Source organism: Cellulosimicrobium sp. JZ28 (assembly GCF_015327065.1).
In the GTDB taxonomy this organism is placed as follows: domain Bacteria; phylum Actinomycetota; class Actinomycetes; order Actinomycetales; family Cellulomonadaceae; genus Cellulosimicrobium; species Cellulosimicrobium funkei.
In genome coordinates, this window is the sequence record NZ_CP017660.1 from 739,878 (window position 1) to 970,563 (window position 230,686).

Here is a 230,686-nt window from a genome sequence, read left to right on the forward strand (position 1 = left end):
GACTCGCCGAAGAACTCGGCGTCGATCCCGGCGGCGTCGAAGCCCGTCATGGGGCCCACGGACAGGCCGGCGGCGCGCAGCCCGACGATGAGGTAGCCGATCTGGATGAGGGCGTTGGTGCGGGCCATGCCCTCGCGCAGGTCCGCCTGCGGGTCGAGCTGCTCGGCGATGCCCTCGCGGAACGGCGCGAGCGTGCCGAGGTGCTGGTGGAACGACGGGTCGGCGGCGGCGACGATCGTCACCGGCGCGGCGAGCGTCTTGTCGCGGTTGAAGTCCGCCATGTGCGCGCCGAGGCGCTGCTTCGCCTCGGGCGTGCGGACGACGAGCAGCCGCAGCGGGAGGGTGTTCATCGCGGTGGGCGCCCAGCGGACGAGGTCCCAGGCGGCCTGGATCTGCGCGTCGCTGACGGGCTCGTCCGAGAACGCGTGCGTGGTGTGCGCCGCGCGGAACAGGCGGTCCGCGGCCTCCGCGTCGATCGCGAGCTGGTCGGCCTGCTCGCTCGGCGCGGCAGAGGACTCGATGAGGGTGTCGGTGCTCATGACTGGGACAAACAGTTGAACCCTTGATCATCTTCCGAGCAGACGGTGTGACGTGCGCGACACGGACGACCCTGCCCCCGCGCGCGACTACCCTGGAGGCCATGGTCCCCACTGCTCCCGCGAGCTCCGGCGAGCCCCTGGTGCTCGGCATCGAGACGTCCTGCGACGAGACGGGCGTGGCGCTCGTCCGCGGTCGCGAGCTGCTCGTCGACACGGTCGCGAGCTCCATGGACGAGCACGCGCGCTACGGCGGGATCATCCCCGAGGTCGCGTCGCGCGCCCACCTCGAGGCGATGATCCCCACGCTCGAGCGCACGCTCGGCACGGCCGACGTCGACCTCTCCGAGGTCGACGCGATCGCCGTCACCGCCGGGCCGGGCCTCGTCGGGCCGCTGACCATCGGCGCCTCGGCCGCGAAGGCCCTCGCGCTCGCGCTCGGCAAGCCGCTCTACGGCGTGAACCACGTCATCGGCCACGCGGCCGTCGACGAGCTCGTGCACGGCGCGTTTCCCGAGCGCGTCATGGCGCTCGTCGTGTCGGGCGGGCACAGCTCGCTCCTGCTGGTGGACGACGTCGCGACGGCCGTCACCGAGCTCGGCTCGACGCTCGACGACGCCGCGGGCGAGGCGTTCGACAAGGTCGGGCGCCTGCTCGGCCTGCCGTACCCCGGCGGCCCGCACATCGACCGCCTCGCGCGCGAGGGCGACCCCACGGCGATCCGGTTCCCGCGGGGCCTCACCGCGCGCAAGGACCAGGAGAAGCACGCGTACGACTTCTCCTTCTCGGGCCTCAAGACGGCCGTCGCGCGCTGGGTCGAGGCCCGCCAGGACGCGGGAGAGGAGATCCCCGTGCACGACGTCGCCGCCTCCTTCGCGGAGTCCGTCGCCGACGTGCTCACCGCCAAGACCATCGCCGCGTGCGAGCGGCACGGCGTCTCGACGCTCGTCGTCGGCGGCGGGTTCAGCGCGAACTCCCAGCTGCGCGACATGGCCGCGGAGCGCTGCGCGGAGGCGGGCATCGAGCTGCGCATCCCGCCGATCCGCTACTGCACCGACAACGGGGCGATGATCGCCGCGCTCGGCTCGGCCGTCGTGCGGGCGGGCGTCGCGCCGTCGAGCCTGGACATCGGCGTCGACTCGTCGATGCCGCTCACCGTCACGCACGTGTGACGGCCCGGCCGGGTCACAGGGGCCGGCCGGCCCGCATCTCGGCGACGAGCGAGCGCACGACGGCGTCCAGCTCGCCCCCGTGGCGCCGCGCCACCGCGCGCTGCCGCTGGTAGGACGCGCCGCGCCGCACGATGGTGCGCACGCCGTCGAGCTCGTCGAGGCAGCCGAGGCGCGCCGCGACGGGCTCGAGCTCGACGAGCAGCCGCCCCACGGCGTCGGTCACGAGCTCCTCGTTGCCCTCGCGGTCGAGGATGATGATCGCGTCCATGCCGTAGCGCGCCGAGCGCCACTTGTTCTCCTGCGCGTACCACGGCGGGATGCTCGGCAGCTCGCGCCCCTCGTCGAGCATCGTCGAGAAGTGCTCGACGAGGCAGTGCGTGAGGGCGGCCAGCGCCAGGAGCTCGGAGATGTTCGTGACGCCGTCGCAGATGCGTGTCTCGAGCGTGCCGAACTGCGGCGCGGGCCGCAGGTCCCACCGGACCTCGTCGAACGCGTCGATGACGCCGGTGTGCAGCATGTCGGCGACGTAGCCCTCGAGCTCCTCCCACGTCCCGAACTGGAACGGCAGGCCCGCGGTCGGCAGCTGCTGGAACATGAGCGCGCGGTTCGACGCGTAGCCGGTGTCCTTGCCGCCCCAGAACGGCGAGCTCGCCGAGAGCGACTGGAGGTGGGCGAACGTCGTGAGCATCGCGCGCTGGATCGGCAGCACCTTGGCGCGGTCCTCGATGCCGACGTGCACGTGCACGCCGTAGATGAGCATCTGCCGCCCCCACCACTGGGTGCGGTCGATGAGCGTGGTGTAGCGCTGCTTGTCGGTGACCTTCTGCTGCGCCCAGCGCGCGAACGGGTGCGTGCCCGCGCTCATGAGCTCGACGCGCAGCGGGTCCGTCACGGCGCGCAGCTCCTCGACCGAGCGCTGCAGGTCGCGGCCGGCCTCGCCCACCGTGCGGCACACGCCGCTCACGACCTCGACGGTGTTGAGCAGGAGCTCCTGCTTGATCGACGGGTGCGGCCCGCCGTCGGCCGGGCGCACGGCGTCGAGCACGGTCTGCGCGACCTGCCGCAGGTCGCCCGAGTCGGCGTCGACGAGCGCGAGCTCCCACTCGAGCCCGACGGTCGAGCGCTCCGAGCGGGCGAAGGGGATCGCCGTGCGGCGCGGGAGGGCGCTCACCGGGGCCCGTCCTGCCCGGCGCCGGCCGGGGGAGCGGAGAGCGGCTCGACGACGAGCACCTGCTGGGAGCCGCCGACGCGCGTGAGGACGATCGTGGCGGTCGCGTCGCCCGTGAGGGCGAGCTGCCGGCGGAGCTGCTCCGGCGTGACGGCGGTGCCCCGCTTCTTGATCGTCAGACGACCCACGCCGCGCTCGCGCAGGTAGGAGCGCAGACGCTTGAGGCCGAACGGCATGGTGTCGAGCACGCGGTAGCCGCGCGCGAGCCCGTCCGCGAGCCCCGTCGCGTCGAGCGGCGCGGGGGAGTCGGTGGTCACGTACGCGATGGTCCGGTCGAGCAGGCGACCGCCCAGCCCGCGCGCCGCGTGGGCGACGAGCCCCGCGCGGATCACGGCGCCGTCGGGCTCGTAGAGGTACTGCCCGACGGCGCCCACCTCGGGCACCACGTCTGCGTCGCCCGGGCGGTGGGCGATCCGGCGCGTGGTGGTGCGCGCGGTCCCGTCGGGCCCGGTCCACGACGACAGGACGAGCGCCGACCGGCCCGGTCCCTCGGGCGCCAGCGGGCCGAACCAGAGCCCGGCCTCCACGACGTCCCCGTCGACCGACACCCACTCGGTCTCGGCGTCCTCGGGCAGGCCGGCGTGCGGGATGCCCGGGCCGACCTTGATCCCGACCGCGGGCACACGCGCGCGCAGCGCCCACACCGCGTCGAGCGGCGGGGCGTAGGCCTTCGGGTCGAACACGCGCGTGCCGGCGCGGGTGCGGCGTGCCGGGTCGGCGTACACGCCCCCGATGCGCTCGCCCTCCAGGTCGAGCGCGAGCCCGTCGCCGTGGCGCACCTCGGCCTCGGGGAAGTGGCGCAGGTTGACGGTCGCGATCGCCGCGGTGAGCTCGTCGACGTCGGTCGCGAGCACCTCGAGCTCCGCGGCGGCGAACGCGAGCGCGTCGACGCCGATCCCGCTCGTGAGGTCCGCGACGCGCCGGATCCCCGCCTCCTGGTACCGCCGGGCGTGCAGGGCCGCGACGACGAGCCGGCTCGCCTGCTCCAGCCCCGCCTGCGTGAAGAGCATGCCGTCGGCGAACGCGCCGAGCTTGCCGTGCGCCGCGGCGCGCAGCCGGGACTGGGTGAGGGCCGCGGCGGCCAGGTCCGGGTCGACGCCCTTCGCGCGCAGCCCTGCCGCGAGCACGAGCGCCTGCTGCTCGTCGTACGGCGGGAGCGCGCCGAGCAGGGCCCAGCCCTCGGGGCTGAGCAGCTTGGTGAGCGTGGCGGCGTCCATGGCGTCGATCCTTCCACGGGGGCCGGGGACCACGCGCAGCCGGAGCCCGGATCGTCCGCAGGGCGGACGTTGGCACTCGCCTTGACCGAGTGCTAACCGGGACCTAGATTTGAGACGTGCCGCCACCGCTCGCGGAGGCGGCGCCACGTGCGACCAGGCTGTCCGGCACCCGCGACGACGGCCAGCCGGTGCGCTCGACCCATCCGTTGCAGTTCTCACCGCGAAAGGGGAGGTCCGACGTGTCGGTCCCCATCAAGCCGCTCGAGGACCGGATCGTCGTGAAGGCCCTCGAGGCCGAGACCACGACCGCATCCGGCCTGGTCATCCCGGACACCGCCAAGGAGAAGCCCCAGGAGGGCGAGGTCCTGGCTGTCGGTCCGGGCCGTGTCGACGACAACGGCAACCGCGTCCCGCTCGACGTGACCGTCGGCGACAAGGTCATCTACAGCAAGTACGGCGGCACCGAGGTCAAGTACGGCGGCGAGGACTACCTCGTCCTGTCCGCGCGCGACATCCTCGCCGTGGTGGTCGGCTGACGCCGACCCGGTTCAGCAGCAGGGCCCCGCGACCGTCGGTCGCGGGGCCCTGCTGCGTTCCGTGGCCGGTCGCCCCACCGGTGGTCCCACGGGTCGTGCGCACGTGCGTCCGGTACGACGTCGGACCGGGGCCGTGCAGGTCTGCTGGTGGCGCGGAGGCACCGAGGACGGTGCCCGGGGAGGGGTGCGTCAGCCGGTGCGACGGGCGCCGCCCGCGAGGATGGCGGCGCGCTCGTCCTCGCTCAGGCCGCCCCACACCCCGTACGGCTCACGCACGCGGAGCGACTGCTCGCGGCACTGCATCATCACGGGGCACGAGTGGCAGATCGCCTTCGCGGCCTCCGCTCGCCGTCGTCGCGTCGAGCCGCGTTCACCCTCGGGGTGGAAGAACAACGTGTCGTCCGCGTCGCGGCACGAACCCTGGTACTGCCATTCCCACAGCTCCATGACGGGCCCGGGGAGCCTCGAGATCTCTGCCATGCCGAACAACCTACAAGCGTTGCAAGGGTTGTTCAAGTCCCCTGTGAGGAAAAAGTGAACGAGCAGGTTGAACCGCTCGTGGAGCGGTGCGGGTCTGCTCAACCGCGTCGGCCGATCCTGCCGCGCTGACGCGATCGGCTGCGCCCGGCGCGTTTGCGCGTGCAGCGAACAAATACGGCACGGGTCTGGCGCGAAGGGTGCACGACTGTGACCTCTACGAGGTGGCGAGACGGGTGCCCGCTCGGCAGAATCGATCCATGACCTCAGTCCGGTCCGCCCCCGACCCCGAGGGAGCCCGACCGAGCATGACCTCGTCCCCCGGCCTCGCCGTCGCCGCCGTCGCGCGCCGGCTCGGCGTCGCGCCCGCGACCCTGCGCACCTGGGACCGTCGCTACGGCCTCGGCCCCTCGCAGCACCGGGCCGGCTCCCACCGGCGCTACACCGACGACGACGTCGCTCGCCTCGTCGTGATGCGCCGCCTCACGCTCGACGGTGTCGCGCCCGCCGACGCGGCCCGCGCCGCGCTCGCCGCCGACGAGGAGGAGCTCGCCGCGAACCGTGGGGCGATCTCCTTCGACGACCGCGGCGCCGACGGCGCGGGCGACCTCGACGCCGACGAGCCCGAGGCCGACGACGACGCGCCCGAGCCGCCGCCGTCGCGCCCGTTCCTGCGCGCCGTCCCGGGGGGCGAGCCCGCACGGGCCGCCGGTCCCCGTCCGGTCGGCGTCCGTGAGGGACCGCGGCCCACGCGCGTCTCCGACGTCGTCGACGCGGCGATCGCCTACGACCAGCGCGCGTGCGACCGGCTGCTGCGCATCCCGACGGGCGGCGACCCGGCCGCGTGGTGGTCCGACCTCGTCGAGCCCGCGCTCGAGCGCCTGGCCGAGCGCACCGTGCTCGCCGGCCCGGGCGAGGTGCCCGAGGTCGTGCTCGCCAACGCGACGCTCGTCGCGCTGCGCGAGTACACGCAGGCGAGCGAGGACGCGATCGTGGCCGCCGGGGGGCCGCCCCGGAACCACCCGAGCCGCATGCGGCGGATCGTCCTCGTCTTCGCGGCGCCCGACGAGCCGCTCCCGCTGGCCGCGCACGCGCTCGCCGCGTCGCTCGCCTCGCACGGCGCGATGGCGCGGATCGTCACCGGCCCCGCGAACGTGCACCGCACGCTGGAGATCGTGACGATGGTGCGGCCGTCCGCCGTCGCCATGGTGACCACGCAGGCGCGCCCCGACCTGGGCATCGTGCACGCCGCGCACGACGCGAACCCGAGCCTGCCGTTCTTCGTCGGGCTCCCGAGCGACCAGGCCGCGGAGGAGCTCCCGCTCGCCGCGACCGTCCACCGGGTGCGCAGCTTCACGGGCCTCCTGCACGAGCTCCTCGCCGTCGTGCGCTGAGCCGTCCGCGAGGCCGCCCGGCCGGGCGCGGCGCGCGCCTGCCCGCCCACGTGCCCCCCGCCCGTCCGCGCCTCCCGGGCCCCGGGCGGGCGGGGGACCGGGCGGGAATACGGCGAGGGCCCCCGGCGTAGAATCCTGGTGTGACCGCCTCGCCCGTCCCCGCCGCCGTCCCCGACCGTGACCCCTTCGGATTCCTGGGTCTCACCTACGACGACGTCCTGCTGCAGCCCGGCTACTCGGACCTGGCGCCGTCGGACATCGACACCACGACGCGCCTGACGCGCGAGATCTCGATCCGCGTGCCGCTCGTCTCGGCGGCCATGGACACCGTCACCGAGTCGCGCATGGCCATCGCGATGGCGCGCCAGGGCGGTATCGGCGTGCTGCACCGCAACCTCTCGATCGAGGACCAGGCGCTCCAGGTCGACCTGGTGAAGCGCACGCAGACGGGCATCATCGACAACCCGGTGACCATCGGGCCCGACGCGACGCTCGAGGAGCTCGACAAGACCGCGGGCGAGTACCGCATCTCCGGCTTCCCGGTGCTCGACGCCGAGCGCCGCCTCATCGGCATGGTGACCAACCGCGACCTGCGCTTCACGCCCGTCGCCGAGTGGGCGACGACGAAGGTCGACGAGGTCATGACGCCCCAGCCGCTCATCACGGGCCCGGCGGGGATCTCCCGCGAGGAGGCGACCGCGCTCCTGCGCAAGCACAAGCTCGAGCGCCTGCCGCTCGTCGACGCGGACGGCCGTCTCACCGGGCTCATCACGGTCAAGGACTTCGTCAAGTCCGAGCAGTTCCCCAACGCGTCGAAGGACGGCCAGGGCCGACTGCTCGTCGGCGCCGCGATCGGCTACTTCGGCGACGCGTGGCAGCGCGCCACGACGCTCATCGACGCGGGCGTCGACGTGCTGGTCGCGGACACGGCGCACGGCAACGTCCGGATGCTCATCGAGATGGTCGCGCGCCTCAAGTCCGACCCGGCGACGCGCGACGTCCAGGTGATCGGCGGCAACGTCGCGACGCGCGAGGGCGCGCAGGCGTTCGTCGACGCGGGCGCGGACGCGGTCAAGGTCGGCGTCGGACCGGGCTCGATCTGCACCACGCGCATCGTCACGGGCGTCGGCGTCCCGCAGGTGACCGCCGTCTACGAGGCGTCGCTCGCCGCGCGCCCGGCCGGGGTCCCGGTCATCGCCGACGGCGGCATGCGCCACTCGGGCGAGATCGGGAAGGCGATCGTCGCGGGCGCGGAGACGGTGATGCTCGGCTCGATGCTCGCGGGCACCGAGGAGTCTCCGGGCGAGACGATCCTCGTCAAGGGCAAGCAGTACAAGGCGTACCGCGGCATGGGTTCCATGGGCGCGATGTCCTCGCGCGGCAAGAAGTCGTACTCGAAGGACCGCTACTTCCAGGCCGAGGTCACGAGCGACGACATGATCGTCCCCGAGGGCGTCGAGGGCCAGGTGCCCTACAAGGGGTCGCTCGGCACCGTGGCGCACCAGCTCGTCGGCGGCCTGCACCAGACGATGTTCTACGTCGGTGCCCGCACCGTGCCGGAGCTCCAGGAGAAGGGGCGCTTCATCCGCATCACGTCGGCGTCGCTCAAGGAGAGCCACCCGCACGACGTGCAGATGACGGTCGAGGCCCCCAACTACACGGGGTTCTGAGCGCGCAGCACCACGACCGACGGCCCGGCACCGCCCTCGCGGGTGGCACCGGGCCGTCGTCGTCCCGTCAGCGCTGCGTGCGGTGGGCGGTCACGACGCCATGACGCGCGCGTGCAGCGCCTGGACGGCGTAGCGCGCGGCCCAGAACGCGCCGTGCTGCCAGGCCGAGATCTCGGACATCCAGTCGCCCGCGAAGTACACGTTCCCGGCGCCCTGCTGCAGGAGCTTGAACCGGGACGACTGCGTGTTCGGGTACGCCCAAGCACCCTCGATGTAGGGCACCTTGTGCCACGCGATGGAGAACGAGCTCTCGAGCTCCGTCCGGTACTTCTCGCCGTGGATCTTCACGCCCTGCTCGACGGCGCGCATCTCCCGCTGCCGCGGCGTCATGTCCGCGTAGGCGCGCGCGTTCGCGCCGGTGTTGTAGTAGCCCACGACGAGCCCCCGGCGTTCCCCGTAGCCGTAGGACGGGTACCAGACGTGGGCGAGGTCCATGTCGGTCTCGGTGATGCCGCCGTAGATCCGGTGGTCGTCCTCCCAGAACCGCGTCCGGTACTGGAGCCCGATCTTGCCCGCGGGCGACCCGACGGCGAACTCGCCGAGCGCGGCGTCGACGTCGGGCCCCCAGTTCGTGTCCCAGCGGCGCATGAGCCCCGCGGGGGCCGAGACGACGGCGAAGTCGGCGTCGATCTGCCGCGACTTGCCGTTGTGGGCGGTGTACGTGACCGAGACGCCGCGCGGCGTGTTCTTCACCGCGGTGACGGGCGAGCTGAGCTGGACGTTCTGCTTGCCGATCGCCCTGACGAAGTAGTCGTAGGTCGTGTCCATCCCGCCCTTGGGCTGGAACATGAGCATCGACTGCTCCCAGTTGATCTCGAACGGGAAGTACTGCCCGACCTTCGAGGCGAGCACCTCCGACACCGAGCCCGGGCCGGGCAGCGGCGTGCCGTGCTCGTTCCACGCGGACGGGTAGACCGCGTACCCGCGGTTGCTGCCGCCCTTGTAGCTCCCGTCGGCCTGGAGCGAGCCCCACGACCGGAGGAACGCGCGCAGGTTCTCCTTGTCCGCGGCGGTGAGCTTCTGGTCGAGCGCGCCCTGGTCGGTCGCATAGCTGAGCAGCTCGGACGTGTAGCCGAACACGTCGGCCTTCGCGGTGCGGTACCGGACCGGGTTGCCGGGGGTCGCGCCGGAGCGCTCGTTGTAGAGGTAGGCGTCCGCGTTGGCGTTGGTGAACACCTCGTAGGGGACGCCGAGCTCGCGCAGGTAGTCCATGGTGACCATCCACTGGGCGATGCGCCCCGCGCCCGCGTTCATGTAGACGCCGTCGGCGAACCGCGCCTTCTGCGTGACGCCGTTGACGTCGGTCTCCGCGTCGCCACCGCGTATCGTCAGCGTCCGGCCGCCGACGCGGTGCCGCGCCTCGAGCACCGTGACGCGGTAGCCCGCCTTCTGCAGCTCGTACGCCGTGGCGAGGCCCGCCGGCCCGGCGCCGACGACGACGACCTTCTTCGCCGAGCGGCCCGTGAGGCTGAAGTCGCTGCCCCGCGGCGGTGTCCACGACTCGTTCCGCGGCTGGGCGGCGGCCGTCGGGGCGAGGCCCACCGCGCCCATCGTCGCGAACATGACGCCGGCGCTGGAGCCGACCCCGACGGCCTGGAGGAAGTTGCGGCGCGAGACGCCGGTCGTCTTCTCGTCAGTGACCATGTGGCTGGAGCCCTCTCGTCCACGGCCTGACGGGCGGGGAGCCCGGCCCACGATGCCGGGTGCCGCCGTCAGCACCGGGCCCGACGCTAGGGACGTGTCGTCGCGAGCACGGGTCCGGCGCGTTTCGCGTCGGTCAACGGTTCGCGGCTCTCGTAAACGTCTCGTGTCGTGGCCCCCGGCGACGCCCGCGGGGCGGCGCGCCGCGGCGTCGGGCACGCGGCGGGACCGGCGACGACCCGACACGTCGCCGTCACGGCGCGGAAACGGAGGCTGGCTAGCGTCGCGGCCCCGGCGGTCCTCGCGACCGGCCGGAGCCCGGGCGCCAGGGTGGCGCCCGTCGTCCCCCTGGGAGGCCTGCATGAAGAACCGCACCAAGGTCGTCGTCGCCGTCGCCCTCACCGCCGCCGTCGCCGTCCCCGGCACCGCCGTCGCCGCCGGGAAGCTCTTCGAGCCGAGGCCGACCGAGGCCCACTCCTTCGTCACCGGCGACACCCCGTCCATCGCCGACGGCGTCGCGATCGGGAAGAACGTCTCCTGGTACAAGTCGTCCGGCCTCGGTCCCGCCGCGATGAACACGACGCCCGGCGCGACGGCCGAGCAGCGCTACGTCCCGACCGACGTCTTCCCCGGCGGCGTCCTGCCGGCCGGCGTGACGATCACGGAGGCGCAGGGCATCAACGTCCTCATGCGGATCGGCGAGAACCTCGAGCGGGCCGGGCTCTCCTACGACGACGTCGTCTCCATGCGGGTGTTCCTCCAGAATCCCGCGGGCCAGGAGAAGATGGACTTCGCCGGCTGGAACCGCGCCTACCGCCAGTTCTTCGCGAACACGAACCTCGCGACCGGCGCGACGCTCGAGGTCCAGCTCGGCTCGGCCCGGACGGCGCCCATGGTGGTCAACGCGGCCCGGCCGTCGCGCTTCGCGCTCGAGATCGAGAACCTGCCGGTCGACGGCTGGCTCGTCGAGGTGGAGGTCGACGCCGTCTACCCGAAGTGACGGCGACGGGCCGCCCTCCCGCAGGAGGGCGGCCCGTCGTGGTCGTGCCGGCGTCGTGGGCACCGAGGGCTCGAGGGCCCGTGGGCGCCGAGGGTGCCGAGGGGTCAGTCGCGGAACGTCTCGATGTTGGCGCCGAGCTCGCGCAGGCGCTCGGTGAGGCCCTCGTAGCCGCGCGCGATGATGTCGACGCCGCGCAGGACGGAGGTGCCCTTCGCGGCGAGCATCGCGAGCAGGATGACGACGGCGGGGCGCAGAGCGGGCGGGCAGCTCACCTCGGCGCCCGACCAGCGCGTGGGGCCCGTCACCTGGAGCCGGTGGGCGTCCAGGAGCCGCACGTCGGCGCCGAGCCGCGTGAGGTCGGTGAGGTGGATGGCGCGCCCCTCGTAGACCCAGTCGTGGATGAGCGTCGTGCCCTGCGCGTTCGCGGCGATGACCGCGAAGAACGGCAGGTTGTCGATGTTGAGGCCGGGGAACGGCATGGGGTGGATCTTGTCGATCGGCGCGTGCAGCTCGCTGGGGTGCACCGTGACGTCGACCAGGCGCGTGCGGCCGTTGCGCGCCACGTACTCGGCGCTCAGCGTGTACCGCAGCCCCATCTCGGCGAGCGTCGCGAGCTCGATCTCCATGAACTCGATCGGGACGCGGGCCACGGTGATCTCCGAGCCTGTGACGATGCCCGCCGTGAGCAGGCTCATCGCCTCGACCGGGTCCTCCGAGACGGCGTACTCCACGTCCACGTCGATGTCGGTGCGGCCGTGCACGCGCAGGGTCGTCGTGCCGATCCCCTCGACCTGCACGCCGAGCAGCTCGAGGTAGAAGCACAGGTCCTGCACCATGTAGTTCGAGCTGGCGTTGCGGATCGTCGTCACGCCCTCGCGGCGGGCCGCGGCCATGAGCGCGTTCTCGGTGACGGTGTCGCCGCGCTCGGTGAGCACGACCGACAGGTCCGTGCCCGACGCCGGGGCGACGGTCGCGTGGTAGTTCCCGCCCGTCGCGGTGACGGCCAGGCCGAAGGGCCGCAGGGCGATCATGTGCGGCTCGACGGTGCGGGTCCCGAGGTCGCAGCCGCCCGCGTACGGGAGCTCGAACGTGTCCCGCAGCCCGAGCAGCGGCCCGAGGAACATGATGATCGAGCGCGTGCGGCGCGCGGCGTCGACGTCGATCGCGGCGAGGTCGAGGCGCTCCGGCACGACGATCTCGAGGTCCCGGCCGCCCGTCGTCCAGGTTGCCCGCACGCCGATGGAGCGCAGCACGTCGACGATCCGGTCGACCTCGACGATGCGGGCCACGCCGCGCAGGGTGGTGCGACCGCGGTTGAGGAGCGAGGCGCACAGCAGCGCGACCGCGCCGTTCTTGGAGGAGTTCACCTCGATGCGGCCGGAGAGGGTCTGGCCGCCCTGGACGCGCAGGTGCGCGTGCTTGGGGCCGCCGAGGCTGATGATCTCGGAGTCGAGCGCGAGGCCGATGCGGTTGAGCATCTCCAGGCTGAGGTTCTGCGAGCCCTGCTCGATGCGGTGCACGGCGCTCTGGCTCGTGCCGAGCCGCTCCGCGAGCTGCGTCTGGGTGAGACCCCGGTTCTGGCGGGCGCCGCGGATGAGCGCGCCGACCTGCGTGAGAGGTGCGTCGTCGATCGCTGTCATGAGAGCGACGATAACTCATGGATGAGATATCGACGCGGCGAAGGGCCGCGTGCGGTCCGCCATCATGCCTCCATCACATGACCTTCACCCGCATCATGAGATATGCCCGCAGGTGGCGACGCGGGCGTGCGCCCGGGTCAGCCCGGCCAGCGGCCGTCCGCGCCGGCGCCGACGTAGGGCTGGTCGCGGTCCGGGTCCAGGGCGTCGACCCACTGCCGGTGCGCGACGACCTGCAGGTCGTGCAGCGCGACCGGGCCGAGCCCGGCCAGGTCCGGGTACGCGCGCGCGAGCGCGTCGAGCAGGTCGAGCGTCGCGAGCACGTCCCCGTCCGCCGTGTGCAGGCGCCCGACGTCGAGCACCTCGTAGCGCGCGCACAGGTCGACGAGCCGGCGCTTGCCCTCGCGGGCCGGGTCCCACGCCCGGTCGAGCACGAGCGGGTCGAGCACCGGCCGCACGGGCCGCCCGAGGCGCGCGGCGAGCGTCGGCAGGCCGTGCCGCACGAGCTCGGTGTCGAGGATCGCGAGGTCGAACGCGGCGTTGTAGGCGACGAGGGGGACGCCGTCGCGCTGGGCGTCGACGACGAGCGTCGCGATCTCGTCGAGCGCGACGGCGGGGGCCGACCCGTGCGCCGTGGCGTGCGCGTTCGTGATGCCGTGGATCCCCGTGGCCTCCGCCGGGATCTCGACGCCCGGGTCGAGGAGCCACGTGCGCACGTGCGTGGCGCCCGGCTCGCGGAGCACGAGCGCGGCGGTGACGACGCGGTCGACGTCGACGTCGAGGCCCGTGGTCTCGGTGTCGAGACCGAGCAGCGGTCCCGCCGTCCAGGGCGTCGTCGTCATGGTCCACCTCTGCCGTCCGGTCGGGGCCCGGGGCGCCCGGCGCTCCCGTCGTCGCCGGACGTCCCGGCGACGAGCGTCACCCTGCCAGCGCCCACCCACACGGTGGTCGGTGCAGGTGGCGGGCACGGCCCGCCGGTAGGCTGACCCGGTGAGCAACGAGATCGAGATCGGACGTGGCAAGCGCGGTCGGCGCGCGTTCTCCTTCGACGACGTCGCCGTCGTGCCCTCGCGGCGCACGCGCGACCCGGAGGAGGTGTCGGTCGGCTGGCAGATCGACGCCTACCACTTCGACCTGCCGATCCTCGCGGCGCCCATGGACTCGGTCATGAGCCCGGCCACCGCCGTCGCGCTCGGCAACCACGGCGGCCTCGGTGTCCTCGACCTCGAGGGCCTGTGGACGCGCTACGACGACCCGACCGCGCTCCTCGAGGAGATCGCCGGGCTCGAGCCGCTCGAGGCGACGCGCCGCATGCAGGAGATCTACGCCGAGCCCATCAAGGCCGACCTCATCACGCAGCGCCTCAAGGAGATCCGCGCGGCGGGCGTCACCGTCGCCGCGGCCCTGTCGCCGCAGCGCACCCAGGAGCACTACCAGACGGTGGTCGACGCGGGCGTCGACCTGTTCGTCATCCGCGGCACGACGGTCTCCGCCGAGCACGTGTCCGGCGTCGCCGAGCCGCTCAACCTCAAGCGCTTCATCTACGAGCTCGACGTCCCGGTCGTCGTGGGTGGCGCGTCCACGTACACCGCGGCGCTGCACCTCATGCGCACGGGCGCCGCGGGCGTCCTCGTCGGCTTCGGCGGCGGCGCCGCCCACACCACGCGGGTCTCGCTCGGCATCCACGCGCCCATGGCGACCGCGGTCGCGGACGTCGCGGCGGCCCGCCGCGACTACCTCGACGAGTCGGGCGGCCGCTACGTGCACGTCATCGCGGACGGCGGCGTCGGCCGCTCGGGCGACCTCGTCAAGGCGGTCGCGTGCGGCGCCGACGCGGTGATGCTCGGCGCGGCGCTCGCGCGGGCCGAGGAGGCGCCGGGCAAGGGCTGGCACTGGGGCTCGGAGGCCCACCACGCCCAGCTCCCGCGCGGCGAGCGCGTGCGCGTCGGCACGGCCGGCACGCTCGAGGAGATCCTCTTCGGGCCGGGCCGCCAGGCGGACGGCACGCTCAACCTCGTCGGCGCGCTCCGCCGGGCCATGGCGACGACCGGGTACTCGGACCTCAAGGAGTTCCAGCGCGTCGAGGTCGTCGTCTCCCCGTACCAGCCCCGCTGAGCCCGCCGTGGCCGGACGCATCGCCGACGGTCCGCGCCTGACGCACGCCGGCGACGGCGCGCCGGGCGGCAACGGCTCCGTGCCCGCCGCGGGCGCGGCCCGCCCGGAGGCGGACGTCGCGGACGCGGCCTCGTCGGAGGCCTCCACCGACCTGGTCTTCACGGAGGTCGAGGACGCCGACGTCGAGGCGGTCGTCGCGCTGTGGCGGGAGTGCGGGCTCACCCGGCCCTGGAACGACCCGTACCGCGACCTCGCCGACGCCCGCCTGGGCGAGACCTCGACGGTGCTCGTGGGCCGTGCGACGCGCGACCTGCCCACGGTGGCCCCGGACGGTGCTCCCGAGGCGCCCGGGGTCGCGGCGGGGGAGCTCGTCGCGACGGCCATGGCCGGCGTGGACGGGCACCGTGGCTGGCTCTACTACGTGGCGGTCGACCCTCGCGTCCAGGGGCGCGGCGCGGGCCGTGCGACGGTCGTCGCGGCGGAGGCGTGGCTCGCCGCGCAGGGCGCGCGGGCCGTGCGCCTCATGGTGCGCTCCACGAACGACGCGGTGCGCGGCTTCTACGAGCGCCTGGGGTACGCGGACCAGGAGTGCGTCGTGCTCGGCCGCCCGCTCGGCGCCCCGGACGCCCGCGACGCCGGACGATGACCCCCGCCGCGTGGCGGCCGGACGACGACGAGCTCGCCGCCCTCGAGACCGAGCACCGCGCGCGCGTCGCCGCGCTCGACCCGCTCGTGGCGGTCCCCGCTCTTGGTGCCACCGCAGGCGACGAGCGTCTCCTCGCCGTGCGGCTCCCGGACGGCTCCCGGGCCGCGGGGCTCCTCGGCGTCGGGGACGTCGGACCCGGCTCCGCGGCGGCAGGGTTCCGCGCGCTGCGCGAGCACCGGCTGCGGGCGCGCGCGGCGGGACCGGACGTGGGCGGCGCGGTCCGCGCGCTCGTCGCGGCCTGGACGGCGCGCGTCGCGCGCGACCCGGGCAGCGCACCGGCGGGCGACGGGCTGCCCGAGCGGGGCCCCGCACCCCGCGACCACGGCCTGGCGCTCCTGTGGCCGAGCCGCGACGTCGAGGCCGTGGGCGCCCTCGCGGCGAGCGGCCTGCGCCCCACCGTGCACCTCGCCGCGCGCCGCGGCGCCCCGTCGGCCCGGCCCCGCACGGACCTCCCCGGGCTCGTGCTGACCGACGCCGGCCCGGACGACGTGGCCGCCGTCGTCGAGCACCAGCGCGCCGAGCTCGCGTACGACGAGCTCGTGGGCGCGGCCCGCGTCCGGCCGCTCGCGGCCGAGCACCTCGCCGCCCAGGTCGCCGCCGCCGTCGAGAACCCGCGCACCACGGTCCTCGTGGCGCGCCGCCAGGGGCCGGGGGAGCGGACGGGCGAGGTCGTGGGCGTCGTCGCGGTCGAGCCGTCGGAGCGCTCCGGGGCCGTGGCCGGGACCGTCACGGCGGGGCCGGTCGCCTACCTCGTCCTGCTGCACGTGACGGGCAGCGCGCGCGGTACCGGGGTCGGCGGGACCCTCGTCGACGCGGCGCTCGCCCGCGTGCACGAGCAGGCCGGGCCGGGCGCCGTCGTCGTGCTGCACCACGGCGTGCTCAACCCGCTGTCCGCGCCTTTCTGGGCGCGGCAGGGCTTCCGGCCCGTGCTCACCACGTGGGAGCAGCCCGTCGACGCGCTGTCAGCGCCACGACGTAGCCTGTCCCCATGACGAGCTCATCCGGCACACCCGGCTCCGGGCGCGGCGACGGCGCCGCGCTGGACGGCCTGATCGACCCCGAGAACCCGGCCGCGACCTACGTCCTCGAGCCGGAGGTCGTGGCCCCCCTCGCGCAGCGCGTCGTCACGAGCAACGAGGCGGGCATGCACCGCTCCGTCCTGCCGTCCACGGGAGCCCCGCTCGCCGCGGTCCCCGTCTCGTCCGTCGAGGACGTCGCCCGTGCCGTGGCACGCGCGCGGGCCGCGCAGCCGGCCTGGGCAGCCCGCTCGGTGCGCGAGCGCGCGGCGGTGCTGCGGCGCTTCGGCGAGCTCGTGCTCGCGCGCCAGTCGGACGGCCTCGACCTCATCCAGATGGAGTCCGGCAAGTCGCGGCGCAGCGCGTTCGAGGAGGTCGCGGACGTCGCGATCCTCACGCGCCACTACGCCCAGCGCGGCCCGCGCTACCTCGCCGACCGGCGGGCGCCGGGGATGCTGCCCGTGCTCACCGGCACGCGCGTGCACCGTCGTCCTGTGGGCGTGGTCGGCGTCATCGCGCCGTGGAACTACCCGCTGACGCTCGCGTTCGCCGAGGCCGTGCCCGCGCTCGTGGCGGGGAACGCCGTCGTGCTCAAGCCGGACCCGCAGACGACGCTCACCGCGCTGTGGGGTTCCGAGCTGCTCGAGGAGGCGGGGCTGCCCGCCGACCTGTTCCTCGTTGTCGCGGGCGGGGGAGACGTCGGCGCCGCGGTGACCGACCACGTGGACCACATCGCGTTCACGGGCTCGACGGCCACCGGCCGCAAGGTCGCCGCACGCGCGGGGGAGCGCCTCATCGGCGCGACGCTCGAGCTCGGTGGCAAGAACCCGCTCTACGTCGCGGCCGACGCCGACGTGCGCGCCGCCGCGCGTGGCGCCGTGCGCGCGTGCTTCTCCAACTCCGGCCAGCTCTGCGTGTCGATCGAGCGGCTCGTGCTGCACGAGGACGTCGCGGACGCGTTCCTCGACGAGTTCGTGCCCCTCGTCCGTGAGATGCGTCTCGGCGCCGGGCTCGACTACTCGGCGGACATGGGGTCGCTCACGTCGCAGGCGCAGCTCGACCGCGTGGTCGCCCACGTCGAGGACGCCATCGCGCGCGGCGCGCGCGTCCTCGCGGGCGGCGTGCACCGGGCGGACATCGGCCCGTGGTTCTACGCGCCCACCGTCCTCGACGACGTGCCCGACGACGCGGCGTGCGCGCGCGAGGAGACGTTCGGCCCGGTCGTCTCCGTGCGCCGGGTCGCGAGCGACGACGAGGCCGTCGAGGTCATGAACGACACCGAGTACGGGCTCAACGCGAGCGTGTGGACGCGCGACGCCGCCCGGGGCCGCCGGATCGCGGCCCGCGTCGAGGCGGGGACGGTCAACGTCAACGACGGCTACTCCGCGACGTGGGGGTCCGTCGGGGCGCCGATGGGCGGGTTCAAGGCGTCGGGCCTCGGGCGCCGCCACGGGCGCGAGGGGATCGAGGCGCTCACCGAGGCGCAGACGATCTCCGTGCAGCGCGGCGCGAACCAGGGCCTCACGCTCGACACGCTCTACCAGCTCGGCGGGGAGCTGCCGAGCAAGGTCCTCACGTCGGCGCTCGACGTCATGCGTCGCCTGCGGCTGCCCTGACGGAACCCCGCTCAGCGGAGCACGGCGTCGAGCACGGCCTTCGTCGCCGCGGGGACCTCGCGGGCGCGGTAGAGCACGGCCTTCCACGGCTCCACGCTCGCCGCGCTGACGCCGACCCCCACGGCGTCGAGACCCGCGACGCGGCACGAGAACAGCGTGCGCGGCAGGTGGTACCCCTGCGTGACGACCACCGCCGTGCCGACGCCGAACTCCGACGCCGCGCGCGTGCACGTCGCGTGGGTGTCGAAGCCCTCGCGGTCCAGCAGGATCGCGTCGTCGGGCACGCCGCGGCCGAGCAGCCACGCGCGCATCGAGCCGGGCTCGTCGTAGTCGTCGTGCGCGTCGCCGCTCACGAGCACGACGGGCGCGACGCCCCGGCCGTAGAGCTCGGCCGCCGCGTCGAGCCGACGGCGCAGGTACGTGGACGGCGTCCCGTCCGGCCGCAGCCCCGCCCCCGGGACGACGATCGCGTCGCTCGGCGGCACGTGCGCCGGGTCGGCGACGTGCGAGCGCCCCACCGCCTGCACGACGACGAACGGCGCCAGGACGAGCGCCACGAGCCCGGCGGCCGTCCGAGGGTCAGGCGCCGCCGTCGGGAGCGGCGCGGACGACCCGACGAGGACCTGTCGGACGACGGTGCTGTTGGGCCTGCTGCTGACGCCGTGGTGGCGGGCGGCGACGCCGGATCGTCGGTCACGCCCCGACCCTAACCTCGCCGCCGCGTCGACCAGGCGCTCCGGGCCGGCCGTGCAGGTGGTCCTGGTCCGTCCGCCGTCCGGGACGGACCAAGACCGCCTGTTCGGCGGGCGGGGGTGGAGGCGGGGGCGGGGGAGGGATCGAGGGTCAGGCGGGGGAGGTGAGGGTCGTGAGCTCGGCGGTGAGGTTGGCGCGGGCGCGGTCCTCCCAGAGCGCGGCGGCCTGCGGGGTGCGGAACAGCGTGCCGCCCCGAGCAGCGCGCGCAGGACGGCGGCCCGCCCGGTGCGGAAGGCGTCGTCGGGCACGTGGGCGTACTCGGCGCGCACCTGGCGGGCGTAGCGGGCGTACCGGTCCGGCGCGGACCCGAGGACGGCGAGGTCGGCGTCCGAGACGAGCGCTCCAGGCCCGTCGCCCGGCGCCGGGGCGTGGTCGGTCGTCACGAGCACGAGCCGCACGACCTCCTCGACCTCGCGGGCACCGAGGTGGCCCGTCAGCCGGGCGTCCGCGAGCTCGGCCGACCGCTCCTCGTCGCGGCCCGCCTCGCCGTCGTGCACGGCGTCGTGGAACCACAGCGCGAGCTGCGTCACCGCCGGCATCACGCCCGTGACCGACACCGCGCCGCTCGGTGCGCCGCCCAACAGCGCGCCGCTCGGCGCGCCGCCCGACACCGCGCCGCCGGACGTGCCACCCGACGCCGTGCTGCCCGACGCCGCGGCATCTCCGCGGGCGGGCGGCCGGGCGGCGTCGGGCACACCGGGCGGGCGTCCTTCCAGGAGCGCGAGGGAGTCGAGCGCGTGCACGAGGTGCTCGGGTCCGTGGTAGACGCGGTGCGGCTCGTGCCAGCGCTCGACGAGCTCGACGCCGACGTCGCGCGCGCCCGGGAGGAGCGCGTCCCAGCGCGCGAGGAGCGCGTCGGCCTTCGCCGCGCGCCGCGCCCGGCCGGGGACGCGCAGGCCGGAGGCGCCGAGGCGCCGCGCGAGCTCGCGACCCCCGACGGGCACCGCGCCCGCGGCGACCGCGACGTCGTACCGCTCGGCGGCGACGTCGTAGTGGTCCAGGTCGAACGCCCGCGGGCTCACGCCGATCGACGCCGCGAACGCGTGCAGCTCCGCGAGCGACGCGTCGGACACGAGATGGCTGAACAGCGTCCCGTGCGCGGGCCACGCGGGCGGGTCGATGAGAACGGTCACCGCCCGAGCATGCCACCGACCGGTGAGCCGACGCGCGGGCGTCGGCTCACCGGCCGGGGAACGGGCTGAGCCTGGGCAGGCACGACCCGCAGGGGTCCGGGCGTGCGGGGATCAGCCGGCGCGCGAGGCCGCCTCGACGACCTCGACCGACTGGCGCGCGATGGCGAGCTCCTCCATCGTCGGGACCACCATGACGAGCGTGCTCGTCCAGTCCGGCGAGATGACGCGCGGCTCGCCGGAGTCGACGGCGTTGCGGTCCGGGTCGACGGCGAGGCCGAGCGGCTCGAGCCCCTCCACGACGGCGGCGCGCACCTCGGCGTCGTGCTCGCCGACGCCCGCGGTGAAGGCGACGACGTCCACGCGGCCGAGCACGGCGGCGTACGCGCCGACGTACTTGCGCAGCCGGTGGATGTACACGTCGAACGCGAGGCGGGCACCCTCGTGGCCGGCCTCCATGAGCCGGTGCAGCTCGCGGAAGTCGTTCACGCCGGACAGGCCCTTGACGCCCGAGCGCTTGTTGAACAGGTCGTCGATCTCGTCGATGCTCATGCCCGCGTTGCGCGCGAGGTGGAACACGACCGCGGGGTCGATGTCGCCCGTGCGCGTGCCCATGACGAGACCCTCGAGCGGGGTCAGGCCCATCGAGGTCTCGACCGGCACGCCGCCCTTGACGGCCGACGCGGAGGCGCCGTTACCGAGGTGCAGCACGATCGTGTTCAGGCCCTCGATCCGGCGCCCGAGGACGCGCGCGACCTTCCCGGACACGTACTGGTGGCTCGTGCCGTGGGCGCCGTAGCGGCGGATCGCGTACTTCTCGGCGACCTCGGCGTCCAGGGCGTACGTCGCGACGTGCTGCGGCAGCCGCTGGAAGAACGCGGTGTCGAACACCGCGACGTGCGGCACGTCGCCGAGCAGCGACCGCGCGACCTCGATGCCCTTGACGTTCGCCGGGTTGTGCAGCGGCGCGAGCGGGGACAGCGAGCGGATCCGCTCGAGCACGCCGTCGTCGACGAGGACCGGGTCGGCGAACAGCGAGCCGCCCTGCACGACGCGGTGCCCCACCGCGTACACGTCGGCGTCCGAGAGCGTCGGGCCGACCTCGTCGAACATGCTCAGCGCGATGCGCAGCGCGTGCCCGTGGTCCGCGACGGGCTCCTCGCGCGTCGTGGTGTTCCCGGCGAACCGGTGCTTGATGATCCCGGACTCCTCGCCGATGCGCTCGATCGTGCCCGCGGCGATCGCCTCGCCCCCGACGGGGTTGACGAGCTGGTACTTGAGCGAGGACGACCCCGAGTTCATGACGAGCACGGACCCGTGCGCGCCGTACGCGCTGTAGGGGTTGGGGCGCTCGCCCTCGGGCAGGATCGTCATGACGTGGCTCCCTGGGAGTCAGAGGTGGGGTCGGCGGCGTCGGCCGGGGCCTGCGCCTGGATCGCGGTGATCGCGACGGTGTTGACGATGTCCTGCACGAGCGCGCCGCGCGAGAGGTCGTTCACCGGCTTGTTGAGGCCCTGGAGGACCGGGCCCACCGCGACGGCGCCCGCCGAGCGCTGGACCGCCTTGTAGGTGTTGTTGCCCGTGTTGAGGTCCGGGAAGATGAACACGGTCGCGCGCCCCGCGACGTCCGAGCCCGGCATCTTCGACGCCGCGACGGACGCGTCCACGGCCGCGTCGTACTGGATCGGGCCCTCGACGAACAGGTCGGGCCGGCGCTCGCGCACGAGCGCCGTGCCCCGGCGCACCTTGTCCACGTCGGCCCCCGACCCGGACTCGCCGGTCGAGTACGACAGCATCGCGACCCGCTGGTCGACGCCGAACTGCTGCGCCGTCGCCGCCGAGGAGATCGCGATGTCCGCGAGCTGCTCGGCCGTCGGGTCGGGGATGACCGCGCAGTCGCCGTAGACGAGCACGCGGTCCTGCAGGCACATGAGGAACACGGACGAGACGACGGACACGCCCGGCTGGGTCTTGATGATCTCGAACGACGGCTTGATGGTGTGCGCCGTCGTGTGCTTCGCGCCCGACACCATGCCGTCCGCGAGCCCGAGGTGGACCATCATCGTGCCGAAGTAGGACACGTCCTGGACGCGCTCGCGCGCCTCCTCGAGCGTCATGCCCTTGTGCGCGCGCAGCCGCTGGTACTCCGCGGCGAACCGCTCCACGAGCTCCGGGTCGTGCGGGCTGACGACGTGCGCGGCGTCGATGTCGAGGCCGAGCTCCGCCGCGCGGGCGCGGACCTTCTGCTCCTCGCCGAGGATCGTCAGCTCCGCGACCTGGCGGCCGAGCAGCGTGGACGCGGCGCGCAGGATGCGGTCGTCGTCACCCTCGGGCAGCACGACGTGCTTGCGGTCCGCGCGGGCGCGCGAGAGCAGCTCGTACTCGAACATCAGCGGCGTGACGACCTCGGGCCGGGGCACGTCGAGCCCCGCGAGGAGCGCCGCGCCGTCGACGCTCTGCTCGAACAGCGCGAGCGCCGTGTCGACCTTGCGCTGCGACTCCTTGGTCACGCGGCCCCGGGCGCTCGCGGCGGCGCTCGCCGAGCGGAACGTCCCGAGGTCGGTGCGGATGATCGGCAGGCTCGGGTCGAGGTCCGCGACGAGGCGCGCCGTCGACTCGGGCGGGAAGAACCCGCCGTTGAGGATGACGCCCGCGAGGGACGGGAAGCCCGACGCCGAGTGGGCGGCGAGCAGCCCGATGAGGATGTCCACCCGGTCGCCGGGCGTGATGACGACGGCGCCGTCGGTGAGCCGGTCGAGCAGGTGCTCGAACGACATCGCCCCGACGAGCAGGTCGGTCGCCTCGCGTGCGAGGAGCTCCTCCTCGCCGAACGCGAGCCTCCCGCCCACGGCCTCCATGAGGATCCGCACGGTCGGCGCGTCGAGGAACGGGTCCTCGGGCACCGCCCAGCCCGGCAGCCGCGTACCCGGGGCGGGCTGCGCCGTCGGGCCCGACGACGTCCCGCCCGCGAGCGGCTCGCCGTCCGGGCCCAGCGACCCGAGCAGCGCGCGCACCGCGTCGAGGTCGTCCGGCTGCACGCGGTTCGCGACGACGCCGATGGGCTGCGCGTGCTGCGAGCGCAGCTCGGCGACGCTCACCTCGATGAGGTTGCCCACGGCGTCGGGCGTGCGGCCCTTGCCGGAGACGACGAGGAGGACCGGCGCGCCGAGGTTCGCCGCGACGCGCGCGTTGAACGACAGCTCGGTCGGCCCGGCGACGTCGGTGTAGTCCGTGCCCACGACGACCACGAAGTCGCACCGGCTCGCGACCTCGTGGTACCGGGCCACGATCCGCGAGAGCGCGGCCTCCTGGTCGGCGTGGACGTCCTCGTACGTGACGCCGATCGCCTGCTCGGCGGTGACGTCCACGCCGTCGTGCGCGAGCAGCAGCTCGAGCACGTAGTCCTGCACGTCCGGGCCGGCGGCCCGGGTGACCGGCCGGAAGACCCCGACCCGCTGGACCTTGCGGACCAGCAGGTCGAGGACCCCCAGCGCGATCGTGGACTTGCCCGTCTCGCCCTCGGGCGAGGTGATGTAGATGCTGCGAGCGGTGTCGCTCACTCGTTGTCTCCTCCGGTGTCCTGCACGGCGGCGCTCGCGCCGTTGTACTGCGGGCCACCCTCCTCGGTCGCCGTCTCGCCGACGTCCGGCCACACCCAGTCGCGCACCTCGGGGATGTCCTCCCCGTGCTCGCGGGTGTACTGGCGGGCCGCCAGCCGCGCGTCGACCATCTCCTGGCGCAGGCCCGCGTAGGTCGAGCGCAGGGACGGCACACGGTCGATGACGTCGATCACCAGGTGGTAGCGGTCGATGTCGTTGAGCATGGCCATGTCGAACGGGGTGGTGGTGGTGCCCTCCTCCTTGTAGCCGCGCACGTGGATGTTCGCGTGGTTCGTGCGGCGGTACGTGAGGCGGTGGATGAGCCACGGGTAGCCGTGGTAGTTGAAGATGACCGGCCGGTCCGTCGTGAAGAGCGTGTCGAAGTCCTTGTCCGACAGGCCGTGCGGGTGCTCCTTCTCGTCCTGGAGCCGCATGAGGTCCACGACGTTGACGACCCGGACCTTGAGGTCGGGGATGCGCCGGCGCAGGATGTCCGCCGCGGCGAGCACCTCGAGCGTGGGCACGTCGCCCGCGGCGCCGAGCACGACGTCCGGGTCCTCGCCCTCGACCTCGGTGCCGGCCCAGTCCCAGATGCCGAGGCCGCGCGAGCAGTGCGCGATCGCCTGGTCCATCGACAGGAACTGCGGCGCCGGCTGCTTGCCCGCCACGACGACGTTCACGTACTGGCGTGAGCGCAGGCAGTGGTCGTACGTCGAGAGCAGCGTGTTCGCGTCCGGCGGCAGGTAGACGCGGACGATCTCGGCCTTCTTGTTCACGACGTGGTCGATGAAGCCCGGGTCCTGGTGGCTGAAGCCGTTGTGGTCCTGGCGCCACACGTGGCTCGACAGCAGGTAGTTGAGGCTCGCGACCGGGCGCCGCCACGGGATGTGGTTCGTGACCTTGAGCCACTTCGCGTGCTGGTTGAACATCGAGTCGACGATGTGGATGAAGGCCTCGTAGCTCGTGAACAGGCCGTGCCGCCCGGTGAGCAGGTAGCCCTCGAGCCAGCCCTGGCACTGGTGCTCCGACAGCATCTCCATGACGCGCCCGGCGCGCGCGAGGTGCTCGTCGACGTCGGGCCCGAAGAAGTCGGCGTTCCACTGCTTGTCCGTGACCTCGTACACGGCCTGGAGGCGGTTCGACGCCGTCTCGTCGGGGCCGAAGATCCGGAAGTTGTCCGGGTTCTTCCGCACGACGTCGGTGAGCCACTGCCCGAGGACGCGCGTCGACTCGGCGATGCTGCTGCCCGGCCCGGTGACGTCCACGGCGTAGTCGCGGAAGTCCGGCAGACGCAGGTCCTTGAGCAGGAGGCCGCCGTTCGCGTGCGGGTTGTCACTCATGCGGAGCGTGCCCTCGGGGGCGAGCGCCGCGACGTCGTCGACCAGGCGGCCGTCCTCGTCGAACAGCTCGTCGGCCCGGTAGGACTCGAGCCAGCCACGCAGCACCTCGAGGTGCTCCGGGGTGTCCCGGGCGCTCGCGAGCGGCACCTGGTGCGCGCGCCACGAGTCCTCGGTCTTCTTGCCGTCGATGACCGGCGGGCACGTCCAGCCCTTCGGCGTGCGGAACACGATCATCGGCCACGCGGGGCGCTCGTCGTTCCCCGCCGCGGCGTCGGCCTTGATCTGCGCGATGTGGTTGAGCACCTCGTCGAGGAGCTGTGCGAAGCGGCGGTGCACCTCGAAGTGGTCTTCGCCGTCGAACCCGCCCGTGAAGAAGTACGGCGTGTGGCCGTAGCCGATCATGAGGTCGCGCAGCTCGTCGTCGCTGATGCGCGCGAGCACCGTCGGGTTGGCGATCTTGTAGCCGTTGAGGTGCAGGATCGGCAGGACGACGCCGTCGTTGCGCGCGTTGACGAACTTGTTCGAGTGCCAGCTCGTCGCGAGCGGGCCCGTCTCCGCCTCGCCGTCGCCGACGACCGCGGCGACGAGCAGGTCGGGGTTGTCGAACGCGGCGCCGTACGCGTGGGAGAGCGCGTAGCCCAGCTCACCGCCCTCGTGGATCGACCCGGGCGTCTCCGGCGCGACGTGGCTCGGGATGCCGCCCGGGAAGGAGAACTGGCGGAACAGCCGGCGCAGGCCCTCGGTGTCCTGGGTGACGTCCGAGTAGGTCTCGGAGTACGTGCCCTCGAGGTACGCGTTCGCGACGAGGCCGGGGCCGCCGTGGCCGGGGCCGGCGACGTAGATCGTCGACTGGCGGCGCTGCGCGATCGCGCGGTTGAGGTGCGCGTAGAGGAAGTTGAGGCCCGGCGTGGTGCCCCAGTGGCCCAGGAGGCGCGGCTTGACGTCCTCGCGGTCCAGCGGCGTGCGCAGCAGCGGGTTGTCGAGGAGGTAGATCTGGCCGACCGAGAGGTAGTTCGCCGCGCGCCACCAGGCGTCGACCCGACGCAGGGTGTCGTCGTCGAGCGGTGCGATCTCGGCGGGTTGCCAGGCGGTGGACTCGGTGACGGTGGTCGTGCTCATCTCACGCTCCTGCGGGGGAAGGGTCCGTGAACGACTACGGCTTCATACAACCCCATCGACCGGGGGCCTGCACTATTCCTCCTGGCGCCGGGCGGTGTGACCTGCGCCCACGACGGCACAAAAGGTCCAAGGTCCCGCGCGCGGGAACCACGGCCGAGGACGTTGTCCCCGACGCCGGGGGCCGCTGGGCGGCGTGTGACGTTCGCCCGGGAGGCGGTCCGGATGCGGGGACCCGCCCGCGCCCCGGATACCGTGGGGTCGTGCCCGAGCCCACCGCGCCCCGCTCGTTCTGGGCGGTCGCCCGCCAGCCCCGGGTCGTCGGGCTGCTCGTGCTCCTCCTCGTCGCCGCGGCGGTGTGCGCGCGGCTCGGCGTCTGGCAGCTCGACCGCGCCCAGCAGCGCGCCGAGCTCGCGGCGCAGCACGAGGCCGCCGAGCTCGAGGCCGCCGGACCCGAGGGCGTCGGCGTGCTGCTCCCGCCGCAGTCCACGTTCCCCGGCGAGCTCGTCGGCCGGCAGGCCTGGGTCGAGGGCGAGTACGACGCGGAGGGGCAGCTCCTCGTCGAGGGTCGCGCGCTCGACGGCCGCGTCGGCTACCTCGTGCTCACCCCGCTCCACGTGACCGACGACGGCACCCAGGGGGCGTCGTGGGCCGACCTCTCGGGCGCCCCGGTCCTTCCCGTCGTGCGGGGCTGGGTCGAGTCGCCCGAGGAGAGCGCCGCGCTCGACCCGCCGGACGGCGTCGTGCGCCTCACCGGCTACCTCCAGGCCTCCGAGGCCGCCGGGCAGGGCGGCTCCGCCCCCGGCCGCACCGACGCGATCTCCACGGGCGAGCTCGTCAACGCGTGGGGCGGGCCGATGTACTCGGGGTACCTCGTGCTGCTGTCCTCGGACCCGGCGCAGCCGTCGGCGGCCGACGGCGGCCCGGCCCAGCTCCCGCGCCCGACGATCGAGGGCGGCACGGGGCTCAACCTGCAGAACCTGTTCTACGCGCTCCAGTGGTGGGTGTTCGGCGGGTTCGCCGTGCTGCTGTGGGTCCGGCTCGTGCGCGACGAGGCGGCGGGCGGCAAGCGCCGCGCGCGCGGGGAGGACGCCGGGATCGCCGGCCTCCCCGGCCCGGCCGACCCCGGTGCGGCCGGCCCGCGAACGACCCCCTGAGAGCAGGTCGGGAGCGCACGCGCCGCGTCCGGGGCCGGGAGCGGGCGGATACCCGTCTCACCACGTGACACAGCGCTTGCCGGACATATGTACGGACCTCAGTCTTATCCCGCCCGGGCAGAGCGCCCGAGCGGTCCGCCGGTCGACGTCGCCCGGCGGTCGGAGAGACACGGGGGTACTCCATGAAGAAGCGCCTTGCACCGTTCGCGGTGGCAGCGGTCACGATCGGACTGGTCCTCGCGCCGGCGGCGAGCGCGAGCGCGGCGAGCAGGACCACGCCGTACAACTGCGGCACCCGCGACGCGAAGATCACGGCGAGCGCGCCGACGAACGTGTCGCTCCGGGTCAACGGGACGACCAACAGCGCGCGCAACAGCGCGGGCGCGGCGGTGACGATGTACGACTACGACGGCCAGGGCACCGCCTACGCGACGTCGACCGACGCGTCGGTGGCGATCCACGTCTCGTGCTTCTGACGCGCTCGTCCCATCGGGTCGTCTGACTCCGTCAGGTCGCCCTTCGCTGCGTCACCCGGTGCCCGGTCGTCGTCCGCGACGGCCGGGCACCGGCGCGTCCGGGCCCGGCCCCGCGACCGGCGGCGCGTCCCGGCCGCCCGCGGTCAGCCGTCGAGGTCGAGGTCCTTGAACCACGACTCGGTGACGTAGTCCGTCTCCCAGCCGAGCGAGCGGTAGAGCTGGTCGGCCTTCGTGGGGGAGTCGGCGTCGACCTCGAGCGCCACGCGGTCGCGACCGTCCCGGGCGGCGTCCGCGATCACCGTCGCGAGCAGCGACTTCGCCACGCCGCGGCCGCGGGCGGCGCGCGTCACCCCGATGTACTCGACGTAGGTGCCCCGCGCGCCGCTCTCGCCCGCGGCGATCGACGAGCACACGACCGTGCCCGCGGGGACCCGGTGGCCGTCGTCGGTCTCCACGTACGCGAGCCACCAGTGGTCCCAGCTGTGGCCCGGGTCCTCGCGGAGCCGCTGCACGAACTCCGAGAAGCTCTCCCGGTAGGAGTTGAAGTGGTCCTGGAAGGACGTCTCCAGCATCTGGTGCACGACCTGGAGGTCGGCCGCGACGGGCATCCCGTTCTCGTGCCGCTCGACCGGGCGGACCATGACCCCGGCGCGCGGGGCGAGCGCGGCCTCGTCCGGGACGACGGGGCGCGTCATGTGCAACCAGCTGCGCCGCCGCGCGTACCCGGCCCGCGTCAGCCACTGCGCCTGGCGCGCGTCGTCGGCGAACGGGCTCTCGTCGAGGCGCGTCGCCGTCACGCCGCGCAGGCGCGCCATCGCGACCGCGGTGCGCTCCGCCCAGCGGTAGAACGCGTCCGCGATCGCGTCGACCTCGGCCACGTCGCGGTCGAAGTAGCCCCAGACGGTGGCACGTCCGGCGGCGCGGTCGTGCACGGTCACCCAGGCGCGCGGGACGTCGTCGGGCCCGACGGCGACCAGCTGGCGCCGCGTCCAGGACGCCAGCCCCGCGACCTCGGACTCGATCCCGGCGGGGTCGACGTGCGTCGAGCCCGTGCCCTGGAGCTCGTCCAGGCGTCGCAGCCGGACGAGCGCGTCGATGTCGGCGTAGCCGGGGACCCGGGCCCGCCAGGGGCTCGGGAGGGTCGGGAGGTCGTGCGGGGTGGCGCTCGTGGTTCCAGGCATCGGCACCATCTTGGCACCGACCGGCGCTACTCCTGCTGCCAGGAGTGCCAGAGCCGCGCGTAGTCGCCGCCCGCGGCGACGAGCTCGTCGTGCGGGCCGATCTCGCTGATGCGGCCGCCGTCGACCACGGCGACGCGGTCGGCGTCGTGCGCGGTGTGCAGGCGGTGCGCGATCGCGACGACCGTCCGGCCGGCCAGCACGGCGTCGAGCGAGCGCTCGAGGTGGCGGGCCGCCCGGGGGTCGAGGAGCGACGTCGCCTCGTCGAGCACGAGCGTGTGCGGGTCGAGCAGCACGAGGCGCGCGAGCGCGAGCTGCTGCGCCTGCGCCGGGGTGAGCACGTGCCCGCCCGACCCCACGGTCGTCGCGAGGCCCTCGGGCAGCGACTCGGCCCACCCGCGCGCGTCGACGGCGTCGAGCGCGTCGAGCAGCTCGCCCTCGTCCGCGTCCCCCTTCGCGAGGCGCAGGTTGTCCGCGAGCGTGCCGACGAACACGTGGTGCTCCTGCGTGACGAGCGCGACCTCGCGCCGCAGGTCCTCGAGCGGCAGGTCGACGAGCCGCACGCCGCCGGAGCGGACGGAGCCCGCCGTCGGGGGGTGGATGCCCGCGAGCATGCGGCCCAGGGTCGACTTGCCCGCGCCCGACGGCCCGACGACGGCGAGCCGCTCGCCCGGCTCGAGGTCGAGCGAGACGCCGTGCAGCACGGGGTGGCCCTCGCGGTAGGCGTACTCGACGTCGCGCGCGACGAGGCGGTCGCCGTCGGGCACGTCGCCCGTCGGGGTGCGGTCGCCGGGCACCTGCGCGACGCCGACGATGCGGGCGTACGACGCCGCGGCCACCTGGATCTCGTCGAGCCAGAAGATGAGGTTCCACACCGGCCCGGCGAGCTGGAACGCGTAGGTCGTCACCGTGGCCACGGCGCCGAGCGTCGTCTGGCCCTGCGAGAGCAGCCACGCGCCCCACACGAGCGCCGCGACGGGCGCGATCGCGATGGCCAGGTCGATGCCCGGGAACAGCACGGTGCGCAGCCCGAGGGTGTACCGCTCCGCCTCGAACGCCTCGGTGAGGTCGGCGCGCACGCGCGCCTGGCGGCGCTCGGTGAGCGAGAGCGCGTCGACCGTGCGCGCGCCCTCGACGCTCTCGGTGATGGTGCCGTTGAGCGTCGCGTAGGCGGCGGCCTCGCGCTGGTAGCCGGCCGACGCGCGCTTGAGGTACCACCGCGACACGACGACGAGCAGCGGCACGCCCACGAACAGCGCGAGCGCCACGAGGGGTGCGACGACGACGGCCGCGACCGCCGTGAGCACGAGCGTGACGACCGCGACGAGGAGCTGCGGCACGCCGAACCGCACGGCGTGCTGGATGCGGTCGACGTCGTTCGTCGTGCGCGCCACGAGGTCGCCCGTGCCCGCGCGCTCGACCGTGGACAGCGGCAGCGACGTCACCGTCTCGACGAGGTCCTCGCGGAGCTCGGCGAACACGGTCTCGCCGAAGACCATGGACAGGCGCTGCGCGTACCGGCGCAGGACGGCCTGCGCGAGGACCGCGCCCGCGCCCACGGCGACGACGGTCGTCACGTACGACGACGTGGTGCCCTCGGTGACGGCGTCGACGAGCCGGCCGAGGAGCCACGGCCCCACGAGACCCGCGACCGCGGCCAGGGTGTGGAGGACGGCGATGAGCACGAACGTGCCGCGGTGCCGGGCGAACAGGCGTCCGGCGGCGGCGCGGACGGCGGGGCCGTCGGCGACGGGGAGCCTCATGCCTGGCCTCCTTCGGGTGCGGTGCGGGCGAGGGCGGGGGTGTCGTCGAGCGAGCGCCCGACGACGCGCAGGTACCGGGCCGCGTCGTCGTCCGGTGCTGTCGCGGGGGAGTGGGCGCGGTCGACGAGGTCGCGGTGCGTGCCGCGCGCCGTGACCCGGCCGTCCTCGAGGAGCAGCACCTCGTCGACGTGCTCGAGCACGAGCGGCGACGCCGTGACGACGAGGGTCGTGCGCCCGCGACGGGCCTGCGCGAGGCTCGCGGCGATCCGCGCCTCGGTGTGCGCGTCGACGGCGCTCGTCGGCTCGACGAGGACGAGGATCTCGGGGTCCGTGAGGAGCGCCCGGGCGAGCGCGACGCGCTGGCGCTGGCCGCCCGAGAGCGACCGCCCCTTCTCGGGCAGCTCGCCCGCGAGGCCGTCGGGCACGGAGTCGAGCACGTCGTGCGCGTCGGCCGTGCTCACCGCGGCGAGCACCTCGGCCTCCGTGGCGGTGCCGCGCGCGTCGAGCTCGTCGCGCAGCGCGCCCGAGAAGAGCTGCGGCGTCGCCTCGGCGACGACGACGCGGCGCCGGAGCGCGTGCTTGTCGAGCGCGGCGAGCGGTGTGCCGCCGAGCCGCACGGGCGTGGCCGCCTCTGCGGCGTCGTCGAACCGGCCCAGCCGGGTCGCGACGGCCGCCGACGCGTCCGGGTCCGCCGAGACGAGCGCGACGACGCGTCCCGGCTCGAGCACCAGGCCGCTCGTCTCGTCGACGAGGGGGCTGCCCTCGGGCGGCATGGGCGCGGTGGCCGGGCTCGCGCCCGCGGCCGGCTCGACGGCGAGGACGCGCACGATCTTGCGCGCGGCGACGTGGGCGCGCGTCGCGATGTTGAGCATCTGCGTCGCGACCTGCAGCGGCCAGCCGAGGAACGCCGCGTACCCGTAGAACGCGACGAGCTGCCCGGGTGTGATCTCGCCGCGCAGGGCCGCCGTCGCGCCGAGGTAGACGACGAGCACGACGAGGAGGCCGGGCAGGAGCACCTGGAGCGCGTCGAGCGTGGCCTGGGTGTGCGCGACCTTGACGCCGGCCTCGCGGACCTTCTGCGACTGCCGCGCGTAGCGGCCCACGAACACGCCCTCGCCGCCGATCCCGCGCAGGATGCGCAGGCCCGACACCGTGTCCGCGCCGAGCGTCGTCAGGCGGCCCTGCGCCTCGCGCTGCGCGGCCTGGCGCTGCTGGAGCGGCTTGACGAGCAGCGCGAGCACCGCGGCGACGACCGGCAGGCCCAGCACGACGACGAGACCGAGCTGCAGCGACGTCGAGAGCATGATGACCGCCACGACGACGTACGCGCCGAGCGCGCCGAGGAACTGGCCCATCATCGAGAAGAGCTGGCCGACGCGCATCGCGTCGCTCGCGACGGTGGACACGACCTCGCCCGTCGGGAGCTCCTCGGTGATCGCGTCGCCCGAGCGGGCCGTCACGTCGCCCACGAGCTGCGACGTCGTGAGCGCCGAGCGCAGCCAGTTCGCGATGTCGAACCGGTGCTGCGTCACGCCCGTGACGACGATGCCCAGGCCCAGCGCGAGCAGGAGGCCCGCCCAGCGCCACAGCTCCGCGCCGAACCCGGCGGTGAGCCCCTCGTCGAGCGCGCGACCGAGCATGTACGGCTGGAACGCCTGGCACGCGAAGTTCACGAGGCCGAGCAGCACGGACACGGTGAGCACCGTCCACTGGCGCCGGGCGATCCAGAGGAGGTAGCGGGACGGGCCGCGCAGGTCGGGGGTCCCCGGGTCGGGGAGAGGGAGGGGTCGCACGGTGTTCTACCCTAGGTTCGGCGTCCGACACGCGGCGACGGTTTAACGCGGCGACCGCGTCACGCCACCGCACGCGGCGGAGACCGCCGCGGCCGTCTCGCCCGGAACGAGGACCTCTCCCATGACCACGCAGGACCCGGCCACCCCCACCGACGCGCCCGTCGTCGCCCCCGCCGACGCGGCGGCCCCCAGCGCGGAGGCCGCGCGCACCGCGATCCGCAAGGCGCGCGGCGCGCTCGCGCGCTACCGGGTCCTCGCGATCATCACCGGTGTGATGCTGCTGATCCTGTGCGTCGAGATGCTCGTCAAGTACGGGGTCGGTGCGTTCGTCGACGTCGACGGGATCATGCGCTACGTGTCCTGGATCCCGTTCGCCCACGGGTGGATCTACGTCGTGTACCTCGTCACCGTGCTCGACCTGTGGACCAAGATGCGCTGGGGCTGGGGCCGCCTCGCGACGATGGTGTTCGCGGGCGTCGTGCCGGTCATGTCGTTCATCCTCGAGAAGAAGGTGCACGCCGAGGCCGACGCGAAGCTCGTCGCGCTGGAGGAGCAGTACGCGGCATGACGTCGCCGCTCGCGCCCCTCGTCGCGCCCGGTCCCGAGCTCTCGACGCCGGAGCTCGAGCGCTACGCGCGCCACCTCGCGCTGCCGGGCGTCGGCACCGAGGGCCAGCGGCGGCTCGCGGCCGCGCGCGTGCTCGTCGTCGGCGCGGGCGGCCTCGGCAGCCCCGCGCTGCTCTACCTCGCGGCCGCGGGCGTCGGCACGATCGGCATCGTCGACGACGACGCCGTCGACACGTCCAACCTCCAGCGCCAGGTCATCCACGGCGGGTCGGACGTCGGGCGCCGCAAGGTCGACTCCGCGCGCGAGAGCATCGCGGACGTCAACCCGCACGTCCACGTCGTCGAGCACGCGCTGCGGCTCGACGCGGACAACGCGCTCGACGTGCTGCGCGGCTACGACGTCGTGCTCGACGGCGCCGACAACTTCCCGACCCGCTACCTCGTCTCCGACGCGGCCGAGGTCCTCGGCCTGCCCGTCGTCTGGGGCTCGATCTACCGCTTCCAGGGACAGGTCAGCGTCTTCTGGGCCGCGCCCCGGTTCGCCGTGCCCGACGACGCCCCGCTCCCGGACGCCGCGGGTCCCGATCCCGCGGCGGGGTCGGGGGAGCAGGGCCCGCGCGGGGTCACCTACCGCGACGTGTTCCCCGTCCCGCCGCCCCCGGGCGCGGCACCCGACTGCGCGACCGGCGGCGTGTTCGGCGCGATGTGCGGCACCGTCGGCTCCGTCATGGCGACCGAGGCGATCAAGCTCGTCACCGGCGCCGGCACGACGCTGCTGGGCCGCCTCGCCGTCTACGACGCCCTCGACCTCTCGTGGCGCCAGCTCACCGTGCGCGCCGACCCGACGCGCGAGCCCGTCACCGCGCTCCTGCCGGGCGACGGCGCCTACGCCGCGTTCTGCGGGCTCCGGCCCGCGGCGCAGGCCGTGGCGACGCCCGGTGCCGGGGCGGGGCCGACCGGGGCAGCCGGGCCCGCGCCGCGCGACGTGTCCGCCCCCGACGCGGCCGCCCTGCTGCGGGCCGACGGCCTCGCGCCGTTCCTCCTCGACGTCCGCGAGGACTGGGAGGCGCAGGTGCGCCCGCTCCCCGGGTCGACGCTCGTCCCGAGCGGCGCGTTCCTCGGCGGCGCGCAGGACCCCGGTGCCGCCGCGGCGCTCGCGGACCTGCCCGCCGACCGCCCGGTGCTCGTGGTGTGCGCGGTCGGCGGCCGGTCGGCCCGCGTCGCCGACGCCGCCCGCGCCGCGGGCCTCGACGCGCGCTCCGTCGTCGGCGGCGTCCCCGCCCTCCTCGACGCCCTGAAGACCCCCACCCCCTAGCCCCCCTCCCTGCACGTCGACCAGGTGGTCGTGGCGCGTCCTGGTCGGCGGACGAGCCGGGATGGCCTGCTCGGCCCGCCGGGACCGCCTGGTCGACGGGGTCAGAGGGCCAGGTCGAGGCGGCCCTGCGGGGACGAGCTCGCCAGGGCGCCCTCGCGGCGGGGGATGCGCCCGGCGCCCGCGGCGAGCCGGCCCGACTCGACGGCGAGGCGCATCGCGCGGGCCATGCGGACCGGGTCGGCGGCGCGCGTGACGGCCGTCGCGAGGAGCACGCCGTCGCACCCGAGCTCCATGGCGAGCGCGGCGTCGGACGCCGTGCCGATCCCCGCGTCGAGGATCACGGGCACCCGGGCCGCGGCAGCGATCGCCTCGATGTTGCGCGGGTTGAGGATGCCGAGCCCCGTGCCGATGGGCGCCCCGAGGGGCATGACGGCGGCGCAGCCGACGTCCTCCAGCCGGCGCGCGAGGATCGGGTCGTCGTTCGTGTAGGGCAGCACGACGAACCCGTCGCGCACGAGCTGCTCGGCCGCCTCGACGAGGCCGACCGGGTCGGGCAGGAGGGTCACGTCGTCGGCGATCACCTCGAGCTTGACCCACTCGGTACCGCACGCCTCGCGCGCGAGGTGCGCGGTGAGCACGGCCTCCCGCACCGAGAAGCACCCGGCGGTGTTGGGCAGCGCGCGGATACCGAGGCGGGCGAGCAGCGCCCAGATCCCCGCGTCGGGGCTCGCGTCCCCGCCGGCGCGGACGGCGACGCGTCGCATCGCGACGGTCGTGAGGGCGGTGCCCGACGCGACGAGCGCGTCCTCGAGCGTGAGCAGGTTCGCGGCCCCACCGGTGCCCATGACGAGGCGCGACCCGATCGGGGTGCCGGCGACGACGAGCGGGTCGTCGGCGCCGGTCGGCCCGCTCGCGGTGGCGGGGGAGACGTCGGTCGTGGTCATGGGTCCTCCTCAGCCGCCCTGGACGGCGGTGACGATCTCGATGCGGTCCCCGGGCGCGACGACGGTCGTCGCCCAGGCGCCGCGCGGCACGACGGCGTCCCCGACGGCCACCGCGACGCCCTGCGGCGTGCCGTCGGCGACGTAGGCGGGGACGAGCGCGGCGACGAGCCGCTCCAGGTCGACGTCGCCGTCGAGCGGGTACGGCTCGCCGTTGACGAGCGCGGTGGGTGCGGGTGCGGTCACGGGTCTCACCTCGGTGTCGTGGCGGTGCGGGCGAAGCGGTCGGTCCGGGCGGTGGCGAGGGCGGTCGCGACGTCGTCGCCGTGCTCGCTCCCGCCGAGCGCGAGGAGCCTGCCGAGCCCGGCGACGACGGCGTCGGCCGTGAGCGGGGCGAGCAGGATGCCGTTGCGGCCGTGGCCCGTCGCGAGGTGCAGCCCCGGGACGTCCGTCGGCCCGACGAGCGGGAGGTTGTCCGGGGTCGCGGGGCGGCCCCGCGGCGTCACCTCGACCAGCGCGGCCTCGTCGATCCCCGGCAGGAGGGCGCGGGCGTCCCGCAGGAGCGCGAAGACGCCGCCGGCGGTGGCGCGGCGGTCGTCCGGGTTCTCCTCGGTGGTGGCCCCGACGACGACCTCCCGGTGCCCGGCGCGCGGGCCGGCAGGCTCGGGGTCGCGCGGCACGACGTACACCGGCCGACCCTGCACGAGCCCGCGCACGACGTGCTCGAGCGCGAGGTCCGGGCCGGCGTCGAGCCGCAGCGTCTGACCCTTCACCGGGCGCGTGGGCACGACGACGCCCGGCACGTCCGCGAGGAGGGCGCCCGACTGCCAGCCCGCCGCGACGACGACCGCACCCGCGCGGTGGAGCCGGCCGGCGTCGTCGTGCACGCCGACCACGCGCCCGGCATCGAGCGCGAGCCGGGTCGCGGACGCGCGGACGACGCGCGCCCCGGTGGCCGAGCCCGCACCCGCGGCGTCGCGCCCGCCGACCGCCGAGAGCAGCGCGGCGTGCGTCGCGCGCGGGTCGACCGCGTGGTCCGCGGGGGCCCACGCCGCCCCGGCGACGCGCGGGCCCAGGTACGGCTCGCGGCGGCGCGCGTCGGCGACGGTGAGCTCGTGCGACGCGAGACCGTGCGCGGCGTGCAGCGCGAGGACGCGGCGGAGCAGCGCGAGGTCGTCCGCGTCGTAGGCGAGGGTGAGCGTCCCGGCGATCCGCAGCCCGACGTCCGCCCCCGTCGCCGCGCGCAGGTCCGCGGCGAACGCCGGCCACGCCGCGGCGGCCGCGAGGTGGAGCCGCAGGGCGGCCTCCTCCCCGAAGTCGGCCTCGGTCACCGGCGCGAGCATCCCCGCGGCGGCATGCGTCGCGCCCGCGCCCGGCGCCGGGTCGAGCACCGTGACGGTCAGGCCCGCGCGCGCCGCGCGCCACGCGACGGCGAGACCCACGATCCCGCCCCCCACGACGACGACGTCACGCGCGCCGTCGGGCACGACGGAGCCACCCGCGGACGGGTGGACGGACAGGCTCATGTGCGCTCCCTTCGCTGGCATGACCCAGATCAGGTTCGACGGTCGGCGGCGACGCCCTCTCAGCCCCGTGCGGGGCTCCCGTGCTGTCGGCCACAGTACCTCCTGCCGTGGGCCCGCCGAGGCTAGGCTCCCGCGGGTGAGCTCCGAGACCTCCACCACCCCGGCCACTCCCGCCCCGTCGGCAGGGGACGCCGCACGCGCCCGGCTCGCCGACGCGCGGCTCTACCTCTGCACGGACGCGCGCGAGGAGCGCGGCGACCTCGAGGACTTCCTGCGGGCGGCGCTCGCGGGCGGGGTGGACGTCGTGCAGCTCCGCGACAAGACGCTCGACGTCGCGCGCGAGCTCGAGCTCCAGGAGCTCGTCGCGCGCGTCGCGACGGAGCACGGCGCGCTGTGGGCCGTGAACGACCGGGCGGACGTGGCGTCGGTCACGGGCGCGCCGGTCGTGCACATGGGCCAGGGCGACCTGCCGGTCCTGGCCGTGCGGGCGCTGCTCGGCGCGGGGCCCGTGCTCGGCCGGTCCACGCACTCGGCCGCGCAGGCGGCCGCGGCAGAGGCCGACCCGGCGGTGGACTACTTCTGCGTGGGCCCGCTGTGGGCGACCCCGACGAAGCCGGGGCGGGCCGCCGTCGGCCTGGACCTGCTGCGCGACGTCGCGGCGACCCGGCCCGCGACGCCCTGGTTCGCGATCGGCGGGATCGACGCGGACCGGCTCGACGCCGTCCTCGACGCGGGCGCGACCCGGATCGTGGTGGTGCGCGCGATCACGGCGGCGAGCGACCCGGAAGCGGCGGCCCGCGCCCTGCGCGAGCGCGTCGCGGCGCGCGTCGCGGCGCGCGCCGAGGCGCGCACCGACGCCTGAGACGCGGGACGAGCCCCGCCGCACGGCGACTATCCTGGACGGGTGACGTCACCCGCCACCGCTCCCGACACCCCCACCACCGCCGAGGTGGCCTCGACCCCGCGGCCCGTGCTCGTCGTCGACTTCGGCGCCCAGTACGCGCAGCTCATCGCGCGCCGCGTGCGCGAGGCCAAGGTCTACTCCGAGATCGTGCCGCACACCTTCACGGTCGAGCAGATGCTCGCCAAGGACCCGGCCGCGATCATCCTCTCGGGCGGCCCCTCGTCCGTGTACGCGACGGGTGCCCCGTTCGTCGACCCGGCGCTGTTCGAGGCCGGCGTGCCCGTCATGGGCATCTGCTACGGCTTCCAGGCCATGGCGAAGGCGCTCGGCGGCGAGGTCGCCCAGACGGGTCTGCGCGAGTACGGCGGCACCGAGGTCGAGGTGTGCGCCGCGGGCGTGCTGCTCGACGGCACGCCGCAGAACCAGACCACGTGGATGAGCCACGGCGACGCCGTGCACCGCGCGCCCGAGGGCTTCGAGGTCCTCGCGACGTCGTCGGGCTCGCCGGTCGCCGCGTTCGAGGACCGCGAGCGTCGCCTCTACGGCGTGCAGTGGCACCCGGAGGTCAAGCACTCCGCCCACGGCCAGACGGTGCTGGAGCACTTCCTGTACGACGGCGCGGGCCTCGCCCCGGACTGGACGCCCGGCAACGTCATCGCGGACCAGGTCGCGGCGATCCGCGCCCAGGTCGGCGACGCGCGCGTCATCTGCGCCCTCTCGGGCGGCGTGGACTCCGCCGTCGCCGCGACGCTCGTGCAGCGCGCGGTGGGCGACCAGCTCACGTGCGTGCACGTCGACCACGGGCTGATGCGCGCGGGCGAGGTCGAGCAGATCGAGCGCGACTTCGTCGCGGCGACGGGCGTCAACCTCGTGATCCGCGACGAGAAGGAGCGGTTCCTCACCGCGCTCGCCGGGCACAGCGACCCGGAGACCAAGCGCAAGATCATCGGCCGCGAGTTCATCCGCGTGTTCGAGGACGCGGCGCGCCAGATCGTCGAGGACGCGGGCGAGCACGGCGCCGAGGTGAAGTTCCTCGTGCAGGGCACGCTCTACCCGGACGTCGTCGAGTCCGGTGGCGGCGAGGGCGCGGCGAACATCAAGAGCCACCACAACGTCGGCGGCCTGCCCGACGACCTGCAGTTCTCGCTCGTCGAGCCGCTGCGCACCCTGTTCAAGGACGAGGTCCGCGCGGTTGGCCGCGAGCTCGGCGTGCCCGAGGAGATCGTCGCGCGCCAGCCGTTCCCCGGCCCCGGGCTCGGCATCCGCATCGTCGGCGAGGTCACGGCGGACCGCCTCGAGACGCTGCGCGCCGCCGACGCGATCGCGCGCGAGGAGCTCACGAAGGCCGGCCTCGACCAGGAGATCTGGCAGTGCCCGGTCGTGCTGCTCGCCGACGTCCGCTCGGTCGGCGTCCAGGGCGACGGCCGCACCTACGGCCACCCGATCGTGCTGCGCCCCGTCTCGTCCGAGGACGCGATGACGGCCGACTGGACGCGCCTGCCCTACGACGTGCTGTCCGTCATCTCGACGCGCATCACCAACGAGGTCTCCGAGGTCAACCGCGTCGTGCTCGACGTGACGAGCAAGCCCCCGGGCACCATCGAGTGGGAGTGACCCCCTAGCGGGACGGGCGGGCCCGACGATCCACGGCGATCGTCGCGGCCCGTTCGTATGCCCGCTCCACGTCGGCGAGCACGCGCGGCCAGCCCGCCGACGACGGCACGTCCCGGTTGTGGGCGACGATCCGGTCGAGCAGGCCGTCCTCGGTCGCGAGGCGCACGAGCGCGTCGGCGAGGCCGGCGTCGTCGTCCGCCACGAGCGCGTCGACGCCGTCGATGAGGCGCTCCGCGACGCCCGACTGCGAGCGCGTGAGCACCGCCAGCCCGGCGGCCTGGCCCTCGAGCGCGGCGATGCCGAACGCCTCCTCGACGGCGGGCGCGGCGAACACGTCGGCGCGCGCGTAGAGCCGCTGGAGGCCCGTCGCGTCGAGGCGGCCGGGGAGCGACACGACCGACCCCAGCCCGTGCTCGGTGACGAAGCGCCGCGCGTCGGCCAGCTCGGGGCCGTCCCCGGCGAGCGTCACGTGCAGCGCCCCCTCGGGGAGGCGCGCGACGGCGTCGCGCACGACCTCGAGGAACGGCAGCACGCGCTTGCGGGGCGCGAACCGCGTCGCGGCCACGACGTGGACGGCCGAGCCCTCCATGCGGTCGGCGCGCTCGGTGCGCGGGACGCGCCACGCGTCGAGGTCGAGGCCGTTGTGCAGCACCACGACCTCACCGTGGTCGCCGACGATGCGGCGCAGGGGAGCGGCGGTCAGCTCGCTCACGGCCGACCACAGCACGGGCCAGCGGGACCAGCGGACCACGCGGTCGAGCCCGGCGAACGCGCGCTCCGCGCCGCCCCAGACGCTGTGCACGGTGAGCACCGCGGGCAGCCCCGCGCGCACGACCGTCCGCAGCGACGCCTGGGTGGAGGGCGTCAGCACGCCCATGTGCAGGTGCACGACGTCGGGCCGGTCGGCGCGCAGGACCTGCGCCACGTGGTGCGGCGCGCGCGGGTGCACGGGGTAGCCGCCCGGGACGCGCGCGGCGAGCCGGTGCACCGTGACGTCACCGTCCCGCTCGGTCGACACGCCGTGCGCGCCGGGGCGCGCGGGCGTCGTGCAGACGACCGCGACGTCGTGACCGGCGGCCGCCTGCTGCTGCGCGAGCCGCGCGACCTGGGTCTCGATGCCGCCGAGCAGCGGCAGGTAGCAGTCGGTCAGGTGGGTGATGCGCACGGACCGCATCCTCCCATCCCGGCCCCGGCGGACCGCGCGGTCGCCGCCGCGCCCGCCCTGAGGTGCGCGTTCGCCGCGCGGTGGGCGTCTCCCGTCGCTACCGTGGGCCCCGTATGGGTGGTTCGACCGTCCCGTGACCGGCCCGCACCCGCGGGCCGTCTCGCGCGGGCGGCTGCAGGTGGGTCCTGACGAAGGGGAGAACGCGCCATGTCGAGCACCGTCACCGTCACACCGACGAAGGGGGCACGGGGCATCGGCCTCGTGTCGATCATCGCGGGCATCATCCTTCTCCTCGCGGGAATCGGCACATGGATCGTCGTGTCGAACCAGCTGTCCGCCGAGGAGATCACCGTCTCCGACGACGCGTCGTTCCTCGCGGGGCGCCACGTCAACGGGCCGCTCACCGCGTACGCGCAGGCCGAGGTCATCAACAAGCACGCGCTCGAGGCGAGCGACGGCAAGACCTACGCCGAGCTCGACCAGGACGACCCCACGCGCCAGACCGTCATGACGGCCTCGTTCCTGCGCGCGTCGCTGTTCACCTCCGTCGTCGCGTTCGGGGTGTGCGCGCTCGTCATCGGGCTGGGCATCCTGTTCATCCTCGTCGGCATCGCGCTGCGCCGGCTCGCGGGCGGGCCGAGCGTCGCCGTCGAGACCCCGGGCGGCTACTCGTCGTCGGGCGACCTGTCGGACGCCGGTCGGCACGCCGCACCCGCGCACGCCGCGCCGGGGCACGTCGAGCCGTCGCCGACGGCGCCTCCGGTGCGTCCCGAGCCGACGTCCCCGGGTCGCCCCTCCGCGCTCTCGACCCCCGGCGCCGAGGCCCGCGCGGCCGCTCCCGGCACGACGGCGACGCCCGTCGAGCCGACCGGTGCCGCCGGGACGGGCACGCCGAGCGCTCCGGGCTCCTCGCCCGCCGCCTCGCCCGACACCCCGACGACGACCGGGCCGACCACGCCCGAGCACCGGGCCGACGGCCCGACGCGGCGGGGCGACGAGCCGACCCCCTGACCGTCCCGGCAGCCCGTCCGGACGCCGAGGACCCGCTCCCACCGGGTCGCACCGGGGAGAGCGTGCGGGGCGGCGTCGCTCGGGCACACCGAGGGCCGTGGCACGACGTGCCACGGCCCTCGGCGTACCCGGAGGTCCCGGTGCGGCTCAGCCCCGGCGGCGTCGTGCCCCGGAGACGATCGACCCGACGACGAGCGTGACGCCCGCCGCGGCGAGCACGACGATCGTCGCGAGCCCCAGGTCGACCCGGGCACCGAGCGCGGCCGCGAGCACCACGACGGCGAAGGCGACGATGACGAAGCCCCACACGATCGTGGCGACGCGCGGGCCGCGCCGCGGGAGCGGGCCGGGGTCCGCGCCCGCGCCGGGCGCCCCGCCCGTGGACGACGGGTCGGCGCCCGACGCCGTCGGGGCCGCGCCGTAGAGCGGCGCACCAGTCGACGGGGCACCGGCCGACCGGGCACCGACGGGCGGCGCGTCGGCGGGCGGCCCGTCGACCGACAGCGGGTCGGCCGGCGGCATGGCGGGCAGCGGCGTCGTGGCGCCGACGTCGGTCAGCGGTGCCGCGGCCGGGAGCGGGGTCGTCGCGGGGGCGTCGGCCGCGGGCGTCACGGCGGGGAGCGGGACCGTCGCGTCCGTCCCGGACGCCTCCCGGCGTTCCTGCTGCTGAGCCGGCTCGGGGCCCTGCGTGGGTGCGGGGTCGAACAGCTCGTCCCCGAGCGGCCGCGTGTCGTCGTCGCGGCGGTTCTCGTCGTTCATCAGTCCTCCTCGATCGTGACCTGGCCGGCGCCGACCTCGACCTGCAGCACGAGCAGCGGGTCGTCGCCCGCCTGAACCTCGTCGTTGTCGAACGTCACCGGCTGCGTGCTGACCCCGCCGATCTCCTGACGGTCGCCGTCCACGTGCCAGCGCGCGTTGCCCGCGAGCACCTGGACCTCGGCGCGGACGGGGACGCCGTCGGGCACGACGACCGTCGCGTCGCCCGCGCCGAGCCGGACGGGGACCTCGACGGGCGAGCCGGCGGTCGCGTCGGACAGGTCCAGGTCGGACAGGTCGATGCGCGGGTCGCCGAACGACACGCCGAACCCCTGCTCGGCGACCTCGGGGTCGGTGATGCGGTGCGTGCCGTCGGTGACGGTCCGCACGGAGTCGTCGACGAACACGGTGAACGGGGTCGTGCGCCACGCCGAGGCGGGGAGCGCGACGACGAGCAGGACCACCGCGAGCCAGCCGAGGCCGCCGCTCGTCCGGCCCCGCAGCCCGCTGACCACGATCGCGAGGCCCGCGAGGATCCCGCTGAGGCCCGCCCAGGTCAGGAACACCGGCCAGGGCAGCGCGCCCTGGCGGTCGAGCACGAGGAGCAGCGCCCCCAGGAGGAGGCTCAGCCCGACGACGACGCCGGTCGTCGTCGCACCCGGGCCGCGCGGGCGCGGGGGCTTCGGCGGGCGCGGGGCGCGCGACGGCTGCGGCGGGAGCGGCGGCTGCGGCGCGCCGCCCTGCGGGGAGGGAGCGTACGGCGCGTGCGGGGGGAGGGGCGCGGTCACGCCGGGCGCGGAGGCGGCGTACGGGCTCGCCTCCGCCGACCAGACCGCGTCGTCCTGCGTCCCCGTCGGCGCACCGCCCACGGGCGACCCGCCGGGGGTGCCGGACGTCGTCGGGCCGCCCGGGTACGCCGGGCCGCCCGGGTACGCGGGGCCGCTCGGGTACGCCGGGCCGGCGCTGCCCCACGGGGCGTCCGAGGGCGCGCCGCCCGCGGGGGCGCCGGGGGTCGCCGTCGGGCCGTGGCCCGGGGCGTAAGGGCCCTGCGCCGGACCGGCACCCGGGCCGTGACCCGGACCCCCCGGGCCGTGGCCCGGACCGCCCGGCCACGGCGGAGCCTGCGGAGGCGTGCCCTGGCCACCGCGGGGGCCGCGCTGCGTGAGCGCCGAGACCGCGACGACCGCCACGGTGACGAAGGCCGCGACCCAGAACAGGCCGGTCAGCCAGCCGAGGTGGAGCGCGTCCCACCACGACCACCAGCCGCCGCCCCACGAGAACCCGACCACGACGAACGCCGCAGCGCCGAGCAGCGCGACGTCGACGTTGCCGCGGAACGCCTCCTGGAGGTGGATGCGGCCGTCGCGACGCTCGGGCAGGAGCGCCCACGCCGCGCCGTACAGGACGAGCCCGGCGCCGGAGAGGAAGAACGTCACGAACAGCAGCCCGCGCACGACCAGCGGGTCGATCCCGAACCGCTCCGCCACGCCGGACGCGACGCCGCCGATCCAGCGGTCGTCCGAGCGGTAGATGCCGACGCGGCGCACCGCGTCGAAGAAGCCGTCGGCGCCGCTCGGACGCCGGGGCGCCTCGCCCGGCGCCGCGCCCGGTGCACCCGGGGCGGGCCGGCGGGGCCGGTCCAGCCCGGTCCGCCGCCGTGGTCGGGGCCGCTCGGCCCCGGGGGGACGGTGCCCGGCTGCGCGCCGGGCGTCTCGGTGTCGCCGCCGGAGCTCCCGGGCTGGGCGCCGGGTCCGGGGAGGTCGGGAGTGCTCATGACCACCATGCTGGTGCGCGGGGCGCGCCGCCGGTATCGGGTGCCACCCTGACCCGACCCTGAACCGCCCGGGGCCCGACCCTGGTTTCCCCGCCCGGGGGCGCTCGGGGCGTCCGCGCCGTGTGACGATCGGGGGGTGACGACAGCAGCCCGGCCCGGCGCCCGACCGCGCGACCTGCCGCTGCGCCGCCCCGAGCGCGGCCGGTGGGTGGGTGGCGTGTGCGCGGGCCTCGCGGCGCACCTCGGCGTCGGCGTCGGGGTCGTGCGCCTCGTCATGGCGCTCCTCGCGCTCGCGGGCGGCGCGGGCGTCGCGCTGTACGTGTTCTGGTGGCTCACCGTCCCGTCGGGCGACCCGCTGGCCGCGCGCGACGAGCAGCGCCCCGCCTCGCTGTCCCGGCTCGCGCCGCGCCTCCAGGGGAGCGTGCGGCGCCTGCCCGTGCGCGACGTCGCGATCGGCGTCGTCCTCCTGGGCGGCGCCGCGCTGCTCGTGGCGCTGCGCACGGGCGTCGACGTCGAGGTCTCGTGGGTCATCCCCGTGCTCATCGCGCTCGCGGGCGCGGCGCTCGCATGGAGCCAGCTCGACGCCGTCGAGCGGGGCCGGCTGCTCACGCGGGCGGGCGGGCGCACGCCCGCCGGGGTCGTGCGCATCGCGGGCGGCGTCGTGCTCGTGCTCGTCGGCATCGTGCTGCTCGTGGGGCAGGACGCGCGGCCCACCCAGGTCGTGCGCGCCGCGGTGGCCGCGGTCGCGGTGCTCGCCGGCGTCGCGATCGTGCTCGCTCCGTGGTGGCTGCGGCTCGTGCGCGAGCTCGGCGACGAGCGCGCCGCCCGGGCGCGCGAGGCCGAGCGGGCCGACATCGCCGCGCACCTGCACGACTCCGTGCTCCAGACGCTCGCCCTCATCCGCGCCCGGTCCTCCGACGCCGACACCGTCGCGCGCCTCGCGCGCGCCCAGGAGCGCGAGCTGCGCGAGTGGCTCTACGACGACCGCCCCTCGCCCGGGACGTCGCTCGCCGCCGAGCTGCGCGCGCTCGTGGCGGAGGTCGAGGACGGGCGCGTGGGCCGCCGCGCCGAGCCGATCGGCGCGGCGCCCGGTGCGCCCGAGCCGGGGCCGGTCGTCGTGGACGTCGTCGTGGTGGGGGACTGCACCCCGACGCAGGAGACGGCGGCGCTCCTCCAGGCGACGCGCGAGGCGCTCGTCAACGCCGTCGCGCACGGCGGGCCGCCGTACTCCGTCTACCTCGAGGTGAGCGACGCCGCGGTCGAGGTGTTCGTCCGCGACCGGGGCGAGGGCTTCGACATGGACGACGTCGCCCCCGACCGGTTCGGGGTGCGCGAGTCGATCCTCGGGCGCGTGCAGCGCCGCGGGGGCAAGGCCGAGATCATCAGCCGGCCGGGGTGGGGCACCGAGGTACGGTTGCGCGTGCCGCGGGCCGTGTCGACGGACGTGCCGACGGACCCCGGCCCGGCGCGGACCGCACCGAGCGAGGAGACCCCGTGACGACCATCCCCAGCGCGACGCCCGACGGCGCACCCGCCACCGGGCCGGTGCCCGTGGTGCTCGTCGACGACCACCACATGTTCCGGGCCGGCGTGCGCGCGAGCCTCGACCCGGCGCTCGTCACGGTCGTGGGCGAGGCGGACGACGTGGGGTCGGCGGTCGCGCGCGTGCACGAGCTGCGGCCCCCGGTCGTGCTGCTCGACGTGCACCTGCCCGGCGGGAACGGCGGCGGGGGCGCGGAGGTCATCCAGCGCTGCGCCGACGTGCTGGGCGACGTGCGGTTCCTCGCGCTGTCCGTGTCCGACGCCGCGGAGGACGTCGTCGCGGTCATCCGCGCCGGCGCGCGCGGGTACGTGACGAAGGCGATCTCGGGGCCGGACCTGTCGGCCGCCGTCGGGCAGGTCGCGGGCGGCGACGCGGTGTTCTCGCCGCGGCTCGCGGGCTTCGTGCTCGACGCGTTCGGCACGGGCGCGGGCGACGTCGCCGTGCACGACGACGAGCTCGACCGGCTCTCCGCGCGCGAGCAGGAGGTCATGCGCCTCATCGCGCGCGGGTACACGTACCGCGAGGTCGCGTCGGAGCTGTTCATCTCGATCAAGACCGTCGAGACCCACGTCTCCGCGGTCCTGCGCAAGCTCCAGCTGTCGTCCCGTCACGAGCTCACCCGCTGGGCGGCCCAGCGCCGCCTCCTCTGAGCCCCGGCCACCGCACTCAGCGCGGGGCGGGCGGCGTGCGGGGCGGCCAGGCGGGGGAGAGGGTCACCACGTCGCCGACGACGGTCACGGCCGGGGGCCGCACTCCGGCCTCGCGGGCCCGCTCGGCGATGGTCGCGAGCGTCCCGACCGTCGTCCGCTGGCGGGGGCCGTAGCCGTCCTCGACGACCGCGACCGGCGTCTCGGGCGAGCGGCCCTGCGCGACGAGCGCCGCGGCCGTCTCCGCGAGGCGTGAGACACCCATGAGCAGGACGACCGTGTGGTCGCTCGCCGCGGGGACCTTCCCGACGTCCTCGTGCCCCGTGAGCACGGTGAACCCGCGCGACAGGCCGCGGTGCGTCACCGGGATGCCCGCCGCGGCGGGCACGGAGACGGCGCTCGTCACGCCGGGCACGACCTCCACCGGGACGCCGTGGGCGCGGCACGCGTCGAGCTCCTCGCCACCCCGCCCGAACACGTACGGGTCGCCGCCCTTGAGCCGGACGACCCGCTTCCCCACGAGCGCGTGGTGCACGAGGATCCGGTTGATCTCGTCCTGCGGCACGGGGTGGTTGCCCGACGTCTTGCCGACGTCCACCACCACGACGTCGTCTCCGAGCTCGGCGAGCAGCGCGCGCGGCGCGAGCCGGTCGACCACGACGACGTCGGCCTCCGCGAGCACGCGTCGCCCGCGCACGGAGATCAGGCCCGCGTCGCCCGGCCCCCCGCCGACGAGGGCGACGGAGCCCACGGGCCGCACGAGCGGCGCGGTGACGGACCCCGCCCCCGTCGCCTCGTGCCCGGCGTCGCCCGACGCCGCGGCGACGGTGCGGGTCGGCCGCACCGCCCGCAGCGGCAGCTCGCCCGTCTCGAGGAGCACCGCGACGGCGTCGCGCACGCGCTGGGCGCGGCGCGGGTCCCGGCCGGCGTTGACGGCCACCGTGACCTCGGCCTCCCCGGCTCCGGAGGCGCCCGGCGCGAGCGTGCGCGCGACGGCCGGGACCCACGCGGTCGCGCGCTCGGCGTCGCCCGCGGTGACGCAGAAGACGCGGTCCGCCTCGGCGTCGGCCGCGACCTCGGCGTCGACGCGGGCGTCGCCCGTCGCGGTGTGGACGAGCCACGCGCCGTCGAGGTCGCCCGTGAGGTAGTCGCGCCGCACCCAGGAGAGCCGGGTGTCCCGCGCCGGGGCGTGCGCCGCGTGACCGGCGGTCCCCGGGCCGTGGGCCGCGAGCAGCTCGGCGAGGTCCTCGCACACGTACGGCGTGACGACGGTCACGACCGCGCCCGCGTCGAGGAGGCCCCGCGTGCGGCGTGCGGCGACGGGGCCGCCGCCGACGACGACGACGCGGCGGCCGTCGAGACGCAGGCCGAGGGGGTACGTCTCGTGGATGGGTGCGGTCACGGTGCCAGCCTAGGTGTCGTCTAGATCGCGTAGGAGCCGGGGCGTTCCGCCGGGCGGCGGGCGGCGGCGAGCGCGTCGCCGACCATGCCGGCGGCGAGCGTGCCGCCGTCCTGGGCGTCGACGAGCAGGAACGCGCCCGTGCGGCGCGCCACGACGTACTCCTCGGCCGCGACGGGCGACGCGAGCCGCAGCGTCACGCGGCCGATGTCGTTGAGCTCCAGGCGCTCGGCGGGCTCGAGCTCGGCCGTGTCCAGGTCGAGGCGCCCGACGACGTCGCGCACCGCGGCCTGCACGGTGCGGGTCGTGTGCTTGAGCAGCACGCGCGCGCCGGGCAGGAGCGGACGGTCGCCCAGCCACGCGACCGTGCCCTCGACGTCCTGCGTGACGTCGGGGGCCTCGGCCGCGGACGCGAGGAGGTCGCCGCGCGCGACGTCCACGTCGTCGGCGAGGCGGATCGTCACCGACTGCGGGGCGAACGCCTCGGTGAGCTCCGTGCCGCTCGCGAGGGAGTCGGCGGTGTCGATCCCGACGACCGTCGTGCGGCGCCCGGAGGGCAGCACCACGACCTCGTCGCCGACCGTCACGACGCCCGACGCGACCTGCCCGGCGTACCCGCGGTAGTCGCGGTAGCGCTCGTCGGCCGCGGCCTGCGGGCGGATGACGACCTGGACGGGGAAGCGGAACGCCTCGGCCTCCGGGTCGTCGCCCGTCGGGAGCTCCTCGAGCAGCTCGAGCAGGCTCGGGCCGTCGTACCAGGGCGTGCGCGCGCTCGCCCGGTCCACGACGTTGTCGCCGACGAGCGCCGAGACGGGGATCGTGTGCACGTCGCCCACGCCGAGCGACGTCGCCGCCGCCCGGATGTCCGCGGCGAGCTCGGCGTAGCGCGCCTCGCTGTAGTCGACGAGGTCGATCTTGTTCACCGCGACGACGACGTGCGGCACGCGCAGGAGGCTCGCGACGGCGAGGTGGCGGCGCGTCTGCTCCAGCAGGCCCTTGCGCGCGTCGATGAGCAGCACGACGACGTCCGCCGTCGACGCCCCCGTCACGGTGTTGCGCGTGTACTGCACGTGCCCGGGGCAGTCGGCGAGGATGAACGACCGGCGCGCGGTGGCGAAGTACCGGTACGCGACGTCGATCGTGATGCCCTGCTCGCGCTCGGCGCGCAGGCCGTCGGTGAGCAGCGCGAGGTCGGCGGTCTCCAGCCCGCGGTCGCGCGAGACGCGCTCGACCGCGTCGAGCTGGTCGGCGAGCACGGACTTCGAGTCGAACAGCAGGCGGCCCACGAGCGTGGACTTGCCGTCGTCGACGGAGCCCGCCGTCGCGAGGCGCAGCAGCGTGCCGCGGCGCGCGTCGTCGAGCGGGGGCGCCGCGTCGGCGGTGACGGTGCCGGTGGTGGTCTGGGTGCCCATCAGAAGTACCCCTCCTTCTTGCGGTCCTCCATGGCGGCCTCGGAGAGGCGGTCGTCGGCGCGGGTCGCGCCGCGCTCGGTGATGCGCGTCGCGGCGACCTCGGCGATGACGTCGTCGACGCCCGCTGCGTCCGAGCGCACGGCGCCGGTGCACGACATGTCGCCGACCGTCCGGTAGCGCACGGTCTCCGTCCGCAGCGACGCGGTCTCGGCGTCCGTGCGGGGCGCGGAGTACGGCCCGACGGCGAGCAGCATCCCGTCGCGGTCGAACACCTCGCGCTCGTGCGCGTAGTAGAGCTCGGGGAGCTCGATGCGCTCGCGCGCGATGTAGCGCCACACGTCGAGCTCGGTCCAGTTCGACAGCGGGAACACGCGCACGTGCTCGCCCGGGCGGTGCCGCCCGTTGTAGAGGTTCCACAGCTCCGGGCGCTGGTTGCGCGGGTCCCACTGGCCGAACTCGTCGCGCAGGGAGAACACGCGCTCCTTGGCGCGCGCCTTCTCCTCGTCGCGACGACCCCCGCCGAACACGGCGTCGAACCGGTGCCCCGAGATGGCGTCGAGCAGCGGCTGCGTCTGGAGCGGGTTGCGCGTGCCGTCGGCGCGCTCGCGCAGCCGGCCGTCGTCGATGTAGTCCTGCACGCGCGCCACCTCGAGGCGCAGGCCGAGGCGCTCCGCCGTGGCGTCGCGGTAGGCCAGGACCTCGGGGAAGTTGTGGCCCGTGTCGACGTGCAGCACGGGGAACGGCACCGGGCCGGGCGCGAACGCCTTGACCGCGAGGTGCAGCATCACCACGGAGTCCTTGCCGCCGCTGAACAGCAGGACCGGTCGCTCGAACTCGGCGACGACCTCCCGCACGATGTGGATGCCCTCGCTCTCGAGCGCGTCGAGCTGGGCGAGGCGGCGCCCGCCGGGGAGCGCCGCGGCCGGGGTCGTGCCCGCGGCGGCGGAGGCGCCGGGGGAGCCCGGCGCGTCGGTCGTCAGGTCGATGGTCGTCATGCCCGTCCTCATACGTGGAGTCCGCACTCTGTCTTGTCGAGCCCCGCCCAGCGGCCGGCCCTCGGGTCCTCGCCCGGCGCGACGCGCCGGGTGCACGGCTGGCAGCCGATCGACGGGTAGCCGTCGTGGAGCAGGGGGTTGAGCACCACCTGGTGCCGCGCCGCGTACGCGAGCAGGTCGTCGAACGACCACGCCGCGAGCGGGTTGATCTTCACGAGCCCGTTCTTCTCGTCGAACGTGACGAGCGGCGTGCCGGTCCGGGTCGGCGCCTCGTCGCGGCGCACACCCGTGACCCACACCTCGTAGCCCGCGAGCGTGCGGTGCAGCGGCTCGACCTTGCGCAGCTGGCAGCACAGCGCCGGGTCGCGGCCGAACAGGTCCTTGCCGTGCGCCGCGTCCTGCTGGGCGACCGTGAGCTCGGGCCTGACGTCGACGATCGTCACGTCCAGCTGCTGCTCGACGGCGTCCCGCGTCCCGACGGTCTCAGCGAAGTGGTAGCCCGTGTCGAGGAACAGCACGTCGACCCAGGGGATCTGCGCCGCGACGACGTGGGGGAGCACCGCGTCGGCCATGGAGCACGCGACCGCGACGGACGTCCCGAACTCGCGTGCGGCCCAGGCGACGACCTCGTCGGCGGTCGCCTCCGGGCGCGTGGCGCCCTCGACGCCGGGCGTGCCCACGCCGTGCAGCAGCTCGGCGCCGCGCCGCGCGATCTCGCGCAGCTCGTCGGTCGAGCGCTTCTCCCGGCCCTGCGCGGCCTGCCGCGCACGCTCCGCGTGGTGCGCGGCCTTCGCCTCCTCGCGCTGCTCCGTCCGGGCCCGCGCCGCGGCGCGCAGCGCGGCGAGCGGGTCGGTGCCCGCAGGAGCACCGGGCACTCCGGTCAGGTCCGCGGTCATCGGAGCGCCTCCTCGTCCGCGCGGTGCGCCCACTCGGCGAACGTCTCGGACCCGTCCTTGTCGCTCTCGTAGCGCCGGACGACGCGCTCGACGTAGTCCGTGAGGTCGTCCGCGGTCACCTTGAGCCCGCGGACGGTCCGGCCCATGCCCGCGACCTCGCGGTCGTCGGAGGCCAGCCCGCCGCCCAGGTGGACCTGGAAGCCGGGGACCTGCTGGCCGTCGTCGTCCATGACGAGCTGGCCCTTGAGGCCGATGTCCGCCGTCTGGATGCGCGCGCACGAGTTGGGGCAGCCGTTGACGTGCAGGGAGAGCGGCTTCATCTGGGACAGGTCCCCGAGCCGCTGCTCGAGCTCGTCGATCGTCGCGGTCGCGGTGTCCTTCGTGTCGACGATCGCGAGCTTGCAGTACTCGATGCCGGTGCACGCGATCGTGCTGCGCCGGAACGGGCTCGGCCGGGCGTCGAGGCCGTTCTCCTTGAGCGTCGACACGACGTGCTCGACGTGCTCGTCCGGCACGTCGAGGACGAGGAGCTTCTGGTGCGGGGTGAGGCGCACGCGGTGCGACCCGACCGACTCCGCGAGGTCGGCGACGTTCGCGAGGATCGTGCCGGACACGCGCCCGACGTACGGTGCGGCCCCGACGTAGTTGAGCCCGTCCTTCTGCTTGTGCACGCCCACGTGGTCGCCGGGGACGGACGGCTTGGGCGCCGGGGGGCCGTCGGGCAGCGCGTACCCGAGGTACTCGGTCTCGAGCACCTCCCGGAACTTCTCCGGCCCCCAGTCGGCGAGCAGGAACTTCAGCCGGGCCTTGTTGCGCAGCCGGCGGTAGCCGTAGTCGCGGAAGATCTGCACGACGCCGTGCCACACGTCGGGCACCTGCTCCTCGGGGACGAACGCCCCCAGGCGCTCCCCGAGACGCGGGTTCGCGGACAGCCCGCCGCCGACCCACAGGTCGAACCCGACGCCCAGCTCGGGGTGGCGGTGCGCGACGAACGCGACGTCGTTGATCTCGTGGACGACGTCCTGGCTCGGGTGGCCGGTGAGCGCCGTCTTGAACTTGCGGGGCAGGTTCGCGAGCTCGGGGACGCCGATGTACTTCTCGGTGATCCCCGCGACGGCCGGGCCGATGTCGATGAGCTCGTCGGCGGCGATGCCCGCGACGGGGCTGCCGAGCACGACGCGCGGGACGTCGCCGCACGCCTCGGTCGTCTGCAGCCCGACGGACTCCAGACGGCGCCAGATCTCGGGGACGTCCTCGACCTCGACCCAGTGGAGCTGGATGTTCTGGCGGTCGGTGATGTCCGCGCTGTCGCGGGCGAACTCCGTCGAGATGCCCGCGACGACGCGGAGCTGCTCGGTCGTGAGCGCCCCGCCGTCGATGCGGACCCGGAGCATGAAGTACCGGTCCTCGAGCTCGTGCGGCTCGAGCGTGGCGGTCCGGCCGCCGTCGATCCCGGGCTTGCGCTGCGTGTACAGGCCCCACCAGCGGAAGCGTCCGTGCAGGTCGTCGCCGGGGATGGAGTCGAAGCCGTCGCGCGCGTAGATCGTCTCGATGCGCTCGCGGACGGACAGACCGCCGTCCTCCTGCTTCCACTTCTCGTTCGCGTTGAGCGGCTCGGTGCCGTCGACCTTCCACTGCCCGTTCGGTCGAGCGGCGCGCGCGGGGCGCTCGGCGGTCCGCGGCGGACGGGCGGGAGGAGTGCTGCCGTCCGTGGCCTCGGGCGCAGTCGGTGCCTGCGTCATCGGGGTTCCTCGTGTCCTCGTCGGGGCGGGGACGCGCGACGGCGAGCGCTCAGCGAGGGTGCTGCGAGTGGCTGAGGACCGACGGCGCGCGCCGGTTCTCAGGGGTTCTCGGGAAGAGAGGCGAGCGATCGCTCGCGCTGAGTCGGGCGCGGTTCAGCGACAACAGCTCAGACACGTGTGCGCGCACGCCGGCGTCCCGTGACCGGAGGTCACGAGGAGGGTGCGGGCAGCCGTGGTCATGCCGAGAACAGTAGCCGCGGTCCGGACGCGTGGACAGCCCTGGTCCGCATGGTGGGAAACCGAAAATAGTAGACCGATTCAGTCTGCTTTGTCGAGCGGTCTGGTCATCGGGCGCATCTCACCTTGTGCAAAGTTTCACGACAGGGTCGTCAGCAAATACCATGGGCCCATGGAGTTCCTCTACAACGTCTTCGTCGCGCTGCACTTCATCGGGTGGGCCATCGTGCTCGGTGGCTACCTCGCGTCCCTGCGCTCGCCGGGCCTGTACAAGGGCGTCTTCCACGGGGCGCTCACCGCGCTCGTCGCGGGGATCGCCATGGTCGGGATCGGCGAGGCCTCGGTCTGGGGCGACGGTGGCCCGGACATGGCCAAGATCGGCGTCAAGCTGGTCGTCGCCCTCGTGATCGCCGTCCTCGCGTTCGTCGCCAAGCGCCAGGGGGCCAAGTCCTCCGACGGCGCCGTGGCGCCGGGCCTCAAGCACGCCATCGGCGGCCTGACCCTCGTCAACATCCTCGTCGCCGTGTTCTGGAACTGACCGCACCACCGGCACCCGGCCCGTCGACGTCCCGCGTCGGCGGGCCGTCGTCGTCCCCGGAGCGGTGACCGCCCGGTCGGGTCCGCGGGGCGTGCGTAGCGCGCCGGACGTGCGAGGGTTTCCCCCGTGAGCGTCGGTGGAGAGGTCCTCGTCGGGCTGGCGATCCTGGTCGGGCTGATCGGGATCGTCGTGCAGATCCTGCCCGGGAACGTGCTCGTGCTCGGGGCGATCCTCGTGTGGGCGATCGTCACGGGCGGCACGGCCGCCTGGGTCGTCTTCGCGGTCGCGGCCGTGCTCGTCGTCGCCGCCGAGGTCTCCCAGTACGTGCTCGCAGGCCGGCACATGCGCCGGGCGGACGTCCCGTGGTCGACGCTCGTGTGGGGCGGGATCGCGGGCGTCGTCGGGTTCTTCGTCATCCCGGTGGTCGGGCTCTTCATCGGGTTCGTGCTCGCCGTGTTCCTCGCCGAGCTCGTGCGCCGACGCGACCGGCACGCCGCCTGGCGCGCGACGGTCGCCGCGATGCAGGCGACCGGCATCACGATCCTCGTCCAGCTCCTCGGCGGGCTGCTCGCCGCCGCGACGTGGGGCGTCGGGCTAGCGATTACCTGACCCGGGGTGTCCCCGGTCAGCCGGGGAGCTCCATCACGTAGAGAGTGTTGCCGTCGGCGTCGCGCAGCGCGAACATCGGTGGGACCCCCTCCCAGCGCAGGAGCTCGCCCGTGTCCGCGCCCGCCGCGGTGAGCGTCGCGTGGTCGCCCGCGGCGTCCGTCGTCGTGAGGCGGATGCCGGTGTCGACGCCCGCGCCGCGGTCGTCGTCGGCCGGGACGAGCGCGACGGACGTCGCGGCGCCCGGGGGTGCGACCTCGATCCAGCGGAAGCCCTCTTGGAGCTCACCGTCCATCCGGAGCTCGAGGCCGAGCGTCCCGGTGTAGAACGCGAGTGCGCGGTCCTGGTCGGCGACCGGGACCGCGACCGTGTGCACGCCTGTGAGGTGCGTCGTCGCCATGGTGACTCCTTCGTGGTGCGGGCCCGTGCTGTGCGCACGTGCTGCGGACGATCGGGGAGACCGCACCGGGCGGCGGGACTCATCGGCACCACCCGTCGGCGGCGCTCGTCGGTGGACTCGGCGGCAGGGCGGTGCCGGGTGTGGGCGCGGGCGCCTAGGCTGGAGGGGCTATGGCTTCGCTCTTCGAGAACCTCCCGCTGCCCGGCCTCGACACGCTGTTCGACGGCCCGCGCGTCGACCACGGCGGCGAGTCCCGCCTCCCGCGGACCGCCCCGCGCTGGACCGACGACCCGGCCGTGCCCGACGGCGCGGGGTCGCCCGCCGCGGACGGCGCGCCGGGGACGACCGGCGGTGCGCCGTCGGGTGAGCGCCGCGGCCGGTACGCGCACCTCGACCCCGACGCGCTGCTCGACGGGCTCAACCCGCAGCAGCGCGAGGCCGTCGTGCACGCCGGCGGGCCGCTGCTCATCGTCGCGGGCGCCGGGTCGGGCAAGACGCGCGTGCTGACGCACCGCATCGCGCACCTGCTCGCCACGGGCCGGGCGCGCGCGGGCCAGATCCTCGCGATCACGTTCACCAACAAGGCCGCGGCCGAGATGCGCGAGCGCGTCGAGGCGCTCGTCGGGCCGTCGGCGCGGAACATGTGGGTCTCCACGTTCCACTCGGCGTGCGTGCGCATCCTGCGGCGGGAGGCGAAGACGCTCGGCCTGCGGTCGAGCTTCTCGATCTACGACGCCGCGGACTCCCAGCGGCTCATCACCCTCGTCACGCGCGAGCTCGACCTGGACCCGAAGAAGTACCCGGCCCGGTCGCTCGCCAACAAGATCTCGGACCTCAAGAACGAGCTCATCGACCCCGAGACCTACGCGCGCGACTCCGGCGCCCACGCGACGGACGACGGCCTCGCGGCGCGGGGCGGCCAGCACGGCGCGAACGTGCCCGAGTTCGACCAGGTGCTCGCCGACGTCTACACGCGTTACCAGGCCCGTCTCGTCGCGGCCAGCGCGCTCGACTTCGACGACATCATCATGACCACGGTGAACCTGCTCCAGGCGTTCCCCGCGGTCGCCGAGCACTACCGCCGCCGGTTCCGCCACGTGCTCGTCGACGAGTACCAGGACACCAACCACGCGCAGTACGTGCTCGTGCGCGAGCTCGCGGGCGTGGGCGAGGACTCCGCGGCGACCGACGCGGCGACGAGCGGCACGGGCGAGGCGCAGGTCCCGGCGCTCGACCCGGCCGAGCTCACGGTCGTCGGCGACGCCGACCAGTCGATCTACGCGTTCCGCGGCGCGACGATCCGCAACATCCTCGAGTTCGAGGCCGACTACCCGGACGCCCGGACCATCCTGCTCGAGCAGAACTACCGCTCGACCCAGAACATCCTTTCGGCCGCCAACGCCGTCATCTCGCGCAACCCCGACCGCAAGCCCAAGCGCCTGTGGACGGACTCGGGCGCGGGCGCGAAGGTCATCGGCTACGTCGCGGACAACGAGCACGAGGAGGCGCGGTTCGTCGCGGAGGAGATCGACCGCCTCGGCGACACCGAGGGCGTGCGCCCCGGCGACGTCGCGGTCTTCTACCGCACGAACGCGCAGTCCCGAGCGCTGGAGGAGGTGCTCATCCGCGTCGGCCTGCCGTACAAGGTCGTCGGGGGCACACGCTTCTACGAGCGGCGCGAGGTCAAGGACGCCGTGGCGTACCTGCGCGCGATCGACAACCTCGACGACGACGTCAACCTGCGCCGCGTCCTCAACGTGCCCAAGCGCGGTCTCGGCGACCGCGCCGAGGGCGCCGTCGCGGCGCTCGCGGACCGCGAGCGCATCTCGTTCGGCGCGGCGCTCGCCCGCATCGACGAGATCCCCGGCCTGACGAACCGCACGCTCAACCCGCTGCGCGCCTTCGCGGAGCTGATGACAGGGCTGCGGGAGCTCGCCGACTCCGGCGCGAGCCCGTCCGAGATCCTCGGCGCCGTCCTCGACCGCACGGGCTACCTCGCCGAGCTGCGCGCGAGCGACGACCCGCAGGACGCGACGCGCGTCGAGAACCTCGCCGAGCTGCACGCCGTCGCGACGGAGTTCAGCGAGCTCGACCCCGAGGGCACGCTGTCCGACTTCCTCGAGCGCGTCTCGCTCGTCGCCGACGCGGACCAGATCCCCGCGGACGACGGCGCCGACGAGGAGGACGAGGGCGAGGAGAAGGAGGACCCGGGCGTCGTCACGCTCATGACCCTGCACACCGCGAAGGGTCTCGAGTTCCCCGTCGTCTTCCTCACCGGCATGGAGGACGGCACGTTCCCGCACATGCGGTCCCTGCACGACGACGCCGAGCTCGCCGAGGAGCGCCGCCTCGCCTACGTGGGCATCACCCGCGCGCGCGAGCGGCTCTACGTGTCGCGGTCCGCGGTGCGCTCCGCGTGGGGCATGGCGAACGAGTTCCCGCCGAGCCGGTTCCTCGAGGAGATCCCCGAGGAACTGTGGGACTGGCGGCGGCGCGAGTCGTCGATGGCGACGCTGCGCGCGGGCGGGTCCGTCTGGGGTCGCGGGTCGGGCTCGTGGTCCGGTTCGCGTTCCGGATTCGGGTCGGGAGCGCGGACAGGCGCCGACGACGACGGGTCTACCATCCGCGGCCCTCGTTCCTCGGGCCGCTCCCGCCAGACCCGCCACGACCCGTCGTCGTCGGCCCCTGCCCGCGCCGCGTTCGGCTCGCCTTCCGGCGGGGCGAAGTTCGGGTCGGCGACGCCGCGGGCCGACGGGGACGTGCCGAACCTCGCCGTCGGCGACAAGGTCACGCACGACGCGTACGGGCTCGGGACGGTCGTCTCGCTCGAGGGCGCGGGGCCGAACGCCGTCGCGAAGATCGACTTCGGCGCGGACGGGACCAAGCGGCTGCTGCTGCGGTACTCGCCCGTCACGAAGCTCTGACGCTCCACGCTCTGACGCACCGCGCGCCGACACGCAGGGCGCTCGACCGGCCGGTCGAGCGCCCTGTGCGCGTGGGACGTCAGCCGATCGTGCCGAGCGCGCGGTAGGCGAGGACGAACGCCGTCGCGACGACGGCGGTGCCTCCCGCGGCGACGACCACCGGGACGGGGCCGCGCAGGCGCCGGGTCAGCATCGCGGCGAGCAGGACGAGCGACGTGAGCCCGATCACCACCCAGTACGTGGCACCCGTCGTCTCGACGACCGTGGTGAGCCCGTACACCGACTCGCCGAGGCCGATGCCCGCGAGCACCGCCGTGCCGAGAGCCGCGCGCACCCCTGCCCGCCACAGCCACGCCGCCGCGACCCCGACGAACGGGCCGACGACGAGGCCGACCACCCCGAACAGCGCCGGGTCGTAGAAGAACCCGCGCAGGTCGGCGGCGACCGTGTACCCGAGGGTGAGCAGCACGAAGCTCGCCGCGCCCAGCACGGCGGCGTGCCAGGTCCGGGTCCGCGCGTCGCGCGCGGCCCAGGCGACGAGGAGCGCGGTGAGCAGGGTCCAGCCGCTCGCCGAGTTCGCGAAGGGGGCTGCGGCGTCGGGCAGGAAGCCCTGGGCGAAGGACGTGAGGCCGCCGAGCAGGAAGCTCGCGGCGAGCACGACGGCGCCCCGCGCCCACGGCTGTCCACCGGGCGCCGGGGCTCCGGCGTGGCGGCCCGGCGCGGAGCGCGTGCGGAGGGCGGGGGCGTCGGAGCGGTGGGGGAGCGCAGTCTGGTCGGGCACACCCCGACGGTAGGTGCGCCGGGCGCCGCGGGGCGTCAGCCCGTCGTCGGGCACGAGCGCCCGCCCGGTCCTCCCGTGGCAGGACGACCGCGCCCGAGGAGCCTGCCGTGAAACTGCCGTCGGACGTCCGCCCGCCCCTGGCCCGACCGCGACGTGCGGCGCGGCGTGCCGGTCAGGACGCGGCGCGGTGCCGGGTCGCGAGCGCGGCGCGCAGGCCGGTGTCGTCGGACCCGGCGGCCGTGAGCGCGCCGGTGAGCGCCCGGTGCGCCGTCGAGCCCGTGCTGCGCGCGACGGCCGCGAGGACGTGGCCCGAGTCGATCACGCGCGACGCGTCGTGCACCGCCTCGCGGAGCGAGAGCTCGAGCACCTTCTTCGCCTCGGGAGTGAACGGGATGTGCGAGCGGCTTCGACGGCGCCCGCGGCCCCGTGCCTCGTCCCCTGCCCGGTCGAGCGCGCCGGGGCCGAACGCGGCGTCCGTGCGGGCCCGGACCTGGTCCAGGTCGATCCCGAGCGCCGCGAGCGCGGGGCCGTCGAGCGGGTCGAGCCCGCCGGCCGCGTTAACCTCGCGCTCGAGGTCGGCCGGACTCACGCCGACCGCACCGAGCGCGGCCGCCCCGGCGCCGCCCTCCTGCCGGGCGAGCGACAGGAGCAGGTGCACCCCGTCGATGGTGTCGTCGCCGCGCTCCCGCGCGACCTCCTGTGCGCCGACCACGGTCTCCCGGGCGTCGGCGGCGAAGCGTTCGAACATGTCACGACCTCCTCGTGGTGCGGGACGCGCCGTACTTCTTGTGCACGGCCTGACGCGTGACGCAGAGCCGGTCGGCGATCTCCTGCCAGGACCAGCCGAGCGACCGGGCGTGCTCGACCTGGAGCGCCTCGAGGCGCTCGGCCAGCACGCGCAGCGACCGCACGGCCCGCAGCCCGACGTCCGGGTCGGTGCTGCTCGCGGCGTCCATGTCGACGGGTTCCATGCGTGTCAATCTAGGTTGACGCTCGGCATGATGTCAACAGTGGTTGACGCCCGTCGTGCGGGGTGACGAAGGGAACACCGGTCCGCGAGCCGCCGCAGCGGCCCCGGATAGGCGCGCCCCGGAGCGGGGGCTACCCTGTACGGGGATGTCTTGATGTCGAGACATCGGTCATGCCGCACACGGCGCATCAGACGGAAGGACGCAGCAGGGTGGACCTGTTCGAATACCAGGCGCGTGACATCTTCGAGAAGCACGGCGTGCCCGTGCTGGGCGGGGTCGTCGCGACGACGCCCGAGGAGGCCCGCGCGGGAGCCGAGAAGCTCGGCGGGGGCACCGTGGTCGTCAAGGCCCAGGTGAAGACCGGCGGCCGCGGCAAGGCCGGCGGCGTCAAGCTCGCCCACTCGCCCGAGGAGGCCGCCGAGAAGGCGTCCGAGATCCTCGGCATGGACATCAAGGGCCACACCGTCCACCGCGTGATGGTGGCGCAGGGTGCCAAGATCGCCGAGGAGTTCTACTTCTCGGTGCTGCTGGACCGCTCGAACCGCAACTACCTCGCCATGTGCTCCGTCGAGGGCGGCATGGAGATCGAGCAGCTCGCCGTCGAGCGCCCCGAGGCGCTCGCCAAGGTCGCCGTCGACCCGATCGTGGGCATCGACGAGGCGAAGGCGCGCGAGATCGTCGACGCCGCGGGCTTCGCCGAGGAGCTCAAGGCGCCGGTCGCCGACGTCATCCGCTCGCTGTGGACCGTGTTCACGGCCGAGGACGCGACGCTCGTCGAGGTGAACCCGCTCGTCCGTACCGAGGACGGCTCGATCATCGCGCTCGACGGCAAGGTCACGCTGGACGACAACGCGTCGGAGGTCCGTCACCCGGACCACGAGGCGCTGGAGGACAAGGAGTCGACCGACCCGCTCGAGGCCAAGGCCAAGGAGAACGGCCTCAACTACGTCAAGCTCGACGGCGAGGTCGGCATCATCGGCAACGGCGCCGGGCTCGTCATGAGCACGCTCGACGTCGTCGCGTACGCGGGCGAGGAGCACGGTGGTGTCAAGCCGGCCAACTTCCTCGACATCGGCGGCGGCGCGAACGCGCAGGTCATGGCGAACGGTCTCGACGTCATCCTCAACGACCCGCAGGTCAAGTCGGTCTTCGTCAACGTCTTCGGTGGCATCACCGCGTGCGACGAGGTCGCGAAGGGCATCGTCGGCGCGCTCGAGATCCTCGGCGACGAGGCGACCAAGCCGCTCGTCGTGCGCCTCGACGGCAACAACGTGGAGCTCGGCCGCGCGATCCTGCGCGAGGCGAACCACCCGCTCGTGACCCTCGCCGAGACCATGGACGGCGGTGCCGCCAAGGCGGCCGAGCTGGCCAACGCCTGATCGCCCGTAGACGCGGAAAGCTGAGACAGAGAACACCATGTCGATCTACCTGAACTCCGACTCCAAGATCATCGTCCAGGGCATCACCGGCGGGATGGGTGCCAAGCACACCGCCCTCATGCTCGACTCGGGCGCGCAGATCGTCGGCGGCGTCAACGCCCGCAAGGCCGGCACGACCGTCACGCACAAGGACCACGAGGGCAACGACGTCACGCTGCCGGTGTTCGGCACCGTCGCCGAGGCGATGGCCGAGACGGGCGCGAACGTGTCCGTCCTGTTCGTCCCGCCGGCGTTCACCAAGGACGCCGCGATCGAGGCGATCGACGCCGAGATGCCGCTCATCGTCGTCATCACCGAGGGCGTGCCCGTCCAGGACACGGCCGAGGTCTGGGCGTACCTGCAGGGCAAGGGCACGCGCATGATCGGCCCGAACTGCCCCGGCATCATCACGCCGGGCGAGTCGCTCGCCGGCATCACCCCGCACACCATCACGGGCAAGGGCCCGGTCGGTCTCGTGTCGAAGTCGGGCACGCTGACCTACCAGATGATGTACGAGCTCAAGGACCTCGGCTTCTCGACCGCCATCGGCATCGGCGGCGACCCGATCGTCGGCACCACGCACATCGACGCGCTCGAGGCGTTCGAGAACGACCCCGAGACCAAGGCGATCGTCATGATCGGCGAGATCGGCGGCGACGCCGAGGAGCGCGCCGCGGCGTACATCAAGGAGCACGTCACGAAGCCGGTCGTCGGCTACGTCGCGGGCTTCACGGCTCCCGAGGGGAAGACGATGGGCCACGCCGGCGCCATCGTCTCGGGCTCCGCGGGCACCGCCCAGGCGAAGAAGGAGGCCCTGGAGGCCGTCGGCGTCAAGGTCGGCAAGACGCCGTCCGAGACCGCCGCGCTCCTGCGCGAGGTCCTCGCCTGACCCCTGGCTCCGTCGGGCCGCACGGCCCGCTGCCACGCCGTACGACGCCCCGCGACCGGTCCGCCGGTCGCGGGGCGTCGTCGTCCCCGGAGCCGGGGGCGCCGGTAGTCTGGCGCGCCGGGGCGAATGCCCCGAACCGACCTCTCGATCGACGACGATGGGCACCATGAGCACCACCAGCACGACTCGCGGTGCGCGCACGCGCACCGTGGAAGGCAGCCCGGCACCCGCACCCGTCGGGGTGCGTCGTGCACCGTCCGGCGTGCTCGCCGCGCTCCAGGCGCTCACCCTGTCGCTCGCCGTCGTCGTGCTCCCTGGCGTCGTCGCCTTCCTGGCGTCCTCGACCGGGGCGTCCGAGGGGACGGGCTGGGGGCAGTCGGTCACCGTCGCGGCGGGCTTCTGGCTCCTCGGCCACGGCGTCCCGCTCGTCGCGAGCGGCACGACGGTCACGCTCGTCCCGCTCGGTCTCACTGCCCTCGCGCTCTTCTGCTGCTTCGCGTCGGCACGCCGCTCGGCGCACACCGCGGTCTCCGCCTGGGTGGCCGGCACCGTCACGTACGCGCTCGCGACGCTCGGCGTCGCGCTGCTCGCCGGCTCGACGCCGCCCTGGGGGCTCGGGGTCGCCGTCGTCGGGGGAGCCGTCGTCGGAGGGCTTGGGCTCGGCGGCGGGATCCTCGCGCGCCCGGACGCGCCGTTCGTCGCCGACCTCGCCGGGCGTCTCGACCGGGTCGTGCCACCGACGGTGCGCCTCGGGCTGCGGGGCGGTCTGCTCGGCACGAGCCTGCTCGCCGGGGCGTCCGCCGTGGTCGTCGGCGCGTGGCTCGTCGCGGGCCGCGCGACGTCGGGCGACATCGTCGCCGGGCTCGTGCCCGGCACGGTCGGGGGATCGTCCTCGCGCTCGGCCAGCTCGCCGTGCTGCCCAACCTCGTGGCGTGGGCCGGGGCGTGGCTCGTCGGCCCCGGGTTCGCCGTGGGCGAGGGGAGCACGTTCGCGCCCGGCGGGTCGGAGCCGGGCGCGCTGCCCGCGATCCCGCTCCTCGGGGCGCTGCCCGGCGACGACTGGACCAACGCCCTCACGCCCTGGGTGCCGGCCGGCGTCGTCGCGCTCGGCGTCGTCGCGGGCGTGTTCGTCTGGCGGCGCCTGCGCGACGTGACGGGCACCCACCCCGACGACGTCGTCCCCTGGTCCGCCGTCGTCCTCGCGCTCGCCGGCGTCGCGCTCGCGTCCGGCCTGCTCGTCGGGCTCGTGAGCTGGCTCGCCGGGGGAGCGGTGGGCCCCGGCCGGCTCGAGGTCGTGGGCGCGGACGCGCTCCTCGTCGGTGCGCTCGCCGCGGCCGAGATCGGCGGCGGCGCCGCGCTCGCCGTCCTGTGGTCCCGGCTCGAGGTCCTGGGCCGGCGCCACGGCGACGCCGGCTGAGCCGCGGAGGCGACACGGCGGGTCGGCCGGGGCCGGGTCCTGCCGGGTGTCGTCGTCCGCGCGGTCAGCCCGCGGGCGGGGTGCGCGGCGGGGTCGCGTCGAGCCCGACGACGGACGCCGGGACCGCGCACCCGGGAGACGCGGCGAGGTCCATCCTCGTCACCGCCGACCAGCCGTCCTCGGTGAGCGGGAGCTCGAACGGGGCGTCCTCGCCGGCCGCGGTGCTCGCCGCCCAGGCCTCGAGCCCGTCCGCGAGGGCGGACCAGTCCTCGGCCCAGGACCGTGCCGGCCGGTCGGCGTCGAGGACGTCCGCGGGCAGCGCGCCGACGGCGGCGGCGAGCGCACGGGCACCCTGGGCGACGTCGAGCGCGGCGGCGGCGCGTCCCTCGGGAGACGTCGCTGCGGCGAGCGTCGCGCCGGCCTCCTGGACGCGCGCGCAGGGATCCGCCGCCACGGTCAGGACCCTGTCGTCCTCGACGAGCTCGGGCGCGTCGTGCGCCGCGAACGGCACGACCACCGCGACGACGCCCGCCACCAGGGCGACCGCGACGGGGACGGCGAGCCACCACCAGCGCGACCCCGCGCGACGCAGCCCTTCCCGCGGCACGGGCGGCAGCGGCGGGGGAGCCTCGGGCGGCGTCGTCGGCGCGGTCACGCGCTCACCCTAGGGGCGCGACGTCACCAACCGGTGACGGAGCCTCGACGCGTCAGGAGGACGCGGGGGCGGGGGTGGGGAACCAGCGGGCGAACTTCTCCTCGAGCGCGTGCGTGCGTTCGACGTCGCAGCGCTTCTCGGCCGAGACGGTGATCGCGCCGTCGAGGCACTGCTGGTGCGCGAGCGCGACGTCCCACGTGACGAGCGTCGAGACCATCTGGAGCGCGAGCATGGCCGAGAGCCCGACGCCGATCCCGAGGGCCGGGACGAGCGCGCCGCGCACGCGGGCGCGCCAGACGGCCAGCAGCGCCCGGATGCCCACGACGATCGCGCCGAGCGCGAGCGCGAGGCTCACGGCCTGCCACGGGAACGGCATGGTGCTCACGACGATGACGGCGAGCAGGAGCAGGCCGAAGTGCAGGGTGCGTCGCGTCGCCTGCCGGGCGAGCTCCGGGTCGGGCTCCGCGGGCTCGGGCGGCGCGGGGCGCCGGTGACCGGGCCCGGCCTGCTGGTCCGGGCGCGCGGGGGCCGGGGGGATCGGCGCGGGGGCGGGGCCCGGTGCGGGCGCCGGCGCGTCCGGACGCGCTCCGTCCTCCGGCTGCGCGGGCTCGGGTCGAGGCTGCTGCGGCGCGTCGGGACGGGGCGGTGCGTACGGGTTGCCCACGGGCAGCTCCTCGGTCGGTCGGGCGGCTCGCGGTACATTCTCCCATCGGAGGCTGCGTGCCCCGACGGGCGTCCCACCGGCACGCCGCCGCGGTCGCGCTCCGTGACCCGCGACCCCTCGAAACCCGCAGGAGCACCGTGCAGACGCCGTCCGGCCACCCCGTCGAGTCCACCTCCGCCGCCCGCGTCGTCGTGCTGGTGTCGGGGGCGGGCAGCAACCTCGCGGCGCTCCTCGCCGCGCACGACGACGCCGCGTACGGCGCGCGCGTCGTGGGCGTCGTCTCCGACAAGGCGGACGCCGGCGGCCTGGACCTCGCCCGCGAGGCGGGCGTCGCCGCCGTCGTCGTGGCCCCCGGCGACTTCGCGGACCGGGCCGCGTGGAACGAGGCCGTCGCGCAGGCGGTGGACGTGTTCCGGCCCGACCTCGTGGTCCTCGCCGGGTTCATGCGCATCCTCGGCCCCGCGTTCGTGGGCCGCTTCGCGGGCCGCACGCTCAACACCCACCCCGCGCTCCTGCCGTCCTTCCCCGGCGCGCACGGCGTGCGCGACGCGCTCGCCTACGGCGTCCGCGTCACGGGCTGCACGGTCCACGTGGTCGACGACGGCGTCGACACCGGCCCGATCGTCGCCCAGGTCGCGGTGCCGGTCGAGGACGGCGACGACGAGTCGTCGCTGCACGAGCGCATCAAGGTGGCCGAGCGCGCGCTGCTCGTCGAGACCGTGGGGCGCGTGGCGCGCGAGGGCCTGCGCGTCGACGGCCGCCGGGTCGTGCTGGGCTAGTCGGCGGGCGTCTCGGCCCGTCGGCCGGAGACGTCCTCTCCCGGCGGGGGCGCGGGGTCGTCGTCGTCCGCCGGGGGCAGGTCGCGCGGGGCGAGCACCGCGAGCACCTGGTAGGTCTCGCGGCGCGCCTCGGGGTCCGCGCGCCCCTCCTCGAGCGCGCGCGTGTTCCAGCGCCCGACGAGCTCCTGGAGCTCGCGCGACATCGTCGTCGCCTGCTCGGGGCTGAGCACGAGCGTGCTCAGCGCGAGGATCCGGTCCTCCCGCGCGCCCATCGCGCTCCCGCGGCGGAACGTCTCCTCGGCCCAGGCGAGCGCCGGGCGGACGACGTGGCGCACCGCGTCCGGCGTTCCGGGCTCGACCGCGTAGCTCTCCGCGACGTTCTTCCAGACGCGGTCCCGGCGGTCCCGGGCGTGCTCGGGCGCCTCGACGATCATGCCCGCCCGGGCGAGGGCCCGGAGGTGGAAGCTCACGGAGTTGGCCGGCTCTCCGGTGGCCCGGGCGAGGTCCGCCGCGCGCGCGTGCCCGAGGACGGCGAGCTCCATGAGGATCCGCTGGCGCAGCGGGTGCGCGATCGCGCGCAGCGCCGCGGGGTCCTGGACGTGGAAGGTCTCGAGCACAGGCCGAGGCTAGCAACGCTCAAGTGTTCCGCACGGGGGAATGCTCACCGCAAAGTGCGCAACGACTATTGCGCAACTGTCGTTGCGCACGTAGGTTCTCAGCCATGTCGAACCCACCTCCCGCGCCCCCGGGACCCCGCACCGCTCCGTCGTCCGACCCCGGTGCCACGGGCGGCCTCGCGCCGGACGCGCCGCCGTCGCTCCTGCGCAACCGGTCCTACCTGCTGCTCATGACCGGGCTGACCGCGGAGTCGCTCGGTGCCGGGGTGGCGCTGTTCGCCGTCCCGCTCGTGGCGTACGGGCTCACCGGGTCCGTCGTGCAGGCGGGGGTGGTGGCCGCCGTCGGGCAGGTGGGGGCGCTCCTGGCGACGCTGCCCGCGGGCGTCGTCGCCGACCGCGTGGACCGCCGCCGCCTCGTCGTCGCTGCGGCGACCGTCGGGGCGCTGCTCTGGACGACCGTCGCGGTGGCCGCCGGCACCGGCTCGCTCTCCGCGTGGCACCTCGCCGCCGTCCTGTTCGGGGCCTCGGTCGTCGGTGCGCTCGTGGACCCGGCGACGAGCGGCGCGTTCCGCTCGGTCGTGCCGGTGCCGCAGCTCCCGACGGCGCTCGCGGCCGCCCAGGGCCGGGACGCCGTGGCGAGCCTGCTCGCCGGCCCGCTCGGCGGGGCGCTCTACGCCGTCGCGCACGCCGTGCCGCTCGCCGGGGCCGCGATCGGCCACGCGGCGACCGCGGTGTGCACGTGGCTCGTGCGCGAGCCGCTCAACGGCGACGTCGCGGCGGCGCGCGCCACCCGGCCCGTCGCGGCGCTGCGCGAGGGGCTGCGCTTCGTGTGGTCCGTGCCGCTGTTCCGCGCGCTGCTCGGCCTGTTCGTCGTCATCAACGTCGCGTTCGGCAGCCTCATGGTCGGCATCAACCTCGAGCTCGTGCGCACGGGCACGGCGCCGCTCCTCATCGGCCTGGTCGACCTCGCGGTCGGCGTGGGCGTGCTCGTCGGCGCGGTGCTCGCGCCCCGGCTCGTCGCGCGGGTCCGCGCGGGGGCGCTCGTCGTCGCGGCGCTCGGCGTGCTCGCCGCGGGGTCCGTGGTCATGGCCGTGCTGGAGTCGTACGCGGCGTACCTCGCGGTGCTGCCGTTCGCCCTCCTGCTCGTCCCGGCAGTGAACGCGGGCCTGTCGGGGTACGCGGCGGCCGTCACCCCGCCGCAGCTCCAGGGCCGGCTCGCGTCCGTGCTCGGGCTCACCGGCCTCGCGGCGGGCCCGCTCGTCCCGCTCGTCGGGAGCGGGCTCCTCGACCGGTTCGGGCTCGGGACCGCGCTCGCGGTGCTCGCGGGGCTCCTCGTCGTCACGGTCGCGGTCCTCAGCGCGGTCCGCCCGCTCTGGCGGGTCGGCACGCCCGACACCTGGGCCGACGACGCGGCCGCCCTCGCGGCGTCGGGGGTCGTGCCGGGCGCGGTACCGGGTGCGGTCCCGGCCGAGCCGGGAGCGCCGCCGTCGGGCCGCTAGACTGGACGACGGCCGCGACTGGCGAGGGTGGGAACGACCACCGGGGAGCGGCCGGATCTACCTGCTGGAGCGTCGACCGCCTGGGCGCCTGGGTTCTGCCACTCGCGTCGGCTCCGCCGGCGCGGCGACCGCGACCCAGAGGAGCCCCTCGTCATGTCCCACCCGGCCCCGCACGTACCCTCCGCCCCCGACGTCCAGCTCACCGACGACTCGCGACGCCCCGTGCGCCGCGCGCTCCTGAGCGTCTACGACAAGACGGGCCTCGTCGAGCTCGCGACGGCGCTGCACGCCGCGGGCGTCGAGCTCGTCTCCACCGGCTCGACGGCGTCGACCGTCGCGGCCGCGGGCGTCCCGGTGACGAAGGTCGAGGACCTCACCGGGTTCCCCGAGTGCCTCGAGGGCCGCGTCAAGACGCTCCACCCGCGCGTGCACGCCGGCATCCTCGCGGACTCGCGCAAGGCCGACCACCTCGCGCAGCTCGACGAGCTCGGCATCGCGCCGTTCGAGCTCGTCGTCGTCAACCTCTACCCGTTCGCCGCGACCGTGGCGTCGGGCGCGGGCCCGGACGAGGTCGTCGAGCAGATCGACATCGGCGGCCCGTCGATGGTCCGCGCGGCGGCGAAGAACCACCCGAGCGTCGCGGTCGTCGTGGACCCGGCCCGGTACGACGACGTCGTCGCGGCCGTGCAGGCGGGCGGCTTCACCTACGCGCAGCGCAAGGCGCTCGCCGCCGCGGCGTTCGTGCACACCGCGACCTACGACGTCGCCGTCGCGTCCTGGATGGGCAACGTCGTCGCGCCGACGGACGCCGTCCCGGTCGAGGGCGGCGCCGAGGGCGAGACGGTGAGCACGGGCTTCCCGGCGTGGATCGGCGCCACGTGGGACCGCGCCGACGTGCTGCGGTACGGCGAGAACCCGCACCAGCGCGCCGCGCTCTACACGGTCGGCCACGGCGCGACGGGGCTGGCCCAGGCGACGCAGCTCCACGGCAAGGCGATGAGCTACAACAACTACGTCGACGCCGACGCGGCGTGGCGCGCCGCGCACGACCACGACGAGCCGGCCGTCGCGATCATCAAGCACGCGAACCCGTGCGGCATCGCGGTCGGGACGGACGTCGCCGAGGCGCACGCGCGCGCCCACGCGACCGACCCCGTGTCGGCCTACGGCGGCGTCATCGCCGCGAACCGCGTCGTGACGAAGGCGGCCGCCGAGCAGATCGCGCCCGTCTTCACCGAGGTGGTCGTCGCGCCCGGGTTCGAGCCCGACGCGCTCGAGGTGCTGCGGGCGAAGAAGAACCTGCGCCTCCTCGTCGTCGACGCCCCGCCGACGACGACCGTCGAGACCCGCCCGGTCAGCGGCGGGCTGCTCGTGCAGAGCACGGACCGGGTCGACGCCGTCGTGACCGACGCCGAGGGGAACGTCACCGGCGGTGACGCGCCCGAGCACTGGACGCTCGTCACGGGCGACGCCGCCGACGACGCGACGCTCGCCGACCTCGCGTTCGCGTGGCGCGCGATCCGCGCGGCGAAGTCGAACGCGATCCTCCTCGCGCGCGACGGGGCCGCCGTCGGGGTCGGGATGGGGCAGGTCAACCGCGTCGACTCGTGCCGCCTCGCCGTCGAGCGCGCCAACACGCTCGCGGACGGCGAGGAGCGGGCCCGGGGCGCCGTCGCGGCCTCCGACGCGTTCTTCCCGTTCGCGGACGGCCTGCAGATCCTGCTCGACGCCGGCGTGCGCGCCGTCGTCGCGCCGGGTGGATCGATCCGCGACGCCGAGGTGATCGAGGCCGCCCGGGCCGCGGGTGTGACGATGTACTTCACGGGGACGCGTCACTTCGCGCACTGACCCGGCTGCTCGACGGCCCGCCGGTCCGCGGACCGGCGGGCCGTCGCGCTCGGGGTCGCGGGGGTCGGGCGAGGGCGTCAGGCGAGTGCGTCGCGCAGGCGCCGGGCCGGGTCGAGCGCGACGTCGAGGTCGACGCGCAGGCGGCCCGTCCGGTTCATCGCCTTGCGCACGGGGCCGACGTCGCGCGGCGAGTCGACCAGGAGCACGGCCCGGACGTCGGTGCCCCGGGCGGTCGGGTCGTCGGCGGCGGGGCCGCCGGGTCCGGAGCGTGCGGCGGGCGCGAGGTAGAACGCGGCCCAGCCCTCGTGGCCGGTGGCGCCGCCCGCGGGGTCGCCGCGCAGCACGACCTCGTCGCCCTCGGCGGGCACGCCGAACAACGCGAGGTCGTGCCCGAGCTGCTGGGAGAACACGTACGGCGCGTGCGCGGCCCGGTCGCCGCCGTCGCCGAGCAGCGCCGCGACGGTCGCGTCCGGGTCGTGGAGCGCCGCCGACCAGTGCCCGCCCGGGACGGGACCGAGCACGGGGTGGTCGCGGTTCGCGCAGTCGCCGACCGCCCAGAGGCCGGGCAGCCCCGGCACGGCGCCGTCCGCGTCCACGGGGACGCTGCCGCGCGCGTCGCGGGGCACGACGCCGTCGAGCCAGTCGGTGGCGGGGCGGGCGCCCACGGCGGCGAGCACGAGGTCGGCCGGCAGCTCGCGGCCGTCGGCGAGCCGGACGCCGTCGGGCCGGACCTCCGCGACGGTGGCGCCGGTGACGAGCTCAGCACCCGCGGCCGCGTACCAGGGCGCGAGGTGCGCCCCGACGTCCGGGCCGAGCTGGCGGTGCAGCGGCGCGCCCGCGGCCTCGACGACGGTGACGTGCGCACCGGTGCCCGCCGCGACCCCGGCGAGCTCCGCGCCGATCCACCCGGCCCCGACGAGGACGAGGCGCAGGCCCGGCCGGAGCGCCGCGCGCAGGGCGTCGGCGTCGGCCGCGGTGTGGAGCACGCGCGCGTGCTCCCAGCCGCGCGGCCGCACGGGCACGGAGCCGACCGCGAGCACGACGGCGTCGGCGACGAGGCGGTCGCCCGACCGCGTCTCGACGGACCAGCCGGGAGCGTCGGCGGTCCCGACCCGCTCGAGGCGCACGGCCGGGTCGGCGAGGTGGACGTCGTCGGCGAGCGCGTCGACGTCCACCCCGAGGTCGTCGGCGAGCCACGCGGGGGAGGGCCGGCTGAGGAGCTCCTTCGACAGGGGCGGGCGGTCGTACGGCGGCACGCCCTCCGCGCCGAGCAGCGTGACGCGCCCGGTGTAGCCGCGGCGGCGGAGCGCGGCGAGGGTCTGGGCGCCTGCGAGCCCGGCGCCGACGACGACCACGGACGACGGCGGCCCGCCGTCGTGGCGCGTGGGCGCCGGGCCGGTCGCGGGGTCGGCGGCAGGGCCGGTCGCGGGGTCGGTCGAGGTGGCGGGGGGAGCGGACGGGACCGGCGGCACGACGGACGGCATGCACGTCACGCTAGGGCACGACGGTAGGCTTCCGGGCGTGGAAGGTGCAGCAGCGTGAGCGACGTCACCGCGGACGGGGGGACGCGGCACCGGCCACGCGCGACGCTCGTGCCGGTGTGGCACCACGTGGACGACGAGACCGGCGACGGGACGGCTCCCGAGGGCACCCCGGTGCCCGACGACGCGACCCCGCCCCCGGTGCCCGAGCCGCCCGCGAGCCTCGCGCCGTCCCGCCAGCCCGCGATGTGGCTGGTCCTCGCGGGTGTCGCCGTCGCCACGGTCGTGGCCGTCCTCGCCGGTGCGCGGGCGGGCTGCTTCGCGCTCTCCGGGCTGCTCGCCGTCGCGGGCGTGTGCCGCGCGGCGATCCCGGGCCCCGGCCCGGTCGGCATCACCGTCCGGTCTCGCGGGCTCGACGTCTTCTTCTTCCTCGCCCCCGCCGCGGTCATGGCGTTCCTCGCGCTGAGCCTGGACCAGGGCGAGCTCTGACGTCCCCGCGCGGAGCACGGCCGACGTGCGATCCGCGCGACGAGCGCCCCGCACGCCGAGCGACCGGCACGAGGTGCGACCTGCACGACGACGGGCCCGGACCGCGTGCGCGGTCCGGGCCCGTCGGGCGTGCGAGAAAGGGTCAGGCCCGCGGGGCCGTGCCCTCACCGGGGGCCGGGGCGTCGGGGTCGTCCGTCTCGACGACCTCCTCGACCGCGACCACGTCACCGTTCTCGTCCGTGACGACGACGGCCTCCTCGACGACGGTGCCCGCACCGGCGCCGACGACGGCCGCGCCCGCACCGGCGGCGGCGCCACCGGCGACCTCGGCCTCGGTCAGCGTGACGACGTGGTCCTCACCGAGCAGGTCGTCCTGCTTCGGGGCGAACGCGAACGCCCGGTAGAAGAGGCCCGCGATCGCGGCGCCGAGGAGCGGCGCGACCCAGAAGACCCACTGCTGCTTCCACAGGTCCCCGTCGCCCGCGAAGACGGCCGACGCCATGGAGCGGGCCGGGTTGAGCGACGCGTTCGTGACGGGCACCGCGACGAGGATCAGCGCGGTGAGGGTGAGGCCGATGACGACCGGCGCGTACTGCACGGTCGCGCGCTTGTCGGTCACGCCGAGGATCACGCCGACGAACACCGCGGTCGCGATGGTCTCGATGAGCAGCGCGGCGAGCAGCCCGAACTCGGTGCCGCCCTGCGACGCGGTGGAGAGGGACGAGAAGTCGCCGTAGCCGTTCGCGGTCGAGACGAACAGGCCGCCGCGGTCCTCCTGCCCGACGAGCGCGGGCAGCGAGTTCGGGACGGTGGCGAGCAGGACGAGGCCCGCGAGGAGCGCGCCGACGAGCTGCGCGACCCAGTAGGGCAGCACGTCGCGCCACGCGGTGCGGCCGCCGATGGCGGCGCCGAGCGTCACCGCCGGGTTGAAGTGGCCGCCGGAGACGTTGCCGACGGCGGCGGCGCCGGCCAGCAGCGCGAGGCCGCCCGCGAGAGCGACCGCGAGGGCGTTCTGCTGGCTGACGAAGGTGTACAGCGCCACACCGATGATCGCGAGGACGAGGAAGAACGTGCCGAAGACCTCGGCGCCGAGGCGCGCGAGGAGGCTGGGCTGGACGACAGCGACGGCCTCGGTCTGCGCGGGGCGCGCGTCGTCGACGTAGCCCTCCGGTGCGCCGGGAGCGGTGGTGTCCTGGGACATGATGATCCTGTCTGGTTCGGTGGGAACTTCGGGCAGTCCCGGCCCGGTGTGCCGCGGTGCGGCACCGGCGGGCCGTCGGGACGACGGCACGATGCCTGACCGAGTGCCCGGCCATTCCGGCATCTGGGGGCATCTTGCCACCACCACCCGGGAGATGCGTGGAAATCTGCGGTGCTGCACCTGAGAACGGACGCCGGGTCTCACGATCCGAACGGTCCGCCGGGCGTCGCCAAAGTATCTTGACGTCGAGAAGTCGAGTACCCTGGACCGCGGTCAGCAACGCCCTCGTGTGCGACGGACCGGGCCCACGGGCCGCACGGTCGCCGTCCGACACCCGGGGGCTCCAGTCCCCGACAGTTGGAGCGATCTGCGCATGGGCAAGATCAAGGTCGTCAACCCGGTCGTCGAGCTCGACGGCGACGAGATGACGCGCATCATCTGGCAGTTCATCAAGGACCGCCTCATCCACCCGTACCTCGACGTGGACCTCAAGTACTACGACCTGTCGATCCAGAACCGCGACGCGACCGACGACCAGGTCACGATCGACGCCGCGCACGCGATCAAGCAGTACAACGTCGGCGTCAAGTGCGCGACGATCACGCCCGACGAGGCGCGCGTCGAGGAGTTCGGCCTGAAGAAGATGTGGGTCTCGCCGAACGGCACGATCCGCAACATCCTCGGTGGCGTCGTCTTCCGCGAGCCGATCATCATCTCCAACATCCCGCGCCTCGTGCCGGGCTGGAACAAGCCGATCATCATCGGCCGCCACGCCCACGGCGACCAGTACAAGTCGACGAACTTCAAGGTCCCTGGTCCGGGCAAGATCACGATGACGTTCGAGCCGGCCGACGGCTCCGAGGCGCAGAAGTTCGAGGTCGTGACCATGCCCGAGGAGGGCGGCGTCGCGATGGGCATGTACAACTTCAACGAGTCGATCCGCGACTTCGCGCGCGCCTCGTTCGCGTACGGCCTCCAGCGCGAGTACCCCGTGTACCTCTCGACGAAGAACACGATCCTCAAGGCCTACGACGGCGCCTTCAAGGACATCTTCCAGGAGGTGTTCGACGCCGAGTTCGCCGAGGCGTTCGCCGCGAAGGGCCTCACCTACGAGCACCGCCTCATCGACGACATGGTCGCCTCGGCCATGAAGTGGGAGGGCGGCTACGTCTGGGCCTGCAAGAACTACGACGGCGACGTCCAGTCCGACACCGTCGCGCAGGGCTTCGGCTCGCTCGGCCTCATGACGTCGGTGCTCATGACCCCGGACGGCCAGACCGTCGAGGCCGAGGCCGCGCACGGCACGGTGACGCGCCACTACCGCCAGCACCAGCAGGGCAAGCCGACGTCGACGAACCCGATCGCGTCGATCTTCGCCTGGACGCGTGGCCTCATGCACCGCGGCAAGCTCGACGGCACGCCCGAGGTCACCGAGTTCGCGCAGACGCTCGAGGACGTCGTCATCAAGACGGTCGAGTCCGGCAAGATGACGAAGGACCTCGCGCTCCTCATCGGTCCGGACCAGGAGTGGCTGACGACGGAGGAGTTCCTCGCCGCGCTGGACGAGAACCTCAAGGCGCGCCTGGGCTGACCCGGCCCGCACCGCACGCCCGACGGCGGCGTCCCCTGCCCAGGGGGCGTCGCCGTCGTCGTGCCCGGGGGGGCTCGGGAAGCGAGAGGGGGCACCGGCGGGCGCGCCGCCCCGCGCGTCCGGGCGGGTCGCGTTGTGGGAGAGTGAGCGCATGACTTCCCCCGTGAACGTGACGGTGACCGGCGCGGCCGGTCAGATCGGTTACGCGCTGCTGTTCCGCATCGCGTCGGGCCAGATGCTCGGCCCCGACACTCCCGTGCGCCTGCGCCTCCTCGAGATCCCGCAGGGCGTGAAGGCCGCCGAGGGCACGGCCATGGAGCTGGACGACTGCGCGTTCCCGCTGCTCGCCGGCATCGACATCTTCGACGACCCGACGCCTGCGTTCGAGGGCACGAACGTCGCGCTGCTCGTCGGCGCCCGTCCGCGCGGCCCGGGCATGGAGCGCGGCGACCTGCTCGAGGCGAACGGCGGCATCTTTAAGCCGCAGGGCCAGGCGATCAACGCGGGTGCGGCGGACGACGTCCGCGTCCTCGTCGTCGGCAACCCCGCGAACACGAACGCGCTCATCGCGGCGTCGAACGCGCCCGACGTCCCGAAGGACCGGTTCACCGCGATGACGCGCCTGGACCACAACCGCGCGCTCACGCAGGTCGCGAAGCGTGCGGGCGTCCCGGTGTCCAAGGTGCGCAGGATGACCATCTGGGGCAACCACTCGGCCACGCAGTACCCCGACCTCTTCCACGCGGACGTCGCGGGCACGCCGGGGGCGCGGCTCGCCGAGGACCGCGAGTGGCTGGAGGGCACCTTCATCCCGACGGTCGCGAAGCGCGGCGCGGCGATCATCGACGCGCGCGGCGCGTCGTCGGCGGCGTCGGCGGCGAACGCGGCGATCGACCACGTGCACGACTGGGTCCTCGGCACGCCCGAGGGCGACTGGACGAGCGCGGGCGTCGTGTCGGACGGGTCGTACGGCGTCCCGACCGGCCTCATCTCGTCGTTCCCGGTGGTCTCGCGCGGCGGGTCGTGGGAGATCGTCCAGGGCCTGGAGCTCTCGGACTTCTCGCGCGGCCGCGTCGACGCGTCGGTCGCGGAGCTCCAGGAGGAGCGCCAGGCCGTCGAGGAGCTCGGCCTGGTCTGAGCCGTACCTGCGCGGCCCGGGTCCTTCGGGACCCGGGCCGCGCTGCGTCCGGGGCCGACCCGAGCCGACCGGGCCGACGCGAGCCGGCCCGGGTCGTCCCCGCGCCGACCGGGCCGGGCAGGGGCCGCGGGCAGCGAAAATCCCTGCGTCGGCGGGGGTCGGTCGCCGTAGGGTCGTGGGGCCATGATCGACGCCTCCCTGCCGACCGAGCAGCCCACGAACTCCCCGTCCGACCCGCACGCCGCGCCGTCGGCCGCCGCCCCGCGCTCGACCGACCCCGCCCGGCGCCTGGACTGGCGCCGCCTGCGCGGGCCGCAGGCCGTCCTCGCGCTGCTCGCGCTCACCGTGGGCGCGGTCGGCGCCGCGCTGGGCACCGTCATCGCCGGGTGGCTCGCCGAGGACCCGACGACGGCGACGCTCCAGCTCCTCGCCGCGTGCGTCGTCGGCGCGGCGCTGCTCGACACCGTCGGCCAGGTCGTGTGGGCGGGCGTCGTCGACCGCGCCGAGGGCCGCCTGCGCGGCGACCTCCTCACCGCGGCGCTGCACCAGCCGCTCGCCACGCTCACGGAGCAGGCGGTCGGCGAGGTGCTCGACCGTGTCGACGACGACACGCACGCCGTCGGCACGCTCGTGCGCCGTCAGCTCTGGGGCGCGGGCCGCACCGTCGTCGGCGTGCTGCCGATGTGGGTCGTCGCCGGCCTCACCTGGTGGCCCGCGTGGGTCCTCTTCCCGGTGCTGGGGGCGGTCGCGTGGTTCATCGTGCGCCCGATGCTGGGCGAGATCGCGCGCCGCAAGGTCATCGAGGAGATGGCGTGGACGGACCACGCGGCAGCGTTCGAGGAGTCCGTCGCCGCGCGGGACGACCTGCGCACGAGCCTCGGGCAGTCGTTCGCGATCCGGCGCCTCGCCGAGCGCTCTGCCCGGGTGCACCGGAAGTTCGAGGCCGTGCTCGTCGTCGAGGCGCGCATGCTCCGCCGTGCCGGCCTCGTGCTCGCCTCGCTGCTCGCGGGCGTGGCCGTGGCGGGCGCCGCGCTCGCCGCGGACGGCGACCTGGGCGTCGACCGGCTCGTCACCCTGTTCCTCGTGACCGCGCTCTTCGTCGGGCAGGTGGACAACCTGGTCCACCACCTCCCGGACATCCAGGAGGGCCTGGGCGCGCTCACGCGCATCCGGCAGATGCTCGCCGTCGAGCCCGAGCCGACGGGCGGGCGCACGCTGCCCGCCGGGCCGGTCGGGATCGAGGTGCGCGACCTGCACTTCTCCTACGCCGAGGGCACGTTCGCGCTCGACGGGGTGGACCTGCACGTGCCCGCGGGGGAGACGGTCGCGCTCGTCGGGCGCACCGGCTCGGGCAAGTCGACCCTCGCGTCGCTGCTCTCGCGCGCGGTCGAGCCGCCGCGCGGTGCCGTGCTCGTCGGCGGCGTGGACGTGCGCGACCTCGACCTCCAGGCGCTGCGCGCGGCGGTCGGCGTCGTCACGCAGCGCACCGAGATCCTCGCGGGCACGCTCGCGGAGAACGTCGCGCTGTTCGCGGACGTCCCGCGCTCCGACGTCGAGGCCGCCGTGCGCGAGCTGCGGCTCGACGACTGGGTCGCGGGCCTGCCCGACGGCCTGGACACCCTGCTCGGTCCCGGCGGGACGTCGCTCTCGGCGGGGGAGGAGCAGCTCGTCGCGTTCGCGCGCCTGCTGGTCCGCGACGTGCAGGTCGTCGTGCTCGACGAGGCGACGGCGCGCATGGACCCGCTCACGGAGGCGCGCGTCGTCGCCGCGTCGGAGCGGCTGCTCGCGGGGCGCACGGGCGTGCTCGTGGCGCACCGGCTCACGACGATCGAGCGGGCCGGGCTGCTGGCTGTCCTCGACCACGGCCGGGTCGTGCAGCAGGGCGAGCGCGCCGCGCTCGCCCACGCCCCCGGTCCGTACCGCGACCTGCTCGTCGCGAGCGTCGCGCAGGACGGCGGACCGCGCGGCGACGACGTCGACGACCTCGCGCCCGGCGACCCGGCGCCCGCCGCCGCGCCCGCGGCCGCGCAGGACCATGCGGGCGCCGAGGGCGACACGCCCGCGGGCCCCGCCTCCGACGCGGTCGGCGGACGCCGACGGCGCGGCGAGCCGCCGGTCCTCGACGACCCGGGCGACGGGCCGAGCCTCGCGCGCGGCGTCGCGCACGCCCTGTTCGTCCGCCCGGCGTGGGGCGTGGTGGGCGCGGTCCTGTTCCTCGTCACGAGCCTCGTCTCGGCCCAGGGCGCCGTCACCGGCTTCCTCTGGGGCCAGGCGGTCCAGGACCTCGACTCCGGCTTCCCGGCGCGCCAGCTCGTGCCGCTCGCCGTGCTGCTCGTGGTCGCGCCGCTGTGCCTCGCGTGGGCGCTGTACGTCTACCCGCGCTGGTGGGTCGAGGTGCTGCTGCGCGTGCGCATGGCGGTGATGGCGGGCCAGACGCGTCAGCACCGGCTCACGGCCACGCCGCCCGGCGAGGTCGTCGCCCGTGCCATGGACGCCGACCGGTTCGTCCGGTACGCCGACCGCTGGGTCGACTTCGTCAACGGCCTCGTCATCGCGGGCGTCACCGCGCTGCTCAGCCGGTCGTGGCTCGCCGGCGCGGTGCTCCTCGCTGTCATGGTCGTGTCGGCGGCGGCGTCGGCGCTCGGGCGGCCGATCGCCGGGCGGTCGGCGACGCGGTCGTCGGCCGCGCGCGCCCGGTTCGGCCGCGCGCTCGTCTCGGCGCTCGACTCCGCGCGGACGGTGAAGCTCGCCGCCCGCACGCCGCAGGTGCACGCGCACCTGCGCGAGGTGGACGCCGGGCGCGTGCGCGCCGCCGTCTTCGAGCACCGCGTGCAGGCCGCGCTCGACGGCGTCCCGCTCGTCATGATCCAGCTCGGCGTCGTCGCGGCGTGGGCCGGGCTGCTCACCGGGACGTGGGACCTCGCGACGGCGCTCCTCGTCGCCAACGCCGTGACCGGCTTCGGCTGGTTCGGGGTCGTCGCGGGCGCCGTCGTGACCGAGGCGCCCGGCACGCGCTCGTGGCAGCGCGCGACGAGCCGGTTCGCCGCCGGGACGGACCTCATGGACCTGCCGCCCGGCGTCGACCTCCTCACCGGCGCCGCCCCCACGCCCGACCCGGGCCCCCGGCGGCCGCTCGAGCGGATCGACCTGGACGGCGTGACCGCGCTGCACGACGACGGCACGATCGGCGTCCAGGACGTCGACCTGTCCGTCGGCCGCGGCGAGCTCGTCCTGCTGCTCGGGCAGGTCGGCGCGGGCAAGTCGAGCCTGCTCTCGGCGCTCGCGGGCCTCATGGAGCACACGGGCCGCATCCGCTGGAACGGCACGGACGTCGTCGACGCCCAGACGTTCCTGCGGCCGGGCCAGGTCGCGCACGTCGCGCAGGTGCCGCGCGTGCTGTCCGGGACGTTCGCGGACAACGTGCGGCTCGGCCACGAGCGCGACGTCCACGGGCCCGTCGCGGCCGCGCGTCTCGAGCGGGACGTCGTCGAGGCGGGCGGGCACGAGGCCCTCGTCGGGCACCGCGGCGTCCGGCTCTCGGGCGGCCAGGTCCAGCGGCTCGCCCTGGCCCGGGCGCTCGCGACCGACGCCGAGCTCCTGCTGGCCGACGACGTCTCCAGCGCGCTCGACGCGGCGACGGAGATCGAGCTGTGGGAGTCGCTGCGCGAGCGGGGGACCACGGTCGTCGGCGCGACGTCCAAGCGCGCCGCGCTCGCCCGGGCCGACCGCGTGGTCGTGCTCGACGAGGGCCGGGTCGCCGCCGTCGGGCCGTGGTCCGAGCTCGCCCCGCGCTGGGGCCATCTCGCGGGCTGATCACCGCGACCTCCCGGACCCGGGGCCGCCCCCGTCAGGACCTCCTGAGCGGGGCGACCCCGGGTTCGTCGTGTCCCGGCAGCGGCATGGCACGGCACGCGTGCGGCGTTTGCCGAACCTTGCTGCAACTTTCTGCAACCAGTACAGTTCGCCTCAGCCGTACGCTGAGAAAGCCGCGGTCGACGTCGCCCGCTGCTGGTCCCGTCGTCCGCGTCCTTGCCGGCACCTGCCTGCTCACGCCTGCGGTCCCGCACCAGCCACCGGACGAGGGAGTCCTCATGACCTCCACGCCGCGACGTCGCCGCGTCCCGCGCACACCGTCGCCCCACCCATCCGACACCACGCCCCGCCGCACGCGCGGGGCCCGCACGACGGCGTCGGTCACCGCCGTCGCGCTCGCCACCTCGGGCCTGGCGGGCGTCACGCTCGCCGCGTTCGCCGCCCCCGCCGCGGGGGCCGACGAGCGCACGCTCGCCCTCGTGGGCGACCTCCAGTCCGAGCTCGGCTGCCCCGCCGACTGGGACCCCGCGTGCGCGGCGACCGAGCTCGCGCCCACCGACGCCGCCGGCGTCTGGTCCGCCGACTTCGAGGTGCCCGCGGGCACCTACGAGTACAAGGTCGCCTACGACGACGCGTGGGACGAGGCGTACGGGCGCGAGGGCGGCCAGGACAACGCGCCCCTCGTGCTCGGCGGCGACGCGACCGTGCGCGTCACGTTCGACGAGTCGACCCACCGCATCGCGCTCACGCCGCTCGGGCTCGCGGGCGGCTACGACGAGGCGCAGGACGCCGACCTCGTGGTGCCCCCCGTGCGCCAGCCCGGGTCGGACGAACGCTTCTACTTCGTCATGACCGACCGGTTCGCGAACGGCGACCCGTCGAACGACACGGCGGGGCTCGGCGACGACCCGCTCGTCTCCGGGTTCGACCCGACGAACAAGGGCTTCTACCAGGGCGGCGACATCGCGGGCCTGCGGCAGAACCTCGACTACGTCGAGGGCCTCGGCACGACGGCGATCTGGCTCACGCCGTCGTTCAAGAACCAGCCGGTCCAGGGCACGGGCGCCGACGCGTCGGCGGGCTACCACGGCTACTGGATCACCGACTTCACGCAGATCGACCCGCACCTCGGCACCAACGCCGAGCTCGAGGCGCTCATCGACGAGGCGCACGACCGCGGCATCAAGGTCTACTTCGACATCATCACGAACCACACGGCCGACGTGATCGACTACGAGGAGAAGCAGTACTCGTACGTCGACCAGGCCACGTCGCCGTACCGCGACGCCGAGGGCACCGTGTTCGACCCGGCGGACCACGCGGGCACCGGCGACTTCCCGGCGCTGGACGCCGCGACGTCGTTCCCGTACACGCCGGTCGTCCCCGCGGGCAAGGAGGACCTCAAGGTCCCGGCCTGGCTCAACGACCCGACGCTGTACCACAACCGCGGCAACTCGACGTGGACCGGGGAGTCCGTGACGTACGGGGACTTCGACGGCCTCGACGACCTCATGACCGAGCACCCGACGGTCGTCGACGGGTTCGTCGACGTCTACCAGGACTGGATCGACCTCGGCATCGACGGCTTCCGCATCGACACCGTCAAGCACGTGAACTTCGAGTTCTGGGAGACGTGGACCACCGAGGTCCTCGACTACGCGCACGCGCAGGGCAAGGACGACTTCTTCATGTTCGGCGAGGTGTACGACGCCGACGCGGCGAAGCTCTCGCCCTACGTGCGCAAGACGGACATGAGCTCGACGCTGGACTTCACGTTCCAGTCCGCCGCGACGAGCTTCGCGAGCGGCAACAGCGCCAAGGGCCTGGCGTCGCTCTTCGCGAGCGACGACATGTACACGACGCCGACGACGAACGCGCAGGCGCTGCCGACGTTCCTCGGCAACCACGACATGGGCCGCGTCGGGTACATGCTCGCGAGCACCGACGACCCGCTCGCGCGCGACGAGCTCGCGCACGACCTCATGTACCTGACCCGCGGGCAGCCGGTCGTGTACTACGGCGACGAGCAGGGCTTCGCGGGGAAGGGTGGCGACAAGGACGCGCGCCAGACGCTGTTCGCGACCCAGGTCGACGAGTACGCCGACCAGCCGCTCGTCACCGGCGAGCAGGCGGGCAGCGTCGACCGCTTCGGCACCGACGCGCCGCTCTACGCGCACATCGCCGAGCTCGCCGCGCTGCGCGAGGCGCACCCGGCGCTGGCCGACGGCGCCCAGGTGGAGCGCTACGTCGAGAACGGCGCGGGCGTGTACGCGTTCAGCCGCGTCGACCGCGAGGAGAAGGTCGAGCACCTGGTCGCGCTGAACAACGCGGCGCAGGAGCGGACGGCGACGTTCACGACCCTCACGCCCGGCGCCTCGTACGAGGTGCTCTACGGCGAGCAGGCCGCCCCCGTCACCGCCGACGCGGACGGCGTCGTCACGCTGACCGTCCCGGCGACGGGCACGGTCGTGCTGCGGGCCGACCGCGAGGTCGGCGCGGACTCGTCGGGCGACATCGCCCTCACCGTGCCGCAGGCCGGCGGAGCGGTCACGGGCGTCGCGCCCGTGACCGCCACGGTCGACGCGGACGCGTGGGCCGAGACGTCGTTCGCGTGGCGCGAGGTCGGGAGCGCCGAGTGGCACCCGCTCGGCACCGCGGAGGACACGGCGCCGCGCGTCTTCCACGACGTCGCGGGGCTCGCCGACGGCACGCTCGTCGAGTACCGCGCGGTGACGACCGACGCCGACGGCGACCGCGCCGCCGCGTCCACGTTCGCGAGCGTCGGGGTCGACGTGAGCGGGATCGTGGGTGAGGAGCCCGAGCCCGAGATCGACCTCGTGACCGTGCCCGGCAGCCACAACGCGGCCATGGGCTGCGCGGGCGACTGGGCCCCGGGCTGCGAGGCCGCGAAGCTCACGAAGCGCGCGGACGGCGTCTACGCGGGCACGTTCGACGTCCCCGCCGGGACGTACGAGTACAAGGTCGCGATCAACGGGTCGTGGACCGTGAACTACGGCGTCGGCGGTGTGCAGGACGGCACCAACGCGACGTACACGACGGCCGGCGGCCCGGTGACGTTCTACTGGGACCCGGTGAGCAAGGACTTCTCGAGCACCGCGCAGGGGCCGATCGTCACGCTCGCGGGCTCGTTCCAGGACCAGGTCGGCTGCCCCGGCTCGTGGGCGCCCGACTGCCTGGCGTCCTGGCTCAAGGACCCGGACGGCGACGGCGTCTACACCTGGTCGACCGACCGCCTCGCGGCCGGCGCGTACGAGGGCAAGGTCGCGCACGGCCTGAGCTGGGCCGAGAACTACGGCGTCGGCGGCGCGCGCGACGGGGCGAACTACCAGTTCTCCGTCGGCGACGGCGAGCTGGTCACGTTCTCCTACGACCTCGCGTCCCACGTCCTGACGATCGACGTCGCGAACCCGCCGCTGCCCGGCACCGGCCAGCAGGCCGCGCACTGGGTGCGCGAGGGCGTCGTCGCCTGGCCGGGCGACCTCGGCACGGGCGACGAGTGGACCCTGTGGTCCGCCCCCGAGGGCGGGCTCTCGGTCACCCCGGGCGGCGCCGACGGCGAGGTGCAGGCCCCGGAGGGCACGGCGTCGTACAGGCTCCAGGTCGACCCGTCGGGCCTGCCCGACGACGTCGCGGCCGAGTTCCCCGCGCTCGCCGGGCACACCGCGCTGCGCGTGCTCGACGACGGCGAGCCGCTCGACCGCGCGGAGGTCGAGGCGGCGCTCACGGGCCAGCTCCTCGTCACCCGGGCCGACGACGGCGCGCTCACGGCCGCGACCGGCGTCCAGGTGCCGGGCGTCGTCGACGACCTGTTCGCCGAGGACGCCGCCGAGCGCGAGCTCGGCGTCTCGTGGCACGCCAACGGCAAGTGGGCGTCGTTCGCGCTGTGGGCGCCGACGGCGAAGGCCGTCTCGGTGCTCGCGTGGCCCGCGGGGGCGTCGCTCGACGACGACCCGCGCCGGTTCGAGGCCGCGCGCCAGGCCGACGGCACGTGGACCCTCGACGGCAAGGCGGCCGACAAGAAGCTCGGCGGCGCGGCCGTCGGCTGGAAGGGCGCGCGCTACCTCTACGAGGTGCAGGTCTACGTCCCGAGCACGGGGAAGGTCGAGACGAACGTCGTCACCGACCCGTACTCGGTGGGCCTGACGCTCGACTCGACCCACTCGGTGGCCGTCGACCTCGACGACCCCGCGTTCCGCCCGAGCGCGTGGGAGGGCACGCCCGCCCCGGTCGTCGAGCGGTCGGTCGACCAGACGATCTACGAGCTCCACGTCCGGGACTTCTCGATCTCCGACGAGACGGTCCCGGCGGAGCGGCGCGGCACGTACCTCGCGTTCGCGGAGAAGGACTCGGCCGGCATGACGCACCTGCGCGAGCTCGCGGACGCGGGCGTCACCACGGTGCACCTGCTCCCGACGTTCGACATCGCGTCGATCCCCGAGGACCGCGAGGCCCAGGCCGCGACCGGCGACCTCACCGGGTTCGCGCCCGACTCGCCCGAGCAGCAGGCCGCCGTCGCGGCGGTGCAGGCGCAGGACGGCTTCAACTGGGGCTACGACCCGTGGCACTTCAGCACGCCCGAGGGGTCGTACGCGGTCGACGCGGACGGCGGCGCGCGCGTGGCCGAGTTCCGCACCATGGTCGGCTCGCTCCACGGTGCCGGGCTGCAGGTCGTGCTCGACCAGGTGTTCAACCACACCGCCGCGAGCGGGCAGGACGCGAAGTCCGTCCTCGACAAGGTCGTGCCGGGCTACTACCACCGGCAGAACCCGACCACCGGCTCCGTCGAGACGAGCACGTGCTGCCAGAACGTCGCGACCGAGCACGCGATGGCGGGCAAGCTCATGGTCGACTCGGTCGTCACGTGGGCGAAGGACTACCGCGTCGACGGGTTCCGCTTCGACCTCATGGGCCACCACTCGAAGCAGAACATGCTCGACGTCCGGGCCGCGCTCGACGAGCTCACGCTCGCCGAGGACGGCGTCGACGGGAAGTCCGTCTACCTGTACGGCGAGGGCTGGGACTTCGGCGAGGTCGCGGGCAACGCGCTGTTCGAGCAGGCCACGCAGGGCCAGCTCGGCGGCACGGGCATCGGGACCTTCTCCGACCGGCTGCGCGACGCCGTGCACGGCGGCTCGCCCGTCGACGGCGCCACGACGTTCACGCAGGGCTTCGGCACGGGCCTCGCGACCGACCCGAACGGGCAGCCCGCCCGGGCGGGGGAGCCGGGGACGGTGAACGACGGGTCCGCGGACGAGCTCGCCGACCTCGGTCACCAGACCGACCTCGTGCGCCTCGGCCTCGCGGGCAACCTGCGCGACTACACGCTCGTCACGTCGACGGGCGAGGAGAAGCGCGGCGACGAGATCGACTACCGCGGGGCGCCGGCCGGCTACGCCGACTCGCCCGAGGAGGTCGTGACCTACGTCGACGCGCACGACAACGAGACGCTGTTCGACCTGCTCGCGCTCAAGCTCCCGGCCGACACGCCGATGGACGAGCGCGTGCGCATGAACACGGTCTCGCTCGCGACCGCGGCGCTCTCCCAGACGCCGTCGTTCTGGCACGCGGGCACGGACCTGCTGCGGTCGAAGTCGCTCGACCGCAACAGCTACGACTCGGGCGACTGGTTCAACGCGATCGACTGGACCGGTCAGGACAACGGGTTCGGCAAGGGCCTGCCGATGGCGGCCGACAACGAGGACAAGTGGCCGCTCATGGCCCCGCTCCTCGCGGACCCGGCGCTCAAGCCGTCGCCCGACGACATCGCCACCGCGTCGGCGCAGGCGCAGGACCTCCTGCGGCTGCGGCACTCGACCGAGCTGTTCCGGCTCGGCGACCCGGAGCTCATCCGGGAGAAGGTCACCTTCCCGGGTGCGGGGCCGGACCAGGTCCCGGGCGTCGTGGCGATGGCGGTGGACGACACCGTCGGCACCGACGTCGACCCCGCGCTCGACGGTCTGCTCGCCGTCTTCAACGCCTCCCCGGACGAGGTCACCGTCCCGCTGTCCGCGCTCGCGGGCCGCGAGTACGTGCTCTCGCCCGTGCAGCAGGAGGGGAGCGACGACGTCGTGCGCAGCACCGCGTGGGACGCGGCCACCGGTACGGTGACCGTCCCCGGGCGGTCCGTCGCCGTCCTGGTGCAGCCGCAGGCCGGGGCGGAGCTGCCCGTGTCCGTCGACGTGCAGACGCGCTGCCTCGCGGGCAAGGCGTACGTCGCGGTCCGGGCGACGAACGACGGCGCCGTGCCGGTCGACGTCCGGCTCGCCACGCCGTTCGGCGAGAAGCGGGTCGCGGACGTCGCGCCCGGCAAGAACGCCTACCAGTCGTTCGCGACCCGCCAGAAGGCGGTCGCGGCCGGCGAGGCCACGGTGACCGCCACCGCGGTGGTCGACGGCGAGGAGGTCACCTCGACCTTCACCGTCGAGCACGAGGCGGTCACCTGCTCCTGAGCCGAACGCCGAGGTAGAGCCCTGGTCCTCACCAGGGCTCTACCTCGGCGGACCGTGGCTCTACCTCGGGAGCTTCCTGTGCTCTGTTCGCGGGGCGGGTGCTACGGTCGCGAGCCGTGACCACCTCGCCCCGGCCCGCCGTCCGCCCGACGGCGGGTCTCGCCTTCCGCGCGGCCGTCGCCGCCGACCTGCCCCGCGTGGTCGAGCTCATCGCCGACGACGCGATCGCCCGCGACCGCACCGGCGACGTCGGCCCGGAGCACGAGGCCGCGTTCGCCGCGATCGACGCGGACCCGAACAACGCGCTGGTCGTCGTGGAGCGTGACGGCGAGGTCGTGGGCACCATGCAGCTCACCGTGGTCCCGGGCATCTCCCGCCGCGGAGCCTCCCGGCTGCTGGTCGAGGCGGTCCGCGTGGAACGCCGGCTGCGGGGCCAGGGCGTCGGCCGGGCCATGATGGCGTGGGCCCACGCGTGGGGGCGGGACCGTGGCTGCACCCTCGCGCAGCTCACGTCCGACAAGCGGCGCGACGACGCCCACCGCTTCTACCGGTCGCTCGGCTACGAGCAGTCCCACGAGGGGTTCAAGCTGCCGCTCTGACGGCGGCCGCCCGCGGCCGCCGTCCGGGGCGTCAGCGGAAGACCACCGTGCGGTGCCCGTCGAGCAGCACCCGGTGCTCGGCGTGCCACCGCACGGCGCGCGCGAGCGTCTGGCGCTCGACGTCCTCGCCGATCGCGACCAGGTCCTCGACGCGGCGGGAGTGGTCCACGCGCTCGACGTCCTGCTCGATGATCGGGCCCTCGTCGAGGTCGCCGGTCACGTAGTGCGACGTCGCGCCGATGAGCTTGACACCGCGGTCGTGCGCCTGGGCGTAGGGCCGCGCGCCCTTGAAGCTCGGCAGGAACGAGTGGTGGATGTTGATGATGCGGCCGGGCATCTCGCGGCACAGGTCGTCGGAGAGGATCTGCATGTAGCGCGCGAGGACGACGAGCTCGACGTCGAGCTCGTCGACGAGCGCGCGCAGCCGGGCCTCCGCCTCGGCCTTGGTGTCGCGGGTCACGGGCACGTGGTGGAACGGCTTGCCGTAGAAGGTCGCGATGTCCTCGAGGTCCCGGTGGTTGCCGACGACGCCGACGACCTCGATCGGCATGGCCTGCGAGCGCTCGCGGTAGAGCAGGTCGACGAGGCAGTGCGGCGCCTTCGAGACCATGAGCAGGGTGCGCACCCGGCGCCCCACGACGTCGAGCTGCCACGTCATCGCGAAGCGCGCCGCGACCTCGCCGACGGCGTGCTCGATCGCGTCGCGCGACGCGGCCGCCGTGACCTGGACGCGCATGAAGAACAGGCCCGAGAGCGGGTCGCCGAACTGCTGCGACTCGGTGATGTTGCCGCCGAGGCGTGCGAGGGCCCCCGCGACCGCGTGCACGATCCCCGGACCGTCGGGGCACGAGAGCGTGAGGACCCAGTGCGTGGGGTCGTCGGTCGGGGGCTGTGCGGCGGGGGCGTCGGTCGCGCGGGGCGCGACGCCGGGGTCAGTCGTGGACACCCCTCAGAGGGTAGTCGCGCACCCCGGCGGGTGCGGTCGCCGTCCCGCCCGCGGACGGGGGCACCCGACATCACCCGGGACGCCGCGGTACCGCACGCGGATGTCTGACACCATGAGCCCATGAGCGACGCGCAGATCACGACCCGCCTCGTCACCGACGCCGAGGCAGGTGAGCTCCTGACCCTGCGCCGGGCGGCGTTCGTCACCGAGGCGCAGCTGTACCAGGACCCGAACATCCCCCCGCTGACCCAGACCCTCCACGAGCTGCGCGAGGACCTCGCGCGCGAGGACGTCGTGACGATCGGCGCCTGGCTCGGCCCGCGCCTCGTCGGCTCCGTGCGCGTCGAGATCGAGGAGACCAAGGCGACGCTCGGACGGCTCGCCGTGGCACCCGACATGCAGGGACGCGGCATCGGCACGCAGATGCTCTTCGAGGTGCTGCCGTACCTGCCGGAGCAGACCACCGAGATCTGGGTCTTCACGGGCAAGGACTCCAAGCAGAACCTCGCCATGTACACCAAGCACGGCTACGAGGAGCAGTACGACAAGGCGGCCGGCGACCTCACCTACACCTACCTGCGCCGCATCCTCGGCGCCGCCGAGGTGGGCGACGAGCCCCGCGCCTGACGGGCGTCGCGGGGCCCTCAGCCCCGCGGGCCGAAGGGTCCGGCGCTCACCCGGTCGCGCGAGCCGCCGACGCCGGTCGTCGCCCCGGTGATCGCGGCGATGATCTCCTCGTAGCTCGCGCCGGGGCCCGAGAAGCTGCCGTTGTTGCGTCCGTGGCGCAGCACCTCGACGCGGTCGGCGACGGCGCGCACGTCGGTCATGTTGTGGCTGATGAGGATGACCGCGTGCCCCATGTCGCGCAGCCGCTGGATGTGCGTGAGGACCTCCGCGGACTGCGCGACCGAGAGCGCCGCGGTCGGCTCGTCGAGCACGACGATCCGTGGCTCGCCGAGCAGCGTGCGCGCGATCGCGACGCTCTGGCGCTGCCCGCCGGAGAGCGTCGAGACCGGCACCCGCACCGACGGCACGCGGGCGTTGAGGTCGGCGAGCACGCGGCGCGCGGTCTCCTCCATGGTGACCTCGTCGAGCCCGCGTCCGCGGCGCAGCTCGCGCCCCAGGTAGAGGTTCGACACGACGTCGAGGTTGTCGCACAGCGCGAGGTCCTGGAAGACGGTGGCGATGCCGAGGGCGTGCGCGGCCACGGGGCTCGGGATGGTGACGGGCACGCCGTCGGACTCGATCATGCCGGCGTCAGGGGTGAGCACGCCCGCGACGATCTTCGCGAGCGTCGACTTCCCGGCGCCGTTGTCGCCGACGAGCGCCACGACCTCGTGGCGGTGGATCTCGAGCTCGACGCCGCTGAGCGCCTGGACGGCGCCGAAGGACTTGTCGATGCCGTGCAGCGCGAGCGCCGGCGGGGCGGGGGTGGAGGTCACGACGGGTCACCTTCGGTGGAGGGGGAGGGCGCGACCGCGAGGCCGTCGTTGGCCAGGTCGGTCGCGGCGAGCGCGAGGGCGAGCGCGCCGAGGATCTCGGCGCGGGCGCCCAGGTCGGAGGCGAGGACCTCGACCGGGGCGATGGTGTTGGGCACGAGGTGGCGGCGCATCGACTCGCGCAGCGGGTCGAGGAGCACGTCACCGGTCGCGGCGAGCTCGCCGCCCACGACGACGGCCCGGGGGTTGAGCGCGGTCGCGAGGGCGGCGACCACGGCGCCGATGCGGTCCCCCGCGTCGGCGACGACGCGCCGGCAGCCGGGGTCGCCGTCGAGCGCCTCCTGGACGAGGTCGTTCAGGGTGAGCTCCCCGTGGCTCGTGCGGACGAGCGCGAGCAGGGCGTCGGAGCCGACGACGGTCTCCAGGCACCCCCGGTTGCCGCACCGGCAGATGGGCCCGGACGGGTCCACCTGGACGTGGCCGATCTCGCCCGCGGTGCCGGCGTAGCCGCGGTGGAGCCGGCCCCCGAGGACGATGCCGGCGCCCGTGCCGTACGACGCGCGCACGAAGATCGAGTCGCGGTATCCCCGGGTCGCGCCGAGCTGGTGCTCGGCGAGCGCCGCGAGGTTGGCGTCGTTGTCGACCAGCACGGGCCGGGCCAGGCGCTTGGCGAGCACCTGGCCCACGTGGACGTCGTCCCACCCGCGCAGGACGCCGCGCACCGAGATCATCCCGGTGTCCTCGTCGACGGGGGCGGGCAGGGCGACGCCGACGGTCAGCAGCTCGTCCATGGAGGCCCCGACGCGCTCGAGCAGCTCGACGACGAGCAGCGCGGCACGATCCAGGCCCGTGTCGAGGCGGTGGTCGACGGGCAGCGGCATGTGCTGCTCGGCGAGGATCTCGCGGTTCGGGTCCCCGAGTGCCACGGTGAGGCGACGCCGCCCGAACTGGACGGCGGCCACCACGCCGAGCCGCCGGGCCAGCGTGACCATCTGCGCGCGGCGCCCGGAGCGGGACGCGGGGCGCGTGTCGACGACCCCGGCGCCCGTGAGCTCCTTGACGATCGTCGACACGGTCGCCGTCGAGAGCCCCGTCGCCTCCGCGAGCTCGACCTGGGTCAGCCCTCCGTAGCGACGGATCGCGTCGACGATCCGGAGTCGGTTCGCTTCTCGGAGGGAGGTCTGCGATCCGGGGGTGGACCGGTCGCTGTTCACAGGCCGCAGATTACACGCTCGGCCCGTTCTCGGACGGGTCGGAGCGAGGCTCACCCGATGAGTTAGAGCCTCGAACACAATTCGGTAAAGGTGGCCACCTAGCGCTTGACTGTCGAACTCAACCCTGGCTACGTTCCCTGCCGTGCCCGTGGAAGCGGTCCCGTCCGACGTCGGACGCCCGCACGAGAGCCACGGCCCGTCGTGCCGCCCGGGAACGGGGGCACGGCCTTCGACGACGAGAGGGAACGACGATGACGTCCTTGCGCAGAAGGGTCGCCGCGCTCGCGGGAACCGCACTCCTGGCCGGTTCGCTCGCCGCGTGCAGCGCGGAGCGGGCGAGCGAGTCGGGTGACGGCGAGACGACCGCCGACGCGGGGGAGACCCTCGTCGGCATCGCGATGCCGACCCGCAGCCTCGAGCGCTGGAACAACGACGGCGAGCACCTCGAGGGCCTGCTCCAGGAGGCCGGTTTCGAGACGACGCTGCAGTACGCCGACAACAAGGTCGACCAGCAGATCACGCAGCTCCAGAACATGATCAACCAGGGCGCCGACGTGCTCGTCATCGCCTCGATCGACGGCACCGCGCTCGGCCCGGTGCTCGACCAGGCGGCCGAGAACGACGTCCCGGTCATCGCGTACGACCGCCTCATCAACGGCTCCGAGCACGTCGACTACTACGCGACGTTCGACAACGAGCTCGTCGGCACGCTCCAGGGCCAGTTCATCGTCGACCAGCTGGGCCTCGAGGGCGGCGCCGGGCCGTTCAACCTCGAGCCGTTCTCCGGCTCGCCCGACGACAACAACGCGAAGTTCTTCTTCAAGGGCGCGTGGGACGTGCTGAGCCCCTACGTCGAGTCGGGCCAGCTCGTCGTCCCGTCCGGCAAGGCGCCCGCGACGGCCGACGACTGGGCGTCGATCGGCATCCAGGGCTGGGAGTCCGCGAAGGCGCAGTCGGAGATGGAGAACCGGCTCAACTCGTTCTACACGGACAAGAAGGTCGACGTCGTCCTGTCGCCGAACGACTCGCTCGCGCTGGGCGTCGAGCAGGCGCTCGAGGGCGCGGCCTACACGCCGGAGGACTGGCCGATCGTCACCGGGCAGGACGCCGACGAGGCGAACGTGAAGAACATGCTCGCGGGCAAGCAGTCCATGACGGTGTGGAAGGACACGCGCACGCTCGGCGACCAGGTCGCCACGATGGTCCAGCAGATCGTCGAGGGCGGCGAGGTCGAGGTCAACGACACCGAGACGTACGACAACGGCGCCAAGGTCGTGCCCTCGTACCTGCTCCCGCCGGAGGTCGTCACCGCCGACACGGTCGAGGACCGGCTCGTCGGGTCGGGCTTCTACACCGCCGAGCAGCTCGGTCTGTGACCGGGGCGGGGCTGCCGCGCGCCGCCCCGCCCGCTCGCCCGGCCCCACGGCCACCCGTGGGGCCGGGCGGGACCACCCGAACGCCGGGCGGCGTCGTCGACCCGCCCGTGGACCAGACAGGAGCTGGGATGGTTCTCGAGAACGTGCTCGAGACGGGGAACATCCTCGAGATGCACGCCATCAGCAAGGAGTTCCCCGGGGTCAAGGCGCTGCAGGACGTGACGCTCGAGGTGCGTCGCGGCGAGGTGCACGCGATCTGCGGGGAGAACGGGGCCGGCAAGTCGACCCTCATGAAGATCCTGTCCGGGGTGTACCCGCACGGCTCGTACACGGGCGACGTCCTCCTGGACGGCCGGCCCTGCGAGTTCCGGGGGATCCGCGACAGCGAGGCGCGCGGCGTCGTCATCATCCACCAGGAGCTCGCGCTCGTCCCGTTCCTCTCGATCGCCGAGAACATCTTCCTCGGCAACGAGAAGGCGAGCGGCGGCGTCGTCGACTGGAACCGGACGGCCGCGGAGGCGGCCCTCCTGCTCGAGCGGGTGGGGCTCGCCGAGAGCCCCGCGACGCTCGCGGCGGACATCGGGGTCGGCAAGCAGCAGCTCGTCGAGATCGCCAAGGCGCTGTCCAAGCGCGTCGACCTGCTCATCCTCGACGAGCCGACGGCAGCGCTCAACGACGAGGACAGCGCGCACCTGCTCGGCCTCATCGACCAGTTCCGCGAGGCCGGCATCACCTCGATCATCATCTCCCACAAGCTCAACGAGATCGCCGCGATCGCCGACCGCGTGACGATCCTGCGCGACGGGCGCACGATCGAGACGCTCGACCTGCACGGCGACGAGCCCGTGAGCGAGGACCGGATCATCCGCGGGATGGTCGGGCGCGCGCTCGAGAGCCGGTTCCCGGCGCGCGAGCCGTCGGTCGGGGCCGAGGTCCTGCGGATCGAGGACTGGACGGCGCACCACCCCGTCGACAGCGAGCGCGTCGTCGTGGACCACGCGAACCTCACGGTGCACGCGGGCGAGATCGTCGGGCTCGCCGGCCTCATGGGCGCGGGCCGCACCGAGCTCGCCATGAGCGTGTTCGGGCACGCGTACGGCACGCGCATCTCGGGGACCGTCTACAAGGACGGCGTGCCCGTGCGCACGCGCACGGTCGCGGAGGCGATCTCGCACGGGCTCGCGTACGCGACCGAGGACCGCAAGCGCTACGGCCTCAACCTCATCCAGACGATCCGCGAGAACATCTCCGCGTCCGCGCTCGGCAAGGTCGCGCGCTGGGGCGTCGTGCAGCGCGAGGAGGAGGTCACGGTCGCGGAGCGCTACCGCCGCGACTTCGGGATCAAGTCGCCCACGGTGGAGTCCCTCGTGGGCAAGCTCTCCGGCGGGAACCAGCAGAAGGTCGTGCTCGGCAAGTGGGTCTTCTCCGACCCCGACGTCCTCATCCTCGACGAGCCCACGCGCGGGATCGACGTCGGCGCCAAGTACGAGATCTACTCGATCGTCAACGCGCTCGCCGACGCGGGCAAGGCCGTCCTCGTGATCTCGTCCGAGCTGCCCGAGCTCCTCGGGATCTGCGACCGCATCTACGCGATGAGCCAGGGGCGGATCACGGGCGAGGTCGCCCGCGCCGAGGCGACGCAGGAGACCCTCATGCACTACATGACCATGGACAAGGGAGTCACCGTCCGATGAACGCCGTCAGGGAGTACCTCGGCCGCAACGTCCGCCAGTACGGCATCGTCGCGGCTCTGCTCGTCATCGTCCTGCTCTTCCAGGTGCTCACCGACGGGCGCCTGCTCTACCCCAACAACGTCGCGAGCCTCGTGCAGCAGAACGCCTACGTCATGGTGCTCGCGATCGGCATGGTCATGGTGATCGTGGCCGGGCACATCGACCTGTCCGTCGGGTCCGTCGTGGCCTTCGTCGGCGGGCTGTGCGCCATCATGATGACGCAGTGGGAGCTGCCCTGGCTCGTCGCCGTGCTGCTCTCGCTCGTCGTGGGGGCGCTCGTCGGCGTCTGGCAGGGCTTCTGGGTCGCCTACGTCGGCATCCCCGCGTTCATCGTGACGCTCGCCGGGATGCTCGTCTTCCGCGGGCTCGCGATCGTCCTCGTCGGCACGACCGTCGCGGGGCTGCCCGGCGGCTTCAAGGCGATCAGCAACGGTTCCCTGCCCAACTGGTTCGGGTTCGTCGGCGACCTCGACGTCGTCACGCTGTGCGTCGGGGCGATCGGCGTCGTCGCGTTCGCCGTCGCGCAGTGGCGCTCGCGGACCGCGCTGCGCAAGCACGGGCTCTCGGTCGAGCCGATGTCGGCCTACGTCGTCAAGGTCGTCGTCGCGGCCCTGCTCATCGGGGTCGTCACGTACTGGCTCGCGCTGAGCGCGGGCGGCACGCCGATCGTGCTCCTCATCGTCGGCGCGCTGATCATCGCGTACTCGTTCGTCCTCAACCGCAGCGTGTTCGGCCGCCACGTCTACGCGATCGGCGGCAACCGGCACGCCGCCGTCCTGTCGGGGGTCAGCGCCAAGCGCGTCGACTTCGGCATCTTCGTCAACATGGGCGTGCTCGCCGCGGTCGCCGCGGTCATCACGACGTCGCGCGCCGGGGCCGGCGTCGCGGGCGCGGGCGTCAACTACGAGCTCGACGCGATCGCCGCGTGCTTCATCGGCGGGACCGCGGTCACGGGCGGCGTCGGTCGCATCTCGGGCGCCATGATCGGTGCGCTCATCATGGGCGTCCTCAACATGGGCCTGTCGATCATGGCCGTCGACGCCGCGTGGCAGCAGGCGATCAAGGGCCTGGTCCTGCTCGCCGCGGTCGCGTTCGACATCGTCAGCAAGCGCCGCGCGGCGCTGCGCTGACCGCCCGCGCGGGCGTCGCGCCGTCGGGCACCTCCGCACGGGGGTGCCCGACGGCGCGCGTCCGGGAGGGCTCCCGCGGCCCGGGGGCGTGGGTTAGGATCGATCGCGTCGCGACTGGCGCAACCCGCCCCGACGCCTCGTGCCCCGCACGAGCCGTGGGCCGGGGGATGGTGGATCACCACCGGGGAGCGGCACGCTGTGCAGACGACGGGTCGTTCGCCTGGGCCCCGGGTCACCCCCTGGTGGGGCGTACCCGGCGAGCCGGGAACGTGACCACCGACGACGACTGCCAGACACCCGCGGAGGAGACGCCATGAGCGCCCAGCCAGCCGACAACGTCCTCGACACCCCGCTCGCCGAGCTCGACCCCGAGATCGCGGCCGTCCTCGACGGGGAGCTCGCGCGCCAGCGCGACACCCTCGAGATGATCGCGTCCGAGAACTTCGTCCCGCGCGCCGTCCTGCAGGCGCAGGGCTCCGTGCTCACCAACAAGTACGCCGAGGGCTACCCGGGCCGCCGCTACTACGGCGGCTGCGAGCAGGTCGACATCGCGGAGAACCTCGCGATCGCCCGTGCCAAGTCGCTGTTCGGCGCGGAGCACGTCAACGTCCAGCCGCACTCGGGCGCCCAGGCGAACGCCGCCGTCCTGCACGCGCTCATCAACAAGGGCGACCGGATCCTCGGCCTCGAGCTGGCGCACGGCGGCCACCTCACGCACGGCATGAAGATCAACTTCTCCGGCAAGCTCTACGACGTCTCCGCCTACGGCGTGGACCCGCAGTCGTACCGCGTCGAGATGGACGAGGTCCGCAAGCAGGCCCTCGAGACCCGCCCCGACGTCATCATCGCCGGCTGGTCCGCGTACCCGCGCCACCTCGACTTCGCGGCGTTCCGCGAGATCGCGGACGAGGCCGGCGCGAAGCTGTGGGTGGACATGGCGCACTTCGCGGGCCTCGTGGCCGCGGGCCTGCACCCGTCCCCGGTGCCGTACGCGGACGTCGTGTCCTCCACGGTCCACAAGACGATCGGCGGCCCCCGCTCCGGCTTCATCCTCAGCAAGGAGGAGTACGCCAAGAAGATCGACTCGGCCGTGTTCCCGGGCCAGCAGGGCGGCCCGCTCATGCACGTCGTCGCGGCCAAGGCCGTGTCGTTCAAGGTCGCGGCCACCGACGGCTTCCGCGACCGCCAGGAGCGCACCCTGCGCGGCGCGAGCATCATCGCGGACCGCCTGACCCAGGCCGACGTCGCCGAGGCCGGCGTCTCGGTCCTCACGGGCGGCACCGACGTGCACCTCGTCCTCGTCGACCTGCGCCACTCGGCGCTCGACGGCCAGCAGGCCGAGGACCTCCTGCACGAGGTCGGCATCACAGTGAACCGCAACGCCGTGCCGTTCGACCCGCGCCCGCCGCGCGTCACGTCCGGCCTGCGCATCGGCACGCCGGCGCTCGCGACCCGCGGCTTCGGCGACGCCGAGTTCACCGAGGTCGCCGAGATCATCGCGACCGCGCTGCGCGAGGGTGCCGCGACCGACGCCGACGCGCTGCGCGCCCGCGTGCAGAAGCTCACGGCCGACTTCCCGCTGTACCCGGGCCTCCAGCAGTGACCGCGCGGATCCTCGACGGCAAGGCCACCGCCGCCGCGATCAAGGCGGAGCTCAAGGACCGCCTCGCGGTCCTCGCGGAGAAGGGCGTCCTGCCCGGCCTGGGGACGCTCCTCGTCGGCGACGACCCGGGGTCGCAGTGGTACGTCGCGGGCAAGCACCGCGACTGCGCGGAGGTCGGGCTCGCGTCGATCCGGGAGGACCTGCCGGGCGACGCGACGCAGGAGGACATCGAGGCCGCCGTCCGACGCCTCAACGAGGACCCGGCCTGCACGGGGTACATCGTGCAGCTCCCGCTCCCGCGGGGCATCGACACGAACCGCGTGCTCGAGCTCATCGACCCGGCCAAGGACGCGGACGGGCTGCACCCGACCAACCTCGGCCGGCTCGTGCTGCGTGTCAACGAGGAGGTCACGTCGCCGCTCCCGTGCACGCCGCGCGGGATCATCGAGCTCGTCGAGCGGCACGGCATCTCCCTCGCGGGCAAGGAGGTCGTGGTCGTGGGGCGCGGCGTCACCGTCGGCCGCTCGATCGGCCTGCTGCTCACGCGGCGCGCGGTCAACGCGACCGTGACGCTGACGCACACCGGCACGACGGACCTCCCCGCGCTCGTGCGCCGCGCCGACGTCGTCGTCGCGGCCGCGGGCGTCCGCGGGATCGTCACGCGCGACATGGTGAAGCCCGGCGCCGTCGTGATCGACGTCGGCGTCTCGCGCGAGGTCGACCCGGAGACCGGCAAGAGCCGCGTCGTCGGGGACGCCGCGCCCGACGTCGCCGAGGTCGCCGGCTGGATCTCGCCGAACCCTGGCGGGGTCGGCCCGATGACGCGCGCGATGCTCCTCGCGAACGTCGTTGACGCGGCGGAGCGCGCCTCCGCCTGACGTCCCGAGCGGTCCGGCCCGGCGCCCCGTGCGCCGGGCCGGGCTCCGGACGCGGTGCGGCGAGGACCGTCGGCCGGACGTGGCGGCGACCGTCCGGCCTCAGGTCCCCCCACGGGCCAGGACGAGCATGCGCTCCTCGATCGTCGCGGGCACGGGCTCGACGCGCGCTTCGGTCCCCGTGCCCGCGAGAGCGGTGCGGACGCTCTCGACGCTCGAGTCCGCGACACGCACCGACCGGCCGTCGAGGGTCACCGGGAGCCCCGCGCGGTCGAGCGCGGAGAACGCGGTCGCCCAGTCGTCGGTCCGCACGGCGAGCGCGCGCGTGTCACCGATGATGTCGCGCTCGCTGCCCTGTGCGACGAGCCGTCCCTGCGACATCAGCAGGAGCCGGTCGCACTGCTGCGCCTCCTGCATGTAGTGCGTGGTGACGAGGACACCCACGCCGTGGTCGGACTGCTCCCGGATCGTGTCCCACAGGCGGGCGCGGGCGAGCGCGTCGACGCCGGACGTCGGCTCGTCGAGCAGGACGGCCTCCGGGCGGTGGGACAGGGCCGCCACGAACGCCGCCCGGCGTTGCGTGCCGAGGGGCAGAGCGCCGACGAGGACGTCGGCGTCGCCCGCGAGATCGTCCGGGATCCGCGCGGCACCGGTGCCGTACGTGGCGCCGACGAAGTCGAGGTTCTCCCGCAGCGTCATGTCCGTGTACAGGCCGAGGTTCTGCGGCAGGTAGCCGATGCGACGACGGCGGCCGCGGTTCGGCGGACCGCCGAGCATCTGTACGCTCCCCGCCGTCACCGGCAGGAGCCCGAGCAGCATCCGCATGAGGGTCGTCTTGCCGGCACCGTTCGCCCCGAGCAGTCCCACGACCTCGCCCGCCCCCACCCGCATCGAGACGTCGTCGACGGCGGGGAACGACCCGAACCGGCGCGTCACGCGCCGGGCCACGAGGACGGGATCGGTCATCCGAGGACCTCCTGGGGTGAGCGCCGCGCGAGGGAGAGCGCGATGACGATGTCCTCCAGGTCGGGCTCCACGACCGGCAGGTCCGGCGGGGCGGCCGCGCCGGGCCAGTACTCGTGCCGCTCCCTGCCGCGACGCCACGACCAGGCCGGGCGCCGCGCGACGCGGCCCCGGGTGACGGTGCCACGGAAGCCGGCACGGACGTCGTCGTACGAGCCCTGGACGAGCACCCGGCCCTCGTCGAGGACGACGAGGTGCCCCGCCCGCTCCGCCTCGTCGAGGTACGTCGTGGACAGGACGACGGCCGCCCCTGAGGCCGCGGCCTGCGAGACGAGCCGCCACAGGTCGACGCGGCTGACGGGGTCGACGCCCGTGCTCGGCTCGTCGAGGACGACGAGCCTCGGCTCGTGCACGACGGCCAGGCAGAACCCGAGCTTGCGGCGCATCCCTCCCGAGAGCCGGGAGGCGAGCCGGTCGGACGCCCCGGTCAGGCCGGCGCCGGCCAGCAGGGTGGCGCGCCGGGTCTCCAGCGCCGCCCCGGTGAGCCCGTAGACCCCGCCCACGAAGTCGATGTTCTGCGCCACGGTGAGGGCCGCCCAGCTCCCGGACGAGGCAGGGAGGAACCCCAGCTGCGCCTTCTCTGGGGAGCTGACGTGCCCGGAGTCGGGGACGACCTGCCGCACGAGGGTCCGCAGCAGCGTCGTCTTGCCGGCGCCGTCGCCGCCGACGACCGCGACGACCTGGCCGGCGGGCACCTCCACCGTGACGTCCTGGAGCGCGCGCCGCTCGCCGAAGGACACGCTGACGGACGTGACGCCGTAGCTCATGCCGCGCCCCGCCCGGACTCGGCTGCCCTGCCGGGGGCGTCCCGGACGCGCCGCTCGGGGCGAGGTCCCGACGGAACCGCAGGGTCGCGGCCGAGAAGATGACGACGGCCATGACGGCGAGCACGGCGAACGCCCACCACAGGGACCCGAACGTGGCGCCGCGCAGCATGACCCCCTGGGAGATGATCGTGAAGTAGGTGAGGGGCAGGAGATAGCCGATCCACCGCACGCCGGCGGCCATGGCGTCCAGGGGGAAGATCATGCCCGACAGCAGGATCTGGGGCATGAGGACGAAGAACGCGCTCTGGATCGCCTGCCCGGCGGTCTGCGAGATCGTGGAGATGAACACGCCGATGCCCAGGACGACGAAGAGGAAGATCGCGGCCCCGAGGGCGAACGTGAGGACGTTGCCGTTGAACGGCACGTCGAACAGCAGCACCCCGAGCACGGTCACGACGATCATGTCCGCGGCGGCGAGGAGGAAGTACGGCGCGATCTTGCCGAGGATCACGGTGCTCGGCGCGATGGGCATCACGGCGAGCTGTTCCAATGTGCCCGCCTCGCGCTCGCGCACCAGGCCGATGCTCGTGATGATCGTGCCGATGAACGTGAGGATCAGCCCGATGATCGCGGGCACCATGACCCACGACGTCTCCAGGTCGGGGTTGTAGAGGACCTCGGTCGTGACGGGCGTCCCGGAGCCGGCGCCCACGCGCGCGAGCTCCGCGAGCGCGGACTGCGCGGCGAACAGGTTGGAGCCGTCCACCAGCGCCTTCGGCGTGCCGGCGCCGGTGACGATCGCGACGTCCACGGCGTTGTCCCGGAGCATGTCGCGCGCGTCGGCCTCGTCGTCGGTCGGCGCGGTCGTCGTGACGTCGAAGAAGTCCGGGAGGGAGCCGGCCACCTGCTCGGCCTGCGGGCCGACCACCGCGGTCTCGACCGTCGAGACGTAGAAGTTCGCGGCGTACCCGAAGATCACGAGCAGGAGCAGGGGCAGCGCGATCAGCAGACCCAGGGTGCGCCGGTCACGGACGAGCTCCCGGAGCTCCTTGACGATCATCGCCCTCATACCGCCGACGGTACGGCGCGAGCGGTGCACGCTCCAGCGCGCCGTCGAGACGCTACTCTGCGCGGGTGACGGAGCGCATCGCGACGACGGCGGCGTACGCCGTGCAGGGCTTCGGGTTCGCGGTGGTGCTCACGAGCATCCCCGGATACAAGGACCGGCTCGGCATGGGCGACGACGTCGTCACGCTCGTCGTGCTGGGCGTGTGCGTCCTCGCCGGCCTGGGGAGTGCGCTGTCGGGCGTCGTGGCGGCCGTCCGCGGTGCGCGCACGGTGGTCGTCGGGGGCTTGCTGCTCGCCGCGGCGGCGGTGGCGGGGATCGGTCTCGCGCCGTCGTGGCCCCTCTTCTTCGGGGCGATCGGCCTCTACGGGCTCGCGCTCGGCGCCGTGGACGCCGCGATGAACATGCTCGGGATCGACGTCGAGCGCGCGCACGGCCGCAGCCTGCTCGCGTCGTTCTACGCCGCGAACGCGGCCGGGGGAGTGCTCGGCGCGCTCGCGGTGTCGGGCGGCGCGCTGGCCGGTCTCGGCCAGCCGCTCGCGCTCCCGCTCGCGGCGCTGCTCGTCGCCGCGGGCGCGGCCTGGCTCGCGCTGCACCTGCCCGACGGCGGCCGTGCCGTCCCGGGTGCCGTCGCCCCGGACGCCGTGGTCCGGGATGCCGTGGTCAGCGATGCCGTGGTCCGGGACGCCGTCGTGCGGGACGCCTCGGCCGGCCCGGGCGCCGTGGCGACGCCCGGACCGGTGACGTGGGTCGCGGCGGGCACGATCGCGCTGCTCGGCGCGGGGATGCTCGCGTTCCCCGTCGCCGACTCCGCGGTGTCGAGCTGGAGCGCGACGTTCCTGCGCGACGTCCTCGCGGCGAGCGCGGCCGCCGCCCCGCTCGGGTACGCGGCGTACCAGGCGGCGCTCATCGTGTCGCGTCTCGTCGGGGACGGTCTCGTCGAGCGCCTCGGCCGGGTCCGGGTCGTGCGGCTGGGCGGCACGCTCGGCGCCCTGGGGTTCGTCGCGGTGGCGGCCGCCCCGGCCTGGCCCGTCGCCGTGCTCGGCCTCGCGGTGACCGGCCTCGGGCTCGGCGTCGTCGCGCCGCTCGCGTTCTCGGCGGTCGGGGACCGGGCCCGGGAGGCGGTCGCGTCGGGCCGGGCGGGAGCGGCGGGGGAGCCCGCCGCCGGGGTCGTGGCGACGGTCACCGACCGGGCGGTCGCGCGGCTCAACGTCTTCACCTACGCGGGCGCCGTGCTCGGCGGCGTCCTCACCGGCGTCTTCGCGACCGCCCACCACCTCCGGGTCGGCTTCGTGGTGCTGGCCGTGCTCGCCGCCGTCTCGGCGGTCCTCGCGAGCGCGTTCCGGCCCGCCCGCGTCGTCGCGGCGCCCGTGAGCGAGGCCACACCGCCCGCCTGACGCCGGGGCCCGGCGTTGTCGGTGGCGTGTGATGGGATGGCCCGCGTGCTGACCCTCGCCACCGCCAACGTCAACGGAATCCGCGCCGCCTACCGCCGGGGGATGGACGCCTGGATCGCGTCCCGGACGCCCGACGTCCTGCTGCTCCAGGAGGTGCGCGCCCCCGACTCGGTCGTCAACGACCTGCTGGAGGGCTGGCACGTCGCCCACCAGGCGTGCGACATCAAGGGCCGCGCCGGGGTCGCGGTCGCGTCGCGCCTGCCGGTGTCCGCGGTCCGCGTCGGCCTCGGGGCCGGCGAGCCCGAGCCGCCGGTCGACACCGGTCGCTGGGTCGAGGCCGACCTGGAGCTGCCCGACGGCGGCCGTCTCACCGTGGTCTCGGCGTACATCCACTCGGGCACCGTGAGCCAGCCGGAGACGATGGTCGCGAAGTACGCCTACCTGGAGAAGGTGACGGCGCGGCTGCGCGAGCTCGCCGCCACGGGCGAGAAGGTCGTCCTGGCGGGCGACCTCAACATCGCGCACCGCAACGTCGACATCAAGAACTGGAAGGGCAACCTCAAGAGCGCCGGCTTCCTCCCGGAGGAGCGCGCCTACGTCGACGTGTGGCTGGACCAGGTCGGGCTCGTGGACCTGGGCCGCGTCCACGGTGGCGAGGGCCCGGGCCCGTTCACCTGGTGGTCCTGGCGCGGGCGCGCGTTCGACAACGACTCGGGCTGGCGCATCGACTACCAGCTCGCGACGCCCTCCCTCGCGGAGCGCGCGGTCAAGGTCGAGGTCGACCGCGCGCCGTCGCACGAGGAGCGCTGGAGCGACCACGCGCCCCTCGTCGTCACCTACGACGTCTGAGCGGGAGCGCTCAGGCGACCCGCTCGGCGGGCGCGGACGGCGTCGCGAGCAGGAAGCCCGGGGCACCGAGCCCTTCGCGCTCGAACGCGGCGCGCACGGCGTCGGCGACGGCCTCGACCTGGTCCGCGCGCACGAGCGCGATCGCTGAGCCGCCGAACCCGCCGCCCGTCATCCGCGCACCGAGGGCGCCCGCGACGCGCGCCGCGTCGACCGCGACGTCGAGCTCGACGCTCGACACCTCGTAGTCGTCGCGCAGCGACGCGTGCGACGCGTTCAGCAGCGGCCCGACGGCGTCCGGCCGGCCCTCGCGCAGGAGCGCCACGAACGCGCGGACGCGGCCGATCTCGGTGACGACGTGGCGCACGCGGCGGCGCGCGACGTCGTCGGGCAGCGCGTCGAGCGCGCGGGCCAGCGCGGCCGCCGGGTCGTCGCTCGCATCCACCGCGTCGGCGAGCTCGCGCAGCGAGCCGATCCCGAGCGTGCGGGCGGCGTCCTCGCACGTGGCGCGGCGCTGCGCGTACTGGCCGTCGACGAGCCGGTGCTCCGCCCGGGTGTCCACGACGAGCAGGGCGAGACCCGCGGCGTCGAGGTCGAACGGCACCTGCGTGGCGGACTCGACCGGGTCGAGCCCGGGACGGCAGTCGAGGAGGAGCGCGTGACCGGCCTGCGCGCGCAGCGCCGCAGACTGGTCCATGCCGCCCGTGGGCGCGCCCGCGATCTCGTTCTCGGCGCGGACGCTCGCGGTGGCGAGGACGGCGCGCCCCGCGTCGGTCGCCGCGAGGCCGAGCCCGGCGACGTCGTCGAGCGCGACGGCGACCGCGCACTCGAGGGCCGCGGACGACGAGAGCCCGGCGCCGAACGGGACGCTCGAGTCGACGGCCGCGTCGAACCCGGGGACGGCGGCGGGGTCCGCGCCCTGGGCGACGAGGTGCTCGCGCAGCGCCCACGCCACGCCCGCGACGTACGAGCCCCAGCCGGCGACCTCGCCCGGGCCGACGTCCTCGAGGCGCGCCGTCCACGTCTCGCCGGGCGCCTGCGCGGACGCGAGGCGGACGAGCGAGTCGGTGCGCGGCCGCAGCGCCACGTAGGTGCGGTGGGGCAGCGCGACCGGCAGGCACAGGCCCGCGTTGTAGTCGGTGTGCTCCCCGATGAGGTTGACGCGCCCGGGCGCGGCCCACACGCGGACCTCCTCGCCGGGCTCGTCCGCGCCGAACGCCTCGGCGAGCACGGCACGGGCGCGCGCGGCGCCGTCGTCGTCCGACAGCGCGGGCACCCAGCCCCGGGCGGCGCTCGTCGGAGCGAGCTCCTGGAGGCGTGCGGCGATGCGCTCGGGCGTCGTGTCGCTGATCCACGCGCCCATGCCGGACTCCGAGCCCGCGAGGTACTTGAGCTTGCCGGGCGCGCGGAGCACGGAGAACACCTGCAGGTGCAGCCGCGCGAGGGTGACGTCGTCGGTGCCGCCGTCGGCGACCGAGCGGCCCTCGCGGGCCGGGGCCTGGTGCCACGCGGCGATGTACGGCAGGGGGATGGGCTCGCCGTCGGCCGTCTCGAAGAACCGGTCCAGGCGGCGCAGCAGCTCGAGGTAGGCGGTGGCCAGGTCGTCGCGCTCGGCGTCCGTGAGCGCGGGCAGGTCGGGCACGTCGCGCCGCGGCGCGAGGTGGACCTCGACGGGCCAGCGCGCCGCGTAGGGCACGTACGCGACCCAGTGCTCCGTCTCGAGGACCACGCGGCGGCCGTCCGCGAGCTCGGACTCGAGCACGTCGCGCAGCAGGCTGCGGCCGGTGCGGCGGTGGTGCTCGCGCGCCTGGTCGAGCAGCGTGCGCGTGCGCGGCGTCACGTACGGGTAGCCGTAGATCTGGCCGTGCGGGTGGTGCAGGGTGACGCCGATCTCCTGGCCGCGGTTCTCGAAGCAGAAGACCTGCTCGACCCCGGGCTCGGCGCCGAGCGCCGCGGTGCGGTCCGCCCACGCGTCGATGATCGTGCGCACCCGCTGCGGCGGGAGGGCGCCGAAGGACGTGCGGTGGTCGCTCGAGAAGCACACGACCTCGCACCGGCCCGCCGCCGGGGCGTGGTGCTGGAGCGGCGCGTCCTCGACCACGGCGTCCGGGACGCCCGGCACGCGCTGGAGCGACGGGAAGCGGTTCTCGAAGACGACGACGTCGTAGTCCGTGTCGGGCACCTCGCCGTCCGAGTACGCGCTGCCGGGCCGCGCGGGGCACAGCGGGCACGAGTCCGCGGCGGGCAGGAACGTGCGGTTCATCCGGTGCGCGGCGAGCGGGACCCAGTCGCCGGTGAGCGGGTCCCGGCGCATCTCCGGGCCGACGTACGGGTGCGGGGTCCCGTCCGGGCCCGGGACCGGGGCGAAGCGGTCCGGCAGCGGGCGCGGGTCGTCGAGCCGTCGCGTGCGCTCGCCCGAGACGTACGCGGGGGAGTCGTCGAAGTAGACGAGCTCGCGGCCGTCGGCGAGCCGGGTCGAGGTGCGGCGCAGGTGCGGGTTCATGCGTGCGGTGTTCCGATCGCGGTGCGGTGGGGGAGTGCGGGGGGCCGGCGCTGGGGTCGCCGGTCAGGCGACGACGAGCTGCTCGACGAGGTCCTGGACGCGCGCGCGCTCGTCCTCGGCGAGCCCGGCGTCGGTGACGAGGACGTCCACGTCGGCGAACGTCGCGAAGACGCGCAGGCCCGTGGTGTGCCACTTCGTGTGGTCCGCGAGGACGACGGTGCGCCCGGCGGACTCGATGAGCGCGCGGTTCGTCGCGGCCTCGTCGAGGTTCGGCGTCGTGAGCCCGATCTCCGGGTCGACGCCGTGCGCCCCGACGAACGCGAGGTCGACGCGCAGCCCCAACAGCGCGGCCTCGGCGAGCGGGCCGACGAGCGCGTCCGACGGCGTGCGGCTGCCACCGGTGAGGATCGTCTCCAGGCGCGGGTCGTTGGCCCGGTGCAGGATCTCGGCGACCGGGAGGGAGTTCGTCACGACCGTCAGGGGGCGCAGCGCGGGGTCCGCGGCGATGCGGGCGGCGAGCAGGTGGGTCGTCGTGCCGGCGCTCAGCGCGACCGACGCGTTCGCGGTGATGAGGCGGGCGGCGGCCGTCGCGATGGCCTCCTTCTCCGCGGCCTCGCGCGAGCTCTTCGCGGCGAACCCCGGCTCGTGCGCGGTCGTGTGGGGCGCGACGGCGCCCCCGTGCACCTTGCGGACCAGGCCCTGGTCGGCGAGCTCCACGAGGTCGCGCCGGATCGTCATGTCCGACACCCCGAGCTCCCGGGTCAGGTCACCGATGCGGACCGCGCCGTGGTCCCGGATCTCCGCGAGGATGCGCTCCTGGCGCTGTGAGGCGAGCATGCGGACAGTATTGTCCACATCGTCGAGAAATCCAACACGATCAAACACGACCGAACATCGCTCGGCCCGACGACGAGGCCGGGCCGAGCGGGTCAGTAGCGGATCGCGTCGATCACCTTGACGCGCACGGCGACGAGCGCCGGGAGGAGCCCGGCGAGCGCGCCGATCCCGACGGCGGCGAGCATGCCGGTCACCGCGGCGGAGAACGGGAACCCGGGTGCGTCCTGGACGGCCGACCCCATGAGCACGTCGAGCGGGACGTTGTGCAGGACGACGATCGCGACGGTCACGCCCAGCAGCCCCGCGACGGTGGTCGCCACGACGCTCTCCATCATCACGGAGAAGAACACGCGCCCGGAGCTCGCGCCGAAGCTGCGGCGGATCCCGATCTCGCGGATCCGGTACCGCACCGTGACGAGCGCGATGTTCACGAGCCCGAGCCCGCCGAGCAGCAGCGCGATCGCGCTCACGCCGAGCACGACCCACCGGATGGCGCCGTCGACGACCGACGCCGACGGCGCGTCGGACCGGTAGACGTCGGCCTGGACACCCTCGAGCGCGCCCGCGACGTCGCGGCGCACCGTCTCGACGAGCGCGTCGGACATGTCGTCGGGCACCCACAGCTCGAGCCGGGGCGGCCCCATCATCTCCATCGACTCGGGCGTGACCCACGTCGACTGCGCGTCGACCAGCGCGTACGCGACCGGGGCCATGTCCGGCCAGTCGTCGGGGAAGGCTCCGACCACGGTCGCGACGACCGGGTTGTCCCCGCCGATCGTCACCGTCGGGTGCTCGGCCACGGTCACGCCGCCGAGCGCGTCGAGGAACGCCTGGTTGACGACGAGCGCGGGCGCGAGGCGGTCCGCGTCCGCCTCGGTGAACCAGCGGCCCGACGTCACCTCGAAGCGGTGCATCGTGGCCCAGTCGGGCTCCACGCCCGTCGTGGTGATCTCCTGCGTGCCGTCGGGGAAGCGCACCGGTGCGGGAGCGTCGCGCAGCATCGAGGAGTAGCCGATCCCGTAGCGGTCGACGATCTCGTCGAAGACCTGCTCGTACTCCTCCGCCGCGGGCATGACGCTCCCGCCCTCGCCCGTGGGCCACGCCGACACCTGGAGGGTCGCGGCGCGCCCGTTCCACCGGTCGCTCTGCTCGGACGACACCTGGCGCAGCATCTCCCCGGCCGCCGAGATCGTGGTGATCGCGCAGACCGCGACCGCGACGCCGACGAGCGCGAGCAGCACCCGGACCTTGTGGACGCGCAGCTCGTCCCACGCCTCGATGAGGGCGCCGACGACGCCGGTCATGCCGTCTCTCCCGTGCCGCGGGCGGTGCGGGCGGAGTCGCTGGACGAGCTGCCGGCCGGCGCGCCGACCGGTGTCCGGGCGGCGAGCACCGGCCCGGTCCCGACGAGCGGGCGGGCCACGTGCTCGGCCTGGTGGTCGTGGCTCGTCCCGGGATCGTGGTCGGTGCTCGGCGCGGTGCCGAGCGCCCCGAGGGACCCGGCGCTGCGCGCGCTGATGGAGATCGGGGTGAGCACGCCGTCCGCGAGCCGGAACTGGCGGGCGGCGCGCGACGCGACGGCGAGGTCGTGCGTGATCGCGATGAGCGCGGACCCGTTCTCGCCGGCGATGGCGTCGAGCAGGTCCATGACCTCGCTCCCCGTGTCGACGTCGAGCGCTCCCGTGGGCTCGTCCGCGAGGATGACGCGCGGGACCCGCACGAGCGCACGCGCGATGGCGACGCGCTGCTGCTCGCCGCCGGAGAGCTTCTCCGGGGTCGTGTCGAGCCGGTCGCCGAGGCCGACCCGCTCGAGCATCTGGGCGGCCAGCGTGCGCCGCTGCCAGAACTGCCGTCCGCGCGCGTAGAGCAGCGGGGCGACGACGTTCTCGAGCGCGGTGCGGCCCTGCAGCAGGTTGAACTGCTGGAACACGAACCCGAAGTCCGTGCCGCGGCGCCGCGCCCGGGCGCGTCCCGAGAGCCGGCCGATCGGGACGCCGTCGAGCAGGTAGTCCCCGCTCGTCGGGCTGTCGAGGAGGCCGAGGATGTTGAGCAGGGTCGACTTGCCCGTCCCCGAGCGCCCCACGATCGAGACGTGCTCGCCCGCGCCGACCGTGAGGTCGATGCCGCGCAGGATCTCGAGCTCGCGGTCGTCGGGGAGCAGCACCGAGCGGGTGACCCCGCTGAGCTCCAGGAGGCTCATCAGTACGAGGCCTCGCTGTCGTCCGTCATCATCATGTCGTCCATGACCGGCATGACGTCCTGGCCGGGCACGAACTCGAGGACCTCGTCGCCCTCGGCGAGTCCCTCGGTCACCTGGACGACCGCGCCGTCGGTGAGACCGAGCGTCACGGTGCGCTCCTCGGGCTCGCCCTCCGCGCCGACGACCCACACCTTGCCCTGCTCGACGCGACCGAGGACCGCCGTCACGGGCACCACGAGGGCTCCCTCGACGGATCCCGCGGTGATCTCGAGCTCGGCGGCGAGCCCGGCGAAGACGGTGACGTCGCCCGGGACGGCGCACGTCACGCTCGCGGACGACGCACCGCCGGCCGGGTCGGGTGCGCCCTCCTCGGGCGCGTTCTCGGGGGCGGCGGCGGCGCCCATGCGGAGGTTCGTGCACACGAACGGCGCGGGGCCGCCGGTGACCGTGACGGTCGCCTCCCCGGGGATCTGGAGGAGCCGGAACTGCTGCTCCGCGACCATGCTGGCCGTGACCGAGAGCGTGCCGGGCGAGATGGTCGCGAAGTCCTCGCCGACCGCCACCTCCTGGTCCTTGAGCGCGGTGAACGTGGCCACCGTCCCGCCGATGGTGGCCTCGACGGTCTCCCGCGTGACCTTCGGTCGGCGCTCGGTGACCGTGACCTCGCCCGTCTCCGGGTCGGTCTCGGTGAGGGGCTCGCGGGGCTCCTCGAGGGTGACCTCGAGGAGGGGCGCGCCCGCCTCGACCACGTCGCCCGGCTTGGCGAGCACCGCCGTGACCACCCCGCGCTGCGTCACCTTCTGCGGAGCGGCCGGGTCGGCGACGACCTGCCCGGTCAGCTTCACGGTGTTGGTGACGTCTCCTGTGGAGACGGCCACGCGGGGTTCCACGAGCTCGGCCGTGGGGAACGCGGGGTCGGTCGCGGGCTCGGGTGCCGAGCGGAACGCGATCACGGCGAGCAGGGCGGCGATCGCCGCCCAGATGACGATACGGAGGGCGGGGAAGACGATCCGGCGGGTGATACCCACGTGCGGGCTCCTGGGACGACGGTGGCGGGACGGCGAGCGGGCGCTGCTGGCGGGGCCGACGACGGCCCGGCCCGAGGCTAGGGCGGCGACACGGACGGTGTCGTCATCCCTGGGGAGGAGTTCTGTCGCGGCTTCGTCACTGACGGGTCACCGACCGGTCAGGTCGACGTGACCACGTGGGACGGGCGTGCGCACCCGCCGGACGGCAGCGCTCTGCGCGGGCAGCCGGAGCGGCGTCGCAGGTCAGGGGGATCGCGAGCGAGACGAGGGCAGGGCGGAGCGGCGGCGATGCCACGACACGATCCCCCTCACCGGCCCGACGGCCGTCCCCCCGGACGAGATGCGGGCGAGACTATACCGTGGCGCGCGGAAAAGACAGGAAAAGGGCGGTGAAAGACCGGCCGACGTCCGGACGCCGTCGCGTCAGACGACCGTGACCCCGAGCGATCGCCCCGCGAGCCCGCGGGGCCGGCGCGCGAGACCCGCGGCGACGTCGCGCAGCGCGGCTGCGGCGGGGGAGTCCGGGTCGGAGAGCACGACCGGGGTGCCGCCGTCGCCCGCCTCGCGCAGCGACACGTCGAGCGGCACCTGGCCGAGGAGGGGGACGGCGGTCCCCGTGGCGCGCGACAGGTTCGCCGCGACGCGCTCGCCGCCGCCCGCGCCGAACACCTCGAGGCGCGACCCGTCGGGCTGCTCGAGCCACGACATGTTCTCGACCACGCCGACGACGCCCTGCTGGGTCTGCGTCGCGACCGACCCGGCCCGCTCGGCGACCTCCGCCGCGGCGACCTGCGGCGTCGTGACGACGACGATCTCGCTGCCGGGCAGGAGCTGCGCGACCGAGATGGCGATGTCGCCCGTGCCGGGCGGGAGGTCGAGGAGCAGCACGTCGAGGTCGCCCCAGAACACGTCCGCGAGGAACTGCTGGAGCGCACGGTGCAGCATCGGTCCGCGCCACACGACGGGCTGGCCCGGGGGCACGAACATGCCGATCGAGACGACCTTCACGCCGTGCGCGATCGGCGGCAGGAGCATGTTGTCCACGCGCGTGGGCTGCCGGTCGACGCCGAGCATGCGCGGGATGGAGAACCCGTAGATGTCGGCGTCGACGACCCCGACCTCGAGACCCTGTGCGGCGAGCGCGACCGCGAGGTTCGCGGTGACCGACGACTTGCCCACCCCGCCCTTGCCCGACGCGATCGCGTACACCTTCGTCAGCGACCCGGGCTTGGCGAAGGGGATCTCGGGCTCGCCCACGCCGCCGCGCAGCATCGTGCGCAGCTCGGCGCGCTGCTCCGCGGTCATGACGCCGAGGTCGACCCGGACGTCCGCCACGCCCTCGACAGCGCGCACCGCGGCGTCGACGTCGCGCGCGAGCGTGTCGCGCATCGGGCACGTGGCGACCGTGAGGTCGACCCCCACCGTCACGACGGCGCCCGGCGCGCCGGGCTCGACGGCGACCGAGCGGATCATGCCGAGGTCCGTGACGGGGCGGCGGATCTCGGGGTCCAGGACCGTGGTGAGGGCCTGCCGGACGGCGTGCTCGAGCGGGTCTGCGGCGGGGTCGGGCATGCCCCCATCGTAGGCGCGGCCGGAGCCCGGTCGGCCGGGTCGGAGGTCCCGGACCGGACGTGAGCCCCGTCGCACGACGAGCGCCGCGGATCGGCGCTACCGTGCACGGATGGACGCCCTGGCCTCCCTCGCGCGGGACAGCGAGCTGTTCGGCGACGCCGTGCGCAGCGCCCCGCCCGACGCGCGCGTGCCCGCGTGCCCCGAGTGGACGGGCGCCGACCTGCTCTACCACCTCGCCGAGGTGCAGGACTTCTGGGCGCGCGTCGTCGGCCCGGCTCCCGGGGAGGGGGTCGACGGCGACGAGGTCGAGCCGCTCGCGCGGCCGGCGTCCGACGCCGAGCTGCCCGCGCTGCTCCAGCGCTCGACGAGCCGGCTCGTCGCGGCGCTCACCGGTCGCGACCCCGACGAGCCGTGCTGGTCGTGGCACGACGACGGCCGGCACGTCGGCTGGGTGCTGCGGCGCCAGGCGCACGAGGCGCTCGTCCACCGCGCCGACGCGGAGCTCACGGCCGGGCGTGACGTCACGCCCGCCGACCCGGGTGTCGCGGCGGACGGCGTCGACGAGGTGCTGTCCGTCATGGTGGACGGGGTGCCCGGGTGGGGCGTCTTCACGCCCGACGGCGCGACGGTCTCCGTCGTCGTCGACGGGCCGGGGGAGCGGCCGCGGAGCTGGGAGCTCGCGTTCGGCCGCTTCACGGGGACCGGTCCGGAGTCGGGGACGGCGTACGACCTCGACGTCGCCCAGCTCGTCGACCTGCCCGGCTCGACGACCACGCAGGTGGCCGGCCCGGCCTGGGCGCTCGACCTGTGGCTCTGGGGCCGCGGCCCGGCGGACGGGCTCGTCGTCACGGGCGACCCCGCCCTCGCCGCGCGCCTGCGCCGGGTCGCGGCGGAGGGCACGCAGTAGGGCCCCGGGGTCAGCGGTCGGCGACCTCGTCGTCGGGCTGACGCGCCGCCTTCTCCTCCAGCTCCTCGAGCAGGTTGCGGATCTCGGACCGCACGAAGTCGCGCGTGGCGACCTCGCTCAGCGCGATGCGCAGCGCGGCCATCTCGCGCGCGAGGTACTCGGTGTCCGCGAGGTTGCGCTCCGCGCGCTGGCGGTCCTGCTCGGCGGTGACGCGGTCGCGGTCGTCCTGCCGGTTCTGTGCGAGCAGGATGAGCGGCGCGGCGTACGACGCCTGGAGCGAGAGCATGAGCGTGAGCGCGGTGAACCCGAACTCGGCGGAGTCGAACCGCAGCCCCTCCGGGCCCCACGAGTTCCACGCGATCCACAGCGCGCAGAAGACGGTGAGGTAGACGAGGAACCGCGGGGTGCCGAGGAAGCGCGCGATGCCCTCGGTCGAGCGGCCGACGGCATCCTGGTCGACCTTGACGCGCGGGAAGAACGTGCGGCGCGCGGTCTTCGGGGTGTCGAGGCGGTCAGCCACGGGCCACCCCCGCGGTGCCCGGACGGCCGGGCGTGCCCGCGGTGGGCGTGCGCCCGTCCGCGACGGCCCGGCGCGCGGCCTCGGTGTCCTCGTCGTCGGTCTCGCGCCAGTCGTCGGGCAGCATGTGGTCGAGAACGTCGTCCACGCTGATCGCGCCGAGCAGGCGTTTCTCCGCGTCGAGCACGGGCACGCACAGCAGGTCGTAGGTCGCGAGGATGCGGGTCACGCGCCCGAGCGGCGCGTCGGGCGTGACGCCCTCGACGTCGGAGTCGAGCACCGAGCCGACGGCCGCGTGCGGGGGCTCGCGCAGCAGGCGCTGGAAGTGCGCGACGCCGAGGAACCGGCCCGTGGGCGTCTCGAGCGGCGGGCGCGCGACGAACACCATCGACGCGAGCGCGGGCGCGAGGTCCTTGCGGCGGATCTGCGCGAGCGCGGTCGCGATGGTGGTCTCCGGGCCGAGCACGACCGGGTCGGACGTCATGAGCCCGCCCGCGGTGTCCTCGGCGTAGGAGAGGAGGCGGCGCACGTCGCGCGCCTCGTCGGGCTCCATGAGCTCGAGGAGCTGGGCGGCCTGGGCCTCGGGGAGCTCGTGCAGGAGGTCGGCCGCGTCGTCGGGCTGCATCGCCTCGAGGACGTCGGCGGCGCGGTCCGTGTCGAGCCCGGAGAGGATCGCGACCTGGTCGTCCTCGGGCAGCTCCTCCAGCACGTCGGCGAGCCGCTCGTTGTCGAGCGCGCCCGCGACCTCGAGCCGACGCGTGTCGCCGAGGTCGTGGATGACGTCGGCGAGGTCGGCGGGCTTGAGGTCGTCGTAGGCGGCGAGGAGCATCGCGGCGCCCTGCGCCTCGGTGCTCCCGGCGAGCCCGGTCACGGCGTCGACGTCGACGACGAGCGCGTCGCCCCGCCGGCGCAGCCCGAGCGTGCCCTTGTGCTGCGCCTGCCGGCGCACGTACAGCTTGGTGACGAGCCAGTCCCCGGTGCGCTGGCGCTCGATCGCGAGGTCCTCGACCGTCGCCGAGCCCGACCCGTCGACGAACTGCACCGTGCGCTCCAGGAGCTCGCTCACGGCGAGCGTCTCCATCGCGCGCTGCTCGAACCGGCGCATGTTGACGAGCCCGGTGGAGATGACCTGGCCCGCGTCGATGCTCGTCACGCGCGTCAGGGGCAGGAAGACCCGACGCCGGCCGGGCACCTCGACGACCAGGCCCACCGCGCGCGGGGCTCCCTTGGGCCGGATGAGCACGACGACGTCCCGCACCCGCCCGACCTGGTCGCCGATGGGGTCGAACACGCTGGTCCCGGCCAGGCGCGCGACGAAGACGGTGGTGGCTGCACTCACGCCGCCAGCCTACGCACGCGCCCCGGTCGCCGCGCTCCGTCCCGGCAGGTGGCGGGCGTCACCGGTCGCCTCCCGGCCGTCGGTCGCGGGCCGGGCGACGGGACGGCCCTCGCGCGCTCCGCCCGGGTAGGACAGACTGGGCGAATGAGCATGTCACGCCCGGGTGCCGTCCCCCGTGTCCCCACCCCGCCGCGCGGCGAGGAGGTGGCGTCGTACGCGACCTACCTCGAGGCGCAGAAGGCGGTCGACTTCCTCTCGGACAACAAGTTCGCGGTCGAGCTCGTGACGATCGTCGGCACCGACCTCAAGATGGTGGAGCGCGTGACGGGCCGCCTCACCTACGGTCGCGTCGCGATCGCGGGTGCCGCCTCGGGCGCGTGGTTCGGCCTCTTCGTCGGCCTGCTGCTCTTCATGTTCTCCGGCCAGGGCGGGTTCGTGCTCACCGCCGTCGGGATCGGCGCCGGGTTCGGCCTGCTCTTCTCGGTGCTGTCGTACGCGCTGACGCAGGGCAAGCGCGACTTCACGTCGCAGAGCCAGATCGTCGCCTCGTCCTACGGCATCCTCTGCGCGCCCGAGCGCGCGGGCGAGGCGCGCCAGCTCCTGGGCCGCATGCCCGAGGGTGCGGGCGGCGTCCGCGGGCCCGCCGCGCCGGCCAACCCCGGCTGGGGCACGCCCGGCACCCCCGGCACCACGCCCCCCGCCGCGCCGCCCGCGCCGACCCCGGAGCCCTCGGCGGGCGTCCCCGCGCCGGCCCCTCCGGCGGCGCCGCCGGCACGCACGCCCGACCCGCGCTGGACGACGCCGACGGGCGAGCCGCGCTACGGCGCGATGCGCCCGACGTCGGACCAGCCGACCGACGCGCCGGCGCCCGACGCCGCACCCGGGCCGGCGCCCGCCCCCGGCGCGCACCCCGACCAGCCCGAGCGCCCGGCCTGACGCACCGCTCGCGGGGCGACCGGGACGTCTCCCGGAGGAGACGACGAGGGCCGGCCGTCGGACGTCGTCGTCCGTCGGCCGGCCCTCGGCGGAAGCACCGCTAGCGCTTCCGCGACTTCACTGCGGTCTCGGCAGCCCTCTCGCGCTTCTGGGCGCGCTTCTCCTTGATGGACATCGACGCTTCCTTCTTGATGCTCTTCGCCACGTGAGTTCACCTCCCCTCACCGGTGGATGAACGGGCCACCATAGCCCAGTTCCTCCGCCGGTGAGCCGGGCCCGCTCAGCCGCGCAGCCGCGCCATCCAGGCCTCGACGTCCTCGGGCCGACGGGGGAGCGCGGCCGACAGGTTCTCGTTGCCGTCGGCGGTGACGAGGACGTCGTCCTCGATGCGGACACCGATGCCGCGGTACTCCGCCGGGACGGCCAGGTCGTCCGCCTTGAAGTACAGCCCCGGCTCGATCGTGAAGACCATGCCCGGCTCGAGCACCCCGTCGAGGTAGAGCTCGCGGCGCGCCTGCGCGCAGTCGTGCACGTCGAGGCCGAGGTGGTGGCTCGTGCCGTGCACCATCCAGCGGCGGTGCTGCTGGCCCTCGGGCGAGAGCGACTCGGCGGCGCTCACCGGGAGCAGGCCCCACTCCTCCAGGCGCGCGGCGATGACCTCCATCGCGGCGGCGTGCACGTCGCGGAAGCGCGCGCCCGGCACCGCGACCGCGAACGCGGCGTCCGCGGCGTCGAGCACGGCCTGGTACACGCGGCGCTGGACGTCGGTGAACTCGCCGTCGACGGGCAGCGTGCGCGTCACGTCGGCCGTGTAGAGCGAGTCGACCTCGACGCCCGCGTCGAGCAGCACGAGCTCCCCGGTCCGCACGACGCCGTCGTTGCGGATCCAGTGCAGCGTCGTCGCGTGCTCGCCGGCCGCGGCGATCGTCTCGTACCCGACGGTGTTCCCCTCGAGGCGCGCGTGGGCGTCGAACGTCGTCTCGATGACCCGCTCGCCGCGGCGGTGCCCGACGGCGCGCGGCAGGCTCCGCACGACCTCCTCGAAGCCCGCGATCGTCGCCGCGACGGCCTCGCGCATCTGCTCGACCTCGTGCGCGTCCTTGACCAGGCGCAGCTCGGAGACGGCCTCGACGAGCGCGGCGTCCGTGCGGCGGTACGCGGCCTCGGCGCGCGCGAGCCACTCGGCCTCGGAGAGCTGCTGGTCCTCGGCGGACCCGGCGGCCTCGACGTCGTCGACGCCCGCCTCCGCGCGGATCGCCTCGACGAGCGCCTCCACGGCCTCGTCCGCGCCCGCGACGACGAGGAGCGTGACCCCGCCGGCGCCGACGTCCTTCGCGAGCGCGTCGCGCAGCTCGTCGACGTGCCGCGCCTCCACGCCGGTCGCGGTCGTGACGTCGTCGAGCGACGGGCGGGCGCCGACCCAGAACTCGCCGTACCGCGCGTCGGCGTAGAACTCCTCCGTGTCGCGCGCGGCGAGCGGGCGGACGTACAGCACGGCGTGGTGGTCGGACCCGGCGTCCCCGGTGCCCGGCTCCACGGGGTGCAGCACGAGCACCGCGTCGGGCTCCTGGTCCGTGCCGTAGCCCGTGAGGTGCGCGAACGCCGAGTGCGGGCGGAAGCGGTAGTCCGTGTCGTTCGAGCGCGTCTTCAGCGGGCCCGCGGGCACGACGAGGCGCGCGCCCGGGAACCGGGCCGACAGCGCGGCGCGGCGCGCGACGGTGAACGGCGCGGCCGGCAGCGGCTCGACGTCGAGCGCGGCGCGCGGCGCCCAGCCGCTCGTGATGAAGGCCTTGAACGCGTCGGAGTCCGGGCGCTGGGAGCGGTTGCTCCCGCGCGCGGCCAGGTCCTGGGCCTCGCCGGGGCCGGCGTGCTCGGCGGCCTGGTCGGGCGTCTCGGACAGGGGCGCGGGCGTGACGGGGGTGGCGTCGGTCATGCCCCCAGTCTCGCACCGCGCACGCGGCCGAAGTCCGCGAGCGCGCGCCCGAGCACGCGGTTGAAGGCCTCGGGGGCCTCGCTGTTGACGTCGTGGCCGGCACGCGGCACGACGACGAGCGCCGCGTCCGCGGCCGCGGCGAGGTAGCGCTGCTCGTCGAGGCGCATGTGGTCGCGCGCGCCGTTGACGAGCCACACCGGGACGTCGACGTCGCGCACGTGGGCGAGCCACGAGCGACCCGCGAGCTGGGTGAGCGCGTCGGTGACGACGTGCCAGCCGGGCGCGACCGGCGTCGGCGGCCCGGCGTCGGCCGGCCCGGCCAGCGCGTACGACGACGCGGCACCGCCCGGCAGGCCGCGCCCGCCGCGGGCGATCGTGCCCCACGCGGTCGCGGTCGTGCGCGCGGCCCAGCGCGCGCCGCGGCCGACGGCGCCGCCCCCGGCGACGACGAGGCGCGCGACGTCGCGGTACAGCGCGACGGGCTTGCCCTTGGGGTCGGACGTGCAGGCCGCGGCGACCACGCCCGCGAGGTTCGCGGGGCGTCGGGCCGCCCAGGCGAGCGACGTGTAGCCGCCGAGCGAGAGGCCGACGAGCGCGACCCGGCGGTCGGGGCCGAACGACGCGGCCGCCTCGTCGAGCACCTCGAAGGAGCGGTCGAGCGTGAAGCGCTCGTGCGCGCGGGCGCCGTGCGCGGGCAGGTCGACCGCGACGGCGTCGTGGCCGAGGGCGCGCACGTGCTCGACCTGGTGGTCCCAGATCGCGCCCGAGGTGCGCATGCCGTGGACGAAGACCACAGCGGGCGGGGCCTGCGCGGGGTCGGGGGACGCCGGCATCGAGGGGGTCGAGGGGGAGGTCGTCGCGAGGGCTGCCGTGGGGGGCGTCGTGAGGGTCATCGCTCCCGACTCTGGCACCCCAGCCTGGGACGACCGTGGGGAGGGGCCGCGCCCCGTGTGGACATCGTGTGGGGGTCCCGTGCCGCCGCCTCGGTGCGTCGTCACTATCCTGGTCCCCGTGCGCATCGACCTCCACACCCACTCGACCGCGTCCGACGGCACGGACGCCCCGGGGGAGGTCGTCGAGGCGGCCGCCGCGGCCGGGCTCGACGTCGTCGCGCTGACCGACCATGACACGACGGCGGGCTGGGCGCAGGCGACGGACGCGGCGCTCGCGCACGGGGTCGCGCTCGTGCGCGGCGCGGAGATCTCGGCCCGCTTCGGCGGCATCAGCGTGCACGTGCTGTCCTACCTGCACGACCCGGCGCACGCCGCCCTCCTGGCCGAGCTGGACCGCACGCGCGACGCGCGCACGAGCCGGGCCCGGCGGATGGTCGACCTCATCGCCGAGGACTACCCGATCACGTGGGAGGATGTGCTCGCCCAGACCGTCGCGGGGACGACGATCGGGCGACCGCACATCGCCGACGCGCTCGTCGCGGCCGGGCTCGCGCCCGACCGCTCCGCCGCGTTCGCGACCATCCTCGCCACGGACACCCCGTACTACGTGCCCCACTACGCGCCCGACGCCGTCGTGGCCGTGCGCGGGATCCGCGCCGCGGGCGGCGTGCCCGTCTTCGCCCACCCGGGCGCGGACGGTCGCGGCCGCGTCGTGGCCGACGCCGTGATCGAGGAGATGGCCGAGGCGGGGCTCGCCGGGCTCGAGGTGTTCCACCGCGACCACGACGAGCGTCAGCGTGCACGGCTCGAGGACCTGGCCCGGACCCTGGGCCTGTTCGTCACCGGGTCGAGCGACTACCACGGGGCCGGCAAACCGAACCGGCTCGGGGAGAACACGACAGCACCGACCGTGCTGGAGCAGATCGAGGAGCTGGGACAGTTGGACGTGATCCGATGATCGGACGATGAGCGAGTTCTTCGACGTCCGGCTCTTCACGGAGGTCTTCGTCACCCTGTTCGTCATCATGGACCCGCCCGGCACGGTGCCGGTGTTCCTGGGCCTGACGAGCGCGATGGGCGCCAAGCAGCGCAACCAGGCGGCGCGCACCGCGATCCTCGTGGCGTTCGGCGTGATCGTCGCGTTCGCGGTGTTCGGCCAGCAGATCCTCAGCTACATGCACATCTCGCTGCCCGCGCTCCAGACGGCGGGCGGCCTGCTGCTGCTCCTCGTGGCGATGGAGCTCCTCACCGGCAAGATGGAGGAGCCGCAGCCGTCGGGCAACAAGGGCGTCAACGTCGCGCTCGTGCCGCTCGGGACGCCGCTGCTCGCCGGCCCGGGCGCGATCGTCGCGACGATGGTCTTCGTGCAGCGCGCGGGGGAGCGCGGCGGGGGCGTCGCCGAGTGGGTCGCCATCGCGGCGGGCGTCGTCGCGGTGCACGTGTGCCTGTGGCTCTCGATGCGCTTCGCGAACGTCATCAACCGCGTCCTCGGCGACTCGGGCACGATCCTCGTGACCCGCATCGCCGGTCTGCTGCTCGCAGCCATCGCCGTGCAGCTCGTCGCCGACGCCGTGATCGAGTTCGTCCAGACCGCCTGACCTCGCGTCCCGCCGTCCGGGGCGACCGGCGTCCGAGGGCGAGGCCCCCGGACGCCGGTCGCGTGCGCGGTGGCGACCCGCTCGTCAGGGCCAGTACGCGTCGAAGCTCCGGGAGAACTCGCCGCCGTTGAAGCGGTCCCAGTTGATCGACCACGTCATGAGGCCGCGCAGCCCCGGCCAGCGCCCGTGGGTCCGGTACGACCCGCAGCCCGTGCCCTTCGTGAGGCAGTCCAGGGCCTGGGCGACCTGCGCGGGCGGGGTGTGGCCGTTGCCCGCCTGCGTGCTGGCCGGCAGGCCGATCGCGACCTGGTCGGGGCGCAGCGGGGGGAACATCTTCGTCGTGTCGCGCGCGACCGGGAAGCCGGTGAGCAGCATGTCCGTCAGCGCGACGTGGAAGTCCGCGCCGCCCATCGAGTGGTACTGGTCGTCGAGCCCCATGATCGGCCCCGAGTTGTAGTGCTGGACGTGGAGCAGCGTCAGGTCGTCGCGCAGGGCGTGGATGACCGGCAGATAGGCGCCGCAGCGCGGGTCCTGGCCACCCCACGGGCCGGAGCCGTAGAACTGGTAGCCGTTCTGGACGAAGAAGGTCTCCGGCGCCATCGTCAGCACGAAGTCGTCGCCGTACCGCGCCGTGAGCGACTTGAGCGCGGAGATGAGGTTGACGATCACGGGGGTGGTCGGGGAGCGGAAGTCCGTGTCTCCCGGGTTCAGGTACAGCGAGTGCCCCTCGAAGTCGATGTCGACCCCGTCCAGCCCGTAGGTGTCGATGATCGAGCTCACGGAGGCGACGAACGCGTCCCGCGCGGCGGTCGTCGTGAGCTGGACCTGACCGTTCTGCCCGCCGATCGACAGGAGCACCTTCTTCCCGGCCGCGCGCTTGGCGGCGACGGCGGCCTTGAACTCCGCGACCGACTCCACGTTCGGGCACTCGGTCCGCGGGCAGAGGCTGAACCGGATGTCGCCGGACGTGACGCTCGTCGGCTCGCCGAACGCGAGGTTGATGACGTCCCACGAGTCCGGGACGTCCGCCATCCGGACGTAGCCCGAGCCGTTGGCGAACGACGTGTGCAGGTAGCCGACGAGCGCGTGCGTCGGCAGCCCGGCGCCGGGTCCGCCCCCGGTGCCGCCGGTCGACGTGGTGACGGCGACGGCGGCGGAGCGGGGCGACTCGCCCGCGCCGTTGGTCGCGGTGACCTGGAAGGAGTAGGCGGTGGCGGCGGTGAGCCCGGAGACGGTGGTGGACGGGGCCGTGGTCGTGGCGACGCGGGTGCCGTCGCGGTAGACGGCGTAGCCGGTGGCGCCGGCGACGGCGCCCCAGGTGAGGGGCACGCTGGTGGCGGTGGGCGTCCCGGCGGTGAGGCCGGTGGGGGTCGCGGGCGGCTGCGCCGTGCCGCCGCCCGGGCCCACGAGACTGACGTCGTCGACGACGTAGGCCGGCTGGCCGTACCAGCCGTGCACGAAGACGGTCGCGGACGTCGCCGTCGCGGTCGTCGTGAAGGTCACGCTGAGCCGCTGCCAGGTCGCGGCCGAGGGCGTCCAGGTGGTGACGTCCTGCGCCGTCGCGCCGCTCGCCCCGAGGTACGCGTAGGAGCCCTGGACCCACGCGCTGAGCGTGTAGGTCGACGAGGGTCGAACGGCGACGGTCTGCGAGCAGCGCGCGGTGTCGGTCCCGGCGGGCGTGGCCCGGAGCGCCCCGCTCCCGGTGCGGGCCGGGCTCGTGACCTGCTGCCCCGTGGAGCCGGAGCAGGTCCACCCGGACAGCTCGGACTCGAACCCGCCGTTGACGGCGAGATCGGTGTCCGCGGCCGCGGCGGTCGTGGTGCCGGTGAGGAGCGTCCCGACGAGCGTGGCGGAGGCGACCAGGGCGAGGAGGCTGCGCAGTCGTCGGCGTCGTGACGGGATGGGGTCCATGGTGGTCTCGCTTTCGTCGTCGAAGGAGCGGTCCTGTCGCAAGGTCCTCGCGGTCCCGCGCGCTGGTCAACCCCCGTACGCGGGACCCCGTACGCCCGTCGCGAACCCCGAGGCAAACAGGGGATGTTAGGTTCTTTCGGTGAACCAGCCGATCAGTCCTCCCCGCAAGGTGTCGGAGCTCGTCGTCGAACGGCTCATGCAGCGCGTCGAGCGCGGGGAGTGGCCCGTCGGCACCCGCATCCCGGCCGAGCCGGAGCTCGTCGCCGAGCTCGGCGTCGGGCGCAACACCGTGCGCGAGGCCGTGCGCGCGCTCGAGCACGCCGGGATCCTCGAGCCGCGGCGCGGCGACGGCACGTACGTGCGCGCGGCCGACGGGCTCGACGCTGCCCTGACCCGGCGGGCCCGCACCACGGACGCGCTCCACGTGCTCGAGGTGCGCGAGATCCTCGAGCGCGGCGCGGCGCGCGCCGCCGCCGGGCGGGCTGACACCGTCGCGCTCCACCGACTCGACGCGGCGCTCGCCGCCCAGGTCGCGGCGCGCGACGGGGACGAGCAGGCTTTCCAGGCCGCCGACGTCGCCTTCCACGGCGAGGTCGTGCGCGCCGCGGGCAACCCCCTGCTGGCCGACCTCTACGACGGGCTCGACCACGCGCTCGTCCGCACGCTCCCGGCCGGCGGGCAGCGCCGGCACCACCGCGACGTCCCCGGTCACGAGGAGGTCGTCGCGGCGGTCCGGGCGGGCGACGCCGAGGCGGCCGAGGCCGCCGTCGTGGCGACGATCGACGCCGTGCGGGCGCAGCTCGTCGAGGCCGCCGCGGACGGTCCCGGTCGTGCCGACGCCGACACCGACGCCTCCGGCGAGGTCGAGGCGTGAGCGGGCTGCGCCGTCCGCTGGGGCTGGCCGCCGTCGTCGCGATCGTCCTCGCGGCGCTCAACCTCCGGCCGGCCGTGGTCGCGATCTCGCCCGTGCTCGGCGAGATCCGCTCGGACCTGGGCCTCAGCGCGACCGCGGCGGGCGTGCTCACGACGCTCCCCGTCCTGTGCTTCGGGCTCCTCGCGCCGCTCGCACCCGTGCTCGCGCGGCGCTGGGGGCTCGAGCGCGCGCTCTTCGTGAGCCTCGTGCTGCTGTGCGTCGGCTTCGGGCTGCGCCTCGTGCCCTCGACCGCGGGGCTGTTCGCCGGGACGGTCGTCGCGGGGTGCGCGATCGGGCTCGGGAACGTGCTGCTGCCCGCGCTCATCAAGCGCGACTTCGCCGACCGCATCGGTCTCATGACCGGCCTCTACTCGATGGCGCTCTCCGGCGGGGCGGCGCTCGCGGCGGGCCTGACCCTGCCCGTCGCGTCCGCGGCCGGCCTCGACTGGCGCGGCGCGCTCGCGACCTGGGGCGTCCTCGCCGTGCTCGGGGCGATCGTCTGGGTGCCGCCCGCGCTGCGGCCCGACCCCGCCGGCACGGTGGCGTTCGGACCCGGCACGGGACCGGCCGCCGCGCGGTCGGCGGTGTGGCGTTCCCCGCTCGCCTGGGCGGTCACCGTCGTCATGGGCATGCAGTCGCTGTCGTTCTACGCGGTCAACGCCTGGCTGCCCGAGATCATGGTCGCGCTCGGACGGACGCCGGAGGCGGGCGGCTGGCTCCTCGCGCTGTGCAACCTCGCGGGGATCGTCGGCTCGTTCGTGACCCCGGTCCTCGCCGGGCGCATGCCGCGCCAGCGCGGAATCGGCCTCGTGCTCGTGGTCCTCGTCGGCTCGGGGCTGCTCGGGCTCGCCGTCGCGCCCGGCGCAGCGGCGCTCTGGGTCGTGCTCGTCGGCCTCGGGCAGGGCGGCGGGATCAGCCTCGCGCTCACCCTCATGGCGCTGCGGGCGCGCGACGCCGCGCACACGTCCGAGCTCTCCGGCATGGCGCAGAGCGCCGGCTACCTGCTCGCCGCGACCGGCCCGCTCGGCCTCGGGCTCGCGCACGACGTCACCGGCGCGTGGACCCTCCCGCTCCTGCTCCTCGTCGCCGCGGCGGCCGTCCAGGGCGCCGCGGTGTGGTTCGCCGGGCGCGACGCGCACGTGCACTGACCCCGGACGCGACGGACCCCGGGTCGCGTCCCCCACGGTCTGGTGACCGTGAGGGCGCGACCCGGGGTCCGGCGTCGGGCCGTGGAGCGACTACTCGGCGGGCTGGGCGGTCGCCTCGGCGCCGCCGCCCTGCTGCTCGACCGGGCGGCCGCCGCGCGTGCGGCGACGGCTGCGCGACCGACGGCGGCGCTCGCCGCCCTCGGTCGCCGGGGCGCCCTCGGCCGCCTCGGTGCGCTCGCCCTCGGCACGACCGCCCGTGCGCTCGGTCTCGCCGCGACGCCCGCCCGAGCGGCCCTGGCCCCCGGACCGGCCCCGCTCGCCCTCGGAGCGGCCACGGCCGCCGTCGGACCGGCCGCCCTGGCGACCGCGCGACCCGCCCGCGGGCGTGTGCCGCTTGCCGGTCTCGCCGAGGTCCTCGATCTCCTCCGCCTCGAGCCCCGCGAGCGTGCGGCGCTCCTTGGGGAGGCGGCCCTTCGTGCCCTCGGGGATGTGCAGGTCGGTGTACAGGTGCGGCGAGCTCGAGTACGTCTCGACCGGCTCGGGGATGCCGAGGTCGAGCGCCTTGTCGATGAGCGACCAGCGGGGGATGTCGTCCCAGTCGACGAACGTCACCGCGGTGCCCTTGTTGCCCGCACGACCGGTGCGGCCGGTGCGGTGCAGGTACGTCTTCTCGTCCTCGGGGCACTGGTAGTTCACGACGTGCGTGACGTCCTCGACGTCGATGCCGCGCGCCGCGACGTCGGTCGCGACGAGCACGTCGATCTTGCCGTTGCGGAACGCGCGCAGCGCCTGCTCGCGCGCGCCCTGGCCCAGGTCGCCGTGGATCGAGCCGGCCGCGAAGCCGCGGTCCACGAGCTCGTCCGCGACCTTCGCCGCGGTCCGCTTGGTCCGCGCGAACACGATCGTGCGCCCGCGACCCTCGGCCTGGAGGATGCGCGCGAGCATCTCGACCTTGTCCAGCGCGTGCGCGCGGTAGACGACCTGCTCGATGTTCTTGACCGTCTGGCCGCCGTCGTCCGGGTCGTTCGCGCGGATGTGCGTCGGCTGCTTCATGTAGCGGCGCGCCATCGAGACGACGGCGCCCGGCATCGTCGCCGAGAAGAGCATCGTGTGCCGCTGCGCGGGCGTGCGCGCCAGGATCTTCTCGACGTCCGGGAGGAACCCGAGATCGAGCATCTCGTCCGCCTCGTCGAGGACCACGGTCGCGGCGCGCGTGAGGTTGAGGTGGCCCTGGTTCATCAGGTCGATCATGCGGCCGGGCGTCCCGACGACGACCTCGACGCCGCGCGTCAGCGCCTCGACCTGCGGCTCGTAGGCGCGACCGCCGTAGAGCTGGACGATGCGCACCGAGCGGCGCTTCGAGGCCGTGGTGAGGTCGTTCGCGACCTGGACGGCGAGCTCGCGCGTCGGGACGACGACGAGCGCCTGCGGCTTGCCGGGGGAGGGCAGCTCGTCGAAGCCGGGCTCGCCCGGGGCGACGACGCGGTGCAGCAGCGGCACGCCGAAGCCGAGGGTCTTGCCGGTGCCGGTCTTGGCCTGGCCGATGATGTCGTGGCCGGACATGGCGACGGGGAGCGTCATCGCCTGGATGGGGAAGGGCTGGACGATGCCCGCGTCGGAGAGCGCGTCGACGATCTCCTGGCGCACGCCGAAGTCCGCGAAGGTCGTGTTATCCGCGTGGACGCTCGCGGCGACGGACGTCGCGTCCGCGCTCACGTCCGGCGTCGCGTCGGTGGTGGTGGCGTCTGTGGTGGTCACTGGTGCCTCTGTCTCGTTCGGGCACGCGCGACCGTCGGCGGGCCGTCGGGGCCCGGAGCCGGGGAGGTTCCCGGTCGCGGTCGTGCGCACCTCGTGGCCGGCAGCCGATCGTGGGATGTCGTGGCCAGGCCCGCGCTGCGGACCGTGCCGTGCCGTCGTCGTACGCGTGACGAGCGTGAGGTCTGGACGACCGGGCAACCGATGTACGTCGGCCATGATATCGGAGAACTATCCTGGCCCGATGAGCGACGCCGAGCACGCGAGCCCCACGACCCTGCCCCCGGCGGACCACACCGACGCGGTGGAGCTGCTCGGCCTCGTCGCGTACACCGAGCTCGCGAGCTTCGGGCGCCTCGCGGGCGACGCCGCGCACGCGCCCACGCTGCGCCAGCGCCAGGCCCTGTCCCGCCTCGCGGCCGCGATGCTCGACCGGCAGGAGCGCGTGCTCGTGCGCGTCGAGGAGCTGGGCGGCGACCCGGCGGACTGCATGAGCCCGTTCGACGGCCTGTTCGACGACTTCGACGCGCGCACGAAGCCCAGCACGTGGTGGGAGGGCATCCTCAAGGGCTACGTGGGCCAGGGCGTCGCGGACGACTTCTGCCTCCTCGCGGCCCAGGGTCTCGACGAGCGCTCGCGCGACGTCGTCGTGGAGGCGCTCACGCACGACACCCCGTCGCAGCGCTACGCCCCGGTCATCGCCGAGGTCGCCGCCGAGGATCCGGTGCTCGCGTCGCGCCTCGCGCTGTGGGGTCGGCGCCTCGTCGGGGAGGCGCTCGGCGTCGTCGGCGACGTGCTGTCCAGGCGTCCCGCGCTCGCCCGGCTCGTGGCGGCGGGGGCCGAGCCGGTCGCCGCCGGCGGCGGGAGCGGGCCCGCGCCCGCGACGCAGTCCTGGGTGTTCGCGCGCCTCACGGCGGAGCACTCCCGGCGGATGGACCGCCTGGGCCTCGCGGCATGACGAAGCCGCCGCCGCGCCCGGGGGCGCGACGGCGGCACGTGACGGTCGGGGCCCCGAGGGTCGCCCGACGCTCGGACCTGCAGGCTCAGAGCGAGCCGAAACCGACCCGGCGCTGCTCCTCGGTGCCGATCTCGACGTAGCCGAGCGACGCCGTCGGGACGATCACGCGGCGACCGCGCGAGTCGGTGAGCTCGAGGGCGGGGGCGCCGCCGAGCGCGTCGGCGACCGCCGTGGCCACGGCCTCGGCGGTCAGGTCCGTGTCGACGACGATCTCACGGGCCAGGTTCTGCACACCGATCGTGACTTCCACTCAGCTCTCCTCACAGCGGCTGCGCCAGGCGCAGCGACGACGGGCCTCGGGCCGCCGGCGGGCGTCCCACCGGCGACAACGCGATCGATAGTAGTCAGATTCCCGTCGCCGACCCGCCGGGCGCGCTGGGGGCGCCCGACAGCGGCCGCCGCAGCATGCCGCGCACCCCGCGCCACACGAGGCGCGGCACGAGCCGGGTGACGTCGTCGGCCGTCGCGCCGCCGTCCGGGCGCACGACCTCCGTCGCGGCGGCCCGCCCGACGGCGGTGCACGTCCGGGCGACGACGAGCGCCTCGTCGGCGTCGAGGTCCGTGATGCGCACGAGCACGTCGGCGAACGCGCCGGCGATCGTCGTGTCCGGCGCGAGCACGCGCGCCCGGACGACCGGGTCCCGCATGACGTCGGACTCGAAGAGCAGCGCGGCCGAGCGGCCCGCCGCGCGCGCGTAGGCGACGTAGGCCCGCACGATGCCCTCGATCACGGCGAGCCCGTCGACCGCGAGGGCGTCGAGGTCGCCCGCGCGGTTCCCCGGCGCGGGCTCGCGGAACGGGTCCAGCGTCGCGTGTACGGCTCCCACGAGGCGTTCGCCCTGGTCGTCGACGATCGCGAGGTAGAGGTCGAGCTTCGACGGGAAGTGCCGGTACAGCACGGGCTTGCCGACCCCGGCACGGTCGGCGATGTCGTCCATCGAGATGTGGTGGTAGCCGTGGGAGGCGAAGAGCTCCTCGGCGATCGTGAGGAGCTGCGCGCGGCGCTCGTCGCGCGGCATCCGGGTGCGCAGTCCCGGGGGAGCGGCGGCCGCGCCGCGCGTGCGTCCCTCGGTGGCTCCCATGGGGGGAGGATACGGAAACCGCGGTTCGTGTCGACCTCGCGTCGCGAGGAGTGGGACGATGGGCGGGTGCCCGACAGACATACCCCCCGAACCGCCTCTCGACCGCCCGTGCCGGGGGTCGCGCGACGGGTCTGCGGCACGGGGCCGCGGTCGCCGCGTGCCTCGTCGTCGGCCTCGGCGGCGGTGCGGCGACGGCGGAGGTCTGGGACCTGGGCGGGGCGGCGGGCACCGCGGCCGCTCCCGCCGCAGACGTCCGCGTGGAGCCGCCGGCCCCGGAGCGCGACGAGTCGGCGGCCGTGAGCCGGTCGTCCGTCGAGCGCGCGGGCGCCGTCGAGCGGGGCCCGGGCCTCCTCGGCCCGATCGCGCCGCGCCCGGACGCGGTCACCGCGCCCGAGCCCGTCCCGACGACGGCGCCCGAGCCCCTCGCTGAGCCGGCACCCGTCGAGACGCCCGAGGCCCCGGTCGCGGAGCCGGGCTCCGGCCTGCTCGGGACGGTCGTCGTCGCGCCGGACCTCGGCGGCTCGCTCGTCGTCGTGCCGGGGGAGAGCCCCGCGCCCGGGACGGGCACCGTCCGTTCCGTCCGGGTCGAGGTCGAGGCCGGGCTCCCCGTCGACGGCGACGTGTTCGCCGCCGCGGTGCTCACGACGCTCAACGACCCGCGCGGCTGGTCGGTCCCCGACGGCGTGACGTTCTCGCGGACGGCGGCCGAGGACGCGTCGATCCGGGTCGTGCTCGCGAGCCCCGCGACGACCGACCGCCTGTGCGCCCCGCTGGCGACCGAGAGCCGCTACTCGTGCGGGAACTCGGTCACGGGTGCTGCCGTGCTGAACTTCGAGCGCTGGGTCCTCGGGGCGCCCGACTTCGGCGACGACCTCGCCACGTACCGGCAGTACCTCGTCAACCACGAGGTCGGGCACGTGCTCGGCCACGGCCACGAGGACTGCCCCGCGCCGGGCGCCGTCGCCCCGGTGATGGTCCAGCAGTCCATCTCGGCCCAGGGCTGCCTGACGAACGGCTGGCCCGTCCCGTAACCGCCCGGCGCCACGCCACGCCGGGCGCACGACGGTGTGGGTGGCGCGTGATGGGATCGGGTCCGTGCCCCGGACGACGACCGCCCCCCGCCTCGTCGCGCGGCCTCGCGAGCTCGAGGCCGACGCGGTGCTCGACGACTCCCAGCGCGCGGCGCTCGCCGCCGCGGCCGGCCCCGGGGCCACCCTCGTGGTGGGCGCACCCGGGACGGGCAAGACCCTCGTCGCGCAGGAGGTCGTGCTCGCGGCCCTGCGCGACGGCGTCGCGCCCGAGCGCGTGCTCCTCCTCGCCGCGTCGCGCCGCGCCGCCGCCGCGCTCCGTGACCGCCTGTCGGCCCGCGCGCGCCGCACGGTCGGCGCGCCTCTGGTGCGCACCGCCGCGTCCGCGGCCTTCGCCGTCCTGCGCGAGCGCGCGGCCGCGCTGGGCGAGCCCGCCCCCACGCTGATCTCCGGCCCGGAGCAGGACCTCGTGCTCGCCGAGCTCCTGGAGGGCCACCTCGACGGCGGCCTCGCGCACCTCGGCACCCCGCTCGCGCTGCCCGCGGGCCTGCCCGAGGAGGCGCTCGGTCTCCGGGGGCTGCGCCAGGAGCTCCGCGACCTCCTCATGCGCGCGGCGGAGCGCGGCCTGACCCCGGCCGACCTCGCCGCCCTCGGCGAGCGCTACGACCGCCCGGAGTGGTCGCTCGGCGCCCAGCTCTTCGCGGAGTACCTCGACGTCACCGCCCTGCGCACGGGCACGCCCGACGCCGGGTCGCGGTTCGACCCGGCGATCGTCGTCGACGAGGCCGCGGAGGCCCTGCTCGCCTGGGACGACGAGGTGCCCGACGCCGCCCGGCCGCGCTGGGACCTCGTGGTCGTCGACGACTACCAGGAGGCGACGGTCGCGACCGCGCGCCTCCTGCACGTGCTGCACGACGACGGCGCGCGCCTCGTGCTGCTCGGCGACCCCGACGCCGCGGTGCAGACGTTCCGCGGCGCGAGCCCGGGGCTCGTGGGCCGGGCGTCCGCCCCGGCACGGCGGGACGGCGCGCGCCGGGGCGAGCTGGGCGCGCGCGTCGCCGTGCTGGGCACCGCCTGGCGCCAGAGCGCGCCGCTGCGCGAGGTGACCCGCCGCGTGACCGCGCAGGTCGGCACCGTCGCCGGGGCGGTGCACCGTGGCGCCGCGCCGCGCGCCGCCGACGGGCGTCCGGGCGAGGCGGCCGACGTCGGCCCCGGCGCCCCGCCCGTGCAGGTCGCGGTGCTCTCGGCCGTCGCGCAGGAGGCCGCGTTCGTCGCCCGGGAGCTGCGTGCGGAGCACCTGCTGCACGGCACCCCCTGGCACCGGATGGCCGTCGTCGCGCGCACGGGGACGCGGCTCGCGGCGCTGCGCCGCGAGCTCGTCGCCGCCTCGGTCCCCGTGACGCTGCTCGGCTCCGACGTCCCGCTGCGCGACGAGCCGGCGGTCGCGCCGCTCCTCGCGGCCGTGCGCGTGTGCGTCGCCGACGCGGAGGACCGCGAGACCCTCGACCCGTTCACCGCGGCGGCGCTGCTCACGTCGCCCGTGGGCGCGCTCGACGTCGTCGCGCTGCGCCGTCTGCGCCGCGCGCTGCGGGCCGAGGAGCTCGAGGGCGGGGGCGGGCGCTCGTCCGACGCGCTGCTCGTCGAGCTGCTCCTCGACCCGGCGCGCGCCGCGACGCTCCCGCCCACGGTGCGCCGCGGGCCGGTCGCGGTCGCCCGGGCGCTCGCGGCGGGGCGGGCTGCGGCGGCCGAACCCGGGGCGACGGCGCAGACGGTCCTGTGGGCGGTGTGGGCCGCGACCGGTCTCGCGGAGCGCTGGCGCTCGGCGGCGCTCGACGGCGGCCCCGCCGGGGCGCGCGCGGACCGTGACCTCGACGCGGTGCTCGCGCTGTTCCGCGCCGCGGAGACGTTCGTCGACCGCATGCCGGGCGCGCCCGCCGGGGCGTTCGTCGAGTACCTCGCCTCGCAGGACCTGCCCGCCGACTCGCTCGCGGCGAGCGCGAGCGGGGCCGACGCCGTCGCGGCGCTCACCCCGGCCGGTGCGGCCGGGCGCGAGTGGGACGTCGTCGTGGTGGCGGGCGTCCAGGACGGCGTGTGGCCCGACCTCCGGCTGCGCGACTCGCTGCTCGGCTCGCAGGCGCTCGTCGAGCTCCTCGCCGGCCGCGCCCAGGACGCGCACGGGGTCGGTTCGCAGGCGCGCGCCCAGGTGCTCGCCGACGAGCTGCGGGCCTTCGTCGTCGCGACGTCGCGTGCGACGCGTCGCCTCGTCGTGACGGCCGTGCAGGACGCCGAGGAGGCGCCGTCGGTGTTCTGCGACCTCGTCGTGCCGCCGTCGGCGCCCGAGGGCCCCGACGGCACGGACGGTCCCGACGGGCGTGGTCCCCAGGACGGCCCGGGCGCACCCGCGGCGGGCGCCGGCCCGGTACCCGTCGGTCCCGCGGCGAGTTCCGGTCCGGCGCCGGTCGGACGCGCACCCGTCGGCCCGGGGTCCGCGGACGTCGGGGGCGGGCAGAGCGAGCCGGCCGAGCCCGCCGAGCGCCGGCACGTGCGCGTCGGGGCGCCGCTCGACCTGCGCGGGCTGGTCGCCGCGGCCCGCGGCGTCCTCGTCGAGGCCGCGGCGCGCGAGGTCGACGGCGCCGGAGCGTCCGGGCCGGACGAACGCGCCGTCGCGGCGGCGACCCTCCTGGCGGACCTCGGTGCGCTCGGCGTCGCGGAGGCCCGTCCGGAGACGTGGTACGGCGTGGCGGGCGTGTCGAGCACGGCGCCGCTGCGCGGTGCGGAGGAGACCGTCACGGTGTCGCCCTCGAAGGTCGAGACCGTCTCGACCTGCCCGCTGCGGTGGTCGCTCGAGGCGGCCGGCGGGACGGCGCCCGACGCGACGCACCAGAGCCTCGGCACGCTCGTCCACTCGATCGCCGAGACCCACCCGTCCGGGTCGCTCGCCGAGCTGCGCGCGGAGCTCGACCGCCGGTGGGCGGAGCTCGCGCTGCCCGACGGCTGGCCCGCGCGCCAGCTCCGGCGCCGGGCCGAGCGCATGGTCGAGAAGCTCGCGGCCTACGTCGCGCAGGCGGGCGAGCCGCTCCTCGTCGAGCCGTCGTTCGACGTCACCGTCGGCCGCGCCCGGCTGCGCGGCACGATCGACCGGGTCGAGGCAGCGGGGGAGGGCTCGGTCCGCGTCGTCGACCTCAAGACCGGTCGGCGCACCGCGACGAAGGCGGAGGGCGCGGAGCATCCCCAGCTCGGTGCCTACCAGCTCGCGGTCGAGGCGGGCGCGCTGGACGTGCCGGAGGGCACGCGCAGCGCGGGCGCGCAGCTCGTCTACGTCGGGAGCACCCATGTGGGCCCCGCCGTCGTGGCGCAGCCCGCGCTGGAGCCGGAGCCCGACGGGTCGAGCTGGGCGCGCGACCTCGTGGAGGAGGCCGCCGGCACCATGTCGGCGGCGACGTTCACCGCCCGCCAGAACGGGCTGTGCGAGATGTGCCCCGTGCGCCGGGCGTGCCCGGTGCAGCCCGAGGGCAGGAGGGTGGTGGCGTGAGCAGCGAGCTGTTCGAGCTCCCGGAGGCGGGCGCGAGCGGGCCGACGGTGCGCCTCGTCGCGGCCGACGGCCTCCCGGTCGAGAGCGCCGACGCCCCGGGCGACGGGCACCGGGCGGCGGAGGCGCCGCAGCCGACGCTCTCCGCGACGCGGATCGCCGACCTCCTCGGACGTCCCCGCCCGACCCCGGAGCAGGTCGAGGTGATCGAGGCGCCGCTCGAGCCGACGCTCGTCGTCGCCGGGGCCGGCTCGGGCAAGACGGAGACGATGGCGGCGCGTGTCGTCTGGCTCATCGCGAACGAGCTCGTCCCGCCGGACGCGGTGCTGGGCCTCACGTTCACGCGCAAGGCGGCGGGCGAGCTCGCGGAGCGCGTCCAGGTGCGGCTCGCCCAGCTCGCGCGCGCCCGGGGCGGGGCGGCGTCGGCGCTCTCGTTGCTCGACCGGCCGACCGTCGCGACGTACAACGCGTACGCCGCGTCGCTCGTCGGCGACCACGGGCTGCGCGTCGGCGTCGAGCCTGGGGCCCGCCTTCTCGGGGAGGCGCAGCAGTGGCAGCTCGCGTCCGAGGTCGTGGAGTCCTGGGACGACGACCTGGGCACCGACCGCGCGCTGAGCACGGTCGTCGCGGCGGTGCTCGGCCTCTCCGGCGCGCTCGGCGAGCACCTCCTCGACCCCGTTGAGGCGCGGGACCGCCTGGCCGAGATCGTCGAGCAGCTCGACGCGCTCCCGCTCGGGCCGCGGCAGAAGGCCCGGACCAAGGAGGTCGAGAAGCTCGTCGGCGACGTCGCGGAAAGGGTCCGGCTGCTCGACGTCGTCGCGGAGTACCGCCGCCGCAAGCGCGCGACCGACTCCCTCGACTTCGGCGACCAGGTGGCGCTCGCGGCGCGGCTCGCGCGCGAGGTGCCCGTGGTGGGGGAGACCGAGCGCGCCCGCTTCCGCGTCGTCCTCCTGGACGAGTACCAGGACACGTCGCACGCGCAGGTCGAGCTCCTCGCGGGGCTGTTCGGCGGCGGGCACCCCGTGACGGCCGTGGGCGACCCGCACCAGTCGATCTACGGGTGGCGCGGCGCGAGCGCGGGCGGCCTCGCGCGGTTCCCCGACCGCTTCCCGCGCGCGGGCGGCGACAGCTCGGCCGTGCGCTTCCTCTCGACGTCGTGGCGCAACGACGCCGCCGTCCTCGCGGCGGCGAACGTCACGGCCGGTCCGCTGCGCGGTGCCGTCGCCGGCGGCCGGGGCGACCGGGTCGAGGTGCCGCCGCTCGCGCTGCGTCCCGGCGCGGGCCCGGGCGCGGTGGCCGCGCACGTGGCGGCGACCGCCGAGGAGGAGGCCGCGGCCGTGGCCGAGCGCGTCGCCGCGCGTTGGCGCCCGGCGAGCGCGCCGGGCGGGCGCGTCACCGCGGCCGTGCTGTGCCGCAAGCGCAGCCAGTTCGCGGCGGTCGAGGTCGCGCTGCGGCGGCGCGGGCTCCCCGTGGAGGTCGTCGGCCTCGGCGGGCTGCTCACGACGCCCGAGGTCGTCGACGTCGTCGCGCTGCTCGAGGCCGTGCACGACCCCTCGCGCGGCGACGCGCTCGTGCGTCTCCTCACCGGGCCACGGCTCAACCTCGGCGCCGCCGACCTGCACGCGCTCGGGAGCCGCGCGGCGGACCTCGCGCGGCTCGAGGGCGCGCTCGGCTCGCGCCGTCGTGCGCCCGCCGCGGAGGACGCCGAGTCGGGGCTCGTGGTCGTCGAGGGCGACGTGGCCGACCACCGCTCGATCGTCGACGCGCTCGACGACCTCCCGGAGCCGGGCGAGCCCGCGGCGGACGGCCGCACGCTCTCCGCGGAGGGCCACGCGCGGCTCTCCGCGCTCTCCCGGACCCTGCGCGCGCTGCGCGGTCTCACCTACCTGTCGCTCCCGGAGCTCGTCGTCGAGGCGGAGCGGGCCCTGGGGCTCGACGTCGAGGCCGTGACGAACGAGGCGCTGCTCGCGTCGCGGCGGCTCGTCGACCCGGAGGCCGTGAGCGACCGGGCCCGCGAGCACCTCGACGCGTTCCGCGACGTCGCCGCGACGTTCACGCAGACGGCGGACGTCGTGACGCTCGGGGCGTTCCTCGCCTGGCTCGGGGTCGCCTCGACCCGGGAGAACGGGCTCGACCTGCCCGTGCGCGAGCCCGACCCGGACGCGGTGCAGGTCATCACCGCGCACGCCGCGAAGGGTCTCGAGTGGGACGTCGTCGTGGTGCCCGGGCTCGTGGACGGCGTGTTCCCGACCACTGCGCAGTCGTCGTCGGGCGTGCGCGCGGACAGCGGCTGGCTCACCGACGTGAGCCAGCTCCCGTACCCGCTGCGCGGCGACGCCGCCGACCTGCCGGAGTTCCGCTTCGACCTCGCGGCGGACACGAAGGAGCTCGTGGCGCGGCGCGACGAGTTCCGCGCGGCGAGCGGGGAGCACCAGCTCGCCGAGGAGCGACGGCTCGCCTACGTGGCCTTCACGCGCGCGCGACGCGAGCTGTACCTCACGGCGTCCTGGTGGCAGACGGGCTCCCGGCCGCGCGCGCTGTCGCCGTTCCTCGTCGAGCTCGTCGAGGCGGGGGTCGTGACGGCCGACGGGTGGTCGGCACCGCCCGGCCCCGACGACTCCAACCCGCTCGAGGACGTCGAGGTGACCGGGACGTGGCCCGTGCCCGACGACGCTCCCGGCGGGTCGGCGCGGTCCGTCCTGCGGGACACGGCGGTGGCCGTCGAGCGTGCGGCGGCCGAGCGGGCGGCGGCCGAGCCTGACGCGGCGGGACGCGGCGCGGCGGACCGTGCCGCGCGCGCCGGGGCCGGGGCGGTCGACGCCGTGCCCGGGCGGGGGAGCGTGGACGACACGGGCGGCCCCGCCGGTCTCACGGCGCCCTCGGGAGTCCTCGTCGATGCCGAGGGGCGCGACCTCGTCGCGCTCGCGCGCGTCCTGCTCGCGGAGCGCGCCGAGCGCTCGGGCCGGGAGGTCGAGCTGCCGGCGCACGTCTCGGCGTCGAGCCTCGTGCGGCTCGCGGCGGACCGCGACGAGTACGCGCTCCACCTTCGCCGCCCGGTCCCGGTCGAGCCCACGGTCCACGCGCGCCGGGGTACCCGGTTCCACCTGTGGGCCGAGCGCTACTTCACGACGTCGTCCCTGCTCGACGTCGAGGACCTCCCCGGGGCGGACGACGACGACCTCGACCCCGACGCCGACCTCGAGACGCTCCAGCGGACGTTCCTGTCCTCGGAGTGGGCCACGCGGACACCGGTCGCGGTCGAGGTCGACGTCGAGACGCCCGTCGGGGCGACGGTCCTGCGGTCGCGCATCGACGCGGTGTTCCCCGAGCTCCCCGAGCACGCGGGCGGGGCGCGCGACGCCGTCGTGGTCGTCGACTGGAAGACGGGGCGTGCGCCGTCCGACCCGGAGGCGCGCAGCGTGCGCGAGGTGCAGCTCGCGGTCTACCGGCTCGCGTGGTCGCGCTGGACGGGGGTGCCGCTCGAGAAGGTGAACGCCGCGTTCTACTACGTCGCGTCCGACGAGACCGTGCGTCCGCGCCGCCTGCTGGGCGAGGCCGAGATCGAGGCGCTGCTGGTCGCCGACTGAGCCGGCGACGCCTCAGTCGTCGGCGTCCTGCGTCGCCTCGTCGAGGTCGGCCAGCATGTCGAGGGCGTCGGCGACCACGTCGTCGAGCCCGTTGCGCACGCCGTGCAGGAGCCAGCGCGCGAGCGCGAGCTCGCCGACGAGGAGCGCACGGTCCAGCAGGTGCTTGTCGGTGAGCTCGGTGCGGCGCAGCTGGTACGCCTCCATGATCGAGTCGACGGCCTCGGGCGGTGCCGAGACGAGCAGCCACGCGAGGTCGTCGGCGGGGTCCGCGACGCGCGCGCTCGCCCAGTCCGTCACGGCGACGACGCGTCCGCGGGCGACGAGCACCTGCTCCGGTCCCAGGTCGCCGTGCACGACGACCGGCTGGAACCGCCACAGCGAGACGTCCTCGAGCGCGGTCTCCCAGCGGCGCAGGAGCGTCGGCGGCACCTTGCCCGTGGCCGCGGCCTCGTCGAGCTCCGCCATGCGGCGCGCGCGGTACTCCTCGACCTCGTAGCCCGGCAGGCCGGCGTCGTCGACGATCGCGCGCGGCAGCTCGTGGACCGACGCGAGCACGCGGCCCAGGTCGGCCGCGAGGCCCGGTCCGGGCCGCAGGCTGTCGACGTCGAGCGGCTCACCCTCGAGCGCGGGGTGCACGACGGCCCGCCCGCCCTCGGGCAGGAGCGCGGTGCCGCTGACGCGCGGCACGGCGAACGACAGCACCCCCGACTCGGCGTAGTGCTGCAACGAGCCCAGCAGCTCCGCCTCGGCCTCGAGCGCGGCGCCGGCCTGGAGGCTGCGGGGTGCGCGCACGGTCCAGCGGGCGCCGTCGGCGTCGGTGACGACGGCGGTGTCGTAGTCGCCCGGGTCCTCGACGGGCCGCGCGCTGCGGGCGTCCAGGCCGGGCACGGCGGCGGTCGCGAGCGCGGCGAGGGTCAACGGAGAGCGAGGCACGCGACCACGGTAGTCGGTCCCCGCACGCGCCCGGTCGACCCACGCCGTCCGACGCCGCACCCCGCCCCGCGGCGCCGCGCGCAGGCGGGTGGCTCGGCCGGGGGTGGCCTACGGTCGGGGGTGAGCACCCCTGCCGCCCGGCCGTCGTCGGGCACGAGCGACCCCGCCGCGGCCCCGGACCGACCCACGACTGCGCCGCCCGGCACCCCGACCGACACGGGCCCCGGGCCGGGCGCCCTGCCGCGCACCCCGCTGGACCGCCTCCCGCTGCCGCTCGACGGCGCGTTCGTCGACCGCGCGGAGCACCGCCGCGCGGAGCCGGACCTCGTGCGCACGCTGCGGTCGCAGCCGACGACGCGCGTCCTGCTGGTCCACCGCGGCCGGCTCGCGCTCGGCGGCCCGGGCGCGGCGGACGGCGTCGCCCTCCTGGACCCGGCCGAGCTGCGCGACGTCGACCCGGCGACCGACGACGACCAGGGCCGCTGGCTCTTCCTCGGCGAGGGCGACGGCACGGCGTACCTCGCGCTCGTGCTGCCCGACGACGCCGACGCCGAGGAGGTCGACATCGAGGGTGTGGACGCCGCCGAGCCGTTCGCCGTGCTCGCGCGCGAGCGGACGTGGTCGGGGCTGCGCGACCTGGTCGGCGAGGTCGGGGCGCCCGTCGCGGGGCTCGCGACGGAGGCGGTCGCGCTCGCGGCGTGGCACGCGAACCACCCGCGGTGCCCGCGCTGCGGCGGTCGGACGACCGTCGAGAAGGGCGGCTGGACGCGCCGCTGCGTGGCCCAGGGCGTCGAGCTGTACCCGCGCACGGACCCGGCGGTCATCATGACGGTCGTGCACGGCGAGGGGGCCGACGAGCGCCTGCTCCTGGGGCACGCGGCGCACTGGCCGGAGCGGCGGTTCTCGACCCTCGCGGGCTACGTCGAGCCCGGGGAGTCGCTCGAGAACGCGGTGCGGCGGGAGGTCGCGGAGGAGGCGGGCGTCGTCGTCGGCGACGTGGCCTACCGGGGGAGCCAGCCCTGGCCGTTCCCCGCCTCGCTCATGCTCGGGTTCTCGGCGCGCGCGCTGACGACCGAGCTGCACGTGGACGGCGTCGAGCTCACCGACGCGCGCTGGTTCACGCGGGCCGAGCTGGCCGACGCCGTCCGGTCGGGCGAGGTGCTGCTGCCGGGCCGGTCGTCGATCGCGCGGGCGCTCGTCGAGGACTGGTTCGGCGCGCGCCTCGCCGACGACTGAGGGTGGCCCAGGTGGCCCAGAGCGGCGGGCGGCGAGGGGCGGCGCGGCGCACCGCCGTCGGGCCGTCCGTGCTCGGGGACGCGGAAGGGCCCGGTCCGGACGTCCGGACCGGGCCCTCCTGCGGCCGCGTCAGGCGGCGAGGCGCTTCTTGACCTCCGCGAGGGACGGGTTCGTCGCGGCGGAGCCGTCCGGGAAGACGACGGTCGGCACGGTGCGGTTGCCGTCGTTGACGGACTCCACGAACTCGGCGGTGCCGGGCGTCTCCTCGACGTTGACCTCGGTGTAGCCGATGCCCTCGGAGTCGAGCTGCGTCTTGAGGCGGCGGCAGTACCCGCACCAGGTCGTCGAGTACATGACGATCGAGCCGGCGTCGGGAAGGGTCGGGGCGGTGCTCATCGAGGGCTCTCCTGCTGCGGTTCCGGGCGGCGCGTGCCGCGGGCGGTCGGGTCGTGACGGTAACACCGGGGGAGCGCGGGCTGTTCCCCGCCCGCGTGTCACCGGGGGCTGCGAGAATCGCGGGTGATGTCCACGCCACCGGTCTCACGCCCGCTCGCCCACCGCTCCGCCGACGAGATCCTCGACGCGCTCGACCCCGACCAGCGCGACGTCGCGGTCGCGCTGCGCGGGCCCGTGTGCGTGCTCGCCGGCGCGGGGACGGGCAAGACGCGCGCGATCACGCACCGCATCGCGTACGGGGTCCGCACGGGCGTGTACGTGCCGACGAGCGTGCTCGCCGTGACGTTCACGGCGCGCGCGGCGGGCGAGATGCGCACGCGGCTGCGCGAGCTCGGCGCGACGGGCGTCCAGGCGCGCACGTTCCACGCGGCCGCGCTGCGCCAGCTCGGCTACTTCTGGCCCAAGGTCGTCGGCGGGGCGCCGCCGCGCATCCTCGAGCACAAGGCGCCCGTCGTCGCGGAGTCGGCGCGGCGGCTCGGCGTCGGGGTGGACCGGGTCGCGGTGCGGGACCTGTCGTCCGAGATCGAGTGGGCCAAGGTCTCGCTCGTCACCGCCGACGACTACGTCCGGGCGTGCGAGGCGATCGACCGCGAGCCCCCCGCCGGCTACGACCACCAGACCGTCGCGCGCCTCCTCACGGCCTACGAGGACGTGAAGACCGAGCGGTCGGTCATCGACTTCGAGGACGTGCTCCTCATGCTCGGCGACATGCTCGCGACGCAGGGCACGGTGGCCGACGAGGTGCGGCGCCAGTACCGCCACTTCGTCGTCGACGAGTACCAGGACGTGTCGCCCCTGCAGCAGTTCGTGCTCGACCAGTGGCTCGGGGGGCGCGACGAGCTGTGCGTCGTCGGGGACCCGTCGCAGACGATCTACTCGTTCACCGGCGCGACGCCGCACCACCTCCTCACGTTCTCGCGCACGCACCCCAAGGCCCAGGTGATCCGCCTGGTGCGCGACTACCGCTCGACGCCGCAGGTGGTGAACCTCGCGAACCAGCTCCTCGCGCGCGCGGGCCGCGCGGGCGGCGCCCACCAGGCGCTCGAGCTCGTCGCCCAGCGGCCGGCCGGGCCGCCCGTCGCCTTCACCGCGTACGACGACGACGAGGCCGAGGCGAGCGGGATCGCGCAGCGCATCGGGCGGCTCCTCGCCGCGGGCACGCGCGCGAGCGAGATCGCCGTGCTCTACCGGACCAACGCGCAGTCCGAGGCCTTCGAGTCGGCGCTCGCCGACGCGGGCATCGGCTACCTGGTACGGGGAGGGGAGCGCTTCTTCCAGCGCAAGGAGGTGCGCGACGCGATCGTCCTCCTGCGCGGCGCGGCGCGCTCCGCCGACCCGGACGTCCCCATGCCCGAGACGGTGCGCGACGTCCTGGCCGCCGCGGGCTGGGCCCCGGCGCCGCCTGCCGCGCGCGGCGCGGCGCGCGAGCGCTGGGAGTCCACGCAGGCGCTCGTCGCGCTGGCCGACGACGTCGCGGGGCTCGCCGCCGCGTCCGACGCCCCGGCCCCGACCGTCGCGGCCTTCGTCGCCGAGCTCGACGAGCGCGCCGCCGCGCAGCACGCCCCGACGGTCGAGGGCGTCACCCTGGCGTCGCTGCACGCGGCCAAGGGGCTCGAGTGGGACGCCGTCTTCCTCGCGGGGATGAGCGAGGGGCTCATGCCGATCTCCCTCGCCGAGACGGACGAGGCGGTCGCGGAGGAGCGCCGGCTGCTCTACGTCGGCATCACGCGGGCGCGCGAGCACCTCGAGCTCTCGTTCGCGCGCTCGCGCAACCCGGGCGGCCGGGCGACGCGCCGGCGCACGCGCTTCCTCGACGGGCTCTGGCCCGACGAGCCCGGCGCGCGCGGGCCGCGGCGTGCTCGCGCCGGGCAGGCGAAGGTCCGGCTCACGGGGGAGTACGACCAGGCGCTGTTCGAGGAGCTGCGCGAGTGGCGTCGCCAGGTCGCGCAGGAGACGGACAAGCCGGCGTTCACCGTGCTCGTGGACTCGGCGCTCGCCGCCATCGCCGAGACGCGCCCCACGAGCCCGGCCGGGCTGGCGCGCATCAACGGTCTGGGGCCCGCGAAGATCGAGCGGTACGGGGCCACGATCCTCGAGATCGTGCGCCGTGCGGAGGGCTGACGAGGCGCTCTGCCCGGCCCTCGACGAGGGCCGGATGAACTCGTCGAAGAAATTCCCGTAAATAAGTTGTGCCTCCTGCGAAGGGCGGCATATGGTCGACGAGTCCTGTTGGGAAGGGGCGCGCCGAGAGGCGGGCGCCTGATGGAGAGAGGGGGTGGGAGAGCTGATGAACAACCAGATCGCCATGGCGAACCTGCTGGATCACGCGTCCGTGTACACGGGCACGCCAGGAGAGCTCCGTCCGCGTGCCATCGCGCACCGCGGCGGCACCTTCATCGCCCGCCCCGCTCCCGACTCCGCCCCCAGGACGAACCCGGTCTGACCGACCGGACCCTTCCAGGCCGCGGAGTCCCTCTAGGACCCGCGGCCTTCGTGTTCTCCGAGCACGTCCGCCGATGAGGATCACCGGCACCACCCGTCTCCACGAGACGGGGCCGCTGTCCTCAGGGTCCTGTGACGACGACGTTCACACCCACGACAGGACATCACTGGAGGACATCGTGCGGCTCACCGCGCTGCTCGACAACATCACCGCTCAGGGGGGATCCGGCCCCTGGGTCCCCCACCAACCGCTGGCCACGCCGCTCGGCGAGAACGACTCCGCGGAGTTCGACCGCCTGCTCGCGGGCCTGCTGCCCTGCCGCACCAACGACCCGGAGCTCTGGTTCGCCGAGCGCACCGCCGAGGTCGAGGAGGCCAAGGCCCTGTGCCGCACCTGCCCGCTCGTCGAGGGCTGCCTCGCCGGTGCGGTCGAGCGCCGCGAGCCCTGGGGCGTCTGGGGCGGCGAGGTCTTCGTGGACGGCGTCGTGGTCGCGCGCAAGCGCGGCCGCGGCCGTCCGAGCAAGGCCGAGGTGCTCGCCCGCGAGGCCGAGCGCCAGGCCCACGAGGCCGCGCGGACCGAGGCGTCAGTCGGCGCCTCGACGGCGGCCTGACATGGGCAGCGGCGCCCCGTCCGGGGGCGTGCGCGCCAGCTCGCCGCACCCGCAGCGCGGGTGGCGGCTCGACCCGCGCAGCCGCGGCACGGCATCGGGAGCAGGAATCTCGATGCCGGCCGTGGCTGCGCGGGGCACAAGCCCGTCCAGGGCTGCCAGGACCTGACCGAGCGCGACGGCCGCCGCCGACGCCGCGAGGAGCGTCTCCTCGCCCCGGTGCACCGACGCCTCGCGCAGCTGTCGCGCGACCTGCGGCCAGCAGGGGTCCACGTCCGCGCGGTGCAGGTCCGCGCACGTCAGGCACGGGTCGAGCCCCGGCCGGACGAACGGCCCGACCACGACGTCGGCCTCGCGCACCACGACCGACAGGTGCGCGACCCCTGCACCCACCAACCTCCGGACCCGGACCGGGTCCGCGGCTCCGTGCTCGACCACGACGACGACGTCGGGCGCGGGTGCCCGTGCCTCCTCCGGCGTGACCGGGGTCGAGGCCGTCACGACGCCCGGAGCGACCTCCTCGACGATCCGTCGCACCGCGCCCTCGCGCGGCGACCCGACGTCCCGCAGCCGGTACGCCGCGCCTCCGACGTCTGTCGCGAGCACCGTGCCCGGGTCGTCGAGCACGAGCAGGCCCACCCCCGCCGTCGCGAGGTGGACGGCGAGCGCGGCACCCACCCGGCCGAGCCCGACGACCCCGACCGTCGCCCGGGCGCGCGCCGCGAGGACGCGGTGTCCCGCGCCGTCGGGCAGCAGGGCCGACAGCACCGCGAGGTCCGCCGCGCCGTGCCCCGGGGCGGGCGACGCAGGCCGGCGCCGACGCGCCGCCACGAGGAGGTGCGCCTCGTCGAGCAGGCGGACGAGCGCGGCGCGGCGCGTGCGCTGCGCCGGGGAGCCCGGGAGGTCGGGCGTGTCGCCGCGCCGCGCGGGCCCGGCGAGCGCCCGCAGCCAGCGCTCCTCGTCGGCGTCGAGCCCGGTGAGCCGCACCGACCACCGGGGGTCGGAGCCGACCTGCACCTCGCCGGGGCCCCGCCGCAGGAGCGGCGCCTCCGGTCGCAGCACGCGTCGTCGCTGCACGGCTCCTCCGTCCGTCGTCGTCCGGGCGCCCGGCCGGGCGCCCGCCGTCAGCCTGGCACGGCCCGGGGGCGCGCCGACGGTTGTCCACAGGCTCCTCGCGATGGTCCCGCGGGGAGGATTTCTTTGCCGTCGCCACAGGTCTCCACGTCGTCCGCTCGACCGAACGTCGCGGGAGAGCGCGCCACTCCGGGCGTGCCCCTGCCATTTCGTGGCGAGAACCACTACGGTCTGAGGCGTGGTCCGGGAGACGATCGTGGAGGTTCGGCGCAGCCGCCGACGCAAGAGCACGGTGAGCGCCTACCGCGACGGCGAGCGCACGATCGTCGCGATCCCGGCGCGGTTCACGCGCGCGCAGGAGCGCGAGTGGGTCCAGCGGATGCTCGACCGCCTCGCCGACTCCGAGCGGCGGCGTCGGCCGTCGGACGCCGAGCTGGCGCGCCGCGCCGTCGAGCTGTCCGACAAGTACCTGGACGGCCGCGCCCGTCCCACGAGCGTGCGGTGGGCGGGCAACCAGGACCGCCGATGGGGCTCGTGCACGCTCATCGACGGCACGATCCGCATCTCGACGCGCGTCCGGGGGATGCCGTCCTGGGTGCTCGACTACGTGCTCCTGCACGAGCTCGCGCACCTGCTCCACGCCGGCCACGGCCCGGGGTTCTGGAAGCTGCTCGAGGCCTACCCGCGCACGGAACGGGCGCGAGGGTTCCTGGAGGGCGTGTCGTTCTCGCGCGACGCGGACCTCGAGCCCGACGACGCGGACCTCGAGCCGGACGACGCGGACGTCGAGCCGAGGGGCGGCGCCGCGGAAACCGCGGCACCGTCCGCGGACGCCGAGGACTGACGTCCGGTCAGGTCAGCGCGGCGCGCCGCCCTGGCCGGTCGCGTCGCCCGTCCCGCCGTCGTCCGTCGGTCCGGCTGCGTCCGGGTCGTCCGCGGACCCGTCGGCGACCGGGGCGTCGTCGTCCGAGCCGTCGGCCGTCGCCTGCGCCGACTCGGTGGTGGGTGACCCCTCCGCGGCGCGGAAGATCTCCTCGAGCGCGCGGTCGACGTCGGCCTCCTCCGCGCGGGTCGCGGCGCGCCGGCCCTCGTAGCCGGACGGGTCGTCGAGGTCGGTCCCGTCGGGGAGCAGGTCGGGGTGGTCCCACACCGCGTCGCGCGCACCCGCGCCGGACTGCGCCGCGATGAGCGCCCACAGGGCAGCCGCGTCGCGCGAGCGCCGCGGGCGCAGCTCGAGGCCGACGAGCGTCGCGAACGTGTGCTCCGCGGGACCGCCCGCCGCCCGACGACGGCGCAGCATCTCCCGCAGCGGGACCGCGTGGGGCAGGTGGGGGAGCGCGGCGACGGCGGTCACCTCGTCCACCCAGCCCTCGACGAGCGCGAGCGTCGTCTCGAGGCGCAGCAGGGTCGCCTGCTGCTCGGGCGTGTTCTGCAGGCCGAAGACGCCGCCTGACAGCGCGCGCTGGAGCGCGTCGGTGTCCGCGAGGTCGACGTCGGCGAGCTGCGACTCGAGCGCCGAGAGGTCGATGGTGATGCCGCGCGCGTAGGCGTCGACGAGCCCGCGCAGGTGCCCGCGCAGCCACGACACGTGCGTGAACAGGCGCGCATGGGCGGCCTCGCGCAGGGCGAGGAAGAGGCGGACCTCCTCGGCGGGGGCGTCGAGGCCCTCGGCGAACGCCGCGACGTTCGTCGGCAGGAGGACCGTCGCAGGGCGGTCCAGCAGCGGCAGCCCGACGTCGGTCGCGCCGAAGACCTCGCGCGAGAGCGTCCCGGCGGCCTGGCCCACCTGCATGCCGAACACCGCGGAGCCGAGGCGCCGCATCAGCGCGGCCGGGTCGCCCGCGGGCAGCCCGAGCGCGCCGGCCGGCAGGCCGGGCAGGGTGAACCCGACGCCGGGCAGGGCGGAGGTGTCGTCCCCCATGCCCTCGGGGAGCTGGTCGCGCAGGACCGTGGCGAGCGCGTCCGCGACGGACGCGGCGACCGGGGCGACGAGCTCGTTCCACGCGGGGAGCGTGTGCTCGACCCACTCGGACCGGCTCCACGCCTGGCTCTTCCCGCCCGACGGCGGCAGGTCGGTGACCGCGTCGAGCCAGAGCTCGGCGACGGACAGCGCCTCGGTGACCGCGCGCTGCTGCGCCGGCGAGATCGACGGGTCGCCCTCGGCGACGGCGACCTGGCGCGCGACGTCGTGCGAGACGTCGGTGTTGACCGGGCCGTCGCTCGGCGTCGAGAGCATGCGCTGCACCTGCGCGAGGACGTGCTGGAAGAGCTGCGGGTCGGCCGCGCCGCCCGCGGCGAGCGCCTGCGGGTCGAGCCCGCGGGCGCGCAGCTCGCGCAGCGCCTCGTCGGCGTCGGGCCCGAGCATCGAGCGGAGCAGCTCCTCGAACCGCGGGTCGAAGGGCGTGTCGTCGTCCGGTCCGGGCGTGCGGTCGGGGGAAGGCTGCTCATGGCGACTCCTCACGGTAGCGTCGGTGATCACCGTAACCACGATCGAGCGCCGAGAACGGGGGCTGGGCCATGTCCGAGGGCCGGGTTCGCTCACGGCGCAGCGAGGCGCTCCCCGCGGCGGGCGAGCCCCCGGCCGGTCCGGGGGAGGACCCCACGGCGAGCGCGGTGACCATGCCCGCGGACGAGGTCGCCGACCCCGACCCGGTGGTGGTCGTCGGCGTCGGGCAGGTCGCGGACGCGGTGCGCGCGGGCCTGGGCGCCGCCGAGGCGTCGCCCGTGGACGCGCTCGTCTGGCCCGCCGGGGCGCGCCGTCTCGTCGTGGTCGCGCCCGCGGGGGAGTTCGGGACGCCGCGCGCCCGGACGGACGCGGAGCAGCGCGCGCGCCTCGCGCTCCTGGGCCGGCGTGCGGGGGAGGCGGCGGTCGCGGCTGGGATCGAGCACGTCGTCGCCGTGTCGTCGGCCGCGGTGCACGGCGCGTCGCCCGAGCGGGGCGTCATCGACGACGACGACCCCGTGGCCGCCGACGACGGGCCCGGCTTCGCGGGCGACCTCGTCGCGTTCGAGGACGCGCTGCGCGACGCGCTCGACGGCGTGCCGCTCGCGCTCGTGCGGCCGGCGGTCGTCGTCGGGCCGGGCGTGGACACCGTGCTCACGCGGCACTTCGAGGCCCCGCGCCTGCTCACGGTGCGTGGCGGCGGCCGCACGTGGCAGCTCGTGCACGTCGACGACGTGGTGGGCGCGGTGCGCGTCGCGCTGGACCAGGGTCTCGTCGGCGGTCTGACGGCCGGGCCGGTGCGCGACGGCGAGCCCGACGCGCTCGACTCGGAGACGGTGGCCGCGGCGGCCGGGATGCGCACGGTGCAGCTCCCGCCCGCGACGGCGTTCGGCGCCGCCGAGCGGCTGCACCGGGTCGGCGCGCTCCCGTCCCCGGCGAACGACCTCGCGTTCGTCGTGCACCCGTGGTCGGTCTCGGCGCGGCGCCTGCACGACGCCGGGTGGCGCCCGGAGTGGTCGGGCGCCGCGGCGCTCGAGGTGCTCCTGGCCGAGGTGCGCGGCCGCACGGGCGTCGGGGGTCGCCGGTTCGGAGGCCGGGACGCCGCGGCGCTCGGCGCGGCCGGGGCGGCCGTCGCGGTCCTGGGCACGGCCGCCGTCTGGCGGCAGGCCCGCTCGCGCCGCCCGTAGGGGCGGCTCCCGGGCGGCGTCCACGCCGTCGGCAGGGAGATCCCAGCAACCTCGGGGATGATGTCCCGGTGAGCGACGCCCCCTCCTTCGACGCCCTCCTCACCGAGGACGAGCACGACCCGCCGCCCGTGACCCGGCGGTCGTTGACGTTCGGCATCTCCCTGCTCGCGACGACGCTGCTCGTCGCGGGCCTCGCGATCCTTCCCGCGCCGTACGCGGTGCGGTCGCCGGGCCCGACGGAGGACACGCTCGGCCAGCAGGACGGCACGCCCCTCATCTCGATCACGGGCGCCGAGACGTACGACTCGACGGGCGAGCTGCTCCTGACGACCGTGTCCGTCGCCGGCGGCCCGGGCTACCCGGTGAACCTCGGCCAGGTGGTGCAGGGCTGGTTCGACCGGTCGCGCAGCGTGCGCCCCGTCGAGGAGGTCTTCCCGACGGGCCGCACCAAGGAGGAGACCGAGCAGCAGGGCCAGGCCGAGATGATCAGCTCGCAGGAGAACGCGACGGTCGCCGCGCTCACCGAGCTGGGGTACGACGTGCCCGCCACGCTCACGGTCGAGGGGACGGTGCCGGACAGCGGGTCCGACGGCGTCGTCGAGCCGGGGGACGTCATCGTCGCGCTCGACGGCACGCCCGTGCGGACGTACCAGGACCTCATCGACGGTCTGGCGGCGGTCGACCCGGGCGACGACGTGACGCTGCGCGTGCAGCGCGACGGCGCGGAGACGGACCTCACGGTCGCGACGACCGACGGCGGCGACACCGCGCTGCTCGGCGTGTTCATCGACCCCGCGTTCGACTTCCCGGTCGACGTCGAGATCCAGATCGAGGACATCGGCGGCCCGAGCGCGGGCACGATGTTCGCGCTGGGGATCGTCGACCAGCTCACGCCCGAGGACGAGGCGAACGGCGTCGTCATCGCGGGCACGGGCACCATGAGCGTCGAGGGCGACGTGGGGCCGATCGGCGGCATCCAGCAGAAGCTCTACGGCGCGCTGCGCGACGGCGCGACGTGGTTCCTCGCCCCGCAGGCCAACTGCCCCGAGGTCGTGGGGAACGTGCCCGACGGCCTGCACGTGGCGGCGGTCTCCACGCTCGCCGACGCGCGCGCGGCGATGGAGGCGATCGGCGCGGGCGAGGGCGACTCGCTGCCCACGTGCGAGGCGCGCGGCTGACGACGCCGCGGGCCGTCAGTCCTCGAGCGTCGCGCGCAGCGCCTCGACCAGCCCCGGCACGAGGTCCGGTCCGCCCGCGACGTCCGTCGCCGAGTCGTGGGCGCGCGAGCGGACGGCGCACCACGTGGGGCCGTCGCGCAGCACGCCGACGGCGAGGCGCACGTCCTGCCGGTCAGGGTGGTTCGTGAGGTAGTCGAGCGCGGCGTCCGGGTCGTGGGGGACGCCCTCCTCGGCGGCCGGCGGCAGCACGATCCGCTCGACGACGAGCGCGGCGCCGTCGACCGTCGCCGGCCACGCGACGCGGGCGAGCCCCTCCTCGAGGTCGCCGTCCACGGCGAAGCCCTCCTGCTCGATCGACAGCAGGTGGTGCGGGTCCGCCTCGGCCGCGGCCACGACGTCGGGCGGGAGCCGGTCGGCGAGCGTCGGGTCGGCGCCGAGGGCGCCCGCCGTCCCGACGAGCGCGAAGAGCCGGGGCGGGACGTCCCAGCCCGCGTCGGCCGCGTGCGACTCGATCTCGTGCACCGCGAGCGCGAGCGCGTGCTGCGGGGTGGGGCCGCCGGGCGCGACCGGGTCGGGACCGGCGTCGGGTCCGGGCACGGGGGTGGTGGCGTCGGGACCGGGGGCGGCGTCGTCAGGCTGGGGCATGACCCCATCGTCCCTCATCGGCGCCGCCCCGCACCGCCCCGCACCGCCGTGGGCCGGGTGCCGGCCGTCCCCCACGAGGCGCCGGACCGTGGGAACCTTGGGGGAGGACCGGGCGTTGACCCCGGTGCACGCCCGAGCCACGACCGAAGAGGTATACCCACCGTGTCATTCGCCGCAGCGCCCCGCCGGCCGTCCTCCGGGGGGCGGCCCGCCCGGCGCCGGAGCCCGATCGGGATCGCGATCGCCGTCGTCGGCGCCCTCGTCGTCCTCCTGCTCCTGCTCGCCCAGTTCTGGACCGAGGTGCTGTGGTTCCAGCAGCTCGACTTCGCGAACGTCCTGTGGACCCAGTGGGGCACGCGCATCGCGCTGTTCGTCGCGGGCTTCCTCGTCATGGGCGGGCTCGTCTTCCTGTCGTTCTCGCTCGCGTACCGGTCGCGGCCCATCTACGCGCCGTCCACCCCGAGCAGGCGACCCTCGACCAGTACCGCGAGGCGATCGAGCCGCTGCGCAAGGTCGTCATGATCGTGGCCCCGGCGCTCGTCGGCTTCTTCGCCGGCGCGGCGGCGTCCTCGCAGTGGCAGACGGTCCTCCTCGCGCTGAACTCGGTCCCGTTCGGCACGACGGACCCGCAGTGGGGCATCGACCTGTCCTTCTACGTCTTCACGCTGCCCGCCCTCCGGTTCGTCGTGAGCTTCCTCATGGCGGTCGTCATCATCGCGGGCATCGCCGCGGTCGCGACGCACTACCTCTACGGCGGCCTGCGGATCGGCGGCGGCTCCGACGCGGGCCCCCGCACGACGACCGCCGCGCGCGTCCAGCTCTCGGTGATCGCGGCGCTGCTGCTCGTCCTCATCGGCGCGAACTACTGGCTCGACCGGTACTCGATCCTCACGTCGGGCGGCGCGAAGTTCGACGGCGCGTCGTACGCGGACGTGCACGCGGTGATCCCGTCCAAGGCGATCCTCACGGTCGTCGCGCTCTTCGTCGCGGCCCTGTTCGTGGTGACCGCGGTGCGCGGCAACTGGCGCCTGCCCGCCATCGGCGTGGGCCTCATGGTGGTCTCGGCCATCGCGATCGGCGGGATCTACCCGGCCGTCGTCCAGCGCTTCCAGGTCACGCCGAACGCGCAGGACTTCGAGGAGGAGTACATCCAGCGCAACATCGACGCGACGAAGGCCGCCTACGGCATCGACAATGTCGAGACCGAGCAGTACAACGCCAAGACCGAGGCCGAGGCCGGCGCGCTGCGCGAGGACGCGGACACGACGGCGTCGATCCGCCTCCTGGACCCGGAGATCGTCAGCCCGTCGTTCAGCCAGCTCCAGCAGAACAAGCAGTACTACCAGTTCTCGAGCTCGCTGTCGGTGGACCGCTACACGATCGACGACGAGAGCCGCGACACGGTCATCGCCGTGCGCGAGCTCAACCAGGACGGCCTCGGCGCCGACCAGCGCAACTGGGTCAACGACCACACGGTCTACACGCACGGCTTCGGCGTCGTAGCGGCGTACGGCAACCAGATCGGCCCCGACGGCCGCCCGGCGTTCTACGAGGGCTCGATCCCGTCGACGGGTGCCTTCACGGACGCGGGCGGCTACGAGCCGCGCATCTACTTCTCGCCCGAGGCGCCCGAGTACTCGATCGTCGGCGCGCCCGAGGGTCGTGAGCCGTGGGAGCTCGACTACCCCGTGGACGACGCGGGCGGCCAGGTCAACAACACCTTCCCCACCGACGAGGTGGCGGCCGGCCCGAGCGTCGGGTCGTTCGTCAACAAGGTGCTCTACGCCCTGAAGTTCGGGTCCGAGCAGATCCTGTTCTCCGACCGCGTGACGGACGAGTCGCAGATCCTCTACGACCGCAGCCCGCGCGACCGCGTCGCGAAGGTCGCGCCGTACCTCACGCTCGACGGGCGCGTGTACCCGGCGGTCGTCGACGGCCGCGTGAAGTGGATCGTGGACGGCTACACCACGTCGAACGCCTACCCGTACTCCACGTCGGAGTCGCTCGAGGACTCGACGCGCGACTCGCTCGTCGCGGCGAACTCGGTCGAGGCGCTCGCCCCGCAGCAGGTGAACTACATCCGCAACTCGGTCAAGGCGACGGTCGACGCGTACGACGGCTCCGTCGACCTGTACGCGTGGGACACGGAGGACCCGGTCCTCCAGGCGTGGTCGAACGTCTTCCCGAGCTCCGTGCAGCCGCTGTCCGAGATCTCGGGCGACCTCATGAGCCACCTGCGCTACCCCGAGGACCTGTTCAAGGTGCAGCGCACGCTCCTCGCGAGCTACCACGTGGACGACGCGAACGAGTTCTTCTCGGGCCAGGACTTCTGGCGCAGCCCCGAGGACCCGACGGCGAGCGGGAACGTCAAGCCGCTCCAGCCGCCGTACTACCTCACGCTGCAGATGCCGAGCCAGGAGGCGCCGACCTTCTCGCTCATGTCGACGTACATCCCGGGAGGTGGCTCGGACCGCAACATCCTCACCGGCTTCCTCGCTGTGGACGCGGAACCGGGCAGCGAGGCGGGCGTGCGGTCGGAGGACTACGGCACGCTGCGGCTCCTCGAGCTGCCGCGCAACGCGACGGTGCCCGGACCAGGTCAGGTGCAGAACAACTTCAACACCGACCCGACGGCGGCCGACGGCCTGCTGGCGCTGCGCCGCGGTGACTCGACGGTCATCAACGGCAACCTGCTGACGCTGCCGGTCGGTGGCGGCCTGCTCTACGTCCAGCCGGTGTACGTGCAGTCGACCGAGGGCACGCGGTTCCCGCTGCTGCGCAAGGTGCTCGTCTCCTTCGGTGACGAGATCGGCTTCGCCGACACGCTCGACGAGGCGCTGGACCAGGTGTTCGGCGGCGACTCGGGCGCGAACGCCGGTGACGCGGACGGCGGCGTCGAGACCGAGGTCCCGGACCAGCCGGCCGACGGCGAGTCGCCGGACGCGGGCACGACCGACCCGGGCACGACCGACCCCGGCACCGAGCCGCCGGCCACCGAGGAGCCGGCCCCGCCGGCCGACGGCGGCACGGTCGACGGCGGCGCGCGCGCCGAGCTCGACCAGGCGCTGCGCCAGGCGCAGCAGGCCATCGAGGACGGCCAGGCGGCACTCGCCGAGGGCGACTTCGCGGCCTACGGCGAGGCGCAGGACCGCCTGCAGCAGGCGCTCGAGTCGGCCCTCGCGGCCGAGCAGGCGCTCGACACCGAGTCGTCGGCGGGCTGACGCACCGGTCGCACGAGCGACGCAGCGCCACGGACGGGCGGGGACACCAGCGGGTGTCCCCGCCCGTCCGTCGTCCGCGGCCGCCCGGGACGGAGTTGTCATTTCCCGCCCCGGGCGGGAGGATCGCTCCTCGTGACTTCTGCAACGGTTTGCAGCAACGCTTTCAGCGCGGCGGGCGACGACACCACGACCGTGCCGGCGGTGCGGCTGCATCACACGTCCGGCGCCGAGCTCGTGGTCGCGCTGCGCGGCGCGGCCGTCCTCGCGTGGCGCGCCCCCTGGCGCGGCGCCGACGGCGTCGAGCGCGTCGAGGACCTCGTCGACGGGTACGCCGACGAGGGGGAGGTCGCCGCGCACGACGCCGCGCGGTCGGCGCTCATGGCGCCGTTCGTCAACCGCCTCGCGGGCGGCGAGTACGTGTTCGACGGCGTCCGGCACCACGTGCCCCCGGTGCTCCCCTGGGAGCCGCTCACCATGCACGGGTTCGCGCGCACGCTCGACTGGGGGGTCGTCGACGGCGCGGGGGAGGGCGGGGTCGCCGCGTGCGACGCGGTGGCCGTCGGCGGGGCGGAGCGCGAGTCCGTGACGCTCCGGACGGTCGTGCACCCCGACGCGCACGCCGGCTACCCGTTCGCGCTCGTCCTGGAGGTCCGGTACGTCCTCGGCGCCGGCTCCCTCGACGTCACGCTGCGCGCCCGCAACGTCGGGACGACGGCGGCCCCCGTCTCGCTCGGCTGGCACCCCTACCTCCGGGTCCCCGGGCACGGCACGGTCGACGCGCTGGAGCTCACCGTGCCCGCTCGTCGCGCCGTCGTCACCGACGCCGGGATGTTCCCGCTCGCGGGCGAGGCCGCGTTCGGGGCGATCGACGGCGTCGGCCCGCTTCCGCTCGCGGGCGTGCGCCTCGACCACGCGTTCGCCGACCTCCGGGTCGACGCGGACGGCCGCGCGCGCACGGTCGTGCGCGACCCCGCCACCGGGCAGGGGCTCGCCGTCTGGCAGGAGCGCGGCCTCGTGCACGTCTACACGGGCGACGGTCTGGCGCGGCGCGGCCGCGCGGCGATCGCGGTCGAGCCGGTGGAGACGCTGACCGACGCGTTCAACCGTCCCGACTGCGCCGCCGACGTGCGGCTCGAGCCGGGGGCCGTCCGGGAGTTCGCCTTCGGGGTCGAGGTCCTGGCGTGACCCACGTCTCGTCCACCCGATTTGGCCTGGTCCGGAACCTCACGTAGAGTAGTGATCACCGACGCGGGGTGGAGCAGCTCGGTAGCTCGCTGGGCTCATAACCCAGAGGTCGCAGGTTCAAATCCTGCCCCCGCTACTCCTGAGAGGCCCTCGGTCAGCAGAACTGCTGACCGAGGGCCTCTCGCTTTGTCCCGTGCGCGGGCGGTGTCCTCGTGCTGTGACGCGCCCCACCCGGCCGAGGCGCGGGCGGGGGAAGCCACGGCCCACGGCCCGGCGTTATCGTCAGTGGCCGGTGCCCACCACTCCCGCGGGCGCCCGACACCCGGAAGGTCACCATGCGCCGTCTGCGTCCCCGTCCCGCCGTCCTGACCGCCGTCACGGCGGTCGCCGCGCTCACGCTGGCGGCCTGTTCGTCGGGTGCCGACGACGACGGCGACGCCGCGAGCCCGAGCGAGAGCGCGTCGGGAGACGCGCAGTGCGAGCCCGGTGCGCTCCCGACGCTCACCGACGGCGTGCTGACCGTCGGTGCGGGCGAGCCGTACTCCCCGTGGTACGTGGGGGAGCAGGACTCGGGCGAGGGCTTCGAGTCGGCCCTGATCTACGCCGTCGCGGACCGCCTGGGCTACGCGGCCGACGACGTGGTGTGGGAGACGGTGACGTTCGAGCAGATCATCAGCCCGGCCGTGAAGCCGTTCGACGTGGCGGCGTACCAGACGTCGATCACGGACGAGCGCAAGCAGGCCGTCGACTTCTCGAGCCCGTACCTCACGACGCGCCAGGGCGTCATCGTCATGGAGGACGGCCCCTACGCGGGCGCGAGGACGCTGGCCGAGCTCGACGGCGCGCGCATCGGGGTCACCGCCGCCCAGACCAGCCTCACCCTCGCGGAGGCCGCGTGGGGCGAGGACGCCGACATCTCGCCGTACAGCGCTGCGGGCGACGGCATGCAGGCGCTGCAGTCCGGCACGATCGACGCGATGGTCATGGACGTCGACCAGGGCGTCGCCGCCTCGACCGAGTACTTCCCGGACTCCGTCGTCATCGGCACCCTGCCCGACGAGGGCGTCGTCGAGCAGTACGGCCTCGTGCTGGACCTCGGCTCGGAGCTCACGGACTGCGTGTCGCAGGCCGTCGACGACCTGGAGGCGGACGGCACGCTCGCCGAGCTGCGCACGACGTGGCTCAAGTCGGACGACATCCCCGTCCTCCAGTGACCCGGCCATGACCGTGCCCGACGACGCGCGCCCGCCCGGGCGCGTCGGGTCGCCCGACGCCGTCCCGGCCGCCGCGTGGTCGCCGTCGCCGCTCGCGCTCGACCGGGCGGCGTTCCGGCGTGCGCAGCGGCGGCGCTCGCTCCTGGTCGCGCTCGTGAGCACGGTGCTCGTCGTCGCGGCGGTCGTGCTCGTCGTCGTCAACGCGCCGGGCTGGGAGCGGGCGCGGACCGCGTTCTTCGACCCGGCGATGGCGTGGGAGTCGCTGCCCGCGATCCTCGAGGGCCTGTGGCTCAACCTGCGCGTGTGGGTCGTCGCGGGCGTCGTCGGCACGGTGCTCGGGCTCGGTCTCGCGGTCGCGCGCACGAGCCGTATCCCGGCGCTGTTCCCGCTGCGGGCGTTCGCGACGGTGTACGTCGACCTGTTCCGCGGCGTGCCGCTCCTGCTCGTGCTGCTGCTCGTCGGGTTCGGGCTGCCGGCGCTGCGGCTGGAGTGGCTGCCGACGTCGGGCGCGTTCCTCGGCGCGCTCGCGATCGTCCTCACGTACACCGCGTACCTCGCGGAGGTGTTCCGCGCGGGCATCGAGTCGGTGCACCCGTCGCAGGTCGCGGCGGCGCGCTCGCTCGGCCTCACGCGCGCGCAGACGACGCGGCGCGTCGTGCTGCCGCAGGCGGTGCGCAACGTCACCGCGCCGCTCGCGAACAACCTCGTCTCGCTGCAGAAGGACTCGGGCCTCATCTCCGTCCTCGGCGCCGTCGACGCGATCCGTGCCGCGCAGATCGCGACGACGGGCAGCTACAACTTCACGCCCTACGTCGTCGCGGGGATCCTGTTCTTCCTCGTGTCGTTCCCGCTGACGCGCGCGGTCGACGCGTACCAGGCGCGCCGCGGCTGGGGCCGGTCGCTCGCGACGGTGAGCGGGGCGGGGGACATCCGATGAGCGCGTCTGCGACGTCTGGCGCGATCCCCCAGGACGCGCGTCACCTGCTGTCCCTGCGCGGCGTGCGCAAGACGTACCCGGCTGCGGGCGCCCCGGGCGGGCGACGGGTCGTGCTCGACGGCATCGACCTCGACGTCGACGCCCACCGGTGCGTCGTGCTCGTCGGGTCGTCCGGATCGGGCAAGTCGACGCTGCTGCGCGTCGTCAACCTGCTCGACGAGGTCGACGACGGCCAGATCCTGCTCGACGGCGAGGACGTCGCCGACCCGCGCCTCGACGCGAACCGCGTGCGGGCGCGCATGGGCATGGTCTTCCAGGCGTACAACCTCTTCCCGCACCTCACGGTGCTCGACAACGTGACCCTCGCACCCCGGCTCGTGCACCGGCGCTCGCGCGACGAGGCGGAGGCGGCGGCGGTCGAGATGCTGGGCCGCGTCGGGCTCGGGCACAAGGTGACGTCCTATCCCGACCAGCTCTCGGGCGGCGAGCAGCAGCGCGCGGCGATCGCGCGCGCCCTCGTCAACGGTCCCGAGCTGCTCCTGCTCGACGAGGTGACGTCCGCGCTCGACCCCGAGCTCGTGGGGGAGGTGCTCGACCTGCTCGCCGAGCTGCGCGCGGAGGGCCGCACGATGCTCGTCGCGACGCACGAGATGGGGTTTGCGCGCCGCGTCGCCGACGAGGTCTGCTTCCTCCACGAGGGCCGCGTCCACGAGCGCGGCACGCCCGAGCAGGTGCTCGGCGACCCGCAGCGCGAGCGGACCCGCGCGTTCCTGCGCCGTCTGCACGCCTGACCGCGCCCTCGGGACCGCGCCGCGCGCCGCTCGACCCGGCCCGGACCCCGGTCAGCCTCGCAGCACGAGCACGACCGTGGCAGCGATTGACGCGCAGGCGACGAGGACGTACGGCCACGTCCACGTGCGCTGCCCGGCGACGCGCAGCACCACGGCCACCGCGAGCGCGGCCAGGCCGAGCACGGGACCGTCGACGAGCGGGGCCAGGTCGACCGAGACACGCAGGGTCTCCAGGAGCTGTGGCGGCAGGGGGACGAACGGCTGGCTCTGGCGGGCCGCGCCGTCGGGCACGAGCCACAGCGTGCGCAGCACCGCCAGGACCGCGAGGACGCGCGGAAGGGCCCGCAGGAGCGCGCCTCCGACCCGAGAACGGTCCCAGGACGACGACGCGGCACGTCGGACGGGCCGTGCGGACCGCGCGGCGGACGCCGGGGCCACCTGGCGTGGCGCGGCCGCGGCCGCGGACGTGCCGGCGGCGCGCGGGGCCGGGGCGATCGCGACCGCCGCACCGGTGATCCGCGGCCGGACGGACTCCGGACGCACGGCGGGCGACGACGGCGTCGGGCCGAGGTGCCGGACGGGACTCCGGCGCGGCGGGACCGACGGCGGGACCGGCCGGCCGACCTGCGTGGCGACGAGGTCGGGGGAGTCCATGACGCGGGTCCGTCCGACCGCAGGCGGGACCGGCTCCGGCCGGGGCCGCCCCGACGGACCGCGACCCAGCGTGGAGACGCGCTGCACGGGCACCGGCCAGGGACGCGGGTCCGGGGAGCCGGACTCCGGCACCGGGACGGGGCCGGCCGTCCGCGACCGCGCGGCCCGGGCCACGGGCTCGGCGCCGGAGCCCGGCACGGGGAGCATCGGGTGCGTCGGGCGACGGTACTCGCGCCATCCGCGGAGGGTGTCGGCGTGCCCCGCGGGCGGTGCTGCGGCCTGCCACCGCATCGCCTGCCAGAGCCAGTCCTTGAGCTCCGCCGGGGTCCGGCCGTCGGCCACGTCCGCGCCGATGCTCGCGACGTGGTCCGCGATCACCTCGGCGGCCGCGCCGTCGAACCCGTCGCCGTGCACCTCGGCCAGCACGCTCATCAGCGTCGCGTCGTAGACCAGGGCGTGCCATGGCTCCCGGACGCGGGCCGCGTCGGCCGCCCTGCCGACCGGCGTGACCTCCGCCGCCCGCTCGGCCCGGACGGGTGCGCCGGTGGCGGCGGCCAGCCCGGCGACGGGGCCCAGCGCGCGCTCGGCCGCGGTGGCGCCGTCGGCCACGATCCGTGACGTGAGGAGCAGGGTGTCGTCGGGGGTCTGGCCGGCGAGCCGGGCCCGCAGCACCGCGACGACGCTCTCGAGCGCGGGGCGGTGGTTCGGCTGGTAGCGGGTCGCCGACAGGATCAGGTCCTGCAGGTGGGGGTCGATCTCGGGCAGCTCGGCGGGGGACGGGGCCGGCTCCGTCCCGACCGGCACCCCGACCAGGTCGTCCGGGACCTCCCGCACGAGGTCGGCGGCCTCGAGGTCGCGGCCGAGGAAGTTGAGGTCCGCCGGCACGACCCCCGTGGTGGCGAAGATCAGGAGCAGGCCGAGCGCGTACACGTCCGAGCGGGGGTGCACGCGGCGGGCGAACAGCTCCGGCGCCATGTACGCGAGCGTCCCGACGGGCTGGGTGGACGTCGCCGTGTCGAACAGCTTGGCGATGCCGAGGTCGATGAGGACCGCCCGGTCGCCGTCGACCATGATGTTGGCGGGCTTCAGGTCGCGGTGCACGCAGTGCTGCTCCTGCAGCACGAGCAGGGCCTCCGCGACGTGCGACGCCAGCCGCAGCGCCTGCCGTCCGTCCAGCGGGCCCGACGCGCGGACCTGCTCGCGCAGCGTGGTGCCGGGGACCAGCTCCATGGCGAACCACGGCTGGTCGTCGTCCAGGCCCGAGCGCACGAACGCGGGGAAGCCGCGCCCGCCCACGGCCTCCAGCAGCCTCGCCTCCTGCGCGAAGCGCTCGCGGGAACCCTCCTGGAGACCCGTGAGCACCTTCACGGCGACCTCCGCGCCGTCGGCGTCCGTCGCGCGGTAGACGTGCGCGAACCCGCCGTGCCCGAGCACGTCGGCGAGGGTGAACGGGCCCTTGCGGTCACCGCTCGCGGGCACCTGGCGGACGGGCCGGCGGGGCAGCGGCGCGGGGCCCGACCCGGCGTCCGGATCGGCGGCAGGTCGGACGGAGAGGTCGGTCGCCACCGCGAGGGCGGGCTGCTCGGGGCCGGGCATGGGCGCAACGTTACAAGCGCGCCGCTCCGGGACGGAGCAGACAACTCCGACGGCCCGGGCCGCGAGCGGCGCGTCGACCTGGGAGGCTGGACGTCATGGTCAACCGCCTCGCCGCCGCCGTGAGCCCGTACCTGCGCCAGCACGCCGGCAACCCGGTCGACTGGTACCCGTGGGGCACCGAGGCGTTCGCGGAGGCGCGCCGCCGGGACGTGCCGGTCATGGTCTCGGTCGGGTACGCCACGTGCCACTGGTGCCACGTCATGGCGCGCGAGAGCTTCTCCGACCCGGACATCGGCGCGCTCCTGGCGCGCGGGTTCGTCGCGGTGAAGGTCGACCGCGAGGAGCACCCCGACGTCGACGCGAGCCTCCTCGCCGCGGCGAGCGCGTTCACCCCGGACCTGGGGTGGCCGCTCACGGTGTTCACGACGCCCGACGGCGCTCCCTTCTATGCGGGCACGTACTGGCCGCCCGTCCCCGTCGCCGGGCGACCCGCGTTCCGGGACGTGCTCGACGCCGTCGCGCAGGCCTGGGAGCAGCGGCGCGACCAGGCGGTCGAGACGGGGGAGGCGATCCGCGCGGCGCTGCGCGACGCGGCGGCGGGCCGCCGGACGGGCGTGCCGCGCGCGGCCGCGACGGCGGTCGACGGCTCGGGGGCGTCCGGCGGCGCGGACGCCGGGCCGGTGGCCGACCTGGCCGAGCACGCCCGCCGGGTCGTCGAGCGGCTGGAAGCGGCGGAGGACCGCGTGCACGGCGGCTTCGGGGGCGCCCCCAAGTTCCCCGTCGCCCCGACGCTCGAGCTCCTGCTCGACGTCGCGGCGTCGTCCGTCGTCGACCCGGAGGTCGCGCGGCGCGCGCTCGTCCTGGCGGGACGCACGGTCGACGCGATGGCGGCGAGCCCGCTGCGCGACGTCGACGGCGGCTTCTTCCGGTACGCGACCCGGCCGGACTGGTCGGAGCCGCACTACGAGCGGATGCTCTACGACAACGCGCAGCTGCTCTCGGCCGCGACGACGCTCGCCGTGCTGCGCCGGACCGGGCCCCTGGACGGACCGCTGCGCACGCCCGCCGAGGCGCCCGGCACGCCCGACCCGGGCGAGGCCACCGCCGAGGTGGCGGGCGACGTCGGGCGCTTCCTCCTGCGCGTGCTGCGCCTGGCCGACGGCGCGTTCGCGAGCGCGCAGGACTCGGAGTCCGTCGTGGACGGCGAGCGCGTCGAGGGCGGGTACTACCTGCTCCCGCCGGGCGAGCGTGCGCACCACGAGCCGCCGCCGCTGGACACGAAGGTGCTCACCGGGTGGAACGGGCTCGCGATCGAGGCGCTCGCCCGCGCCGGGCACCACCTGGCCCTGCCCGACCTCACAGACGCCGCGCGGGCGGCCGCCGACCGGTTGCTCGCGACCCACGTCCGGGCCGACGGGTCGCTCGTGCGCGCGTCGGAGGGCGGGGTCGCCTCGGCCGCCGTCGCGACGCTGGAGGACCACGGCGCGCTCGCCGCGGCGCTCCTCGTGCTCGGAGGCCTGACCGGGGAGGCTAGGTACGTGCGCGAGGGCCTGCGCCTCGTCGACGCGACGGTCGGCCCGGACGGCGACCTCACGCCCCCGCAGGGCACGGACCCGGTGCTCACCGACCTGGGGTTGGCCGCCGGTGCGGTGGCCGACCCGTCGGAGGGCGCGGTGCCGTCGGGCACGACGGCGGCCGCCCGGGCCGCGCTGCTCGCCCACCTCGCGACGGGCGAGCCGCGGTACCGGGACGCGGCCCTCGCGCACGCCGCCGCGTCCGCCGCGGCGAGCGAGCACCCGCTCGGCGCGGCGGGGGTGCTGCGCGTCGCCGTCGGGCTCGCGGAGCCGCCCCACCAGCTCGTGGTCGTCGCCGACGCCGACCGGCGCGAGGGGTTCCTCGCCGCCGCGCGCGACTGGTACCACCCGGGCGCGCTGCTGCTCGCGGCGACGCCCGACGACGCCGCGACCCTCGCTGCCGACGGCGTCGCCCTGCTCGCCGACCGCGGGCCGGGCGCCTACCTCTGCGCGGACTTCGTGTGCCGGCTCCCGGTGCACGACCCCGCGGCGCTGCGGGACCAGCTCGGCGCGCGGACTCCCTGAGACCGGGGGTGCAGCGCGCTCCCCGCGGTCGCATGATGGAAGGACGGTGCGGCACGAGGAGGAGCCATGAGGGCATCGGTCGGGGACAGGATCGTGACCGCCTCGGGCGTCGTCGGCGGGGCGGTGCGCGACGGGGTCGTGGTCGAGCTGCGGCACGAGGACGGCTCGCCGCCGTACCTCGTCGAGTGGGCCGACACGGGCGAGCGGACGCTCGTCTACCCGGGGTCGGACAGCTACGTCGAGCACGTCCCGGGAGCGGAGACGGGCGACGGCACGGACACCACGAAGGTGTGGCGCGTGCAGGTGAGCGTCGTCGAGTCGGAGGGCCGGACGACGGCGGAGGCGGTCCTCGTCGCGGAGACGCCCGAGCACGTGCGGACCGTCGGGCGGGCGCGGCGCGACCCGCACGACCGCGACGTCCCGCTCATCGGCGACGAGATCGCCGTCGGGCGGGCGCTGCGCCGGCTCGCGGACCGGCTGCTGGACGACGCCGAGTCGGACATCGCGTCGTCGACGGGCGCCCCGGCGCACGTGCACCAGTGACGCGGCCGGGTGAGGGCGTGGCGCGCGGTGCCGCGGACGTCGCCGTGCGGGCGCTCGTGCACGGGCGCGTGCAGGGCGTCGGCTTCCGCTGGGCGACGCGCGAGCGGCTCGCCGCGCTCGGCCTCGACGGCACCGCGACCAACCGGCCCGACGGCACCGTCGAGGTCGTCGCGTCCGGGGCGCCGGACGCCGTCGACCGCCTCGTCGCCTGGCTGCGCGACGGCCCCACGCCGGGCGACGTCACGCGCGTCGACGTCGAGCGGGCGCACGCCTCCTGAGGACCCGCCCCGGCGCTCCCGGGGTCCCCGGCGCGACCGGCGGCGCGCTCAGCCGTCCGCGCGGGCCAGCACGGACTCCCAGTGCCACGGCTCGGGCACGCGCCCGTCGGGCTCGGCGAAGTCGGGGTGCGTCCAGCCGTAGGTCTCGGCGTGCTGCTTGAGCCACTCGTACTGCGGGGTGCCGAACGCCTGGACGCCGCCGCCCAGGTCGACGGCGAACCCCAGCCCGTGGTTCGAGCACCCGGGCGGCGCCGCGATGGGCGACGACGGGTCGTACAGGCCCTGCTGCTCCTCGAAGGTCCGATAGGAGGAGTTGATCGTCAGGTGCACGCCGAACCGCTCGACGTACGCGGCGTCGAGGGCGACGAGCCCGTCCAGCACGTCCGCGCGCACCCGGTCGGTGGGGGACCACGGGATCGGCGCGAGAGCGGCGTCGGGCACGCGGCCGCTGTCGGGGTCCCACACCTGGTCCGGTGCCGGGCACGAGACGGCGTCCTGCGCGACCGACGTCTCCTCCGTCGACGTGCTCACGACCCCGAGGCCTGCGCCCAGGTCGAGCACCGCCTGCTCGAGCGTCGCGAGGTCGTCGCCCGCGAGACCCGCGTCGGCGGCGGCGTCGGTCGCGGCCGCGGTGTCCAGCGCGTCGCGCAGCCGGGCGCGGACCGCCTCGTCGGCGCCGAGCCCGTCCGTCGCGGCGTAGATCTTCTCGCCGAGCTCGCTGGCGGTCGCGAGGCTCGCGCGCGCCGCGGTCACCTCGCTCCGCGCGTGGTCGAGCATCGAGGCGTGCACGGCGTCCGAGGCCGACACGAGCGACCGGTCCGTCGCGTCGGTGCCCGTGGTCATCCGGTCGAGGAACGGCGCCGCGAGCAGGGCGCGGGCGTCGTCCACCTCGGTCGTCAGCGCGGTCCGCACCGCCGGGTCCGCGACCTTCCCGTCCGACGCCGCGAGCAGGTCCTCGGCGGTCGCGGCGCGGTCGGCCAGCGCGTCGTACTCGGTGTCCCGGTGCCAGGCGAACGCCCCGCCGCCCCCGCCCAGCACGAGCACGAGCGCCACGACGGCCGCGATCCACGCAGCCCGGTGCCGACGCTGCACGCGTGCGTGCCGACGCTCCCGGCCGCCCGGCGGGTGGTCCGCGGGGCCGGCGGGCGGGGCGGTGCTCGTGGCGGTCACACCGCCAGAACCTACGGCACGACGGCGACCCTCCCGGACGGATCCGGGGGTGCGCACGGACACGCTCACGGCTTGCTCACGAACCCCGACCGGTCCGTGCGTCGGCGGGCGCCGTCGTGCATCAGCCGGGGCGCGACGACCCTCCCCAGATGGTGTCCCCGACGCGCCGCCGGGGGCGGATCGAGGAGGGACCATGAAGCGGCTGGTGCTGTGCTGCGACGGCACGTGGAACTCGCCGGTGAACGCGAGCGTGTCGAACATCGAGAAGATCGCGCGCTCCGTCCGCACCGGGATCGGACCGGACGGCGTCCAGCAGATGGTGTTCTCCGTCGAGGGCGTCGGGGCGCAGGGCTACCTCGTCGACCGGCTCCTCGGCGGGGCGTTCGGCTACGGCCTGACGCGCAACGTCGTCGCGGGGTACCGCCACCTCGCGCTCAACTACGAGCCCGGCGACGAGATCTACGTGTTCGGGTTCAGCCGCGGGGCGTACACCGCGCGCAGCGTGGTCGGGATGGTCGCGACCGTCGGCCTGCTCACCCAGGACGCGCTGGCGCGCGACCACCTGTGCGAGGCGGAGGAGGTCTACCGCGACCGCGACCCTGCCCGCCGCGCCGAGCGTGCCCGCACGTTCCGCGCCGCGTACTGCCACGACCACGTGCCGGTAGCGTTCCTCGGGGTGTTCGACACGGTCGGCGCGCTCGGCGTGCCCGGCCTGTCGCGCCGCCGCAGCCGGTTCCACGACCTGCGCCTGTCGACCGACGTGCGGTGCGCCCGCCAGGCGCTCGCCATCGACGACCGCCGCATCACCTTCGAGCCGTGCTTGTGGGACGTGCCCGTGGCCATGGCGCCCCGGGTCAAGCAGGTCTGGTTCCCCGGCGGGCACAGCGACGTCGGCGGCGGCGCGCGGGCGCGCGCCCTCTCGGACACCGCGCTGCTGTGGATGCTCGGCGAGGCCGTCGCGCGCGGTCTCGTCGTCGACGAGGAGCGCCTGCGTGCGCAGCTCCACCGGGACGACGAGCTCGTCTGCCGCATCCGCCCCGGGCTGCTGTTCGGCGCGCTCAACCTCGTCAAGCGCCTGCACCACCGCCCGCGCTTCCGCGGCGCGCTGCGCGTCCTCGCGGGCGTGCCCACCCCGCCCGAGACCGTCGACGCCGTCTACCTCGCCGAGACGGCGGTGACGCTCAGCGCCGACCCCGCGTCGGTCTACGCGCGCCACGCGCGGAACCTCGCCTGGTGGCGCGACAGCGTAGGCCCGGACCTCGCGCGTCTCGTGGAGCCCGTGCCGGGCGCGGCCCAGGAGACCCGGCCGCTCGTGCTCGCCTGACCACGGGCGCCGCACCCGTGCCATGCTGGGCGGCGTGAGCGAGCAGACTCCCGACCGCGTCCCGGCCGAGCAGCTCGTCCCCGCCGACGCGCACGTCCTCGGGGACCCGGCCGCGCCCGTCACCATCGTCGAGTTCGGCGACCTCGAGTGCCCGTACTGCGCCGCCGCCGCCCCGGTGCTGCGGCAGGTCGTCGAGTCCTCCGGCGGCCGGGTGCGTCTCGTGTTCCGCCACTTCCCGCTGTTCGAGATCCACCCGCACGCGCTGTCGGCCGCGCTCGCCGTCGAGGCGGCCGCCGCGCAGGGCCGGTTCTGGGAGATGCAGGCCGCGCTGTTCGCGCACCAGGACCAGCTCGGCGAGGCCGGGCTCGCCGAGCGGGCCGAGGAGCTCGGGCTCGACGGCGCGTCGGTCGTCGGGGACGCAGCCCAGCGGTACGCCGCGCCGGTGCAGCGCGACTACGCCGACGCGCTCGCGGTCGGCGTGCAGGGCACCCCGACGCTCTTCGTCGACGGCGTCCGCTACCGCGGGCGCGTCACCGCGGAGGGCCTGCGGGCCGCCGTCGCCGCCGCCGCGCGGCCGTAGGGCGCTCGCGGGGTCGGGGCTCCCGGGCGGCGACCACACTGGTACCCGTGGGGTGCCGTGCCGTGCGCTCGGGCGCGCGGTCACGTGGTCGCGGGCGGGTGCCAGGGGAGCGGCGGGAGCTCGGGCGGCGGGCCGTCCGCGCCGGGCGAGCACAGGGGCCAGCGCTCGCCGAACAGCCGGAGCGCGACGGACCCGAGCACGGCGGCGACGAGCGAGCCCGCGAGGATGCCGATCTTGGCCTGCTCGACGAGCGCCTCGTCGTCGAACGCCAGCTCGGCGATGAAGAGCGAGATGGTGAACCCGATGCCGGCGAGGATCGCCCCTCCGAGCAGGTGGGAGTACCGCACCCGCCCCGGGAGGTCGCCGAGGCCGAGGCGCAGGGCGAGCGTCGCGGCCCCGAAGATGCCGACGGCGTTGCCCACGACGAGCGCGACCGCGACGCCGATCGTCACGGGCGACGTGGCCGCCGCGCGCAGCGACTCGCCGTCGAGCTGCACCCCCGCGTTCGCGAGGCCGAAGACGGGCACGACGACGTACGCGCTCCACGGGTGCAGCACGCGCTGGAGGCGCTCGCTCGTGGGCACGGCCGCGCGCGCCGCGAGCTCGGTGAGGTGCTCGCGCTCCGCCGTCGTCTCCTGCGCGAGCCGCTTCGCGTACTTCGGCACGACGGCGACGTCCACGGGCCGCGACGAGCGCGACGGCACGAGCAGGCCCACGAGCACGCCCGCGAGCGTCGCGTGCACGCCCGACGCGTAGACCGCGCCCCACAGCGCGATCCCGGCGAGCGCGTACGGCGCCAGGCGCCAGACGCCGAGCCAGCGCAGCACGAGGATCACCACGACGAGCACGGCGGCGACGAGGAGGCCCGGGAGCCAGAGGTCGTCGGTGTAGAAGAGCGCCATGACGGTGATGGCGCCGATGTCGTCGACGACGGCGAGCGTGAGGAGGAAGAGCCGGAGCTGGTCGGGGCAGCGCGGCCCGAACAGGGCGAGGATGCCCACGAGGAACGCGGTGTCCGTCGACATGACGATGCCCCACCCGTGCTCCGCGGGAGACCCGGCGTTGAACGCGACGTAGATGAGCGCGGGGACCGCGAGGCCGCCCAGCGCGCCCAGCGCCGGGACGGCGACGGTGCGGCGGTTGCGGAGCTCGCCGCTCGTGACCTCGCGGTTGATCTCGAGGCCGATGACGAGGAAGAACACGGCCATCGCGGCGTCGTTGACCCAGTGGTGCAGGTCCATCTCGAACGCCCACGGCCCGACGCGCCAGCCCGCCTCCGTGGACCAGAGCGCGTCGTAGGCGCCCGACCACGCGGAGTTCGCCCACACGAGCGCGACGACCGTCGCGGCGAGGAGCAGGACGGCGCCGCCCGCCTCGGTCGCGAGGAACGAGCGCAGCGACGGCGCCACGGGGCGGAGCTGGAAGCGCAGCGGCGGGCCCGGCCGGGCGGGGACGCGGACGACGGGGAGGGACGACGGCGGAGCGGGCTCGGTCACTGGGCCTCCGGGTGGGTCGGGACGGGGCGACGCCCCGGGCGTCGGACCTGCGCTGGGACAACTCTTCCGGGCGGCAGATCCTTCCGCAACAGACCTCGCGGGAGCATCGAGCGCGGGGCTCTGTTCGTCAACACATCCGCATATCGGAAAAGTTCTTCCGAAACCCTTGTGGCGTCCGTCACGCGCTGCTAGCGTCGTGCGTGCCAACGGCGGGCCCGGGCCGAGCGACACGCTCGGTGGTCGACACGTTCGATCCGACACCGGCAGCTACCTACCAGGCGGACGTGACAACTCGCCTGCAGCGGCCCGCCGGCCGCCTCCTCCCGGCTCACCGACGAGCCCGGACGCCGGGGGCGGAGCACCCGGCGTCGCTGCCCGAACCGTGGAGACTCACCATGGACACTCTTGTCGTGGACACCGCACACCTGGACCGAGCCGTCGCCCTCGCGGTCGACAGCGTCGCGCACGCCGGAGGACCCTTCGGCGCCGTCCTCGTCACCGCCGACGGGCAGGTGTTCGAGGGCAACAACCGGGTCACGCAGGACAACGACCCGACCGCGCACGCCGAGGTCACCGCGATCCGGCGCGCGTGCGCCGCGCTCGGCACCTTCGACCTCACGGGCGCGACGCTCTACTCGAGCTGCGAGCCGTGCCCCATGTGCCTCGCGTCCGCCCTCTGGGCGCGCGTGCACGCCGTCCACTACGCCGCCGACCGGTACGACGCCGCGCGCGCCGGCTTCGACGACGCCGCCTTCTACGACTTCTTCGACGCCGACCCGGCCGACCGGGTCATGCAGGTCGTGCACGAGCGCACGGCCACCGCCACCGCGCCGTTCGACGCCTGGCGCGCCCTCGAGACCCGGGTCGAGTACTGACCGGCCGCGCGGCCGGTCGGTACCTCAGGAAAGGGCACAAGGACGTGACTCTCCTCGGCATGCGGCGGGAGACCGCCGGGAACGACGACGCACGCGGCACCGGACCGGCCCCCGGCCGGCTCGACCGCTTCTTCCGGATCACCGAGCGCGGCTCGACCACCGGGCGCGAGCTCCGCGGCGGGCTGGTGACCTTCTTCGCGATGGCGTACATCGTCATCCTCAACCCCCTCATCCTCGGCGGGACGAGCGCCGAGAACGCGCCCGTCGACGTCGCGGGCGGGTGGCTCCAGACAGCGCAGGTCGGCGCGATGACCGGCCTCGCCGCCGGTGGTCTGACCATCCTGTTCGGGCTCGTCGCGAACCTCCCGTTCGCGCTCGCGGCCGGGCTGGGCATCAACTCGTTCCTCGCCGTCGCCGTCATCGGCGACGTCACGTGGCCCGAGGCGATGGGGCTCGTGCTCGTCAACGGCCTGCTCATCGTGCTGCTCGCCGTGACGGGCGCGCGGTCGGCGATCTTCAACGCCGTCCCGCGCCAGCTCAAGGCCGCGATCACGGTCGGCATCGGCCTGTTCATCGCGTTCATCGGGTTCGTCGACGCCGGGTTCGTCACGCGCACCCCGGGCGGGCCGCCGGTCCAGCTCGGCGACGGCGGGTCGATCACCTCGGTCCCCACGCTCGTGTTCGTCGTCGGGCTGCTCACCATGGGCGTCCTCGTGGCGCGCAAGGTCAAGGGCGGGCTGCTCATCGGGCTCGTCGCGACGACCGTCGTCGCGATCGTCGCCGAGTCCGTGCTGCACCTCGGCCCGGCGTCGGAGACGAACCCCGGCGGCTGGCACCTCACCGTGCCGGCGCTGCCCGGCTCGCTCGTCTCGGTGCCCGACCTCAGCCTGTTCGGGCAGCTCTCGTTCGGCGCGTTCGACCGGATCGGGGCGCTCGCGGCGACGATGCTCGTGTTCACGCTGTTCTTCACGAACTTCTTCGACGCGATGGGCACGATGACGGGGCTCGCCAAGCAGGGCGGCCTCGCCGACGCGGACGGCAACTTCCCGCGCATCAAGTCGGCGCTCGTCGTCGAGGGCGTGGGGGCGGTCGTGGGCGGCGCGACGTCGTCGTCGTCGAACACGGTGTTCGTCGACTCGGCGGCGGGCGTGGGCGAGGGGGCGCGGACGGGCCTCGCCTCGGTCGTCACGGGCGGGCTCTTCCTCGTCGCGATGTTCCTCACGCCGCTCACGGCGGTGGTGCCGATCGAGGTCGCGAGCGCGGTGCTCGTCGTCGTGGGCGCGATGATGATGGGCCAGATCAAGGAGATCGACCTCACCGACTTCACGGTGACGCTGCCGGTGTTCCTCACGATCGTGACGATGCCGCTCACGTACTCGATCGCGAACGGCATCGGCATCGGGTTCGTCACGTGGGTCCTGCTGCGGACCGCGTGCGGGAGGGTGCGCGACGTCCACCCGCTGCTGTGGGTGGTCGCGGCCGGGTTCGTCGTGTACTTCGTGCGCGGTCCGCTCACCGCGGCCGTGGGAGGCTGAGCCTCGACATCGACCGCACGGCCGACGGGTCGCCCGCTCCTGGGGGTGGCCCGTCGGCGTGCGGGGAGCGGGAAGGGCGAGGCATGGCAAGAACAGCACGGGTGAGCGTCGACGAGCACCGCGCGGACGTCGCGGCCCTCCTCGCACCCCTCGTGGACGCGGCCCGACGCCGCGCCCGCACCGAGGGCGTCGACCTCGCCGACGCGCTCGGCCGGGTCCTCGCGGGAGACCTCGTCGCGCCCGTCGCCGTCCCGCTGTTCCGCAACGCGCAGATGGACGGGTACGCCGTCCGCGCCGCGGACGTCGCCGACGCACGGGCGGACGCGCCCGTCCGGCTGGCCGTGGTCGCCGAGATCGCGGCGGCGCCGGGCGTCCCGCCCCGGCTCGCGCCGGGCACGGCTGCCCGCATCATGACGGGCGCGCCCGTGCCCGAGGGGGCGGACGCCGTCGTGCCCGTCGAGGACACCGCGACCGGGACGTTCGCCCGCCCGCCCGCGGGCCCTGCGCAGGAGGGCGTCACCGACCCGGCGGCCGGACAGGCCTCCACGACGTCGGCCGACCCGGAGCCCGTCGAGGTCCGGGTGCCGCGGGCGGCGGGCGACTTCGTGCGCGAGGCGGGCTCCGACGTCCGCCCGGGCGACGTCCTGCTGACCGACGGGACCGTCCTCGCGCCGCACCACCTCGCGGCCGCCGCGGCGTGCGGGGTCGGGCGCGTCCGGGTCGTCGCGCGGCCGCGGGTCGCGGTCCTGTCGACGGGGTCGGAGCTCGTCGGCCCGGGGGAGGCCCCGGCGCCCGGGCAGGTCTTCGACGCCAACGCCGACGCGCTCGGCGCCGCCGTGCGGCGCGCGGGGGGCGACGTGGTGCTCACGGCCCGCTGTGGCGACGACGCCGAGCGGTTCGCCGCCGTGCTCACCGAGGCCGCGGCGGTCGCGGACCTCGTCGTGACGTCGGGGGCGTGTCGCAGGGCGCGTACGAGGTGGTCAAGGACGTCCTCGGCGGCGGTGCGTCCTCCGACGTGACGTTCCGCTCCGTCGCGATGCAGCCGGGCGGGCCGCAGGGGTTCGGCACCGTGGACGGGACGCCTGTGCTCACGTTCCCGGGCAACCCGGTGAGCGCGCAGGTGTCGTTCGCGATGTTCCTGCGCGAGCCGCTCGAGCGGGCCGCGGGGCTGCCCGGCGCCGAGCGCGTGCGCACGGCGGTGCTCGCCGAGCCGCTGACGTCGCCCGCGGGCAAGCGGCAGCTCCTGCGAGGCGCGACCGGTCCCGGGGGCACGGTGCGCGTCGTCGGGGGAGCGGGCTCCCACCTCGTCGCGTCGATGGCGCGCGCGGACGTGCTCGTGGACGTCCCGGCCGACGTGACAGAGTGGGCCGCCGGGGCCGAGGTGGAGGTGCGGGAGCTGTGACGCAGACGACGGACGGCGGCGCGCCGCCCACAGACCCGAGCCGCGTGACGACGGACGTCCTCGACGACGCCGTGTCGCGCGCCGTCGAGGAGGCCGTCGGGGGCCCCGAGTGCGGGGCCGTCGTGACGTTCCGCGGCGTGGTCCGCGACGTCGACGGCGGCCGCGGGGTGACGCGGCTCGACTACGAGGCGCACCCCGACGCCACGGCCGTGATCCGGCGCTGCGTCGCCGACGTGGCGGCCGAGACGGGGCTGCGGGTCGCCGCGGTCCACCGGTACGGCAGCCTGGGGATCGGCGACGTCGCGCTCGTCGCGGCGGCTGCCGCGGGCCACCGTCGGGAGGCGTTCGAGGCCTGCTCGCTGCTCGTCGAGCGCATCAAGGCCGAGGTGCCGATCTGGAAGCGCCAGCACTTCGACGACGGCGTCTCGGAGTGGGTCGGTCTGTAGGACGCGACCCTGGACCGCCTGCGAGACGACGAGAGGCGAGAAGTGGCCCCCGGCCGGAGCCGGGGAGGGGCCCACTTCTCGCCTCTCGTGAGTTCCTTCTGATCCGCCGGGCGACGACGATGTCGGGCGGGACCGCCCCGGCCGTGCGGGCCGGGAGGGGGAGGGTCGGGTCAGCGCTCGGCGGGGCGGTTGTCGAGCAGCATGCCGATGCCGAGGCCGACGGCGGTGCCGAGGACGAGGCCGAACCAGCTGAGCACGACGACCCCGACGACGGCGCCGACGGCCGCGCCCAGGACGCTCTTGGTGCCGGCCTTCCAGGCGGCGGACCGCTCGTCGGTGCGGTAGATCGGGAGCGCGGACGCGGTGTTGTCCGGGGTCGTCGAGGACGCGCCGGAGATCGAGGAGGAGGGGCGGTTGGTGGGTGCAGGAGAGATCGTCGTCACGACGTCCATGGTAGGAAGAGACGGCGGCTCTGACCTGGGCTGATGCCTCGAGGTGACCGGCTTCACCCTATGATCTGCGCCACCGCCGGGCGCCCGCCTCAGCCGCCGATCGCGCCCATGCTGCGGGTCGTCGCCGCGAAGGCGTCGGCGGCGAGCGTCGGGGCGTCGCTGCCGTGCGCGAGCGGCTTGCGCCACATCGCGCCCTGCCACGCGCGGGCGAGGGCGTCGTCGCGCTCGTCCTCGTCGAGCTCCGCCGAGCGCAGGATCGCGCGCAGGTCGGTCTCGTCGTCGCCGAACAGGCACGAGCGCACGGTGCCCTCGGCGGTGAGCCGGGTGCGGTCGCACGCGCCGCAGAACGAGCGCGTGACGGAGGCGATGACGCCGACCGTCTGCGGTCCGCCGTCCACGAGCCACTCCTCGGCGGGCGCCGACGGGTCGTCGCGCCCGACCTCGAGCAGGTCGAAGCGGGTGCCCAGCACGGCCAGGAGGTCCGTCGCCGACACGAGGTCGTCGCGCGTCCAGCGCCCGTCGGCGTCGAGCGGCATCTGCTCGATGAACCGCAGGTGGCAGCCGTGCTCGACGGCCCACGCGAGGAGGTCGGCCGCGCCCGCCAGCGTCTCGGGCATGAGGACGGCGTTGAGCTTCACCGGGGCGAGGCCGGCGTCGAGCGCGGCGCGGATCCCGGCGAGCACGTCGGGGAGGCGGTCGCGCCGCGTGAGGCGAGCGAAGTGCGCGCGGTCGACCGAGTCGAGGGAGATGTTCACGCGGTCGAGCCCGGCGTCGACGAGCCCGCGGACGCGCTTGTCGAGGCCGATCGCGTTGGTCGTCAGCGAGAGGGACACGCCGGGCGCCGCGGCGCGCGCGGCGCGCAGGATGTCGGCGAGGTCGCTCCGCAGGAGCGGCTCGCCGCCGGTGAACCGGACGTCGGTGATGCCGAGCCGCTCCACCGCGACCCGCACGACCCGGCCGATCTCGTCGGGCGTGAGCAGGTCCTCGCGGGGATCGCGGGCAGCCCTTCGGCGGGCATGCAGTACGTGCACCGCAGCGAGCACTTCTCGGTGATGGAGATGCGCAGGTCGCGCGCCACGCGGCCGTACCGGTCGACGAGCGCGTCGGTCGCCGGGCGGGCCGGGTCCAGGTCTCCCGGGGCGCCGGAGGGCACGGCGGGCCGCACCCTGGGCATCCCGAGCGAGACGGCGGTCATGGGCCGATCGTAGTCGTCCGTCGCTCCGGGACGGTGACCTGCGCCTCACCGCGTGCTAGCGTGGAGTCCGTCGAATGGAACTGCAATTCCATCAGACGGAACTTCTCTCCGCGAGTCGGAGGGGGTCCACGGCGGATTCAAGCCCTGTGTTTCGGGCGCGTCACAGCGGACGCGGGCCAGGACACGCAGGGGACTCACCGCAAGGGTTCACTGGAAGGACGCCGGCACGCCGGCACCCTGCGGAAGCGAGGCCACGATGCTCCACATCGTCGACCGGCTCGCCCCCTGGCTCGGTCCGGGGCAGCCGCCCTTCGCCGTGGCGACGGTGGTCGCCGCGTCGGGGTCCGTGCCGCGCCCGGTCGGCACCGCGATGGCGGTCCGCGCCGACGGCGCCGTGCTCGGCAGCCTGTCCGGCGGGTGCGTCGAGGGCGCCGTCCACGCCGCAGCGCTCGACGCGATCGCGTCCGGCACGAGCCACCGCGAGACGTTCGGGTACAGCGACGACGACGCGTTCGCCGTCGGGCTGAGCTGCGGCGGGACGCTCGACGTCCACGTCCAGCCCGTGCTCCCCGACGACGACGCGACGCGCGCCCTGCACGCGCTCGCGGCGCGAGCCGAGCCCGCCCCGCCCGGGGCGCTCGTCCGCCGCATCGACGGCGGCGCGCGCACGGCCGTCGTCGTGGACGACCCGGGCGCCGCCGACGAGGCAGCGGTCGCCCGGGCGCTGCGCGGTCTCGTCGGGCCCGAAAGCCTGGCCGCCGCCGCGGCGCAGGTCGTGGCGGTGCTGCGCGCGGGCGGCACGGCGACCGTGCACGCGGCGCACGGCGGCCCGGGCGCGTCGCCGTCGGCGGGGTGTGCCGCCGCACCGGCCCCGGCAGGAGCAGTCGCCGGCGACGCGTGCGAGGCGGCCGAGCCCGTCACGCTGCTCGTCGAGACGCGGCTGCCCGCGCCGCGCTTCCTCGTGTGCGGGGCCAACGACTTCGCGGGCGCGCTCGTACGGCACGTCCGGCTCCTCGGCTACCGCGTGACGCTCGTCGACGCGCGCGAGGTGTTCGCGGACCCGCGCCGCTTCCCCGAGGCGGAGGTCGTCGTCGAGTGGCCCGACCGCTACCTCGCCGCCGAGGCCGCCGCGGGCCGGCTCGACGCACAGACCGCCGTCGCCGTCCTCACGCACGACGCGAAGTTCGACGTGCCGCTCCTGCGGCTCGCGCTGGACCTCCCGCTAGCGTACGTCGGCGCGATGGGCTCGCGCCGCTCGCACGCCCAGCGCGTCGCCGCGCTGCGGGCCGAGGGCGTGGGCGAGGCCGCGCTCGCGCGCCTGCGGTCGCCCATCGGGCTCGACCTCGGCGCCGTCACGCCGGAGGAGGTCGCCGTCTCCATCACCGCGGAGCTCGTCGCCACCCGGCACGGGCGCTCCGCCGTCGTCCCGCTCAGCAGCAGCTCGGGCCCGCTCCACGCGGAGCCCGCAGCACGACCGGACGGTGCACCGACGCGCCGCCCCCACCCCGAGGAGGCCCCCTGATGGACCTGGGCACCGTCACCGACCTCGTCCCGACCGCCGACCCCGCCGACTGGCGCGAGGGCGACGCGTGGCTCGCGGGCGGGACCGTCCTGTTCTCCTACGGCAGCGAGACGCTCCGGCGCCTGCTCGACCTGACGAGCGCGGGGTGGCCCGCGCTGACCGTCACCGACGAGGGCCTCGAGATCGCCGCGACGTGCACCGTCGCCGAGCTGTGGGCGTTCGAGGAGAGCGCGCAGGCCGCGCCCGTGCGCGACCGGTGGCGCGCGCTGGACCTCGTGCGGCCGTGCTGCGACAGCTTCGTCGCGTCGTTCAAGATCTGGAACACGTCGACCGTGGGGGGCAACGTCTGCACGTCCCTGCCGGCCGGGCCGATGATCTCGCTCACCGCGGCGCTCGACGGCGTCGCGGAGGTCTGGGGGCCGGGCGGCACCCGCCGGGAGCAGCCCGTCGTCGACCTCGTCACGGGCGAGCTGCGCAACACGCTCGGGCCCGGGGAACTCCTGCGCGCGATCCGTCTGCCGGACCACGCGCTGCGCTCGCGCACGGCGTTCCGCCGCCTGTCCCTGTCGAACCTCGGGCGCTCCGGCGTGCTGCTCGTGGGGCGGGTCGACCCGTCCGACGCCGGGGGCGCCTTCGTCCTCACGGTCACCGCCTCGACGCGCCGGCCCGTGCAGCTCCGCTTCGCGGCGGACGCGCTGCCCACCGCCGCCGACCTCGTCGCCACGCTCGACGCCGCGATCCCCGCCGACCTCTACCACGACGACATCCACGGGCTGCCCGAGTGGCGCCGGGACATGACCTACCGCCTCGGCGAGCAGATCCGCGCGGAGCTCGTCGACGGCACGACCTCGGACGGAGGCCTCCGATGACGACGACGCCCGCCCCGCACCCGGCCCCGCCGGTGACGATCGACGGCCGCACGGCCCGCACCGAGCCCCGCGCGGGCCAGTGCCTGCGCACCTACCTGCGCGAGCAGGGCGCGCTCGGCGTGAAGAAGGGGTGCGACGGCGGCGACTGCGGCGCGTGCACCGTGCACGTCGACGGCGTCCCGGTGCACTCGTGCGTCTACCCCGCGCGGCGCGCGGCGGGTCACGAGGTGACGACCATCGAGGGGCTCGCGGCGACGTCGTGCCCGGGCGGTGCCGCCGGGGACGAGCCGGCGGGCGCGTGCGACCACGACCCCCACGGCCCGCAGGACGCGCTGCACCCGGTACAGCAGCAGTTCCTCGACGCGCAGGGCTTCCAGTGCGGGTTCTGCACCGCCGGGATGATCATGACCGCCGCGACGTTCGACGACGCGCAGCGCGAGAACCTGCCGCGCAACCTCAAGGGCAACCTGTGCCGCTGCACGGGGTACCGCGCGATCGAGGACGCGGTCCTGGGGCGCGGCGACACGACCGGGACCGCGCCGGGCACGGGCGAGCGTGCGCCGTCGGGCGGCGACCGGGCCTCTACCTCGCCGGACCGGGCCTCGACCTCGGCGGACCAGGACTCTGGCGAGGCGGGCCGGGCGTTCGGGCGCGACGTGCCCGCGCCCGCGGGCCGGGGGATCGTCACCGGGACGGTGCGGTACACGCTCGACGTGGACCCGGCCGACTACCCGGGCCTGCTCCACCTCAAGCTCGTGCGGTCGCCGCACGCGCACGCGCGCGTCGTCGCGATCGACACGACGGACGCGCTCGCGGTGCCCGGCGTGCACGCCGTCCTCACGCACGAGGACGCGCCCGCGACGCGGTTCTCGACCGCGCAGCACGAGCTGTTCACCGACGACCCCGACGACACGCGGATCCTCGACGACGTCGTGCGGCACGTCGGCCAGCGGGTCGCGGCTGTCGTCGCCGAGACCGTCGCCGCCGCCGAGGAGGGGGTGCGCCGGGTCCGCGTCGAGTACGCGCCGCTGCCCGCCGTCGTCGACCCGGAGGAGGCCATGGCCGCGGGGGCGCCGCTCGTGCACCCCGAGCTCGACGCCGCCGCCGCGCGCGTCTCGCGGCCGGAGGCGAACGTCGTCGCCGAGGTGCACAGCGAGCTCGGCGACGTCGAGCGCGGGCTCGCGGAGGCCGACGTCGTGCACGAGGCCACGTACCGCACCCACCGCGTGCAGCACGCCGCGCTCGAGACGCACTGCGCCGTCGCGTCCCTCGACGACGACGGGCGGCTCGTCGTGCGGTCGTCCACGCAGGTCCCGTTCCTCGCGCGCCGCCACCTGGCGCGCGTCCTCGACCTCGACCCGGAGCGCGTGCGCGTGCACTGCGAGCGCGTGGGCGGCGGGTTCGGCGGCAAGCAGGAGGTGCTCACGGAGGACGTCGTCGCGCTCGCGACCATGCGGCTCGGCCGGCCCGTGCAGCTCGAGCTCACGCGCCGCGAGCAGTTCGTCGGCACGACGACGCGCCACCCGTTCCGCATCCGCGTGCGCGCGGGCGCGCGCCGCGACGGCACCCTCACGGCGCTGCACCTCGACGTCCTCAGCAACACCGGGGCGTGCGGGAACCACGGCCCGGGCGTCATGTTCCACGGGTGCGGCGAGTCCCTCGCCGTCTACCGGTGCGACAACAAGAAGGTCGACGCCCACTGCGTCTACACGAACACGGTGCCCGCGGGCGCGTTCCGCGGGTACGGGCTGTCGCAGATGATCTTCGCCGTCGAGTCCGCGGTCGACGAGCTCGCGCGGCAGCTCGGCCTGGACCCGGTCGAGCTGCGGCGCCGCAACGTCGTGCGCGACGGCGACCCCATGCTCTCCACGCACCCGACGCCCGAGGAGGACGTGCTCTACGGCAGCTACGGGCTCGACCAGTGCCTCGACCTGGCCGCCGACGCGCTCGCGCGCGGCCGGGCGCGCGACGTCGCCGCGTACGGCGCGGGCGCCGGGTCGGGTCCGGACGTGCTCCCGGACCTCGGCCCGGAGTGGGGCGTCGGGGAGGGGACGGCGCTGTCCATGATCGACACCGTCCCGCCCCGCGGGCACTACTCGCACGCGCGCGTGCGGCTGCGGCCGGACGGGGTCGTCGAGGCCGAGGTCGGGACCGCCGAGTTCGGCAACGGCACGACGACCGTCCACGCCCAGCTCGTCGCGAGCGCGCTGGGGCAGGACGCCGCCGACGTCGTCGTGCGGCAGTCCGACACCGACCTCGTCGAGCACGACACCGGGGCGTTCGGCTCCACCGGCACGGTCGTCGCGGGCAAGGCGTCGCTCGCCGCCGCGCAGGACCTGGCCGAGGCGGTGCTCAAGGTCGCGGCCGGGGTCGCTGGCGCCGCGCCCGGCGACTGCCGGCTCGTGCCCGGCGGCGTCGACTGCGCCGGGACGGTGCTGCCGCTGGCCGACGTCGCGCGCGCCGCCGACGACGCCGGGATCGCGCTCGTCGCCGAGGGTCGCTGGGGTGGCACCCCGCGCTCGGTCGCGTTCAACGTCCACGGCTTCCGCGTCGCGGTGCACCGCGGGACGGGGGAGATCCGCATCCTCCAGTCCGTCCAGGCCGCGGACGCCGGGGAGGTCGTCAACCCGCGCCAGTGCCGCGGTCAGGTCGAGGGCGGCATCGCCCAGGCCCTCGGCGCGGCGCTCTACGAGAACGTGGTGGTCGACGAGACGGGCCGCGTGACGACGGACATCTTCCGCCAGTACCACCTGCCCACGTTCGCGGACACCCCGCGCAGCGAGGTGTACTTCGCGCGGACGTCGGACACGGTCGGCCCGATGGGCGCGAAGTCGATGAGCGAGAGCCCGTTCAACCCCGTCGCACCCGCGCTCGCCAACGCCATCCGCGCCGCGACGGGCGTGCGGTTCACCGAGCTCCCGCTCGCGCGCGACCGCGTCTACCTGGGCATCAAGGCCGCCACCCCCACCCGCTGAGTGCGGGGAGCATTCCCGTCCGACGCCGGTCGGCGCGACTGTTCCCGCACTCAGCGGGGGGCGGGGCCGTCCAGGAGGTCGAGGTCGGCCGCGGTGTCGAGGTCGCGGCCGTCGCCGGGGTGGTCGACGACGTCGACCAGGTCGGCGTGGGCGCGCAGGAAGTCGCGCGCTCCGTGGTCGCCGCGGGCGCTCGCGGCGGCGGGCCCCGCGAGCGCGGCGTCGAGGACGAGCGGGTGCGCCCACCGAGGGCGGTCCGCCCCCGCAGCGTCTTCGGCAGCGTCCTCCGCGGCGCCCCCGGCGAGCCACCGCGACGCGGTCACGCGCCCGGGGCGGTGCGCGGCGAGGAGGCGCGCGACGTCGTCGGGCCCGACGCCGGGCTGGTCCACGTGCGCCACGACGACCCGGGCGGGGACGAGGTCGAGAGCGGCGGCGACGCCGACCCGCAGGGACGACGCCATCCCGGTGGCCCAGTCGGGGTTGTCGACGACGCGCACCCCGGGCTCGTCGAGCGACGACCCGGCCCGCACGCGCGCGGCCCCGGCGCCGAGCACCACGACGACGGCGTCGCACCCGCCCGCGAGCAGGGTCGCCGTCGCGTGCTCGACGAGCGTGCCGCCGCGGTGGGGGAGCAGCGCCTTGGGCCCGCGCCCGAGGCGCGTCCCGGCCCCGGCCGCGAGGAGGACGGCGACGGTGGGCGTCGCTGGCGCGGTCGTCGGCGGGGTCGGCACCTGGCCAGGATAGGTGCCGCCGAGCCCGGGGCCGCTCCTCGGGCGGCCTCGTCCGTGGGGAGTCACCGGGGTTTCGTCGGGCCGCACGCGACCGCGCGGCGACCAGTTGGTTTTACCAACCCTTGGCGGTTTCATCGGCAGGCTGGGATGCCGCTATGCTCGGCGCGCCGGGGGCGACCGCGGCGGGCCGCGCGCCCGTCGACCAGGTTGCCCGCGGCCGTCCCGCACGACGAGCGAAGGAGTCCGGATGAGCTTCATGGAGAAGCTGCGCGGCCAGCTGATCGACATCGTCGAGTTCCTCGACGAGAGCCGGGACACGATCGTCTGGCGCTTCCCGCGCCAGGGCAACGAGATCAAGAACCAGGCGAAGCTCGTCGTGCGGGAGGGGCAGAGCGCCGTCTTCGTCAGCGAGGGCCGGCTCGCCGACGTGTTCGGGCCGGGCACGTACACGCTCGAGACCAAGAACCTGCCGATCCTGTCGACGCTGCAGGGCTGGAAGCACGGGTTCAACTCACCGTTCAAGGCGGAGGTCTACTTCGTCACGACGCGCCAGCTCACCGACCTCACGTGGGGCACGCAGAACCCGGTGATCCTGCGCGACCCGGAGCTCGGCGCGGTCCGCCTGCGCGCGTTCGGCACGTACGCCCTGCAGGTCGTCGACCCGGCGGCGCTGCTGCGCCAGCTCGTGGGCACCGACCCGCAGTTCCGCACCGACGAGATCGGCGACTACTTCCGCCGCCTCGTGGTCGGCCAGCTCGGGCCGGCGCTCGCGGAGGCCGGCGTCGCGGCGGTCGACCTCGCCGCGAACCAGGGCCAGATCGCCACGCGCCTCGCGGGCCAGCTCTCGGAGGACCTGTCGGAGTACGGCATCGCCGTCCGGCGCTTCGTGCTCGAGAACGTCTCCTTCCCGCCCGAGGTCGAGGCGGCGCTCGACAAGCGGACCCAGATGGCGGTCGTCGGGAACCTCGACCAGTACACGAGGTTCCAGGCGGCGAACGCGATCGAGACCGCGGCGGGGAACCCCGGCGGGGCGGGCGACGGCCTGGGCCTCGGTGCGGGCATGGGCCTCGGGGCCGCCATGGGGCAGCAGCTCGCGCAGTCGCTCGGGACGTCGCAGGCCCCGGCGGCGCCCGCCGGCCCGCCGCCGCTGCCCGCCGCGGAGTCGCCCTGGTACTGGGCCGTGGACGGCGCGCAGGCCGGTCCCGGCACGACGGCGGACCTCGCGGGCCACGTCCGGTCCGGTGCCCTGACGCGCGGGTCGCTCGTCTGGCAGCAGGGCATGGACGCGTGGACGCCCGCCGGGCAGGTCCCGGCGCTCGCGCCGCTGTTCGCCGCGACCCCGCCGCCGCTGCCCCCGACGGGCACCTCCGGCGACCCGGCGGCGGGCTGACGGTGAGCGACATCCCCGGCGAGCTGGTCCGCACGCGCTGCGACGCGTGCGGGTCGCAGCTCGCGTACGCGCCGGGCACGCAGCACCTGCGCTGCGTCGCGTGCGGGGGCACGGTCGACATCGTGCACGCCGTGGGCGACGCCGTCGACGAGCACTCGTTCGACGCGTGGGCCGCGGCCCAGGGCGGCGTGCGCGCCGGTCTGCTCGACGCGCGCTCGCTCGTGTGCGACGGCTGCGGCGCGACGACGCAGGGCGCGGACCTGTCCGTCGCGTGCCGCTTCTGCGGGGGCCACCTCGTCGTCGCGGCGGAGGCCGACGGGCTCGTGCAGCCGGAGGCGGTCGTGCCGTTCGGCGTCGAGCAGGCGCAGGCGCGCGAGGCGTTCCGGCGGTGGGTGCGCTCGCGCTGGTTCGCGCCGGGCGAGCTGAAGAAGGTGGGCGACACCGAGTCGCTGCACGGCTCGTACGTGCCGCACTGGACGTTCGACGCGCGCACGTCGTCCGCGTACACGGGCCAGCGCGGCGACGCGTACTACGTCACCGTGAAGCAGGGGGACCAGGAGCGCCAGGAGCGGCGCGTGAGCTGGACGTACGTCGCGGGGCACGTCGAGCGCGACTTCGACGACGTGCTCGTGCCCGCGTCGTCCCAGGTCGCCGAGCGCGACCTCGCCCGGCTCGGGCCGTGGCCGCTCGCGCAGGCCGTGCCCTTCCGCGCCGAGTACCTCGCGGGGTTCGCGGCGGCTCGCTACGAGGTCGAGCCGCCCGTCGGGCTCGAGCGGGCGCAGCAGCAGATGGCGCCCGTGATCCGGCGGGACGTCGAGCGCGACATCGGCGGCGACGAGCAGCGGGTGGCGTCGGTCCGCACCGCGTACGCCGACGTGATGTTCAAGCTCGTGCTCCTGCCGCTGTGGGTCGCGACGTACGTCTACGCGGGCAGGCAGTGGCAGGTGATGGTCAACGCGAACACGGGACAGGTGGTCGGGCGGCGCCCCTACAGCGTCGGCAAGATCGTGCTCGCGGTCGTCGCGGGCCTGCTCGTGGTCGCCGCGCTCGTCTGGTGGTACCTGCGCTCGCAGACGTGAGCTGGTCAGTCCCGGCGCGCGTCGTACGCGCGCTGGGACGCCGACACCTCGTCGACCGCGCCCTCGAGGACGTCGATGAGCCCCGAGAGGCTGTCCGCGACGCGGCGCCCGAGGTCGGTGAGGGAGTACTCGACGTGGGGCGGGATGCTCGCCCGCACCTCGCGCACGACGATGCCGTCGCGCTCGAGGGACTGGAGGGTCTGCGCGAGCATCTTCTCGCTGACCCCGTCGATGCGGCGGCGGAGCGCGTTGAAGCGCACCGCGCCGTCGCGCAGGCCCGCGACCGTGAGCACGCCCCAGCGTCCGGTCACCGCCTCGAGCACGTGGCGCGAGGTGCAGCCGCGCTGGAAGACGTCGGCCACCATCGCGTCGGTGGGTCCGGTGTCCTCCGCGGGGCGGGCGTCGGTCGTCATCGCCCCAGGATACGGCGCGTTCGCGCGGAGAGTGCTGTGAGATAGAACGCACGCTCTACTGGTTTGCACTTACGAAAAGTAAGCGCATGCTGGTGGTCGTGCGGCCGACCGGCCGCGCACCCCGCACTCGAAGGAGCCCGCGCATGTCCATCGCCGTCACCGGAGCCAGCGGCCACCTCGGCCGCCTCGTCGTCGAGTCCCTCCTCGCCCGCGGGGCCGACGCGTCCCAGGTCGTCGCGCTCGCGCGCACGACCGCCAAGGTCGCGGACCTCGCCGACCGCGGCGTCGAGGTCCGCGAGGCCGACTACGCACGGCCCGAGACGCTCGGCCCGGCGCTCGCCGGGGTGGACGTCCTCGTGCTCGTCTCCGGTTCCGAGGTGGGGCAGCGCGTCGAGCAGCACCGCAACGTCGTCGACGCCGCGCGGGCCGCCGGGGTCGCGCGCGTCGTCTACACGAGCGCCCCGCACGCGACGACGTCCGCGCTCGTGCTCGCGCCCGAGCACAAGGCGACCGAGGAGCTCCTCGCCGCCTCGGGCCTCGCCACGACGGTGCTGCGCAACAACTGGTACACCGAGAACTACGTCGGCGACGTGCTCGGCGCGCGTGAGTCCGGCGAGATCGTCGCGAGCGTGGGCGACGGCCGCGTCGCGAGCGCGAGCCGCGCGGACTTCGCCGAGGCGGCGGCCGTCGTCGCGCTCGCCGCGCACGAGGACGCGTCCGCGCACGCGGGCGCCGTGTACGAGCTGAGCGGCGACGTCGCGTGGACGTACGACGACCTGGCCGCCGCGGCGGCCGAGGTGCTCGGGCGCGCCGTCGTCTACCGGCGCGTGTCGCCCGACGAGCACCGTGCGCTCCTGCTCGGCGCCGGCCTGGACGAGGGGACGGCGGGGTTCGTCGTCGCGCTGGACGGCAACATCCGCGACGGCCTCCTCGCCGAGGTCACCGAGGACCTGCGCCGGCTCCTGGGCCGCCCGACGACGCCGCTCGTCGACGGGCTGCGGGCCGCCGTCGCGCAGGGCTGAGCCGGGTGGCGCGGCCGTCCGGGCGACCGGGCGGCCGCGCGACGGCGTCCGTCAGTGGGACGCCTTGACGACGAGCACGGGGACGGGCGAGTCCAGCAGGACGCGCTGCGTGGTGCTGCCGAGCAGGAACTTGCCGACAGGCGAGCGCTTGCGCGCCCCCACGACGACGAGGTCGGGGGTCGTGCGCTCGGCCTCGTCGATGATCGCCTCGGCCGGGTCGCGGTGCTCGGGGCGGTACGACACCTCGGGGCGCGCGACCTGGGCGGGGAGCGTGTCGAGCAGGTGCGCGAGGCTGGCGGGCACGCCCGCGTCGGCGTCCTGCGGCGTGAGCACGAGGACCGCGAGCGCGGTCGAGCGGTGGACCGCCTCGGCGACGGCCGCCCGGAATGCGGTCTCGCCCTGCGGGGAGTCGTTGTACGCCACGAGGACGGTCATCGCGCGGGCCCTTCCGTCATTCCGTCGTGCTGCGGTTGAACTCTCTCACAGCGCGGCGTCCGTCGCCGGTCGGCGGGTCGCCCCGTCGCCGGCCCCGCGGAGCGCGGCCTCGGGCACCGCCAGGGTCGGGGGCAGCAGGGGCGGCACGACCTCCCGCAGGACCGCCTCGATCTCCCGCCGTCGTCGCGGGCCGAGCCGCTCGGCGGGCGCCGTGACGCTCACGGCGGCGACCGGCTGCCCGGCGCGCAGGACCGGGACGGCGACGCAGCTGATGCCCGGCTCGTTCTCCTCCGTCTCCGTGGCGAACCCCGTCGCGCGCGTGGCCTCGCACGTCGCGCGCAGCGCGGCGGGCGTGACGGGGTGGTCCTCGGGCGCAGCGGCGGCGTACCAGGCGAGCGCGCCGTCGTCGAGGGTCCGCTGGGAGAGCAGCGCGCGCCCGAGCGCGGTGGTCGCCGCCGGGCGGCGCCGCCCGACGGCCGACCAGACGCGGACGGCGCGCGCAGGCTCGACCTTGTCGAGGTAGACGATCTCGGTCCCGGCGAGGGTGCCGAGGTGCACGAGCTCGTCGGTCGCGCGGCACACCGCGACGAGCACCGGGTGCAGGAGCGCGGGGAGGTTCTCCTCGCCGAGGTAGACCGTCGCGAGCGCCGTCGCCGCGGGGCCGAGGCGGTAGTCGCCGGTCGTGGCGTCCTGCTCGGCGTACCCGCGGAACCGCAGGGCCGCGAGCGTGCGGTGCAGCGACGCCTTGTGCAGCCCGAGCGAGCGCGCGAGGTCCCCGAGCGCGACGCCGTCGGGGCCGGCCGCGGCGAGCGCCTCGAGCGCGACGAGGGCCTTGTCGACGCTGCCGAGCGGGCTCTCGGCCGACCCCGGGGTGCCCGACGGCGCACGGCCGGCTTCCGCCATGGTGACTCCTTCGCCTAGAGTGCGTTCCGTAGTGAACAACACGTGTTCACCATAGCGAAACGGAGCCTGGATGTCACCCCTGGGACCCCTGGAGGGGATCGCCCGTGCCCGCGTCGTACCGGTCGTCGTGGTCGACGACGCGGCGCAGGGCGTCCTCGTCGCGAGCGCGCTGCGCGACGGGGGCCTGCCCGTCGCCGAGGTCACGTTCCGGACCGCCGGGGCGCGCGCGGCGATCGAGGCGGTCGCGCGCGAGGTGCCCGACGTGCTGGTCGGGGCGGGCACCGTCGTCACGGCCGCCCAGGTCGACGAGGCCGTCGACGCCGGGGCGCGGTTCCTCGTCTCGCCCGGCCTCTCCGCCGGGGTCGTGCGTCGCGCCCAGGAGCTCGGCGTGCCCGTCGTCCCCGGCGTCGCGACGCCGTCGGACGTCATCGCCGCGCTCGACCTCGGCCTCGACGTCGTCAAGCTGTTCCCCGCGAACGTCGTCGGCGGGCCGGCCGCGGTCAAGGCGTTCTCCGCGCCGTTCCCCGGCCTGCGGTTCGTGCCGACCGGCGGCGTGAGCGCCGCCAACCTGCTCGACTACCTCGCCCTGCCCGCCGTGCTCGCCGCCGGCGGCTCCTGGATGGTCGACGCCGCGCTCGTGCGCGCGGGCGACACCGCCGAGATCACGCGCCGCACGCGCGAGGCCGTCGCACTCGCCGCGACCGCCCCCCACCCCGCCGAAGGAGCCTGACCCATGACCGACACGACCACCGCCCGCGCCCCGCTCGCCGTCCGCCCCGCGGCCGACTGCGCCTACGACGTCGTCGCGCTCGGCGAGGTCATGCTGCGCCTCGACCCGGGGGAGCGCCGCATCAAGACGGCCCGCCGCTTCGACGTGTGGGAGGGCGGCGGCGAGTACAACGTCGCGCGCGGCCTGCGCCGCGCGTTCGGCCTGCGCGGCGCGATCGTCACCGCGCTCGCGGACAACGAGGTCGGGCGCCTCGTCGAGGACCTCATGCTGACGGGCGGCCTCGACACGCGCTGGGTCCGGTGGCGCGAGGACGACGGCATCGGCCGCACGGTGCGCAACGGGCTCAACTTTACCGAGCGCGGCTTCGGGGTGCGCGGCGCGGTCGGCGTCTCCGACCGCGGCAACACCGCGATCGCCCAGCTCCGGCCCGACGACGTCGACTGGGACGCCGTGTTCGGCAGCGGCGTCCGGTGGTTCCACACCGGGGGCATCTTCGCCGCGCTGTCGGAGTCGTCCGCCGACGTCGCGGAGGCGGCCATGGCCGCCGCCCGCCGTCACGGCACGGTCGTCTCCTACGACCTCAACTACCGCCCCTCGCTGTGGAAGGGCATCGGCGGCGTCGAGCGCGCGCAGGAGGTGAACCGCCGCCTGGCGCGGTACGTCGACGTGATGATCGGCAACGAGGAGGACTTCACCGCGTCGCTCGGGTTCGAGGTCGAGGGCGTCGACGAGAACCTCACCGACCTCGACACGTCCGCGTTCCGCGCGATGATCACGCGCGCGGCCGAGGAGTACCCGAACTTCCAGGTCGTCGCGACGACGCTGCGCGGGGTGCGGACCGCGACGGTCAACGACTGGGGCGCGATCGCGTGGTCGCGCGTGCAGGGCTTCGCGGAGGCGACGCACCGCCCCGGCCTGGAGATCCTCGACCGCGTGGGCGGCGGCGACTCGTTCGCGTCGGGCCTCGCGTACGGGCTCATGGAGCTCGGCTCGATCCAGGAGGCCGTCGAGTACGGCGCGGCGCACGGGGCGCTCGCGATGACGACCCCCGGCGACACATCGACGGCGTCCCTCGCCGAGGTCCGCAAGCTCGCGTCGGGCGGCAGCGCGCGCGTGCAGCGCTGACCCGTCGACCTCCCGTCTCCCGCCGTGCCGGGCCGCACGTCCAGGGTTAGTGTGGGCGCGCTGTCGGCGGGAGGCGGGAGGTACGGCGTGGCTGGTGGGGCCTTCGTGCCCGGGCTGCCCCGCCGCGGCGCCGAGGAACCGCCGGACCTGGGTCGAGCCCTGGAGCACGCGCGCATCCTCCGCGCGGCGGGAGACCCGGCCGGTGCCGCCCAGGTCCTGGACCGGGCCTTCGCCGCCGAGGGCGTGCGGACCCGCACCGTCGCCGAGCGCGTCCGGTTCCGCGCCCTGGTGCTCCGTGCCGACCTCGCGCTGGCCCTGCACGACGACGCGGCCGCCGCACGGTTCCTCGAGGGCGTGGAGTGGTTCCGCGCCGGGGCCGACTTCCTCCCGCGCGTGGCCGACGCGCTCGCCGCCCTCGACGACGAGGTGCACCTCGCCGACGAGCTGCGCGACCGCCTCGCGAGCGAGCGCCGCACGGGCTGAGCCGCACCGGCAGCCTGCCCGGCCGGGAACCGCTCGCGCCGGAGCCGCGTTGGACTGCGCAGTACCGGTGCGGGCGCCGACCGCGCCCGGCCCATCTCGCGAGGAGGCAGACATGCTGTGCCCCACCGACCAGACCGTGCTCGTCATGACCGAGCGCAAGGGCGTGGAGATCGACTACTGCCCCACGTGCCGCGGCGTGTGGCTCGACCGCGGCGAGCTGGACAAGATCATCGACCGCTCGGTGGAGGGCGAGATCGCCGCCGAGGCCGCGGGTCCGGCCGCCGCCGCGCCGCCCGCCCCTGCCGCGCCCGCCCCGACGTCGTACCCGCCGGCCGCCGCCGTGGACTACGGCAGCCCCGCCCCGCGCTCCGGGGAGCGGTACGGCGACCGCCGCGAGGACGACCGCGACCGCTACCGCGACGACCGGTACCGCGACGACCGGTACGACGAGCGCTCCCGCGACGACCGGTACCGCGACGACCGGGACCGCCGGTACGACGGCCGCGACGGCTACGACCCCCGCTACCGCAAGCGCAAGAAGAAGGAGTCGTGGCTCGAGGACCTCTTCGACTTCTGACGCGCCCCGTGGTCGACTGTCCCGCGTGACCGTCCTCGACTCGTTCTCGCTCGTCGGCCGCACGGCCCTGCTCACCGGCGGCAGCCGCGGCATCGGGCGCGCCGTCGCCCGCGCGCTCGGCGAGGCGGGGGCCCGCGTCGCGGTCACGGCGACCACCCCGGCGGCGGCCGACGAGGCCGCCGCCGCGCTCCGGGAGGCCGGCACCGACGCCCGCGGCTACGTGCTCGACGTCACCGACCGCTTGCAGGTGGACGACGTCGTCGTGCGCGCCGCCGCCGACCTCGGCACGGTCGACCTGCTCGTCAACAACGCGGGCGTGTCGATCGGCGGCGCGGCCCTCGAGATCGGCGACGACGTCTGGCACCGCACGCTCGCCACCAACCTCGACGGCGTCTGGTACTGCTCGCGCGCCGTCGCCCGGGAGCTCGTCGCGCAGGGCCGGCCGGGGACGATCGTCAACGTCGGCTCGATGTCCGCGTCGATCGTCAACCGGCCCCGCTGGCAGCCCGCGTACCTCGCGTCCAAGGCGGCGGTGCACCAGCTCACCAAGGGCCTCGCCGCCGAGTGGGCGCCGCACGGCATCCGCGTGAACGCGGTGGCGCCCGGGTACGTGCGCACCGAGGCGTCGCCGGTGGACCGGCCGGAGTACCACGACGACTGCGTCGCGCCCGCCGCGATGCAGCGCTGGGCGGAGCCGGAGGAGATCGGGCCGCCCGTCGTCTTCCTCGCGAGCGCGGCGTCGAGCTTCATGACCGGCGCCGTCGTCACGGTCGACGGCGGCTACACGCTGTTCTGACCGGCCGGGTGCCGTCCCGGGTCGTGCGCCGGGCTAGGCTCGGTCCCCGTGCGCGCAGTCCCGAGCAGGTGGGTCGACCCCTTCGTCGTGACGCTGCTCGTGGTGCTCGTGCTCGGGCTCGTCGTGCCCGTGGGGCCGGGCGCGCAGCGCGTGGTCGACGCCGCCGCGGACGTCGCGGTCACCGTCCTCTTCCTCGTCTACGGCATGCGCCTGTCCACGCGAGAGGTCTGGGCCGGGCTGCGCAACTGGCGCCTGCAGGGCGGGATCCTCGCCGCGACGTACGTCGTCTTCCCGGTGCTCGGGCTCGTCACGGCATGGGCGATCGAGCCGCTCGTCGGGGCGCCGCTCGCCGCCGGCATGCTCTACCTCTCCCTGCTCCCGTCGACCGTGCAGTCGTCCGTGGCGTTCACGTCCGTCGCGCGCGGCAACGTCGCCGGGGCGATCTGCGGCGCGACGGTGTCGAACGTCGCGGGCATGGTGATCACCCCGCTGCTCGTGCTGTGGCTCATGACGGGGACCGGCGGGGGAGCCGACGGCCCCACGGGCGGGCTCGGCGGCCTGCGCACGGTGCTGCTCCAGCTGCTGCTGCCGTTCGTCGTCGGGCAGCTCCTCCAGCCCTGGGCGGGGGACTGGGTCCGGGCGCGGCGCTGGCTCACGCTCGGCGTCGACCGCGGCACGATCCTCGTCGTGGTGTTCGGCGCGGTCGCGGCGGCGTCCTCGGCGGGCGTGTGGTCCAGCGTGTCCGGGTGGTCGATCGTCGCGCTGCTCGTGGTCAGCGCGATCGTGCTCGCCGTGATGCTCGCGGCCACGTGGTGGGGCGGCGCGGCGCTGGGGCTCTCGACCGAGGACCGGGTCGCGCTGCTCATGTGCGGGTCGAAGAAGTCGCTCGCGACGGGCCTGCCCATGGCGAGCGTGCTGTTCCCCGTCGCGGTCGCCGGCGTCGTGGCGGTGCCGGTCATCGTCTTCCACCAGCTCCAGCTCGTCGTCTGCGCCGTCCTGGCGCGCCGCCTGGCCCTCCGAGACTGACGCGCCCGAACCGACTGACGCCGACCATGCGGAGGTGTCCCGTCGTGGCGGCCGGGCGGGCGACGACCGCATGCTCGGCGGGTCCGGGTGGGACTTCCGTCAGCCGCGGGCCGCTACCTGCTCGCGGACCTGGCGCTTGGCGCGCGTGAGCATGCCGTTCATGCCGCCGATGCGCAGCGGGCTCACCGCGCGCGTCAGGCCGATCGACATCGGGAAGTCGTCGGGCACGTCGAGCACCTCCTGCACCGTCAGGCCCGAGAGGCCCTGCGCGAGGATCGACGCGAAGCCGCGCGTCGTGGGGGCCTCGGCCGGGGCGGTCGCGTAGAAGTGCACGACGCCCGCGTCGTCGACCTCCGCGAAGGCCCGCACCGGCGACTGGCACTCCTCGATCCGCTCCAGCAGACCGGGCGCGCTCGCGTAGCGCTCGGGAGGTCGGGCAGCTCGTTCGCGAACTCGAGCAGCAGCTGGAGGCGCTCGCGCTCCGGCATCGCGAGGAAGTCCTCGCGGATCTCCGCGAGCGTCGCGGGCAGGTCGGGCGAAGCGTCGGAGGGGGAGCTCATGGGGGCGATCCTCGCATCGGGGCCGGGGCGGCGGGACGGCAGTCCCACCGTGCGGAACGCTCCGCGGACGCGTCGTATGCCCGCGGCACGCCGACGGCGCGCGGTCCGTCGGGAGGACGGGCCGCGCGCCGTCGGGGCACGCTCGCGCGGGACGCGGGTCAGTTGAGCGACGCCGGGGCCTCGCCGGGCTCCTCGCCCTTGACGATCGGCACGCGCACGGCGTTGCCCCACTCGGTCCACGAGCCGTCGTAGTTGCGGACCTTGTCGAAGCCGAGCAGGTACGTGAGCGCGAACCACGTGTGGCTCGACCGCTCGCCGATGCGGCAGTACGTGACGACCTCGTCGTCCGTCGCGAGGCCGAGGCCGCCCTCCTGGTAGATCGCCTCGAGCTGCTCGCGCGACTTGTAGGTGCCGTCCTCCGCGACCGCCGTCGCCCACGGCACGTTGCGCGCCGTCGGGATGTGGCCGCCGCGCAGCACGCCCTCCTCCGGGTAGTCCGGGATGTGCAGGCGCTCACCCGTGTACTCCTGCGGGGAGCGGATGTCGACGAGCGGCCCGTTGCCGATGTGGGCGAGGACGTCCTCCTTGAACGCGCGGATCGTCACGTCGTCGCGCTCGACGACCGGGTACTCGACCGCGACCGGCTCGGGGACGTCCGTCGTGACCTCGCGGCCCTCGGCGATCCACTTGCCGCGGCCGCCGTCGAGCAGGCGCACGTCCTCGTGGCCGAACAGGGTGAAGACCCACGCCGCGTAGGCCGCCCACCAGTTGTTCTTGTCGCCGTAGACGACGATCGTCGTGTCGCGCGCGATGCCCTTGCTGCCGAGGAGCTGGGCGAAGCCCTTGCCGTCGATGTAGTCGCGCGTGTCCGGGTCGTTGAGGTCGGTGTGCCAGTCGATCTTCACCGCGCCGGGGATGTGCCCGGTCTCGTAGAGCAGCACGTCCTCGTCGGACTCGACGACGACGACGCCCGGCTCGCCCAGGTGCTCGGCGAGCCAGTCGGTGCTCACGAGGCGGTCGGGGTGGGCGTACTGCGTGATCTTCTCGCTGGTGTCGAGCGGTGCGGGCATGGTGTCCTCCGGGCGCGTGGTGGGCGTTCGCTCGTCAGGCTAGGTCGGCCGTCCGCATCACGGAAGGCGGACGACGCATGCTGAGACGGTGTAAACGCACGCTGCGGACGGTGGGGGTGGGCGCCGTCGGTGTGCGCCCGGGGGACGTCCCGTCCGGGTGCCCGGCCGGTCAGCCCAGGAGCTCGCGCGTCGCGTCGCCGAGGGCCTGGTCGAGCAGCTCGAGGCCGAGGTCGAGCTCGTCCTCGCTCACCGTCAGCGGCGGCGCGATGCGGAACACGCCGCCCATGCCGCGGAGCTGCACGACGTTCATGTGGAGCCCGAGCTCGAGCGCCCGCCGGGTGACGAGCGCGCCGAGCGCGTCGGCGCCCTCCTTCGTCTCGCGGTCGAGCACGAGCTCGATGCCCTGGAGCAGCCCGCGCCCGCGGACGTCGCCAATCGTCGCGTGGCGGTCCTGGAGGTCGAGCAGCCCGGCGCGCAGGCGGTCGCCGAGCACCCGGACGCGGGCATCCATCCGCTCGGCCTGGAGCACGTCGAGCACGGTGGTGCCGACCGCCGCGACGAGCGGGTCCGAGACGTGCGTCGTGAAGAAGAGGAAGCCGCGCTCGTGCGCGCGGGCCTCGATCTCGGCGCTCGTGACGACCGCGGCGAGCGGGAGCCCGGCACCGAGGGTCTTGGAGAGGGTGAGGATGTCCGGCACCACGGGCTCCTCGCCGTCGCGCCCTTCGAACGCGTACCAGGAACCCGTGCGGCACAGCGCCGTCTGCGCCTCGTCGAGGATCAGGAGCATCCCGCGCTCGTGGCACTTGTCGCGCAGCGCCGCGAGGTAGCCCGGTGGGAGCTCGACGATCCCGCCCGAGCTGAGGATCGGCTCGACGAGGCATGCCGCGAGGCTGCCGGTCGACTGCACGTCGACGAGGTCGAACGCGAGGTCGAGCTGGCGGCGCCAGTCGTGCGTGCCGTCGGGCGCGACGTGGTCGGGCCGGTACGCGTTGGGCACGGGGATGACGAGGTTGCCGGGCGCCGTCGGGCCGTAGCCGCGGCGGCCCGCGCTGTACGTCGCGGCGGCCGCGGCGTGCGTCATGCCGTGCCACGACCCGGCGAGCGAGACGACCTCGTGCCGCCCCGTGACGAGCTTCGCCATCCGGATCGCGGCCTCGTTCGACTCGGCCCCGGTCGTGAGCAGGAGCACCTTCTCGAGCGGGTCGGGCAGCGTGTCCGCGAGCCGGCGCGCGAGGTCGACGACCGGGCGCGACAGCATCCCGGAGAACAGGTGGTCGAGCGTCCCGACCTGGCGGCGCACCGTCTCGACGATCGCCGGGTGGCTGTGCCCGAGGATCGCGCTCATCTGACCGGACGTGAAGTCGAGGACGCGGCGCCCGTCCGCCGTCGTGACGAAGCTGCCCGCCGCGCTCTCGACGATCTCCGGCGTGAACGGCCCGCCGTACCGCACGAGGTGACGGTCGGCGTCGGCCCAGAACCGCGCGGCGTCGTCCGCGGCGGCCCGGCCCCCACCGGGGGACGGGGCGGACGGCGGGGCGGGCGCGGGGGAGGGCGGGAACGTCATCCTCGGAGCGTAGGGATGCGCGGCTGTGCGCGTACAGCGCGAGTCTGCGTACAGTCTGTGCGGAGAACCTGCACAGAAAGGAGTGCGCACGTGCTCAACGCGGGACGCCTGCAGATCCTCGCGCGGCTCGAGAGCCTCGGGACCGTGCGCGCCGTCGGGGCCTCGCTCCACCTGAGCCCGTCCGCCGTCTCCGCGCAGCTCGCCGCGCTCGAGGCCGAGACCGGCGCGCGCCTCCTGGAGCGCACGGGCCGACGTGTCCGCCTCACGCCCGCCGGCCGCACGCTCGCCCGGCACGCGCGCGTCATCCTCGACCAGATGGCGCTCGCCGAGGCCGAGCTCGCCCATCCCGACGGCGAGCCGGCCGGCGCCGTGCGCGTCGCCGCGTTCTCGAGCGCGGTGCGCTCTCTCGTCATCCCGCTCGCGGCGCGGCTCGCCGTCGAGCACCCGCGCGTCGAGGTGGAGGTCGACGAGCTCGACCCGCGCGAGAGCGGGCCCGCGCTCCGGCGTGGGGACGTCGACGTCGCGGTGACCGCTGACCTGCTCGACGGCGCGCTGCTCGCCGGGCCCGACGTCGCGACCGTCCCGCTGCTCGAGGACCCGGTCGTGCTCGTCACGGCGCGCGGCGACCAGGCCCCCGGCGAACCGGCCGACCTCGCGCGCCTCGCCGACGCGCCGTGGGCGGCCGACCTCCCCGGGCGCTACCTGTCCACGCTCGTCGAGAGCGCGTGCCGCGAGGCCGGCTTCGAGCCGCGCCTCGTCGCCCGGCTGCCCAGCTACGAGCTGCTGCTCGCGCACGTCGAGGCCGGGCTGTCCGTCGCGCTGCTGCCGGGCCTCGCCGTCGACCCGCGGTACGCCGTCGACGCCCGCCCGCTCCGCGCGCCCCGGACCCGCCCGGTGTACGCGGCCGTGCGCCGCGGGGCCGCGCCGACCGCCGCGACCACCGTCGTGCTCGGCGCCCTGCGCCGCGTCGCGCGCGAGGTCGCCGGTCCCGCCGCGCCCGGCACCGGCTGACGCCCGCTCGCGCCGGACCCCGCGCGACCTACACTGGCCCCAGCACCGCACGACGACGTGGAGGTCCCGTGCCGCGCACTCCCGCACCGCCGCCCCGCTCCGAGGAGCACCCGCGCCGCCCCGACGCGCGCCGCGACCCGCGCTCCGTCCGCGCCGCGTACCGCTCGTTCCTCGACCACGGCGTCCTCCCGCGCGGCGTCCACCCGCTCGTCGCCGACTCGTGGCGCCGGTCCGTGCACAGCGGCGTCGACCCGGAGGCGCCCCGCACCGACTCGGGCCTCGCCCACGACGACCTCGTCGCCTATCGCGAGGCGCACCCGCTCGCGGGCGTCATGCCGGTCGTGCGCGAGCTCGTGGTCGACGCCGCCGCCGACGACGGCCTCGTCGTCGCCGTGTCCGACGACGCGGGCCGCCTCCTGTGGGTCGAGGGCGACCGGGCGCTGCGCGACGCCGTCGACCGCGTCGGGTTCGTCGAGGGGTCGGTCTGGCGCGAGGAACGGGTCGGGACGAACGCGCCCGGCACCGCGCTCGCGACGCGCAGCCCCGTCCAGGTCCTCGGCGCCGAGCACTTCTCCCGCCCCGTGCAGGCGTTCAGCTGCACGGCCGTGCCCGTCCACGACCCCGCGAGCGGGCGCGTCCTCGGGGTCCTCGACGTCACCGGGCGCCAGTCCGCCGCGTCGGGCGTCGTGCTCTCGCTCGTGCGCGCGACCGTGCTGAGCCTCGAGCGCGAGCTCGCCCAGCGCGCCGCGGCGACGGGGCCTGACGACGGCCCGGGCCGGCTCCCGGGACCGCCCCGCGACGGCGCGCCCGAGCTGCTCGTGCTCGGGACGGCGCCCGTGCTGCGCTCGCCGGACGGCCTCGACCACCGCCTCTCGCTGCGCCACGCCGAGATCCTCGTGCTCCTCGCGACGCACCCCCGCGGGCTGTCCGCCGACGAGCTCGCCGTCCTGCTGCACCCGGGCGAGCTCTCCGACGTGACCGTCCGCGCGGAGGTGTCGCGCCTGCGGCGCGTCGCGGGCGCGCTCCTCGCGGGGTCGCGCCCGTACCGCCTCGCACGACCCCTGCGGACCGACGCCGACGTCGTGCGGGACCACCTCGCGGTGGGCGACGTCCGCGGCGCCGTCGCCGCCTACCGCGCGCCACTCCTGCCGCGCTCGGGCGCGCCCGCCGTCGAGCACCTGCGCGCCGAGCTCGCGGCCGAGCTGCGCACCGCCGTCGTGGCCGCGGGCGGCGCCGACGTGCTCGACGCGTGGACGCGCACCGACGACGGCGCCGAGGACCACGCCGCGTGGACGCGGCTGCAGCGCGTCGCGGACCACGGCAGCCCGCTGTGGCTGCGCGCCCGCGCCCACCTCGACCTGCTCGACGACGAGCTCGCGTGAGCTCGGGTGGGAGCCGCCCGCTGCAACGGTCCTGCAACCCTGCGCCGCTTAGCGTCGGCCGCACGGCGCGACGAGGCGCCGGGCCGCGCACCGCCGTCGGACGCTCCCCGCCCGACGGCGACCTCCCCCAGGGCGCGGCGAGGACCAGCACTGCGAGTCAGCACTGCGAGGAGGCAGACGATGACGGTCTACGCAGCCCCCGGCACGGACGGGGCGATCGCCGAGTACAAGGCCCGGTACGACCACTGGATCGGCGGCGAGTACGTCGCGCCGGCCGGCGGGCAGTACTTCGAGAACCCGAGCCCCGTGACGGGCCGGACCTTCACCGAGGTCGCGCGCGGCACCGCCGACGACATCGAGCGCGCGCTCGACGCCGCGCACGGCGCAGCCCGGTCGTGGGGCCGCACGAGCGCGACCGAGCGCGCCAACGTCCTCAACAAGATCGCCGACCGCATGGAGGAGAACCTCGAGCGGATCGCCGTCGCCGAGTCGTGGGAGAACGGCAAGCCCGTCCGCGAGACGCTCGCCGCCGACATCCCGCTCGCGATCGACCACTTCCGCTACTTCGCGGGCGCGATCCGTGCGCAGGAGGGGTCGATCTCCGAGATCGACGAGGACACCATCGCGTACCACTTCCACGAGCCGCTCGGCGTCGTCGGCCAGATCATCCCGTGGAACTTCCCGATCCTCATGGCCGTGTGGAAGCTCGCCCCGGCGCTCGCGGCGGGCAACTGCGTCGTGCTCAAGCCCGCCGAGCAGACCCCCGCGTCGATCCTCTTCCTCATGGACATCATCGGGGACCTGCTGCCGCCCGGGGTGGTGAACGTCGTCAACGGGTTCGGCGTCGAGGCGGGCAAGCCGCTCGCGTCCAGCCCCCGCATCCGCAAGATCGCGTTCACGGGGGAGACGACGACCGGCCGCCTGATCATGCAGTACGCGAGCCAGAACATCATCCCGGTCACGCTCGAGCTCGGCGGCAAGTCGCCGAACATCTTCTTCTCCGACGTCGCCGACGCGCGCGACGACTTCTACGACAAGGCCCTCGAGGGGTTCACGATGTTCGCCCTCAACCAGGGCGAGGTGTGCACGTGCCCGTCGCGCGCCCTCATCCAGTCGTCGATCTACGACACGTTCCTCGGCGACGCGACCGAGCGCACGAAGGCGGTGCGGCAGGGCAACCCGCTCGACACCGAGACGATGATCGGCGCGCAGGCGTCGAACGACCAGCTCGAGAAGATCCTGTCGTACATCGAGATCGGCAAGGCCGAGGGCGCGAAGGTGCTCACGGGCGGATCGCGCGCCGAGCTCGGCGGCGACCTCGCGGGCGGGTACTACGTGACGCCCACGATCTTCGAGGGCAAGAACTCGATGCGGATCTTCCAGGAGGAGATCTTCGGGCCCGTCGTCGCGGTGACCGACTTCTCCGACTTCGACGACGCCATGACGATCGCCAACGACACCCTGTACGGGCTCGGGGCCGGCGTCTGGTCGCGGTCGGGCAACACCGCCTACCGCGCGGGCCGCACCATCGAGGCCGGGCGCGTGTGGACGAACTGCTACCACGCGTACCCCGCCGCCGCCGCGTTCGGCGGGTACAAGGGCTCCGGCGTCGGGCGCGAGAACCACAAGATGATGCTCGACCACTACCAGCAGACGAAGAACCTCCTCGTCTCCTACTCGGCCCAGAAGCTGGGCTTCTTCTAGACCAACCCCACCAGCCCTGCCCGCCCGACCGACCACGGGCTCGGCTCCCTCCCCCCGGCCGCCGAGCAGGTGGTCCTGGCTCGTCCGGCCGTCCGGACGGACCAGGACCACCTGCTCGCGGCGCCGGGATCGCCTGGTCGGCCTGACACGTGGAGGGTTTTCGTGGTCGACGACGTTTCCTCGGTCCGTCCGGTTGGTGCGCCACCCGCGCTGGTAGCGCTCACCGACGACGCCGCGGCGCTGCTCGCGCGGCTGCGGACGGTCCACGGCGAGCTCATGTTCCACCAGTCCGGCGGGTGCTGCGACGGGTCGTCGCCCATGTGCTACCCGCAGGGCGACTTCCTGCTCGGCGACGCCGACGTGCACCTCGGCGACCTCGTCGTCGACGTGCCCGGTCCCACGGACGGTCCCGGCGCGGACGGCCCCGCCGCGGACGGCCCTACCGGGGCGGACGGCGCGGCGGGCCGGTTCGTCGTGCCCGTCTGGATGAGCCGCGCACAGTTCGAGTACTGGAAGCACACCCACCTGACGATCGACGTCGTGCCCGGCCGCGGCGCCGGGTTCAGCGTGGAGGCGCCCGAGGGCGTGCGTTTCGTCATCCGGTCGCGCCTGCTCACCGACGACGAGTGGGCGGCGCTCGACGTGGCCTAGGCTGACCTCACCGACGGGCTCCACGACGGGCCCGACGGCGGGCCCTACGGGGCCCCGACGGCCCGGAGAGGAGGCGGTGCGATGAACGACCTGCTCGTCGTGGCGCGCGACCTCGCCTCCGCGCTCACGCTCCTGCTCGGCACGTCGACCCTCACGGCCACGCTCTTCCTCCTCGGCGCCACCGCCCTCGTCGCGGCCGTGGCTGCCGTGGCCGCGCGCTGGGGCGCACCCCTCGCGCTCGGTGTGGCGGCTCGCCCCGCGGGCCGCCTGCGCGACACGGTCGACGTCGGTCCCGCCGTCACGCAGAGCGACCCGGACGCCCCGGGTCGTGCCCGACCCCGGGCTCCCGGCCGACTCCTCGGCTGATCACCCGGCCGAGGGACCCCACCCGCACCCGCGTCGCTGCGCGGCGTGCTGCTGCCTGCCCACCGCAGGGTGATCGGCGAACGCGTACCCCGCACGTTCGACCGAGGACACCACCATGAACCTGCTCGACCTCCCGCTCGTCTCCACCGTGCTCGACGCCGCGTACCGCGCGCTGATGGGCCTGTCCGACCTGCTCGAACCCCTCGCGGGCGGCGCCGCGGCCGCGGCGGCCGTCGTCCTGCTGACGCTCGCCGTGCGCGCCCTGCTCGTCCCCGTCGGCGTGTCGCAGGCGAAGGCGGAGCGCGACCGCGCGCGTCTCGCACCGCGGCTCGCCGAGCTCCAGCGTCGGCACCGGAACGACCCCGAGCGGCTGCGGCGCGCAACCGTGGAGCTCTACACCCGCGAGGGCACGACGCCGCTCGCGGGGTGCCTCCCGATGCTGGCCCAGGCGCCCGTGGTCGGGGTGGTCTACGCGCTGTTCCTGCACGCGGAGATCGCCGGCCACAGCAACGCGCTGCTCGGCCACACCCTGTTCGGCGCGCCCCTGGGCTCGAGCCTCGTCGGCGGGCTCGGGGCGGGTGGTGTGCCGACCGTGGTCGTGGCCGGCGTGGTCGTGCTCGCGATCGCCCTCGTCGGCGAGCTCACGCGCCGCGCCTCCCTGCCCGGCGGTCGGCTCGCGCTGCCCCGGACGACGCCCGGTGCCGACACCGGGCCGAGCATGTCCGGTGCGGCGGTGCTCTCCGGCCCGGGCCTGCAGAACGCGCTCGGTGCCCTGCAGTTCGTCACCGCCGTGATCGCCTGCTTCGTGCCCCTCGCCGCGGGCCTGTACCTGCTGGTGACGGTGACGTGGATCCTCGGGCAGCGCCTCGTCCTGCGCCGCCGGTACCCGCTCGTCGCGACGGCGTAGCGGAGGCCGCGGGGCTGTCCAGCGGACCGTCGGCCGCGCGAGAGTGTCGGGGTAGGGCCGACCTGTCGCCCTTGCGCGAGGCCGTCAGCGCGCTCCCCGCAGCCCCGGGGCGGCCTGGGGGCGGGCCGCGGCCCGCCCGCGGGTCACAGCGCCGCGAACCGGCCGACGGCGACGAACACCGCGAGGGCGAGCAGCACCACGTTCGCCGGGACGGCCTTCGCCTCGCCGAGGCGCAGGTGCAGGGGGATCGCGCCGACCTGCGTGAGCGCGAGCCCGACCGCGGCGACGGGGGTGAGCGCCGGCGCGACGCCGAGCGCCCAGGGCAGGATCACTCCGACGGCGCCGGCCACCTCGAGCCACCCGATGGCGCGCACGCCCGCCGCGCGCTCGGGCGTGACCCACCGCATCTGCTCCTGGAGCACGGGGATCGGGCGCAGCGCCTTCATGAGCCCGGCGCCGAGGAAGGCGGCGGCGAGCAGACCGGAGGCGATCCACAGGGCGACGTTCATGCGTGAGTCCTTCGAGAGGAAGCGGCGACGGCCCAGGATGGCCGGTCACTCTTTGTGCCTGGGCACATGATGGGTAACCATGAGCACCGGTACAAAAGGCACACCGGTGTGCGTGAGGCACACGGAGCAGCACCCGGAGAAGACGGAGACACCCATGACGACGACGCCCAGCACGGACGTGCCGGTGGTGCGCGAGCTCGCCGAGCGCCACGGCATCCCGGTCGACCGCGGCTGCGCCGCGGCGGAGGCGACGAGCGAGGTGCGCTCGGTCCTCGACCGGGTGGGCGACAAGTGGAGCGTCCTCATCCTGGGGATGCTCTCCGCCGGCCCGCAGCGCTTCACCGAGCTGCTCCACGGGATCGACGGGATCTCCCAGCGCATGCTCACCCTCAACCTGCGCCAGCTCGAGCGGGACGGCCTCGTGAGCCGCACCGTGCACGCCGTCGTGCCGCCGCGCGTCGACTACGCGCTCACAGGGCTCGGCGAGACGCTGCTGCCGCCCGTGCTCGCGCTGGTCGAATGGGCGCTCGCCCACACGCGCACCATCCGCGAGAACCGAGACGTGTTCGACGCGCGGCGCCCCGCGGGCTGACGGGGCCGTCCTACCCGCGGGGAACCGAGCGGGTCGGACGCAGGGCGGTCAGCCCGCGAGCGGGTCGGCCGCGCGCAGGTACCAGGGCTCGTACCGCTCCAGCGAGAGCGTCCAGAGGCCGGGGGCGCCCGCCGGCACCGCGAGGCACACGTTGCCGGTCACGGTGTCGCCCGAGCCGATGAGGCCCGTGCTCACGAGCGCGTGCGGCACCGCGCCGCACCCGCTCTCGGCGTGGACGCCGTCGTCGCCGACGAACCCGACGTCGACCGCGCCCCACGCGGTCACCTGCGAGCTGGACCCGGTGTAGGTGGCGGTGACGGGCACGATCCAGTACTCGGTGCCGTCCGGAGGCGGGGCGTTGACGTCGTCGTGCGCGAGCACGTCCGCGGTCGCCTCGTACGGCTCCTCGAGGAGGACCTCCCACTCCTCGCCGCCGATCGTGTACCCGTCGAACAGCCACGGGTCGTCGCGCGTGCCCGTGCCCTCCCAGTCGCCCTCGGGCCACTCCTCGTCCGACCAGCCGTCGCCCGGCCACTCGTCGTCGTACGCGTCGTCGGTCGGGGCCGTGACCCACGCGGCGATCCGGGCGCCCGCGTCCGTCGCGACGCCCGCGGCGAACCCCGTCCCGCCGCCGACGACGAGGCACACGACCCCGACGAGCAGCCCGACGGCCGTCCGAGACAGACCACCACGCCCCGGTGCCGCGCGCGGCGGGGCCGGCTGGGGAGCGCCGGGGTACGGCGGCCCTGGGCGCGGTGCGAGGGGCTGCGGGGCGCCCGCGTGCGGAGGGCCGGGGTGCGCTGCGGACGGCGGCGCCGCGTACGGGTTCGGGTGCGCGGCCGGGCCGGGGGAGGAGGACGGCGGGCCGGGAGGGGGCGTCGGCGAGGACGGCGGCGTCACAGGGGTGCTCATGGTGCTCCGGTGTCGTGCGGGCGGGCGCCCGGACGACAGGTGCCACCGTGCGTGGCCGGATGCTCCCACACTGCGGTCCCCGCCGTCGAGGGCGATGGCGCGCGCCCGTGGGCACGCCCTCGGTGCCGCCGCCGGGTGGGCGACGGCACCGAGGCCGTGGAGGGCGGGAGACCGCGCTACGGCTGGTCCACCTCGGAGCCCACGAGGAACTGCGAGTACGCCCCGATGGTGAGGAACGTCGGGAAGTCCTCGGCGAGCGCGACGGCGCGGAACACGTGCGCGGCGTCGTCGATCCGGTTCCCCGGGGTGCGCGGCAGGTCGTCGACGATCTCCGCGAGCAGCGCCTCGACGCGCTCGCGCGTGATCGGCACGCCGTTCTCGGTGCGCGTGCCGGACGCGATCCACTGCCACACCTGCGACCGCGAGATCTCGGCCGTCGCGGCGTCCTCCATGAGGTGGTCGATCGCGGCGGCCCCGACGCCGCGCAGCCACGACTCGAGGTACCGCACCCCGACGGAGACGTTTGAGCGCAGCCCCGCCGCGGTGACGGTCGCCCCGGCCCGGCGGGCCGACCCGATGTCGAGCAGCTCGTGCTGGCCCACCCGGACGTCGTCGCGCTGCCGCGAGACCTGGTTCGGCGCGTCCCCCAGCACCGCGTCGAACTCGGTGCGCGCGACCTCGATGAGGTCGGGGTGCGCGACCCACGTGCCGTCGAACCCGTCCGTCGCCTCCCGGCGCTTGTCCGCGCGCACCTGCTCGAACGCGCGCTCGGTGACGTCCGGCCGACGGCGGTCCGGGATGAACGCGCTCATGCCGCCGATCGCGTGCGCGCCGCGCCGGTGGCACGTCTGCACGAGCAGCTCGGTGTACGCGCGCATGAAGGGCGCGGTCATGGTGACCTGCGCGCGGTCGGGCAGCACGTACGAGTCGCCGCGCGTGCGGAACGCCTTGATCACGGAGAACAGGTAGTCCCAGCGCCCGGCGTTGAGCCCGGCGCAGTGGTCGCGCAGCTCGTGGAGGATCTCCTCCATCTCGAACGCCGCGGGCAGCGTCTCGATGAGCACCGTGGCGCGGATCGTGCCCTGCGGCAGGCCGAGGTACTCCTGGGCGAGCACGAACACGTCGTTCCACAGCCGGGCCTCGCGGTGCCCCTCGAGCTTGGGCAGGTAGAAGTACGGCCCCCGCCCGCGCGCCACGAGCTCGTGCGCGTTGTGGAACAGGTACAGCCCGAAGTCGACGAGCGACGCCGACGCCGAGACGCTCACGCCCGCCCGGTCGACGTACCGCATGTGCTTCTCGATGAGGTGCCACCCGCGCGGGCGGAACACGATCGTGGGGAGGTCGGTCAGCGTGGTCGAGCGCAGGCGGTACTCCTTGCGGTGGTCGCCCGAGCCGGCCGTGTGGGTCAGCGTCCCGCGGATGGCGTCGTGCAGCGCGAGCTGGCCCTCGATCACGTTGCGCCACGTCGGGCTGGAGGCGTCCTCGGCGTCCGCGAGCCACACCTTGGCGCCGGAGTTGAGGGCGTTGATCGTCATCTTCGGGTCGGTCGGGCCGGTGATCTCGACGCGGCGGTCCTCGAGGCCCGGCGCGCCGGCCGAGCCCGCGACGCGCCACGACGGGTCGTCGCGCACGGGCCACGTCGACGGACGGAAGTCGGGGTCGATGCCGTCCGCGACGTCCTGCCGGCGCTGCTGGCGGTCCATGAGGAGCTCGTGGCGGCGTGCCACGAACCGGTCGTGCAGCAGCGTGAGGAAGTCGAGCGCCTCGGGCGTGAGGATCTCGCGGTAGCGCTCGCCGAGCGTGCCGGTGACGCGCAGGGTCCCGGTGACGCGCGTGCCGCTCGAGGGCGCGGGGGTCGACGGGGGAGAGGTGGTCGTGGTCAGCGTGGTCATGGCGTGCTCCGAAGGTCGATGTCGCGAGGTAGAGCTCTGGTAGGCCGAGGTAGGGCCCGGGTCTCGCGAGGTAGAGGCGTGGTCATGACCAGGCCTCTACCTCACGGGACCGCTCCTCTACCTCGCGAGGGCTTAGTGGAACTGGGCGGTCTCGGTGGACCCGGCGAGCGCGAGGGTGGCGGCGTCGGGGTTGAGAGCCGTGGCGACCCGGTCGAAGTAGCCGGTGCCGACCTCCCGCTGGTGGCGGGTGGCGGTGTAGCCGTCGGCCTCGGAGGCGAACTCGGCCTCCTGCAGCTCGACGTAGGCGGACATCGCGCGCTCGTTGTAGCCGCGCGCGAGCTCGAACATGGAGTGCGAGACGGCGTGGAAGCCGGCCAGCGTGATGAACTGGAACGCGTAGCCCATCGCGGCGAGCTCCTTCTGGAAGCTCGCGATCTGGGCGTCGTCGAGGTGCTTCTTCCAGTTGAACGACGGCGAGCAGTTGTAGGCGAGCTTCTTGCCCGGGTGCTGCGCGTGGATCGCCTCGGCGAACGTCCGCGCGAGCTCGAGGTCGGGCTCGCCCGTCTCGACCCAGATGAGGTCGGAGTACGGCGCGTACGCGAGGCCGCGCGCGACGACCGCGTCGAAGCCGGGGCGCACCCGGTAGAAGCCCTCGGACGTGCGCTCGCCGGTGAGGAACGGCTGGTCGCGCTCGTCGACGTCGGACGTGAGGAGGTCCGCGGCGAGCGCGTCCGTGCGGGCGATGACGATCGACGGCACGCCCGCGACGTCGGCCGCGAGACGCGCGGCGTTGAGCGTGCGGATGTGCTGGCTCGTGGGCACGAGCACCTTGCCGCCGAGGTGCCCGCACTTCTTCTCGGACGCGAGCTGGTCCTCCCAGTGCACGCCCGCGGCGCCCGCGGCGATCATCGAGTGCATGAGTTCGTAGGCGTTGAGCGGGCCGCCGAACCCGGCCTCGGCGTCGGCGACGATCGGGGCGAGCCAGTCGCGGTCGGGCCGCTGCCCGTCCGACGCCGCGCGCTCGGCCGCCTCGATCTGGTCGGCGCGCAGGAGCGCGTTGTTGATGCGGCGCACGACGGCGGGCACGGAGTTGGCGGGGTAGAGCGACTGGTCGGGGTACGTCTGGCCGGACAGGTTGGCGTCGGCCGCGACCTGCCACCCGGACAGGTAGATCGCCTTGAGGCCCGCCCGCACCTGCTGCACGGCCTGGTTGCCGGTGAACGCGCCGAGCGCGGCGACCCACTCCTCGGTGTGGATGAGGTCCCACAGCGTCTCGGCGCCGCGGCGGGCGAGCGTGTGCTCCTCGCGCACGGAGCCGCGCAGCGCGACCACGTCCTCGGCGGTGTAGTCGCGCTGCAGGCCGGCCCAGCGCGGGTCGGTCGCCCACTGCTCGGCGAGGTCGGCGGCGCTCTGCGTCTGGTCGCCCGGACGGGCGGACGGGCGCGCGGCGTCGCCGGGGGTCGAGGCCGAGCCGGGGCCGGTGACCGTCGCCGTCGTCGCGACGGCGCCGAGCGGGCGGGCGCCGCCCGCGTACTCGGACGGGGAGCGGCGGCTGACGATGGTGGGCCTGTTCACGGGTGCCTCCTGGTGGTGCGCCGGCTCGCGTGGTGCGGGCCGGCCGGGCCGGTCGGTGGACCTCGGCGAGGTCCGTGCTTCGACCTTCCTCCCGCCTGCAAGCCCTTCTCAAGCCAGATCGGACGAAAGAAACGCGGTTCTTCTCTTGTGCGCAAGGAGTGGCGCGTGTCACTCTCAGTCATGGCTATCCCGACGACGCGACCGGCCGGAATCGCGGAACATGCGGAAATCCCGCTCGAGAGCGAGCCCGACGCCCTGACGATCGGCCGCAGGATCCGGCACCTGCGCACCGCGCGCGGCATGACGCTCGACGAGCTCGGCGCCGCGATCGGCCGCGCGCCGTCGCAGGTGTCGCTCCTCGAGAACGGCAAGCGCGAGCCCAAGTTCGGCCAGCTCCAGGCAGTGGCGCGCGCGCTCGGCGCGAGCCTCGACGACCTGCTCTCGCCGGAGGCGCCGTCGCGCCGGGACGCGCTCGAGATCGAGCTGGAGCGCGCCCAGCGCGGCCCGCTCTTCGACGCGCTCGGGCTGCGGCCCGTGCGGGTGGGCAAGTCGCTGCCCACCGACGCGCTCGAGACCATCGTCGCGCTCGAGCGCGAGCTCCAGCGCCTGCACACCGAGCGCGCCGCGACGCCCGAGGAGGCGCGCCGCGCGAACGCGGAGCTGCGCGCGACCATGCGCGCGCAGGACAACTACTTCCCCGAGCTCGAGGACGCGGCGGCCGGGCTGCTCGACGGCGTCGGGCACGCGGGCGGGCCGATGCCCCAGCGCGTCGCGGCCGACCTCGCCGCCCACCTCGGCTTCACGCTGCACTACGTCGGCGACCTGCCGCACTCCACCCGGTCCGTGCTCGACCTGCGCCACCGCCGCGTGTACCTGCCGAGCAACGGGATGCGCGGGCGGTCCAACGCGACGTCGGCGCTGCTCCAGGCGCTCGCGCCGCACGTGCTCGGGCACGCGGAGCCGCGCGACTACCGCGAGTTCCTCCGCCAGCGCGTCGAGGCCAACTACCTCGCCGCGGCGCTCCTGCTCCCGGAGCGGCACGCGGTCAAGGCACTGCGCGCCGCGAAGGACGCGCGCGAGATCTCCATCGAGGACCTCCGGGACGCGTTCGCGGTGTCGTACGAGACCGCCGCGCACCGGTTCACCAACCTCGCGACGAAGCACCTCGGCATCCCGGTGCACTTCATGAAGGTCCACGAGTCCGGGGTGATCCACAAGGCGTACGAGAACGACGGCGTGCGCTTCCCCGCCGACCCGCTCGGCGCGGTCGAGGGACAGTACGTGTGCCGGAGCTGGACCGCGCGCACCGTCTTCGCGGTCGAGGACCGGCTCAGCCCGTTCAGCCAGTACACGGACACCCCGAGCGGCACCTACTGGTGCACGTCGCGCGTGCAGGCGTCGGCCGACGGCGAGTTCTCCGTGAGCGTCGGCGTCCCGTTCCCGCACGTCAAGTGGTTCCTCGGGCGCGACACGACCGAGCGGCTCGTGTCCCGCTGCCCCGACGGCGCGTGCTGCCGCCGCCCACCCGACGACCTCGCCGACCGCTGGGCGGGCCACGCCTGGCCGAGCGCCCGTCCGCACGCGTCGATGCTCGCCGCCATGCCGACCGGCGCGTTCCCGGGCGTCGACCAGACCGAGGTCTTCTCGTTCCTCGAGGCCCACGCGCCGGGCTAGCCGGCCCGTGCCTGCGCGCGCTCCGCCCGGTGCGCACGGTCCGCGCGAGCCGCGAGCCCCGCGAGCCGCGAGCCGCGAGCCGCGCAAGCCGGGTCGGCGGACGCCGGTCGGCCGTCAGCCGATCGAGCCGCCCTCGACGGGCGCGACCATCGCGTCCTTGAGGCGGGCGGTGTCGGCGTCGGTCCAGCCGTCGGGCGCGTGCAGCGCGGCGAAGCCGTCGGCGTACTCGAGCTGGTAGACGTGCCCGTGGCCGGGCGGGATGTCGGACGCGGCCGCGACGAAGAGGTCCCCCGTGAGCTGCCAGAACGTGACGAACGGGTACCAGCGCACGTCGGTGAGCACGTCGGGCCCGCGCGGCTCGCGGAGCCAGTCGGGCTCGGACCACAGCGTCTCCGGGCCCCACCAGGTGACGCCGTCGGACGCGTGCTGGAGGTACACGACGCGCGGCTCGTCCCAGCGCGGGCCGGGACCCCAGAGGTCGGCGACGCCGGTCGCGACCGGGTCGCCCCAGCGGACCTGGCGGCCGTCGTCCACCACGGGGGCGTACTCGAGCGACCCGGGGTCGCGCGCGTCGGTGAGCTCGCGCCACATCGGCGTGAACCCGGGCGTCCCGGTGAACATCGCGCCGTCGGAGCGCGCCTCGACGTCCTGCACGCCGCTGAACGCGCCCTGCATCCCGAACGACCCGAGCGAGATGCCGAACGCGAGCAGGCGCGGGCGGTCGTCCTCGGGCAGGTCCGACCACCGCGCGTACACCGCCTCGAACAGCGCCTTGCCCGCGGCGGGAGGGGTCGAGCGGTCGCCGACGAAGCTGATCCAGCTCGGCAGGTAGGAGTACTGCATGCTGGCGATCGCGGTGTCCCCGCCGTGCATGAGCTCGAGCGCCTCGACCATGCCGGGGTCCACCCAGCCTGTCCCGGTCGTGGTCGCGACGACGAGGACGGACCGGTCCCACGCGTCCGTCCGGTCGAGCTCGTCGACGACGCGGGCCGCCGTGGCGTCGAGGTCGCCCTCAGGGTCGAGGCCCGCGTACGCGTGGATCGGCTCGCGCACGTCCGCGGGGTCGACGACGTCGCCCGCCGCGGCGAACGCGCGCAGCTCGTCGAGGGTCGGGCCGGAGACCACGAACTTGCGCCCCTCCGCGCCGAGCGAGTCCCAGGGCTCGAGGGAGTCGGGGGAGCCGGACCGCTCGGGGAGCGTCGGGGGCGTGAGCCGGGGGCTGATCTCGGCGTTCGCCGCCGCGTAGACCGAGTTCAGCGCGCTGAGCGTGCCCGACCAGATGACGCCGTTGAACAGCAGGACCACCACGACGGCGACCGCGACGCCGCTGACGAACCGCGCCACGGGAGCGGGCACGACCTTGCCGACGAGGACGCTCAGCCACCGGGCGACGCGGCGCAGGCCGCGGCCCGCCTGGAGCACGAGCAGCGCGACGGCGAGCGCCGCGAGCAGCGTGACGACCTCGCGTCCGGGGACGTCCTCCGACATGCCGAACAGGTGCCGCAGCTCGATCTGGCGCCGCGCCCCGAGGATCAGCGCCAGCGGCACGAGCACGACGGTCGCCCCGGCGAGCACCCACCACGCGACGCGGCTCGCGCGCGCCGTCCACCGGACGCGCAGCCCGACCTTCACGGCGAACCACTCGACGAGCGCGCCGACGGCGTACCCGCCGACGGCGCTCACGCCCGAGATCACGGCCTGGTAGTACCAGGCGCGCGGGATGAGCGACGGCGTGAACGACAGGCAGAACCAGGCGAGCGCGACCACGAGCCCGGTCGCGGAGAACCGCCGGAGCCACCGCCCCCACGCGCCGTGCCGGGGGCGCTCCTCGTCGACGGGCTCGGGGGCGCGGGTCTCCGTCGTGGTGGGCTGCACCTCGCGATCGTAGGCGCGCGCGGGCCTGGCGGCCGGGCGACGGGCCGTCAGGGGACGTCGTCCACCGCGTCGCCGTGCGCGTCGGTGAGGAGGTTGAGGGACACCGCGTGGAGGTCGACCACGTGCTTGGCCAGGTAGACGGGGCCGGACGGGGCGCGGGTGGTGAAGGTGACGGCCAGGGGTGTCGCGAGCGTCGACGCGCGCGGTCTCGACCGTGCGGTGGGGAGGTAGGGGGCGAGGCGGAGCGACGCCGGCGTGGCCTTGGTGCGGTAGTGGGTGCTCAGGCGTGAGTACATGGTCCCCTCGCCGTCGCCCCGGGGCTCGTGGGACGCCTCGATCACCTCGAGAGAGCTCGCGACGACCGTGCTCCCGGCGCGTACGACGCACTCCCACGTGGCGATGTCCCGGCCCCGCTCGATCTCCAGGAGGCGGGCGCTCCATCCGGTGGCGGGCGAGACGCGGCGGACCACGCGCTCGACGGTGACCTCCTCGGCGCTCTGCACCATCTGCTCCAACGGGCGGACCGCGCCGAGGGGCAGGGGCACGCGGTGGGCGACCTGGCGGCGTCGGCCTGCGCCGCGCTCGATGACGCCGTCCTCCTCGAGCAGGGCGAGGGCCTGGCGCACCGTGGTGCGGCTGACGGCGAGGCGGCGGGCGAGCTCCTGCTCGGGCGGGAGCACGACGAGGTCCTCGTCGGGGCCGGTCAGCGCGTCGTGGAGGCGGTCGTAGACCTGGACGGCGAGCGGACGGCGGTCTCGCACGGGCGGGATGTCCATGCCCGCATCTTGCCAGAGAGGAGGAGTTGCCAGACCGGCAATCCCTCTCGTATGTTGTCCGACAATAGACAACCGCGTCGCATTGTTCATTGGAGAGCCGAGATGCCGTCCACCCCCGTCCACACCGTCGGCGGCTTCACGCTCGACGCGATCATCCACGCCGACGGGCGGTGGTCCACGGGTCGCCTCGGCGGCAACGCGCTGTGGGCCTCGATGGGGGTCGCGCTCGCCGTCGACGGCCGTCCTGTCGCGCACGCGCTCGTGGGGGAGGACTACCCCGAGGGGGCGCTCGCGGAGATCGCGTCGCGCGGCGTCGACGTCGACGACGTGACGCGCCGCCCGGGGCAGCCCAACGCCCGGGTCACCTTCGCCTACCGTGCCGACGGCTCACGGACGCAGCCGGCCCCGCCCGAGGCCGTGGCACAGCTGCCCGCCGAGGTGCGGCCGGAGTTCGCCGACTCCACCCGCGACCCGCGCCGCACCCTCGACTCCCTCGTGGACGGTGCGGCGCTGGCCGACGTGGCGCGCTCGCTCGGCGGCTCCTGGCACCTCGGCCTGCTGCCGGGGTCGCGCTTCGCCGAGCTCACCACGGCGCTGCGCGGCGCCGGGGCCGACTACGTGCAGGCCGACTGCCCGGCGCGGGCCGAGCTCGCCCGCGAGGGGGAGGCGCTGCTCGAGCGCCACCTCGCCGCGCTCGACGTCTTCCTGCCGAGCAGCTCGGACACCGACGTGTTCGCCCCGGGGGTCGACCACCGGACCCTCGTGCGCCGCTTCCACGACTACGGCGCACCCGTCGTCGTGCTGAAGCGTGGCGAGCTGGGCGCGATCGTGTCCGACGCCACGACGGGCGACGCCTGGGGCGTCCCGGCGATCCCGGCGCCCGAGGACGTCGACGCGACCGGGGCCGGGGACGTGTTCTGCGGGTACTTCGCGCACGCCTACCGCAACGGGGCGACGCTCCTCGACGCCGCGATCGAGGCGTCCGCCGCGGCGCGAGCCGCCCTCCACGTCTCGAGCCCTCTCGATCTGGTTCGACCGCGCGACGAAGCCTGGCAGACGGCCGTCGCGACCATCCGCGAAGGAGTGACCGCACTGTGAGAAGAACGACCATCGGCGTCATCGGCAACGCGTCCCGCCCCGGGGTGGAGCTGCCCGCAGCCCTGCTCGAGACGGCGACGGAGGTCGGTCGCCATGTCGCCGAGGCGGGTGCCGTGCTCATCACCGGCGGGACCGGCGGTGTCATGGAGGCCGCCTCGAAGGGCGCCCACGAGGCGGGCGGGCTGTCGATCGGGTTCCTCCCGCAGGCGGACCTGTCGCACGCGAACCCCTACCTGGACGTCGCCCTGCCCACGGGCATGGGAACCCTGCGCAACGTGCTCACCGCCCGGTGCTGCGACGCGCTCGTCATGGTGGGCGGCGGGGTCGGCACCCTCAACGAGCTGACGATCGCGTACGACGTCGGCACGCCCGTCGTGGCGATCCGCGGCACCGGCGGCTGGTCCGACCGGATCGTCGGTGCGCTGGTCGACGGGCGCTGGCTGGACGAGCGTCGCGTCGCCGAGCTGGAGCTCGCCGACGACCCTCGCTCGGCCGTCGCCCGTGCCCTCGAGGCCACGACCCGACCCCGCCGCACCGGCGGCCTGACGGCGCACGCCGGGCACGCCGGGGCCTGACCCGCGCACCCCCCGACCCGCCACCCGCTCGACGTCCTGTCCTCAATGAAGAGAGAGTCCGTACCGATGTCACTACTCACCCGGGCGCCCCGCCGCCCGATGAGCGCCAACGGCGCCACGCTGCTCGCCGGCCTCACGCTGGGCGTCATCGCCTTCCAGCTGAACGCCACCATGCTGAACCCGGCCGTGCGGCAGATGGAGATCGAGCTCGGTGTGACGACCGCGGCGATCGCCTTCTCGTCCGCGCTGTTCTTCCTGTCGAAGGCGATCTTCCAGGTCTTCGTGCCGCGCCTGTCGGACATGGTCGGCCGGCGGACGATCATGCTGGTGCTGCTCGCGATCCTCGCGCTGGGGACGGCGATCGCGATGTTCGGCCCGACGGTGGAGTGGCTGTACGTCGGCCGCTTCATCCAGGGCAGCTGCGGTCCCGTCTTCACCATCGCGCTCCTCACCCTGCGGGAGGCGACCGCGGACGAGAAGGACTACGGCACGCGGATGGGCGTGATCATCGCCATCAACGGGGGCATCGCGGGCGTCGACGTGATCCTCGGCGGGTGGATGGCCGAGCAGTTCGGCTTCCGCTCGATCCTGGCCCTGTGCCTCGTCATGACGGTCGTCGCGTTCTTCGCCACCGTGGCCTGGGTGCCGGAGTTCGCCCCGGGCCGGGGCGAGCGGATGGACTGGTGGGGCGTCCTGTTCATCTCCGTCGTCGTCGTGGGCCTGAGCTGGGCCGTCGGCGGTGACCCCTTCGGCAACCGGTTCCCGAGCGCCTGGTCGTTCGTGTACGTCGGTGCGGCGGTGGTCGGCCTCCTGGCTTTCGTGGTCCGTCAGCGGCACGCCCGCCACCCCCTCGTCCCGGCCGACGAGCTCGGGAACCGCGCCATCTGGGCGATGCCCCTGACCACGATCCTCACGCTCGCCGGGATCATGGCGGTCGCCAACCTCGTCGGGCCCTCGTACGCGCAGAACCCCGACGCCGGGTGGGGCATGACCGCGACCCTCGCCTCGGTGCTGTTCATGGCGCCCTACGCCCTCGTCGGCTGGGTGGTGGGGCCGTTCGCGGGTCGCCTCGCGCCGCGGTTCGGGTACGTGCGCCTGCTGCAGGGGGGCCTGCTCACGTCCGTGCTGGTGATCGCGGCGATGGCCTCCTTCGGCCTGCGCTCCCCGGTGCTGTTCGGCGTGCTGCTGTTCGTGCTCGGCATCAGCTACGGCGGCGTGACGAACGTGATGCTCAACGGGCTCGGGGTCGTGCTGTCCCCGCGGAGCGCGCCCGGTCTGCTGCCGGGCCTCAACGGCGCCTCGTTCGCGATCGGGGCGGGGCTCGCGTTCACGATCGTGGGCCAGGCGATCACCCACGGATCACCGGCGGGTGCGGAGTCGGCGGGCGGCTACGTCCAGGGGCTGTGGATCTGCGCCGGGATCGCGACGCTCGCGCTGCTCGTCACGCCGCTCCTCCCGCGGCCGCAGCTGGGCGCGCCCGTCGCGGAGGGCTAGGCGCGGGCGTCGCACGGGAGGGCGCGGTCGGCTCGTCGCCGGCCGCGCCCTCCCGCGCGTCAGGCCTCGAGCAGCAGCGCCTCGCCCTGGCCCCCGCCGCCGCACAGCCCGACGGCGACGCGCCCACCCCCGCGGCGCGCGAGCTCGTGCGCCGCGTGCACGGCGAGGCGGGCGCCGGACGCGCCGATCGGGTGCCCGAGCGAGATGCCGCCGCCGTGCACGTTGACGACGTCGGGTGAGACGCCGAGCACGCGCGTGGAGACCGCGACGACGGTCGCGAAGGCCTCGTTGATCTCGACGAGGTCGAGGTCGTCGACCGTCCACCCGGCCCGGTCGAGGGCCTGCCGGATCGCGCGGGCAGGCTGGGAGTGCAGCGACGTGTCGGGGCCGGCGACCTGGCCCCACGCCCGCACGGTCGCCAGCACCGGCGCACCCGCGGACTCGGCCCGGGCGCGGGTCGTGAGGACGAGCGCGGCGGCGCCGTCGGAGATCTGCGACGCGTTGCCCGCGGTGATGGTGCCCTCGGGGTCGAACGCGGGCCGCAGGCGCGCGAGGCCCTCGACGGTGGTGTCGGGGCGCACGCCCTCGTCGTCGCGCACCTCGACCGGCTCGCCCCGGCGCTGCGGGACGCTCACGGGGGCGATCTCGGCGTCGAACAGGCCGTCCTTCGCCGCGGCCGCGGCGCGCTGGTGCGAGGCCGCCGCGACGGCGTCCTGCTCCTCGCGGGGGACGAACACGTCGCCCACGTTGGTGCGCTCGGTCGAGACGCCCATGGAGGCGTGGTCGAACGCGTCGGTGAGCCCGTCGCGCGCGACGGCGTCGACGAGCGTCGCGTCCCCGAACGCGAACCCGGCGCGCGACCCGGGGAGCAGGTGCGGCGCGTTGGTCATGGACTCCTGGCCGCCGACGAGCACGACCTCCGCCTCGCCGGAGCGGATCATCCGCGTGCCGTCGATGACGGCGGTGAGCCCCGAGAGGCACACCTTGTTCACCGTCACGGCGGGCACGTCCCAGCCCACGCCCGCGGCGGCGGCCGTCTGGCGCGCGGGGTTCTGGCCCGCCCCGGCCTGGAGCACCTGGCCGAGCACGACGGCGTCGACGGCGTCCGCGCCGAGGCCCGAGCGCTCGATCGCGGCGCGCGCGGCGACGGCGCCGAGCTCGACCGCGGTGAGCGCGGCGAGGGAGCCCTTGAGGCGGCCCTGCGGCGTGCGGGCGGCGGCGACGACCACGACGTCGTCGGGGGAGTGCGGGGTGGTGGTGCTCACGGCTGGACCTCCAGGGGTGCGGACGGCGGTGTCTGCGCGGGCGCCGGGGGTATGGCGCCCGGTCGTGCGGCGGCGGCGTCGACGTCGGCAACGGCAGTGTCGACCAGCCCGAGCAGGAGCCCGAGGAACACGTCCGGCTCCTCGAGGTGGGGGCTGTGCCCGACGCCGGGCCGCACCTCCTCACGGTACCGCCCGCCCGCGGCCGCGTAGGCGTCGAGGACGGCCCGGGTCTGGGCGACCATCGGCTGCGGCGGGTGCGTCTCGACCCCGGGCCAGCCAGGGACGGCGCCGAGCGCGCCGAGCTGCGCGAGGTCGAACAGCGACGTGTCCGAGACGATCGCGTCGGCGTCGCCGCGCACCCACAGCACGGGCGCGGTGGCGCCGGACGTCGCGAAGCCGGACAGGTCGCAGTACTTCGCGCTGATCGCGTTGTTCATGCCGCGCGTCCCGGGCGCCACGCCGGGCCACGTGCCCGACGCCGTCCGGTCGCCCGGGTAGCTGTCGTCGCCCGTGCGCGTGGAGAGCACGGAGTCGAGCAGGAGCTCCTCGAGCGCGCCGAGCGGCTCGCCGAGCGCGGCCGGGTCGGCGACGTAGAACCGGCGCAGCACGTCGCGGGGCGACCCGGCGTCCTCGCTGCGGTCGCCGGCGGCGAGCGCCGCGACGAACGCCGGGTTCGCCGTCCCGCCGCCCGAGCCCGCGAAGTCGGGGGAGAGCGGCGTCCCGTCGACGTCGCGCGTGCCGCCGAACCCGTACGGCGACATGGGCGCCTCGAGCAGGATGCCGTCGAACAGGTCGGGCCGGTCGGTCGCGAGCTGCAGCACGACGCCTGCCCCGGCGGAGTGCGCGACGGCGACGAGCGGGCGCGCGAGGTCGAGCGCGTCGAGGACGGCCGCGACGTCCTCGGCGAAGTCCCGCACGCCCCGGGTCGCGTCGACGGGCCGGGGCTCGGCGTCGCCGTACCCGCGCAGGTCGACGGCGACGCCGCGCACGTCGGCGGGGAGCGCGCGCAGCAGCGGGTCGAAGAACGCCGACGACGAGCAGTTGCCGTGCACGAGCAGGACCGTCGCGCGGGCCGCACCCTCGGCGGCGACCTCGCGCACGTGCTCCCGACCGCGCGGGGTCGGGACGTCGCGGCGCAGCACGTCGCGCGTCACGACGGCGTCCCCGCGGCCTGCGTGGACGGTCCCGGGCCGGCGTCGGCGGCGTCGAGCGGGGCGTCGTCGAGCGCGACGGCGAGGTCGGGCTCGGTCGCGGCCCGCACGTCGTCGACGCTCACGCCGGGCGCGGTCTCGCGCAGCACGAGCCCGTCGGGCGTCACGTCGATCACCGCGAGGTCGGTGATGACCCGGTGCACGACCCCGCGCCCCGTGAGGGGCAGCGAGCACGAGCGCAGGATCTTGGGCGACCCGTCGCGCGCCACGTGCTCCATGAGCACGATCACGCGGCCCGCCCCGTGCACGAGGTCCATCGCGCCGCCGGGGCCCTTGACCATCTTGCCGGGGATCATCCAGTTGGCGAGGTCGCCCGTCTCGGAGACCTGCATGCCGCCGAGGATCGCGGCGTCGATCTTGCCGCCGCGGATCATGCCGAAGCTCAGCGCGGAGTCGAAGAACGCGGCGCCCGGCAGGACGGTGACGGTCTCCTTGCCGGCGTTGATGAGGTCGGGGTCGACGGCGTCCTCGGTCGGGTACGGCCCGACGCCGAGGATCCCGTTCTCCGACTGGAGCACGAGGTGCTTGTCCGCGGGCACGTAGTTGGGCACGAGCGTCGGCAGGCCGATGCCGAGGTTGACGTACCAGCCGTCCTGGAGCTCGCGCGCGGCGCGCGCGGCCATCTCGTCGCGGGTGAGCGGCACGGCTCAGCCCTCCTTCACGGTCGTCGCGGTGCCCGACGGCGCGGGCGCGGGCTGGTCGGTCGCGGCGGCCGAGCGCACGGTGCGGCGCTCGATCCGCTTGGGCACGTCCGGGCCCACCTCGACGACGCGGTGCACGAACACGCCGGGCAGGTGCACGGCGTCGGGGTCGAGCTCGCCGGGCTCGACGAGCTCCTCGACCTGCGCGACGCACACGCGGCCCGCCATCGCGGCGAGCGGGGAGAAGTTGCGGGCCGACCGGTGGAACACGAGGTTGCCGTGCCGGTCGCCGCGCAGCGCGTGCACGAGCGCGAAGTCCGTGGTGATCGCGTCCTCGAGCACGAACTCGGCCTCGTCGGCGAACGCGCCGTCGCGACCGCGCGGCCCGACGCCGAACGTGCGCACCTCCTTGGGCGCGCTCGCCTGCGCGACGCCGCCCGCGCCGTCGTACCGCTGGGGGAGGCCGCCCTCGGCGACCTGCGTGCCGACGCCGGTGCGCGTCCAGAACCCGGCGATGCCCGCGCCGCCGGCGCGCAGCTTCTCGGCGAGCGTGCCCTGCGGGGTGAGCTCGAGCTCGAGCTCGCCCGAGAGGAACTGCCGCTCGAACTCCTTGTTCTCCCCGACGTACGAGCTCGTCATCTTCCGGATGCGGCCCGCGCCGAGCAGGACGCCCAGGCCCCAGTCGTCGACGCCGCAGTTGTTGCTCACGACCCACAGGTCGCGCGTGCCCTGGGCGAGCAGCGCCTCGATGAGCGCGATCGGGTTGCCGCACAGGCCGAACCCGCCGACGGCGAGCGACGCGCCGTCGGGCACGTCCGCGACGGCCTCGGCCGCGGACGCGACCACCTTGTCCAGCCCGGTCCCTCGTGGGGACGCGATCGTGGGGCTCATGCCGTGACCTCCTCGTCACTCGCCGGTCCGGGTCCGTCGCTCGTGACGGCGGCCAGGGCCCGCAGGGTCTCGCCCGCGACGGCCTCGACGCCGGGCGGGCTCATGATGATCGTGTAGTGATTGATACCCGCTACGTCGCGGGTGCGCAGCCCCGGCAGCCGCGCGCGCCACGCGGCGAGGTGCTCGGGGGAGTAGAGGGCCTCGGGCTCGTCGAGCAGGCCGCGCGGCGCGCGCAGCAGCACGAGGGGCACGTCGAGCGGGTGGTCGCCCGCGAGCGCGTCCGCGAGCGGCCCGCCCTCGTAGAGCTCGAGCGAGTCGGCGGAGACCGCCGCGCCCGACGACGCCGGGCGCAGCGCGGGCGCCTCGCCGACGAGGTCGTAGTCGACGTACCCCGCGACGACGTCGGCCCACGGCTCGTCCCACGCGCTCGCGAAGGCGGGGTGCGCGCGCCAGAAGCCGCGGTACTCCTCGTGGTCGGCGAACGTGCGCTCGAGGCGCTCGACGGCCGGGCCGAGCAGGGCGCGCAGGACCTCGTCGTGCGTCGCGTCGGGCGCGAGCCCGGTCGGCGGCGGGAGCGGGATGCCGCCGTCGACGAGCACGAGCCGGGAGACGCGGCCGGGGTGGCGGTGCGCGAGCACGACGGACACGAACGCGCCCATGGAGTGGCCGAGCGCGACGACGCGGTCGATCCCCAGCGCGTCGAGGACCGTCGCGAGGTCGTCCGCGTGCGCGCCCATGCCGTACGGGCCGGGCAGGGCGTTGCTGCGCCCGCGCCCGCGCAGGTCGGGCGCGACGACGCGCACGCCCGGCAGCGCCGCGACGACGGCCGGCCACGCGCGGTGCGACGCCGTGATGCCGTGCACGGCGAGGACGGTCGGGACGGCGTCGGGCGCGGGGCGCGCGCCGCCGTCGGGCCGGGCGCCGGGCGCGGGTGCGTGCGGGCCGACCGGGTCCCACACGCCGACGCGCAGCCGCCCGCCCGCGACGGGGACGTCGAGCGTCGCGTAGGTGTGGGTCGCGGCGGTGACGTCGTCCGGCGCGGTCGTCGCCGCGGTCACCGGGCGCTCCAGCCGCCGTCGATCGTCCACGACGCGCCCGAGACCATCGACGCGTCCGGGCCGGTGAGCCAGCCGACGAGCGACGCGACCTCCTCCGGCTCCACGAGCCGCTTCACCGCGGACTCCGCGAGGAGCACGGTCGCGAGCACCTCGGACTCGGGGACGCCGTGCACGCGCGCCTGGTCCGCGATCTGCTTCTCGACGAGCGGCGTGCGGACGTAGCCGGGGTTGACGCACACGCTCGTCACGCCGTGCGGGCCGCCCTCGAGGGCCGTCACCTTGGACAGGCCCTCCAGCCCGTGCTTCGCGGACACGTACGCCGACTTGAACGGCGACGCCACGAGGCCGTGCACGGACGACACGTTGACGACGCGCCCGAACCCGCGCGCGTACATCCCCGGGAGCGCGGCCCGGACCAGCAGGAACGGCGCCTCGAGCATGATCGCGTGCAGCAGGCGGAAGTCGTCCGGGCGGAAGTCCTCGATGGGGCTCACGCGCTGGACGCCCGCGTTGTTGACGAGGACGTCGACGTCGAGCGAGAGGTCGTCGAGCGCGCGCGTGTCGGCGAGGTCGACGACCCACGCCTCGCCGCCGAGCTCGTCCGCGAGGCGCTGCGCGCCGTCGGGGTCGACGTCGGCGACGGTCACGTGCGCGCCACGCGCGGCGAGCTCGCGCGCGCACGCGGCGCCGATGCCGCTCGCGCCGCCCGTGACGAGCGCGCGCCGTCCGGCGAGGGTCGGGGCGGTGCCGGGGACGGTGGCGGGGACGGTCATCGCGCGTCTCCTTCGGTCTCGGTCGAGGTGGCGGGCCCGGTCCCGGTCGGCGGGGCGGTCCGCGGCGCGGCGAGCGCGCGCTCGATGAACTGCATGGTCTGCTCGAACACGTGCGGAGGGACCTCGGCGGCCGCTGTGTCGTACGACGGCGGCTCTGCGCCCTCGTCCCAGCGCCCGCCCCACAGGACCCAGCGCATCCCGACGATCTCGCCGATGCCCATGAGCGCCCACGCGGCGACCTCCGGGTCGACGTCGTGGCCGACCTCGCCGTTCGCGCGCGCCTTGTCGAGCCCGGTCATGTAGCCCTCTACGATGCGCGCGTAGTGGCGGCGCAGCGCCCCGGGCGAGACGAACTCGGCCTGCCGCACGATCCGGTAGAGCGCCGGGTGCTCGGCGGTGAAGCGGAAGAACGCCTCGAAGCCCGCGCGCTCGGCGGCCAGGCGCGTCGTCGCCTGCGAGCTCGCCTCGATCATCGCGTGCCGCACGCGGCGGTTGAGGTCGTCGACGAGCTCGTCGAACACGTCGATCTTCGACTCGAAGTACAGGTAGAACGTGCCCTGCCCGACGCCCGCGGACTCGGTGATCTTCACGATCGACGCGTCGTGGTACCCGACCTCGGCGAACACCTGCTCGGCCGCGGCGAGGATCTTCGCCCGGGTGCGGTTGCCGCGGGCGGTGCGGGGCTGGGTGCTCATGAGTCCTCCGGGACGGTCACGCGCTCGGCGAGCGAGCGGCGCGACACCTTGTGCAGCGACGTGCGGGGCAGGGACGGGACGAGGTCGAAGCGGCGCGGGACCTTGAAGTGCGCGAGCTCGCGGCGGCAGAACGCCTCCAGCTCCTCGGCGTCGGTGGGGTGGCCGGCGCGCGGGACGACGAACGCGGCCCCGACCTCGCCCCACCGGTCGTCGGGGACGCCCACCACCGCCACGTCCGCCACCGCGGGGTGGCGGCGGAGCACGGCCTCCACCTCGGACGGCGTGACGTTCTCGCCGCCGACGATGAAGACGTCCTTGAGGCGGTCGACCACGCGGTAGCACCCGTCGGCGTCGCGCTCGACGAGGTCGCCGGTGCGCAGCCAGCCGTCGCGCAGGACCGCGGCCGTGGCGGCCTCGTCGCGGAAGTAGCCCGCGAACACCCCCGGTCCGCGGACCAGCAGCTCGCCCGCCGCGGGCCCGTCGAGGTGGCGGCCCGTCACCGGGTCGGCGACGGCGACCTCGACGTGCGGGTACGGCGTGCCGGCCGAGCCGCTGCGCTCGCGGGCCTGGTCGTCGGGCAGGCACAGCACGTTGGGGCCCGCCTCCGTGAGCCCGTAGCCCTGCGAGAGGGCGACGCCGCGGCGGTGCCACGTGCGCAGCAGCGGCTCCGGCATGGGCGCGCCGCCCACGACGGCGTGCCGCAGCGACGACAGGTCGGCGTCCGCGAAGCCGGGGTGCTCCGCGAGGAGCAGGTAGTTCGTCGGGACGCCCATCATCGTCGTGACGCGGCGCTCGGCGACGAGCTGGAGCACGCGCTCGGGCTCGAACGTGCGCTCCAGGACGACCGTCGCGCCGGTCCACCACGCGAGCAGCGGCTGGATGTTCCACCCGCCCGCGTGGAACTGCGGCAGCACGCTCAGCACGACGTCGTGGCTCGTCAGCTCGACCGTGCGCGAGAGCGAGAGGTTCGTCCAGAAGCAGTTCGCGTGCGTGAGCAGCGCGCCCTTGGGCGTGCCCTGCGTGCCGGACGTGAACACGAGGAGGAGCGGGTCGTCGTCGCGCACGGGCCGGCGCTCCGGCGCGGGACCCCGCCGTGACGGCGGCGGGACGTGCGCCTCGACGCCGCTGCGCCCGAGCTCCGCCCGCCGGGGCGGGCGGCCGGGCCGCTCCCCGTCGAGCCGGCGCAGCGGGTCGAGCCGGTCGAACGCCGAGTCCGCGAGGCCGGAGAACTCCTGCTCCACGAGCACCAGCGCGGGGTCGGCCTGCTCGACCTGGGCGGCGAGCTCGCCGGGCGACAGCCGCCACGACAGCGGCGCGAGGACCAGCCCGGCCTGCGCGCACGCGAAGAACAGCACGACCTGGTCGGCGCTGTTGCCCGTGACGGTCGCGACGCGGTCCCCGACGCCGTAGCCCGCCTCCCGGAACGCCGCCGCCAGGGCGCTCGCGCGCTCGTGCAGGTCGCGGTAGCGCAGGGTCACGCCGCGGTCGTCGACGGCGACGCGGTCGGGCGTCGCGAGCGCGCGGTCGCGCGTCCAGCGCCCGAGGGTGTGCAGGCCGTCCTGGGCGTCCTGGTGCTGCGTCGTCATGCCACCTCCTCCAGGCGCTCGCGGGCCTCCTCCCGATCCTCCCGCGGGCGGCGGCGCGCGGCGAGGCGCGACGCGGCGCCCGCGATGCCGCCGGGCAGGAACATCACGACGAGGATGAAGAGGGTCCCGAGCAGGAACAGCGGCTCGCTGAGCGGCACGCGCAGCACGGCCGGGAGGTCCGCGACGGCCGCGGAGCTCGCAAGCGTGCCGAGCCGCTGGTCGAGGATCGTGTAGAGCACGCCGCCGACGATCGCGCCCCACCGGGACCCGACGCCCCCGAGCACGACCATGACGAGCAGCGTGAGCGTGAAGTCGGCGGACGTCGCGCGCGGCACGGCGCCGGACTGGAGCAGCAGGTACGCCATGCCGACGACGGTCGCGAGCGTCGCCGCGAGGACGAACACGAGGAGCTTGACGAGGTAGGGGCGCCCGCCGATGACGCGCACGCGCATCTCGTTCTCGCGCGTCGCCGCCGCGACGTGCCCCGCGCGCGACCGCTCGACCCACAGCACCACGAGGTAGACCAGGACCAGCACGGCGAGGGCGAGCCAGTAGAGGTTGCGCGTGTTGAGCACGCCCACGAACGCGTCGGGGACGTTCCGGGTCGCGAGCGCGAGGCCCTCCTCGCCGCCGGTCGTGCCCCCGGGGTTGCGGCGCACGAGCACGTTGCCCGCCTGGGCGAACGCGAGGGTGACCATGGCGAACGAGATGCCCGTGACCCGCAGCGAGACGGCCCCGACGACGTGCGCGAGGACGATCCCGCTGACGAGCACGAGCGCCGCGGCCGGCAGGAGCGGGATCTCGGTCGTGTCGAGCACGATCGCGAGCCCGTACAGCCCTGCCGCGAAGTACAGCGCGTGGCCGAAGCTCAGCAGGCCCGCGACCCCGAACAGCAGGTGGTAGCTCAGCGCGAGGGCGCCGACGAGCCAGCACATCGCCATCATCTGGAGCGCGCCGGGCGTGTACGTCGGGCCGGGCAGGACGCCCGGCACGTGGAGCGCGAGCAGCGGGAGGCACGCGAGCACCGCGACGAGCGCGACGCCCGCGAGCGTGCGGACCAGCGTGCCCGACGGCGCCCGGCGGGCGGGTCGGTCGGAGCGCGGTGCGTCGTCGGCGGGGGCGGCCGGGGCCGGGGGAGCGGTCTGGGTGGTCATGCGGCTGCCCTCCCGAGGAGGCCGGTGGGACGGACGAGGAGCACGAGCGCGAGGAGGAGCACGACGAGGAGGTCGCCGTAGCCGAGGTAGTAGTTCGCGAACTGCTGCAGGACCGCGACGAGCACGGACGCGACCGCCGCACCGGTCAGGGAGCCGAGCCCCCCGATGACGGTGACGATGAACGCGAAGATGAGCAGCGACCCGCCGAGGTGCGGGGAGACGTACCCGAAGTACTGCGAGGCGAGGACCCCGCCGAGCCCCGCGGCGGCGCCGCCGACCGCGAAGACGAGCGTGAACGCCTTGCGCACGTCGATGCCGAGCGCCGTGACCATGGACCGGTTCTCGACGCCCGCGCGGATGATGAGCCCGTAGCGGGTGCGCTGGAGGAACAGCACGATCGCGCCGAGCACGAGCGCCGCGGCGCCGATCGCGACGAACCGGTCGTTGGGCACCGGCGCGCCCGCCAGGTCGGTCGTGCCCTTGAGCCATGCCGGGCCGGAGATGAACTCGGGGTCCGACCCCCACATGCCCTCGAACAGCGCGACGGACGCGAGCGAGAGCCCGACGGTGACGAGCACCTGCTCGATGTGCCGCTCGTAGAGCGGGCGGATGAGCAGGAGCTCGGTGAGCGCCGCGGCCCCCGCCCCGACGACGGCCCCGGCGAGCAGCGAGAGCCCGAAGACGCCCCACGAGTCGGCGCCGAGGGAGCGTGCGACGAACCAGCCGCCGAACGCGCCGAGCGTGAGGAACGAACCGTGCGCGAAGTTGAGGACGCCCATGAGCCCGTAGATGAGCGACAGGCCCGACGCGACGAGGAAGTACAGCGCCCCGAGGCCGAGCCCCGTGACGAGGAGGAGGACGATCGTGCTCACCGGGCCACCGCCCCTTCGGTTCCGTGGTGGTCGACCTCGGCGTGCACGCCGAGGAGCTGCTGGACGCGGTCGGGGTCGTCGAGGAGCTCGCGCGCGGGGCCGGTGTGCACGACGCGGCCCGCGTCGATCACGACGACGCGCTCGGCGAGCCGCTCGATGACCTCGAGGTTCTGCTCGACGAGCAGGATCGGGACCGTGCGGGCCGCCTCCGCGAGCGCGTCCGACACCTCGCCGACGATCCGGGGCGCGAGGCCCTTGGTGGGCTCGTCGACGAGGAGCAGGCGGTTGGCGTTGAGCAGGGCGCGCGCGAGCGACACCATCTGCTGCTGACCGCCCGAGAGGGTGCCCGCGCGCTGGGCGGCGCGCTGCACGAGGTCCGGGAAGAGCTCCGCGACGAGCTCGCGCCGCGGGTGGGCGTCGCGCTCGGCGAGCCGCAGGTTCTCCGCGACCGTGAGCCCGGCGAACACCTCCCGGTCCTCGGGCACGTACCCGACGCCGCGCCGCACGATCCGGTCCGTGCGCTCGCCGTCGACGCGCTCGCCCGCGAGCAGCACCTCGCCCCGGCGCTCGATCAGGCCGAGCACGGCCCTGAGGGTCGACGTCTTGCCGACGCCGTTGCGGCCCAGCACCGCCGTGACCCCGGTGGCCGGGACGGAGAAGGTCACGTCCTCGACGACCTGCTGGCCCGCGATGCGCGCGGACAGCCCGCGCACCTCGAGGACGGGCACGTCGCTCCCGACCGCGGGCTGGGCGGTGCTCCTGCTGCTGCCGCTCATGCTGCCTCTCCTGCCGTGACACCGAGGTAGGCGCTCTGCACCGTCGGGTCCGCCATGACGGCGTCGGGGGTGTCGCACGCGAGCAGCTCGCCGTGGTGCATGACGGCGACGCGGTCCACGAGCCCCAGCACGACGTCCATGTGGTGCTCGACCATGAGCACCGTGCAACCGGTCCCGTGCAGGTCGCGGATGACCTCGACGAGGCCGGGCACGTCGGCCGACGACACGCCCGCCATGGGCTCGTCGAGCAGCACGACGCGCGGCTCGGTCGCGAGGAGCACCGCGATCTCGAGCTTGCGCTTGTCGCCGTGCGACAGGTCGCCCGCGGCGACCTCGGCGCGGCGCACGAGCCCGACGGTCTCCAGGTGCCGGTCCGCTTCCCGCGTCGCGGCGTCGCCGCGACGCGGGAAGCGCAGCACCGACAGGGCGCCGCCGAGGCGCCCCTGCGCGGCCAGCCGCACGTTCTCCCGGACGCTCAGGCGCGGGAACAGGCTCGACGTCTGGAACGTGCGGCCCAGGCCCGCGCGGGCGCGCGCGGCCACCGAGGTGGTCGTCACGTCCGCGCCCTCGAGGAGCACCGCCCCGCTCGTCGGGCGGTGGATCCCCGAGACCAGGTTGAAGAGCGTCGTCTTGCCCGCGCCGTTCGGCCCGATCACGCCGAGCATCTCGCCCTGCCCGACGGCGAGGCTCACGCCCCGCAGGATCCGCGCGCCGCCGATCTGGAGCCCGAGGTCGCGGACCTCGAGCGCGGGGAGGGTGTGCGGCTCGCCCACGTCAGCCCGCCTCGGCCGGCGCGACGTCGTCGCCCGGCACCTCGGCGACGAGCTCGGGAGCCCAGCCGTCGCCCTCGGCCACGAGCTTCACCTGGTACATCGGCTGGACGAGCGCGTGGTCGGACGCGCGGACCGTCGTCGTGCCCTTGGGGCCGTCGAAGCTCCAGCCCTCGAGCGCGTCGACCATGGCGTCGACGTCGTCGCCGCCCTCGGCGATCGCGTGGACGATCATCTGCGCGGCGACGAAGCCGTCGGGCGTGAAGAGGTCGGCCTGCTTCCCGGCCTCCTCGACGGACGCGAGCATCGCGGCCTCGACCTCGGTGCCCGCGGCGCCGGGGAAGTAGTGGTTGAGGAAGTCGACCTTGCTCGCCGCGGCGCCGTACGCGCCGTAGGTCGCGACGTCGCCGAGCCCGGTGACGACCGTGGTCGCGTCGAGGACGCCCTGCTGGTCCAGGCCCTGCCACATCGCGCCCGACGTCGCCCCGGCCCACGCGACGAACACGAGGTCGGGCGCGGCGTCGACGATCTGGTGCGCGAACGGCGTGAACTCCGTCGCGTCCTCCGGGACGAGCACGCTCGTCACCTCGGCGCCCTGCGCGCCGAGGACCGCCTCGACCGCGGCGAGGTTGCCCTGGCCGAACGCGTTGTCCTGGGCGAACACGACGACCTTCGCACCGTCCGGGTCGACGAACGTGCCGGCGGTCGCCACGTCCTGGAGCGACTGGCGCCCCGAGCGGAACGTGTAGTCGTTGATGCCCGTGAGCGCGTCGACCGCGGCGGGCCCGGAGATGTAGAGCACCTTGTTCTGCTCGGCCTGCTCGGCGAGCTTGAGCGCCACGCCGGACACGACCGTGCCGCCGAGGATCTGGTAGCCCTTGCCGATGAGGTCCTTCGCCTGCCCGACCGCCTTGTCGGGGTCGCCGCCGTCGTCGTGGAACGTCACGTTGACGGGGCGGCCGTCGACCTCGCCCGTGCCGTCGGTCGCGTAGTCGAGACCGGCCTGGAAGCCCTCGTAGTAGGCCTCGCCGTAGGCCGCGAGCGGCCCGGTCTTGGAGTAGATGATGCCGACGTCGACCGGGTCGGCGCTCGTGCTGGTCTCGCCTCCGGTGCTGCCGCCGCCGCTCGCGTCGGTCGGCGCGCAGGCGGCGAGCGCGAGGCTCGCGGCCGCGAGCGCGGCGACGGCGAGCGCCGGCCGCTGGGACTTCTTCGTCCGCATGACTTCGCCCTTCGTTGGGTGGTCCTGAGGGGGAGCGCCGCTCAAACATGAGAGGCGATTCAGGTTGCGGGAATCATGGATCCCCGGGCGGCGCGGTGTCAACCCGCGGCGAGCGGGACCGTCGCGCGCCCGGTGCTGTGAGCCAGCCGGTGGGGGCATCCCGATATTGACAGGTGATTCAGGTCACACGTAGCGTCCGGCTCGCCCGGGTCCGGCGCGCGACGGTGCGCGCCACGGTGCGCGAAGCGCCGACGGCGACCCGACCTCGACGTGGAGGTTCAGATGGTCAGGCACTCCCTCAGCCAGCGCGCCCGCGCCCGCCGGAGCGCCGTCGCGCTCGCCCTCGGCGCGGCGCTCGCGGTCGTGCTCGCCCCGCTCGTCACCGCACCGGCCACGGCCGCCGGGTCGTGGTCCCAGCGCACCGCCGGCGGGATGACGGTCGAGCTCTACCGGCCGTCGACGGCGCCCGCGCTCCCCGGCGGTCGGGCGCTCATGGTCTCCCTGCACGGGTGCGTCCAGACGTCGCAGGTGCTCAAGACCGGCGGCAACTGGACCGCGACCGCCGACGAGCACGGCATGGTCGTCGCGGTCCCCGCCGCGCCGAACGGCGGTGTCCTGCTCGGCTGCTGGGACTACTACGACACCAACCACAGCCGCACGAACCCCGCGCGGCACGACGACAACCTGCTCGACCTCGTCTCGACCCTGCTGGCAGACGCCTCGCTCGGCATCGACCCGGACCAGGTCTACGTGAGCGGCCTGTCGTCCGGCGGCGGCCAGGCGATGGTCATGGGCTGCCTCGCGCCCGACGTGTTCGCGGGCGTGGGGATCGCGGCGGGGCCGACGGTCGGGACGACGTCGGGCCAGATCGGGAGCGTCGCGACGACGCTCGCGCAGGCGCGCACGACGTGCCGGACCTTCGCGGGGACGCACGCGGCGGAATTCGGCTCGCAGGTGACGTCCGTCGTCTTCGGCAGCGCCGACACGACGGTCGCGACCGGGTACGGGACGCTCAACGCCCAGGTCATGGCCGACCTCTACGGGGCCGGGACCACGTCGTCGTTCTCGCTCGCCGGGCTCGCGGGCACGAACCGCGCGGGCACCGGATCGCGGTGGTCCGACGCCGCCGGCCCGCGCGTCTCGCTGGTCCAGAACACCGGTCTCGCGCACGCGTGGCCCGCGGGCGGCGGCCCCGGAGGGTCCTACGTGTCGACGAACAGCATCGACTACCCGGCCTACCTCACCGACTTCCTGTTCGCGAACAACCGGCGCGTCGACCGCGACCCGGGCCCGGACCCGGACGTCACGGCGCCGACGGTCGCGATCACCGCGCCTTCCGCGGGCGCCGCCGTCTCGGGGACGGTCCGCGTGGAGGTCGCGGCGTCCGACGACCGCGCGGTCGACCGTGTCGAGCTGAGCGTCGACGGCGCGATGCTCGCGACCCTGCGCACCGCGCCGTACGGGTTCGACTGGGACACGACGGCGCTCGCGGCCGGCTCCCACGTGCTCACGGCCCGCGCGGTCGACGCGGCGGGGAACGCGTCGACCGCGCAGGTCGCGGTGACGGTGCAGGCGCCGACCGGGCCGTGGTGCGGCACCGCGACGAACGCGCAGCACCGGGCCGCGGGGCGCGCGATCTCCTACGGCGTGAACCCCTACAACCCGTACTACGCGGTCGGCTCGCTCGCGTACCTCGGCCAGGGCGACGCGACGGTCACGACGCTGCGCGAGGCCGCGCCCGGCCGGTTCGAGGTCGCCGCCGCCTGCTGAGCAGGGCGGGCCCGCTCGGGCTAGTGCTCCAGGCGGTCCTTCGGGTCACCGATGAAGTCGGTGACGTCGTCCGGGAGGTCGTCGCGGTTCATGTCGTTCGAGCGGGCCCGGCGGGCGTCCCAGCGCAGCGCGAGCGCGGCCAGCACCGCCGCGATCGTGGACGCCGCGAGGATCGCGATCTTCGCGCCGTCGGTGTGCTCGGCGTCGGGGAACGACAGCTCCGCGATGAGGAGAGAGACGGTGAAGCCGATGCCCGCGAGGAACCCGACCGGCAGGAGGTCGCGCACCCCGATGCCGGCCGCGAGCCGCAGCGGCGTGAAGCGCGTGACGAGCGCGGTGACCCCGAGCACGCCCACGAGCTTGCCGACGACGAGGCCGAGGACGATGGCGAGCACGACGGGCTGCGTCAGCACCTCCCCGACGGGCGTCTCGCCGCCCACGATCGAGACGCCGGCCGCGAAGAACGCGAACACCGGCAGCGCGACACCCTGCGAGAGCGGGCGCACCGTGTGCTCGAAGCGCTGCGTGCGCGACTCGCGCTCCCCGTGCACGGCCAGCGCGGGGACGGTGAAGCCGAGCAGGACGCCGGCGATCGTGGCGTGGACGCCCGACTCGTGCATGAAGGCCCAGGCGACCACCGCGACGGGCAGCAGGAGCCACCAGCGGGTGCGGCGAGCGCGCACGAGGACGGCGTAGAGCGCGACGGCGAGCAGCGCGAGGCCGAGGTAGCCCCACCGCAGCTCCGCCGTGTAGAAGATCGCGATGACGACGATCGCGAGCAGGTCGTCGACGACCGCGAGCGTGAGCAGGAACGTGCGGATCGCGACGGGGAGCCCGCGGCCGAAGACGGCGAGCACGCCGAGCGCGAACGCGATGTCCGTCGCCGTGGGGATCGCCCACCCGTGCAGCGCGCCCGGGTCGCCCGTGGTCAGCAGGACGGCGACGAAGATCAGGGCCGGCACCGTCATGCCGCCCATCGCCGCGAGCACCGGGACGCCCGCCTGCCTCGGGTTGCGCAGGCTGCCCGCGACGAACTCCTGCTTGAGCTCGACGCCGACCACGAAGAAGAAGATCGCGAGCAGGCCGTCGGCCGCCCACGTCGACAGCGTCAGGTCGAGGTGCAGCGGGGAGGACGGGCCGACGACGGTGCTCGACAGCGTGAGGTAGGACTCGCGCCAGGGCGAGTTGGCCCAGACCAGCGCGAGCAGCGCCGCACCGATGAGCAGGGCGCCGCCCGTCGTCTCGCGCCCGACCCAGCGACGCAGGCGTGCACCGGGGGAGGGGCGGTCGGTCGGCGGGGTGGCCGAGGGGCCGGAGGGCAGGGCGGCGTGGGTCATCGTGCTCCCGGGGTCGCTGTCGTGTCGCACGGCCGCGTCGCGGACCGTGGCCGACCAGACTTCCCGGCACACCGCCCACGATCCTACGGGGCGGCGCACCCCTCGCGGTCGACGTGTCCGGCTCGCGGTCCAGTCTCCTGGCGCTCGTCCCGCCGCGCGCGTCAGGGCGGGGTGTCCTCGGCGAGCGCGAGGAGGCGCGTCGTCGTTCTCCAGTTCCGGCCCGTCACCGGGGTCCCGGCCGCCTTCGCGAGGACGGCCGCCGTCAGCCTCGACCGACCGACGCCGTCGGGGTAGGCGACGTAGAGGACGCCGTTCGCGACGACGGCGCGCTCGGTCGTCAGGCGCGGCCCGAGCGTGGCGGCGGCGTCCGGGTCGACGGGCTCCTCGCCCACGTGGACCAGCAGCCCGGCCGGGCGCTCGGCGGCGTCGTCGGGCAGCGGGTTCCCGCGCACGATCTTCCGGAGGCGCTCGGTCGTGAGGACGGCCACGGCGGCGTCGACGCCGAACCGTTCGGCGACGCCGTCGTGCACGAGGCGCGCGACGTCCGCGGGCGACGACGCGCCGGACGACCCCGGCCCGACGACGAGGTTCCCGCTGTTCACGACCGTGCGGGCGTGCGCGAGGCCGAGCTCGCCCGCGAGGTCCCGCAGCGCGGTCGACGGGACCTTCCGCCCGCCCACGTTCACGGCGAAGAGCAGGCAGGCGTACGCCGTCACGACGACGTCCCCGGGCGACGGTGGGACCACGGCGCGGCCTCCTCGAGCCGCGCCGCGAGGGCCAGCAGCAGGGCGTCGTCGCCGTGGTCCGCGCCGAGCATGACCCCGACGGGGACGGTCGCCGCCGACCCGTCGGGGTCGGTGACGCGCGCCTCGCCGAGCGGGAGGGAGACGGCGGGCCGCCCCGTGAGGTTCCAGACGCTCGTCCAGGGCGTGAACGCCGTCTGCGCCGCGAAGTCGGCGGCCGGGTCGTCGTCGACGCGCTGGCTGCCGACGAGCGCGGGCGGCTGCGCGAGCGTGGGGGAGAGCACGACGTCGACGCCCGACCACGCGGCGGCGACCTCGCGCGTGAGCTGCTGCACGCCCGCGAGCGCCGTCGCGTACGCGAGCCCGCTCACCGCGCGCCCGCGCTCGCGCAGCCACCGCGTGAGCGGCACGAGCAGGTGCTCGCGCTCCGGCGGGACGGGTGCCTGGAGCGCCCCGACGGACCACAGCGCCGCGAACGCGTCCCAGCGCTCGGCCCCGAACGGGGGCGGGATCTCGACGACGTCGTGCCCGAGCCGGACGAGGAGCTCCGCCGCTGCGCGGGCGGCGTCGGCGCACGCCGGGTGCACGGGGGCGTCGGCGGCGATCACGGGCTCCAGCAGCAGCCCGACGCGGAGCCGTCGCCCGTCCGGCGGGGCGCCGAGCCGCGCGGTGAAGGTGTCGCCGGGCCAGGGGCGCGCGAGCACGTCGAGGAACGCGGCGGTGTCGCGGACCGACCGGGTGAGGACGCCGTGCGTCGCGAGCCCCGCGCCGTCGACCCCGTACGGGCCCGGGCTCACGAGCCCGCGCGACGGCTTGAGCCCGACGAGCCCGCACGCGCTCGCGGGGATGCGCAGCGAGCCGCCGCCGTCGCTCCCGTGCGCGACGGGGACGACGCGCGCCGCGACCCCGGCGGCCGCACCCCCGCTCGACCCGCCCGCGGACCGCGCGAGGTCCCACGGGGTGCGGGCGGTCGGGCCGACGTCGGGCTCCGTGTAGCAGGGGAGGCCGAGCTCCGGGGTCGAGGTCTTGCCGACCATCACCGTGCCGGCGCGCCGCAGGAGCGTCACGACGCCGTCGTCGTACGGGGCGGGGAACGGGTCGATCGCGGCCGAGCCCGCGCGCATCGGCACGCCCTCGACCATCGTGAGGTCCTTGACTGGGCAGGGGACGCCGAGGAACGGCGGGAGGCCGTCGTGGGGACCGGCGCGGCCGTCGCGCCGCGCCGCTGCGAGCGCGTCCTGCGCGGCGAGGGCCTGCGTGCGCGCCAGGTCCGGGGTCAGCACGGTGAAGGCGCCGACGGCGGCACCGACCCCGGCGGCGGCGTCGAGCGTCGCGTCGAGGACCTCGACGGGGGAGACGTCGCCGGCGCGCAGGGCACCGGCGAGCGCGGTGGCGTCGAGATCGAGGAGCTCGGGGGCGCTCATGGCTCGTGAACCTACGCGCGCCGTCGCACCCGCGCGACCGCGCGCGCGATCTCCGCGCGCGCGATCTCCGCGCGCGCGATCTCCGCGCGCGTGACCTCCGCCCGCATGGAGCCCGGCGGTCGACACCGGTCGAGCGGGAGGCGTATATTCCAAGCGGAATATTCCAGCCGGGCGCGAGCTCCCCACCCGCCGGCCTGCTACCCCCCACCCCGTCCCGGAGACCACCGTGACCTCCCCGCGCCTCAGCCCCACGGCGACCCTCGTGCTCGCCGTGCTGCTCGAGCAGCCCATGCACCCGTACGAGATGCTCGTGCGCCTGCGCAAGCGGCGCGACGACCGCCTCGTGCGGCTCAACCCCGGCGCCGTCTACCACGCGGTGGACCGCCTCGAGCGGGACGGCCTCGTCGAGCGCGCGGGCGTCGACCGGGACGGCAACCGCCCCGAGCGCACGCTCTACGCCATCACCCCGGCCGGCGTGGCCGCGCACGACGCCCGCACGCGCGACCTCGTCCGCGAGACGCCGCGCGAGTACCCCGCCTTCCCTGTCGGGCTCGCGCTCGTGCACGACCTCCCGCGCGAGGACGCCCTCGCGCTGCTCCGCGAGCGTCGCGCGGCGCTCGCGGCCGCGATCGACGGGGTGCGCGAGCGCCTCGACGACGTGGTCGCGCGCGGCCTGCCCCGCCGCTACCTGCTCGACGCCCACTTCGAGCTCCACCAGACCCGGGCCGAGATCGCCTGGCTCGACGCGACCGTCGCGGACGTCACGTCCGGCGTGCTGAGCTGGACCGAGGAGCCCGGGCCCGCGTTCCGCCACTCCCGCACGACCTCACCTCAGGAGTCCTCGTGACCACTCCCGCCCCGGGCACCGGCCCGGCCCCGGCACCCGCCGAGGCCGGCTCGCGCGTCGTGCCCCTCGTCGACCTCCACGGCCGCAGCGCCTGGAGCATCCTGCCGCCGCTCATCCTCGGCTTCTTCATGATCATGGTGGACACCACGATCGTGAACATCGCGGTCCCCACGCTCCAGCGCGAGCTCGACGCGTCGCTGGTCGCGGTCGGCTGGGTCAACAGCGCCTACCTGCTCTCGTACGCGGTGCTGCTCCTGCTCGCGGGTCGCCTGGGCGACAGGTACGGGCCCAAGCCGGTGTTCGTCGTCGGCCTGGCGGTGTTCACGCTCGCGTCCGCGTGGTGCGGGCTGTCGGGCTCGATCGGGATGCTCATCGCCGCCCGCGTGGTCCAGGGCGTCGGCGCGGCGCTCATGACGCCGCAGACGATGGCCATGATCACGCGCGTGTTCCCGCCGCGGCAGCGCGGCGCCGCGATGGGGCTGTGGGGTGCGACGGCGGGCGTCGCGACGATCGCCGGCCCGCTGCTCGGCGGGCTGTTCGTCGAGTCGTGGGGCTGGGAGTGGATCTTCTTCGTCAACGTCCCGGTCGGGGTCGTGGCGCTCTGGCTCGCCCTGGTGCGGCTCCCGCGGCTCGCGACGAACAAGCGCTCGTTCGACGTGGTCGGCGTCGTGCTGTCCGTCGTCGGGCTCTTCGCGGTCGTCTTCGGGCTCCAGGAGGGCCAGACGTACGACTGGGGCACGATCACCGGGCCGGTCACGGTGTGGGGCGTGATCGGCGTCGGCCTGCTCGTGCTGGCCGCGTTCGTGCTGTGGCAGCGCCGGCTCGGCGACGACGCGCTGCTGCCGCTGCGGCTCTTCCGCTCGCGCAACTTCTCGCTCGCGAACGTCGCGGGCATGTCCGTGTCCTTCGCGATGATCGGCATCTTCTTCCCGCTGACGATCTTCCTCCAGTCGATCCTCGGCCTGTCGCCGCTGCACGCCGCGCTGGTCAACCTGCCGGGCTCGCTCGTGTCGGGGATCGTCGCGCCGCTCGCCGGCCGCCTGTCCGATCGCGTGCCCGCGAAGTGGGTCGTCGCGACGGGGTTCGGCGTCCTCGCGGGCGCGATCGGCTGGCTCGCGGCGGTCGTCGGGCCGGGCGTGTCGGTGGTGACGATCGTGCTCCCCATGACGCTGTTCGGCATCGGCACCGGGTGCGTCTTCTCGCCGCTCGCGAACCTCGCGACGTCGGGCCTCGACCACCGCACCGCCGGGGCGGGCGCGGGCGCCTTCAACACGACGCGCCAGGTGGGCGGCGTGATCGGGTCGGCGGCGATCGTCGCGACGCTCACCGCGCGCCTCGCGGTGACCCTCCCGGCGGCCGCGCGGGACGCGGCGGCCTCGCTCCCCGAGCAGTTCCGCCAGCAGTTCGTCGACGGGTTCGCGAACGCGGGGTCGCTCCAGGGGGGCCAGGGCGGGTCGTTCGACCTCCCGCCGGGGGTGCCCGACGACGTCGCGCGCCAGGTCACGGACGCCGCGACCACCGCGTTCCACCAGGGCTTCGCGACCGCCGTCGGGCAGACGCTCGCGGTCACGGCCGTGGTGCTCGTGCTCGGGTTCGTCGCCGCGATCGCGATGGCGCCGAAGCACGTCGAGCACTGACCTGTCCGGGATCGACCCGACCGTCACGACGCCGGCCCCCGGAGGGCCGGTCTCGGACGCTCGGGTCGATCTCGCGCGGCCCGCGGGTGCGGCCTCCGCGTGAACGGGGGGTTAAACCTCGCGCGGAGGCGTGTCGGGGGTGGTGACCCGAATCACACGGGCGTAGTTTCGAGGAGACGGACGGCACCTTCGCCGTCCTCCGGGAGGCCAGCCGATGGGGTTCACGCTCCGCTCAGGAGGGCCGGCACCGGCGCTGCTGAGCCGTGGCACCCACGGCCCGACGGCCGGTCGCCCGCCTCGCCCAGAGAGAGAACGGCGCGCGTGCGCCGGAGGGGAGCCCTCGTGGTCCATTCCTCACCCACCCCCGGTACCTCACCCACACCGCAGGACGGCGCACCGGACGGCGCGCGCCGGACGTTCGTCGTCGACACGTCGGTCCTGCTGAGCGACCCGCGCGCCATCGGGCGGTTCGCCGAGCACGACGTGGTCCTCCCGGTCGTCGTCATCACCGAGCTGGAGGCCAAGCGCCACCACGCCGAGCTCGGGTACTTCGCGCGCAGCGCGCTGCGCATGCTCGACGACTTGCGGGTCAAGCACGGCCGGCTCGACGCCCCGATCCCCGTCGGCGACGTCGGCGGGACGTTGCGCGTGGAGCTCAACCACACCGACCCGGGCGTGCTGCCGGCCGGGTTCCGGCTGGGGGACGACGACACCCGGATCCTCTCCGTCGCGGCGAACCTCGCGGCCGAGGGCCACGACGTCACGGTCGTGTCGAAGGACCTGCCGATGCGGGTCAAGGCGTCGGCCGTGGGCCTGCGGGCCGAGGAGTACCGGCACGAGCTCGCCGTCGACTCGGGCTGGACCGGCATGGGCGAGATCTCGTTCACCGACGCGGAGGCGGCGGCGCTCTGGGAGCACGAGTCGGTCGAGCTCACGAGCCTGGACCCGGCGGTCGTCGAGGCGGCCGGCCCGCTCCACTGCCACACGGGTCTCGTCGTGCACTCGCCGCGCGGGTCCGCCCTCGGGCGCGTCACCGCGGACAAGCACGTGCAGCTCGTGCGCGGCGACCGCGAGGTGTTCGGGCTGCACGGGCGGTCCGCGGAGCAGCGCGTCGCGATCGACCTGCTGCTCGACGAGAGCGTGGGGATCGTCTCGCTCGGCGGGCGGGCCGGGACCGGCAAGTCGGCCCTCGCGCTGTGCGCCGGCCTGGAGGCCGTCATGGAGCGCCGGCAGCACCGCAAGGTCATGGTGTTCCGGCCGCTCTACGCCGTCGGGGGCCAGGAGCTCGGCTACCTGCCCGGCTCCGAGGCCGAGAAGATGAACCCGTGGGCGCAGGCCGTCTACGACACCCTCGGGGCGCTCGTCTCGCCGCAGGTGCTCGACGAGGTCATCGACCGCGAGATGCTCGAGGTGCTTCCGCTCACGCACATCCGCGGGCGCTCGCTGCACGACGCGTTCGTCATCGTCGACGAGGCGCAGTCGCTCGAGCGCAACGTCCTGCTCACGGTGCTGTCCCGCATCGGGCAGTCGTCGCGCGTCGTCCTCACGCACGACGTCGCGCAGCGCGACAACCTGCGCGTGGGCCGGCACGACGGCGTCGCCGCGGTCATCGAGGCGCTCAAGGGCCACCCGCTGTTCGCGCACGTCACGCTCACGCGCTCCGAGCGCTCGCCCGTGGCGGCGCTCGTCACGGAGATGCTCGAGTCGATCGAGGTCTGACCTGCCGCCGAGGTAGAGGCCTGGTCATGACCAGGCCTCTACCTCGCGGTGCCAGGCCTCTACCTCGGCGGACCGGGGGTCTCGCTCGCGCGGAGGCGGGTCCGCGGGTGGACGAGGACCACCGCGAGGACGCCGACGACGGCGCCCAGGACCGTGTCGAGCGCGCGGTCGAGCGCGAGCGCCGACGGGTCGGCGGGGTGCGCGAGCGAGGTCATGAGCAGCGCCATGGGCGTGATGGTGAGCATCGCGAGCCCGTAGTGGCGCCCCACGATCGTCTCGGTGACGGTCTGGAGCACGACGACGACGGCGGCCGTCCCCCAGAACCCGAGCGGCGCGGCGAGCAGCGGCCAGGCGAGGAGCGCGCCCGCGACCGTGCCGGCCCCGCGCTGCAGCGCCCGCACGACGGCGTGGCGCGTCGACTCGCCCTGGAGCACCGCGGTCGAGCCCATGGTCGCCCACGCCGCGTGCCCGAGGCCGGCGACGGCGGCGACCGCACCGGCGACGAGCCCGGCGACGCCGACGCGCACGGTCGGGAGCCGCCAGGGTCCTGCGGCCCGGGACCGTGCCTGGGCGCGCAGGGTCGTGCGGACCGCCGGGCCGGTGTCGCCGCGCGGCGCGCCGCTCGCGTCGAGCGCCTCCTCGACGGCGTCGAGCTCCGCGGCGAGCGCGGGGACCGCGTCCCGGGTCCGCCACCAGGAGGCGTCGTCCGCGAGGACGTCGCGCGCCCGGGCGACGGCGCCGCGGGCAGCATGCGCGGCGTTCTCCGGGGCCCCGGGTCGTTCGGCGGCGCGCACGGCGTCGGCGGCGCGGCGGACGGCGAGGCGCGCGGGCGCCGTCGGGCGGACGAGCACGCCGGCCGTGCACACGAGCCCCGCGAGGAGCGCGCCGAACGCGGCCGCGAGCGCGCGCGGGGCGACGTCGGCGAGCGTCGGTGCGCCCGCGAGGCCCGCGCCCGCGGCGAAGACGACGATCGTCGCGCCGGGCGGGCCCGTGCGGACGAGGAGGCAGAAGGCCGTGGCCCCGGCGGCGAGGAGCGCGACGGCGGCGGTCGTGACGAGCGCGGGCGCGCCCGCCGCGGCGAGGAGCGTGAAGGCCGCGATCGTGCCGGTCATGAGCGTGCCGACGGTCGCGAGGAGCGCGGCCCGACGCCGGTACGGGTCGTACCGGCCGTAGAGCGACGTGAGCGCGCCGAGTGACGCGAACGCCGCGAGGTCGGGGCGCCCGAGCAGGCCCGGGACGGCGATCGCGAGCGCGACCGCGGCGCCGCAGCGCAGCGCGGCGGCGACCGTCGCGTCGGCGGGGCTCACGCGCAGGGCGGCGCGGAGGTGGGCGGGGTCGAGGACGTCCTGGGCGGCGGCGCGCACGGGCGCGCGCGCCGGGCGGGCGGGGGAGGAGAGGGGCATCGACGGACCAGCCTAGCGGTGATTCCTCGGTGTTTCACCAGTGGAAGAGTGTGAGGCGCGCCCTATCCTGGATCCGTGGACTACGTCGACCGCGTGCGCGCGGAGTGGGCTGAGCAGCGGCCGGACCTCGACACCGCGACGTCGGCGGTCGGGGCGCGGCTGCGTCGCGTCGCGGCGCTGCTCGAGGCGGCGCTGGAGCGCTCCGCGGCACGGCACGACGTCTCGCGCGCGGAGT

Annotated in this window: 189 protein-coding genes, 1 tRNA gene, 8 pseudogenes and 3 riboswitches (2 of these 201 only partly in view); of the genes and pseudogenes, 102 read left to right on the plus strand and 96 right to left on the minus strand. The window is 75.2% G+C overall.

The features are described 5' to 3' along the window. On the minus strand, positions 1-539 hold the 5' portion of the coding sequence (locus BJP59_RS03345; protein WP_194522181.1) for a malonic semialdehyde reductase. 109 nt of this gene lie to the left of the window's left edge; the window shows 539 of its 648 coding nt (coding positions 1-539); its start codon is at positions 537-539; its stop codon lies off the left edge, out of view. A 101-nt stretch (positions 540-640) separates the two neighbouring features. Here BJP59_RS03345 and tsaD point away from each other — a divergent pair, with 101 nt between their 5' ends. Continuing rightward, positions 641-1,708 (plus strand): tRNA (adenosine(37)-N6)-threonylcarbamoyltransferase complex transferase subunit TsaD, encoded by a 1,068-nt coding sequence (tsaD, locus tag BJP59_RS03350; protein ID WP_076405092.1) that lies wholly within the window; start codon positions 641-643, stop codon positions 1,706-1,708. 13 nt (positions 1,709-1,721) lie between these two features. On the opposite strand, the gene BJP59_RS03355 is transcribed toward tsaD, so the two are convergent. Both BJP59_RS03355 and BJP59_RS03360 read right to left on the minus strand, forming a co-directional pair. Further along, the gene (locus BJP59_RS03355; protein ID WP_021482303.1) at positions 1,722-2,879 is read right to left on the minus strand and encodes a glutamate--cysteine ligase; all 1,158 of its coding nucleotides are present in this window, start codon (positions 2,877-2,879) and stop codon (positions 1,722-1,724) included. Beyond that, positions 2,876-4,153 carry a class I SAM-dependent methyltransferase gene (locus tag BJP59_RS03360; protein WP_194522182.1) on the minus strand — a complete coding sequence of 426 codons (1,278 nt, stop codon included), beginning with the start codon at positions 4,151-4,153 and terminating at the stop codon, positions 2,876-2,878. The genes BJP59_RS03355 and BJP59_RS03360 overlap by 4 nt, the downstream gene beginning before the upstream one ends. A 239-nt stretch (positions 4,154-4,392) precedes the next feature. Here BJP59_RS03360 and groES point away from each other — a divergent pair, with 239 nt between their 5' ends. Continuing rightward, positions 4,393-4,689, plus strand: coding sequence for a co-chaperone GroES (gene groES, locus BJP59_RS03365; protein WP_021482870.1), 297 nt, complete (start codon positions 4,393-4,395; stop codon positions 4,687-4,689). Positions 4,690-4,878: 189 nt separating this feature from the next. Here groES and BJP59_RS03370 read toward each other — a convergent pair whose 3' ends face one another. Then, positions 4,879-5,169 (minus strand): WhiB family transcriptional regulator, encoded by a 291-nt coding sequence (locus BJP59_RS03370; RefSeq protein WP_031316449.1) that lies wholly within the window; start codon positions 5,167-5,169, stop codon positions 4,879-4,881. Positions 5,170-5,474: 305 nt separating this feature from the next. On the opposite strand from BJP59_RS03370, the gene BJP59_RS03375 reads away from it, so the two are divergent. Together BJP59_RS03375 and guaB are read left to right on the plus strand one after the other, a co-directional pair. Then, the gene (locus BJP59_RS03375; RefSeq protein WP_228485251.1) at positions 5,475-6,560 is read left to right on the plus strand and encodes a MerR family transcriptional regulator; all 1,086 of its coding nucleotides are present in this window, start codon (positions 5,475-5,477) and stop codon (positions 6,558-6,560) included. A 140-nt stretch (positions 6,561-6,700) separates the two neighbouring features. Beyond that, entirely contained in the window at positions 6,701-8,230 is a 1,530-nt protein-coding gene (gene guaB / locus BJP59_RS03380; RefSeq protein WP_021479849.1) for an IMP dehydrogenase, read from the plus strand. Between the two features lie 90 nt (positions 8,231-8,320). On the opposite strand, the gene BJP59_RS03385 is transcribed toward guaB, so the two are convergent. Next, positions 8,321-9,934 carry a flavin monoamine oxidase family protein gene (locus tag BJP59_RS03385; protein ID WP_194522184.1) on the minus strand — a complete coding sequence of 538 codons (1,614 nt, stop codon included), beginning with the start codon at positions 9,932-9,934 and terminating at the stop codon, positions 8,321-8,323. 358 nt (positions 9,935-10,292) lie between these two features. Here BJP59_RS03385 and BJP59_RS03390 point away from each other — a divergent pair, with 358 nt between their 5' ends. After that, entirely contained in the window at positions 10,293-10,931 is a 639-nt protein-coding gene (locus tag BJP59_RS03390; protein ID WP_076405096.1) for a Rid family hydrolase, read from the plus strand. A gap of 104 nt (positions 10,932-11,035) precedes the next feature. On the opposite strand, the gene BJP59_RS03395 is transcribed toward BJP59_RS03390, so the two are convergent. Next, positions 11,036-12,571: a helix-turn-helix domain-containing protein gene (locus tag BJP59_RS03395; protein WP_194522185.1), complete on the minus strand. Its 1,536-nt coding sequence runs from the start codon at positions 12,569-12,571 to the stop codon at positions 11,036-11,038. 137 nt (positions 12,572-12,708) lie between these two features. Further along, entirely contained in the window at positions 12,709-13,410 is a 702-nt protein-coding gene (locus tag BJP59_RS03400; protein ID WP_194522186.1) for an exonuclease domain-containing protein, read from the minus strand. A gap of 148 nt (positions 13,411-13,558) precedes the next feature. On the opposite strand from BJP59_RS03400, the gene BJP59_RS03405 reads away from it, so the two are divergent. From BJP59_RS03405 to BJP59_RS03420, 4 genes are read left to right on the plus strand one after another with little or no spacing between them, the layout of a single operon-like run. Then, on the plus strand, positions 13,559-14,683 hold the full coding sequence (locus BJP59_RS03405; RefSeq protein WP_034653983.1) for a GuaB3 family IMP dehydrogenase-related protein: 1,125 nt from the start codon (positions 13,559-13,561) through the stop codon (positions 14,681-14,683). Between the two features lie 7 nt (positions 14,684-14,690). Beyond that, the gene (locus BJP59_RS03410; protein WP_336244597.1) at positions 14,691-15,329 is read left to right on the plus strand and encodes a GNAT family N-acetyltransferase; all 639 of its coding nucleotides are present in this window, start codon (positions 14,691-14,693) and stop codon (positions 15,327-15,329) included. Further along, entirely contained in the window at positions 15,326-16,381 is a 1,056-nt protein-coding gene (locus tag BJP59_RS03415) for a GNAT family N-acetyltransferase (protein WP_194522187.1), read from the plus strand. Before BJP59_RS03410 ends, BJP59_RS03415 begins: the two co-directional genes overlap by 4 nt. Continuing rightward, the gene (locus BJP59_RS03420) at positions 16,378-18,021 is read left to right on the plus strand and encodes a succinic semialdehyde dehydrogenase (protein WP_194522188.1); all 1,644 of its coding nucleotides are present in this window, start codon (positions 16,378-16,380) and stop codon (positions 18,019-18,021) included. Before BJP59_RS03415 ends, BJP59_RS03420 begins: the two co-directional genes overlap by 4 nt. An 11-nt stretch (positions 18,022-18,032) precedes the next feature. Here BJP59_RS03420 and BJP59_RS20375 read toward each other — a convergent pair whose 3' ends face one another. The 5 genes and pseudogenes from BJP59_RS20375 to BJP59_RS03445 form a co-directional block, all read right to left on the minus strand. Beyond that, entirely contained in the window at positions 18,033-19,172 is a 1,140-nt protein-coding gene (locus tag BJP59_RS20375) for an ElyC/SanA/YdcF family protein (protein ID WP_442861543.1), read from the minus strand. Further along, positions 19,161-19,907: pseudogene (locus tag BJP59_RS20380) on the minus strand (DUF4031 domain-containing protein); the annotation flags it as partial. The pseudogene BJP59_RS20380 and the gene BJP59_RS20375, both read right to left, overlap by 12 nt. Positions 19,908-20,018: 111 nt before the next feature. Further along, entirely contained in the window at positions 20,019-21,278 is a 1,260-nt protein-coding gene (locus tag BJP59_RS03435; protein WP_043656335.1) for an acetate/propionate family kinase, read from the minus strand. Then, positions 21,275-23,464: a phosphate acetyltransferase gene (pta, locus tag BJP59_RS03440; protein WP_194522189.1), complete on the minus strand. Its 2,190-nt coding sequence runs from the start codon at positions 23,462-23,464 to the stop codon at positions 21,275-21,277. The genes BJP59_RS03435 and pta overlap by 4 nt, the downstream gene beginning before the upstream one ends. Beyond that, positions 23,461-25,962 (minus strand): phosphoketolase family protein, encoded by a 2,502-nt coding sequence (locus BJP59_RS03445; protein ID WP_021482342.1) that lies wholly within the window; start codon positions 25,960-25,962, stop codon positions 23,461-23,463. The genes pta and BJP59_RS03445 overlap by 4 nt, the downstream gene beginning before the upstream one ends. 260 nt (positions 25,963-26,222) lie before the next feature. On the opposite strand from BJP59_RS03445, the gene BJP59_RS03450 reads away from it, so the two are divergent. Then, positions 26,223-27,116, plus strand: a complete 894-nt coding sequence (locus BJP59_RS03450; RefSeq protein WP_194522190.1) for an SURF1 family protein — start codon at positions 26,223-26,225, stop codon at positions 27,114-27,116. A gap of 182 nt (positions 27,117-27,298) precedes the next feature. Continuing rightward, on the plus strand, positions 27,299-27,592 hold the full coding sequence (locus BJP59_RS03455) for a hypothetical protein (protein WP_034654148.1): 294 nt from the start codon (positions 27,299-27,301) through the stop codon (positions 27,590-27,592). A gap of 143 nt (positions 27,593-27,735) precedes the next feature. Here the strand turns inward: BJP59_RS03455 and BJP59_RS03460 are convergent, their stop codons facing one another. Genes BJP59_RS03460 through BJP59_RS03470 form a run of 3 tightly spaced genes read right to left on the minus strand, consistent with a single transcriptional unit; the run spans position 27,736 to position 32,326 of the window. Then, on the minus strand, positions 27,736-28,773 hold the full coding sequence (locus tag BJP59_RS03460; protein ID WP_228485253.1) for a GNAT family N-acetyltransferase: 1,038 nt from the start codon (positions 28,771-28,773) through the stop codon (positions 27,736-27,738). A gap of 26 nt (positions 28,774-28,799) precedes the next feature. Beyond that, on the minus strand, positions 28,800-30,533 hold the full coding sequence (locus BJP59_RS03465; protein ID WP_194522192.1) for an ABC transporter ATP-binding protein: 1,734 nt from the start codon (positions 30,531-30,533) through the stop codon (positions 28,800-28,802). Continuing rightward, complete coding sequence (locus BJP59_RS03470) at positions 30,530-32,326, minus strand: ABC transporter ATP-binding protein (protein ID WP_194522193.1); 1,797 nt, start codon at positions 32,324-32,326, stop codon at positions 30,530-30,532. The genes BJP59_RS03465 and BJP59_RS03470 overlap by 4 nt, the downstream gene beginning before the upstream one ends. Before the next feature lie 121 nt (positions 32,327-32,447). Between BJP59_RS03470 and BJP59_RS03475 the strand changes: the two genes are divergently transcribed. Both BJP59_RS03475 and BJP59_RS03480 read left to right on the plus strand, forming a co-directional pair. Continuing rightward, positions 32,448-32,894, plus strand: coding sequence for a DUF3817 domain-containing protein (locus BJP59_RS03475; RefSeq protein ID WP_081600117.1), 447 nt, complete (start codon positions 32,448-32,450; stop codon positions 32,892-32,894). Further along, positions 32,891-34,207 carry a ThiF family adenylyltransferase gene (locus BJP59_RS03480; protein ID WP_194522194.1) on the plus strand — a complete coding sequence of 439 codons (1,317 nt, stop codon included), beginning with the start codon at positions 32,891-32,893 and terminating at the stop codon, positions 34,205-34,207. The genes BJP59_RS03475 and BJP59_RS03480 overlap by 4 nt, the downstream gene beginning before the upstream one ends. Before the next feature lie 101 nt (positions 34,208-34,308). Here the strand turns inward: BJP59_RS03480 and BJP59_RS03485 are convergent, their stop codons facing one another. The 3 genes from BJP59_RS03485 to thiO all read right to left on the minus strand — a co-directional run bounded on the left by BJP59_RS03485 (position 34,309) and on the right by thiO (position 36,674). Then, complete coding sequence (locus BJP59_RS03485; protein WP_194522195.1) at positions 34,309-35,151, minus strand: thiazole synthase; 843 nt, start codon at positions 35,149-35,151, stop codon at positions 34,309-34,311. A gap of 9 nt (positions 35,152-35,160) precedes the next feature. Then, positions 35,161-35,394 carry a sulfur carrier protein ThiS gene (gene thiS, locus BJP59_RS03490; RefSeq protein WP_076405108.1) on the minus strand — a complete coding sequence of 78 codons (234 nt, stop codon included), beginning with the start codon at positions 35,392-35,394 and terminating at the stop codon, positions 35,161-35,163. A gap of 5 nt (positions 35,395-35,399) precedes the next feature. Beyond that, positions 35,400-36,674: a glycine oxidase ThiO gene (gene thiO, locus BJP59_RS03495; protein WP_194522196.1), complete on the minus strand. Its 1,275-nt coding sequence runs from the start codon at positions 36,672-36,674 to the stop codon at positions 35,400-35,402. Continuing rightward, a riboswitch (TPP riboswitch) is annotated at positions 36,664-36,766 on the minus strand. (Overlaps the previous gene by 11 nt.) Positions 36,767-36,810: 44 nt before the next feature. Here thiO and thiE point away from each other — a divergent pair. Further along, positions 36,811-37,536, plus strand: coding sequence for a thiamine phosphate synthase (thiE, locus tag BJP59_RS03500; RefSeq protein ID WP_194522197.1), 726 nt, complete (start codon positions 36,811-36,813; stop codon positions 37,534-37,536). 42 nt (positions 37,537-37,578) lie between these two features. Further along, a complete protein-coding gene (gene guaA, locus BJP59_RS03505) occupies positions 37,579-39,192 on the plus strand; it encodes a glutamine-hydrolyzing GMP synthase (protein WP_269467724.1) in 1,614 nt (537 codons plus the stop codon). Between the two features lie 4 nt (positions 39,193-39,196). On the opposite strand, the gene BJP59_RS03510 is transcribed toward guaA, so the two are convergent. Continuing rightward, a complete protein-coding gene (locus BJP59_RS03510) occupies positions 39,197-40,357 on the minus strand; it encodes a glycosyltransferase family 4 protein (RefSeq protein ID WP_194522198.1) in 1,161 nt (386 codons plus the stop codon). A 207-nt stretch (positions 40,358-40,564) separates the two neighbouring features. Between BJP59_RS03510 and BJP59_RS20275 the strand changes: the two genes are divergently transcribed. After that, the gene (locus tag BJP59_RS20275; protein WP_336244599.1) at positions 40,565-41,368 is read left to right on the plus strand and encodes a hypothetical protein; all 804 of its coding nucleotides are present in this window, start codon (positions 40,565-40,567) and stop codon (positions 41,366-41,368) included. A 147-nt stretch (positions 41,369-41,515) separates the two neighbouring features. Here BJP59_RS20275 and BJP59_RS03520 read toward each other — a convergent pair whose 3' ends face one another. Next, on the minus strand, positions 41,516-42,127 hold the full coding sequence (locus BJP59_RS03520; RefSeq protein WP_194522199.1) for a hypothetical protein: 612 nt from the start codon (positions 42,125-42,127) through the stop codon (positions 41,516-41,518). Then, entirely contained in the window at positions 42,127-43,671 is a 1,545-nt protein-coding gene (locus BJP59_RS03525) for a PspC domain-containing protein (RefSeq protein ID WP_194522200.1), read from the minus strand. Before BJP59_RS03525 ends, BJP59_RS03520 begins: the two co-directional genes overlap by 1 nt. Positions 43,672-44,034: 363 nt before the next feature. Between BJP59_RS03525 and BJP59_RS03530 the strand changes: the two genes are divergently transcribed. Next, on the plus strand, positions 44,035-45,396 hold the full coding sequence (locus BJP59_RS03530; RefSeq protein WP_061266871.1) for an ATP-binding protein: 1,362 nt from the start codon (positions 44,035-44,037) through the stop codon (positions 45,394-45,396). Continuing rightward, entirely contained in the window at positions 45,393-46,091 is a 699-nt protein-coding gene (locus BJP59_RS03535) for a LuxR C-terminal-related transcriptional regulator (protein ID WP_021483838.1), read from the plus strand. Before BJP59_RS03530 ends, BJP59_RS03535 begins: the two co-directional genes overlap by 4 nt. Positions 46,092-46,107: 16 nt before the next feature. Here the strand turns inward: BJP59_RS03535 and cobA are convergent, their stop codons facing one another. Genes cobA through BJP59_RS03560 form a run of 5 tightly spaced genes read right to left on the minus strand, consistent with a single transcriptional unit; the run spans position 46,108 to position 52,532 of the window. Beyond that, positions 46,108-47,490 (minus strand): uroporphyrinogen-III C-methyltransferase, encoded by a 1,383-nt coding sequence (cobA, locus tag BJP59_RS03540; RefSeq protein WP_194522201.1) that lies wholly within the window; start codon positions 47,488-47,490, stop codon positions 46,108-46,110. A gap of 20 nt (positions 47,491-47,510) precedes the next feature. Then, a complete protein-coding gene (locus BJP59_RS03545; protein ID WP_194522202.1) occupies positions 47,511-48,899 on the minus strand; it encodes a sulfate adenylyltransferase subunit 1 in 1,389 nt (462 codons plus the stop codon). Then, positions 48,899-49,894, minus strand: a complete 996-nt coding sequence (gene cysD, locus BJP59_RS03550) for a sulfate adenylyltransferase subunit CysD (protein WP_086148921.1) — start codon at positions 49,892-49,894, stop codon at positions 48,899-48,901. The genes BJP59_RS03545 and cysD overlap by 1 nt, the downstream gene beginning before the upstream one ends. A gap of 8 nt (positions 49,895-49,902) precedes the next feature. After that, the gene (locus BJP59_RS03555) at positions 49,903-50,790 is read right to left on the minus strand and encodes a phosphoadenylyl-sulfate reductase (protein ID WP_144680585.1); all 888 of its coding nucleotides are present in this window, start codon (positions 50,788-50,790) and stop codon (positions 49,903-49,905) included. Then, complete coding sequence (locus BJP59_RS03560; protein WP_194522203.1) at positions 50,787-52,532, minus strand: nitrite/sulfite reductase; 1,746 nt, start codon at positions 52,530-52,532, stop codon at positions 50,787-50,789. Before BJP59_RS03560 ends, BJP59_RS03555 begins: the two co-directional genes overlap by 4 nt. A 409-nt stretch (positions 52,533-52,941) precedes the next feature. Here BJP59_RS03560 and BJP59_RS03565 point away from each other — a divergent pair, with 409 nt between their 5' ends. Both BJP59_RS03565 and BJP59_RS03570 read left to right on the plus strand, forming a co-directional pair. Then, positions 52,942-53,307 (plus strand): hypothetical protein, encoded by a 366-nt coding sequence (locus tag BJP59_RS03565; protein WP_021482514.1) that lies wholly within the window; start codon positions 52,942-52,944, stop codon positions 53,305-53,307. 126 nt (positions 53,308-53,433) lie between these two features. Beyond that, positions 53,434-53,916, plus strand: coding sequence for a DUF456 domain-containing protein (locus BJP59_RS03570; protein ID WP_086148918.1), 483 nt, complete (start codon positions 53,434-53,436; stop codon positions 53,914-53,916). A 16-nt stretch (positions 53,917-53,932) separates the two neighbouring features. Here the strand turns inward: BJP59_RS03570 and BJP59_RS03575 are convergent, their stop codons facing one another. Continuing rightward, the gene (locus tag BJP59_RS03575) at positions 53,933-54,313 is read right to left on the minus strand and encodes a VOC family protein (protein WP_194522204.1); all 381 of its coding nucleotides are present in this window, start codon (positions 54,311-54,313) and stop codon (positions 53,933-53,935) included. Between the two features lie 170 nt (positions 54,314-54,483). On the opposite strand from BJP59_RS03575, the gene pcrA reads away from it, so the two are divergent. Then, the gene (gene pcrA / locus BJP59_RS03580) at positions 54,484-57,237 is read left to right on the plus strand and encodes a DNA helicase PcrA (protein ID WP_194522205.1); all 2,754 of its coding nucleotides are present in this window, start codon (positions 54,484-54,486) and stop codon (positions 57,235-57,237) included. Between the two features lie 79 nt (positions 57,238-57,316). On the opposite strand, the gene BJP59_RS03585 is transcribed toward pcrA, so the two are convergent. The 3 genes from BJP59_RS03585 to BJP59_RS03595 all read right to left on the minus strand — a co-directional run bounded on the left by BJP59_RS03585 (position 57,317) and on the right by BJP59_RS03595 (position 58,989). Continuing rightward, entirely contained in the window at positions 57,317-58,018 is a 702-nt protein-coding gene (locus BJP59_RS03585; protein ID WP_228485254.1) for a DUF6518 family protein, read from the minus strand. Between the two features lie 172 nt (positions 58,019-58,190). Further along, entirely contained in the window at positions 58,191-58,766 is a 576-nt protein-coding gene (locus BJP59_RS03590; RefSeq protein ID WP_194522206.1) for a Clp protease N-terminal domain-containing protein, read from the minus strand. 1 nt (position 58,767) lies between these two features. Continuing rightward, on the minus strand, positions 58,768-58,989 hold the full coding sequence (locus BJP59_RS03595; RefSeq protein ID WP_194522207.1) for an RNA polymerase subunit sigma-70: 222 nt from the start codon (positions 58,987-58,989) through the stop codon (positions 58,768-58,770). A 209-nt stretch (positions 58,990-59,198) separates the two neighbouring features. Between BJP59_RS03595 and sucC the strand changes: the two genes are divergently transcribed. The 3 genes and pseudogenes from sucC (at position 59,199) to BJP59_RS03610 (ending at position 62,712) form a co-directional block, all read left to right on the plus strand. After that, entirely contained in the window at positions 59,199-60,368 is a 1,170-nt protein-coding gene (gene sucC / locus BJP59_RS03600; protein WP_021482339.1) for an ADP-forming succinate--CoA ligase subunit beta, read from the plus strand. A 37-nt stretch (positions 60,369-60,405) separates the two neighbouring features. Next, positions 60,406-61,296 carry a succinate--CoA ligase subunit alpha gene (gene sucD / locus BJP59_RS03605; RefSeq protein ID WP_021482340.1) on the plus strand — a complete coding sequence of 297 codons (891 nt, stop codon included), beginning with the start codon at positions 60,406-60,408 and terminating at the stop codon, positions 61,294-61,296. 166 nt (positions 61,297-61,462) lie between these two features. Then, positions 61,463-62,712, plus strand: a pseudogene (locus BJP59_RS03610) (cell division protein PerM). A gap of 64 nt (positions 62,713-62,776) precedes the next feature. Here BJP59_RS03610 and BJP59_RS03620 read toward each other — a convergent pair. Beyond that, on the minus strand, positions 62,777-63,367 hold the full coding sequence (locus BJP59_RS03620) for a hypothetical protein (RefSeq protein WP_194522210.1): 591 nt from the start codon (positions 63,365-63,367) through the stop codon (positions 62,777-62,779). A 52-nt stretch (positions 63,368-63,419) separates the two neighbouring features. Continuing rightward, positions 63,420-64,031: a hypothetical protein gene (locus tag BJP59_RS20210; protein WP_061266880.1), complete on the minus strand. Its 612-nt coding sequence runs from the start codon at positions 64,029-64,031 to the stop codon at positions 63,420-63,422. A 137-nt stretch (positions 64,032-64,168) separates the two neighbouring features. Here BJP59_RS20210 and purN point away from each other — a divergent pair, with 137 nt between their 5' ends. After that, a complete protein-coding gene (gene purN, locus BJP59_RS03630) occupies positions 64,169-64,810 on the plus strand; it encodes a phosphoribosylglycinamide formyltransferase (protein ID WP_061266881.1) in 642 nt (213 codons plus the stop codon). Here purN and BJP59_RS03635 read toward each other — a convergent pair. Next, positions 64,807-65,427, minus strand: coding sequence for an ArsR/SmtB family transcription factor (locus BJP59_RS03635; protein WP_228485255.1), 621 nt, complete (start codon positions 65,425-65,427; stop codon positions 64,807-64,809). The two genes, purN and BJP59_RS03635, sit on opposite strands and share 4 nt — an antisense overlap. 104 nt (positions 65,428-65,531) lie before the next feature. Here BJP59_RS03635 and BJP59_RS03640 point away from each other — a divergent pair, with 104 nt between their 5' ends. Further along, positions 65,532-66,926, plus strand: a complete 1,395-nt coding sequence (locus BJP59_RS03640; protein WP_194522211.1) for an MFS transporter — start codon at positions 65,532-65,534, stop codon at positions 66,924-66,926. A gap of 4 nt (positions 66,927-66,930) precedes the next feature. Further along, positions 66,931-67,019: riboswitch (ZMP/ZTP riboswitch) on the plus strand. A 60-nt stretch (positions 67,020-67,079) separates the two neighbouring features. Then, complete coding sequence (gene purH / locus BJP59_RS03645; protein ID WP_021483096.1) at positions 67,080-68,774, plus strand: bifunctional phosphoribosylaminoimidazolecarboxamide formyltransferase/IMP cyclohydrolase; 1,695 nt, start codon at positions 67,080-67,082, stop codon at positions 68,772-68,774. Positions 68,775-68,851: 77 nt separating this feature from the next. Here the strand turns inward: purH and BJP59_RS03650 are convergent, their stop codons facing one another. Then, the gene (locus BJP59_RS03650) at positions 68,852-70,258 is read right to left on the minus strand and encodes an FAD-dependent oxidoreductase (RefSeq protein ID WP_194522212.1); all 1,407 of its coding nucleotides are present in this window, start codon (positions 70,256-70,258) and stop codon (positions 68,852-68,854) included. A 54-nt stretch (positions 70,259-70,312) separates the two neighbouring features. Between BJP59_RS03650 and BJP59_RS03655 the strand changes: the two genes are divergently transcribed. Next, entirely contained in the window at positions 70,313-70,744 is a 432-nt protein-coding gene (locus BJP59_RS03655) for a DUF3017 domain-containing protein (protein WP_194522213.1), read from the plus strand. A 142-nt stretch (positions 70,745-70,886) separates the two neighbouring features. Here BJP59_RS03655 and BJP59_RS03660 read toward each other — a convergent pair whose 3' ends face one another. Then, on the minus strand, positions 70,887-71,945 hold the full coding sequence (locus BJP59_RS03660) for an MIP/aquaporin family protein (RefSeq protein WP_081600272.1): 1,059 nt from the start codon (positions 71,943-71,945) through the stop codon (positions 70,887-70,889). Between the two features lie 373 nt (positions 71,946-72,318). On the opposite strand from BJP59_RS03660, the gene BJP59_RS03665 reads away from it, so the two are divergent. The 5 genes from BJP59_RS03665 to BJP59_RS03685 all read left to right on the plus strand — a co-directional run bounded on the left by BJP59_RS03665 (position 72,319) and on the right by BJP59_RS03685 (position 85,556). Then, positions 72,319-73,536 (plus strand): NADP-dependent isocitrate dehydrogenase, encoded by a 1,218-nt coding sequence (locus BJP59_RS03665; protein ID WP_021482263.1) that lies wholly within the window; start codon positions 72,319-72,321, stop codon positions 73,534-73,536. Positions 73,537-73,687: 151 nt separating this feature from the next. After that, positions 73,688-74,674, plus strand: coding sequence for a malate dehydrogenase (locus BJP59_RS03670; protein ID WP_194522214.1), 987 nt, complete (start codon positions 73,688-73,690; stop codon positions 74,672-74,674). A gap of 183 nt (positions 74,675-74,857) precedes the next feature. Continuing rightward, a complete protein-coding gene (locus BJP59_RS03675; protein ID WP_194522215.1) occupies positions 74,858-78,487 on the plus strand; it encodes an ATP-binding cassette domain-containing protein in 3,630 nt (1,209 codons plus the stop codon). A gap of 278 nt (positions 78,488-78,765) precedes the next feature. Next, on the plus strand, positions 78,766-84,957 hold the full coding sequence (gene pulA / locus BJP59_RS03680) for a pullulanase-type alpha-1,6-glucosidase (RefSeq protein WP_194522216.1): 6,192 nt from the start codon (positions 78,766-78,768) through the stop codon (positions 84,955-84,957). Positions 84,958-85,073: 116 nt separating this feature from the next. After that, the gene (locus BJP59_RS03685; RefSeq protein ID WP_194522217.1) at positions 85,074-85,556 is read left to right on the plus strand and encodes a GNAT family N-acetyltransferase; all 483 of its coding nucleotides are present in this window, start codon (positions 85,074-85,076) and stop codon (positions 85,554-85,556) included. A gap of 31 nt (positions 85,557-85,587) precedes the next feature. On the opposite strand, the gene purU is transcribed toward BJP59_RS03685, so the two are convergent. Continuing rightward, positions 85,588-86,502, minus strand: coding sequence for a formyltetrahydrofolate deformylase (gene purU / locus BJP59_RS03690; RefSeq protein WP_194522218.1), 915 nt, complete (start codon positions 86,500-86,502; stop codon positions 85,588-85,590). A 120-nt stretch (positions 86,503-86,622) separates the two neighbouring features. Between purU and BJP59_RS03695 the strand changes: the two genes are divergently transcribed. Next, positions 86,623-87,129, plus strand: coding sequence for a GNAT family N-acetyltransferase (locus BJP59_RS03695; protein ID WP_021481782.1), 507 nt, complete (start codon positions 86,623-86,625; stop codon positions 87,127-87,129). Positions 87,130-87,146: 17 nt separating this feature from the next. Here BJP59_RS03695 and BJP59_RS03700 read toward each other — a convergent pair whose 3' ends face one another. Next, complete coding sequence (locus BJP59_RS03700; RefSeq protein ID WP_194522219.1) at positions 87,147-87,944, minus strand: ATP-binding cassette domain-containing protein; 798 nt, start codon at positions 87,942-87,944, stop codon at positions 87,147-87,149. After that, positions 87,941-89,155: an ROK family transcriptional regulator gene (locus BJP59_RS03705; RefSeq protein ID WP_086148893.1), complete on the minus strand. Its 1,215-nt coding sequence runs from the start codon at positions 89,153-89,155 to the stop codon at positions 87,941-87,943. Before BJP59_RS03705 ends, BJP59_RS03700 begins: the two co-directional genes overlap by 4 nt. Positions 89,156-89,406: 251 nt before the next feature. Here BJP59_RS03705 and chvE point away from each other — a divergent pair, with 251 nt between their 5' ends. The 5 genes from chvE (at position 89,407) to BJP59_RS03730 (ending at position 95,875) form a co-directional block, all read left to right on the plus strand. Continuing rightward, the gene (gene chvE / locus BJP59_RS03710; RefSeq protein WP_021482826.1) at positions 89,407-90,531 is read left to right on the plus strand and encodes a multiple monosaccharide ABC transporter substrate-binding protein; all 1,125 of its coding nucleotides are present in this window, start codon (positions 89,407-89,409) and stop codon (positions 90,529-90,531) included. 128 nt (positions 90,532-90,659) lie between these two features. Then, positions 90,660-92,225 carry a multiple monosaccharide ABC transporter ATP-binding protein gene (gene mmsA, locus BJP59_RS03715; RefSeq protein ID WP_194522220.1) on the plus strand — a complete coding sequence of 522 codons (1,566 nt, stop codon included), beginning with the start codon at positions 90,660-90,662 and terminating at the stop codon, positions 92,223-92,225. Next, entirely contained in the window at positions 92,222-93,394 is a 1,173-nt protein-coding gene (mmsB, locus tag BJP59_RS03720) for a multiple monosaccharide ABC transporter permease (RefSeq protein WP_194522221.1), read from the plus strand. Before mmsA ends, mmsB begins: the two co-directional genes overlap by 4 nt. A gap of 100 nt (positions 93,395-93,494) precedes the next feature. Next, positions 93,495-93,627, plus strand: a riboswitch (ZMP/ZTP riboswitch). An 80-nt stretch (positions 93,628-93,707) separates the two neighbouring features. Then, positions 93,708-94,997, plus strand: coding sequence for a serine hydroxymethyltransferase (gene glyA, locus BJP59_RS03725; protein ID WP_021482754.1), 1,290 nt, complete (start codon positions 93,708-93,710; stop codon positions 94,995-94,997). Then, positions 94,994-95,875, plus strand: a complete 882-nt coding sequence (locus BJP59_RS03730) for a bifunctional methylenetetrahydrofolate dehydrogenase/methenyltetrahydrofolate cyclohydrolase (RefSeq protein WP_021482755.1) — start codon at positions 94,994-94,996, stop codon at positions 95,873-95,875. Before glyA ends, BJP59_RS03730 begins: the two co-directional genes overlap by 4 nt. Positions 95,876-95,974: 99 nt before the next feature. On the opposite strand, the gene BJP59_RS03735 is transcribed toward BJP59_RS03730, so the two are convergent. The 3 genes and pseudogenes from BJP59_RS03735 to BJP59_RS03745 form a co-directional block, all read right to left on the minus strand. After that, complete coding sequence (locus BJP59_RS03735; protein ID WP_061266891.1) at positions 95,975-96,838, minus strand: ABC transporter ATP-binding protein; 864 nt, start codon at positions 96,836-96,838, stop codon at positions 95,975-95,977. Continuing rightward, positions 96,835-97,662, minus strand: coding sequence for an ABC transporter ATP-binding protein (locus BJP59_RS03740; RefSeq protein WP_194522914.1), 828 nt, complete (start codon positions 97,660-97,662; stop codon positions 96,835-96,837). Before BJP59_RS03740 ends, BJP59_RS03735 begins: the two co-directional genes overlap by 4 nt. A 127-nt stretch (positions 97,663-97,789) precedes the next feature. Then, positions 97,790-98,731: pseudogene (locus BJP59_RS03745) on the minus strand (ABC transporter permease); the annotation flags it as partial. Positions 98,732-98,796: 65 nt separating this feature from the next. On the opposite strand from BJP59_RS03745, the gene BJP59_RS03750 reads away from it, so the two are divergent. Both BJP59_RS03750 and BJP59_RS03755 read left to right on the plus strand, forming a co-directional pair. Next, positions 98,797-100,125, plus strand: a complete 1,329-nt coding sequence (locus tag BJP59_RS03750) for an MFS transporter (protein WP_194522222.1) — start codon at positions 98,797-98,799, stop codon at positions 100,123-100,125. Positions 100,126-100,170: 45 nt separating this feature from the next. Beyond that, positions 100,171-100,974, plus strand: a complete 804-nt coding sequence (locus tag BJP59_RS03755) for an exodeoxyribonuclease III (protein ID WP_083385320.1) — start codon at positions 100,171-100,173, stop codon at positions 100,972-100,974. Between the two features lie 10 nt (positions 100,975-100,984). Here BJP59_RS03755 and galK read toward each other — a convergent pair whose 3' ends face one another. From galK to BJP59_RS03785, 7 genes and pseudogenes are all read right to left on the minus strand, one after another. Continuing rightward, positions 100,985-102,247, minus strand: a complete 1,263-nt coding sequence (gene galK, locus BJP59_RS19670) for a galactokinase (protein WP_228485394.1) — start codon at positions 102,245-102,247, stop codon at positions 100,985-100,987. Positions 102,248-102,271: 24 nt separating this feature from the next. Then, positions 102,272-103,474, minus strand: a pseudogene (galT, locus tag BJP59_RS19675) (galactose-1-phosphate uridylyltransferase); the annotation flags it as partial. A gap of 63 nt (positions 103,475-103,537) precedes the next feature. Then, the gene (locus tag BJP59_RS03765; RefSeq protein ID WP_194522224.1) at positions 103,538-104,311 is read right to left on the minus strand and encodes a DeoR/GlpR family DNA-binding transcription regulator; all 774 of its coding nucleotides are present in this window, start codon (positions 104,309-104,311) and stop codon (positions 103,538-103,540) included. A 92-nt stretch (positions 104,312-104,403) separates the two neighbouring features. Further along, the gene (locus BJP59_RS03770) at positions 104,404-105,615 is read right to left on the minus strand and encodes an ABC transporter permease (RefSeq protein ID WP_144680548.1); all 1,212 of its coding nucleotides are present in this window, start codon (positions 105,613-105,615) and stop codon (positions 104,404-104,406) included. Beyond that, complete coding sequence (locus BJP59_RS03775) at positions 105,612-106,511, minus strand: ABC transporter ATP-binding protein (protein ID WP_194522225.1); 900 nt, start codon at positions 106,509-106,511, stop codon at positions 105,612-105,614. The genes BJP59_RS03770 and BJP59_RS03775 overlap by 4 nt, the downstream gene beginning before the upstream one ends. Further along, entirely contained in the window at positions 106,511-107,539 is a 1,029-nt protein-coding gene (locus BJP59_RS03780; RefSeq protein WP_194522226.1) for an efflux RND transporter periplasmic adaptor subunit, read from the minus strand. Before BJP59_RS03780 ends, BJP59_RS03775 begins: the two co-directional genes overlap by 1 nt. A gap of 423 nt (positions 107,540-107,962) precedes the next feature. After that, on the minus strand, positions 107,963-109,111 hold the full coding sequence (locus BJP59_RS03785) for an Mrp/NBP35 family ATP-binding protein (protein ID WP_194522227.1): 1,149 nt from the start codon (positions 109,109-109,111) through the stop codon (positions 107,963-107,965). Between the two features lie 109 nt (positions 109,112-109,220). Here BJP59_RS03785 and BJP59_RS03790 point away from each other — a divergent pair, with 109 nt between their 5' ends. After that, complete coding sequence (locus BJP59_RS03790; protein ID WP_194522228.1) at positions 109,221-110,018, plus strand: maleylpyruvate isomerase N-terminal domain-containing protein; 798 nt, start codon at positions 109,221-109,223, stop codon at positions 110,016-110,018. Between the two features lie 10 nt (positions 110,019-110,028). Here the strand turns inward: BJP59_RS03790 and BJP59_RS03795 are convergent, their stop codons facing one another. Together BJP59_RS03795 and BJP59_RS03800 are read right to left on the minus strand one after the other, a co-directional pair. Continuing rightward, the gene (locus BJP59_RS03795; RefSeq protein WP_086148880.1) at positions 110,029-110,538 is read right to left on the minus strand and encodes a DUF1003 domain-containing protein; all 510 of its coding nucleotides are present in this window, start codon (positions 110,536-110,538) and stop codon (positions 110,029-110,031) included. Next, complete coding sequence (locus BJP59_RS03800) at positions 110,531-111,874, minus strand: magnesium transporter MgtE N-terminal domain-containing protein (RefSeq protein ID WP_194522229.1); 1,344 nt, start codon at positions 111,872-111,874, stop codon at positions 110,531-110,533. The genes BJP59_RS03795 and BJP59_RS03800 overlap by 8 nt, the downstream gene beginning before the upstream one ends. A 144-nt stretch (positions 111,875-112,018) precedes the next feature. On the opposite strand from BJP59_RS03800, the gene BJP59_RS03805 reads away from it, so the two are divergent. Continuing rightward, the gene (locus BJP59_RS03805; protein WP_194522230.1) at positions 112,019-112,810 is read left to right on the plus strand and encodes a general stress protein; all 792 of its coding nucleotides are present in this window, start codon (positions 112,019-112,021) and stop codon (positions 112,808-112,810) included. 280 nt (positions 112,811-113,090) lie between these two features. Here the strand turns inward: BJP59_RS03805 and BJP59_RS03810 are convergent, their stop codons facing one another. After that, positions 113,091-114,743, minus strand: coding sequence for an aminopeptidase P family protein (locus tag BJP59_RS03810; protein ID WP_194522231.1), 1,653 nt, complete (start codon positions 114,741-114,743; stop codon positions 113,091-113,093). Next, entirely contained in the window at positions 114,740-115,636 is an 897-nt protein-coding gene (locus tag BJP59_RS03815) for an alpha/beta fold hydrolase (RefSeq protein ID WP_228485256.1), read from the minus strand. Before BJP59_RS03815 ends, BJP59_RS03810 begins: the two co-directional genes overlap by 4 nt. Before the next feature lie 118 nt (positions 115,637-115,754). On the opposite strand from BJP59_RS03815, the gene BJP59_RS03820 reads away from it, so the two are divergent. Together BJP59_RS03820 and BJP59_RS03825 are read left to right on the plus strand one after the other, a co-directional pair. Further along, positions 115,755-116,594, plus strand: coding sequence for a PHP domain-containing protein (locus tag BJP59_RS03820; RefSeq protein ID WP_194522232.1), 840 nt, complete (start codon positions 115,755-115,757; stop codon positions 116,592-116,594). A 7-nt stretch (positions 116,595-116,601) separates the two neighbouring features. Beyond that, on the plus strand, positions 116,602-117,234 hold the full coding sequence (locus BJP59_RS03825; protein WP_021482981.1) for a MarC family protein: 633 nt from the start codon (positions 116,602-116,604) through the stop codon (positions 117,232-117,234). Positions 117,235-117,318: 84 nt separating this feature from the next. On the opposite strand, the gene BJP59_RS03830 is transcribed toward BJP59_RS03825, so the two are convergent. Beyond that, complete coding sequence (locus BJP59_RS03830) at positions 117,319-119,145, minus strand: chitinase (protein WP_194522233.1); 1,827 nt, start codon at positions 119,143-119,145, stop codon at positions 117,319-117,321. Between the two features lie 139 nt (positions 119,146-119,284). Between BJP59_RS03830 and BJP59_RS03835 the strand changes: the two genes are divergently transcribed. Both BJP59_RS03835 and BJP59_RS03840 read left to right on the plus strand, forming a co-directional pair. Then, complete coding sequence (locus BJP59_RS03835) at positions 119,285-120,019, plus strand: FadR/GntR family transcriptional regulator (RefSeq protein ID WP_194522234.1); 735 nt, start codon at positions 119,285-119,287, stop codon at positions 120,017-120,019. Continuing rightward, positions 120,016-121,206 (plus strand): CynX/NimT family MFS transporter, encoded by a 1,191-nt coding sequence (locus BJP59_RS03840; RefSeq protein ID WP_194522235.1) that lies wholly within the window; start codon positions 120,016-120,018, stop codon positions 121,204-121,206. Before BJP59_RS03835 ends, BJP59_RS03840 begins: the two co-directional genes overlap by 4 nt. A gap of 90 nt (positions 121,207-121,296) precedes the next feature. Here the strand turns inward: BJP59_RS03840 and BJP59_RS03845 are convergent, their stop codons facing one another. Beyond that, positions 121,297-122,964 carry a DEAD/DEAH box helicase gene (locus BJP59_RS03845; protein ID WP_168944665.1) on the minus strand — a complete coding sequence of 556 codons (1,668 nt, stop codon included), beginning with the start codon at positions 122,962-122,964 and terminating at the stop codon, positions 121,297-121,299. Positions 122,965-123,205: 241 nt separating this feature from the next. On the opposite strand from BJP59_RS03845, the gene BJP59_RS03850 reads away from it, so the two are divergent. Continuing rightward, positions 123,206-123,919: a ferritin-like fold-containing protein gene (locus tag BJP59_RS03850; protein WP_061266904.1), complete on the plus strand. Its 714-nt coding sequence runs from the start codon at positions 123,206-123,208 to the stop codon at positions 123,917-123,919. Between the two features lie 85 nt (positions 123,920-124,004). Here the strand turns inward: BJP59_RS03850 and BJP59_RS03855 are convergent, their stop codons facing one another. Both BJP59_RS03855 and BJP59_RS03860 read right to left on the minus strand, forming a co-directional pair. Next, on the minus strand, positions 124,005-124,229 hold the full coding sequence (locus BJP59_RS03855; protein WP_034654117.1) for a DUF3107 domain-containing protein: 225 nt from the start codon (positions 124,227-124,229) through the stop codon (positions 124,005-124,007). A 94-nt stretch (positions 124,230-124,323) separates the two neighbouring features. Then, entirely contained in the window at positions 124,324-125,061 is a 738-nt protein-coding gene (locus tag BJP59_RS03860) for a TetR/AcrR family transcriptional regulator (protein WP_086148870.1), read from the minus strand. Positions 125,062-125,318: 257 nt separating this feature from the next. Between BJP59_RS03860 and BJP59_RS03865 the strand changes: the two genes are divergently transcribed. The 3 genes from BJP59_RS03865 to BJP59_RS03875 all read left to right on the plus strand — a co-directional run bounded on the left by BJP59_RS03865 (position 125,319) and on the right by BJP59_RS03875 (position 133,205). Further along, positions 125,319-126,092 carry a DUF3152 domain-containing protein gene (locus BJP59_RS03865; protein WP_228485257.1) on the plus strand — a complete coding sequence of 258 codons (774 nt, stop codon included), beginning with the start codon at positions 125,319-125,321 and terminating at the stop codon, positions 126,090-126,092. Positions 126,093-126,156: 64 nt separating this feature from the next. Then, positions 126,157-129,621, plus strand: a complete 3,465-nt coding sequence (locus BJP59_RS03870) for a PD-(D/E)XK nuclease family protein (RefSeq protein WP_336244601.1) — start codon at positions 126,157-126,159, stop codon at positions 129,619-129,621. Next, positions 129,618-133,205, plus strand: a complete 3,588-nt coding sequence (locus tag BJP59_RS03875; protein ID WP_336244602.1) for an ATP-dependent DNA helicase — start codon at positions 129,618-129,620, stop codon at positions 133,203-133,205. The genes BJP59_RS03870 and BJP59_RS03875 overlap by 4 nt, the downstream gene beginning before the upstream one ends. Positions 133,206-133,217: 12 nt before the next feature. Here BJP59_RS03875 and BJP59_RS03880 read toward each other — a convergent pair whose 3' ends face one another. Continuing rightward, positions 133,218-134,138 carry a phosphotransferase gene (locus tag BJP59_RS03880; RefSeq protein WP_076405353.1) on the minus strand — a complete coding sequence of 307 codons (921 nt, stop codon included), beginning with the start codon at positions 134,136-134,138 and terminating at the stop codon, positions 133,218-133,220. 120 nt (positions 134,139-134,258) lie between these two features. On the opposite strand from BJP59_RS03880, the gene nudC reads away from it, so the two are divergent. After that, a complete protein-coding gene (nudC, locus tag BJP59_RS03885; RefSeq protein WP_228485258.1) occupies positions 134,259-135,374 on the plus strand; it encodes an NAD(+) diphosphatase in 1,116 nt (371 codons plus the stop codon). Between the two features lie 129 nt (positions 135,375-135,503). Here the strand turns inward: nudC and BJP59_RS03890 are convergent, their stop codons facing one another. Continuing rightward, complete coding sequence (locus tag BJP59_RS03890) at positions 135,504-135,770, minus strand: mycoredoxin (protein WP_194522236.1); 267 nt, start codon at positions 135,768-135,770, stop codon at positions 135,504-135,506. A gap of 126 nt (positions 135,771-135,896) precedes the next feature. Here BJP59_RS03890 and BJP59_RS03895 point away from each other — a divergent pair, with 126 nt between their 5' ends. The 3 genes from BJP59_RS03895 to BJP59_RS03905 all read left to right on the plus strand — a co-directional run bounded on the left by BJP59_RS03895 (position 135,897) and on the right by BJP59_RS03905 (position 138,883). Then, positions 135,897-137,951: an ATP-dependent helicase gene (locus tag BJP59_RS03895; protein ID WP_194522237.1), complete on the plus strand. Its 2,055-nt coding sequence runs from the start codon at positions 135,897-135,899 to the stop codon at positions 137,949-137,951. 166 nt (positions 137,952-138,117) lie between these two features. Beyond that, entirely contained in the window at positions 138,118-138,273 is a 156-nt protein-coding gene (locus tag BJP59_RS03900; RefSeq protein WP_157464294.1) for a hypothetical protein, read from the plus strand. Positions 138,274-138,451: 178 nt separating this feature from the next. Next, complete coding sequence (locus tag BJP59_RS03905) at positions 138,452-138,883, plus strand: WhiB family transcriptional regulator (protein WP_082774246.1); 432 nt, start codon at positions 138,452-138,454, stop codon at positions 138,881-138,883. Here BJP59_RS03905 and BJP59_RS03910 read toward each other — a convergent pair. Then, positions 138,857-139,957 carry a ThiF family adenylyltransferase gene (locus tag BJP59_RS03910; protein WP_194522238.1) on the minus strand — a complete coding sequence of 367 codons (1,101 nt, stop codon included), beginning with the start codon at positions 139,955-139,957 and terminating at the stop codon, positions 138,857-138,859. The genes BJP59_RS03905 and BJP59_RS03910 overlap by 27 nt on opposite strands. A 235-nt stretch (positions 139,958-140,192) precedes the next feature. Between BJP59_RS03910 and BJP59_RS03915 the strand changes: the two genes are divergently transcribed. Further along, positions 140,193-140,798, plus strand: a complete 606-nt coding sequence (locus BJP59_RS03915) for a YgjP-like metallopeptidase domain-containing protein (protein WP_228485259.1) — start codon at positions 140,193-140,195, stop codon at positions 140,796-140,798. Between the two features lie 12 nt (positions 140,799-140,810). Here the strand turns inward: BJP59_RS03915 and BJP59_RS03920 are convergent, their stop codons facing one another. Next, positions 140,811-142,319: a zinc-dependent metalloprotease gene (locus BJP59_RS03920; RefSeq protein WP_194522920.1), complete on the minus strand. Its 1,509-nt coding sequence runs from the start codon at positions 142,317-142,319 to the stop codon at positions 140,811-140,813. A gap of 254 nt (positions 142,320-142,573) precedes the next feature. Between BJP59_RS03920 and BJP59_RS03925 the strand changes: the two genes are divergently transcribed. Both BJP59_RS03925 and BJP59_RS03930 read left to right on the plus strand, forming a co-directional pair. Next, positions 142,574-143,584 carry an NAD-dependent epimerase/dehydratase family protein gene (locus BJP59_RS03925; RefSeq protein ID WP_228485398.1) on the plus strand — a complete coding sequence of 337 codons (1,011 nt, stop codon included), beginning with the start codon at positions 142,574-142,576 and terminating at the stop codon, positions 143,582-143,584. 68 nt (positions 143,585-143,652) lie between these two features. Continuing rightward, positions 143,653-144,762, plus strand: a complete 1,110-nt coding sequence (locus tag BJP59_RS03930; protein ID WP_194522240.1) for a YlbL family protein — start codon at positions 143,653-143,655, stop codon at positions 144,760-144,762. Positions 144,763-144,777: 15 nt separating this feature from the next. Here the strand turns inward: BJP59_RS03930 and BJP59_RS03935 are convergent, their stop codons facing one another. Beyond that, entirely contained in the window at positions 144,778-145,407 is a 630-nt protein-coding gene (locus BJP59_RS03935; protein ID WP_228485260.1) for a PPA1309 family protein, read from the minus strand. Between the two features lie 162 nt (positions 145,408-145,569). Between BJP59_RS03935 and BJP59_RS03940 the strand changes: the two are divergent. From BJP59_RS03940 to BJP59_RS03965, 6 genes and pseudogenes are all read left to right on the plus strand, one after another. Then, a pseudogene (locus BJP59_RS03940) lies at positions 145,570-148,628 on the plus strand (UPF0182 family membrane protein). Between the two features lie 132 nt (positions 148,629-148,760). Next, positions 148,761-149,813, plus strand: a complete 1,053-nt coding sequence (locus BJP59_RS03945; RefSeq protein ID WP_194522241.1) for an aldose 1-epimerase — start codon at positions 148,761-148,763, stop codon at positions 149,811-149,813. A gap of 62 nt (positions 149,814-149,875) precedes the next feature. Continuing rightward, positions 149,876-149,949: transfer RNA gene (locus BJP59_RS03950), tRNA-Met, on the plus strand. Positions 149,950-150,148: 199 nt separating this feature from the next. Then, entirely contained in the window at positions 150,149-151,027 is an 879-nt protein-coding gene (locus BJP59_RS03955) for an ABC transporter substrate-binding protein (protein ID WP_194522242.1), read from the plus strand. Positions 151,028-151,034: 7 nt separating this feature from the next. Continuing rightward, positions 151,035-151,964 carry an amino acid ABC transporter permease gene (locus BJP59_RS03960; RefSeq protein WP_051876628.1) on the plus strand — a complete coding sequence of 310 codons (930 nt, stop codon included), beginning with the start codon at positions 151,035-151,037 and terminating at the stop codon, positions 151,962-151,964. After that, positions 151,961-152,755 (plus strand): amino acid ABC transporter ATP-binding protein, encoded by a 795-nt coding sequence (locus tag BJP59_RS03965; RefSeq protein ID WP_076405161.1) that lies wholly within the window; start codon positions 151,961-151,963, stop codon positions 152,753-152,755. Before BJP59_RS03960 ends, BJP59_RS03965 begins: the two co-directional genes overlap by 4 nt. A 51-nt stretch (positions 152,756-152,806) precedes the next feature. Here BJP59_RS03965 and BJP59_RS03970 read toward each other — a convergent pair whose 3' ends face one another. Further along, positions 152,807-155,005: a serine/threonine-protein kinase gene (locus tag BJP59_RS03970; protein ID WP_194522243.1), complete on the minus strand. Its 2,199-nt coding sequence runs from the start codon at positions 155,003-155,005 to the stop codon at positions 152,807-152,809. Between the two features lie 95 nt (positions 155,006-155,100). Here BJP59_RS03970 and BJP59_RS03975 point away from each other — a divergent pair, with 95 nt between their 5' ends. The 3 genes from BJP59_RS03975 to BJP59_RS03985 all read left to right on the plus strand — a co-directional run bounded on the left by BJP59_RS03975 (position 155,101) and on the right by BJP59_RS03985 (position 157,925). Then, the gene (locus BJP59_RS03975; RefSeq protein ID WP_194522244.1) at positions 155,101-157,104 is read left to right on the plus strand and encodes a thioredoxin domain-containing protein; all 2,004 of its coding nucleotides are present in this window, start codon (positions 155,101-155,103) and stop codon (positions 157,102-157,104) included. Positions 157,105-157,170: 66 nt separating this feature from the next. Beyond that, positions 157,171-157,647, plus strand: coding sequence for a dsRBD fold-containing protein (locus tag BJP59_RS03980; RefSeq protein WP_061266925.1), 477 nt, complete (start codon positions 157,171-157,173; stop codon positions 157,645-157,647). Positions 157,648-157,664: 17 nt separating this feature from the next. Beyond that, positions 157,665-157,925 carry an acylphosphatase gene (locus tag BJP59_RS03985; RefSeq protein ID WP_194522245.1) on the plus strand — a complete coding sequence of 87 codons (261 nt, stop codon included), beginning with the start codon at positions 157,665-157,667 and terminating at the stop codon, positions 157,923-157,925. Between the two features lie 48 nt (positions 157,926-157,973). Here BJP59_RS03985 and BJP59_RS03990 read toward each other — a convergent pair whose 3' ends face one another. Beyond that, the gene (locus tag BJP59_RS03990; protein WP_194522246.1) at positions 157,974-159,095 is read right to left on the minus strand and encodes a M15 family metallopeptidase; all 1,122 of its coding nucleotides are present in this window, start codon (positions 159,093-159,095) and stop codon (positions 157,974-157,976) included. 193 nt (positions 159,096-159,288) lie between these two features. Here BJP59_RS03990 and BJP59_RS03995 point away from each other — a divergent pair, with 193 nt between their 5' ends. Then, on the plus strand, positions 159,289-160,419 hold the full coding sequence (locus BJP59_RS03995) for a DUF2235 domain-containing protein (RefSeq protein WP_194522247.1): 1,131 nt from the start codon (positions 159,289-159,291) through the stop codon (positions 160,417-160,419). 34 nt (positions 160,420-160,453) lie between these two features. Continuing rightward, positions 160,454-160,999, plus strand: a complete 546-nt coding sequence (locus tag BJP59_RS04000) for a DsbA family protein (protein WP_228485261.1) — start codon at positions 160,454-160,456, stop codon at positions 160,997-160,999. An 80-nt stretch (positions 161,000-161,079) separates the two neighbouring features. Here the strand turns inward: BJP59_RS04000 and nhaA (BJP59_RS04005) are convergent, their stop codons facing one another. Further along, positions 161,080-162,495 carry a Na+/H+ antiporter NhaA gene (nhaA, locus tag BJP59_RS04005; RefSeq protein ID WP_051876943.1) on the minus strand — a complete coding sequence of 472 codons (1,416 nt, stop codon included), beginning with the start codon at positions 162,493-162,495 and terminating at the stop codon, positions 161,080-161,082. 395 nt (positions 162,496-162,890) lie between these two features. On the opposite strand from nhaA (BJP59_RS04005), the gene BJP59_RS04010 reads away from it, so the two are divergent. The 5 genes and pseudogenes from BJP59_RS04010 (at position 162,891) to BJP59_RS04025 (ending at position 166,753) form a co-directional block, all read left to right on the plus strand. Further along, positions 162,891-163,370, plus strand: a complete 480-nt coding sequence (locus BJP59_RS04010; RefSeq protein WP_194522249.1) for a nucleoside deaminase — start codon at positions 162,891-162,893, stop codon at positions 163,368-163,370. A gap of 59 nt (positions 163,371-163,429) precedes the next feature. After that, entirely contained in the window at positions 163,430-164,905 is a 1,476-nt protein-coding gene (locus BJP59_RS04015; RefSeq protein WP_194522250.1) for an NCS2 family permease, read from the plus strand. An 83-nt stretch (positions 164,906-164,988) separates the two neighbouring features. Then, positions 164,989-166,001, plus strand: a pseudogene (locus BJP59_RS04020) (molybdopterin molybdotransferase MoeA); the annotation flags it as partial. Between the two features lie 36 nt (positions 166,002-166,037). Further along, complete coding sequence (locus BJP59_RS20285) at positions 166,038-166,307, plus strand: hypothetical protein (protein ID WP_336244631.1); 270 nt, start codon at positions 166,038-166,040, stop codon at positions 166,305-166,307. Next, a complete protein-coding gene (locus BJP59_RS04025) occupies positions 166,304-166,753 on the plus strand; it encodes a molybdenum cofactor biosynthesis protein MoaE (protein ID WP_114553936.1) in 450 nt (149 codons plus the stop codon). Before BJP59_RS20285 ends, BJP59_RS04025 begins: the two co-directional genes overlap by 4 nt. A 170-nt stretch (positions 166,754-166,923) precedes the next feature. Here the strand turns inward: BJP59_RS04025 and BJP59_RS04030 are convergent, their stop codons facing one another. Continuing rightward, on the minus strand, positions 166,924-167,196 hold the full coding sequence (locus tag BJP59_RS04030) for a hypothetical protein (protein WP_194522251.1): 273 nt from the start codon (positions 167,194-167,196) through the stop codon (positions 166,924-166,926). Positions 167,197-167,294: 98 nt separating this feature from the next. Next, positions 167,295-168,400, minus strand: a pseudogene (gene moaA, locus BJP59_RS04035) (GTP 3',8-cyclase MoaA). Positions 168,401-168,656: 256 nt separating this feature from the next. Here moaA and BJP59_RS04040 point away from each other — a divergent pair. From BJP59_RS04040 to BJP59_RS04050, 3 genes are read left to right on the plus strand one after another with little or no spacing between them, the layout of a single operon-like run. Then, the gene (locus BJP59_RS04040) at positions 168,657-169,922 is read left to right on the plus strand and encodes an XdhC family protein (RefSeq protein WP_194522252.1); all 1,266 of its coding nucleotides are present in this window, start codon (positions 168,657-168,659) and stop codon (positions 169,920-169,922) included. After that, entirely contained in the window at positions 169,922-170,791 is an 870-nt protein-coding gene (locus BJP59_RS04045; RefSeq protein ID WP_194522253.1) for an FAD binding domain-containing protein, read from the plus strand. The genes BJP59_RS04040 and BJP59_RS04045 overlap by 1 nt, the downstream gene beginning before the upstream one ends. Continuing rightward, positions 170,788-173,766 carry a molybdopterin-dependent oxidoreductase gene (locus BJP59_RS04050; RefSeq protein ID WP_194522254.1) on the plus strand — a complete coding sequence of 993 codons (2,979 nt, stop codon included), beginning with the start codon at positions 170,788-170,790 and terminating at the stop codon, positions 173,764-173,766. The genes BJP59_RS04045 and BJP59_RS04050 overlap by 4 nt, the downstream gene beginning before the upstream one ends. Before the next feature lie 50 nt (positions 173,767-173,816). Here BJP59_RS04050 and BJP59_RS04055 read toward each other — a convergent pair whose 3' ends face one another. Next, positions 173,817-174,494, minus strand: a complete 678-nt coding sequence (locus BJP59_RS04055) for a nucleotidyltransferase family protein (RefSeq protein ID WP_228485264.1) — start codon at positions 174,492-174,494, stop codon at positions 173,817-173,819. A 247-nt stretch (positions 174,495-174,741) separates the two neighbouring features. Between BJP59_RS04055 and BJP59_RS04060 the strand changes: the two genes are divergently transcribed. Together BJP59_RS04060 and BJP59_RS04065 are read left to right on the plus strand one after the other, a co-directional pair. Continuing rightward, on the plus strand, positions 174,742-175,884 hold the full coding sequence (locus BJP59_RS04060; RefSeq protein WP_194522256.1) for an SPFH domain-containing protein: 1,143 nt from the start codon (positions 174,742-174,744) through the stop codon (positions 175,882-175,884). Positions 175,885-175,886: 2 nt separating this feature from the next. After that, positions 175,887-176,963: a hypothetical protein gene (locus BJP59_RS04065; RefSeq protein WP_194522257.1), complete on the plus strand. Its 1,077-nt coding sequence runs from the start codon at positions 175,887-175,889 to the stop codon at positions 176,961-176,963. A 5-nt stretch (positions 176,964-176,968) separates the two neighbouring features. Here BJP59_RS04065 and BJP59_RS04070 read toward each other — a convergent pair whose 3' ends face one another. Beyond that, the gene (locus BJP59_RS04070) at positions 176,969-177,376 is read right to left on the minus strand and encodes a winged helix-turn-helix transcriptional regulator (RefSeq protein ID WP_031316645.1); all 408 of its coding nucleotides are present in this window, start codon (positions 177,374-177,376) and stop codon (positions 176,969-176,971) included. Positions 177,377-177,519: 143 nt separating this feature from the next. Here BJP59_RS04070 and BJP59_RS04075 point away from each other — a divergent pair, with 143 nt between their 5' ends. Next, complete coding sequence (locus tag BJP59_RS04075) at positions 177,520-178,398, plus strand: NAD(P)H-binding protein (RefSeq protein WP_194522258.1); 879 nt, start codon at positions 177,520-177,522, stop codon at positions 178,396-178,398. Positions 178,399-178,449: 51 nt separating this feature from the next. Here BJP59_RS04075 and BJP59_RS04080 read toward each other — a convergent pair whose 3' ends face one another. After that, complete coding sequence (locus BJP59_RS04080) at positions 178,450-178,833, minus strand: universal stress protein (protein WP_034653722.1); 384 nt, start codon at positions 178,831-178,833, stop codon at positions 178,450-178,452. 45 nt (positions 178,834-178,878) lie between these two features. Continuing rightward, a complete protein-coding gene (locus tag BJP59_RS04085; protein ID WP_194522259.1) occupies positions 178,879-179,736 on the minus strand; it encodes an IclR family transcriptional regulator in 858 nt (285 codons plus the stop codon). Positions 179,737-179,806: 70 nt separating this feature from the next. Between BJP59_RS04085 and eda the strand changes: the two genes are divergently transcribed. From eda to BJP59_RS04115, 6 genes are all read left to right on the plus strand, one after another. Further along, positions 179,807-180,466, plus strand: a complete 660-nt coding sequence (gene eda / locus BJP59_RS04090) for a bifunctional 4-hydroxy-2-oxoglutarate aldolase/2-dehydro-3-deoxy-phosphogluconate aldolase (protein ID WP_194522260.1) — start codon at positions 179,807-179,809, stop codon at positions 180,464-180,466. 3 nt (positions 180,467-180,469) lie between these two features. Next, complete coding sequence (locus tag BJP59_RS04095; protein WP_034653729.1) at positions 180,470-181,591, plus strand: sugar kinase; 1,122 nt, start codon at positions 180,470-180,472, stop codon at positions 181,589-181,591. A gap of 87 nt (positions 181,592-181,678) precedes the next feature. Then, entirely contained in the window at positions 181,679-182,074 is a 396-nt protein-coding gene (locus BJP59_RS04100) for a hypothetical protein (protein ID WP_143031191.1), read from the plus strand. A gap of 112 nt (positions 182,075-182,186) precedes the next feature. Next, on the plus strand, positions 182,187-182,651 hold the full coding sequence (locus tag BJP59_RS04105; protein WP_194522261.1) for a TFIIB-type zinc ribbon-containing protein: 465 nt from the start codon (positions 182,187-182,189) through the stop codon (positions 182,649-182,651). Positions 182,652-182,676: 25 nt separating this feature from the next. Beyond that, entirely contained in the window at positions 182,677-183,447 is a 771-nt protein-coding gene (locus tag BJP59_RS04110) for an SDR family NAD(P)-dependent oxidoreductase (protein ID WP_194522262.1), read from the plus strand. A gap of 48 nt (positions 183,448-183,495) precedes the next feature. Continuing rightward, positions 183,496-184,473, plus strand: a complete 978-nt coding sequence (locus BJP59_RS04115; protein ID WP_194522263.1) for a bile acid:sodium symporter family protein — start codon at positions 183,496-183,498, stop codon at positions 184,471-184,473. 99 nt (positions 184,474-184,572) lie between these two features. Here the strand turns inward: BJP59_RS04115 and BJP59_RS04120 are convergent. The 3 genes and pseudogenes from BJP59_RS04120 to BJP59_RS04130 form a co-directional block, all read right to left on the minus strand. Then, a pseudogene (locus tag BJP59_RS04120) lies at positions 184,573-185,033 on the minus strand (SufE family protein). 158 nt (positions 185,034-185,191) lie between these two features. Then, the gene (locus BJP59_RS04125; RefSeq protein ID WP_021483735.1) at positions 185,192-186,103 is read right to left on the minus strand and encodes a sulfurtransferase; all 912 of its coding nucleotides are present in this window, start codon (positions 186,101-186,103) and stop codon (positions 185,192-185,194) included. Between the two features lie 169 nt (positions 186,104-186,272). Next, on the minus strand, positions 186,273-187,667 hold the full coding sequence (locus BJP59_RS04130; protein WP_194522264.1) for an aspartate aminotransferase family protein: 1,395 nt from the start codon (positions 187,665-187,667) through the stop codon (positions 186,273-186,275). 90 nt (positions 187,668-187,757) lie between these two features. Here BJP59_RS04130 and BJP59_RS04135 point away from each other — a divergent pair, with 90 nt between their 5' ends. From BJP59_RS04135 to BJP59_RS04160, 6 genes are all read left to right on the plus strand, one after another. After that, entirely contained in the window at positions 187,758-188,678 is a 921-nt protein-coding gene (locus tag BJP59_RS04135) for a LysR family transcriptional regulator (RefSeq protein WP_194522265.1), read from the plus strand. Between the two features lie 68 nt (positions 188,679-188,746). Continuing rightward, positions 188,747-190,060, plus strand: a complete 1,314-nt coding sequence (locus BJP59_RS04140) for a GAF domain-containing protein (protein WP_082774259.1) — start codon at positions 188,747-188,749, stop codon at positions 190,058-190,060. Positions 190,061-190,240: 180 nt separating this feature from the next. After that, the gene (gene exaC, locus BJP59_RS04145; protein WP_194522266.1) at positions 190,241-191,764 is read left to right on the plus strand and encodes an acetaldehyde dehydrogenase ExaC; all 1,524 of its coding nucleotides are present in this window, start codon (positions 190,241-190,243) and stop codon (positions 191,762-191,764) included. Between the two features lie 162 nt (positions 191,765-191,926). Then, the gene (locus BJP59_RS04150; protein WP_194522267.1) at positions 191,927-192,415 is read left to right on the plus strand and encodes a DUF779 domain-containing protein; all 489 of its coding nucleotides are present in this window, start codon (positions 191,927-191,929) and stop codon (positions 192,413-192,415) included. Positions 192,416-192,496: 81 nt separating this feature from the next. Continuing rightward, positions 192,497-192,781, plus strand: coding sequence for a DUF6412 domain-containing protein (locus BJP59_RS04155; RefSeq protein WP_034653680.1), 285 nt, complete (start codon positions 192,497-192,499; stop codon positions 192,779-192,781). Between the two features lie 115 nt (positions 192,782-192,896). Then, positions 192,897-193,688: a YidC/Oxa1 family membrane protein insertase gene (locus BJP59_RS04160; RefSeq protein ID WP_194522268.1), complete on the plus strand. Its 792-nt coding sequence runs from the start codon at positions 192,897-192,899 to the stop codon at positions 193,686-193,688. Positions 193,689-193,831: 143 nt separating this feature from the next. Here the strand turns inward: BJP59_RS04160 and BJP59_RS04165 are convergent, their stop codons facing one another. Beyond that, the gene (locus BJP59_RS04165; protein WP_194522269.1) at positions 193,832-194,197 is read right to left on the minus strand and encodes a DoxX family protein; all 366 of its coding nucleotides are present in this window, start codon (positions 194,195-194,197) and stop codon (positions 193,832-193,834) included. Positions 194,198-194,351: 154 nt separating this feature from the next. Here BJP59_RS04165 and BJP59_RS04170 point away from each other — a divergent pair, with 154 nt between their 5' ends. After that, positions 194,352-194,789, plus strand: coding sequence for a winged helix-turn-helix transcriptional regulator (locus tag BJP59_RS04170; RefSeq protein ID WP_081600010.1), 438 nt, complete (start codon positions 194,352-194,354; stop codon positions 194,787-194,789). Between the two features lie 48 nt (positions 194,790-194,837). On the opposite strand, the gene BJP59_RS04175 is transcribed toward BJP59_RS04170, so the two are convergent. From BJP59_RS04175 to aceA, 3 genes are all read right to left on the minus strand, one after another. Beyond that, positions 194,838-195,701 carry a hypothetical protein gene (locus BJP59_RS04175; protein WP_194522270.1) on the minus strand — a complete coding sequence of 288 codons (864 nt, stop codon included), beginning with the start codon at positions 195,699-195,701 and terminating at the stop codon, positions 194,838-194,840. Between the two features lie 176 nt (positions 195,702-195,877). Beyond that, entirely contained in the window at positions 195,878-197,593 is a 1,716-nt protein-coding gene (gene aceB, locus BJP59_RS04180; protein ID WP_194522271.1) for a malate synthase A, read from the minus strand. A 132-nt stretch (positions 197,594-197,725) separates the two neighbouring features. Beyond that, on the minus strand, positions 197,726-199,168 hold the full coding sequence (gene aceA, locus BJP59_RS04185; protein WP_228485265.1) for an isocitrate lyase: 1,443 nt from the start codon (positions 199,166-199,168) through the stop codon (positions 197,726-197,728). Between the two features lie 180 nt (positions 199,169-199,348). Here aceA and BJP59_RS04190 point away from each other — a divergent pair, with 180 nt between their 5' ends. Next, on the plus strand, positions 199,349-200,842 hold the full coding sequence (locus BJP59_RS04190; protein WP_194522272.1) for a helix-turn-helix transcriptional regulator: 1,494 nt from the start codon (positions 199,349-199,351) through the stop codon (positions 200,840-200,842). Between the two features lie 114 nt (positions 200,843-200,956). On the opposite strand, the gene BJP59_RS04195 is transcribed toward BJP59_RS04190, so the two are convergent. Together BJP59_RS04195 and BJP59_RS19685 are read right to left on the minus strand one after the other, a co-directional pair. Further along, positions 200,957-202,717 carry an alpha/beta hydrolase gene (locus BJP59_RS04195; protein WP_228485266.1) on the minus strand — a complete coding sequence of 587 codons (1,761 nt, stop codon included), beginning with the start codon at positions 202,715-202,717 and terminating at the stop codon, positions 200,957-200,959. A 47-nt stretch (positions 202,718-202,764) separates the two neighbouring features. Continuing rightward, complete coding sequence (locus BJP59_RS19685) at positions 202,765-203,493, minus strand: GntR family transcriptional regulator (protein ID WP_228485267.1); 729 nt, start codon at positions 203,491-203,493, stop codon at positions 202,765-202,767. Between the two features lie 102 nt (positions 203,494-203,595). On the opposite strand from BJP59_RS19685, the gene BJP59_RS04200 reads away from it, so the two are divergent. The 3 genes from BJP59_RS04200 (at position 203,596) to BJP59_RS04210 (ending at position 206,660) form a co-directional block, all read left to right on the plus strand. Further along, complete coding sequence (locus BJP59_RS04200) at positions 203,596-204,591, plus strand: carbohydrate kinase family protein (protein ID WP_194522274.1); 996 nt, start codon at positions 203,596-203,598, stop codon at positions 204,589-204,591. Continuing rightward, entirely contained in the window at positions 204,588-205,166 is a 579-nt protein-coding gene (locus tag BJP59_RS04205; RefSeq protein WP_194227439.1) for a TIGR00725 family protein, read from the plus strand. Before BJP59_RS04200 ends, BJP59_RS04205 begins: the two co-directional genes overlap by 4 nt. A 99-nt stretch (positions 205,167-205,265) precedes the next feature. After that, entirely contained in the window at positions 205,266-206,660 is a 1,395-nt protein-coding gene (locus BJP59_RS04210) for an MFS transporter (RefSeq protein WP_194522275.1), read from the plus strand. A gap of 59 nt (positions 206,661-206,719) precedes the next feature. Here the strand turns inward: BJP59_RS04210 and BJP59_RS04215 are convergent, their stop codons facing one another. Genes BJP59_RS04215 through BJP59_RS04275 form a run of 13 tightly spaced genes read right to left on the minus strand, consistent with a single transcriptional unit; the run spans position 206,720 to position 219,571 of the window. Further along, on the minus strand, positions 206,720-207,925 hold the full coding sequence (locus BJP59_RS04215; protein WP_194522276.1) for an acetyl-CoA C-acetyltransferase: 1,206 nt from the start codon (positions 207,923-207,925) through the stop codon (positions 206,720-206,722). Next, complete coding sequence (locus BJP59_RS04220; RefSeq protein ID WP_194522277.1) at positions 207,922-209,079, minus strand: alpha/beta hydrolase; 1,158 nt, start codon at positions 209,077-209,079, stop codon at positions 207,922-207,924. Before BJP59_RS04220 ends, BJP59_RS04215 begins: the two co-directional genes overlap by 4 nt. Then, positions 209,076-209,780 carry a CoA transferase subunit B gene (locus BJP59_RS04225; protein WP_269467725.1) on the minus strand — a complete coding sequence of 235 codons (705 nt, stop codon included), beginning with the start codon at positions 209,778-209,780 and terminating at the stop codon, positions 209,076-209,078. The genes BJP59_RS04220 and BJP59_RS04225 overlap by 4 nt, the downstream gene beginning before the upstream one ends. A 3-nt stretch (positions 209,781-209,783) precedes the next feature. Continuing rightward, entirely contained in the window at positions 209,784-210,668 is an 885-nt protein-coding gene (locus BJP59_RS04230; protein ID WP_194522278.1) for a CoA transferase subunit A, read from the minus strand. Beyond that, positions 210,665-211,726 carry an alpha/beta hydrolase gene (locus BJP59_RS04235; protein ID WP_194522279.1) on the minus strand — a complete coding sequence of 354 codons (1,062 nt, stop codon included), beginning with the start codon at positions 211,724-211,726 and terminating at the stop codon, positions 210,665-210,667. Before BJP59_RS04235 ends, BJP59_RS04230 begins: the two co-directional genes overlap by 4 nt. Continuing rightward, on the minus strand, positions 211,723-212,499 hold the full coding sequence (locus tag BJP59_RS04240) for a 3-hydroxybutyrate dehydrogenase (protein WP_009863549.1): 777 nt from the start codon (positions 212,497-212,499) through the stop codon (positions 211,723-211,725). Before BJP59_RS04240 ends, BJP59_RS04235 begins: the two co-directional genes overlap by 4 nt. Further along, complete coding sequence (locus tag BJP59_RS04245; RefSeq protein WP_021483774.1) at positions 212,496-213,194, minus strand: TetR/AcrR family transcriptional regulator; 699 nt, start codon at positions 213,192-213,194, stop codon at positions 212,496-212,498. Before BJP59_RS04245 ends, BJP59_RS04240 begins: the two co-directional genes overlap by 4 nt. Then, positions 213,191-214,780, minus strand: a complete 1,590-nt coding sequence (locus tag BJP59_RS04250; RefSeq protein WP_061266967.1) for a class I adenylate-forming enzyme family protein — start codon at positions 214,778-214,780, stop codon at positions 213,191-213,193. The genes BJP59_RS04245 and BJP59_RS04250 overlap by 4 nt, the downstream gene beginning before the upstream one ends. Continuing rightward, a complete protein-coding gene (locus tag BJP59_RS04255; RefSeq protein WP_194522280.1) occupies positions 214,777-215,934 on the minus strand; it encodes a branched-chain amino acid ABC transporter permease in 1,158 nt (385 codons plus the stop codon). Before BJP59_RS04255 ends, BJP59_RS04250 begins: the two co-directional genes overlap by 4 nt. Beyond that, positions 215,931-216,806 carry a branched-chain amino acid ABC transporter permease gene (locus tag BJP59_RS04260; RefSeq protein WP_021482276.1) on the minus strand — a complete coding sequence of 292 codons (876 nt, stop codon included), beginning with the start codon at positions 216,804-216,806 and terminating at the stop codon, positions 215,931-215,933. Before BJP59_RS04260 ends, BJP59_RS04255 begins: the two co-directional genes overlap by 4 nt. Continuing rightward, entirely contained in the window at positions 216,803-217,582 is a 780-nt protein-coding gene (locus tag BJP59_RS04265; protein ID WP_194522281.1) for an ABC transporter ATP-binding protein, read from the minus strand. The genes BJP59_RS04260 and BJP59_RS04265 overlap by 4 nt, the downstream gene beginning before the upstream one ends. Continuing rightward, complete coding sequence (locus BJP59_RS04270; RefSeq protein WP_194522282.1) at positions 217,579-218,355, minus strand: ABC transporter ATP-binding protein; 777 nt, start codon at positions 218,353-218,355, stop codon at positions 217,579-217,581. Before BJP59_RS04270 ends, BJP59_RS04265 begins: the two co-directional genes overlap by 4 nt. Before the next feature lies 1 nt (position 218,356). Next, a complete protein-coding gene (locus BJP59_RS04275; RefSeq protein WP_085388286.1) occupies positions 218,357-219,571 on the minus strand; it encodes a substrate-binding domain-containing protein in 1,215 nt (404 codons plus the stop codon). A 282-nt stretch (positions 219,572-219,853) separates the two neighbouring features. Here BJP59_RS04275 and BJP59_RS04280 point away from each other — a divergent pair, with 282 nt between their 5' ends. Then, complete coding sequence (locus BJP59_RS04280) at positions 219,854-221,341, plus strand: extracellular catalytic domain type 1 short-chain-length polyhydroxyalkanoate depolymerase (RefSeq protein WP_194522283.1); 1,488 nt, start codon at positions 219,854-219,856, stop codon at positions 221,339-221,341. A gap of 20 nt (positions 221,342-221,361) precedes the next feature. On the opposite strand, the gene nhaA (BJP59_RS04285) is transcribed toward BJP59_RS04280, so the two are convergent. The 3 genes from nhaA (BJP59_RS04285) to BJP59_RS04295 all read right to left on the minus strand — a co-directional run bounded on the left by nhaA (BJP59_RS04285) (position 221,362) and on the right by BJP59_RS04295 (position 224,845). Next, positions 221,362-222,678, minus strand: coding sequence for a Na+/H+ antiporter NhaA (gene nhaA, locus BJP59_RS04285; RefSeq protein WP_085388284.1), 1,317 nt, complete (start codon positions 222,676-222,678; stop codon positions 221,362-221,364). Positions 222,679-222,839: 161 nt separating this feature from the next. After that, the gene (locus BJP59_RS04290; protein ID WP_194522284.1) at positions 222,840-223,394 is read right to left on the minus strand and encodes a DUF1697 domain-containing protein; all 555 of its coding nucleotides are present in this window, start codon (positions 223,392-223,394) and stop codon (positions 222,840-222,842) included. Further along, positions 223,391-224,845 (minus strand): amidase, encoded by a 1,455-nt coding sequence (locus BJP59_RS04295; protein ID WP_194522285.1) that lies wholly within the window; start codon positions 224,843-224,845, stop codon positions 223,391-223,393. The genes BJP59_RS04290 and BJP59_RS04295 overlap by 4 nt, the downstream gene beginning before the upstream one ends. A 226-nt stretch (positions 224,846-225,071) precedes the next feature. On the opposite strand from BJP59_RS04295, the gene BJP59_RS04300 reads away from it, so the two are divergent. The 3 genes from BJP59_RS04300 to BJP59_RS04310 all read left to right on the plus strand — a co-directional run bounded on the left by BJP59_RS04300 (position 225,072) and on the right by BJP59_RS04310 (position 229,048). Next, a complete protein-coding gene (locus BJP59_RS04300) occupies positions 225,072-225,692 on the plus strand; it encodes a PadR family transcriptional regulator (RefSeq protein ID WP_228485268.1) in 621 nt (206 codons plus the stop codon). After that, the gene (locus BJP59_RS04305; RefSeq protein ID WP_194522286.1) at positions 225,689-227,329 is read left to right on the plus strand and encodes a DHA2 family efflux MFS transporter permease subunit; all 1,641 of its coding nucleotides are present in this window, start codon (positions 225,689-225,691) and stop codon (positions 227,327-227,329) included. The genes BJP59_RS04300 and BJP59_RS04305 overlap by 4 nt, the downstream gene beginning before the upstream one ends. Positions 227,330-227,671: 342 nt before the next feature. After that, positions 227,672-229,048 carry a PhoH family protein gene (locus BJP59_RS04310; protein ID WP_194522287.1) on the plus strand — a complete coding sequence of 459 codons (1,377 nt, stop codon included), beginning with the start codon at positions 227,672-227,674 and terminating at the stop codon, positions 229,046-229,048. Positions 229,049-229,107: 59 nt separating this feature from the next. Here BJP59_RS04310 and BJP59_RS04315 read toward each other — a convergent pair whose 3' ends face one another. Then, on the minus strand, positions 229,108-230,451 hold the full coding sequence (locus BJP59_RS04315; protein WP_194522288.1) for an FUSC family protein: 1,344 nt from the start codon (positions 230,449-230,451) through the stop codon (positions 229,108-229,110). A 75-nt stretch (positions 230,452-230,526) separates the two neighbouring features. Between BJP59_RS04315 and BJP59_RS04320 the strand changes: the two genes are divergently transcribed. Beyond that, positions 230,527-230,686, plus strand: the 5' end (the start) of a protein-coding gene (locus BJP59_RS04320; protein ID WP_061267618.1) for a MarR family winged helix-turn-helix transcriptional regulator. Its footprint extends 329 nt past the window's final position; 160 of the gene's 489 nt are visible here — the first part of the coding sequence; its start codon is at positions 230,527-230,529; the stop codon falls past the right edge of the window.

Bases quoted from the DNA above. Each gene is read 5' to 3' on its own strand.
- BJP59_RS03545 (WP_194522202.1), bottom strand. From the start codon at position 48,899: ATGGGCACCCAGACCACCACCGGCACCGTCACCGCCGACGCGGCGCCC.
- BJP59_RS03765 (WP_194522224.1), bottom strand. From the start codon at position 104,311: ATGCTCGCCTCACAGCGCCAGGAGCGCATCCTCGCGGAGATCCGGGAC.
- BJP59_RS03790 (WP_194522228.1), top strand. From the start codon at position 109,221: ATGGACGCCCTGGCCTCCCTCGCGCGGGACAGCGAGCTGTTCGGCGAC.
- BJP59_RS04015 (WP_194522250.1), top strand. From the start codon at position 163,430: ATGCGGCGGGAGACCGCCGGGAACGACGACGCACGCGGCACCGGACCG.
- BJP59_RS03455 (WP_034654148.1), top strand. From the start codon at position 27,299: ATGAAGAAGCGCCTTGCACCGTTCGCGGTGGCAGCGGTCACGATCGGA.
- BJP59_RS04070 (WP_031316645.1), bottom strand. From the start codon at position 177,376: ATGACGACCGACGCCCGCCCCGCGGAGGACACCGGACCCACCGACGCG.
- BJP59_RS03975 (WP_194522244.1), top strand. From the start codon at position 155,101: ATGGTCAACCGCCTCGCCGCCGCCGTGAGCCCGTACCTGCGCCAGCAC.
- BJP59_RS04045 (WP_194522253.1), top strand. From the start codon at position 169,922: ATGGACCTGGGCACCGTCACCGACCTCGTCCCGACCGCCGACCCCGCC.
- BJP59_RS03385 (WP_194522184.1), bottom strand. From the start codon at position 9,934: ATGGTCACTGACGAGAAGACGACCGGCGTCTCGCGCCGCAACTTCCTC.
- BJP59_RS03485 (WP_194522195.1), bottom strand. From the start codon at position 35,151: ATGACCACGACCGACGTCTCCCCCGCCACCGCGAGCGGGCCGACCGGC.
- purH (WP_021483096.1), top strand. From the start codon at position 67,080: ATGTCCCACCCGGCCCCGCACGTACCCTCCGCCCCCGACGTCCAGCTC.
- chvE (WP_021482826.1), top strand. From the start codon at position 89,407: ATGACGTCCTTGCGCAGAAGGGTCGCCGCGCTCGCGGGAACCGCACTC.
- pulA (WP_194522216.1), top strand. From the start codon at position 78,766: ATGACCTCCACGCCGCGACGTCGCCGCGTCCCGCGCACACCGTCGCCC.
- BJP59_RS03955 (WP_194522242.1), top strand. From the start codon at position 150,149: ATGCGCCGTCTGCGTCCCCGTCCCGCCGTCCTGACCGCCGTCACGGCG.
- eda (WP_194522260.1), top strand. From the start codon at position 179,807: ATGTCACCCCTGGGACCCCTGGAGGGGATCGCCCGTGCCCGCGTCGTA.
- BJP59_RS03415 (WP_194522187.1), top strand. From the start codon at position 15,326: ATGACCCCCGCCGCGTGGCGGCCGGACGACGACGAGCTCGCCGCCCTC.
- BJP59_RS03960 (WP_051876628.1), top strand. From the start codon at position 151,035: ATGACCGTGCCCGACGACGCGCGCCCGCCCGGGCGCGTCGGGTCGCCC.
- sucD (WP_021482340.1), top strand. From the start codon at position 60,406: ATGTCGATCTACCTGAACTCCGACTCCAAGATCATCGTCCAGGGCATC.
- aceB (WP_194522271.1), bottom strand. From the start codon at position 197,593: ATGACCACGCTGACCACGACCACCTCTCCCCCGTCGACCCCCGCGCCC.
- BJP59_RS03420 (WP_194522188.1), top strand. From the start codon at position 16,378: ATGACGAGCTCATCCGGCACACCCGGCTCCGGGCGCGGCGACGGCGCC.
- BJP59_RS03555 (WP_144680585.1), bottom strand. From the start codon at position 50,790: ATGACCGCGGACCTGACCGGAGTGCCCGGTGCTCCTGCGGGCACCGAC.
- thiO (WP_194522196.1), bottom strand. From the start codon at position 36,674: ATGAGCCTGTCCGTCCACCCGTCCGCGGGTGGCTCCGTCGTGCCCGAC.
- BJP59_RS04250 (WP_061266967.1), bottom strand. From the start codon at position 214,780: ATGACGACGCAGCACCAGGACGCCCAGGACGGCCTGCACACCCTCGGG.
- BJP59_RS03520 (WP_194522199.1), bottom strand. From the start codon at position 42,127: ATGAACGACGAGAACCGCCGCGACGACGACACGCGGCCGCTCGGGGAC.
- BJP59_RS03900 (WP_157464294.1), top strand. From the start codon at position 138,118: ATGAACAACCAGATCGCCATGGCGAACCTGCTGGATCACGCGTCCGTG.
- BJP59_RS04255 (WP_194522280.1), bottom strand. From the start codon at position 215,934: ATGACCACCCAGACCGCTCCCCCGGCCCCGGCCGCCCCCGCCGACGAC.
- BJP59_RS04315 (WP_194522288.1), bottom strand. From the start codon at position 230,451: ATGCCCCTCTCCTCCCCCGCCCGCCCGGCGCGCGCGCCCGTGCGCGCC.
- BJP59_RS04155 (WP_034653680.1), top strand. From the start codon at position 192,497: ATGAACGACCTGCTCGTCGTGGCGCGCGACCTCGCCTCCGCGCTCACG.
- BJP59_RS03920 (WP_194522920.1), bottom strand. From the start codon at position 142,319: ATGCTCGGGCCCGACGCCGACGAGGCGCTGCGCGAGCTGCGCGCCCGC.
- BJP59_RS03640 (WP_194522211.1), top strand. From the start codon at position 65,532: ATGTCGAACCCACCTCCCGCGCCCCCGGGACCCCGCACCGCTCCGTCG.
- BJP59_RS03660 (WP_081600272.1), bottom strand. From the start codon at position 71,945: ATGTCCCAGGACACCACCGCTCCCGGCGCACCGGAGGGCTACGTCGAC.
- BJP59_RS03480 (WP_194522194.1), top strand. From the start codon at position 32,891: ATGACGTCGCCGCTCGCGCCCCTCGTCGCGCCCGGTCCCGAGCTCTCG.
- BJP59_RS04060 (WP_194522256.1), top strand. From the start codon at position 174,742: ATGAGCTTCATGGAGAAGCTGCGCGGCCAGCTGATCGACATCGTCGAG.
- BJP59_RS03675 (WP_194522215.1), top strand. From the start codon at position 74,858: ATGATCGACGCCTCCCTGCCGACCGAGCAGCCCACGAACTCCCCGTCC.
- BJP59_RS04230 (WP_194522278.1), bottom strand. From the start codon at position 210,668: ATGAGCCCCACGATCGCGTCCCCACGAGGGACCGGGCTGGACAAGGTG.
- BJP59_RS03395 (WP_194522185.1), bottom strand. From the start codon at position 12,571: ATGACAGCGATCGACGACGCACCTCTCACGCAGGTCGGCGCGCTCATC.
- BJP59_RS03665 (WP_021482263.1), top strand. From the start codon at position 72,319: ATGGGCAAGATCAAGGTCGTCAACCCGGTCGTCGAGCTCGACGGCGAC.
- BJP59_RS04160 (WP_194522268.1), top strand. From the start codon at position 192,897: ATGAACCTGCTCGACCTCCCGCTCGTCTCCACCGTGCTCGACGCCGCG.
- tsaD (WP_076405092.1), top strand. From the start codon at position 641: ATGGTCCCCACTGCTCCCGCGAGCTCCGGCGAGCCCCTGGTGCTCGGC.
- BJP59_RS04265 (WP_194522281.1), bottom strand. From the start codon at position 217,582: ATGAGCGGCAGCAGCAGGAGCACCGCCCAGCCCGCGGTCGGGAGCGAC.
- BJP59_RS03995 (WP_194522247.1), top strand. From the start codon at position 159,289: ATGAAGCGGCTGGTGCTGTGCTGCGACGGCACGTGGAACTCGCCGGTG.
- pcrA (WP_194522205.1), top strand. From the start codon at position 54,484: ATGGCTTCGCTCTTCGAGAACCTCCCGCTGCCCGGCCTCGACACGCTG.
- BJP59_RS04125 (WP_021483735.1), bottom strand. From the start codon at position 186,103: ATGCCCGCACCGCTCGACACCAGCGAGAAGATCACGCAGTACGCCCAC.
- BJP59_RS04075 (WP_194522258.1), top strand. From the start codon at position 177,520: ATGTCCATCGCCGTCACCGGAGCCAGCGGCCACCTCGGCCGCCTCGTC.
- BJP59_RS03560 (WP_194522203.1), bottom strand. From the start codon at position 52,532: ATGACGCAGGCACCGACTGCGCCCGAGGCCACGGACGGCAGCACTCCT.
- mmsA (WP_194522220.1), top strand. From the start codon at position 90,660: ATGGTTCTCGAGAACGTGCTCGAGACGGGGAACATCCTCGAGATGCAC.
- BJP59_RS04245 (WP_021483774.1), bottom strand. From the start codon at position 213,194: ATGAGCACCCAGCCCCGCACCGCCCGCGGCAACCGCACCCGGGCGAAG.
- BJP59_RS03375 (WP_228485251.1), top strand. From the start codon at position 5,475: ATGACCTCGTCCCCCGGCCTCGCCGTCGCCGCCGTCGCGCGCCGGCTC.
- BJP59_RS03595 (WP_194522207.1), bottom strand. From the start codon at position 58,989: ATGGAACCCGTCGACATGGACGCCGCGAGCAGCACCGACCCGGACGTC.
- BJP59_RS04200 (WP_194522274.1), top strand. From the start codon at position 203,596: ATGCCGTCCACCCCCGTCCACACCGTCGGCGGCTTCACGCTCGACGCG.
- BJP59_RS03815 (WP_228485256.1), bottom strand. From the start codon at position 115,636: ATGACCCTCACGACGCCCCCCACGGCAGCCCTCGCGACGACCTCCCCC.
- BJP59_RS03575 (WP_194522204.1), bottom strand. From the start codon at position 54,313: ATGGCGACGACGCACCTCACAGGCGTGCACACGGTCGCGGTCCCGGTC.
- BJP59_RS04210 (WP_194522275.1), top strand. From the start codon at position 205,266: ATGAGCGCCAACGGCGCCACGCTGCTCGCCGGCCTCACGCTGGGCGTC.
- BJP59_RS03935 (WP_228485260.1), bottom strand. From the start codon at position 145,407: ATGCCCCAGCCTGACGACGCCGCCCCCGGTCCCGACGCCACCACCCCC.
- BJP59_RS04165 (WP_194522269.1), bottom strand. From the start codon at position 194,197: ATGAACGTCGCCCTGTGGATCGCCTCCGGTCTGCTCGCCGCCGCCTTC.
- BJP59_RS03970 (WP_194522243.1), bottom strand. From the start codon at position 155,005: ATGCCCGGCCCCGAGCAGCCCGCCCTCGCGGTGGCGACCGACCTCTCC.
- BJP59_RS03860 (WP_086148870.1), bottom strand. From the start codon at position 125,061: ATGGGAGCCACCGAGGGACGCACGCGCGGCGCGGCCGCCGCTCCCCCG.
- BJP59_RS03475 (WP_081600117.1), top strand. From the start codon at position 32,448: ATGACCACGCAGGACCCGGCCACCCCCACCGACGCGCCCGTCGTCGCC.
- BJP59_RS04275 (WP_085388286.1), bottom strand. From the start codon at position 219,571: ATGCGGACGAAGAAGTCCCAGCGGCCGGCGCTCGCCGTCGCCGCGCTC.
- BJP59_RS03565 (WP_021482514.1), top strand. From the start codon at position 52,942: ATGGAGTTCCTCTACAACGTCTTCGTCGCGCTGCACTTCATCGGGTGG.
- BJP59_RS03370 (WP_031316449.1), bottom strand. From the start codon at position 5,169: ATGGCAGAGATCTCGAGGCTCCCCGGGCCCGTCATGGAGCTGTGGGAA.
- BJP59_RS03590 (WP_194522206.1), bottom strand. From the start codon at position 58,766: ATGTTCGAACGCTTCGCCGCCGACGCCCGGGAGACCGTGGTCGGCGCA.
- BJP59_RS20275 (WP_336244599.1), top strand. From the start codon at position 40,565: ATGTCGAGCACCGTCACCGTCACACCGACGAAGGGGGCACGGGGCATC.
- BJP59_RS03925 (WP_228485398.1), top strand. From the start codon at position 142,574: ATGCCCGCGGACGAGGTCGCCGACCCCGACCCGGTGGTGGTCGTCGGC.
- BJP59_RS03670 (WP_194522214.1), top strand. From the start codon at position 73,688: ATGACTTCCCCCGTGAACGTGACGGTGACCGGCGCGGCCGGTCAGATC.
- BJP59_RS04175 (WP_194522270.1), bottom strand. From the start codon at position 195,701: ATGAGCACCCCTGTGACGCCGCCGTCCTCGCCGACGCCCCCTCCCGGC.
- BJP59_RS04295 (WP_194522285.1), bottom strand. From the start codon at position 224,845: ATGAGCGCCCCCGAGCTCCTCGATCTCGACGCCACCGCGCTCGCCGGT.
- BJP59_RS03390 (WP_076405096.1), top strand. From the start codon at position 10,293: ATGAAGAACCGCACCAAGGTCGTCGTCGCCGTCGCCCTCACCGCCGCC.
- BJP59_RS04170 (WP_081600010.1), top strand. From the start codon at position 194,352: ATGACGACGACGCCCAGCACGGACGTGCCGGTGGTGCGCGAGCTCGCC.
- BJP59_RS04085 (WP_194522259.1), bottom strand. From the start codon at position 179,736: ATGGCGGAAGCCGGCCGTGCGCCGTCGGGCACCCCGGGGTCGGCCGAG.
- BJP59_RS03890 (WP_194522236.1), bottom strand. From the start codon at position 135,770: ATGAGCACCGCCCCGACCCTTCCCGACGCCGGCTCGATCGTCATGTAC.
- BJP59_RS04130 (WP_194522264.1), bottom strand. From the start codon at position 187,667: ATGACGTTCCCGCCCTCCCCCGCGCCCGCCCCGCCGTCCGCCCCGTCC.
- nhaA (WP_085388284.1), bottom strand. From the start codon at position 222,678: ATGACCCACGCCGCCCTGCCCTCCGGCCCCTCGGCCACCCCGCCGACC.
- BJP59_RS03360 (WP_194522182.1), bottom strand. From the start codon at position 4,153: ATGGACGCCGCCACGCTCACCAAGCTGCTCAGCCCCGAGGGCTGGGCC.
- BJP59_RS03785 (WP_194522227.1), bottom strand. From the start codon at position 109,111: ATGCCCGACCCCGCCGCAGACCCGCTCGAGCACGCCGTCCGGCAGGCC.
- BJP59_RS03775 (WP_194522225.1), bottom strand. From the start codon at position 106,511: ATGAGCCTCCTGGAGCTCAGCGGGGTCACCCGCTCGGTGCTGCTCCCC.
- BJP59_RS03735 (WP_061266891.1), bottom strand. From the start codon at position 96,838: ATGACCGATCCCGTCCTCGTGGCCCGGCGCGTGACGCGCCGGTTCGGG.
- BJP59_RS04280 (WP_194522283.1), top strand. From the start codon at position 219,854: ATGGTCAGGCACTCCCTCAGCCAGCGCGCCCGCGCCCGCCGGAGCGCC.
- BJP59_RS03740 (WP_194522914.1), bottom strand. From the start codon at position 97,662: ATGAGCTACGGCGTCACGTCCGTCAGCGTGTCCTTCGGCGAGCGGCGC.
- cysD (WP_086148921.1), bottom strand. From the start codon at position 49,894: ATGACGACCATCGACCTGACGACCGACGCGCCGGGCTCCCCCGGCGCC.
- BJP59_RS03830 (WP_194522233.1), bottom strand. From the start codon at position 119,145: ATGGACCCCATCCCGTCACGACGCCGACGACTGCGCAGCCTCCTCGCC.
- BJP59_RS03465 (WP_194522192.1), bottom strand. From the start codon at position 30,533: ATGAGGCTCCCCGTCGCCGACGGCCCCGCCGTCCGCGCCGCCGCCGGA.
- BJP59_RS04010 (WP_194522249.1), top strand. From the start codon at position 162,891: ATGGACACTCTTGTCGTGGACACCGCACACCTGGACCGAGCCGTCGCC.
- BJP59_RS03460 (WP_228485253.1), bottom strand. From the start codon at position 28,773: ATGCCTGGAACCACGAGCGCCACCCCGCACGACCTCCCGACCCTCCCG.
- BJP59_RS04080 (WP_034653722.1), bottom strand. From the start codon at position 178,833: ATGACCGTCCTCGTGGCGTACAACGACTCCCCGCAGGGCGAGACCGCA.
- BJP59_RS03770 (WP_144680548.1), bottom strand. From the start codon at position 105,615: ATGACCGGCGTCGTCGGCGCCCTCATCGAGGCGTGGGACGAGCTGCGC.
- BJP59_RS03810 (WP_194522231.1), bottom strand. From the start codon at position 114,743: ATGACCGACGCCACCCCCGTCACGCCCGCGCCCCTGTCCGAGACGCCC.
- BJP59_RS20285 (WP_336244631.1), top strand. From the start codon at position 166,038: ATGTTCCTGCGCGAGCCGCTCGAGCGGGCCGCGGGGCTGCCCGGCGCC.
- BJP59_RS03825 (WP_021482981.1), top strand. From the start codon at position 116,602: ATGAGCGAGTTCTTCGACGTCCGGCTCTTCACGGAGGTCTTCGTCACC.
- BJP59_RS03695 (WP_021481782.1), top strand. From the start codon at position 86,623: ATGAGCGACGCGCAGATCACGACCCGCCTCGTCACCGACGCCGAGGCA.
- BJP59_RS04240 (WP_009863549.1), bottom strand. From the start codon at position 212,499: ATGACCGTCCCCGCCACCGTCCCCGGCACCGCCCCGACCCTCGCCGGA.
- BJP59_RS19685 (WP_228485267.1), bottom strand. From the start codon at position 203,493: ATGGACATCCCGCCCGTGCGAGACCGCCGTCCGCTCGCCGTCCAGGTC.
- BJP59_RS03435 (WP_043656335.1), bottom strand. From the start codon at position 21,278: ATGACGATCCTGCCCGAGGGCGAGCGCCCCAACCCCTACAGCGCGTAC.
- glyA (WP_021482754.1), top strand. From the start codon at position 93,708: ATGAGCGCCCAGCCAGCCGACAACGTCCTCGACACCCCGCTCGCCGAG.
- mmsB (WP_194522221.1), top strand. From the start codon at position 92,222: ATGAACGCCGTCAGGGAGTACCTCGGCCGCAACGTCCGCCAGTACGGC.
- BJP59_RS03895 (WP_194522237.1), top strand. From the start codon at position 135,897: ATGTCCACGCCACCGGTCTCACGCCCGCTCGCCCACCGCTCCGCCGAC.
- BJP59_RS04095 (WP_034653729.1), top strand. From the start codon at position 180,470: ATGACCGACACGACCACCGCCCGCGCCCCGCTCGCCGTCCGCCCCGCG.
- BJP59_RS03650 (WP_194522212.1), bottom strand. From the start codon at position 70,258: ATGCCGTCCGTCGTGCCGCCGGTCCCGTCCGCTCCCCCCGCCACCTCG.
- BJP59_RS04040 (WP_194522252.1), top strand. From the start codon at position 168,657: ATGCTCCACATCGTCGACCGGCTCGCCCCCTGGCTCGGTCCGGGGCAG.
- BJP59_RS03400 (WP_194522186.1), bottom strand. From the start codon at position 13,410: ATGACGACGACGCCCTGGACGGCGGGACCGCTGCTCGGTCTCGACACC.
- BJP59_RS03805 (WP_194522230.1), top strand. From the start codon at position 112,019: ATGAGCATGTCACGCCCGGGTGCCGTCCCCCGTGTCCCCACCCCGCCG.
- BJP59_RS03445 (WP_021482342.1), bottom strand. From the start codon at position 25,962: ATGAGCACGACCACCGTCACCGAGTCCACCGCCTGGCAACCCGCCGAG.
- BJP59_RS04190 (WP_194522272.1), top strand. From the start codon at position 199,349: ATGGCTATCCCGACGACGCGACCGGCCGGAATCGCGGAACATGCGGAA.
- BJP59_RS03980 (WP_061266925.1), top strand. From the start codon at position 157,171: ATGAGGGCATCGGTCGGGGACAGGATCGTGACCGCCTCGGGCGTCGTC.
- BJP59_RS03965 (WP_076405161.1), top strand. From the start codon at position 151,961: ATGAGCGCGTCTGCGACGTCTGGCGCGATCCCCCAGGACGCGCGTCAC.
- exaC (WP_194522266.1), top strand. From the start codon at position 190,241: ATGACGGTCTACGCAGCCCCCGGCACGGACGGGGCGATCGCCGAGTAC.
- BJP59_RS04105 (WP_194522261.1), top strand. From the start codon at position 182,187: ATGCTGTGCCCCACCGACCAGACCGTGCTCGTCATGACCGAGCGCAAG.
- BJP59_RS03850 (WP_061266904.1), top strand. From the start codon at position 123,206: ATGAGCGACGCCGAGCACGCGAGCCCCACGACCCTGCCCCCGGCGGAC.
- BJP59_RS04050 (WP_194522254.1), top strand. From the start codon at position 170,788: ATGACGACGACGCCCGCCCCGCACCCGGCCCCGCCGGTGACGATCGAC.